The 230686-nt window shown below is 63.7% G+C and carries 204 protein-coding genes, 1 tRNA gene and 1 other RNA gene (1 of these 206 cut by a window edge); 80 read left to right on the top strand and 126 right to left on the bottom strand.

Annotation, left to right across the window (positions count from 1 at the left end; all coding sequences use genetic code 11):
• The 6 genes from epsE to ACJRPG_RS15570 form a co-directional block, all read right to left on the bottom strand.
• On the bottom strand, positions 1-649 hold the 5' portion of the coding sequence (gene epsE, locus ACJRPG_RS15595; protein WP_408001008.1) for a polysaccharide export protein EpsE. It extends 143 nt beyond the left edge of the window; the window shows 649 of its 792 coding nt (coding positions 1-649); its start codon is at positions 647-649; the stop codon falls past the left edge of the window.
• Positions 650-684: 35 nt separating this feature from the next.
• The gene (locus ACJRPG_RS15590) at positions 685-1653 is read right to left on the bottom strand and encodes an EpsD family peptidyl-prolyl cis-trans isomerase (RefSeq protein ID WP_408001007.1); all 969 of its coding nucleotides are present in this window, start codon (positions 1651-1653) and stop codon (positions 685-687) included.
• A gap of 218 nt (positions 1654-1871) precedes the next feature.
• Positions 1872-3254 (bottom strand): undecaprenyl-phosphate glucose phosphotransferase, encoded by a 1383-nt coding sequence (locus ACJRPG_RS15585; RefSeq protein ID WP_408001006.1) that lies wholly within the window; start codon positions 3252-3254, stop codon positions 1872-1874.
• A gap of 9 nt (positions 3255-3263) precedes the next feature.
• The gene (gene epsL, locus ACJRPG_RS15580) at positions 3264-4478 is read right to left on the bottom strand and encodes an XrtB/PEP-CTERM-associated polysaccharide biosynthesis outer membrane protein EpsL (RefSeq protein WP_408001005.1); all 1215 of its coding nucleotides are present in this window, start codon (positions 4476-4478) and stop codon (positions 3264-3266) included.
• A gap of 37 nt (positions 4479-4515) precedes the next feature.
• Positions 4516-5250: a CAAX prenyl protease-related protein gene (locus tag ACJRPG_RS15575; RefSeq protein ID WP_408001004.1), complete on the bottom strand. Its 735-nt coding sequence runs from the start codon at positions 5248-5250 to the stop codon at positions 4516-4518.
• Between the two features lie 118 nt (positions 5251-5368).
• Positions 5369-7276, bottom strand: a complete 1908-nt coding sequence (locus ACJRPG_RS15570) for an ATP-binding cassette domain-containing protein (RefSeq protein WP_408001003.1) — start codon at positions 7274-7276, stop codon at positions 5369-5371.
• Between the two features lie 99 nt (positions 7277-7375).
• Between ACJRPG_RS15570 and ACJRPG_RS15565 the strand changes: the two genes are divergently transcribed.
• A tRNA-Arg gene (locus ACJRPG_RS15565) sits at positions 7376-7450 on the top strand.
• 4 nt (positions 7451-7454) lie between these two features.
• Here ACJRPG_RS15565 and ACJRPG_RS15560 read toward each other — a convergent pair.
• The 12 genes from ACJRPG_RS15560 to ACJRPG_RS15505 form a co-directional block, all read right to left on the bottom strand.
• A complete protein-coding gene (locus ACJRPG_RS15560) occupies positions 7455-7700 on the bottom strand; it encodes a hypothetical protein (RefSeq protein WP_408001002.1) in 246 nt (81 codons plus the stop codon).
• 254 nt (positions 7701-7954) lie between these two features.
• Positions 7955-8140, bottom strand: coding sequence for a hypothetical protein (locus tag ACJRPG_RS15555; RefSeq protein ID WP_408001001.1), 186 nt, complete (start codon positions 8138-8140; stop codon positions 7955-7957).
• Positions 8141-8201: 61 nt separating this feature from the next.
• Positions 8202-8819 carry a serine acetyltransferase gene (locus tag ACJRPG_RS15550; protein ID WP_408001000.1) on the bottom strand — a complete coding sequence of 206 codons (618 nt, stop codon included), beginning with the start codon at positions 8817-8819 and terminating at the stop codon, positions 8202-8204.
• Positions 8816-9538, bottom strand: a complete 723-nt coding sequence (locus tag ACJRPG_RS15545; protein WP_408000999.1) for a PEP_CTERM-anchored TLD domain-containing protein — start codon at positions 9536-9538, stop codon at positions 8816-8818. Before ACJRPG_RS15545 ends, ACJRPG_RS15550 begins: the two co-directional genes overlap by 4 nt.
• A 91-nt stretch (positions 9539-9629) precedes the next feature.
• Positions 9630-10031 (bottom strand): RidA family protein, encoded by a 402-nt coding sequence (locus ACJRPG_RS15540; protein ID WP_408000998.1) that lies wholly within the window; start codon positions 10029-10031, stop codon positions 9630-9632.
• Between the two features lie 9 nt (positions 10032-10040).
• Complete coding sequence (locus tag ACJRPG_RS15535) at positions 10041-11207, bottom strand: acyl-CoA dehydrogenase family protein (protein WP_408000997.1); 1167 nt, start codon at positions 11205-11207, stop codon at positions 10041-10043.
• A 2-nt stretch (positions 11208-11209) separates the two neighbouring features.
• Positions 11210-12064, bottom strand: coding sequence for an enoyl-CoA hydratase family protein (locus tag ACJRPG_RS15530; RefSeq protein ID WP_408000996.1), 855 nt, complete (start codon positions 12062-12064; stop codon positions 11210-11212).
• A complete protein-coding gene (locus ACJRPG_RS15525; protein ID WP_408000995.1) occupies positions 12061-12585 on the bottom strand; it encodes a MarR family winged helix-turn-helix transcriptional regulator in 525 nt (174 codons plus the stop codon). The genes ACJRPG_RS15530 and ACJRPG_RS15525 overlap by 4 nt, the downstream gene beginning before the upstream one ends.
• Before the next feature lie 10 nt (positions 12586-12595).
• On the bottom strand, positions 12596-13357 hold the full coding sequence (locus ACJRPG_RS15520; protein ID WP_510183108.1) for an SDR family NAD(P)-dependent oxidoreductase: 762 nt from the start codon (positions 13355-13357) through the stop codon (positions 12596-12598).
• The gene (locus tag ACJRPG_RS15515) at positions 13354-15729 is read right to left on the bottom strand and encodes a bifunctional salicylyl-CoA 5-hydroxylase/oxidoreductase (RefSeq protein ID WP_408000993.1); all 2376 of its coding nucleotides are present in this window, start codon (positions 15727-15729) and stop codon (positions 13354-13356) included. Before ACJRPG_RS15515 ends, ACJRPG_RS15520 begins: the two co-directional genes overlap by 4 nt.
• Positions 15726-17351 (bottom strand): AMP-binding protein, encoded by a 1626-nt coding sequence (locus ACJRPG_RS15510; RefSeq protein ID WP_408000992.1) that lies wholly within the window; start codon positions 17349-17351, stop codon positions 15726-15728. Before ACJRPG_RS15510 ends, ACJRPG_RS15515 begins: the two co-directional genes overlap by 4 nt.
• Positions 17352-17429: 78 nt before the next feature.
• Entirely contained in the window at positions 17430-18014 is a 585-nt protein-coding gene (locus tag ACJRPG_RS15505) for a TetR/AcrR family transcriptional regulator (RefSeq protein ID WP_408000991.1), read from the bottom strand.
• Positions 18015-18137: 123 nt separating this feature from the next.
• Between ACJRPG_RS15505 and ACJRPG_RS15500 the strand changes: the two genes are divergently transcribed.
• The gene (locus ACJRPG_RS15500) at positions 18138-18896 is read left to right on the top strand and encodes an SDR family NAD(P)-dependent oxidoreductase (protein ID WP_408000990.1); all 759 of its coding nucleotides are present in this window, start codon (positions 18138-18140) and stop codon (positions 18894-18896) included.
• Between the two features lie 7 nt (positions 18897-18903).
• Here the strand turns inward: ACJRPG_RS15500 and ACJRPG_RS15495 are convergent, their stop codons facing one another.
• The 15 genes from ACJRPG_RS15495 to ACJRPG_RS15425 form a co-directional block, all read right to left on the bottom strand.
• The gene (locus ACJRPG_RS15495) at positions 18904-19623 is read right to left on the bottom strand and encodes a response regulator (RefSeq protein WP_408000989.1); all 720 of its coding nucleotides are present in this window, start codon (positions 19621-19623) and stop codon (positions 18904-18906) included.
• Positions 19624-23817: a hybrid sensor histidine kinase/response regulator gene (locus ACJRPG_RS15490; RefSeq protein ID WP_408000988.1), complete on the bottom strand. Its 4194-nt coding sequence runs from the start codon at positions 23815-23817 to the stop codon at positions 19624-19626.
• Between the two features lie 16 nt (positions 23818-23833).
• Positions 23834-25003 (bottom strand): patatin-like phospholipase family protein, encoded by a 1170-nt coding sequence (locus ACJRPG_RS15485; protein ID WP_408000987.1) that lies wholly within the window; start codon positions 25001-25003, stop codon positions 23834-23836.
• A gap of 89 nt (positions 25004-25092) precedes the next feature.
• Positions 25093-26871 (bottom strand): gamma-glutamyltransferase, encoded by a 1779-nt coding sequence (ggt, locus tag ACJRPG_RS15480; protein ID WP_408000986.1) that lies wholly within the window; start codon positions 26869-26871, stop codon positions 25093-25095.
• A gap of 62 nt (positions 26872-26933) precedes the next feature.
• On the bottom strand, positions 26934-27692 hold the full coding sequence (locus ACJRPG_RS15475; RefSeq protein ID WP_408000985.1) for a 3-hydroxyacyl-CoA dehydrogenase: 759 nt from the start codon (positions 27690-27692) through the stop codon (positions 26934-26936).
• 69 nt (positions 27693-27761) lie between these two features.
• Complete coding sequence (locus ACJRPG_RS15470) at positions 27762-28283, bottom strand: hypothetical protein (RefSeq protein ID WP_408000984.1); 522 nt, start codon at positions 28281-28283, stop codon at positions 27762-27764.
• A 151-nt stretch (positions 28284-28434) separates the two neighbouring features.
• Positions 28435-29862: a DUF1501 domain-containing protein gene (locus ACJRPG_RS15465; RefSeq protein WP_408000983.1), complete on the bottom strand. Its 1428-nt coding sequence runs from the start codon at positions 29860-29862 to the stop codon at positions 28435-28437.
• A gap of 12 nt (positions 29863-29874) precedes the next feature.
• Positions 29875-31662, bottom strand: a complete 1788-nt coding sequence (locus ACJRPG_RS15460) for a DUF1800 domain-containing protein (protein ID WP_408000982.1) — start codon at positions 31660-31662, stop codon at positions 29875-29877.
• A gap of 322 nt (positions 31663-31984) precedes the next feature.
• Positions 31985-34147 carry a sodium-translocating pyrophosphatase gene (locus ACJRPG_RS15455; RefSeq protein ID WP_408000981.1) on the bottom strand — a complete coding sequence of 721 codons (2163 nt, stop codon included), beginning with the start codon at positions 34145-34147 and terminating at the stop codon, positions 31985-31987.
• A 197-nt stretch (positions 34148-34344) separates the two neighbouring features.
• On the bottom strand, positions 34345-35001 hold the full coding sequence (adk, locus tag ACJRPG_RS15450) for an adenylate kinase (RefSeq protein ID WP_408000980.1): 657 nt from the start codon (positions 34999-35001) through the stop codon (positions 34345-34347).
• A 97-nt stretch (positions 35002-35098) separates the two neighbouring features.
• Positions 35099-35851: a 3-deoxy-manno-octulosonate cytidylyltransferase gene (gene kdsB / locus ACJRPG_RS15445; protein WP_408000979.1), complete on the bottom strand. Its 753-nt coding sequence runs from the start codon at positions 35849-35851 to the stop codon at positions 35099-35101.
• Between the two features lie 3 nt (positions 35852-35854).
• Entirely contained in the window at positions 35855-36031 is a 177-nt protein-coding gene (locus ACJRPG_RS15440) for a Trm112 family protein (RefSeq protein ID WP_408000978.1), read from the bottom strand.
• The gene (lpxK, locus tag ACJRPG_RS15435) at positions 36012-37211 is read right to left on the bottom strand and encodes a tetraacyldisaccharide 4'-kinase (RefSeq protein ID WP_408000977.1); all 1200 of its coding nucleotides are present in this window, start codon (positions 37209-37211) and stop codon (positions 36012-36014) included. The genes ACJRPG_RS15440 and lpxK overlap by 20 nt, the downstream gene beginning before the upstream one ends.
• A gap of 4 nt (positions 37212-37215) precedes the next feature.
• The gene (locus ACJRPG_RS15430) at positions 37216-37641 is read right to left on the bottom strand and encodes an ExbD/TolR family protein (protein ID WP_408000976.1); all 426 of its coding nucleotides are present in this window, start codon (positions 37639-37641) and stop codon (positions 37216-37218) included.
• 12 nt (positions 37642-37653) lie between these two features.
• Positions 37654-38259, bottom strand: coding sequence for a MotA/TolQ/ExbB proton channel family protein (locus ACJRPG_RS15425; protein ID WP_408000975.1), 606 nt, complete (start codon positions 38257-38259; stop codon positions 37654-37656).
• A 777-nt stretch (positions 38260-39036) separates the two neighbouring features.
• Between ACJRPG_RS15425 and xseA the strand changes: the two genes are divergently transcribed.
• From xseA to mgrA, 4 genes are all read left to right on the top strand, one after another.
• Entirely contained in the window at positions 39037-40407 is a 1371-nt protein-coding gene (gene xseA, locus ACJRPG_RS15420; RefSeq protein WP_408000974.1) for an exodeoxyribonuclease VII large subunit, read from the top strand.
• 48 nt (positions 40408-40455) lie between these two features.
• Positions 40456-41484 carry a LacI family DNA-binding transcriptional regulator gene (locus ACJRPG_RS15415; RefSeq protein WP_408000973.1) on the top strand — a complete coding sequence of 343 codons (1029 nt, stop codon included), beginning with the start codon at positions 40456-40458 and terminating at the stop codon, positions 41482-41484.
• Positions 41485-41577: 93 nt separating this feature from the next.
• Positions 41578-42156, top strand: a complete 579-nt coding sequence (gene sodB, locus ACJRPG_RS15410) for a superoxide dismutase [Fe] (protein ID WP_408000972.1) — start codon at positions 41578-41580, stop codon at positions 42154-42156.
• A 63-nt stretch (positions 42157-42219) separates the two neighbouring features.
• Positions 42220-43257: an L-glyceraldehyde 3-phosphate reductase gene (gene mgrA / locus ACJRPG_RS15405; protein ID WP_408000971.1), complete on the top strand. Its 1038-nt coding sequence runs from the start codon at positions 42220-42222 to the stop codon at positions 43255-43257.
• Positions 43258-43310: 53 nt separating this feature from the next.
• On the opposite strand, the gene ACJRPG_RS15400 is transcribed toward mgrA, so the two are convergent.
• Both ACJRPG_RS15400 and ACJRPG_RS15395 read right to left on the bottom strand, forming a co-directional pair.
• Positions 43311-43571, bottom strand: a complete 261-nt coding sequence (locus ACJRPG_RS15400; protein WP_408000970.1) for a KTSC domain-containing protein — start codon at positions 43569-43571, stop codon at positions 43311-43313.
• Positions 43572-43614: 43 nt separating this feature from the next.
• Positions 43615-44349 (bottom strand): SDR family oxidoreductase, encoded by a 735-nt coding sequence (locus ACJRPG_RS15395; RefSeq protein WP_408000969.1) that lies wholly within the window; start codon positions 44347-44349, stop codon positions 43615-43617.
• Between the two features lie 101 nt (positions 44350-44450).
• On the opposite strand from ACJRPG_RS15395, the gene ACJRPG_RS15390 reads away from it, so the two are divergent.
• Both ACJRPG_RS15390 and ACJRPG_RS15385 read left to right on the top strand, forming a co-directional pair.
• Complete coding sequence (locus ACJRPG_RS15390; RefSeq protein WP_408000968.1) at positions 44451-45347, top strand: LysR family transcriptional regulator; 897 nt, start codon at positions 44451-44453, stop codon at positions 45345-45347.
• Positions 45348-45421: 74 nt separating this feature from the next.
• The gene (locus tag ACJRPG_RS15385; protein WP_408000967.1) at positions 45422-46462 is read left to right on the top strand and encodes an SDR family oxidoreductase; all 1041 of its coding nucleotides are present in this window, start codon (positions 45422-45424) and stop codon (positions 46460-46462) included.
• Here the strand turns inward: ACJRPG_RS15385 and ACJRPG_RS15380 are convergent.
• A complete protein-coding gene (locus tag ACJRPG_RS15380; RefSeq protein ID WP_408000966.1) occupies positions 46459-46851 on the bottom strand; it encodes a hypothetical protein in 393 nt (130 codons plus the stop codon). The two genes, ACJRPG_RS15385 and ACJRPG_RS15380, sit on opposite strands and share 4 nt — an antisense overlap.
• A 43-nt stretch (positions 46852-46894) precedes the next feature.
• On the bottom strand, positions 46895-49462 hold the full coding sequence (locus tag ACJRPG_RS15375; protein WP_408000965.1) for a chemotaxis protein CheW: 2568 nt from the start codon (positions 49460-49462) through the stop codon (positions 46895-46897).
• 204 nt (positions 49463-49666) lie between these two features.
• Between ACJRPG_RS15375 and ACJRPG_RS15370 the strand changes: the two genes are divergently transcribed.
• The gene (locus tag ACJRPG_RS15370) at positions 49667-50164 is read left to right on the top strand and encodes a MarR family winged helix-turn-helix transcriptional regulator (protein ID WP_408000964.1); all 498 of its coding nucleotides are present in this window, start codon (positions 49667-49669) and stop codon (positions 50162-50164) included.
• Positions 50165-50168: 4 nt separating this feature from the next.
• Here the strand turns inward: ACJRPG_RS15370 and ACJRPG_RS15365 are convergent, their stop codons facing one another.
• The 3 genes from ACJRPG_RS15365 to ACJRPG_RS15355 form a co-directional block, all read right to left on the bottom strand.
• Positions 50169-51203: a LacI family DNA-binding transcriptional regulator gene (locus tag ACJRPG_RS15365; RefSeq protein WP_408000963.1), complete on the bottom strand. Its 1035-nt coding sequence runs from the start codon at positions 51201-51203 to the stop codon at positions 50169-50171.
• Positions 51204-51392: 189 nt separating this feature from the next.
• Positions 51393-54467 carry a TonB-dependent receptor gene (locus ACJRPG_RS15360; protein WP_408000962.1) on the bottom strand — a complete coding sequence of 1025 codons (3075 nt, stop codon included), beginning with the start codon at positions 54465-54467 and terminating at the stop codon, positions 51393-51395.
• 155 nt (positions 54468-54622) lie between these two features.
• Positions 54623-56773 (bottom strand): alpha-glucuronidase family glycosyl hydrolase, encoded by a 2151-nt coding sequence (locus tag ACJRPG_RS15355; RefSeq protein ID WP_408000961.1) that lies wholly within the window; start codon positions 56771-56773, stop codon positions 54623-54625.
• A gap of 128 nt (positions 56774-56901) precedes the next feature.
• Between ACJRPG_RS15355 and ACJRPG_RS15350 the strand changes: the two genes are divergently transcribed.
• Both ACJRPG_RS15350 and ACJRPG_RS15345 read left to right on the top strand, forming a co-directional pair.
• Positions 56902-59259, top strand: coding sequence for a glycoside hydrolase family 3 N-terminal domain-containing protein (locus ACJRPG_RS15350; RefSeq protein WP_408000960.1), 2358 nt, complete (start codon positions 56902-56904; stop codon positions 59257-59259).
• On the top strand, positions 59256-60380 hold the full coding sequence (locus ACJRPG_RS15345; protein ID WP_408000959.1) for an endo-1,4-beta-xylanase: 1125 nt from the start codon (positions 59256-59258) through the stop codon (positions 60378-60380). The genes ACJRPG_RS15350 and ACJRPG_RS15345 overlap by 4 nt, the downstream gene beginning before the upstream one ends.
• 1 nt (position 60381) lies before the next feature.
• Here ACJRPG_RS15345 and ACJRPG_RS15340 read toward each other — a convergent pair whose 3' ends face one another.
• The 3 genes from ACJRPG_RS15340 to ACJRPG_RS15330 are packed head-to-tail and all read right to left on the bottom strand — an operon-like array spanning position 60382 to position 66031.
• Positions 60382-63237, bottom strand: coding sequence for a glycosyl hydrolase 115 family protein (locus tag ACJRPG_RS15340; protein ID WP_408000958.1), 2856 nt, complete (start codon positions 63235-63237; stop codon positions 60382-60384).
• Positions 63237-64817: a glycoside hydrolase family 43 protein gene (locus ACJRPG_RS15335; RefSeq protein ID WP_408000957.1), complete on the bottom strand. Its 1581-nt coding sequence runs from the start codon at positions 64815-64817 to the stop codon at positions 63237-63239. The genes ACJRPG_RS15340 and ACJRPG_RS15335 overlap by 1 nt, the downstream gene beginning before the upstream one ends.
• The gene (locus tag ACJRPG_RS15330; protein WP_408000956.1) at positions 64814-66031 is read right to left on the bottom strand and encodes an SGNH/GDSL hydrolase family protein; all 1218 of its coding nucleotides are present in this window, start codon (positions 66029-66031) and stop codon (positions 64814-64816) included. Before ACJRPG_RS15330 ends, ACJRPG_RS15335 begins: the two co-directional genes overlap by 4 nt.
• Before the next feature lie 92 nt (positions 66032-66123).
• Here ACJRPG_RS15330 and ACJRPG_RS15325 point away from each other — a divergent pair, with 92 nt between their 5' ends.
• From ACJRPG_RS15325 to ACJRPG_RS15285, 9 genes are all read left to right on the top strand, one after another.
• Positions 66124-67521: an enolase C-terminal domain-like protein gene (locus tag ACJRPG_RS15325; protein WP_408000955.1), complete on the top strand. Its 1398-nt coding sequence runs from the start codon at positions 66124-66126 to the stop codon at positions 67519-67521.
• Between the two features lie 30 nt (positions 67522-67551).
• The gene (locus tag ACJRPG_RS15320; protein ID WP_408000954.1) at positions 67552-68751 is read left to right on the top strand and encodes a fumarylacetoacetate hydrolase family protein; all 1200 of its coding nucleotides are present in this window, start codon (positions 67552-67554) and stop codon (positions 68749-68751) included.
• 23 nt (positions 68752-68774) lie between these two features.
• Entirely contained in the window at positions 68775-69542 is a 768-nt protein-coding gene (xylB, locus tag ACJRPG_RS15315; protein ID WP_408001090.1) for a D-xylose 1-dehydrogenase, read from the top strand.
• Positions 69539-70423, top strand: a complete 885-nt coding sequence (locus ACJRPG_RS15310; protein WP_408000953.1) for an SMP-30/gluconolactonase/LRE family protein — start codon at positions 69539-69541, stop codon at positions 70421-70423. The genes xylB and ACJRPG_RS15310 overlap by 4 nt, the downstream gene beginning before the upstream one ends.
• Positions 70420-72189 carry an IlvD/Edd family dehydratase gene (locus ACJRPG_RS15305; RefSeq protein WP_408000952.1) on the top strand — a complete coding sequence of 590 codons (1770 nt, stop codon included), beginning with the start codon at positions 70420-70422 and terminating at the stop codon, positions 72187-72189. The genes ACJRPG_RS15310 and ACJRPG_RS15305 overlap by 4 nt, the downstream gene beginning before the upstream one ends.
• A 64-nt stretch (positions 72190-72253) precedes the next feature.
• Positions 72254-73258, top strand: coding sequence for a D-xylose ABC transporter substrate-binding protein (gene xylF, locus ACJRPG_RS15300; protein WP_408000951.1), 1005 nt, complete (start codon positions 72254-72256; stop codon positions 73256-73258).
• A gap of 11 nt (positions 73259-73269) precedes the next feature.
• On the top strand, positions 73270-74790 hold the full coding sequence (gene xylG, locus ACJRPG_RS15295; protein ID WP_408000950.1) for a D-xylose ABC transporter ATP-binding protein: 1521 nt from the start codon (positions 73270-73272) through the stop codon (positions 74788-74790).
• Positions 74791-74809: 19 nt separating this feature from the next.
• Positions 74810-75952 (top strand): sugar ABC transporter permease, encoded by a 1143-nt coding sequence (locus ACJRPG_RS15290; protein ID WP_408000949.1) that lies wholly within the window; start codon positions 74810-74812, stop codon positions 75950-75952.
• A 36-nt stretch (positions 75953-75988) separates the two neighbouring features.
• Positions 75989-78370, top strand: coding sequence for a glycoside hydrolase family 3 N-terminal domain-containing protein (locus ACJRPG_RS15285; protein WP_408000948.1), 2382 nt, complete (start codon positions 75989-75991; stop codon positions 78368-78370).
• A 31-nt stretch (positions 78371-78401) separates the two neighbouring features.
• On the opposite strand, the gene ACJRPG_RS15280 is transcribed toward ACJRPG_RS15285, so the two are convergent.
• Positions 78402-78713 (bottom strand): hypothetical protein, encoded by a 312-nt coding sequence (locus ACJRPG_RS15280; RefSeq protein ID WP_408000947.1) that lies wholly within the window; start codon positions 78711-78713, stop codon positions 78402-78404.
• Between the two features lie 4 nt (positions 78714-78717).
• Complete coding sequence (locus ACJRPG_RS15275; protein WP_408000946.1) at positions 78718-79338, bottom strand: thiol:disulfide interchange protein DsbA/DsbL; 621 nt, start codon at positions 79336-79338, stop codon at positions 78718-78720.
• A gap of 197 nt (positions 79339-79535) precedes the next feature.
• Between ACJRPG_RS15275 and ACJRPG_RS15270 the strand changes: the two genes are divergently transcribed.
• From ACJRPG_RS15270 to ACJRPG_RS15260, 3 genes are all read left to right on the top strand, one after another.
• Positions 79536-81740 carry a M1 family metallopeptidase gene (locus ACJRPG_RS15270; protein ID WP_408000945.1) on the top strand — a complete coding sequence of 735 codons (2205 nt, stop codon included), beginning with the start codon at positions 79536-79538 and terminating at the stop codon, positions 81738-81740.
• Positions 81737-82603, top strand: a complete 867-nt coding sequence (locus tag ACJRPG_RS15265) for a hypothetical protein (RefSeq protein WP_408000944.1) — start codon at positions 81737-81739, stop codon at positions 82601-82603. The genes ACJRPG_RS15270 and ACJRPG_RS15265 overlap by 4 nt, the downstream gene beginning before the upstream one ends.
• Before the next feature lie 79 nt (positions 82604-82682).
• Positions 82683-83495, top strand: coding sequence for a DODA-type extradiol aromatic ring-opening family dioxygenase (locus ACJRPG_RS15260; protein WP_408000943.1), 813 nt, complete (start codon positions 82683-82685; stop codon positions 83493-83495).
• Here ACJRPG_RS15260 and ylqF read toward each other — a convergent pair.
• A complete protein-coding gene (gene ylqF, locus ACJRPG_RS15255; RefSeq protein ID WP_408000942.1) occupies positions 83492-84439 on the bottom strand; it encodes a ribosome biogenesis GTPase YlqF in 948 nt (315 codons plus the stop codon). The genes ACJRPG_RS15260 and ylqF overlap by 4 nt on opposite strands.
• 52 nt (positions 84440-84491) lie before the next feature.
• Positions 84492-85421, bottom strand: coding sequence for a histone deacetylase family protein (locus ACJRPG_RS15250; RefSeq protein WP_408000941.1), 930 nt, complete (start codon positions 85419-85421; stop codon positions 84492-84494).
• A 73-nt stretch (positions 85422-85494) separates the two neighbouring features.
• On the opposite strand from ACJRPG_RS15250, the gene ACJRPG_RS15245 reads away from it, so the two are divergent.
• The 5 genes from ACJRPG_RS15245 to ACJRPG_RS15225 all read left to right on the top strand — a co-directional run bounded on the left by ACJRPG_RS15245 (position 85495) and on the right by ACJRPG_RS15225 (position 91298).
• Positions 85495-86415 carry an AAA family ATPase gene (locus ACJRPG_RS15245; RefSeq protein ID WP_408000940.1) on the top strand — a complete coding sequence of 307 codons (921 nt, stop codon included), beginning with the start codon at positions 85495-85497 and terminating at the stop codon, positions 86413-86415.
• Between the two features lies 1 nt (position 86416).
• Complete coding sequence (locus tag ACJRPG_RS15240) at positions 86417-87397, top strand: DUF58 domain-containing protein (protein ID WP_408000939.1); 981 nt, start codon at positions 86417-86419, stop codon at positions 87395-87397.
• Positions 87394-89427, top strand: coding sequence for a transglutaminase TgpA family protein (locus ACJRPG_RS15235; protein ID WP_408000938.1), 2034 nt, complete (start codon positions 87394-87396; stop codon positions 89425-89427). Before ACJRPG_RS15240 ends, ACJRPG_RS15235 begins: the two co-directional genes overlap by 4 nt.
• 41 nt (positions 89428-89468) lie before the next feature.
• Positions 89469-90560: a lytic murein transglycosylase B gene (gene mltB / locus ACJRPG_RS15230; RefSeq protein WP_408001089.1), complete on the top strand. Its 1092-nt coding sequence runs from the start codon at positions 89469-89471 to the stop codon at positions 90558-90560.
• 405 nt (positions 90561-90965) lie between these two features.
• Positions 90966-91298 carry a hypothetical protein gene (locus ACJRPG_RS15225; RefSeq protein ID WP_408000937.1) on the top strand — a complete coding sequence of 111 codons (333 nt, stop codon included), beginning with the start codon at positions 90966-90968 and terminating at the stop codon, positions 91296-91298.
• A gap of 57 nt (positions 91299-91355) precedes the next feature.
• On the opposite strand, the gene cysM is transcribed toward ACJRPG_RS15225, so the two are convergent.
• The 13 genes from cysM to ACJRPG_RS15160 all read right to left on the bottom strand — a co-directional run bounded on the left by cysM (position 91356) and on the right by ACJRPG_RS15160 (position 111200).
• Entirely contained in the window at positions 91356-92258 is a 903-nt protein-coding gene (gene cysM, locus ACJRPG_RS15220; RefSeq protein ID WP_408000936.1) for a cysteine synthase CysM, read from the bottom strand.
• Between the two features lie 46 nt (positions 92259-92304).
• The gene (locus ACJRPG_RS15215) at positions 92305-92853 is read right to left on the bottom strand and encodes a GNAT family N-acetyltransferase (protein WP_408000935.1); all 549 of its coding nucleotides are present in this window, start codon (positions 92851-92853) and stop codon (positions 92305-92307) included.
• A gap of 4 nt (positions 92854-92857) precedes the next feature.
• Positions 92858-93931 carry an ABC transporter ATP-binding protein gene (locus ACJRPG_RS15210; protein ID WP_408000934.1) on the bottom strand — a complete coding sequence of 358 codons (1074 nt, stop codon included), beginning with the start codon at positions 93929-93931 and terminating at the stop codon, positions 92858-92860.
• Between the two features lie 2 nt (positions 93932-93933).
• On the bottom strand, positions 93934-97692 hold the full coding sequence (locus ACJRPG_RS15205; RefSeq protein ID WP_408000933.1) for a GH36-type glycosyl hydrolase domain-containing protein: 3759 nt from the start codon (positions 97690-97692) through the stop codon (positions 93934-93936).
• An 8-nt stretch (positions 97693-97700) separates the two neighbouring features.
• Positions 97701-99059 (bottom strand): GH1 family beta-glucosidase, encoded by a 1359-nt coding sequence (locus ACJRPG_RS15200; protein ID WP_408000932.1) that lies wholly within the window; start codon positions 99057-99059, stop codon positions 97701-97703.
• A 1-nt stretch (position 99060) separates the two neighbouring features.
• Positions 99061-99765, bottom strand: a complete 705-nt coding sequence (locus tag ACJRPG_RS15195; RefSeq protein WP_408000931.1) for a carboxylesterase family protein — start codon at positions 99763-99765, stop codon at positions 99061-99063.
• Positions 99762-102875 (bottom strand): discoidin domain-containing protein, encoded by a 3114-nt coding sequence (locus ACJRPG_RS15190; protein WP_408000930.1) that lies wholly within the window; start codon positions 102873-102875, stop codon positions 99762-99764. Before ACJRPG_RS15190 ends, ACJRPG_RS15195 begins: the two co-directional genes overlap by 4 nt.
• Positions 102872-103696 carry a carbohydrate ABC transporter permease gene (locus tag ACJRPG_RS15185; RefSeq protein WP_408000929.1) on the bottom strand — a complete coding sequence of 275 codons (825 nt, stop codon included), beginning with the start codon at positions 103694-103696 and terminating at the stop codon, positions 102872-102874. Before ACJRPG_RS15185 ends, ACJRPG_RS15190 begins: the two co-directional genes overlap by 4 nt.
• Positions 103693-104568: a carbohydrate ABC transporter permease gene (locus ACJRPG_RS15180; protein WP_408000928.1), complete on the bottom strand. Its 876-nt coding sequence runs from the start codon at positions 104566-104568 to the stop codon at positions 103693-103695. The genes ACJRPG_RS15185 and ACJRPG_RS15180 overlap by 4 nt, the downstream gene beginning before the upstream one ends.
• On the bottom strand, positions 104565-105830 hold the full coding sequence (locus ACJRPG_RS15175; protein ID WP_408000927.1) for a sugar ABC transporter substrate-binding protein: 1266 nt from the start codon (positions 105828-105830) through the stop codon (positions 104565-104567). Before ACJRPG_RS15175 ends, ACJRPG_RS15180 begins: the two co-directional genes overlap by 4 nt.
• On the bottom strand, positions 105827-107227 hold the full coding sequence (locus tag ACJRPG_RS15170; protein WP_408000926.1) for a glucoamylase family protein: 1401 nt from the start codon (positions 107225-107227) through the stop codon (positions 105827-105829). The genes ACJRPG_RS15175 and ACJRPG_RS15170 overlap by 4 nt, the downstream gene beginning before the upstream one ends.
• Positions 107228-107314: 87 nt before the next feature.
• Positions 107315-110167: a TonB-dependent receptor gene (locus ACJRPG_RS15165; RefSeq protein ID WP_408000925.1), complete on the bottom strand. Its 2853-nt coding sequence runs from the start codon at positions 110165-110167 to the stop codon at positions 107315-107317.
• 40 nt (positions 110168-110207) lie between these two features.
• Positions 110208-111200 carry a LacI family DNA-binding transcriptional regulator gene (locus ACJRPG_RS15160; RefSeq protein WP_408000924.1) on the bottom strand — a complete coding sequence of 331 codons (993 nt, stop codon included), beginning with the start codon at positions 111198-111200 and terminating at the stop codon, positions 110208-110210.
• Positions 111201-111437: 237 nt separating this feature from the next.
• Between ACJRPG_RS15160 and ACJRPG_RS15155 the strand changes: the two genes are divergently transcribed.
• The 3 genes from ACJRPG_RS15155 (at position 111438) to ACJRPG_RS15145 (ending at position 114188) form a co-directional block, all read left to right on the top strand.
• On the top strand, positions 111438-113192 hold the full coding sequence (locus ACJRPG_RS15155; RefSeq protein WP_408000923.1) for an FAD-dependent oxidoreductase: 1755 nt from the start codon (positions 111438-111440) through the stop codon (positions 113190-113192).
• Positions 113193-113201: 9 nt separating this feature from the next.
• Positions 113202-113678 (top strand): VOC family protein, encoded by a 477-nt coding sequence (locus tag ACJRPG_RS15150; RefSeq protein WP_408000922.1) that lies wholly within the window; start codon positions 113202-113204, stop codon positions 113676-113678.
• A gap of 90 nt (positions 113679-113768) precedes the next feature.
• Positions 113769-114188 carry a hypothetical protein gene (locus ACJRPG_RS15145; protein WP_408000921.1) on the top strand — a complete coding sequence of 140 codons (420 nt, stop codon included), beginning with the start codon at positions 113769-113771 and terminating at the stop codon, positions 114186-114188.
• 32 nt (positions 114189-114220) lie between these two features.
• Here ACJRPG_RS15145 and ACJRPG_RS15140 read toward each other — a convergent pair whose 3' ends face one another.
• The 14 genes from ACJRPG_RS15140 to gyrA form a co-directional block, all read right to left on the bottom strand.
• Positions 114221-114520: a ComEA family DNA-binding protein gene (locus ACJRPG_RS15140; protein WP_408000920.1), complete on the bottom strand. Its 300-nt coding sequence runs from the start codon at positions 114518-114520 to the stop codon at positions 114221-114223.
• A gap of 95 nt (positions 114521-114615) precedes the next feature.
• Positions 114616-115563: a D-glycero-beta-D-manno-heptose-7-phosphate kinase gene (rfaE1, locus tag ACJRPG_RS15135; RefSeq protein ID WP_408000919.1), complete on the bottom strand. Its 948-nt coding sequence runs from the start codon at positions 115561-115563 to the stop codon at positions 114616-114618.
• A 10-nt stretch (positions 115564-115573) separates the two neighbouring features.
• On the bottom strand, positions 115574-116749 hold the full coding sequence (gene lapB, locus ACJRPG_RS15130) for a lipopolysaccharide assembly protein LapB (RefSeq protein ID WP_408000918.1): 1176 nt from the start codon (positions 116747-116749) through the stop codon (positions 115574-115576).
• A gap of 13 nt (positions 116750-116762) precedes the next feature.
• Positions 116763-117062 (bottom strand): LapA family protein, encoded by a 300-nt coding sequence (locus tag ACJRPG_RS15125; protein WP_408000917.1) that lies wholly within the window; start codon positions 117060-117062, stop codon positions 116763-116765.
• A gap of 74 nt (positions 117063-117136) precedes the next feature.
• Positions 117137-117442, bottom strand: coding sequence for an integration host factor subunit beta (locus ACJRPG_RS15120; protein ID WP_408000916.1), 306 nt, complete (start codon positions 117440-117442; stop codon positions 117137-117139).
• A gap of 20 nt (positions 117443-117462) precedes the next feature.
• Positions 117463-119139 (bottom strand): 30S ribosomal protein S1, encoded by a 1677-nt coding sequence (gene rpsA / locus ACJRPG_RS15115; protein ID WP_408000915.1) that lies wholly within the window; start codon positions 119137-119139, stop codon positions 117463-117465.
• Positions 119140-119231: 92 nt separating this feature from the next.
• Entirely contained in the window at positions 119232-119912 is a 681-nt protein-coding gene (gene cmk, locus ACJRPG_RS15110) for a (d)CMP kinase (RefSeq protein WP_408000914.1), read from the bottom strand.
• A gap of 74 nt (positions 119913-119986) precedes the next feature.
• A complete protein-coding gene (gene aroA / locus ACJRPG_RS15105; RefSeq protein WP_408000913.1) occupies positions 119987-121321 on the bottom strand; it encodes a 3-phosphoshikimate 1-carboxyvinyltransferase in 1335 nt (444 codons plus the stop codon).
• 10 nt (positions 121322-121331) lie between these two features.
• Positions 121332-122327, bottom strand: coding sequence for a prephenate dehydrogenase (locus ACJRPG_RS15100; protein WP_408000912.1), 996 nt, complete (start codon positions 122325-122327; stop codon positions 121332-121334).
• Positions 122317-123438, bottom strand: coding sequence for a histidinol-phosphate transaminase (gene hisC / locus ACJRPG_RS15095; RefSeq protein ID WP_408000911.1), 1122 nt, complete (start codon positions 123436-123438; stop codon positions 122317-122319). Before hisC ends, ACJRPG_RS15100 begins: the two co-directional genes overlap by 11 nt.
• Before the next feature lie 14 nt (positions 123439-123452).
• Entirely contained in the window at positions 123453-124526 is a 1074-nt protein-coding gene (pheA, locus tag ACJRPG_RS15090; RefSeq protein WP_408000910.1) for a prephenate dehydratase, read from the bottom strand.
• A gap of 53 nt (positions 124527-124579) precedes the next feature.
• On the bottom strand, positions 124580-125653 hold the full coding sequence (gene serC / locus ACJRPG_RS15085; protein ID WP_408000909.1) for a 3-phosphoserine/phosphohydroxythreonine transaminase: 1074 nt from the start codon (positions 125651-125653) through the stop codon (positions 124580-124582).
• Positions 125654-125668: 15 nt separating this feature from the next.
• On the bottom strand, positions 125669-126199 hold the full coding sequence (locus ACJRPG_RS15080; RefSeq protein WP_408000908.1) for a DUF2059 domain-containing protein: 531 nt from the start codon (positions 126197-126199) through the stop codon (positions 125669-125671).
• Between the two features lie 66 nt (positions 126200-126265).
• Entirely contained in the window at positions 126266-128920 is a 2655-nt protein-coding gene (gyrA, locus tag ACJRPG_RS15075; protein ID WP_408000907.1) for a DNA gyrase subunit A, read from the bottom strand.
• A gap of 451 nt (positions 128921-129371) precedes the next feature.
• On the opposite strand from gyrA, the gene ompA reads away from it, so the two are divergent.
• From ompA to rodA, 6 genes are all read left to right on the top strand, one after another.
• Positions 129372-130091 (top strand): outer membrane protein OmpA, encoded by a 720-nt coding sequence (gene ompA / locus ACJRPG_RS15070; protein ID WP_408000906.1) that lies wholly within the window; start codon positions 129372-129374, stop codon positions 130089-130091.
• A gap of 92 nt (positions 130092-130183) precedes the next feature.
• Positions 130184-130879: a bifunctional 2-polyprenyl-6-hydroxyphenol methylase/3-demethylubiquinol 3-O-methyltransferase UbiG gene (gene ubiG, locus ACJRPG_RS15065; RefSeq protein WP_408000905.1), complete on the top strand. Its 696-nt coding sequence runs from the start codon at positions 130184-130186 to the stop codon at positions 130877-130879.
• Between the two features lie 12 nt (positions 130880-130891).
• Positions 130892-131578 (top strand): HAD family hydrolase, encoded by a 687-nt coding sequence (locus tag ACJRPG_RS15060; RefSeq protein WP_408000904.1) that lies wholly within the window; start codon positions 130892-130894, stop codon positions 131576-131578.
• 134 nt (positions 131579-131712) lie between these two features.
• Entirely contained in the window at positions 131713-132681 is a 969-nt protein-coding gene (locus ACJRPG_RS15055) for a hypothetical protein (RefSeq protein WP_408000903.1), read from the top strand.
• 80 nt (positions 132682-132761) lie between these two features.
• On the top strand, positions 132762-132890 hold the full coding sequence (locus ACJRPG_RS15050; RefSeq protein WP_408000902.1) for a hypothetical protein: 129 nt from the start codon (positions 132762-132764) through the stop codon (positions 132888-132890).
• Positions 132887-133990 (top strand): rod shape-determining protein RodA, encoded by a 1104-nt coding sequence (gene rodA / locus ACJRPG_RS15045; RefSeq protein ID WP_408000901.1) that lies wholly within the window; start codon positions 132887-132889, stop codon positions 133988-133990. Before ACJRPG_RS15050 ends, rodA begins: the two co-directional genes overlap by 4 nt.
• 5 nt (positions 133991-133995) lie before the next feature.
• Here the strand turns inward: rodA and ACJRPG_RS15040 are convergent, their stop codons facing one another.
• On the bottom strand, positions 133996-134787 hold the full coding sequence (locus ACJRPG_RS15040; protein WP_408000900.1) for a DUF2306 domain-containing protein: 792 nt from the start codon (positions 134785-134787) through the stop codon (positions 133996-133998).
• Between the two features lie 138 nt (positions 134788-134925).
• On the opposite strand from ACJRPG_RS15040, the gene ACJRPG_RS15035 reads away from it, so the two are divergent.
• On the top strand, positions 134926-135993 hold the full coding sequence (locus tag ACJRPG_RS15035; protein WP_408000899.1) for a sensor histidine kinase: 1068 nt from the start codon (positions 134926-134928) through the stop codon (positions 135991-135993).
• Positions 135990-136754, top strand: coding sequence for a LytR/AlgR family response regulator transcription factor (locus ACJRPG_RS15030; protein ID WP_408000898.1), 765 nt, complete (start codon positions 135990-135992; stop codon positions 136752-136754). Before ACJRPG_RS15035 ends, ACJRPG_RS15030 begins: the two co-directional genes overlap by 4 nt.
• Here ACJRPG_RS15030 and ACJRPG_RS15025 read toward each other — a convergent pair.
• Together ACJRPG_RS15025 and ACJRPG_RS15020 are read right to left on the bottom strand one after the other, a co-directional pair.
• Positions 136717-137661, bottom strand: a complete 945-nt coding sequence (locus tag ACJRPG_RS15025) for an AraC family transcriptional regulator (protein WP_408000897.1) — start codon at positions 137659-137661, stop codon at positions 136717-136719. The genes ACJRPG_RS15030 and ACJRPG_RS15025 overlap by 38 nt on opposite strands.
• 24 nt (positions 137662-137685) lie before the next feature.
• The gene (locus ACJRPG_RS15020) at positions 137686-137964 is read right to left on the bottom strand and encodes a DUF4242 domain-containing protein (protein WP_408000896.1); all 279 of its coding nucleotides are present in this window, start codon (positions 137962-137964) and stop codon (positions 137686-137688) included.
• A gap of 262 nt (positions 137965-138226) precedes the next feature.
• Here ACJRPG_RS15020 and ACJRPG_RS15015 point away from each other — a divergent pair, with 262 nt between their 5' ends.
• The 3 genes from ACJRPG_RS15015 to ACJRPG_RS15005 all read left to right on the top strand — a co-directional run bounded on the left by ACJRPG_RS15015 (position 138227) and on the right by ACJRPG_RS15005 (position 142328).
• Positions 138227-139279, top strand: coding sequence for a GlxA family transcriptional regulator (locus ACJRPG_RS15015; RefSeq protein ID WP_408000895.1), 1053 nt, complete (start codon positions 138227-138229; stop codon positions 139277-139279).
• A gap of 156 nt (positions 139280-139435) precedes the next feature.
• Positions 139436-139957, top strand: a complete 522-nt coding sequence (locus ACJRPG_RS15010) for a hypothetical protein (protein ID WP_408000894.1) — start codon at positions 139436-139438, stop codon at positions 139955-139957.
• 4 nt (positions 139958-139961) lie between these two features.
• Positions 139962-142328: a hypothetical protein gene (locus tag ACJRPG_RS15005; RefSeq protein WP_408000893.1), complete on the top strand. Its 2367-nt coding sequence runs from the start codon at positions 139962-139964 to the stop codon at positions 142326-142328.
• 241 nt (positions 142329-142569) lie between these two features.
• On the opposite strand, the gene ACJRPG_RS15000 is transcribed toward ACJRPG_RS15005, so the two are convergent.
• The gene (locus tag ACJRPG_RS15000; protein WP_408000892.1) at positions 142570-143406 is read right to left on the bottom strand and encodes a hypothetical protein; all 837 of its coding nucleotides are present in this window, start codon (positions 143404-143406) and stop codon (positions 142570-142572) included.
• 346 nt (positions 143407-143752) lie between these two features.
• On the opposite strand from ACJRPG_RS15000, the gene ACJRPG_RS14995 reads away from it, so the two are divergent.
• The 3 genes from ACJRPG_RS14995 to ACJRPG_RS14985 all read left to right on the top strand — a co-directional run bounded on the left by ACJRPG_RS14995 (position 143753) and on the right by ACJRPG_RS14985 (position 146057).
• A complete protein-coding gene (locus ACJRPG_RS14995) occupies positions 143753-144589 on the top strand; it encodes a hypothetical protein (protein ID WP_408000891.1) in 837 nt (278 codons plus the stop codon).
• Positions 144590-144712: 123 nt separating this feature from the next.
• A complete protein-coding gene (locus tag ACJRPG_RS14990) occupies positions 144713-145312 on the top strand; it encodes a hypothetical protein (RefSeq protein WP_408000890.1) in 600 nt (199 codons plus the stop codon).
• A 130-nt stretch (positions 145313-145442) separates the two neighbouring features.
• Positions 145443-146057, top strand: coding sequence for a hypothetical protein (locus tag ACJRPG_RS14985; RefSeq protein ID WP_408000889.1), 615 nt, complete (start codon positions 145443-145445; stop codon positions 146055-146057).
• 171 nt (positions 146058-146228) lie between these two features.
• On the opposite strand, the gene ssrA is transcribed toward ACJRPG_RS14985, so the two are convergent.
• Positions 146229-146589: a transfer-messenger RNA gene (ssrA, locus tag ACJRPG_RS14980) on the bottom strand.
• A 141-nt stretch (positions 146590-146730) separates the two neighbouring features.
• Here ssrA and ACJRPG_RS14975 point away from each other — a divergent pair.
• Entirely contained in the window at positions 146731-147267 is a 537-nt protein-coding gene (locus ACJRPG_RS14975) for a PEP-CTERM sorting domain-containing protein (RefSeq protein ID WP_408000888.1), read from the top strand.
• On the opposite strand, the gene ACJRPG_RS14970 is transcribed toward ACJRPG_RS14975, so the two are convergent.
• Positions 147249-148130, bottom strand: a complete 882-nt coding sequence (locus ACJRPG_RS14970) for a LysR family transcriptional regulator (RefSeq protein ID WP_408000887.1) — start codon at positions 148128-148130, stop codon at positions 147249-147251. The two genes, ACJRPG_RS14975 and ACJRPG_RS14970, sit on opposite strands and share 19 nt — an antisense overlap.
• 76 nt (positions 148131-148206) lie before the next feature.
• On the opposite strand from ACJRPG_RS14970, the gene ACJRPG_RS14965 reads away from it, so the two are divergent.
• A complete protein-coding gene (locus tag ACJRPG_RS14965; RefSeq protein WP_408000886.1) occupies positions 148207-148869 on the top strand; it encodes a glutathione S-transferase family protein in 663 nt (220 codons plus the stop codon).
• 74 nt (positions 148870-148943) lie between these two features.
• On the top strand, positions 148944-149333 hold the full coding sequence (locus ACJRPG_RS14960; RefSeq protein WP_408000885.1) for a hypothetical protein: 390 nt from the start codon (positions 148944-148946) through the stop codon (positions 149331-149333).
• On the opposite strand, the gene ACJRPG_RS14955 is transcribed toward ACJRPG_RS14960, so the two are convergent.
• On the bottom strand, positions 149330-149869 hold the full coding sequence (locus ACJRPG_RS14955) for a GNAT family N-acetyltransferase (RefSeq protein WP_408000884.1): 540 nt from the start codon (positions 149867-149869) through the stop codon (positions 149330-149332). The genes ACJRPG_RS14960 and ACJRPG_RS14955 overlap by 4 nt on opposite strands.
• Before the next feature lie 61 nt (positions 149870-149930).
• Here ACJRPG_RS14955 and ACJRPG_RS14950 point away from each other — a divergent pair, with 61 nt between their 5' ends.
• On the top strand, positions 149931-150230 hold the full coding sequence (locus ACJRPG_RS14950; protein ID WP_408000883.1) for an antibiotic biosynthesis monooxygenase family protein: 300 nt from the start codon (positions 149931-149933) through the stop codon (positions 150228-150230).
• Positions 150231-150293: 63 nt separating this feature from the next.
• Positions 150294-150596 carry a hypothetical protein gene (locus ACJRPG_RS14945; protein WP_408000882.1) on the top strand — a complete coding sequence of 101 codons (303 nt, stop codon included), beginning with the start codon at positions 150294-150296 and terminating at the stop codon, positions 150594-150596.
• Between the two features lie 28 nt (positions 150597-150624).
• Here the strand turns inward: ACJRPG_RS14945 and pncB are convergent, their stop codons facing one another.
• From pncB to ACJRPG_RS14930, 3 genes are all read right to left on the bottom strand, one after another.
• Positions 150625-151812, bottom strand: a complete 1188-nt coding sequence (pncB, locus tag ACJRPG_RS14940) for a nicotinate phosphoribosyltransferase (RefSeq protein WP_408000881.1) — start codon at positions 151810-151812, stop codon at positions 150625-150627.
• Positions 151809-152675: a cysteine hydrolase family protein gene (locus tag ACJRPG_RS14935; protein ID WP_408000880.1), complete on the bottom strand. Its 867-nt coding sequence runs from the start codon at positions 152673-152675 to the stop codon at positions 151809-151811. Before ACJRPG_RS14935 ends, pncB begins: the two co-directional genes overlap by 4 nt.
• Before the next feature lie 74 nt (positions 152676-152749).
• Positions 152750-153364, bottom strand: coding sequence for an FMN-dependent NADH-azoreductase (locus ACJRPG_RS14930; protein WP_408000879.1), 615 nt, complete (start codon positions 153362-153364; stop codon positions 152750-152752).
• Between the two features lie 105 nt (positions 153365-153469).
• Between ACJRPG_RS14930 and ACJRPG_RS14925 the strand changes: the two genes are divergently transcribed.
• Together ACJRPG_RS14925 and ACJRPG_RS14920 are read left to right on the top strand one after the other, a co-directional pair.
• Complete coding sequence (locus tag ACJRPG_RS14925) at positions 153470-154387, top strand: LysR family transcriptional regulator (protein ID WP_408000878.1); 918 nt, start codon at positions 153470-153472, stop codon at positions 154385-154387.
• A 103-nt stretch (positions 154388-154490) separates the two neighbouring features.
• Positions 154491-155255: a hypothetical protein gene (locus tag ACJRPG_RS14920; protein WP_408000877.1), complete on the top strand. Its 765-nt coding sequence runs from the start codon at positions 154491-154493 to the stop codon at positions 155253-155255.
• Between the two features lie 71 nt (positions 155256-155326).
• Here the strand turns inward: ACJRPG_RS14920 and ACJRPG_RS14915 are convergent, their stop codons facing one another.
• Genes ACJRPG_RS14915 through ACJRPG_RS14905 form a run of 3 tightly spaced genes read right to left on the bottom strand, consistent with a single transcriptional unit; the run spans position 155327 to position 157262 of the window.
• Positions 155327-155632 (bottom strand): chaperone modulator CbpM, encoded by a 306-nt coding sequence (locus tag ACJRPG_RS14915; protein WP_408000876.1) that lies wholly within the window; start codon positions 155630-155632, stop codon positions 155327-155329.
• 2 nt (positions 155633-155634) lie between these two features.
• Entirely contained in the window at positions 155635-156555 is a 921-nt protein-coding gene (locus tag ACJRPG_RS14910; RefSeq protein ID WP_408000875.1) for a DnaJ C-terminal domain-containing protein, read from the bottom strand.
• A 59-nt stretch (positions 156556-156614) separates the two neighbouring features.
• On the bottom strand, positions 156615-157262 hold the full coding sequence (locus ACJRPG_RS14905) for a beta/gamma crystallin family protein (protein WP_408000874.1): 648 nt from the start codon (positions 157260-157262) through the stop codon (positions 156615-156617).
• Between the two features lie 118 nt (positions 157263-157380).
• Here ACJRPG_RS14905 and ACJRPG_RS14900 point away from each other — a divergent pair, with 118 nt between their 5' ends.
• On the top strand, positions 157381-158778 hold the full coding sequence (locus tag ACJRPG_RS14900) for an MATE family efflux transporter (RefSeq protein ID WP_408000873.1): 1398 nt from the start codon (positions 157381-157383) through the stop codon (positions 158776-158778).
• 117 nt (positions 158779-158895) lie between these two features.
• Positions 158896-161109, top strand: coding sequence for a S9 family peptidase (locus tag ACJRPG_RS14895; protein ID WP_408000872.1), 2214 nt, complete (start codon positions 158896-158898; stop codon positions 161107-161109).
• Positions 161110-161154: 45 nt separating this feature from the next.
• Here the strand turns inward: ACJRPG_RS14895 and ACJRPG_RS14890 are convergent, their stop codons facing one another.
• The 3 genes from ACJRPG_RS14890 to ACJRPG_RS14880 all read right to left on the bottom strand — a co-directional run bounded on the left by ACJRPG_RS14890 (position 161155) and on the right by ACJRPG_RS14880 (position 164836).
• Positions 161155-162288: a GAF domain-containing sensor histidine kinase gene (locus tag ACJRPG_RS14890; RefSeq protein ID WP_408000871.1), complete on the bottom strand. Its 1134-nt coding sequence runs from the start codon at positions 162286-162288 to the stop codon at positions 161155-161157.
• 137 nt (positions 162289-162425) lie between these two features.
• Positions 162426-162638, bottom strand: a complete 213-nt coding sequence (locus ACJRPG_RS14885; RefSeq protein ID WP_408000870.1) for a CsbD family protein — start codon at positions 162636-162638, stop codon at positions 162426-162428.
• Between the two features lie 143 nt (positions 162639-162781).
• The gene (locus tag ACJRPG_RS14880) at positions 162782-164836 is read right to left on the bottom strand and encodes a M13 family metallopeptidase (protein ID WP_408000869.1); all 2055 of its coding nucleotides are present in this window, start codon (positions 164834-164836) and stop codon (positions 162782-162784) included.
• A 240-nt stretch (positions 164837-165076) separates the two neighbouring features.
• Here ACJRPG_RS14880 and ACJRPG_RS14875 point away from each other — a divergent pair, with 240 nt between their 5' ends.
• Together ACJRPG_RS14875 and ACJRPG_RS14870 are read left to right on the top strand one after the other, a co-directional pair.
• On the top strand, positions 165077-165904 hold the full coding sequence (locus ACJRPG_RS14875) for an HDOD domain-containing protein (RefSeq protein ID WP_408000868.1): 828 nt from the start codon (positions 165077-165079) through the stop codon (positions 165902-165904).
• A gap of 169 nt (positions 165905-166073) precedes the next feature.
• Entirely contained in the window at positions 166074-166328 is a 255-nt protein-coding gene (locus tag ACJRPG_RS14870; protein ID WP_408000867.1) for a flagellar protein FliT, read from the top strand.
• A 44-nt stretch (positions 166329-166372) separates the two neighbouring features.
• On the opposite strand, the gene ACJRPG_RS14865 is transcribed toward ACJRPG_RS14870, so the two are convergent.
• The gene (locus ACJRPG_RS14865; protein WP_408000866.1) at positions 166373-169258 is read right to left on the bottom strand and encodes a FimV/HubP-related protein; all 2886 of its coding nucleotides are present in this window, start codon (positions 169256-169258) and stop codon (positions 166373-166375) included.
• A gap of 123 nt (positions 169259-169381) precedes the next feature.
• Between ACJRPG_RS14865 and fumC the strand changes: the two genes are divergently transcribed.
• The 3 genes from fumC (at position 169382) to ACJRPG_RS14850 (ending at position 171402) form a co-directional block, all read left to right on the top strand.
• The gene (gene fumC, locus ACJRPG_RS14860) at positions 169382-170779 is read left to right on the top strand and encodes a class II fumarate hydratase (protein ID WP_408000865.1); all 1398 of its coding nucleotides are present in this window, start codon (positions 169382-169384) and stop codon (positions 170777-170779) included.
• Positions 170780-170829: 50 nt separating this feature from the next.
• Positions 170830-171051 (top strand): RNA-binding S4 domain-containing protein, encoded by a 222-nt coding sequence (locus ACJRPG_RS14855; protein ID WP_408000864.1) that lies wholly within the window; start codon positions 170830-170832, stop codon positions 171049-171051.
• 66 nt (positions 171052-171117) lie between these two features.
• Positions 171118-171402 (top strand): DUF883 family protein, encoded by a 285-nt coding sequence (locus tag ACJRPG_RS14850; protein WP_408000863.1) that lies wholly within the window; start codon positions 171118-171120, stop codon positions 171400-171402.
• Here ACJRPG_RS14850 and bufB read toward each other — a convergent pair.
• The 10 genes from bufB to ACJRPG_RS14800 all read right to left on the bottom strand — a co-directional run bounded on the left by bufB (position 171395) and on the right by ACJRPG_RS14800 (position 178777).
• Positions 171395-173110, bottom strand: coding sequence for an MNIO family bufferin maturase (gene bufB / locus ACJRPG_RS14845; protein WP_408000862.1), 1716 nt, complete (start codon positions 173108-173110; stop codon positions 171395-171397). The two genes, ACJRPG_RS14850 and bufB, sit on opposite strands and share 8 nt — an antisense overlap.
• A gap of 21 nt (positions 173111-173131) precedes the next feature.
• Positions 173132-173395 (bottom strand): BufA1 family periplasmic bufferin-type metallophore, encoded by a 264-nt coding sequence (locus ACJRPG_RS14840; RefSeq protein WP_408000861.1) that lies wholly within the window; start codon positions 173393-173395, stop codon positions 173132-173134.
• Between the two features lie 76 nt (positions 173396-173471).
• A complete protein-coding gene (gene dkgB / locus ACJRPG_RS14835) occupies positions 173472-174275 on the bottom strand; it encodes a 2,5-didehydrogluconate reductase DkgB (RefSeq protein WP_408000860.1) in 804 nt (267 codons plus the stop codon).
• A gap of 155 nt (positions 174276-174430) precedes the next feature.
• A complete protein-coding gene (locus tag ACJRPG_RS14830) occupies positions 174431-174631 on the bottom strand; it encodes a YjfB family protein (protein ID WP_408000859.1) in 201 nt (66 codons plus the stop codon).
• A gap of 55 nt (positions 174632-174686) precedes the next feature.
• A complete protein-coding gene (gene mobB / locus ACJRPG_RS14825) occupies positions 174687-175229 on the bottom strand; it encodes a molybdopterin-guanine dinucleotide biosynthesis protein B (protein WP_408000858.1) in 543 nt (180 codons plus the stop codon).
• Between the two features lie 67 nt (positions 175230-175296).
• Positions 175297-175491 carry a hypothetical protein gene (locus tag ACJRPG_RS14820; protein WP_408000857.1) on the bottom strand — a complete coding sequence of 65 codons (195 nt, stop codon included), beginning with the start codon at positions 175489-175491 and terminating at the stop codon, positions 175297-175299.
• A gap of 88 nt (positions 175492-175579) precedes the next feature.
• Entirely contained in the window at positions 175580-176380 is an 801-nt protein-coding gene (locus ACJRPG_RS14815) for a general secretion pathway protein GspB (RefSeq protein WP_408000856.1), read from the bottom strand.
• 1 nt (position 176381) lies between these two features.
• Positions 176382-178100: an AAA family ATPase gene (locus ACJRPG_RS14810; protein ID WP_408000855.1), complete on the bottom strand. Its 1719-nt coding sequence runs from the start codon at positions 178098-178100 to the stop codon at positions 176382-176384.
• Positions 178101-178121: 21 nt separating this feature from the next.
• Positions 178122-178610 (bottom strand): hypothetical protein, encoded by a 489-nt coding sequence (locus ACJRPG_RS14805; RefSeq protein ID WP_408000854.1) that lies wholly within the window; start codon positions 178608-178610, stop codon positions 178122-178124.
• The gene (locus ACJRPG_RS14800) at positions 178592-178777 is read right to left on the bottom strand and encodes a hypothetical protein (RefSeq protein ID WP_408000853.1); all 186 of its coding nucleotides are present in this window, start codon (positions 178775-178777) and stop codon (positions 178592-178594) included. Before ACJRPG_RS14800 ends, ACJRPG_RS14805 begins: the two co-directional genes overlap by 19 nt.
• A gap of 173 nt (positions 178778-178950) precedes the next feature.
• Here ACJRPG_RS14800 and ACJRPG_RS14795 point away from each other — a divergent pair, with 173 nt between their 5' ends.
• The 13 genes from ACJRPG_RS14795 (at position 178951) to ACJRPG_RS14735 (ending at position 193827) form a co-directional block, all read left to right on the top strand.
• Positions 178951-180327 carry a head GIN domain-containing protein gene (locus ACJRPG_RS14795; protein ID WP_408000852.1) on the top strand — a complete coding sequence of 459 codons (1377 nt, stop codon included), beginning with the start codon at positions 178951-178953 and terminating at the stop codon, positions 180325-180327.
• Positions 180328-180583: 256 nt separating this feature from the next.
• Positions 180584-181453, top strand: coding sequence for a glucosamine kinase nucleotide-binding domain-containing protein (locus ACJRPG_RS14790; protein ID WP_408000851.1), 870 nt, complete (start codon positions 180584-180586; stop codon positions 181451-181453).
• A gap of 3 nt (positions 181454-181456) precedes the next feature.
• The gene (locus ACJRPG_RS14785; protein WP_408000850.1) at positions 181457-182191 is read left to right on the top strand and encodes a GntR family transcriptional regulator; all 735 of its coding nucleotides are present in this window, start codon (positions 181457-181459) and stop codon (positions 182189-182191) included.
• Positions 182188-183300 (top strand): N-acetylglucosamine-6-phosphate deacetylase, encoded by a 1113-nt coding sequence (gene nagA / locus ACJRPG_RS14780; RefSeq protein ID WP_408000849.1) that lies wholly within the window; start codon positions 182188-182190, stop codon positions 183298-183300. The genes ACJRPG_RS14785 and nagA overlap by 4 nt, the downstream gene beginning before the upstream one ends.
• On the top strand, positions 183290-184303 hold the full coding sequence (locus ACJRPG_RS14775) for an SIS domain-containing protein (protein WP_408001088.1): 1014 nt from the start codon (positions 183290-183292) through the stop codon (positions 184301-184303). The genes nagA and ACJRPG_RS14775 overlap by 11 nt, the downstream gene beginning before the upstream one ends.
• Positions 184304-184321: 18 nt before the next feature.
• Complete coding sequence (locus tag ACJRPG_RS14770) at positions 184322-185605, top strand: ABC transporter substrate-binding protein (RefSeq protein ID WP_408000848.1); 1284 nt, start codon at positions 184322-184324, stop codon at positions 185603-185605.
• Positions 185605-186465: a carbohydrate ABC transporter permease gene (locus ACJRPG_RS14765; protein ID WP_408000847.1), complete on the top strand. Its 861-nt coding sequence runs from the start codon at positions 185605-185607 to the stop codon at positions 186463-186465. Before ACJRPG_RS14770 ends, ACJRPG_RS14765 begins: the two co-directional genes overlap by 1 nt.
• On the top strand, positions 186462-187265 hold the full coding sequence (locus ACJRPG_RS14760; RefSeq protein ID WP_408000846.1) for a carbohydrate ABC transporter permease: 804 nt from the start codon (positions 186462-186464) through the stop codon (positions 187263-187265). The genes ACJRPG_RS14765 and ACJRPG_RS14760 overlap by 4 nt, the downstream gene beginning before the upstream one ends.
• On the top strand, positions 187262-188755 hold the full coding sequence (gene nagZ / locus ACJRPG_RS14755; RefSeq protein WP_408000845.1) for a beta-N-acetylhexosaminidase: 1494 nt from the start codon (positions 187262-187264) through the stop codon (positions 188753-188755). The genes ACJRPG_RS14760 and nagZ overlap by 4 nt, the downstream gene beginning before the upstream one ends.
• Before the next feature lie 26 nt (positions 188756-188781).
• The gene (locus ACJRPG_RS14750; protein WP_408000844.1) at positions 188782-190068 is read left to right on the top strand and encodes an MFS transporter; all 1287 of its coding nucleotides are present in this window, start codon (positions 188782-188784) and stop codon (positions 190066-190068) included.
• Positions 190069-190071: 3 nt separating this feature from the next.
• Positions 190072-191184, top strand: coding sequence for an ABC transporter ATP-binding protein (locus tag ACJRPG_RS14745; RefSeq protein ID WP_408000843.1), 1113 nt, complete (start codon positions 190072-190074; stop codon positions 191182-191184).
• Positions 191185-191270: 86 nt separating this feature from the next.
• Positions 191271-192569: a tetratricopeptide repeat protein gene (locus tag ACJRPG_RS14740; protein ID WP_408000842.1), complete on the top strand. Its 1299-nt coding sequence runs from the start codon at positions 191271-191273 to the stop codon at positions 192567-192569.
• A 67-nt stretch (positions 192570-192636) separates the two neighbouring features.
• A complete protein-coding gene (locus tag ACJRPG_RS14735; protein WP_408000841.1) occupies positions 192637-193827 on the top strand; it encodes a DUF5009 domain-containing protein in 1191 nt (396 codons plus the stop codon).
• Here the strand turns inward: ACJRPG_RS14735 and ACJRPG_RS14730 are convergent.
• From ACJRPG_RS14730 to ACJRPG_RS14720, 3 genes are all read right to left on the bottom strand, one after another.
• A complete protein-coding gene (locus ACJRPG_RS14730; protein WP_408000840.1) occupies positions 193824-194939 on the bottom strand; it encodes an acyltransferase family protein in 1116 nt (371 codons plus the stop codon). The two genes, ACJRPG_RS14735 and ACJRPG_RS14730, sit on opposite strands and share 4 nt — an antisense overlap.
• Positions 194936-195922, bottom strand: coding sequence for a glycoside hydrolase family 18 protein (locus tag ACJRPG_RS14725; RefSeq protein WP_408000839.1), 987 nt, complete (start codon positions 195920-195922; stop codon positions 194936-194938). Before ACJRPG_RS14725 ends, ACJRPG_RS14730 begins: the two co-directional genes overlap by 4 nt.
• Positions 195923-195991: 69 nt before the next feature.
• A complete protein-coding gene (locus tag ACJRPG_RS14720; RefSeq protein WP_408000838.1) occupies positions 195992-198646 on the bottom strand; it encodes a TonB-dependent receptor in 2655 nt (884 codons plus the stop codon).
• A gap of 277 nt (positions 198647-198923) precedes the next feature.
• Between ACJRPG_RS14720 and ACJRPG_RS14715 the strand changes: the two genes are divergently transcribed.
• Positions 198924-199664 (top strand): GntR family transcriptional regulator, encoded by a 741-nt coding sequence (locus ACJRPG_RS14715; RefSeq protein WP_408000837.1) that lies wholly within the window; start codon positions 198924-198926, stop codon positions 199662-199664.
• Between the two features lie 77 nt (positions 199665-199741).
• Here ACJRPG_RS14715 and ACJRPG_RS14710 read toward each other — a convergent pair whose 3' ends face one another.
• The 8 genes from ACJRPG_RS14710 to rpsP all read right to left on the bottom strand — a co-directional run bounded on the left by ACJRPG_RS14710 (position 199742) and on the right by rpsP (position 206714).
• Positions 199742-202453, bottom strand: a complete 2712-nt coding sequence (locus ACJRPG_RS14710; RefSeq protein WP_408000836.1) for a M16 family metallopeptidase — start codon at positions 202451-202453, stop codon at positions 199742-199744.
• 57 nt (positions 202454-202510) lie between these two features.
• The gene (locus tag ACJRPG_RS14705; protein WP_408000835.1) at positions 202511-202825 is read right to left on the bottom strand and encodes a DUF3579 domain-containing protein; all 315 of its coding nucleotides are present in this window, start codon (positions 202823-202825) and stop codon (positions 202511-202513) included.
• A 110-nt stretch (positions 202826-202935) separates the two neighbouring features.
• Positions 202936-203889 (bottom strand): CobD/CbiB family protein, encoded by a 954-nt coding sequence (locus ACJRPG_RS14700; protein WP_408000834.1) that lies wholly within the window; start codon positions 203887-203889, stop codon positions 202936-202938.
• A 56-nt stretch (positions 203890-203945) separates the two neighbouring features.
• A complete protein-coding gene (locus ACJRPG_RS14695; protein WP_408000833.1) occupies positions 203946-204605 on the bottom strand; it encodes a CoA pyrophosphatase in 660 nt (219 codons plus the stop codon).
• A gap of 70 nt (positions 204606-204675) precedes the next feature.
• The gene (gene rplS / locus ACJRPG_RS14690) at positions 204676-205059 is read right to left on the bottom strand and encodes a 50S ribosomal protein L19 (RefSeq protein ID WP_408000832.1); all 384 of its coding nucleotides are present in this window, start codon (positions 205057-205059) and stop codon (positions 204676-204678) included.
• Between the two features lie 99 nt (positions 205060-205158).
• Complete coding sequence (gene trmD / locus ACJRPG_RS14685; protein WP_408000831.1) at positions 205159-205905, bottom strand: tRNA (guanosine(37)-N1)-methyltransferase TrmD; 747 nt, start codon at positions 205903-205905, stop codon at positions 205159-205161.
• A 14-nt stretch (positions 205906-205919) separates the two neighbouring features.
• Positions 205920-206429 (bottom strand): ribosome maturation factor RimM, encoded by a 510-nt coding sequence (rimM, locus tag ACJRPG_RS14680; RefSeq protein WP_408000830.1) that lies wholly within the window; start codon positions 206427-206429, stop codon positions 205920-205922.
• 39 nt (positions 206430-206468) lie between these two features.
• The gene (gene rpsP / locus ACJRPG_RS14675) at positions 206469-206714 is read right to left on the bottom strand and encodes a 30S ribosomal protein S16 (RefSeq protein ID WP_408000829.1); all 246 of its coding nucleotides are present in this window, start codon (positions 206712-206714) and stop codon (positions 206469-206471) included.
• Between the two features lie 188 nt (positions 206715-206902).
• On the opposite strand from rpsP, the gene ACJRPG_RS14670 reads away from it, so the two are divergent.
• Positions 206903-207322, top strand: coding sequence for an NINE protein (locus ACJRPG_RS14670; RefSeq protein ID WP_408000828.1), 420 nt, complete (start codon positions 206903-206905; stop codon positions 207320-207322).
• Positions 207323-207391: 69 nt separating this feature from the next.
• Here the strand turns inward: ACJRPG_RS14670 and ACJRPG_RS14665 are convergent, their stop codons facing one another.
• Together ACJRPG_RS14665 and ACJRPG_RS14660 are read right to left on the bottom strand one after the other, a co-directional pair.
• The gene (locus ACJRPG_RS14665; protein WP_408000827.1) at positions 207392-211081 is read right to left on the bottom strand and encodes a PKD domain-containing protein; all 3690 of its coding nucleotides are present in this window, start codon (positions 211079-211081) and stop codon (positions 207392-207394) included.
• Between the two features lie 167 nt (positions 211082-211248).
• Positions 211249-211866: a LysE family translocator gene (locus ACJRPG_RS14660; protein WP_408000826.1), complete on the bottom strand. Its 618-nt coding sequence runs from the start codon at positions 211864-211866 to the stop codon at positions 211249-211251.
• Positions 211867-211932: 66 nt separating this feature from the next.
• Between ACJRPG_RS14660 and ACJRPG_RS14655 the strand changes: the two genes are divergently transcribed.
• The 3 genes from ACJRPG_RS14655 (at position 211933) to ACJRPG_RS14645 (ending at position 214721) form a co-directional block, all read left to right on the top strand.
• Complete coding sequence (locus ACJRPG_RS14655) at positions 211933-212850, top strand: polysaccharide deacetylase family protein (protein ID WP_408000825.1); 918 nt, start codon at positions 211933-211935, stop codon at positions 212848-212850.
• A gap of 70 nt (positions 212851-212920) precedes the next feature.
• A complete protein-coding gene (locus ACJRPG_RS14650; RefSeq protein ID WP_408000824.1) occupies positions 212921-213685 on the top strand; it encodes an isocitrate lyase/PEP mutase family protein in 765 nt (254 codons plus the stop codon).
• The gene (locus ACJRPG_RS14645; protein ID WP_408000823.1) at positions 213672-214721 is read left to right on the top strand and encodes a bifunctional transcriptional activator/DNA repair enzyme AdaA; all 1050 of its coding nucleotides are present in this window, start codon (positions 213672-213674) and stop codon (positions 214719-214721) included. The genes ACJRPG_RS14650 and ACJRPG_RS14645 overlap by 14 nt, the downstream gene beginning before the upstream one ends.
• On the opposite strand, the gene ACJRPG_RS14640 is transcribed toward ACJRPG_RS14645, so the two are convergent.
• From ACJRPG_RS14640 to ugpQ, 6 genes are all read right to left on the bottom strand, one after another.
• A complete protein-coding gene (locus ACJRPG_RS14640) occupies positions 214712-216496 on the bottom strand; it encodes an acyl-CoA dehydrogenase (protein WP_408000822.1) in 1785 nt (594 codons plus the stop codon). The genes ACJRPG_RS14645 and ACJRPG_RS14640 overlap by 10 nt on opposite strands.
• 74 nt (positions 216497-216570) lie before the next feature.
• A complete protein-coding gene (locus ACJRPG_RS14635; protein ID WP_408000821.1) occupies positions 216571-217503 on the bottom strand; it encodes an electron transfer flavoprotein subunit alpha/FixB family protein in 933 nt (310 codons plus the stop codon).
• 12 nt (positions 217504-217515) lie between these two features.
• Positions 217516-218265, bottom strand: a complete 750-nt coding sequence (locus ACJRPG_RS14630; protein ID WP_408000820.1) for an electron transfer flavoprotein subunit beta/FixA family protein — start codon at positions 218263-218265, stop codon at positions 217516-217518.
• 181 nt (positions 218266-218446) lie between these two features.
• Positions 218447-218674 carry a sulfurtransferase TusA family protein gene (locus tag ACJRPG_RS14625; RefSeq protein ID WP_408001087.1) on the bottom strand — a complete coding sequence of 76 codons (228 nt, stop codon included), beginning with the start codon at positions 218672-218674 and terminating at the stop codon, positions 218447-218449.
• 199 nt (positions 218675-218873) lie between these two features.
• On the bottom strand, positions 218874-221483 hold the full coding sequence (gene alaS, locus ACJRPG_RS14620; protein ID WP_408000819.1) for an alanine--tRNA ligase: 2610 nt from the start codon (positions 221481-221483) through the stop codon (positions 218874-218876).
• A gap of 84 nt (positions 221484-221567) precedes the next feature.
• Entirely contained in the window at positions 221568-222344 is a 777-nt protein-coding gene (gene ugpQ / locus ACJRPG_RS14615; protein WP_408000818.1) for a glycerophosphodiester phosphodiesterase, read from the bottom strand.
• 61 nt (positions 222345-222405) lie between these two features.
• Here ugpQ and ACJRPG_RS14610 point away from each other — a divergent pair, with 61 nt between their 5' ends.
• Positions 222406-223644 (top strand): CaiB/BaiF CoA transferase family protein, encoded by a 1239-nt coding sequence (locus ACJRPG_RS14610; RefSeq protein WP_408000817.1) that lies wholly within the window; start codon positions 222406-222408, stop codon positions 223642-223644.
• Positions 223645-223720: 76 nt separating this feature from the next.
• Here the strand turns inward: ACJRPG_RS14610 and ACJRPG_RS14605 are convergent, their stop codons facing one another.
• Both ACJRPG_RS14605 and ACJRPG_RS14600 read right to left on the bottom strand, forming a co-directional pair.
• Complete coding sequence (locus ACJRPG_RS14605) at positions 223721-224047, bottom strand: hypothetical protein (RefSeq protein ID WP_408000816.1); 327 nt, start codon at positions 224045-224047, stop codon at positions 223721-223723.
• Between the two features lie 100 nt (positions 224048-224147).
• Positions 224148-225362, bottom strand: a complete 1215-nt coding sequence (locus tag ACJRPG_RS14600) for an MFS transporter (RefSeq protein ID WP_408000815.1) — start codon at positions 225360-225362, stop codon at positions 224148-224150.
• 97 nt (positions 225363-225459) lie between these two features.
• On the opposite strand from ACJRPG_RS14600, the gene ACJRPG_RS14595 reads away from it, so the two are divergent.
• Complete coding sequence (locus ACJRPG_RS14595; RefSeq protein WP_408000814.1) at positions 225460-226374, top strand: LysR family transcriptional regulator; 915 nt, start codon at positions 225460-225462, stop codon at positions 226372-226374.
• Positions 226375-226407: 33 nt separating this feature from the next.
• On the opposite strand, the gene ACJRPG_RS14590 is transcribed toward ACJRPG_RS14595, so the two are convergent.
• Genes ACJRPG_RS14590 through ACJRPG_RS14575 form a run of 4 tightly spaced genes read right to left on the bottom strand, consistent with a single transcriptional unit; the run spans position 226408 to position 228873 of the window.
• The gene (locus tag ACJRPG_RS14590; RefSeq protein WP_408000813.1) at positions 226408-227280 is read right to left on the bottom strand and encodes a hypothetical protein; all 873 of its coding nucleotides are present in this window, start codon (positions 227278-227280) and stop codon (positions 226408-226410) included.
• The gene (locus ACJRPG_RS14585; RefSeq protein WP_408000812.1) at positions 227280-228056 is read right to left on the bottom strand and encodes a hypothetical protein; all 777 of its coding nucleotides are present in this window, start codon (positions 228054-228056) and stop codon (positions 227280-227282) included. Before ACJRPG_RS14585 ends, ACJRPG_RS14590 begins: the two co-directional genes overlap by 1 nt.
• Positions 228056-228559, bottom strand: coding sequence for a hypothetical protein (locus ACJRPG_RS14580; RefSeq protein ID WP_408000811.1), 504 nt, complete (start codon positions 228557-228559; stop codon positions 228056-228058). The genes ACJRPG_RS14585 and ACJRPG_RS14580 overlap by 1 nt, the downstream gene beginning before the upstream one ends.
• Before the next feature lie 20 nt (positions 228560-228579).
• Positions 228580-228873, bottom strand: coding sequence for a DnaJ domain-containing protein (locus ACJRPG_RS14575; RefSeq protein WP_408000810.1), 294 nt, complete (start codon positions 228871-228873; stop codon positions 228580-228582).
• Positions 228874-228971: 98 nt separating this feature from the next.
• Between ACJRPG_RS14575 and ACJRPG_RS14570 the strand changes: the two genes are divergently transcribed.
• The coding region (locus ACJRPG_RS14570; protein WP_408000809.1) for a glutamine--tRNA ligase/YqeY domain fusion protein at positions 228972-230686 on the top strand (1715 nt) is incomplete at its 3' end.

Genomic DNA, 230686 nt, shown 5'->3' with positions numbered 1-230686 from the left:
CGCCCACCGCCAGCGCCTGCAGCACGGTCATCGAACGCTCCAGGCGGAAGGCGCCGGGACGCTGCACTTCACCGTAGATATAGAAGCGCGGCGAGCGTTCCACATAGATGATGTCGTTGGCGGCCAGGTCGTAGTCGCGGTTCAGGTCGCCGTTCCGTATCATCTCGACCACGTCGATGGTTTCCTTGGTGGTCTGGTTATTGCGCTTGCGGATCACGCTGATGGTGTCGGCGCCATCCGGATTGGCGCCGCCGGCCAGCGCCAGCATGTCCAGCACGCTGCGCTTGCCTTCGATCGGATAGCGGCCGGGGCGGTTCACCGCGCCCAGCACGGCGATCTGCTGGCTCTGGATGCCCGTGACCAGGATGTTGACCTGGGCTTTCTTCAGGAAGCCGCCCTTCTCCAGCCGGGTCGCCATTTCCTTTTCAGCCTGGGCCACGGTCAGGCCGCCCACCGGCACCTGGCCCAGCAGCGGGAACGTCACCTGGCCCTTGTCGGACACGCGGGTTTCCGTATTCAGGTCGGGACTGCCGTACACGCTGATCTTGATCACGTCGCCCACGCCCAGCGTGGTTTCCTGCGCTGCCGCGCCACCCATCATCACCAGGCCCATCAGGCCGCCCATTACCCACATCATCAGTTTTTTCATTTTTATTCCCTGCCTTTGCTTATCAGGTTAAACAATCACTTGAGGCCGGCGACGCCACGCGCCGCGGCATCGGAGGAAGGCGCCCCGGCTCCCGCATCCGCCTGCACGGCGGCCGGCTCCGCCGGTGCAGCCGCCGTGGCCGCCGCCCCGCCGGCCGGCGCCGGTGCGGCGCCGCCCGGCTGGTTCATGTATTCGATCTTGGCCGTCGAACGCAGGCGCTTGACTTCCGCCTCGGCCAGTTCCTTGTTCTTCTTATTGAACAGGAACTGTTCGATCTGGGCCGAGGCCTGCTCCACCGTGACCGGCGATTCGCGCGTGTCGGCAATCGAGATCAGCATGCTGCGGTCGCCTTCGCGGATGATGAAAAGCTGGCCCTTCGGCATGGCCAGCAGGCGCTGGCTCAGCTCAGGCGGCAGTTCCGCGCTGGTGCGGGTCAGCTGGCCGCGCTGGAACTTCACGCCGTTCGATTCCAGCCAGACTGCCACCTCTTCCAGCGACTTGGCGCCGTCCATGGCCTTCTTCACCTCGTCCGTCACGTCGCGGGTAGCCACCACCAGCTGGCGCATGTCGAAGGTTTTGCGGTTGGCGAAGAACTGCGGATTCTGGCTGTAATAGGCCTCCACCTCTTCCTTGGTGGGACGCGGCACATTGCCCACCCGCTTCTGCATATAGGCCTGCGCCACGATCAGCGCCTTGGCGCGCTCGATGGCCTGCACCACCTTCGGATCGCGGTCCAGCTTTTCCTTGTTGGCTTCGTTCTGCAGCAGCTGGCGGTCGATCAGCGCTTCCAGCAGCTGCTTGCGGGCCGCTTCCTGCTGCGCCACCGCCGGACCGGCGCGGTTCAGTTCCTCATTGAGCTGCAGCACGGTGATTTCTTCACCGTTCACGCTGGCCAGGGTCTGGCCAGGCTTCTTCTCGGCGGCCTTCTCGCCGCAGGCGCTCAGCGCCGTCGCCGCTGCAATCACCAGCCCGGCGCACATGAGCTTATGCTTATTTTTGTTCAAGATACTTCCTCCGTTGTCTGGGGCTGCAGCGTGATTTGCGTCAATTTCATCACCGCAGGAAACATTTACAAAATTATCAGATCGAGATAAAAACGACAACAAAGTTTCAATCGTGCGCGCCTCGGAAATCTGGACAAATTTGCAACTTAATGAAATACATTGTAGCGAACGAAAGGGTGCGCACGGCTGAAATTCGACTTAGGAAACAATTAATTTTTTCAATGCGCGTTCTGCCGCTGCAGCACCACCTTGACGGTCCGCACGATGATCCAGAGATCGAGCCAGACCGACCAGTTGCGCAGGTAATCCAGGTCGTAGCGGATACGCGCTTCCATCTTGTCCAATGTCTCCGTTTCACCACGCAGGCCGTTGACCTGTGCCCAGCCGGTGATGCCGGGCTTGGCCTTGTGGCGCAGCATATAGCCCTTGATCAGCTTGCGGTATTGCTCGTTATGCGCCACCGCATGCGGACGCGGGCCCACGATACTCATGCGCCCCTGCAGCACGTTGATGAACTGAGGCAACTCATCGAGCGAGCTCTTGCGTAGGATGGCGCCGATCGGCGTCACGCGGGCGTCGTTCTTCTTGGCCTGCACCACCTTGTCGCCATCCTCCGCCACCGTCATCGACCGGAATTTGTAGACAAAGATCTGTTCGCCATACAGGCCGTAGCGGCGCTGGCGGAAAATCACCGGTCCCGGTGAGGATAGCTTGACCAGCACGGCAATCACCAGCATCAGCGGCAGGAGCATGATCAGGATCAAAGTTGCCAGCACCAGGTCGCTGGTGCGCTTGATCATGCTGTTAAAGCCGGTAAACGGCGTTTCGGTAATCGCAATCACCGGCATGCCGCCCACATTGTCGAAACGGGCCTGCATCAGGTCGAACACATAGATGTCCGGCAGGAAGTAGACCGAGGCCGTGGTGTCCTGCAGGTCGTCCAGCAGCTTGCGGATGCGCGGCTGGGCCGAGATCGGCTGGCTGATGAAGATCATCTTGGTCTGGTGCTCGCGCACGAAGGCCGCCACATCGTCCATATTGCCCAGCACCGGGTACTTGATGCCGTCCGGGCGGCGCTTGTCGGTACGGTCGTCGAAGAAGCCGCGCACGCTCATGAACAGGTTCGGGTAGCGCTCGATGGTGCGCGCGAATTTGAGGCCCACATCGTTGGCGCCGATGATGACCACCGAGCGCACCTCGCTGTCGCGCGCCGGGTCGATGCTGACCTTGCGCACCGCCAGGTGGCTCACGAGCAGCACAAAGGGCGTGGCCACGAACCAGCTCAGCACCACCTTCTCTTCATAGTGGTAGGCCAGGCCGCTGACATTGCCCAGGAAGACCAGGATCAGCGCCGTCACGATCCAGCCCACGAAGATATCGCGCGAATAAGCCAGCATGCGCCCGCTGCGCCAGGTGCGGTAAGGGTCGATGTGCTGGTACACCGAATTCGACAGGAAGAAGGCCAGGATCATCAGCACCAGCGAATAGCCGGTGAAGGGTTCGCTGTACAGCATGCACGTTGTATACAGCGATCCCATGATGATCAGCGGATCCAGCACCCGCTGAAAGAAGGAAACTAATGGAATGTCGTTGAGCGTCATCGGTAGCGATCAGAACTGCACACTGGCATTGAGCGACACGCCCTTGGCGCGGTAGCTGCCGGTGCCCAGGAAGGGACTGCCGGTGCGGCGGTCGCTGAAGGCGGTGGCCCCGACCTGCAGGTTGCGCAGCGGCAGGTACTGCACGCCCAGCGTGGTGCCGCGGGTGGTGTCGGTCGGGTCTCCGGCCAGGGTTACGCCGCTGACCTTTTCAAAATCGCGGCGCTCGCGGCGCACGCCGGCCGTGGCCTGCACCTTGGCCGACACGTCCCAGGTGGCGTTCAGGCTGGCGCCCTTGTTGAAGGAGTTGGCCACGATATTGCTTTCCACCGCCGCGAACTCGCGCCAGCCCTCGCCCTTGAAGCGCAGCTTGCCGAACGGCCGCCAGTCCACCGTAATGCGGCCGTTGGCGCCGCTGGTTTCGCGCGCGCTGAAGCCGTTCTGCTTGCGCTTGGCGTAGCCGGCCAGCACCTGCACCGTCGTCACCCCGCTCGCGGTCCAGTACACATTGGCCTTGATTTCGTCCTGGGTGTAGTCGTCGTCCAGCAGCGTGCCGCCCACCGTGCGGCGGTTGTCGTACTTGCCCTTGATCTGGCGCACCACCAGGCCCACGCGGCTGCCGCTGCGCGCCAGGTAGTCCACGCCCGCTTCCGTCGTGTCTTCGGTGCGGTCGTTGAAGCGCTGCGCCGGCAGTTCGTATTCGAACTCGAAGCGGTTGAAGGCGCCGCGCACGCGCCAGCTCGGATGGAAACGCCAGGCGCCGTTGAAGTATTCGCGGCGCTGCTTGCGCAGGTTGCGGTCGTCGGTGTGGAAGTCGGTAAACGGCGTCAGCGTCTGCGAATAGCTGCCGCCCAGGTTGCCTTCCAGGTGGTTGCCCAGCTGCCATGCCAGGTCGGCATTGAAGTCCTTGCCGTTGTAGTCCAGGGCATCGTAATGGTCGAAGGTTACGCGCGACACCTTGGCGGCGCCCGTCAGGCGCTGGCGGCCGATGGGACGGTCGAAGGTAATGCCGCCCTGCACCTGCGTGGCGCGGTCGGCGCGCGGGCCGAACACGGCCGGGAAATTGTCCGGCAGGCGCAGCAGGTTGTCGTCGTAGGTATAGACCGTCGAAATGAAGGGGTGGATAGTGTCGCTGATGTCCGCCAGCGCGTTGCCGCCATACATGGCGCCCAGCAGGAAAGGAATCAGGCGGAGCGAAGCGCTCGAAAGATGGAATTTACTCAACATTATTGTTTATTCTCTAAAAGGTTATTGTGATGAGTGATTACCAGTACGTCCAGTTTCCTGTTATCACCACCCAGATGCCCAGCGAGCCATTCGTGACAGCGTGCGCAATGATGGGCGCCCATAGGGTAGCAGTGCGCATGTATAAAAGACCATAGGCGGCACCGGCTACCATGCCCGCCAGCCACAGGCTGTGTTCAAAGCCGAACAGCACCACCGTAAACAGCAAGGCTTTCAGCGTGATGCGGGCCGGTTGCACGCGCAGGAAATCCGGCTGATCGATCCAGCGCATCAGGAAGGAGCGCCAGAACAGCTCTTCCATCAAGGGCACGACCAGGGCGGCGCCGGCAATGCGGATGGCGATCAGCGCCCAGTCCAGCTGGCCGCTGGCGCCGCGCGGCTGGTAGCCGTCGGGACTGCCGATCTGCATCCAGCCGGCATCCAGGTTCACCCACAACACGAAAACGGCAAAGCCGATGGCGGCCGAGGCCAGCACGGTGCCGGCTTTCATCCCGCGCCAGGCCAGTTCGCTATAGCTGCGCCAGCAGGCCAGCAGGGCCAGCAGCACTACCCCGGCTTTGACCGGATACAGCCAGTACAGTTCCGCAGTCGTCCAGCCGGCGCGCTGCAGGACGTCCGTGATGGCGATGAAGGCCATATACAGGGCAAAGGGCGCGATGCGCGTCAGCGAGCGTCGGTCCAGCAAGGCGCCGGACGGCGGTGCAGCCGGCGCCGGCGCACGGGGCTGCGGTTCTTGCTGCTGAGGAAGTGTCATAAGCGATCTGCCTTTGGAAATTGCGGAACTGGCGTATTGCCAGTCCCCTAAGGTTTGCAGATCTTACAACAAGGATTTACTCCCGCAGCGCACGAATCGTGCGTGCAGGAAATCCAGATCAAGGATTGCGCGATTCGATGGCTTCCCAGCGCTCCAGGGCGGCCATCAGCTCGTCCTCGATCTCGGCGATGCGGGTATTGAGGCGCTTGGCCTCGGCAGGGGTCTTCTTGTAGAAATCGGGGTCGGACAGGGTGATATTCAGCGCAGCCTGCTCGTCTTCCAGCCTGGCGATCAGGGCCGGCAGCTCCTCCAGCTCGCGCTGCTCCTTGAAACTGAGCTTTTTGGCCTTGGATGCAGCCGGGGCGGCGGCGGGCGCAGGCGCCTCGGCTTTCTTCGGCTCCGGCTTTTTCGCCGCGGCGGCCTGGGCCGGCGTGGGGCGCACGCGCTCCCAGTCGGAATAGCCGCCGATATATTCGCGCCACTCGCCCTGCCCTTCGGCCACGATGACCTGCGTCACCACATTATCGAGGAACATGCGGTCGTGGCTGACGAGGAAGACCGTGCCCTGGTAATCCTCGAGCAGCTCTTCCAGCAGCTCCAGGGTATCGATATCGAGGTCATTGGTGGGTTCGTCCAGCACCAGCACGTTGGCCGGCTTGGCGAACAGGCGGGCCAGCAGCAGGCGGTTGCGTTCGCCGCCCGACAGGGTGCGCACCGGCGAGCGCGCGCGTTCGGGCGCGAACAGGAAATCGCCCAGATAGCTCATCACGTGCTTCTTCTGGCCGTTGATTTCGACCCAGTCGCTGCCGGGCGAGATGGTGTCGGCCAGGCTCGCCTCTTCATTCAGCTGGGTGCGCATCTGGTCGAAATAGGCCACGGCCAGCTTGGTGCCCTGCTTGACGGTGCCGCTGTCCGGCTGGTCTTCGCCCAGGATCAGCTTCAGCAGCGTGGTCTTGCCCGCGCCGTTGGCGCCGATCAGGCCGACCTTGTCGCCGCGCAGGATGATGGAACTGAAGTCGCGCACGATGACCTTGTCGCCGAAGGCCTTGTTTACGCCCTCCAGCTCTGCCACGATCTTGCCCGAACGCTCGCCGGCGCCGACTTCGAGCTTGACCTGGCCCTGCTGGTCGCGCCGCACCGCGCGCTGCTCGCGCAGGCGCTCCAGGCGGCGCACCCGCCCCTCATCCCGGGTGCGGCGCGCCTGCACACCTTTGCGTATCCAGACCTCCTCCTGCGCCAGGAATTTGTCAAACTTGGCGTTCTCCACTTCCTCGATCGCCAGCTGCTCGGCCTTGCGCGTCTGGTAGGTCGTGAAGTTGCCCGGATAGGACATCAGGCGGCCCCGGTCCAGCTCGATGATGCGGGTCGCCACGTTATCCAGGAAGGAACGGTCGTGGGTGATGAACAGCACGCTGCCCTTGAAATCGCGCAGCAGGCCTTCCAGCCACAGGATCGAACTGAAATCGAGGTGGTTGGTCGGCTCGTCCAGCAGCAGCACGTCCGGCGCCGCCACCAGGGCGCGGGCCAGCGCCACGCGCTTCTGCATGCCGCCGGACAGGGTCTTCATCAGCGCCCCCGGCGCCAGGTTCAGGCGGTCGAGCGTCTGTTCCACCTTGTTATTGATGCTCCAGGCATCGGCCGCATCCAGCTTGGCCTGGATGTCATGCATGCGCTCCATCAGCGCATCGTCATTGCCCTGGCCGAACTGGCCGGTCAGGGCGTCGTATTCCTTCACCAGCGCCGGCAGCTCGCCGAGGCCGGATGCCACGGCATCGAACACCGACATCTCCGGCTCGAATACGGGCTCCTGTTCCACATAGGCGATCTGCAGGCCCTGCTGCATCACCAGCAGCCCGTCATCCAGCTTGAAACGGCCCGAAATAATCTTGAGCAGCGAGGACTTGCCGGTACCGTTACGGCCGATCAGCCCGACGCGCTCGCCGGTCTCAAGGGAAAACTCAGCGTGGTCGAGCAGCGCGTGGTGGCCGAAAGCCAGTTGCGCGGAAGTCAGGGAAATAACAGCCATGGGGAAGGTCGATCAAATGCGGTGAAACGCGCATTGTACCGGCAGCGGCGGCCGCGCACTAACATTTGCCCGGCGGTCGGCTATAATTGCGCCCGCGTCCTCCCCGTAGCACAATGGATAGTGCACATGCCTCCTAAGCGTGGGATACTGGTTCGATTCCAGTCGGGGGGACCACGCCTCACCTCTGTTCCGTCCCCACCCGCGCCTCAATTGCGCTCGTCAGCGACGAGTACTCGCGCGAACCCAGCGCAATCACCCCTACGACGATCACGGTCAGCACATTGACCAGAATGCTGGTGCCGATGTCCTTCGCCCACTGCCGCCCGGATTTTGCAGCGTCGATTTTTTCCTCAACGCGGCCGAACCTTCGTGCCAGCTCTGAGCGGCGCACACTCGCTTCCATTTCAGCGATTTGATCGGTCAAACTTACCTCCAGAAATTCGTGGGCAAGCATGTGGCCGCGCGCGAGATAGCCCGCGATCTGTGAGTCGGTTTGATTCGCCTGGTGGAAAGCTTCGAGGTCTTCCGCTTGTGGGGACCGGCCGTGGGTAGCCTGAAAAGCCTTGCACTATTCCTGCTTGCTCTTCTTATAGAGCGCGTACGCCAACGCGCCAACGGCGTCGCCCGGATCCATGACCAGGCGTTCGTAGATATGATTGTGGTCAGCCATAGCCAACCTCAGTACATGCCCAAATTGCGCAACGCTTTCGCGTACGCTTCATTGATCTGCTCGACCGAAAACTGGGCCTCGCGCAGGATGCGCTTGCCAGCTTCTGAGCTGACTTCGATTTTCCGCCGTTCAATCATGATGCGGCGAATTTTCTCGACGTCTTCAAGCGTAAATCGATTGGCTGAGCGCTTCATATGCCCTCCGACGACCATGCAGGAGAACAGTCTATAACAATTCCAGACGCGCGCCTTGATCTTACTCAGTCAATGCGTGTTCGGAAACCGGATTGGCCATCTGCGGGGCGAGCGGTGCGGGATTCATCACATCCGGCGTACAGCCGGACTTGACGATGGAGGAAGGATTGCCGGCAACGACGGAATAAGGCGGCACGTCTTCGGTGACGAAGGCGCCGCCGCCGATGCGGCTGCCGCGGCCGATGCGCACACCGCCGACAATGATGGCGTGCGGCCCGATCCAGACTTCATCTTCGATCACCGGGCATTCGCTGGTGCGCGTGCCGTCGGCGGCGATGCGGTCGCGCTGGCCCAGCGTCACGCCGTGGAACAGCGTGACATTGCTGCCGATGCGCGCGCCGGGGTTGATCACCATGCCCCAGCCGTGCGTGACCGCAAAGCCCGGCCCCACTTCGGTCTGCCACGAGAAATCGATGCCCGCCAGCTGGGTCGCCATGCGGTGCAGCAGCTTCAGGAAAGGCAGCGCCACCCGTCCGCCCAGGCCGCCGCGCCGCGCCGCCTGGCACATGCGCAGCGTGGCGATGGGACGGAAGTTGCGCAGTGTGAGGAAGGCCTTGAGGGCGAGCGAGGGGCTGTAGCGTCCGTACTGGCGCCAGACGTCGGCGCGCAGGCCGCTCATGCTTTGCCGCGCCGGCGGCGCGCCGCAACACCGGCCACGGCGAGCCCCGCAGCCAACATGCCGTAGGCCGAAGGCTCGGGCACGGCGTTGATCAGGTAGATCTCCATGGCGCCGAAGGTAATGTTCGGCGATACATAGGGTGTACCGTCCAGCAGGCTGGTGTTGAAATGGCTGCCGTCCGGCTCGATGTAGGAGTACAGCAGGGAAATGCCGCCGTTGGTCAGGTCGTTCGGCACGAACAGGTCGTGCCCCCATCCGAAAGTCGGACCGTAGTTCGCCGCGTTATAGGTCTGGTAGGCGCCCAGCGTGTCGAACACGAAGTTCTTCAGCGTCTGCCGGTGCAGCGATCCCGTACTCAGGTTGAACAGGAAGGCGGTGCGGTCGCGGTCTTCCGGCGTCATGTTGAAGCCGCCGGAAGACTGCCAGCTGGCAGGGTTGTAGCCGCCCACGATGAAGGTTTCGCCCTGTGCATTGGTGGCCTCCATGATGGAGAAGGTGCGCCCCTTGCCGTCCACCGCCTGGTGAAAATCCGCCGCCGTATGGCCGGCCTGCTTGGTATAAATGTTCGTCAACGCCAGATCGCCCTGCCCCAGCCAGGTTTGCAGCTGGCTGCGGTTGGCCGCCGTCAGCAGCGAGGAATCCGCGTGAACGGACGTAAACGGTGCAAGCAGCAAGCCGGCGAGCAGGACGCCGGCAAGGCCTTTGGCGGAATGTTGCATGGTGACACCTCGGGATCGGTAGAGGACAAACGACGACTGGAGCTACTCTAGCACATTGTCATATTGTTTATCCTTTATTGCATTACAATTTTTACAATTTCGATGCCGGTACAACAGCTGTGACCTCAATCTCCACGCGGGCCTGCGGCTCAAGCAGGCCCGCCACTTCCACCGCCGTCATGGCCGGATAATGCGGGCCGATGAGCTCCCGGTAGACTTCCCCGATCTGGCGGTAAGCGCCCACATACTCGGCTTTGTCCACGACGTACCATGTCATGCGTGCAATATGTTCGGGCCGTCCGCCGGCCTCCGCGAGCACCGCGATGATGTTCTGCAACGCCTGTTTCACCTGCCCGGCAAAGTCCCCGGTCTGGAATTTGCAATCGGCATCCCAGCCCACCATGCCGCTGACGAAGACCATGCGCCCCTCGGCGGCAATGCCATTGCTGTAGCCGCGTGGACGCGCCCATCCGGGCGGTTGAAGAATCTGCATTGTGTCTCCTTATGGCGTGCTGTCGCGCAGCAGTTCGCGCGCGATGATCAGTTGCTGGACTTCGGTGGCGCCTTCATAAATGCGCAGGGCGCGGATTTCCCGGTACAGACGCTCCACCGGATGCTCGCTGACCACGCCCAGTCCGCCGAACATCTGCACCGCCGCATCGATGACCTGCTGCGCCGTTTCCGTCGCCTGCATCTTGGCCATCGCGGCTTCTTTCGTTACCTTGCGGCCCTGGTCGCGCTGCCAGGCGGCGCGATACGTCAGCAGCGCGGCGGCATCGATGCCCGCCGCCATTTGCGCCAGCTTGGCCTGCGTGAGCTGGAAGTCGGCCAGGGTCTGGCCGAACATCTTGCGCGATGTCGCATGGGCCAGCGCTTCGTCGAAGGCGCGGCGCGCGAAGCCCAGCGATGCCGCCGCGACCGAGGTGCGGAACACGTCCAGCGTCGCCATCGCCACCTTGAAGCCCTGCCCCGCTTCGCCCAGGCGTTTGGCCGCCGGCACGCGGCAGTTATTGAAGCGCAGCGTTGCAAGCGGGTGCGGTGCAATCACATTGATCCGTTCCGATGCATCGAAACCCGGCGTGTCCGCATCGACGATGAAGGCGCTGATACCGCGGGCGCCGGGCGCTTCTCCGGTGCGCGCGAACACCACGTAGAAATCGGCGATGCCGCCGTTGGAAATCCAGGTTTTTTCGCCGTTCAGCACATAGCCGCCGCCGTCCTGCACCGCCGCGCACTGCATGGCGGCGACATCGGAACCGGCCTGCGGCTCGGACAGCGCAAAGGCCGCAATCGCCTCACCGCGCGCGACACGCGGCAGGTACTCGCTGCGGTTGGCTTCGCTGCCGAACAGGCTGATGGCGCCGGAACCCAGGCCCTGCATGGCAAACGCGAAATCGGCCAGCCCGGAATGGCGGGCCAGGGTTTCGCGGATCAGGCAGATGGCGCGGGTATCGATGGCTTCGTGCGCGCCGCCGTGCTGCGTGCCGCCGACGGCGTGGCGCAGCCAGCCGCCCTCGCCCAGCTGGCGCACCAGTGTGCGGCACACCGCATCCACATCGCTGCCGTGCGCATCGCGCACATGGCGGGCTGCCCAGGCATCGAGTTCCTGTTCCAGCGCTGCGTGCTGCGGGGCGAAGAAAGGCCAGCCGAGGTAATCCTTGTCCGCCATGTTCAATCTCCCTCGAACTGCGGACGCTGGCGCGCAACGAAAGCGTGATAGGCGCGGTGGAAATCGTTGGTCGCCATGCAGATGGCCTGGGCCTGCGCCTCGGCTTCAATCGCTTCATCCACGCCCATATTCCATTCCTGCTGCATCATCTTCTTGGTCATGCCGTGCGCAAAGGTGGGGCCGTGCGCCAGGCTGCGCGCGAAGCCTTGCGCGTCGGCCAGCAGCTCGGCCGGATCGTGCAGGCGGTTGAAGAATCCCCAGCGCTCACCTTCGGCGCCGCCCATCGAGCGCCCGGAATACAGCAGCTCCGCCGCGCGGCCCTGCCCGATCACGCGCGGCAGCAATGCGCAGGCGCCCATATCGCAGCCGGCCAGGCCAACACGGGTGAACAGGAAGGCGGTTTTGCTGCGCTCCGTCCCGAAGCGGATGTCGGAGGCCAGCGCCAGCATGGAACCGGCGCCGGCGCACACGCCGTCCACCGCGGCGATGATGGGCTGCGGGCAGGCGCGCATCGCTTTCACCACGTCGCCCGTCATGCGGGTGAAGGCCAGCAGGCCGGGCATATCTAACTTGGTCAGCGGGCCGATAATTTCGTGCACATCGCCGCCCGAGCAGAAGTTTTCACCCGCGCCGGTGATGACGATGGCTTTCACGTCGTCTGCATGGGCCAGCTCGCGGAACAGCTCGCGCAGCTCGGCATAGGAGTCGAAGGTCAGTGGATTCTTGCGGTCGGGACGGTTCAGCGTCAGCGTGGCCACGCCTTCATCGACGGCGAAGAGAAAGTGGCGGGCGGCATATCCGGCCAGCGCCGTGCGGTTGCCTGGCAGCTGGTGCGCCTGTCCTTGCAGGTATTTCATGGTTTATCCTTTGCTTCACGGGCGTATAACTGGTCCTTCATGCGGGACAGCAGGTCGATCAGCTGGCCCTTCTCATCCACCGTCATCTCCTGCAGCAGCTCGGCCACCCAGCCTTCATGCACCTGCGCCATCGCGCTGAAGGCTTCGCGGCCGGCCGCTGTGAGCTTCACGCTGTAGGCGCGGCCGTCCTTCGGATCGGGCACGCGCATCACGAGCTTTTCCTGTTCCAGCTGGTCGGTAATGCCGGTGACGTTGCCGCCCGTGACCATCATGCGGCGCGACAGCTCGCCCATGCGCAGCCCTTCCGGATAGCGCTCCAGCTGCGCCATCAGGTCGAAGCGCGGCAAGGTGATGCCGAACTGCGCGCGCAGGCGGCTGCGGATTTCCGCTTCGATCTTCGTGGTGCAGGACAGCATGCGCAGCCAAAGCTTGAGCGACTGGTGATGGTCGCTCGTGAGTCGGCTCTCCAGGTCGAGCACCGGCTCGTTCGGCGTAGCGGCTGGCTGTTCGTTCAGTGCCATGGTCTCTTCCTTACATCACTTCACCGCCGGCGACGGCGATGGCTTGTCCGTTCATGGCGGCGCTTTCGGGCATGCAGAGCCATGCCACCGTATTCGCCACTTCTTCCGGCTGCACCAGGCGCTGCTGCGGATTGTTCGCAGCCAGTTCGGCACGCGCCTCCTGTTCGCTGCGGCCGGTCTTCTGCATGATGTTGGCAACTGCGCCGCGCACGATGTCGGTTTCGGTGAAGCCGGGGCAGACGGCGTTCACCGTCACGCCTTTCGTCGCGAGCTCCAGCGCCAGGGCACGGGTCAGCCCGATCACGCCGTGCTTGGCGGCGGTGTAGGCGCTCACGTAGCGGTAGCCCGTCAGTCCGGCCGTGGAGGCGATATTGACGATGCGCCCCCAGCCTGCGGCGAGCATGCCGGGCAAGGCCGCCTGCGTGCAGTGGAAAGTGCCGCCCAGGTTCACATCCAGCATCTCGCGCCATTGCGCTGCGCTGGTCTTGAGGAACGGCGCCGCCACGGCCTGCCCCGCATTGTTGACAAGGATATCGACGGCGCCGAGCTGCGCGAAGGCGCGCTGCACCGCCGCCTCGTCGCAAACGTCCAGCACCAGCGTCCTTACCTTGCCGCCCAGTGTCTGTGCGGCGTTGCCGAGGGCCGCGCTGTCGCGTCCTGCAATCGTAACGGTGGCGCCCTGCGCCAGCAGCGCCTTGGCGCAGGCCGCGCCGATGCCGCGGCTGCCGCCCGTCACCAGTGCATGTTTTCCATCGAGTGCTGCCACTGCTATCCCTCCAGTAGTTTCGCCGCGACCTGCTGCGGAGTCAGGCCGCTGCTTGCGGCAGCCATCTGCCGTTCGCGTTCCAGATTGCGTTCCAGCTGCTGCTTGCCCGGCAGGTACTGCCTGGGCCAGGGCACCGCGCGGTAGCCGATGCGCGCGGCCTCCGCCAGCGTCCACGCCGGGTTGGCCAGATGCGGACGGCCCACCGCGCACAGGTCTGCCCGGCCTGCGGCGATGATGCCGTTGGCATGGTCCGCCTCGAAGATGGAGCCGACAGCCATGGTCGCCACGCCGGCCTCGTTGCGTACGCGGTCGGCAAACGGCGTCTGGAACATGCGGCCGTAGATGGGTTTCTCGCGCTTGCTCACCTGGCCCGAGGAACAATCCACAACATCGGCGCCGGCCTGGCGGAACAGGCGCGCGATCTGCACCGCATCGTCGGGCGTAATGCCGCCCTCCACCCAGTCATGCGCCGAAATGCGCACGCTCATTGGCTTGTGCACCGGCCATGCTGCGCGCATTGCCGCGAACACGCGCAGCGGGAAGCGGCAGCGGTTCTCGAGGCTGCCGCCGTATTCGTCCGTGCGTTGATTGGTCAGCGGCGAAATAAAAGAGGACAGCAGGTAGCCATGGGCGCAATGCAGTTCCAGCCAGTCGAAGCCGGCATGCTCGGCGGCCAGCGTGGCGCGCACAAAATCGTCCTCGATACGGCGCATGTCGTCCGCGCCGGCTTCCCGCGCCAGCTGCGATACACCGGCCAGGTACTGCTGCTCCGAAGCGGAAACCAGCGGCCAGTTGCCGGTATCCAGCGGCTGGTCGATACCGTCCCACATGGCGCGCGTGGAGCCCTTGGCGCCTGCGTGGCCGAGCTGCATGCCGATCTTCGCGTCCGTATTCGCATGCACGAAATCGACGATGCGCTTCCATGCCGCAGTGTGTTCGGGAGTGTAGAGGCCGGGGCAATACGGCGTAATGCGGGCATCGGCCGACACGCAGGTCATCTCCGCCATCACCATCGCGGCGCCGCCCATGGCGCGCGCGCCGAGGTGCGCGAGGTGGTAGTCGCCGACCGTGCCGTCCACCGCGCTGTATTGCGCCATTGGCGACACGACGATACGGTTCTTCAGCGTGAGCCCGCGCACCTTGAACGGGGTGAACATCGGCGGAATGGCCAAATGGCCAGGCAGCGGCAGCTCCGCCTGCTCGAAAGCGCGGCGCGCGAACCAGCTTTCATAGTCCGCCACGTAGGCGGCATCGCGCAGGCGCAGGTTTTCGTGCGACAGGCGCTGGCTGCGCGTCAGCATGGAATAGGCAAACTGCGGCGCTTCCATGGCCGTGTAGCGCTTCACGTTCTCGAACCACTCCATCGAATTGCGCGCAGCGCTCTGGATCTTGACCACTTCGATGGAGCGCGATGCCTCATACGCCTGCAGCGCGGCGGCAATATCGCTGCCGTGTTCACCGAAGCAGCGCGCCAGCTCGATGGCGTCCTCCAGCGCCAGCTTGGTGCCGGAGCCGATGGAGAAATGCGCGGAGTGCGCTGCGTCCCCCATCAGCACCACCGGCACATCGCCGTTCCAGCGCACCCACTGGCGGCACACCACGCGCGGGAAGGTGATCCACATCGCCGAACCGCGCAGGTGGGAGGCATTGGACATCAGCTTGTGCCCTTCCAGCCGGTCCGCGAACAGGCGCTCGCAGAAGGCGATGCTGTCTTCCTGCGTCATTGCGTCCAGCCCCGCCGCACGCCAGGTGCTTTCCGGCGTCTCCACGATGAAGGTCGAGGTATCGCCGTCGTACTGGTAAATATGCGCCTGGAACCAGCCATGCTCCGTTTCGCGGAAGTCGAAGGTAAAGGCGTCGAACTTCTTCGTGGTGCCCAGCCATACAAAGCGGCACTGGCGCGCTTCGATCTCCGGCTGGAAGGTGGCTTCGTAGCGGCTGCGGATTCGGCTGTTCAGGCCATCCGAGGCAATCACCAGGTCGGCGCGGTAGAAATCGGCCAGCGCCTGGCCATCCTCCACATTGGTTTCGAACACCAGCTCCACGCCCAGCGCTTCGCAGCGCTTCTGCAGGATATTCAGCAGGCGCTTGCGGCCGATGCCGCAGAAGCCGTGACCGCCCGATGTGACCTTGCTGCCCTTGAACCAGACATCGATATCGTCCCAGTGGTTGAAGGATTGCAGGATCTCCTTCGCCGTCGGCTCGTCGGCGTTAACCAGGTTGCCCAGGGTCTGGTCGGAAAACACCACGCCCCAGCCGAAGGTATCGTAAGGACGGTTGCGCTCCACCACCACCACACGGTGGCCGGGGTTCTGCTTCTTCATCAGCAGGCCGAAATACAGCCCTGCCGGGCCGCCGCCAATGCACAGGATATTCATGCTGTCCTCAGTTTGAAACGCTGCAGCTTGCCCGTTTCGGTGCGCGGCAAGGCGGCATGGAACTGCACTGCGCGCGGATATTTATAAGGTGCGATCTGCTGCTTCACGAACTCCTGCAGCGCCGCCGCCAGTTCCGCCGATGGCTCGTGCCCAGCCTTCAGCACCACATGCGCCGCAACGATCTGGCCGCGCTCCTCGTCCGGCCTGCCCACCACGCCGCATTCGGCCACGGCCGGATGGCGCAGCAGCGCATCCTCCACCTCGGGCCCGGCGATGTTGTAGCCTGCGGAGATAATCATGTCGTCGGTGCGCGAGCGGTAGATGAAGTAGCCGTCCGCATCCATCTCATAGGCGTCGCCGGTCAGGTTCCAGCCCTGGAACACATAGTCGCGCTGGCGCTCGTCGTCCAGGTAACGGCATCCGGTAGGCCCTTTCACGGCCAGGCGGCCGATCACGCCCGGCGGACAGGGCTGGCCGTCCACATCGAGGATGCAGGCGCGGTAGCCCGGCACCGGCTTGCCGGTCGCTCCGGACCGGATCTCGTCGCCGGCAGCCGAAATAAAGATGTGCAGCATCTCGGTGGCGCCGATGCCGTCGATCATGCGCAGGCCGGTGGCCTGCTGCCAGCTTTCGCGCGTTGCCACCGGCAGCGCTTCGCCGGCGGATACGGTCTTGCGCAGGCTGGCCAGATCGTACTTCGGCGCCAGCGCCGCCATCTGCCGGTAGAAGGTGGGCGCCGTAAAGCAGACGGTCGCGCGGTAGCGCTCGATGGCCTGCAGCAGGGATTCCGGCGTCAGCTTCTCCAGCAGCACGGTGCTGGCGCGGGCGCGCAGCGGAAACAGCAGCAGCCCGCCGAGGCCGAAGGTAAAGGCCAGCGGCGGCGTGCCGATGAACACATCCTGCGCTTCGGAGCGCAGCGTATGGCGCGGGAAGCAGTCGCAGATGGCGAGAATATCGCGATGGAAGTGCATCGTCCCCTTCGGCACGCCGGTGGTACCGGACGTGAAGCTGATCAGGCACACATCGTCCGCCGCCGTATCGCAGGCCTCGAAGCTGGGCGGCTGCGCCGACATGCGCACTTCCAGCGAATCGAGGGAACCTGCATCGTCGAACCAGCACAGCTGGGAAGGCCGGTTGGGCGCCGCCTCCATTTCGGCGCGCAGCGGCGCTGCGCACAGCACGGCATTGACCTGCGCCTTCTCCATGATGATGCCGAGTTCCCGCGCGCGCAGCAGCGGCATGGTGGGCACGGCAACGCAGCCCGCCTTGAACACGGCGAGAATGGCGGCCGCCATCATCGGGCAGTTGGCGCCGCGCAGCAGCACGCGGTTGCCCGGCACCAGGCCCATGTCACGGCGCAGCACATTGGCGATGCGGTCGACCTGGGCCGCCAGTTCCGCGTAGGTCCACGCCAGGTGTTCGCCGCGGATGGCCAGGCGGCCGCCGTCGCCTTCGCGCACGGCGCGGTCGAGCAGCTCGGCCACACAGTTCAGGCGCGCAGGGTATTGAAGTTCCGGCAGCTCGAACAGCAGTTCGGGCCATAGCCCGGCCGGGGGAAGATGGTCGCGCGCAAACGTGTCGACGTGCGCGCTGGCAGTCAATGCTGCAGTGGCTCTGTTCATGTTCACCCTATCTGATTGGGGGCATTCAGGCTGCAAGCATTTACTTTAAACTTAAACTATCTCCGCCGCAAGGGTATGTCATGTCCCGGGCCATGCGGCCAGCGCCTGTTCCGCCACCTCTTCCAGCATCTCGCGGCTGAAACCGGCCTTGGCCTGCACCGCCATGCCGTGCAGGACGGCCATCAGGAAGGCGGCCAGGGCGGCCGGCTTGGCGCTTTGCGGCAGGTCGCCCTCCGCCTTCGCCCTTTCCAGCCGCTCCCGCAGCTGCGCCTCGCTGGCTGCGCGGAACTCGATGAGCGTCTGGCGCACGGCCTCCGATTCGTCCGCTCCCGCCATGGCGCCGTTGATGCCGAGGCAGCCCTGGTGGTCCGGAAAACGCGTGTTGATCTCGATGGAGCGGTACAGCAGGTGAGTGGCCACTTCGCGCGCGGTAGGCAGTTGCAGGGCTTCCGGAATATGGGTCATGAAGCGTTCGGAATAGCGCTCCAGCACGCGGCGGAACAGCGCTTCCTTGTTGCCGAAGGCCGAATACAGGGCCGGCCGCTCCACGCCGGCGGCTTCGGTGAGGTCGGCGTAAGACGTGCCTTCATAGCCCTTGCGCCAGAACACGCACAGCGCTGCATCCAGCACCTTCTGTTCATCGTATTCGCGGTGACGGCCCATTCATTCAACCCCATTTTTCCATAATGGTCATTACAAAAAATCCTTGACGGCGCATCGCTGGATTATATACTGCTCGTTATTGTAACGATCGTTATGATAAAACAGCATAGAGAAAGGATTCCAATGTCGAACGTATTGAAAGGCAAAGTTGCTCTCGTCACCGGAGGTTCCCGCGGGCTGGGCACTGCGATCGCCGAGGCCCTCGCAGACCAGGGCGCCGATGTGGCCATCACCTACGTGGCCTCGGCCGGAAAGGCGGAAGCCGTGGTTGAAAAGCTGAAGGCCAGGGGCGTGCGGGCGCATGCCTTCCGCGCCGACCAGGCCGATATGGCGGCGGCGAAGCCGCTGGTCGACGAGGTGCTGGCGCATTTCGGCAAGCTCGACATCCTGGTCAATAACGCGGCGATCGCCGTGCAGGGCAAGCCGGTGGGCGATCCTGCCCTCGATACGGTCAATCTCGACCGGCAGTGGCAGGTCAACGTGATGGGACCGGTGGCGCTGAGCCGCGCGGCCGCACCGGTGCTGCCGGACGGCGGCCGGGTGATCTTCATCGGCTCCCTGCTCGGCAGCATCGTGCCCTTTGCCGGCGTCTCCGACTACGCGGGCAGCAAGGCCGCCATTGCGGGCTACGCGAGGGGCCTGGCGCGCGACCTGGGCAGCCGCAACATCACCGTCAATGTGGTGCAGCCAGGCGTGATGCCCACCGATATGGCAACCGAGGCGCTGGGCGAAGAGGTGCCGGCCTCGCTGCTCGACCTGCACCCCATCCGCCGCATCGCCACGCTGGAGGAAGTGGCGGCCACGGTGAGCTTCCTGGCCGGACCGAACGGCGGCTACATCACAGGCGGCGCAATCAACGTGTCCGGCGGCCTGGGAACCTGACGGTTCGCTAGTGCTGCGCCAGCGCCTCGCGCACCAGCCCTGCCTGGTGCAGCACGGCGCGGGTGGCGTCGGCCAGGGCGGCCTGCACCGCGGGCAGCGCCAGGGGGCCGGAAGGCAGGCCGCGCAGGGCATTGGCGGCGCCGGTCAGGCCCAGGGTCTGCGCGCCGGTGTGCAGCTTGTCCAGCCGGGTGCGGGCGTCGGCCTGCGCGTCCTGCCCCAGCAGCACTTCCAGCTCGATGCCTGCCGTGGCCAGCTGCTGCTGGAACCCGCTCAGGTAAATCAGCAGGCGGTCCATGCCGATGTCGAGCCGTTCGCCGGTCGCCTGCGGTTGTTCCGCCACGTGGCGGTAGCCGCTCAGCGCTTCATTCAGGAAGCCTTCCAGATGCCCGCGCACCTGGTCGGCCTGGAAGGGCTTGACGATATAGCCCGCCGCGCCGGCCTGCGTGGCCTGCTGCACCGTCTCGCGGTCATTGGCCGATGACACCAGCACAAAGGGAATCTCCTGCATTGCCGGCACGCCGCGCACGCGCTGCAGCAGCTCGATGCCCGACAGGCGCGGCATGCGCAGGTCGCAGAAACAGATCGCGGGGCGCAGCCCGTCTTCCAGCTGCTGCCATGCATCGGCGCCGTCTTCCGCCTCAAAAATCTCGAACTTGCCGCAGCTGTCGATCAGGTGCATCAGCACCATGCGCGACACCACGTCATCGTCAATCACCAGCACCTTCATCTACATCTCCTTGCCCGCAGGCGTGACGATCCGGCTCAGCATCTGGTGCAGGCGCGGCAGCTTGTGGCGGATGGCGGGCCACAATGCGCGGTCGGCGGCGCGTTCCAGTTCGGCGCACAGATTCTGCAGGTCTTCCGCGCCCAGATAGGCCGCGCTGCCCTTCATGCCGTGGAACAGGCGCCCTGCCGCGTCGGCATCGGCGGCTGCCAGCGCCGCATCCAGTTCGTCCAGGCGGGCCGGCAGGTCGGCAATGAAGGCGTCGCGCAGGCGCAGGCGCAGTGCGCCCACCGCTTCATCCGGGCTGCCGGAATGCGTGCGCTCCGGCAGCGCGGTAGTGACCACGCCGAACATCGCATCCAGCTCCGCAATCGTGGGCCGCGCCGGCGTGCCGCGGCGCGGCATGATGGGCAGCACAATGCCGCGCTGCAGCTGGCGTTCGATGGCGCGGCTCAGCTGGTAGTGCAGCGCCGCCTCGTCGATCGGCTTGGTGAGGAAGTCGTCCATGCCGGCCGCCAGGTAGCGGCTGCGGTCTTCCTCGCTGGCGTTGGCGGTCAGCGCGATGATCATCAGCTCCTGGTCGCGCACCGGCGCTTCCAGCGGGCCGCCGGCGCGGATCAGGCGCGTGGCCGTCGGGCCATCCATCTCCGGCATGCGGCCGTCCATCAGGATCAGGTCATAGCGCGTGTTGGCGCAGGCCGCCACGGCCAGCGCGCCATTGCCCGCGATATCGACCTTGTGGCCCAGGTCTTCCAGCATCATGCGCACGATGATCTGATTGGTCGGGAAGTCTTCCGCGCACAGCACCTTGAGCTGGTGGCTGTGCGGCTCGCGCGGCACGTGCGGCACCAGCGGCGGCGGCACGCCGTCCGGCAGCGGCAGCGTGAAGGTGAAGATGCTGCCCTTGCCAGGCTGGCTCACGGCCGTGATGTCGCCGTTCATCAGCTCCACCAGCTGGCGGCAGATGGCCAGGCCAAGTCCGGTCCCGCCATAGCGGCGCGTGGTGGTGGCGTCGGCCTGCTCGAACTTCTCGAACAGGCGCGGCAGCTCTTCTTCCGGAATGCCGATGCCTGTATCGTGCACCGAGAAGCGGATCATATTGCAGCCTTCGGCGCAGTTGCCGCTGCCGTCGCTGATCCGTTCCACGCGCAGCGTGACGTGGCCGCGCTGCGTGAACTTGAAGGCATTGCCGACCAGGTTCACCAGCACCTGGCGCAGGCGCGTGGGGTCGCCCACCACGAAGGGCGGCAGGCCAGGCCCGAACTCCACGCGGAAACCGACGCTGTGCGCAGCGGCCTGTTCTTCGAACAGGCTGACCACATTCTCCACCGTGCCCGCCAGCGCGAAGTCGATGTTCTCGATGGTCAGCTTGCCGGCCTCGATCTTCGAGAAGTCCAGCAGGTCGTTAATGATGGACAGCAGGGACTGGGCATTGGCCTGGCCGCGCTCTATCTGTTCGCGGGTGGACTCCTGCAGCGTTTCGTCGCGCAGCGCAAAGCCCAGCATGCCGATCACGCCCGCCAGCGGCGTGCGCATCTCGTGGCTCATATTGGCGAGGAACTCGGACTTCTGGCGCGTGGCGTCTTCCGCCTTCTGCTTGGCCTGGCTCAGGCGCTCGTCGCGCTGCTCCAGTTCCTGCTTCTGCTGCTGCAGCAGGCGGTTCTTCTGTTCCACTTCCGAGGTGCGCAGGCTGACCTGCTGTTCCAGGCGCGAACGCAGCGCGCGCTGCACCTGCGCCCGCGCGCGGTACAGGCCGAAGCCGCCGCCCAGCGCCAGCAGGCCGATCACCGTGCGGAACCACCAGCTTTTCCAGAACGGCGGCATGATGGTGACTTCCAGCGTGGCCGGGTGCTCGGTCCAGATGCCGTCCTTGTTGGCGGCCTTCACGCGGAAGGTGTAATGGCCGGGGTCCAGGTTGGTATAGGTGGCAAAGCGCTTGCCCGCATCCGTGACCACCCATTCCTTGTCGAAGCCCTGCAGCTGGTAGGCGAAGCGGTTGCGCTGCGGCGCCGCGTAGTGCAGTGCAGAGAACTCGAATGAGAACACGGCGTCCTGCTGGCCCAGCGTGATCTTGTCCGTGTATTCGATGGCATGCCGGAGCAGCGTGCCGCCTTCGCTGGGCTGTCCCGGCTTGAGCGTCTTATTGAAGACCTGGAAGTCCGTGATGGCGACGGCCGGCACAATGCTGTTCTCGCGGATCTCCACCGGGTCGAAGGCCGTAATGCCATTGAAGCCGCCGAAATACAGGGTGTTGTCCGGCGCCTCCATGGCGGAGCCATCGAAGTAGGCGCCTTCGATGGTGCCGTCGGCGCCCGTGTAGTTGCGCACCGTGCCCTTGTCCAGGTCCAGCCGCGAAATACCGGTATTGGTCGAGAGCCACAGGTGGCCCAGCTTGTCGCCGAGGATGGCGGCAATCGAATCGTCGGCCAGGCCGTCCTTGCGCAGGTAGCGGCGGAAACGCACTTCGCCCTTGCCGTTGCGCTCCATGCGATTGAGGCCGGAGGCCGTGCCCACCCAGATCGCGCCGTCGCGCCCTTCATACAGGTAGTGCACCTCGTCATGGCTCAGGCTCGCCGGATCCTGCGGGTTGTGGCGGTGGTGCGTGAAGCGTCCCGTCTTGCGGTCCAGCAGGTCCAGGCCGTTGAAGGTGCCGATCCAGAAGTTGCCCTGGCTGTCTTCCAGCAGCGGGCGCACCGTATTGTCGGCCAGCGTGGCGGCATCGGCCGGATCGTGGCGGAAGGTGCGCACCTTGCCCGTGACGGGGTCCATCTGGTGCAGGCCGTAGCGCGTGGCCACCCACAGCATGCCGCTGCGGTCGCCGTACAGATAGCGCACGGTGTCGGTTTCCGGGTCGCCGCGCGTGAGCATCAATTCGCCGAACTGGCCGCGCGCGATATCGAAACGGCGTACACCGTTGCGGTAGCCCACCCACAGCACGCCGCCATCGCGCCACAAGGCCGTCACGTTTTCATCCGAGGTGGTGCCCCGGCTGTGGTGATTGAAGATCTGGTTGGCGCCGCTCACCGGATCGTAGAGGTTCAGGCCCGCGTTATTGCCGATCCAGATCTTGCCGCCGCCCGCATCGACGATGGCGCGCACCTTGTTGTCGCTCAGGGACTGCGGCTGGTCCGGGTCGCGCACCAGGCGTGCGAAGCCGCCGCTGGCAAGGTCCACCCGGCTGGCGCCGTTGTACCAGGTGCCGACCCATAAAGTGCCGGCCCGGTCGCGGAACAGCGAGGAGACGTAATTGTCGGCCAGGCTGTGGGAATCGCTCACCTGGTGGCGGTAGCGCACGAAGCGCCCTTCCCCCGCGCGCCAGCGGAACAGGCCTTCGCTGCGCATGCCCACCCAGATGATGCCGTCGCTGTCCTGGTAGGCGCTCATCACGGTGCCGGGCGGCAGCCCTTCGGCATCGCCGAGCCGCACGCGTTCCGGCTCGGCCACACCGGGGCGCAGCTTCCAGCGCTCCATGCCCGCATGGGTGCCGACCCAGAGGTTCTCTTCCTTGTCCAGCAGGAGCGTCTGCACAGCAATCGGCTGGCCTGCGGCGCCGCGCACCTGGAAATGGCGGAAGTTGGCGGCGCCCGGCGCCAGCATGTCCACACCGGCCGGCGTGGCAATCCACAGCCGCCCGGCCTTGTCCAGCGCCAGCGAATTCACCTGGTCATGCGCCAGCGTGTCGGTGCGCGCCGGATCGCTATGCCAGATCGTGAAGCGGCCGGTCGCGGGATCGAAGCGCTGCAGGCCGTCGGAGGTGCCGACCCACAGGCTGCCCGCGCCGTCATCGATGATGGCGCGCACATGGCGGTTGCCGTTGCCCCGGCTGCCCGGCTCCTGCGGCAGGTAGTGGATGAATTTGCGGGTGCGCGGATCGAAGCGGTCAAGGCCGCCGTCCGTGCCCAGCCACATGCGGCCCTGCGGGTCGAAGTGCAGCACGCGCACCCAGTTCTCGGCCAGGCTATCCGGATCGTTCGCCGCGTTGCGGTAGATGACGGTGCGGTAGCCATCGAAGCGCGACAGGCCGGCCTGGCTGCCGAACCACATGAAACCCTGGCGGTCCTGCCCGATGGCGAGCACCGATTCCTGCGCCAGCCCGTCCTCCACATTGAGCTGCTCGAAACGCAGGGTGCGCGGCGGCGCGGCGGCGGCACTGGCCAGCACACCGGCCAGCAGGGAAGCAATCAGAAAAGAACGCACGCTGAACAGTTCCCCATCACGAAGCAAAGAAGGCCAGCACATCATCGCGGCGGGCGTGGGTATCGCGCTGGCCAAGGCTGATCAGCTCGCCGGTGTAGCCGGACTCGAACAGCAGGTAGGAAGCCAGCGCAGAGCCGCGCGATTCGGTGGCGCCGATCCCGGACAGCATGGTGCGCACCGGCGCCGGCAGGCTGCTCACGTGGCGCGAGGCGATATCGTCCAGCCGCTCGGACGGCGCAATCACCAGCAGCTCCACCGGCCGCAGCGGCGTTTTCTCCAGCAGCTCGGGCGGCAGCATCGACAGCGTGGCGTTGACGCGGTTCAGGCGCTCGATATCGACGGCCAGGCTGTCGAGGAAGATCGAGGACATCGCATGGCCCGCAATCTGCGCCAGGCTCGGATAGCGGGCCGACTCGGTGGCGGCGCGCGGCGGCTCGGTCAGGCGTCCCGCGCCGATCACCAGCACGCGCTGGGCGCCGAGGTGGATGGCGGGCGAGATCGGCGCCAGCTGGCGCATCGAACCGTCGCCGCAGTATTCGCGGTGGCCGCCGAGGTAAAGCGGCGTGGCCGGGAAGATGAAAGGAATCGCCGACGACGCCAGCAGGTGCTCGACGCCGATCTGGTCCTGCAGGGCCACGCGCTGCATGCGCACCCAGGGCGCGATATCGGCGGCGGTCTGGTAGAAGGTCAGGTGCTGGCCGCCAGTATAGGACGACGCGGTAACGGCCAGCGCATGCAGCAGGCCTTCCTGCAGCACGGTATCGAGGCGCGGCAGGTCCAGCATGCGGTGCAGCAGGTTGACCAGGGGCGTGTTGTCCAGCAGCGAAGCGGGCGGCGCGGCGCGCCACTTGCGCAGCAGCCAGCCGAAGGACAGCAGGGACAGCCAGCGCGCGCCGGAGCGCAGCACGCCGATGGAATCGGCGCGGTAGACCTGGTCGACGGTGATGTTGTTCCAGACGTCCAGCAGGGTCTGCACGCCCTCGCCGAAGTTATCGGCGCGGCAGGCCAGCGCGGTGGCATTGATGGCGCCGGCCGAAGTGCCGCAGATGATCTGGAAGGGATTACGCGAAGGCGGCCAGCCCGCTTCCCACAGTATCTCCGAGATGGCCTGCAATACCCCGATCTGGTAGGCGGCACGGGCGCCGCCGCCGGTCATGATCAGGCCGGTTTTCTTTTTCTGTCCCATTTACTAAGGGTAACACGGCGTGCTCAGCCTGCGCCACCTTGGGGTCAGGCCCCTGCTGTCATACTGACACAGTGCCTGACCCCATGGTGTCAGTCGCCGCGGACGGCGCCTTCGCGGCGGGGGTCGGCGCCGCCGAACCACAGGGGCTGGCCGTTGCGCTCGATGCGCTGCAGGCCTTGCAAACCGGAAGTCTGGTCGAAGATGCGCACGTCGTGGCCGCGCGCTTTCAGCTGCTCGGCCACCGATGGCGGAATGCGGCCGGCTTCAAGCTCGGTGGGACCGTTGCGGCTGCCGAAGTTGGGCAGGCTGATGGCCTGCTGCACGTCCAATTGCCAGTCCAGCGTGCCGACCAGCACCTTGGCCACGTAGTTGATAATGGCCGAGCCGCCCGGCGAACCGGTGGCCAGCACCAGCTTGCCCGTGGCCTTGTCGAATACCAGTGTCGGCGACATGGCGCTGCGCGGGCGCTTGCCGGCCTGTACGCGGTTGGCGATCGGGCCATTTTCGTCCGCGGATTCGAAGGAGAAGTCGGTCAGCTGGTTGTTCAGGATAAAGCCGTCCACCATCTGGCGCGAGCCGAAGGCGTCTTCCACCGACGTGGTCATCGACAGGCCGTTGCCGAAGCGGTCCACCGCCACCAGGTGCGAGGTGGATGGGCGGGCGTTGTCCTTGTCCGAACCCCAGGCCACCTGCAGCTCGGCCGGTTTGCCCGGCTGGGCCAGGCCCATCGAGCGCTCGCCGATCAGGGCCGCGCGCTGGCTCAGGTAGCGTTTGTCCAGCAGCGAGGCGATGCCCTTGCCCGGCAGCGGCACGAAATCGGTATCGGCCACATAGCGGTTGCGGTCTGCATAGGCCAGGCGGCCGGCTTCAGCGAACAGGTGGATCGCTTCCGCGTCCGGCACGCCGTTCACCGGCTTGTGTTCGGCGATTTTCGTGTTTTCCAGTATGCCCAGCATCTCGGCGATGGCGATGCCGCCCGAGGATGGCGGCGGCGCGCCGCACACCTTCCACTGGCGGTAGTCGGCGCACACCGGCTCGCGTTCCTTCGGCTTGTAGGCGGCGATATCGGCTGCGGTCAGCAGGCCGGGATTGGTCGGGTGGCTCGCCACCTTGGCCGCGATGTCGGCGGCAATGCGGCCGGTATAGAAAGCGTCGGCGCCGTTCTTCGCCACCTCGTGCAGGGTGCGCGCCAGCGCGGGGTTCTTGAGGATATGGCCGACCGGCCAGGCCTTGCCTTCCGCATTGTAGAAGTAGGCGCGCGCCACCGGGTCCTTCGCCAGGTAACGGTCATTGCTGACCAGCGCATTCAGGCGCGGCGACACGGCGAAGCCCTCCTCCGCCAGTTTGATGGCCGGTGCGAACAGCATGGCCCATGGCAGCTTGCCGTGCTGCCTGTGCACCATTTCCATCATGCGCAGCACGCCGGGGGCGCCGGTCGAGCGGCCGCCCACCAGGCCTTCCATGCGCGGCATCGGTTTGCCGTCAGGCGTCTGGAACAGTTTTTCCGTTGCGGCGGAAGGCGCGGTTTCGCGGCCGTCGAAGGTCTGGATACGCTTGCCGTCGAAGTACATGATGAAGGCGCCGCCGCCGATGCCCGACGATTGCGGCTCCACGAGGGTCAGCACCAGCTGGGTGGCGATGGCCGCGTCGATCGCGCTGCCGCCGCGCTTGAGCATCTGGTAGCCCGCGTCGGAAGCCAGGGGATTGGCGGCGGCCACCATGTAGTCGCGGGCGGTAACGCCGGCCTTGGCCTGGTAGCCGGTGGCGATTTCGGGGGCGCGCTGCAGGACTTCCTGCGCGTGCAGCGAAGGCATGGCGGCAGCGCACAGCAGCGCGGCGCCAAGGGCGAGGGATTTCAGCTGGATCATGGAGTCTCCGGAAAACAAAGTGCGCGGCCATGGCCGCGCACCGACGACTCCTGCATCCTACCTTATTTCGGCTGCATGCGAATAGCGCCGTCCAGGCGGATGGTTTCGCCGTTCAGCATCACGTTTTCGATGATGGCCCTGGCCAGCTGCGCGTATTCCTCCGGTTTGCCCAGGCGCGGCGGGAACGGCACCATCTTGCCCAGCGCGTCCTGCACTTCCGGCGGCATGCCGAGCAGCATCGGCGTTTCGAAGATGCCCGGCGCAATGGTCATCACGCGGATGCCGCTACGCGACAGGTCGCGCGCCATCGGCAGCGTCATGCCTGCCACGGCGGCCTTCGAGGCGGCGTAGGCGGCCTGCCCGATCTGGCCGTCGAAGGCGGCAACGGAGGCCGTGTTGATGATCACGCCGCGCTCGCCATGTTCGGCCGCTTCGGTCTTGCCCATGGCGTCAGCCGCCAGGCGGCACATATTGAAGGTGCCGATCAGGTTGATGTTGATGGTGCGCTGGAAGCTCTCCAGCGGATGCGGGCCTTCCTTGCCCACGGTCTTGATGGCAGGCGCCACGCCGGCGCAGTTGATCAGGCCACGCAGGGTGCCCAGCGACAGCGCCTTCGCCACCACCGCCTGCGCATCCGCTTCCGACGTCACGTCGCACTTCACGAAAGCGCCATTCAGTTCGGCGGCCAGCTTCTCGCCCGCTTCCGCCTGCACGTCCGCCAGCACCACCTTGCCGCCTGCGGCCGTGATCATGCGCGCGCTGGCCGCGCCCAGTCCCGAAGCGCCGCCGGTAATGATGAATACATTGTCCTTGATTTGCATGGCTGTCCCTCTATTCTGATTGATCTGTGTGACGTTTACGTAAACGTCAAGCAGCCGTATTGTAGCGGATCAGAAGCATTGGACCAAGCCGGACGCCGAGGTCACGCACTGGCGGCCGTTCGGCGCCACGGTGACGCTGCCGGGCGCCCCGCCGTAGAAGGTGCCGTTGATGTCGCGGCAGCCGCCGGCGCCGCAATTGGCCGGCACCAGCGGCCCGGGTCCGGGCGGCGGTGCAGCAAAAGCGCCGGGCGCGGGGTTATTGCTGAGGGAAGGCAGCGGCTGGCTGGGCTGGCGCGGCTCCAGCACCAGCGGCAGCACCGGTCCCGGTGCGGCGGCAGGTGCTGGCACGGCCGAGGGCTCGGCCATGCGCGGCACAGGCTGCACCGTCAGCGGCACCGGCCGGCGCGGCATAGGCCGCTTCGGCGGCGCGGTGCGGCAAGGCTCCACGGCCAGCTTGCGCCCATCCGGCGCCAGTTTGCAGACCGGCAGCTTCGCGTAAGCCTCGACCTCGCGCTGCCCAGGCTGTGCCTGTCCCGCCGCCAGTGGTGGCAGCAAGGCAGGAATCAGGAGCAGCAAGGCGATGCGTTTCATGCAAACGATGATACGCCCTCCCCGCCCGCCGCGCCGCACATGAGTCCGCGACACCATGGGGCCAGGCCCCTCTTGTCGCGGACTCAGCCATACCTCCGCGCATGAGCCTGCGACACATGGGGCCTGGCCCCAGGGTGTCGCGGACTCAGCTTCAGGCCATGAAGCCGAGGTTGCGGATGCTGTAGTTGACGAGGTTGGGGAAGACGTCTACCAGCTCCGTCGGCGTGAGGCCGAACCAGGCGCCCAGCGTGGCGCCGTACTGTTCGACCGAGACCGAGGGCAGCAGCGCGCCGTAGCCGACGTCGGCGCCGTGGCCCAGGCCGATCGTGGGGAAAGTGCCGTAGATGTTCTTGCCCTTGACCGCGCCGCCTACCACGAAGTGGTGCGAGCCCCAGCCATGGTCCGTGCCGTCGCCGTTGCTGACCAGGGTGCGGCCGAAGTCCGAGGCTGTGAACAGCGTGACGTTGTTGCGCATGTTCACGCCCATCAGGCTGCCCATGATGCTGTCCCAGTAGGCCAGCGCGTGCGCCAGTTTCGCCATATTGTCGGCCTGCAGGCTGCGCTGGCCGTCGTGCGTGTCGCAGCCCGGCAGCGTGACGTAGAACACCTGGCGCCGCAGGCCCAGCGTGCCGCGCGCGGCGATGATGCGCGCCACCGTCTGCAGCTGCTTGGCCAGCGGGTTCACCATCGAGACGCCGTTGTTCGGATTTACGTAGTTGCCCGGCTCCGGCACGCCGCCCGAGCCGGCCGGCACCATCGCCGTGCTCAGTACGGCCTGCGTGCTGATGGCGCGGTTCAGCACGCCCGCGTGCTCCTGCTCCAGCAGGTTGCCGCTGTTGCCGGTGACGATGGCGCGCAGCGGATTCACCGAGCTGCCGAACAGGGCGCCGCTCAGGTTCTTGATCGGCACCGCGCCCGCCGCACTGACCTGGTACTGGCGCACCCATTTGCCGGACACGAAGACCGCGTTGCCCGCCGCGGATACGCAGGTGAAGTTGGCGTTCGCATTCCCCGACGACAGCAGGTCGCCCATGCGCCCGCCCCAGCCGAAGGTGGCGCCTTCGGGCTTGCAGGACTGCCAGGTGGATTGCTGGTCATTGTGCGAGAACAGCTTGGACGGCAGCGGCACGGAGTGCGCCTTGTACTGGGCCAGCGTGGTGGGCTGGATCAGCGTGCCGACGTTGGACACCACGGCCGCGCGCCCGCTGTCGAACAGCGTCTTCATCGCGCCCAGCTGCGGATGCAGCGCGAAGCTGCGCCCGGCCTGCGGCGTGTTCGGCGCAATCGGCAGCACACCGCCGGAAGTACCTGCGGCGCGCAGCGCGATGGAGTCGGTTTCCACCGAATAGCGCAGTTTCTGGTACTCATTCCACGACGTCGGATCGGTCGCGAGCACCGTGTTGTAGTGGTCGTTGCCGCCTACCATGAACAGGCAGACCAGGGCCTTGTAGCCGGAAACGTCAGCCGCCACGGCATTGCCCATGGCCGCGAGGTTCAGCGCAAACGGCGCGGCCGAGCTGCCGGCCATGGCCATCATGGAACCGAGGAAGCGGCGGCGGGAAAACTGTTGATCACTCATTATTGATGCACCTTATTTCGTCACGAGGTATTCAGGCGAAGCCATGGCAAGGAAGACCGCCAGATGGACGCGGTTGATCTTTGCCTGGGCCACCAGGTTCGAGTTCTTGCTGCCGTTCGGCACCGGCTGCGGCACCGCAGTCACCGCCGAAACGATCTGGCTGCGCAAGGTCGGCGACATCATCCCGTTCAGCAGCAGCAAGTTCACGCGGTCCACCAGCGCGGCCGGGTTGGATGCCAGCGGAATTTCGTTGGCATAGGCCGCGCTGATATCCCAGTTCTTGCCCACGCCTTTCGGCACCAGGTCGATCAGGAAGTTCAGGTAGCCAGTGACCGAGGGCTCGGAAGTAATCTGCATTTCCGGCGCCACCAGGCCCGCGCTCGCGATCTGGCCGCCGGGCGGCACGTAGTTCGGGCGGTAGAAGTTGAACACCGACGGCGAATGCAGCGGCGTTTGCCCCAAACCGGTCAGCGGATCATCCAGGTTCGCCAGCAGATAGCGGCCGGAGGCGGAACCGGCGTTGAACGCGCGCATCCAGTTCGCCAGGCGCACCACCGGCTCGCGCAGGCGGCCCGTACTCGCGGTGGCGGTGGCAGGACGCGCTTCCGGGTCCAGCAGCACGGCGGCGATCACCGACTTCATGTCGCCGCGCACACCCTTGCCGTCGTTGTTGAAGGCAGCGGCCACCCGGCTCACATAGGCCGGGCTCGGATTGCTGGTGACGAGGCGCTGGATCAGCTGCTTGCCGATGAAGGGGCCGACGTTCGGGTGCTTGAACAGGGTATCGAGCGCAATCTTCAGGTCGTTCTCGCCGGTGCCGCCGGCCGGAATGGTCACGCCGAGGAACTGCTTCGACGAGGTCGAGTGGAACTGCGGATACATCTGCAGCGGCATGAAGTCGCGGTAGGCGTAGCTGCGGTCATTGCCCCAGAAGCGGTTCAGGGACTTGTCCGGGCCCGCCCAGCTCCAGCCGGTGAACACTTTGGCCAGGCCCGCCACGTCGTCGTGGTCGTAGGTTTCCACCGGCTGGCCATTGACCAGCTTGCGCGTGCCGTCCTGGTTCAGCTCGTAGAGGCCGATGGTCATCAGCTGCATAATTTCGCGAGCGAAATTTTCATCGGGCACGCGGGTCGCACTCTCCTTGTTGTTGTGCATGTAGGACAAATAAAGTCCCATCATCGGATGCTTGGCCACCGCTTCCAGCAGGTTGCGGAAATTGCCGAAGGCATGCTGGCCCAGCGTGTCGTAATAGCTGGCCACGCCGCGCGGATAGTTGTAGACGTTGCTGTCCTGCAGCGAGACCACGAAAATCTGCGACAGCTCGAACACCACGCGCTGGCGCAGCTGGTCTTCGCCCAGCGCCGCCTGCTTCCAGAACGATTCGTACATCTGGTTGATGGTGGCGCCGCCGGCCTGGCTCGCGCCCACGGAATCGATGTAGTAGCGGTGCAGGGTTTGCGCCTTGTAGAACTGGTTGTCCAGCCAGCCGTTCGGGCCGCCGGCCTGCACGGCGGCGATCGAATCTGCCGTGGGGCCGAAGCTGGCCTGCGCCAGGAAGCGCGCCGCCTGGGACTGGGTAGTGGCCCAGCGCGTGGAGCTGGCGGTGTAATTGGTATCGGTGCCCGGCAAGGCCATCGAACCGCCCTGCACTACCGTGGATGCCAGCTTGATACCGCTGGGAGAAGAAGCCGCACCTGCTGCCGCGGTGCTGTCATCGCCGCTGTTGCTGCCTGCGCCGCAAGCGGTGAGCAGGGAAGCCATCAGGGCTGGAATCAGGAATCGTCGTAGTTTGGTATGCATCGTCTGTCTGGTTGGCAATTGACGAGCGGAATCTTAAAAAAGAGTGTCGGATTGGGGTGAGGAAACGCACCTTTGCAGATCTCAACATTGCAGAACTTGTATTTTTTTAGCCGACGTTCGCGCAAATTTAGGCGAAGATGAGAGAACCTTCCAAAAGGAAAGTGACCTTAATCATTTAACATTCGGAAATAAATTTGATTTGTTGTAGATATGCCGCAAAAGTTAAGACTGATCGCGACTCGAAGCGGAGTTTTGAGACTGAATAAGAATTTCTGGACGAAAAAAAGCCCGCGCCAAGTGGCACGGGCTCCGGTTTTCCGGCTCAGCGGGCGGGCTGAGCAGTGTCTCCCGCAGGCAAGGCAGTTGGGGCAGGCGGCTGGTCCGCCATAGGCGCATGCTGTGCCGCCGGGGCTGGCGGCGCCACGGTAACAGCCACCCAGCCGCTGGCGGGCAGCAGCGGCACCAGCAGCAGCGCCACGATGTTGATGATCTTGATGAGGGGATTGACGGCCGGGCCGGCCGTGTCCTTATATGGATCGCCGACGGTATCGCCGGTCACGGCTGCCTTGTGCGCATCCGAGCCCTTGCCGCCGTGATTGCCATCTTCGATGTATTTCTTCGCGTTATCCCAGGCGCCGCCGCCGGTGGTCATCGAGATCGCCACGAACAGCCCGGTGATGATGGTGCCCATCAGCATGCCACCCAGTGCTGCCGGGCCCAGCAGCATGCCGACCAGGATCGGCACCACGACCGGCAGCAGCGAAGGCACGATCATTTCCTTGATGGCGGAGGCGGTCAGCATGTCCACGGCCTTGTCGTACTGCGGCTTGCCGGTGCCGTCCATGATGCCCTTGATGTCGCGGAACTGGCGGCGCACTTCCACCACCACGGCGCCTGCGGCGCGGCCCACGGCTTCCATCGCCATGGCGCCGAACAGATAGGGAATCAGGCCGCCGATGATCAGGCCGACGATCACCATCGGGTTCGAGAGGTCGAAGGTAATCGACTTGCCCACCGATTCCAGCGCGTGGGTGTAGTCGGCGAACAGCACCAGCGCGGCCAGGCCTGCGGAACCGATGGCATAGCCCTTGGTGACAGCCTTGGTGGTATTGCCCACCGCGTCCAGCGGATCGGTAATGGCGCGCACCGACTCCGGCATGCCGGACATTTCGGCGATGCCGCCCGCGTTGTCGGTAATCGGGCCGTAAGCATCGAGCGCCACGATGATGCCCGCCATGGAAAGCATGGAAGTGGCCGCGATGGCGATGCCGTACAGCCCCCCCAGCTGGTAGGAAACGAGAATGGCCACGCACACCGCAAGCACCGGCCACGCGGTGGATTTCATCGAAACGCCCAGGCCTGCAATGATATTGGTGCCATGGCCGGTGGTGGAGGCTTCCGCAATATGGCGCACCGGCTTGAAGTCGGTGCCTGTGTAGTACTCGGTGATGTAGACCATCAGGCCCGTCAGCACGATGCCCACCACGGTGGCGCCCAGCATGCGGTAGCGCATGTCGTCATCCGGCCAGATCATCCAGGTAACAACGGCAAAGCCGATCAGCGACAGGCCTGCCGCCCACCACAACCCCGTATACAGCGCGGACATGATCTTCTTGCCCGCCTTCGCCTTCACCATCGAGCAGCCGATGATGGAAGCGATGATGGACACTGCCCCCAGCAGCAGCGGATAGATAATGGCCTCGTTCGGCGCGTTCGTGATCATCAGCGCGCCGAGCAGCATGGTGGCGATCAGCGTGACCACATAGGTTTCAAACAGGTCGGCGGCCATGCCGGCGCAGTCGCCCACATTGTCGCCCACGTTATCGGCGATCACCGCCGGATTGCGCGGGTCGTCTTCCGGAATGCCCGCTTCCACCTTGCCCACCAGGTCGGCGCCCACGTCGGCGCCCTTGGTGAAGATGCCGCCGCCCAGGCGCGCGAAGATGGAGATCAGGGAAGCGCCGAAGGCCAGGCCGATCAGCGGCTTGATGATGTCATGCGGTGTGGCGCCGGGATTCGGATACGCATTGGAAGCGAAGGCGGTCAGCATCCAGTAGAACACCGCCACGCCCAGCAGGCCCAGGCCCACCACCAGCATGCCGGTGATGGCGCCGCCCTTGAACGCGACATTGAGCGCCTCGTTCATGCCGCGCGTGGCCGCCTGCGCGGTGCGCACATTGGCGCGCACGGAAACGTTCATGCCGATAAAGCCGCAGGCGCCGGACAGCACGGCGCCAATCAGGAAGCCCAGCGCGGTCTGCATGCCGAGCAGGAAGAAGATGGCAATCAGGAGTACGACGCCAACGATGCCGATAGTACGGTACTGCCTTGCGAGGTAGGCGCCTGCCCCCTGCTGGATGGCAGTGGCGATTTCCTGCATGCGCTCATTGCCCGCATCCTGCCGCAAGATCCAGCTGCGCGACCATAGACCGTAGACCACGGCGATCACCCCGCAGGCGATCGTAAACCATAAGCTTGCTGCCATAGATATGTCCCCTCTGTTTTTAGATCAAGCGTACAAACGAACTTCAGAAAACCGCCTTGCCTTGTGGGTTCGGCGACCAACCAATGCTGCATGCTGCAAAACCTTGAAACGGCCAGGGGGCCGTCTATGGCGCCCGGTGCGGGGCGCGGAGTATTTAGCGCAAAAAAAAGCGGACCTTCAGGCCCGCTCTCTTACTATCAGTTGGACAGTGCGGCAAACGCACGGTCCCGGATTTCCTCCACAGGTCCAACGCCCTCGATGCGGCGGTATTTCGGCGCATTGGCGTCGCCCGACGCCGCCCAGTTGTTGTAGTAGCTGAGCAGGACCTCGGTCTGGTTGTGGTACACGTCGAGACGCTTCTTCACGGTCTCGGCCTTGTCGTCGTCGCGCTGCACCAGCGGCTCGCCGGTCACGTCGTCCTTGCCCTCTTCCTTCGGCGGATTGAACTTGACGTGGTACACGCGGCCCGAGCCAGGATGGCAGCGGCGGCCGTCCATGCGCTCGATGATCGATTCATCGGGCACGGCGATTTCCAGCACGTAGTCCACTTTCACGCCTGCGTCTTTCATCGCATCGGCCTGCGCAATGGTGCGCGGGAAGCCGTCGAACAGGTAGCCGGACGCGCAGTCCGGTTCCTGCAGGCGTGCCTTCACCAGGCCGATGATGATCTCGTCCGACACCAGCTGGCCAGCATCCATCACCTTCTTCGCCGCCAGGCCCAGCTCGGTGCCTGCCTTGATGGCAGCACGCAGCATGTCGCCGGTGGAGATTTGCGGAATATTGTATTTTTCCTTGATGAAGTTGGCTTGGGTGCCCTTGCCGGCGCCAGGTGCTCCTAACAGAATGAGACGCATGAAAATTCCTAAATCGTTTTTAATATAATGGTAAGTATGGACAGCTTCTCACGAAACTTACCACAAAACTAAGCGTGAACGCCATATTTCAGGCGTGTTATCCCGCGAAATGGCGACGCACGCGCTCCAGGTCTTCCGGGGTATCGACGCCGGCGGCCGGCGCGGAATCGGTGACGTGCACGGCAATCGGGTAGCCATGCCACAGCACGCGCAGCTGCTCCAGCGCTTCGATTCCCTCCAGCGGCGAGAGCGCCAGCTGCGGGTAGGCCAGCAGGAAATCGGTGCGGTAGGCGTACAGGCCGATATGGCGCAGCGGCGCATAGCCGGGCGGCAGTACGGACTGGCTTTTCGCGAAATCGTCGCGCGCCCAGGGAATGGGGGCGCGGCTGAAGTACAGGGCGCGGCCCTCCTTGTCCAGCACCACTTTCACCACATTCGGGTTGAACACATCGGCGGCGTCATGCAGCGGATGGGCGCAGGTGGACATCGGCACATCCTTGCCGATGCGGGCGGCGGCGGCCGACAGCAGCGCAGGGTCGATCAGCGGTTCGTCGCCCTGCAGGTTGACCACCACGGCGTCCGGCGCCAGGTTCAGGGTGCGCGCCACCTCGGCGATACGGTCGGTACCGGAGGGATGGTCGGCGCGCGTCATGCATACCTCCACGCCATGCTGCACGCAGGCGGCGCGGATATCTTCATGGTCGGTGGCGACGATGATGCGGCTGGCGCCCGACTCGGCGGCGCGCTCGGCCACGCGGATGACCATTGGTTTCCCGCCGATGTCGGCGAGCGGTTTGTTCGGCAGGCGGGTCGAGGCCAGCCTTGCGGGGATGATGGCGGTGAAGGACAAGGCTTATTCCACCGGATCCTGCAGGGTGCGCGCTTCGTCGGCCCACATGATGGGGATGCCGTCGCGGATCGGGTAAGCCAGGCGGTCGCCGCGGCAGATCATCTCCTGGGCTTTCTTATCGTATTCCAGCGGGCCTTTGCAGACCGGGCAGACCAGAATATCAAGCAAACGTGCGTCCACGGCATTTCTCCACAATTTGACGGGCCAGCGCACTGTCGATGCGGGCGCTGACCGGAACCACCCACAGGCGCGGGTCGGTTCTGAGTTCTTCGATTTGGCTGCATTTTACTGCATCCTTCTCGGTCATCAAGATCAGGTCGGCCTGCAGCGAGGCGAAAGGACGGTCCTGGAAATCGTGGTGGTCAGGCAGCGGCAGCTCATCGATTTGCAGCCCGGCCGCGCGCAGCATGGCAAAGAAACGGCCCGGATTGCCGATGCCCGCCGCCGCCACGATCTTGCCGCCGCGCCGCGCCAGCTCGGCCAGCGCCACGCGCTCCGTCCGGTCGCCCAGCCGCTCCGCCACGTCGCCCGCCAGCCGCATCTGGAACACCGCCGTCGCTGCGGCGCCCGCACCGGCGAGGTCTGCGGCCTTGGCCGCCGCCTCAGCGCCAGCTAGCGCTGCGCCTGCCGCGCCGCCGGTGCCGGTCGGAGCGGCGCCAGCGGCAAGGGCGCCTTCGACGCCGTCCATCGGTGCAAGCGATGCCCCGCCATCCGCCGCACGCTGCCCGGCTACTGCGGCAAGCAGCGCTGGCGCCAGCTCCGGCGCGTTGATCACGGTGAAATCGCGGCGGCGCGACGGCGGCTCGCGCAGCGGCCCGGCCGGCAGCGTCCAGCCATTTCCCGCGCCGCGCCCGTCGAACAGCACCACTTCCACATCCCGCTGCAGCGCGTAATGCTGCAAGCCGTCATCGGTCACGATCACATCCACTTCCGGATGTGCTGCGAGCAGCGCCCTGCCCGCCTCCGCACGCACACGGGACACCATCACCGGAACGCCGGTCCGCGCCGCGATCAGCACCGGCTCATCGCCCACCTCTGCCGGGGAAGACAGCGCCGTGACAGCGCGCGCCCCTTCGCCGCTGCTGCCGAAGCCGCGCGACACCACGCCAGGCTTCATGCCCGCCGCACGCAGCGCCTCCACCAGCCAGATCGTGAGCGGCGTCTTGCCCGTGCCGCCGATGAAGATATTGCCGACAACGACCACCGGCACCGGCAGCCGCGCCGACTTCAGCACGCCGGCGCGGAACAGCAGCCGCCGCAATGCACTCAGCGCGCGGAACAGCAGCGACACCGGCCACAGCGCGCACGCCAGCGGCCCGCGCCGCAGCCAGGCGCGGATCAGTGTCGATTCAAGTCCCATGGGATTATTTGGCGTTGCCGGTCTGCGCCGCAAACGTCAGCCGCTCGAAACCGGCGATGCGCGCGGCCTCCATCACATTGACCACCATCTGGTGCATCGCAAACTGGTCGGCATTCACGATCACCACCGGATCGGCGCCCTTGGACGCAGCTTTCAGGTGCTCGGCCAGGCCGGCCACATTCTGGAAGGACACCGGCACATTGTTGACCGTGTAGTTGCCCTTGGCATCCACCGTCACGCTGATCTCGTTCGGCTGTTCCTTGGCCTTCTCCGCATCCGCCGTCGGCAGCGTGATCTGCAGCTCGGTGAACTTGCTGTAAGTGGTGCTCACCATCAGGAAGATCAGGATCACCAGCAGCACGTCGATAAAGGGGATCAGGTTGATCTCCGGATCTTCGCGGCGCCGCGCCTTGCGGAAGTTGAGTGCCATGCCCAGCTCCGCTTACTTGCGCGCGTTGTGGACCACGTCCACGAAGCGGATCGCCTGCTGCTCCATGTCGATGATGAAGCTGTCCACCAGCGCGCGGAAGTGGCGGTAGAACACCAGCGTAGGCATCGCAATCGCCAGGCCGAATCCCGTGTTGTACAGCGCCACGGAAATGCCGTGCGCCAGCTGCGCCGGATTGCTGCCGGTGCCGGACTGCGAACCGAAAATCTCGATCATGCCGACCACGGTGCCAAACAGGCCCATCAGCGGCGCCAGCGAAGCGATGGTGCCCAGCGTGGTCAGGAAGCGCTCCAGCGTATGGCCCACGCCGCTGCCCGATTCCTCGATGGCCTCCTTCATCACATCGCGCGGCGCATGCACGTTGCGCAGCGCGGCGGCCAGCACCACGCCCAGCGGAGAACTCTTTTCCAGCTTGTCGATAATGTCCGGCGTCACATTGCCGTTGCGGTAGACGCCGATCACTTCATTCAGGAGGCTCGGCGGCAGGATGCGCGCGCGGCGCAGGGTAATCAGGCGTTCGATAATCAGGCCGGTGGCGACGATGGATGCAATCAGCAGCAGCCAGATAGGCCAGCCTGCAGCTTGGAAGATGGCGAGCAAAACGAACTCCTGTGTTCCGGGATAAGGGCAAGCCGTAACGGCTAGCCGCAATGTATCGTGTTGGGAGGTTCGCGGCAAGTAGGGCTTCTTCACATATTTTGTGGAAAAGATTGTGAGCAAGCCCGCTCCTTGCCACCCAAGTACATGATTCCTAAGGGAATTTACCCGGTGCGCAAATTTTCAGCACTGTTCACAAGCCTGGGGTCTGTGCGGTTCTTAACATTTTCTGTGGACAAAATTGTTAGCAATGACCATGAAGCAACATTAAGTGATTGATGCAAAAGAGAATTATTCTCATGCGCAAAAACTATGCACGTGCAGAAATCCTCCCTGCGGGTTCTGCACATATTCTGTTGATAAGATTGTTGGCAAGCCCGGTGGGGTGCAGGCAAATCATTGATCTGAAAGAACATTTTTGCTCTGCGTAAAAATTTCGCATCAGCACAATATTGCTTGTTCACAGGCTGCGGCGGGGATAAATCCCCCATTCTGCACAAAAACTGTGGACAATATTGTGAGCAAGGGGGCGCACAAGCACTAAGCCCGTTGATTTATAAGGGAAATTTTTTCCAGCCAAAAAAACAGGCAACTTCCATGGGGAAAAGTTCCGCACAATTTCTGTGGATATCTTTGTGCGTAAGGCCGGCCCGAAATCGCTAAGTGCTTGATCGGAACGGGAAAAATGCCGCTGCACGCAAATGCAGCGGCGGGGTTTACTGTTGAAAATCAGGGGTTTACAAAAAATGCTTGCTGTACTTTCCCATGTATGACATAAGCATGACTTTTTCCAGAAATGTGGACAGCTTCCAAGCCATGAGCGACCCGAACCAGGTAATCACCGTCAGCGCCCTCAACCAGGCAGTAGGCCGCCTGCTGGAGCGCTCCTTCCCGCTGACATGGATCGCCGGCGAAATCTCCAACTTCACCCGCGCCAGTTCCGGCCACTGGTATTTCACGCTCAAGGATGACGGCGCCCAGGTGCGCGCCGTGATGTTCCGCGGCCGTTCGCAGTTCGCCGGCTTTACGCCGCGCGAAGGCGACAAGGTGGAAGTGCGCGCCCTCGTCACCCTGTACGGTCCGCGCGGCGACTACCAGATCAATGTGGAAGCGATTCGCCGCGCCGGCGTCGGCCAGCTGTTCGAAGCCTTCATGCGCCTCAAGGAAAGGCTGGGCGCCGCGGGCTGGTTCGACGAAGACCGCAAGCGCCCCGTGCCCATGTTCGCGCGCACCGTCGGCATCGTCACCAGCCCGCAAGCTGCCGCGCTGCGCGACGTGCTGACGGCGCTGCGCCGCCGCGCCCCGCATGTGAACATCGTGCTCTACCCCACGCTGGTGCAGGGCCAGGGCGCGGCCGAACGCATTGCGGAGCAGATCAATACCGCTTCGCGGCGCGCCGAATGCGATGTGCTGATCGTGTGCCGTGGCGGCGGCAGCATCGAAGACCTGTGGAGCTTCAACGAGGAAGCGGTGGCATGGGCCATCGTCAATTGCAGCATGCCGGTCATTTCGGGCGTGGGCCACGAGACCGATTTCACCATCGCCGATTTCGCCGCCGACCTGCGCGCGGCCACGCCCACCGCCGCCGCCGAACTGGCCGCAACGCCACGCGGCGACTGGCTCGCTTCGCTGCGCGCCGACGCCACCGACCTGCGCCGCGCCATGCGCCGCACCGTCAACGACGCCTCGCAAACCCTGGACAATATCTCGCGCCGCCTGCTCAGCCCTTCCGCGCAGATCCGCCAGCAGCGCCTGAAACTGCTCGCGCTGTCGACGGCGATGATGCACGCCAACCGCGCGCCGCTGAACCAGTCGCGCCATGCGCTGGACAAGCTGTCCGGCCGCCTGGCCGCGCGCCGCCCCGACCTGCGCGCAGTGCGCGCCGAACTGGGCGCCCTGCAGCACCGCGGCGCGGTCTGCATCGCCGGCCAGCTGCGGCAGAAACGCGAGTCGCTGAATGCCATGGCGGCCCAGCTGGAAATGCTGAATCCCCAGCGCACGCTGGAACGCGGCTACGCCATCGTCACCAATCGCGACGGTGCCATCCTGCGCTCGCCGGCCCAGATCAAGCCGCGCGACAGCGTGACCATCCGCCTGGCGGAAGGCAGTGCACAGGTTGAGGTGGCAGGGGTTCAGGCAGCAAGCGATTGAGTTTATGGTACTCTTGCCCGCGGCACGGTTTCCTCTCCTGGACAGGCATTGAGAAAAGAAGAACAGACTAGCGGACCTTCGACCCTGATCGATGTGGCGCGCGAGGCTGGCGTTTCGCCCAGCACGGTATCGCGCATCCTGAACGGAACGGCGCGCGTGTCCGACGACAAGCGCCAGGCGGTGATGAAGGCGATTGCCCGCACCAATTTCGCACCGAACCAGATGGCGCAGGCCCTGAAGAAAGGCCGTACCCATACCATCGGCATCGTGGTGCAGGATATCTCCTCCCCCTTCTTCGACGAAACCCTGAAAGGCGTGGACGACGGCCTGAAAGGCACCGGCTACGCATCGGTGATCGTCAGCGGCCACTGGAACGCCGAGGAAGAAGCCGAACGTATCCGCCTGCTGCTGGCCCGCAAGGTGGACGGCATCATCCTGCTGTCCGGCCGCATGTCGGACGAAACGGTGCTGCACTTCTCGGCACAGCGCCCCATCGTCTCCACCGGCCGCGAACTGGACACCCCGCACGCGCTGGGCTTCCGCATGAACAATGAACACGGCGCCTGGCTGGCCGTGAAGCACCTGATCGACCTGGGCCACCGCCGCATCGCCTTTGTCTCCGGCCCGCCCACCAATATGGACGCCGAAGACCGCCTGCAAGGCTACCGCCGCGCGCTGCAGGAGGCCCGCATCACCTTCGACCCGAAACTGGTGGTGGAAGGGAACTTCCACGAGGAGAGCGGCCTGCACGCCGTGAACCACCTGCTCGACACGAAAACCAGCTTTACGGCCGTTTTCGCGGCCAACGACCTGAGCGCCTACGGCGTGCGCCTGGCGCTCTACCGCAAGGGCATCCGGGTGCCGGAAGATATCTCGCTGGTCGGTTTCGACGACCTGCACGGCTCCGAATACACCACGCCGCCGCTCACCACGGTGCGCCAGCCGCTGTACGACATCGGCCTCACCGCCACCAATGCCCTGCTGCGCCTGATCAATGGCGAGCGGGTCACGCCGCGGGTGCCGCCGGTGGAGCTGATCGTGCGCGAAACCACCCAGTACCACGTGCCCGCGCTCTAACCCGCACGTTTTGCAGGGAATTTCGGCAGCGGCCGCGCTGTCGGATTACAATAGTGGCCGTTTCGTCAAAATTACTCAGTCAAAGGAACTCACATGGAACATACTCTGCCGCCGCTGCCGTATGCAATGGATGCCCTGCAACCGCACATCTCCAAGGAAACCCTGGAATACCACTACGGTAAGCACCATCAGGCTTATGTGACCAACCTGAACAACCTGATCAAGGGCACCGAGTTCGAAAACATGTCCCTGGAAGAGATCATCAAGAAATCTTCCGGCGGCGTGTTCAACAACTCCGCCCAGGTATGGAACCACACCTTCTACTGGAACTGCATGGCGCCGAACGCCGGCGGCGCAGCGACCGGCGCCGTGGCCGACGCGATCAACGCCAAATGGGGTTCCTTCGACAAGTTCAAGGAAGAGTTCAGCAAGTCCTGCGTGGGCAACTTCGGTTCCGGCTGGACCTGGCTGGTGAAGAAGGCCGACGGCTCGGTGGACATCGTCAACACCTCCAACGCCGCCACCCCGCTGACCACCACCGACAAGCCGCTGCTGACCTGCGACGTATGGGAACACGCTTACTACGTGGACTACCGCAACGCCCGTCCAAAGTACGTCGAGACCTTCTGGAACCTCGTGAACTGGGACTTCGTGAACAAGCAGTTCGCCTGAGCGACGCGCCCGTTTCAAAAGAAAGCCCGCAACTGCGGGCTTTTTTCATCAATGGAGACAAACATGAGCTACACCGCCTCGCGCCACCGCTACGAAGAGATGCAGTACCGCACCTGCGGCCGCAGCGGCCTGAAACTGCCGCTGATGTCGCTCGGCCTGTGGCACAACTTCGGCGACACCACGTCCATCGCCACCCAGCGCGACATGCTGCGCACGGCCTTCGACCTCGGCATCACCCACTTCGACCTCGCCAACAACTACGGCCCGCCCTATGGCAGCGCGGAGAGCAATTTCGGCACCATCTTCGCGCAGGACTTCAAGTCCTACCGCGATGAGCTGATCATCTCCACCAAGGCCGGCTGGGACATGTGGCCCGGACCTTACGGCCAGGGCGGCGGCTCCCGCAAATACGTGCTCGCCTCGCTGGACCAGAGCCTGCAGCGCATGGGCCTGGACTACGTGGACATCTTCTACTCGCACCGTTTCGATCCCGACACGCCGCTGGAAGAAACCATGGGCGCGCTGGCGCACGCGGTCCAGCAGGGCAAGGCGCTGTACGTGGGCATCTCTTCCTACTCCGCCGAAAAAACGCGCGAAGCGAAAGCGCTGCTGGCCGAATGGAAGGTGCCCTGCCTGATCCACCAGCCTTCCTACAATATGCTGAACCGCTGGATCGAAACGGAAGGCCTGCTCGATGCATTGGGCGAGGAAGGCATAGGCTGCATCACCTTCACGGCGCTGGCGCAGGGCGTGCTGTCGGACAAATACCTGAACGGCATTCCGGCGGATGCGCGCATCAACCGCCCGGGCGGCGCCTCGCTGAAGGAATCGCACCTGAGCGAAGAAAACCTGGCGCGCGTGCGCGGCCTGAACGAGATTGCGAAGGCGCGCGGCCAGTCGCTGGCGCAGATGGCGCTGGCCTGGGTGCTGCGCGACCCGCGCATCACCTCCACGCTGATCGGCGCCTCCAACAGCGCCCAGATCCGCGAAAACGTCGCCGCCCTCAAGAACCTCAGCTTCACCGCCGACGAACTCGCCGCCATCGACAAGCAAGCCCAGGAAGGCCACCTCAACCTCTGGGCCAAATCCTCCGCCACCTGACACCTTGGGGTCAGGCACCACTTGTCAGTGACACGGTGCCTGACCCCATGGTGTCAGCCTCCGAACAGGTCGTCCAGCGCCTTGCGGCCGGATTCCTTGCGCACGGTGCTGCGGCGGCCGGTGAATTCCTCTTCGATATTGTCGCGGTAGTAGCTCCACGCCGCGCCGGAGGTGGACAGCTTGCGCCAGACCTCGGCGCCGACATTCGAATAGTCGATCGCACTGCCGTCATCGAATTCCACGCGCAGCATCCGCTCGCGCGCGTCGTAGCCGATGGCACGCAGCTTGCCTGCATTGATGCGCTTCATTTCCATTGCGGATCTCCTCCCAGCTTTTGTCCGCTTATTGTAGCGAGCTTTACACCATGCCGCCGTTGGCCCGCAGCGTCTGGCCATTGATCCAGCCGCCAGGCTGCGCCAGGAAGGCGACCGTATCCGCAATGTCTTCCGGCCGGCCGAGGCGCTCCAGCGGCGGCGCCTTCGCGAGGCGTTCCACATGCTCTGCGGTTTTCCCCTCCAGGAACAGCTCGGTCGCAGTGGGGCCCGGCGCCACCGCGTTCACCGTGATGTTCTTGCCGCGCAATTCCTTGGCCAGGATGCTGGTCATCGCCTCAACAGCCGCCTTGGTGGCGGTATACACGGAATATCCCGGCAGCAGCGTGCCCACCAGGCTGGTGGAAAAATTGATGATGCGGCCTCCGTGTTCGAGGCGGGCGGCCGCTTCGCGCAAGGTATTGAATGTGCCCTTGATGTTGACGGCAATCAGGCGGTCGAAGGCCTGGTCATCCGTATCGGCCAGGTGCGGCAATTCGGATGCCATGACGCCTGCGTTGTTGACCAGTATGTCCACCCGGCCAAAACGGGCGATGGCTTCGTCAAACAGTTTGCGCGCGGCGCCGCTGTCCGACACGTCGGCCTGGACCGCCACGGCACGCCCGCCGGCCGCAGCAATGCCGGCAACCGTCTGTTCCGCTTCCGCCGCCCTGCCCGCGTAATTGACGACAACCGCATACCCTTCCCGCGCCAGGCGCTCGGAAATGGCAGCGCCAATGCCGCGGGAACCGCCGGTAACGATAGCTACTTGCTGTGTCATGTGATGCTCCTTCAGATTCGTTGGAATGGGAGCAGTATCCCGCATGCAATACCATGAATAAATGGATTAAACTCACATTCATTATTCAGCCGGAGCCAATAATGGACCGATTCGACGCCATGCGGCTGTTCACCCGCATCGTGGAACTCAGCAGTTTCAGCAAGGCGGCGGAAGACTTGCAATTGCCTGCCGCCACCGCCACCCACACCATCAAGCAGCTGGAAACGCGCCTCGGCGTGCGCCTGCTGCACCGGACCACGCGCCAGGTCAGTCCCACCCTCGACGGCCAGGCCTACTATCAGCGCTGCCTGCGCATCCTGGCCGATGTGGAGGAAACCGAGGCGGGCTTCGGCAACAGCAGCGTGGCGCCGAAAGGCAAGGTCCGCGTCGACCTGCAGGAGATGGTGGCCCGGTATTTCGTGCTGCCGCGATTGCGCGAATTCTTCGAGCGCTATCCGGACATCGAACTGGAGATCGGCATGGGCGACCGCTACGTCGACCTGGTGCGCGAGGGCGTGGACTGCGTGCTGCGCTCAGGCACCCTGCGCGACTCCAGCATGGTCGGCCGCCGCGTGGCAATGCTGCAGCAGGTAACGTGCGCCAGCGCGGGCTACCTCGTCCGCCACGGCACGCCGCGCACACTGGAGGAGCTGGAAGGCCATCTGGCGGTCAACTTCCACTCATCGAATACCGGCCGCCTGCTGCCGCTGGAGTTCGAAGTGGACGGCGAGGTGCGCAATATACAACTGGGCGGCAAAGTCAGCGTGAACAATGCCGACGCGTATTCGCTGTGCGCCCTGAATGACCTCGGCATTATCCAGATCCCGCGCTACCGTGCCGCCCCGCTGCTGGCGGCTGGCACACTGCACGAGCTGCTGCCGCAATGTCCGCCGCCGCCAATGCCGGTGTCGGTGCTCTACCCTTACCAGCGCCAGCTTTCGCCGCGCGTGCGCGCCTTTGTGGACTGGGTGGCGGATGCCATGTCCGGGGTGGATTGACACGCGGAACGGTGTGCCGCGCAAAGCCCCCTCGCCTGTACGATAAACGGCGAAATCAACGTACAGAGGAGTGAATGATGCGTCTGAAAAAACTATCCGAGCAGGTCGTCGTAATCACCGGCGCGACCAGCGGCATCGGCCTCACCACGGCGCGCATGGCCGCTGCGCGCGGCGCGAAACTGGTGCTGGCGGCCCGCAGCGAAGAGGCGCTGGGCCAGCTGGAACAGGAACTGCGCGCACGCGGCGTGGAGGCCTTCGGCGTGCCGACCGACGTCGGCGACCAGGATGCGGTTGAATCCCTGGCCCATGTGGCGATGGCGCGCTTCGGCCGCATCGATACCTGGGTAAACAATGCCGGGATTTCGATCTACGGCCGCACCGAGCAGGTATCGATGGAAGACCAGCGCCGCCTGTTCCAGACCAATTTCTGGGGCGTGGTGCACGGCTCGCTGGAAGCCGTAAAACATATGCGCAAGCATGGCGGTGCGCTGATCAATGTGGGCAGCGAAGTGTCGGACGTCACGGTGCCGCTGCAGGGCATGTACTCGGCCTCCAAACATGCCGTGAAGGGCTTTACGGATGCGATCCGCATGGAACTGGAAAAAGATGGCGTGCCGGTCTCGGTCACGCTGATCAAGCCCGCCGGCATCGACACCATGTTCACCGTGCATGCCAAGAACTATATGGACGTGGAACCCAAGCTGCCCGCGCCGCTGTATGCGCCGGAGCTGGTGGCCGAGGCGATCCTGAGCGCGGCAGAGACGCCGCAGCGCGATATCTTTGTCGGCGGCGCGGCGAAGGTGAATTCGGTCGGCGGCTTCCATATGCCGCGCCTGTTCGACAAGTATTCGGAAGCCTTCATGTTCGGCCAGCAGCGCAGCCGGCAGCGCAGCGCAGAGCACCGCAGGGATGCCCTGCACTCACCGGATGAATCGCAGGAACTGAAGCAGGGCCGCAACCTGCCCGACACGCACCGCAACAGCGCCTACACGCGGCTGACGATGGGCGCCAATCCGATGAAGCTTGCGCTGCTCGGCGGCGGCGCGCTGATGGCGGCCTGGATGCTGAGCCAGAACCGCCAGCGCCAGGAGCAGCCCGGCGCACAGCAGCATTAATCCCGTTCGATATCGTCCCGCTCTTCCTTAGTGGTAAGCGGGATGGTTTCGATGTGGTCCACATCGATATCGCCGCCGTCCGGCGCCGTGGTGTCGCGGCCGACGGTGGCGCGCTCGCCAGTACCGCCGGCATCGGAATCGCTGTCCAGGTTCGCATCGCCGACGTCCGGGCCCGCGGTGCCGCCGGCGGTGCCCTGGTCGGTGTCCTCATTGGTGCCCTGGTCCAGTCCCGTATCCACCTGCTGGGCCAGGCCGGAGCCGCCCTGCATATCGCTGCCGGAATCGGAGGTATCGCTGGGACCGAGCGCGCCGGTGCCGTGTCCACGGCCCAGCACGCGGTCCGGCGCGGTGGGGAAGTTGTCTGGATCGAGAGTGCTGGTGCCTGCCATGATTGCCTCCACAATTGCGTCGCCGCGCGAGGCGGCCTTGCAATTACTCTAACAAAGCGGCGGGATCGATGTCGCACCCCTGGGGCGTATTCAGCACCTCAGCCATATGCTCAACCGCCAGCAGCGTCAGCATCGGCCCCTGCTCTCCCGATGATTTCACGACCGATGCCAGCACCGGCGTGATGCCGACGAACACATTGCTGACCGGCGCAATATCGCCGCGTGCAACCGCAGGAATATCGGCCAGGCGGTCCACCAGCACGCCGAAGCGGCGGCCGTTCTCGCCGTTGAGCACCACCGTCAGCATATCCTCCGGCCGCGTGCGCGGCGTGAGACCCAGCGCATTATGCAGGTCGTACACCAGCATCGTGCTGCCGCGGTAGACCATGGCGCCGCGCACGTTCTGCGAGGTGTTCGGCAGCCGCACAAAGCCGCCGAAGGGGATGGCTTCCACCACCGCGCTGGCTGGCACGCCCAGCAGGTAGCGGCCCACATGGAAGCTGGCGATGTCGATGGTATCGTCCTGCCCTGCCTGCGCCGGCGCGGCGGAAGGCGCAGCGGTCGGCATCCAGTCGTCGGCCTGCTGCTCGCTGCCGGCCTCGCCCAGCGGCACGCACACCAGCGCCAGCGCACGCTGGCCGGCGCGGCCTTCGGTGCCCGGATATTCGCGGTAGCCCGCGGAGGCCTGTGCGCCGATCGCCATTACCTGCCCGTCCAGCACCACCAGCCTAGCCACGCCGCCGTCCATGGCCTGTGCGCGCACATCGGCGGGAACGTTGACGCGGCTCCCCGCAGGCCGCAGCGGATCGGTCGACGCGATCACATTGTTGTCCGCATCGATGAACAGCGCGAACGCGCCGGGCGCCGAAGGCAGCGCGGCGCCCAGCATGGCCGCGATCTGCGGGCCGCTGTCGAACACGATGGCAATGCCGCCTGCGGCCCGGCCGCCGGCGCCGTGCAGCGCCGCAGCGTAGATATAGGCCGGCTGGCCGCCATACAGTTCGGAGGCTTCGAATTCGGACACGGCATAGCTTTCCGCATCAGGCAAAGCCAGCGCCCGCGCGCACCAGGGGGCGTCGAGCTTGCGGCCAAGCCATTGCGCCACATGCGGGCGCGATGCAGCAACCACGGCGCCCTCCGCATCGAACAGCAGCAGGCTGTCGTACACCGTGTACAGGTCGTTGACCGCGGCAAGGCGCGCCGACAGGCGCTCGCTGCGCTGATCCGCCGCCTCGTCTTCAAGCAGGGAGCGCAGCAGCGGATCGAGCGCCCACCAGCGGCAGTCGTTGGCGCGTTCATAGAGGTTGCGGTCGAGGATATCCATCGCCAGCGCGGCGAGGAACTGGCAGTCTTCCAGCTGCGAAGCGACCACCATGGCCTGCAGTTCCCTGATCGAGCGCGTGAAGACTTCCTTCATGCGGGTGCCGGTGCGTACAATCTCCGCCAGCAGCACCTTGGAGAAGGCCGGGTTCATCGACGCTTCGCGCGCCACGCCCTGCCGGATATTCGCGTTCCACACCGAGCGGTTCAGCTCCCGCTGGATGGCGTCCGCCTGCAGGGGAATGGCCTGCAGCTCGGGCGGGAACGCCGTGCCGCTGTGCAGCACTGCGCGTACCAGGGCTTCGTCCTGCCCTTCCTGCGCGTCCTTTTCTTCCTGGTCGAAAGCCATGTCGAGCGGCACCAGCACCAATGCGCTCCAGCCCTGCGGCCCCATATAGCCCTGGAAGCCCTGGGCGGCGCGGCGCACCGCCAGATAGCCGGCGCCGGCGAAGCGCAACAGGTGGCCGTCGCCGTACGGCGCACTGACGATGGCGCCGCCCATCACCTGGTAGGGATCGCTGCTGGCAATCACCTTGCCCTCGTCGTCCATCAGCGCAATCACGCTCCAGTCGTCGGCGCGCTGCAGTCCTTTGAACACGCGGCCGATTTCATTTTCGAAGTCGAAGCAGAGGAACAGCGCACCGAGCACATTTCCTGCTTCGTCCTGCACGCGCACCGCATAGAAGAGATTGCGCGACTCGTTCGGGAACAGCTGGCTGCACACGGCTGCTTCGGTATAGGGCGCATCGCTGGCCAGCACCTGGGCCAGCAGCGGGTCGCTGATGCGTTCGACCTGCGGCGCGCCGGGCAGCCGCGCCAGCACCGCGCCATCCGGCGCCACGAGGATCACATCGCGGTAGACGGAGTAGCGCCGCACATAGGCTTGCAGCCGTTCGCTCATGGCTGCGCGGTCCGGCGCCTCGCCGCGCTGGCAGGCGGCGGCGAAGGCGCGCAGCGCATCGTCGGTGGCAAGAAAGCCGATGTCGGCAGTGCGCTCGAACAGGTTGCGGATCAGGATATCGATCGCCACCTGGGCCTGGGCCGCCATCTGCTGCACGCGTTTGTTGAAGGTGGTGAGCGCCAGGTTCTGCAGCAGATTGCCGGTGAGCGTGGCGAAAGCTGCCTTGGTACCGCCCATTTCGGTGGTGGTGCCGGACAGCTGGCCGAGCAGGTTCAGTACGTCCCAGACGGATTCCAGGGATTTGAGTGTCTCGCGATTCTCCGTCACGTGCAGCATGTGGGGCAGCAGGCGGCGGAGCTTCTTGTTGACCTCACTTTGGGTAGAGAGCATGGTCATGTAGTTCCGGATAAAAGTGAACCAGTGGTATATGCAAGTTTCAGGCCAGCAATACCCGCCGATTTCGTGGCGTATTCGCACCACAGCAGTGCCGTCCGCACCCAAAATGAGCATTCTTGGGTGAAAAAAGGATTTACCAAAGGACAACGAATAGTACAATCCTACTTTTGAGATATCTCTTTTCATACAGGAGTGTGTATGAGCAGTTTTGATGCGACGAACAAGCGTTTAAAAAATATCAGTTCCCGCATGCCGGCCTTCCCCGAAGACCAGATCCGCCTGCTGCGCATGACGCACCACGTACAAAAAAGAGTGAAAGACCTGGCCAACGCCGTACTGCGCAAGTACGAGCTGGTAGAGGCCAGCTATATGGTGCTGGCCGTGCTGTATGGCTCGGATAATGAGACCTCCACCGCGTCCGCACTGGGCGAAGCCTGCATGGAGAAGCCGGCCAACCTCACGCGCGTGTGCAACGATCTGGAAGCGCAGGGCCTGATCTCGCGCGGCAACCGCCCGGGCGACCGCCGCTGCGTGATGATTTCACTGACCGACAGCGGCCGCTCGCTGATTCAGCAGGTGATGCCGGAAGTGTGGGCGCGCACCACGCGCGCCTATGAGGATTTTTCATCGGACGAGATCCGCGCGCAGGAAGCCCTGTTCGCGCGCCAGCTGGAGAATCTCGAAAACGTCAGCTGAGGCGTCAGGGCCGCGCGATCTTGGTCGGCGGCCGCATGCGCGGCGCCGCATCCGACTGGCGCCGGATCAGCGAGAATTCCATCAGGCTGTGCTGCGGCGATTCCGGGGCGCCATCGCGCTTGGCGCGAATCTGGCGCACCAGGAACTGCACGCCCGTTTCCGCCATCGTGGCAATCGGCTGGCGCACGGTCGTCAGTTCCGGCCAGATCGTTGTTGCCAGCGCCGTATCGTCGAAGCCGGCCACCGTGAGGTCGCCGGGCACATCGAGGCCCAGGCGGTGCGCAATCGCCACCACCGCGGCCGCCATATCGTCGTTGCTGGCGAAAACAGCCGTCGGACGCTGCTCCATGCCCAGCAGGTGCTCCGCCGCGTCCAGGCCTGAGCGGTAGGTGAACAGGCCCTGTACCGTCAGCTCGCTGGACGCATCCGCGCCGCGTTCCGCAATCGCCGCCTTGTAGCCGGCGAGGCGGCGCGCACTGGCCGTCTGGTTGGGATGGCCGATGACGAAACCGATGCGGTGGTGGCCCAGCGAAATCAGGTGGCTGGTCATGGCATAGGCGGCCTGGTAGTCGTCGATGCTGACAGCGCCCACACGCTTGTCCGGCTGGCCGCAGGCCACCACCACGCAGGGCGTATCCGCTTTGGCGATCTGGTCGATCAGGCCGGGCGTATCGCATAGCGGCGGCGGCAGGATAATGCCGTCCACGCCGTTGGCGATGAGGCGGCGGGTCTGCTCTTCCCAGTCCTGGCCGGGTTCGCACTTCTCCACCACCAGCTGCACATTGTGCAGGCTGGCCTGGTTCAGCAGGCCCACAAGGAATTCGCTCAGGTAGCCCGCGGAGGGATTACTGTAAAGGAAACCGATACGGATGGGACGCGAGCCGGCGAGGCGGCGCGCAGCCTGGTTCGGTACATAGTTCAGTGCGGCCACGGCCTCGTCGACCTTGCGCCGCGTGCTGAGGCGCACATTGGGGTCGCCATTCATCACACGCGACACCGTCATCGGCGATACGCCGGCCAGTTTGGCCACGTCGGACATGGTAGGCGCGCCGCTCTTTGGCTCCGGGCCCGTATCCGCTTTTTTTGCTTTTGTTCTTGTCATCTGCCTGCCATCTGCATGGTTATTGTTGTCGGATTGGACTTTACCATAGAGACAGCCGGCAGGTGCAAGCATGTTATAACATGCCCGCCCCTGCCGGCTGCGTTTTTACCACTACTTCTGCTGTAATCAGAACTTGCCGCGCAGTCCCAGCGAATAGGTACGGCCCGGGTTGTACTGCGTGAAGGTGGCGTTCGAGAACTGGAAGTAGTTACGCTGCTTCTCGTTCGTGACGTTGACCACATCGAAGGTCAGCGTCGGCCAGCCGTCCTTGTCGAACACACGCTCAAGATCGATGCTCGAGGACAGGTCGGCCTGCTTGTACGAATCCACATACAGCGCCGCCAGCGGAATGCCGTTCTGGTTGGTGCCGGAAACCTGGCTGCCTTCCGAATAGGTGTGCGACAGGCGGATCATGTAGCCGTCACGCTCGTAGTACACCGTGGCGTTGTTGGTGATGCGCGGCACGCCCAGCGCCACGAAGCCTGCCGTACCTTCGCCCGAGGCCTTCTGGTGGGTGTAGGTGATGTTGTCGCTGAAGCCGAAGCCCTTGACCGGCAGCCATTTGTCCAGCGGCTGCACCCAGCCAAGTTCGAGGCCGGTGATCTTCAGTTCACCCGCGGCGTTGCGGGGACGGGTAAGCACGACGGTTGCCGAGCCCGGGCCGCCGCGAGCATTGATCGCGTCCTTCTGCGCCTGAGTCAATGCATCGTAGGTCACGCCATACACCGCCAGATCGCTGAATGGCGTGGTGACGTTCTCGTTCACCGTGAAGCCGTTGATCTTCTTGCTGAACGCAGTGATGCTCATATAGCCTTCACGTCCGGTATACCATTCCAGGCCGAGATCCAGGTTGTCCGACAGGTAGGGCGCGAGCGAGGAGTTCCCCACCGTGCCCACGTCGGCGGACGGCGAGCTGAAATTAATGCCGGGACGCAGTGCATTTGGATCGGCGCGCGTCATCGTGCGCGAAGCGGAAGCGCGTGCTATCAGGTCTTTCGTCAGGTTCAGGGCCATGCTGCCGGATGGCAGCGTGTTGTTATAGGTGGTGTCCTGGTAGAAGAAGTTGGCGACGTTCGGATATTTGCTGCCATTCAGCGGCAAGGAAGCATTGCGCGGATCCGGCAGCGAGATATAGCCGCCCACCGTTTGCTCAGTGCGAACATAGCGTACGCCGACGTTATAGCGCAGTTGATGGTCCATTGGATTGGCGACGCCATTCGCTTCGAGGTAAATCGAACGGCTCTTCTCACCGATGGAACCTGCGCTGGCGCCAGTATTGGAGGAGCCTACATCCGGAGCGCTCGCCACGAAGGCATCATATTGCGAATCCTTGCGGAACCTGTCCCAGTCCACGGTGACGAAACCTGGACCCGGACGCAGGTAGCTTGCCATCGCTGCGTTAGGAATCAGGGAGCCGCGGTAGACCAGCTGATCGGTGCGTCCGGCGGTATAGCCGGTGCCGAAGCCCGGGTACAGCGCGGCGGCGCTGCCCTGCGTATTAGCGCCGTCGCATGGCGGCGAGCCGTTCGGACCTTGCAGGAAGACACTCGGATTATTGCCGCAGACCGCCGCCTGCCACGCGCTGGTGTTGTCGCGTGCGCGGATATCGCGGGAGATTTCGTCCACCGCCACGCCGCCCTTCAGGCTGAACGCTTTGTCGCCCCAGGTCAGGTTGGTGCGGAAGCCCTTGGTTTCGGTGTTACGCAGCTCCATCTGCTGATTCACGCGGCCGCCGGTGACCCAGCCGAAATTCTTCGGATCGTTCAGATCAAGATTGGAGGTGATCGATGGGATAGTCCCATCGTTCTTGAACGTCACCGTGGTGCCGTTGCCGAGCGGGGAAACCGGACCGACGGTCGGGGATTCGCGTGTGAACTTGCTGCGCGTAAGGTTGGCCTGCGCATCAACCGTCCACTTGTCGGACAGCTTCCATTCCATGCCCGGATTCACGCCCCACAAGGTCGCCTTCTCCATATAAGGGCGGAACTCAAGGAAGTACTGCGCATTGGCGAAGGTGCCGCCGGTAGCGGTACAACCGTTCGAGCAATCGGTCTTGTCGACGGTCATGTTCAGCGGGATCATGGAGCCGTTACGGCCGATCCAGTTCATGTCCACGCGTTCCAGGTCGTTGTCCTTCTTGCTGTACAGGGTGTCCAGGTAGAAGTTGAGCGACTTGCTCGGACGGTATTCGAAGCTGAAGATGCCGGTGTATTTGTCCTTCTTGCCCGATTCGTCCATATTGCGGCCGAGGCGCGGAATGATGGCATTGTCGATCTGCTGGATGGTGAGGCCGGGATTATGCGCCAGCAGGAAGGCCTGGTCGATCACGGTGCCGGGCACCAGGCCATTGCCTGCATTGGCGGGCACGGTAGCGGGGATGGTCCAGTTGCCGCCGCCCGTGTTGTTGCGGTTGGCGGCAGGGTTCTGCGCGGCCGACAGGTTGGCATTGGTCCAGCCGATCGTCTCGAAGCCGGTAGTGCGCACCTTCGTATTGGCCCATGCAAAGCCGCCCAGCACGCCCCAGTCGCCGAAGGTCTGGCTGGCCAGGATGGAGCCGCGGTTGCTCGGCTTCTTCGCGATGCTGTTTTCCATGCCGGTGAGGCTGTAGGCGATGTGGCGGCCTTCGTTGTCGAACGGGCGCGCGCTGCGCATGTCCACCACGCCGGCGGCGCCGCCTTCCAGCATGCCGGCGGTCGGGCTCTTGCTGACGGTGAGCTTGCGGAACAGGTCCGTCGGCAGCATGTCCAGGTCCACCTCGCGGTTGGTGTTCTGGTTGTCGGTACGGCCAGTGGATGCCACGGCGACCGGTGCGCCGTTCAGCAGGATCTTGGTGAAGCTGGTGCCCAGGCCGCGGATCTGGATGTTCAGGCCTTCGCCCGTGATCTCGCGGCTGATCTGGATGCCGGGAATGCGGTTCAGGGACTCGGCGATATTCGTATCGGGGAATTTGCCCAGGTCTTCCGCGAACACGGAGTCCTGGAAGCCGATGGCTTCGCGTTTGTCGCGGGCCGAGGTTTCAAGGCTGCCGCGGTAGCCGGTAATCTGCACGACGGTTGAGGGGGCAGCTGCGGGGGCCGGCGCTGCAGTCTGTGCGTCCTGCGCGTAAGCCTGGGAGATCAGCGTAGCCATCGCGCTCAATCCCAGCAAAACATGGCGGCGCGCGGACGCGTGCCGACCGGACTTCTGGTCACTCTTCTTCATTGTCGTCTCCATTATTGTCATTTGTACTACTGCGATGCGGTGAGTCTGGCGCTTTTTAACACTTTGTACCAAAATTTGGTACCGCAACCATTTCAGTGTATGCCGCGTTAGCAAGCTTGTCAAACACGCTTTTTTACGTTGTGGCTATCCGGTAACTATCCACGTCCCGGCGCGTATGGGAAGTGCAGGGATTTGTAGTAGTCGAGGGTGCGCGCGGGGGCTTTCACTCCTTGCGGCAGCGCTTTACCGGACACGGACTGGAAGTAGGCGATGCACGCGTCGCGCCACCACTGGGCCTCCTTGACCTGCACATCGAGCAGGTTTGCAGTGTCTTCATGGCGGCGTGCGTCGATGAAGGGCTTGAGCTTTTCCCAGCGTGCGCGGAGGTCTTTGGCCTCCCCTACTCCCTGGTCGTAATGCGCAATCATTTCGGCCCACAGTGTGCGCCCGGATGGCATGGCGTAGTCCCATGGCAGGTGATGGAACCACAGCAGGTATTTCGCCGGCGTGGTGCGCGGGTCCGCATACTGGCGGGCGATCGGCGCCGCATACTGGGCCAGGGCATCGCTGCCCGTGGCGGTGCGGTCGAAGCCTACACCTTGCCTGTCGGCCTTGTGATAATAGACCGGATTCCAGTCCGGGCGGCCGAGGCTATCCACCCATGGCGCCGGGCCGTGGTGGTGGCCGGTGCCCATCAGGTGATGCAGGCCGATCGGCGTCATGTAGTTCACCACCGCCTCGCGCGACAGCATCATCATGTCCACCACAGGGCCGGTCACGCGCGGATCCGGCGTGAAGGTTTGCGCCGCCCATTCGCGCGCCAGTTCGCGCGCGGAAGCCTGCGGGTCCCAGGCCAGGCGGCCGTAGGCATACCAGTTGGCCTGGTCGAAATGGGAGCCGCTCCAGTTGCGCTCACTGCCGATATTCGCCACGCCTGCCATGCCGGTCAGGCGCTGGCCATGGTCCTTGTCTTCCAGTACCTGCGCCACGGTGAAGCCGCCCGGTTTCTGCTGCGTGTCCTCGCGCAGCGTTTCCTCATACATGGCGCCGAGATAGGCCATGTGGGTGGAGAAGCCCAGGTACTCTTTCGTGATCTGGAATTCCATCATCAGCGGCGTCTTCGGCATGGCGCCGAACAGTGGGTGGAAAGGCTCGCGCGGCTGGAAGTCGATGGCGCCGTTCTTCACCTGCACCATCACGTTCGGCAGGAAGGTACCGTCCAGCGGCTTGAACTCGTCATAAGCCTGGCGCGCACGGTCCACCGGTTTCTCATGGGCGTAGACAAAGGCACGCCACATCACAATGCCCTTGTACGGCGCGACCGCGCGCGCCAGCATATTCGCGCCATCGGCGTGGCTGCGGTGATAGTCCTGCGGCCCAGGCTGGCCTTCCGAATTCGCCTTCACCAGGAAGCCGCCGAAGTCTGGAATGGCGCGGTAGATTTCATCCGCCTTTCTGGTCCACCATTCGGCCACTTCAGGCGCCAGCGGGTCGGCGGTCTTCGTCTCCTTCAGCTCCAGGGGAGTGGACCAGCGCGCAGACAGATAAACCTTGATGCCGTATGGGCGCAGCACATCGGCCACGGCGGCGGCTTTCGCAATCCATGGCGCGGTGAGGATCTCAGGCTTCGAATTGACGTTATTCAGGACCGTGCCGTTAATGCCGAGCGAAGCGTTGGCGCGTGCATAGTCGGTATAGCGGCGGTCGCGGATATCGGGCAGGCGCCACCAGTCCCAGATGGATTCGCCCGCATAGCCGCGTTCCACCGTGCGGTCCAGGTTATCCCAGTGGTTCAGCAGGCGAAGCTGCAGCTTCGGCGCGGAACTTGTGTTGAGCGCGTCGAGCTTTGCGCCGGTGCCCACCGCGCGCAGCAGGGCGAAGGCGCCATACAGCAGGCCCTTGTCGCTATTTGCCGCGATCACGGTGAGCTTCTTGCCCTGCACTACGGTGCTGCGCAGCTGGTAGCCCTCGCTGCCCAGCGCTTCCAGGCCCTTCGCCAGTTCAGGCATCGATGCCGGCGTCGCCAGCACAATGGCGCCGTTGCGCAGCTGGGTGTCCGCTGCCGGGACCTTGCCCAGCATGCCGCCGAAGCCGCGCTGAAGCTCGCTGATGGCCGCCTGCGCCGTTGGCGAAGCCGTGCCGCTATACACAAGGGCGGTGGCGCGCGGCTGCAGCGCGGATTGCGCAGCCTTGTCGAGTGGACGATAGCGCATCCACAGCTCGTAACCGTCTTCCTCTACGGCGCCGGCAACCGCCGCCGTCACCAACAGCACCATGGCCGCAAGGGCTCTTCCGATGATCCTCATCGTGTCTCCGTTTTTGATTTTGGTAGCGCAACCGTTTGCACTCACACGAATGTTAGCGTAACCTTCCGGCGTGTGCCACAAAAGTTTGCACACAATTCTTACATGGCCTGAAGGCCGGGGGAGACAGGATGGTTCACACAGGACGGCGCAAGCTGCTGCAGTCGCTCGCAGGGCTCGGCGCCAGCGCTCTCGCGCCGGTACGGGCGCTTGGAACGGTACTGGGCGAAGCGACGCTGCCGTACCGTAACCCTGCCCTGCCGGTGGAGAAACGGGTCGCCGACCTGCTGTCGCGCATGACGCTCGACGAAAAAATCAGCCAGATGATTGCCCTGTGGAGCACCAAGGCCGATATCATGGTCCAGGGCGGCGCGGACTTCTCGCCTGAAAAGGCAGGCAAGGCCTATCCGCACGGCTTCGGCCAGGTCACCCGCCCTTCCGACCGCAAGGGTGCGCCTGCAATACAGGGCCAGCGCTGGCGCGGCAGCGAAGATACGGTGCGCTTCATCAATGACATTCAGCGTTGGGCAGTCACCAACACAAGGCTCGGCATACCGGTGCTATTCCACGAAGAGACGCTGCACGGCTACATGGCGCCGGGCGCCACCTGCTTCCCTTCCGCGCTGGCCCTTGCGGGCAGCTTCGATACGCAGCTCGTGCATGATGTAAACAGCGTGATCGCACGCGAGATGCGCGCGCATGGGGCGCATCTCGCGCTGTCTCCGGTAGTGGATATTGCGCGCGATCCGCGCTGGGGCCGTATCGAAGAGACCTTTGGCGAAGACCCTTTCCTGTGCGCCGAAATGGGCGTGGCCTCGGTGCGCGGCCTCCAGGGCGATGGCCGCGTGCTCGGCCCCGGCAAGGTGTTCGCCACCCTGAAACATATGACGGGGCATGGCCAGCCGGAGTCCGGCACCAACGTGGGCCCGGCGCCAATTGCCGAGCGCGAGCTGCGCGAGAACTTCTTCCCGCCTTTCCGCGCCCTGGTCGAACGCACCGGCATCAGCGCCGTCATGCCCTCTTATAACGAGATTGACGGCGTGCCGTCCCACGTGAACCGCTGGCTGCTGGAAGACGTACTGCGCCGCGAATGGAAGTTCGACGGCGTGGTCGTCAGCGACTATAACGCGGTGGAGCAGTTGCAATCGCTGCACCATGTGGTGCCCGACTTCCCGGCTGCCGCAGTGCGCGCGGTCGAAGCAGGCGTGGACAGCGAACTGCCGGACGGCACGGCTTTCCGCAGCCTGCCAGCGCTGGTCCGCGCCGGCGCCGTGCCGCTGGCGGCCATCGACCGTGCCTGCGCGCGCATGCTGTCGCTCAAGTTCCGCGCCGGGCTGTTCGAGAACCCCTACGGCGACGCCGCGGCAGCCATGGCGCTCACTGGCAATGCCGAGGCACGCGCCCTCGCCCTGCGCTCGGCGGAACGCTCGATCTGCCTGCTGAAGAACGACGGCGTGCTGCCGCTGCAGCCGGGCGCGCACCGCCGCGTCGCCGTCATCGGCCCGAATGCCGCGATTGCACGGCTGGGAGGCTATTCCAGCGAACCACGCAACCCGGTATCGCTGCTGGAAGGCGTGAAGGCGCGCCTTGCCGGCACGGCGGAAGTGCTGCACGCGCAGGGCGTATTCATCACACAAAGCGAAGACCGCAGCGCAGACGAGGTGCTGCTGGGCGACCCGGCCCGCAACCATGAACTGATAGGCGAGGCGGTAGCGCTGGCGAACACCTGCGACATCATCCTGCTCGCCATCGGCGACACGGAACAGACCAGCCGTGAAGCCTTTGCGAAGAACCACCTGGGCGACCGCATCGGGCTGGACCTGCTCGGAGAGCAGAATGCCCTGATGGATGCGCTGCATGCGCTCGGCAAGCCGGTAGTGGTACTGGCCATCAACGGCAGGCCGCCCAGCTATCCGAACGTGGTGGAAAAAGCGAATGCGCTGCTCGAATGCTGGTATATGGGGCAGGAAGGCGGCACCGCCATGGCCAAAGCACTCTTTGGCGATATCAATCCGGGCGCGAAGCTGGCCGTCAGTGTGCTGCGCGACGCGACGCAGATTCCGCTGTACTACTATGCCAAGCCGTCCATGCGCCACGGCGATCCGCTGTTCCCCTTTGGGTTCGGCCTGAGCTACACCAGTTTCGAGACCGGAACGCCCCGCCTGTCGGCGGCGCGCATTGGCCGTGACGGCAAGGTCACAGTGAATGTCGAGGTCCGCAATACAGGATCGCGCGCCGGCGACGAGGTCGTCCAGCTCTATATCCATGGCCTCGATGGCTCCGTTACGCGGCCTGTGAAGCAGTTGCGCGGCTTCGAGCGCGTATACCTGAAGGCAGGCGAGCGGCGCACGGTGCGCTTCCGCCTCGACGCCGCAGCTTTCAAGCGCTGGTCCGCGGCCATGCGCGAAATCGTAGAACCCGGCCGCTACGACATCATGACCGGCCCCAACTCCCGTGACCTCAAGTCCACACGCCTGGAAATACTATGACCATTACACGACGCGACACATTGAAAATACTCGGCGCAGGCCTGCTTCCCCTGCAAGCCCTGCATGCCGCTGAAGGTGCAGAGCCGCTGAAAGCCATCGCACAGCGCAAGGGCCTGCGCTTCGGGAATGCCATGGGTACCGGCAAGGGAAGGTTCGAGGATCCGGCCTACCGTGCCCTCATGGCCCGCGAGTGCAACATCATCGTGGCCGAAAATGAAACCAAGTGGCCGCAGATCGAGCCCGCCGAGGGCAAGATGAATTTCGGGCCCGCCGATGAGATGTTCGCCTGGGCGAAGTCGAACGGCATGGCGATCCGCGGCCACACGCTGATCTGGCAGGAGCCGAAATGGCTGCCGGACTGGGTGAACTCATACAAGTTCGGCGCCCAGGGCGGGAAGGCGGCAGAAGCCCTGCTGAAGAAGCACATCAACTCGGTGTGCAGCCACTTCGGCAAGGACATCATCAGCTACGACGTGGTCAACGAAGCCATTGACCGCAAGACCGGCGAATACCATGCGAACGTGCTCTCCGAACGGCTGGGCGGCACGGCATCGGAGATCGAACTCGCCTTCCGGCTCGCGCATGAAGCCGCGCCCCATGCGCAGCTGGTCTATAACGACTTCATGCACTGGAACGCGGAGAATGCGAAACACCGCGCAGGCGTGCTGCGCCTGCTGCACGAGTTGAAAAAGCGCGGCGCCCCGATCCATGCGCTGGGTATCCAGAGCCACATCGGCGGCTGGGAAGACTCGGCCAACAAGCCGGCCGTGGTGCGCGAGTGGCGCAAGTTCCTGGACGAAGTGACCGGCATGGGCCTGGACCTGCTGATCACGGAATTCGATGTCAACGACAAGCAGTTCCCCGCCGACCTGGCGCAGCGCGATGCAGGCGTGGCCGCGCTGACGAAAGAATATCTGGATGTGACGCTCAGCTATCCGCAGGTGAAGGACTTCCTGCTGTGGGGCATGGCCGACCACCTGAGCTGGCTGCAGGGCCTGAGAGACGCTTCGCGCAAGGACGGCCTGCAGATGCGCTGCGCACCGTTTGACGAGAAATTCCAGGCCAAGCCGATGCGCCAGGCAATCGCCGACTCGCTGCGGGCCATGCCGCAGCGAGCCTGATTCAAGGCAAACGCGGGCTTTCCGGCGGTCCGAGGTAGCTCGGCCGCTGGCCGCCTGCATCCACCACCAGTTTCTGCACCACGAGGCCTGCATCCAGGGCCCAGAACTTCAATACATGCCTGCCCGGCTTCGCAACGGTATGTTCAGTCGTGAACTGCGCGGCGCCATCGGACACCATGCGTTCCCAGGCCTTCAGCGACGCATCCGCATGCACGTTCACGATCTGCGGCGCCTCGTCATCAACCGATACCGCGTAGCGCAGGCCCTGCCCCGGCTGGAACTTCAGCGTAGGCGCCAGCGTGATGCCGACCTTCACCTTGCCGCTGCTGGCCATATGCATATCGTATTCAAGGCGCATGCCATCCGCGGTGCTCAATGCCGGCGCCAGCACCGGCTGCGCCGCAACGCCGGAAAGCGTGCGGCCGTGGCCTGGAATGGTGAGCCATGAACGGCCAACGGGCGATACCGCGCGGGTGAAATGCCCGGCTTCCATCGCCACCACGCCATCCGTTTCCACGAAGCCCGGCGTTGACGGCAAATCCGCCTTCACCACCGGCACCTGCACCTTCACTTCGCCAGCTGGTCCCGTGATCGTCACCGTGGCAGTATGGCTGCCTGTGGGAACATCACTCCAGCGCGCGTCGACCTGCAAGCGCTCGCCGCGTGCGACATTGCCGCTGGTTTTGCTGAGCACAAGCCACGGCTCGCTTGCCTTTGCCGTGAAGCGGAAAGGCTGCTCGCCACGGTTGAATACCTGCACGAACTGGGGCGCCGCAGCAGCGTTGTTGAGCGAAGGCGTTTTCAATGCATCGCCACCGGGACCGGGCCATACGTTCTCGCTGCCTTCCACCGCTACCCCCATATCGCCCGCGCGCGGCACCTGGATCTCGCTCACGGCAGGCATCACATTGCGCGGCGGCTGGTTCCAGTAGGTATAACCGAGGTGGGCCTGCGACATCATATGGTTCCATTTGCCGCCGTTCATTTCGTGATACTGGCGGGTCAGCTCCGCGTCCTGGCGGAACAGTTCACGGGCGCGCGCCGCGAGGTCGTTGGCCGAAGTCCGGCCCTGCTTCGCATACAGGCGGTTCAGGCCTGCCGTCACATACAGCTCGTTGACGATGGCGCCGGCCTTTACCGGATGCAGCACCAGCTGGAAGAACGCGTCGCGCTGGTTCTTCGGCAGGTCTGCCGAGATCTTTTCGGCGCGGACGGCAAGTTCCTTGTAGTCGGCCACGATGCGTTCCGCTTCGCGGTAGTTGGCCAGGCTGTAGGTTTCCGGTTCCAGCTGTTCGGGCTTGCGGCGGCCGTTGTAGCGGGTGTACTTGTCCACGATGTCGGCAATATCGGCCGCATGCTTCGCGCCGAACTCGCGCTGAGCCCACTGCTGCAGGTAGGCAGGCAGCCGCCCGGCAGGCCACTTTTCCGGGTTCCACGCATAGCTCAAAAAGAACTCGATCGGCACTTCCATCGGCTTCAGGTCGCCCACGTTGACGATCCACATGCGCGTGGCCTCATACTTCCATGCCAGGTGCATCTGTTCCCAGATCTTCGGGATCGGCGTGACGTTCAGCCATTTATAGGAACGCGGGCCGCCGACGTAATCGAAGTGGTAATAGACGCCCGCACCGCCCGGCCGCTTGCGCTCCTCGGCAGTCGGCAGGCGGCGGATATTGCCCCAGTTGTCGTCGCACCACAGCAGCAGCACGTCGTCCGGCACCCGCATGCCCTTCTCGTAGTAATCCTGCACTTCCTTGTACAGTGCCCATGCCTGCGGCACCTGGCTGATATCTGGCCTGATCTCCTGCGCAATCATCTCGCGCTGGTCGCGCACGATACGCTGCAGCAGCGCTACGTTCGATTCTTCCGACATCGGCTCATCGCCGTCGCCGCGCATGCCCAGCGTGATGATCTTCTCGTAGTCCTTCGTCGCACGCAGTCCGCCGCGCCAGAAGTCCCTGAGCACTTCTTCGTTGCGCTGGTAATCCCATGGCCCCTTGCCATAGCGCTGCCATTCCTTGTGAGCGCGCATCATGGGCTCATGGTGCGAGGTGCCCATGACGATGCCGTATTCGTCCGCCAGTTTGCCGTTGAGGGGATCGTCATCGAAGAAGGCCGCGTCCCACATCGCGGGCCACAGGTAGTTGCCGCGCAGGCGAAGGATCAGCTCGAAGACCTTTTCGTAGAAGCCGTGCTTGTAGCCGCCGTAGCGCTGCTTTACCCAGCCGGTGAGCGCGGGCGCCTCGTCATTGAGAAAAATGCCGCGGTACTGCACCACCGGCGCGTCGCTGAGCGCCCGAGGCACGCTGACGGCAATCGCCGCATGGCGCTGCGGCGGCACATCGGCCCACCAGTGCCATGGCGACACGCCGATCTGCTCGGACAGCTCATACATGCCGTAGATCGTGCCGCGCTTGTCGCTGCCAGCAATGACCAGCGCGCGCGATACGCCCGGCGCCGGATCGGCGACGGTCTGCATGGTCCAGCCTTCCCATTTGCCGCGGATAGCCGCCACATCGATTTTCCCCGCCGCCGCCAGCTTGTCAATCAGTGCGCTCTTTCCCAGCGTGCCGATAATGACTGCTTCCCTGCCGGACGGCGAGCCGAATTTCAGCGCCGGAGACGCGTTGCTGACACGCTTGATATCGTCCTGCAGGTCGCGCGCCGCTCGAATCACACCGGGCCAGTCCTGCTGGTCAAGGTACAGCGTTGCAGCCTTGCCGCCGGCGGCCAGCTGCACTGCATCCGGTACGCGTTCAAAACGCACGACGGTCTTGTTGCCAAGGGCCCGGGCAGGCACCGCCACCAGCCACACCGCGAGCGCGGCGGCGGCCAGCTTCATCAAGCTCTTCGTCATTACTTGTCTCCGGGCGCCTCGTAGTCGAACCACGCAAAGTCCGCTGGCGCCATATTGTTCTCACCTGCCGCATACATGCCGACGAACACGCCGGTAAAGCCGCCCGCACTTTCAGACGACAGTGCACGCGTCGGCAGCGTTCCGACCGCTTTCATCGCGCCCTTGCCGGCCGCATAGGAAAACTCGTAGCGGTCGGGGAAAGCTTCCACCTGCAGGCGCACCGGCCCTGCCGGCAGCGGCGCGCTGGCCGCGATGCTGGTCTTGCCTTTCACCCGTTGCAGCAGCTCGATGCGGCGCCGGGCCACGCCCGTAACACGCAAGGCATAGTGATTCTCTTCGTTCTGGCGCAGCACAAGGCCGGCCGCCTGCTGCTCGCCGGCGGGTGTGAACTCGAGCTGAGTTGCTGCCCGCATGCGCAGGTGCTGCTGCCGGCGTGCGACAAAGGCCGGCGATGCGATGTCTTCCAGCGTTTCCGCAGAACCTTTCAGCCGCAGGTAGCCGGGACGTTCGCTGAGCGTCCATTGGCCTTCCGCGCCATCGCGCAGATGCGTCCAGTGCAGGGCAAGTTTGCCCTTGTTGAAGTCCGTGCGCACCGGTTCCGCGGGCCACGGCGCCTGCTTCGGCAGGCCGTCCACGGTCATCGTTGTACCGAGCGGCTTGTTGCCGTTGACGACCGGCCAGCCCTGCGCGTTCCAGCTGACGGGGGCGAGCAGGGTTTCGCGGCCAATATGATGCTGGCGCTCGTGCGGCCGGATGCCGAGCAATACCATCCACCAGCTTCCATTATCGGCCTGTACCAGGTCGCCATGGCCGGTGGCCTGCAAAGGCAGCTCGGGATGGTTGCGGTGCGTGAGGATGGGATTTCCGCTGTAGGCCTCGAACGGCCCCCACGGGGAGCTGGAACGGGCGACGGTAATCGAATGCTCGTAGGAGGTGCCGCCTTCCGAGATCATCAGGTAGTACATGCCCTCATGCTTGTACAGGTGCGGACCTTCCGGCCATACGCCGCCGGTACCTGGCCAGATCAGCCGCGCCTCGCCCAGCAGCTTGCCGGTCTTCATATCGAGTTCTGCCTGGTAGACGCCGCCCCGCTCGCCGCCGCCATGCCGGGTGTAATACACCTTGCCGTCGTCATCGAAGAGCAGCGAGGGGTCCATGCCGAATGTGGCTTCCTTCAGCCATACCGGTTCCGACCACTCCCCGGCCGGGTCTTTCGTGTGCACGTAGAAATTGCCGCCGTTCTCGATATTGGTCGTGATGAGGTAGAAGCTGCCTTCATGGCAGCGCAGCGTGGGCGCAAAAATGCCGCGCGAAGCGCGCTGCCCTTTGAGCGGCAGCTGGCTTTCCCGCGTCAGCGCATGGCCGATCTGGCGCCAGTGCACCAGGTCGCGGCTATGGAAGATGGGAACGCCGGGGAAGTATTCGAAACTGCTGGTGGCGAGATAGTAATCCTTGCCGACGCGGCATACGCTCGGATCGGCGTGGAAGCCGGGCACCACGGGATTTTTATACGTTACCGGCGCGGCCGCGGCCACGGATACCGCCATTGCCAGCGCAATGGAGCCGACCAGGCGCTTCATTGTGCCACCCCGCACTGGCTCAGGGCCTTCAGGGGAACGGCGTCCGCCAGGGCGCGGTATCCCGCGCCGGACGGGTGCAGTCCATCGAGGTCGAATTCCTTCCGCATATGGTCCGGCCGTGACGGGTCGCGCAGCGCGGCATCGAAGTCCGCTACCGCGTCGAACACGCCGGAGCTGCGTATCCATTCGTTCAGTTGCTGCCGGTCCGCCTCATTGGCGGCGGCGGGCTTGTAATAGTCGCTGCCGCTGTAAGGGGTGAGCGTGGCCCCGATGACGCAGATGCCATGCAGGTGCGCACGCTCAACGATCTGGCGGTGGGCCACTTTCAGATCTTCCAGCAGCTTCGCGCGCGCCTCGGGCGTATCCTTCCCTGCACGGCGCTGGGTGCCGAAATCGTTCACCCCGATCAGCACAATGGCGTGCGACACGCCGGCGCGGCCGACCACGTCGCGTTCGAAACGTGCCGCGAGGTTGAATCCCAGGCCGTCGCGCAGCATGCGGCCGCCGCCGATGCCTGCGTTGACCACGCCCATAGGCTGTCCGGCGCGGGCCAGCCGCTCCGCCAGGAAGTCGGGCCAGCGCGTGCTGGTATCGGTGGTCACGCCATAGCCGTCCGTAATCGAATCGCCGATGACGGAAACAGCTTTCTGCCTGCGCGGCGCCTGTACCTCGATATCCGACAGGGCATACCAGTGCACTACCTTGTCCGCGTCCGGCCATGCCGCATCCAGTACGCGGTTGCCCTTGCCGACGAAACTGGTTGCGCGCGATCCGGGGTGGCTGGTCTGGCGTCCCGGCGCATCCTTGAAATACATGGTGACGGCGAGATCACTGCCCGCCTTCTGCTCGAAATCGACCGCGTCGCTGTAATACTCGGCGCCGGCCGGGATCATGACGCTATCGTGGCCGCCAAAGGTGAGGCGCTTCACGTTCTTCACGTCCGCCTGGCCCAGGGCCACGGCGCGGGCGATGCTGGCGCCCTGCAGCTCCAGCGGCTCGGTGCCGAAGGCATTGCTGATGCGCACGCGCAGGCGTTTGCCGCCCAGCGAGGTATGCACGATCTGGCGCAGGCTGCTGTCCCGCCAGTGCTCGGCCGGCAGCTCATTATTCGGTTCCGGCACCATCTGTGCGGCCCCCCAGGCGGCAACCCAATGCCATTGCTCCCCCGGCTTTTTCGGACCGGCCGCTGTGGCCGGATTCAGGCAAAAAATCATGCCGGTGACACAAATGCACATCAGACGCCGAACTGCTTGCATAAAGCCCTCACACGATGTTATGGTAGCGCTATTCATTTTAGGTGAAGTAGATGGTACAAGCAACAAAAACGGAGACAAACGGAAGCCCTGTCATCACTGAGATGCAGGTCATTCCGGTAGCGGGTTTCGACAGCATGCTGTTCAACCTGTGCGGCGCACACGCGCCTTACTTCACCCGCACGCTCGTACTGCTGAAAGACAGCGCTGGCCACACCGGCATCGGCGAAGTGCCGGGCGGCGCAGGCATCCAGAAGGCGCTCGAGAATTCCATCCCGCGCGTGGTCGGGACGCAGATCGGCCGCTTCAACCGCACGCTGAACGCCATCCGCGAAGGCATCGCGGGCAAAGGCGCGAGCGGCATGCAGCACCAGGTGACTTCCGCAGCGGAAGCGGCGGTGCTGAAACAGCCCCACGAAATCAACCTGCGGCTTGAGAATGTGGTGACGGCCGTGGAAGCCGCCCTGCTCGACCTGCTGGGACAGCACCTGAACGTGCCCGTCTGCGAGCTGCTGGGCTCCGGGCAGCAGCGCGACCGCGTGCCGATGCTGGCCTACCTGTTCTATATCGGCGACCGTAGCCGCACCGGCCTGCCCTACCTGGCGGGCAGCGGCGCCGGCGACGACTGGTACCACATGCGCCACCAGGAAGCCGTGACGGCTGCCTCCATTGTGGCGCAGGCTGAAGCGACGGTAGCGAAGTACGGCTTCCGCGACTTCAAACTGAAGGGCGGCGTGATGCGCGGCGAGGAAGAGATGGAAGCTGTCGCCGGCATCAAGGCCCGTTTCCCCGAATCGCGCGTAACGCTGGACCCGAACGGCGCCTGGTCGCTGGACGAAGCGGTTCGCCTGTGCCGCGGCCAGGGCCACGTGCTGGCCTATGCCGAAGATCCCTGCGGCCCGGAGAACGGCTATTCCGGCCGCGAGATCATGGCGGAATTCCGCCGTGCGACCGGCATTCCTACCGCAACCAATATGGTGGCAACCGACTGGCGCCAGATGGCGCACTCGCACTTGCTGGGCGCCGTCGATATTCCGCTGGCCGACCCGCACTTCTGGACCATGCAGGGCTCCGTGCGCCTGGCGCAGCTGTGCCAGGAATGGGGCATGACCTGGGGCTCGCATTCGAACAACCACTTCGACGTGTCGCTGGCCATGTTCACGCACGCCGCCGCCGCGGCGCCGGGCAATATCACCGCCATCGACACGCACTGGATCTGGCAGGAAGGCCAGGAGCGCCTGACGCGCGACCCGCTGCGGATCGTCGGCGGCGAAGTGGCCGTGCCGGACCGTCCGGGCCTCGGCATCGAGCCGGATATGGACCGCATCAATGCGGCGCATGAATTGTTCAAGAAAGTCGGCACTGGCGCACGCGACGACGCCATGGCCATGCAGTACCTGATTCCGGGCTGGACCTATTCGCCCAAGCTGCCAAGCCTTGGCCGCAGCTGAAATATCAATAACGAGAAACTGGAGACAGCTATGAAGCTTGCGTCAGCAGTGCCGCAATTACCGTCCGATCTGCAGGACGCTCTCCTCGTCGGCCGCGTGTGGCGGAGCGGCGAAATCAATGGTCCCTGCGTGGTGGCCGTCCGCAATGGCGAAGTAATCGACATTACGCCGCACGTCAGCACAATGGCCGACCTGCTGGAACGCGATGACCTGCTCAGCGTGGCCCGTTCGGCGCCCGGCGAGCATCTCGGTTCCGTGCAGCAGCTGCTGGAAGCGGCGCTGCAGCCCGAGTCCATGCGCCCCCGCCTGCTGGCGCCCTGCGACCTGCAGGCCATCAAGGCCTGCGGCGTGACCTTCGCCGTCAGCCTGCTGGAACGCGTGATCGAGGAACAGGCCGGCGGCGACGCCGCACGCGCTGACACGCTGCGCAAATCGCTGCTGGAATCCATCGGTTCCGACCTGTCCAGCATCAAGCCCGGCTCGCCGGAAGCGGAGAAGCTGAAGCAGGCCTTCATCGCCCGCGGCGCATGGTCGCAATATATGGAAGTAGGCATCGGCCCTTACGCCGAAGTGTTCTCGAAATCGCAGCCGATGTCGGCGGTCGGTTTCGGCGCCGACGTGGGCCTGCACCCGGATTCGAAGTGGAACAACCCTGAACCTGAGATCGTGCTGGCTGTTACCAGCCAGCGCAAGGTGGTGGGCGCGGCCCTCGGCAACGACGTGAACCTGCGCGACATCGAAGGCCGCAGCGCCCTCCTGCTGGGCAAGGCGAAGGACAATAACGGCTCCTGCTCGATCGGCCCCTTCATCCGCCTGTTCGACGACAAGTTCACGCTTGATACGGTACGCGATGCGGAAGTGCGCATGAAGATCGAAGGCGCCGACGACGGCTTCGTGCTGGACGGCGAAAGCAAAATGCGCCAGATCAGCCGCGACCCGCTCGACCTGGTGGCCCAGACCAGCGGCCCCCACCACCAGTATCCGGACGGTTTCATGCTCTTCCTGGGCACCATGTTCTCGCCTATCAAGGACCGCGATGCGGCGGGCGGCGGTTTCACCCATCACCTGGGCGACCGCGTCACCATCAGCACGCCGGCACTGGGTTCCCTGATTAATCATGTTCAGCGCAGCGACCAGATCGCACCGTGGACTTTTGGCGTTCGCGCCCTGTATCGCAACCTCGCGCGGCGCGGCCTGTCCGGCGCGGGGATTTCAACTGGAGGTAACTGAAGATGGCTGGCGAAAGAAAACCGTTGGTGTATGCCACCTACCCGAATCTGGATGACAAGCGTGTCGTCATCACGGGTGGCGGCACCGGCATTGGTGCAGCCATTGTCGACGCCTTCGTCAAGCAGGGATCGAAGGTCATCTTCCTCGATATCGCTGACGAAGCATCGCTCGCGCTGGAAAAGAGCCTGAGCGGCGCAAAGCATCCGCCGAAGTATATCCATTGCGACCTGACCGACCTGACGGCCGTGGGTGAAGTGTTTGCGCAGATCGAGAACGATTACGGCCCTGCCGAAATCCTGATCAACAATGCCGCGAACGACAACCGCCACAACGTGAAGGACGTTACGCCGCAATACTGGGACGACAGCCTGGCGGTTAACCTGCGCCACCAGTTCTTCTGCGCCCAGGCCGTAGCGCCGGGCATGAAGGCGAATGGCGGCGGCGTGATCCTGAACTTCGGTTCGATTTCCTGGCACCTCGCACTGGGGAACCTCAGCCTGTACATGACCGCCAAGGCGGCCATCGAAGGCCTGACCCGGGGACTGGCGCGCGACCTGGGCGCCGAAGGCATCCGCGTCAACTGCATCATTCCAGGCTCCGTGAAGACCGAGCGCCAGATGAAGCTGTGGCACTCGCCGGAAGACGAAGCAGCGATCCTCGCGGCCCAGTGCCTGCACGAGCGCGTGGAACCGGAAGACGTGGCGGCGCTGACGCTGTTCCTCGCCTCCGACAACGCGGCGCGCTGCTCCGGCCGCGATTACTTCGTTGACGCAGGCTGGTACGGATCATGAGCACCGCCGTGCCGCAGTGCATCTGGGCCCTGGGCGCGAAACTGGGTGAAGGCCCGGTATGGCATCCCGGTGAGAACATGCTGTACTTCGTCGACATCAAGGGGCTGCAGCTGCACCGTTGCGCCGAAGATGGCAGTGCGCGCCAGAGCTGGCAAATGCCGGCCGAAACCGGCTTTGCCCTGCCGATGGCGGACGGCGGCATGGTGTGCGGCATGCCGGGCAAACTGATGCGCTTCGACCCGAAGACCGGCGCCTTCACGCTGCTGCGCGAGCTGGAAACTTCCCTGCCCGGCAACCGCATGAACGACGGCTACGTGGGCCCCGACCGCAGCCTGTGGTTCGGCTCCATGGACAATGCCGAAACGGCGGCCAGCGGCTCGCTGTACCGCCTGCGCAGCAATGGCGAGCTGCAGGCGCTGGACCACGGCTACGTGATCACCAACGGCCCCGCCACCAGCCCTGACGGGCGCACCTTCTACCATACCGACACGCTGAAGAAAGAGGTTTACGCCTTCGACCTGGCGGAAGACGGCACGCTGTCGCGCAAGCGCGTGTTTGCCCGCATCGAGGGCAGCGGCTATCCGGATGGCACCGCCGTGGATGCGTCAGGCTATGTGTGGGTCGCCCTGTTCGGCGGCGCGCGCGTGGAACGCTACGCACCGGACGGCAAACTGGAAGGCGCCCTGGCCTTCCCATGCCCTAATATAACGAAAATCGCCTTCGGCGGGCCTGACCTGCGCACTGCCTTCGCCACCACCGCATGGAAAGGCATGAGCGATGAGGACCGCCGCAAGTATCCGCTGGCGGGCGGCTTGTTTTCATTCCGCGTCGCGGCCCCCGGCCAGGCGCAGCACTCATTTACTCTGCAGGCTCAGACATGACAAAGCGCCGCTACCGTTCGCAGGAATGGTTCGACAATCCCGACTTCATCGACATGACCGCGCTCTATCTCGAGCGCTTCATGAATTACGGGATTACGCCCGAAGAACTGCGTTCGGGCAAACCGATTATCGGCATCGCCCAATCGGGCAGCGATATCAGCCCTTGCAACCGCATTCACCTGGAACTGGCGAAGCGCGTGCGCGACGGCATCCGCGATGCGGGAGGCATTCCGATGGAGTTCCCGCTGCACCCCATCTTCGAGAACTGCCGCCGCCCCACGGCAGCCATCGACCGCAACCTGGCCTATATGGGCCTGGTGGAGATCCTGCATGGCTACCCGATCGACGCCGTGGTGCTCACCACCGGCTGCGACAAGACTACGCCTGCGCAGCTGATGGCCGCTTCCACCGTCGACATTCCCGCCATCGTGCTGTCCGGCGGCCCGATGCTGGACGGCTGGCTGGATGGCGAACTGGTTGGCTCCGGCACCGCCATCTGGAAGGCGCGCCGCCAGCTGGCAGCCGAAGAAATCGACAACGAGAAGTTCCTGCAGATCGCCACCGCGTCCGCGCCTTCCTCCGGTCACTGCAACACCATGGGCACCGCATCGACCATGAACGCCATGGCCGAAGCGCTCGGCATGTCGCTTACCGGCTGCTCCGCAATTCCCGCGCCTTACCGCGAACGCGGCCAGATGGCTTACGCCACCGGCCGCCGCATCGTTGAGCTGTGCGAACAGGACATCCGCCCTTCCTCCATCCTGACGCGCGAGGCCTTCCTGGACGCCATCGTGGTCAACGCCGCCATCGGCGGCTCCACCAACGCCCAGCAGCACATCGTCGCCATGGCGCGCCATGCCGGTGTGGAGCTGCGTTCGGAAGACTGGATGGAATACGGCCATGACGTGCCGTTGCTGCTGAACATGCAGCCTTCCGGCAAATACCTCGGCGAGCGCTTCCACCGCGCCGGCGGCGTGCCGGCCGTGATGTGGGAGCTGGAGCAGGCAGGCAAGCTGCGCTCCAACCGTCCTACCGTCACCGGCCAGACGATGGCGGAAAACCTGAAAGGCCGCGAAACCGTGGACCGCGAGATGATCTGGCCGTTCAGCGCACCGCTGAAGGAGCAGGCGGGCTTCATGGTCCTGAAAGGCAACCTGTTCAACTTCGCCATCATGAAGACTTCCGTCATTTCGGAAGAGTTCCGCCAGCGCTACCTGTCGCGGCCGGGCCATGAGAACGTGTTCGAATGCCGCGCCATCGTGTTCGACGGCTCGGGCGACTACCACGACCGCATCAACGATCCTTCCCTGAACATCGACGAGAACTGCATCCTCGTCATCCGCGGTTCCGGCCCGATCGGCTGGCCGGGTTCCGCCGAGGTGGTGAACATGCAGCCGCCGGATGCGCTGATCAAGCGCGGCATCAACGCCCTGCCGACGCTGGGCGACGGCCGCCAGTCCGGCACTTCCGCCAGCCCGTCCATCCTGAACGCCTCGCCGGAAAGCGCGGTCGGCGGCGGCCTCGCTTACATCCGCACCGGCGACACCATCCGCATCGACCTGAATACCGGCAGCTGCAATATGGTGGTGAGCGACGAAGAGCTGGCAAAGCGCAAGGCAGAGGGTATTCCGGCCTTCCCTGCCAGCCAGACGCCGTGGCAGGAACTTTACCGCTCCACCGTCGGCCAGATGGAGTTCGGGGCGTGCATGGAATTGGCTGTAGAGTATCGGGGGGTTGGACACAACATTCCACGGCATAACCACTGATGCCTTAACCACAGAATACTGGCTGCCTCCACGTAGACGGCGGCCCAAATCTTAGGAGACAATGATGAACAAGAAGTTGAAAGTGGCAATCCTGGGCGCGCTGTTCGCCATGACCAGCGGCGCGGCGATGGCGGATGCAAAGAATCCGAAAATCGGCTTTTCCATCGACGACCTGCGCCTGGAGCGCTGGACCCGCGACCGCGACTACTTCACGGCAGCCGCCGAGAAGCTGGGCGCCAAAGTCTATGTGCAGTCGGCGGATGCGAGCGAGCAGCGCCAGATCTCCCAGATCGAAAACCTGATCTCGCGCGGCGTGGACGTGCTGGTGATCGTTCCCTACAACGCCACGGTGCTGAACAACGCCGTGCGCGAAGCGAAGAAGGCCAAGATCAAGGTCGTGTCCTATGACCGCCTGATCCTCAATTCCGACATCGACGCCTATATCTCCTTCGACAACGAGAAAGTGGGCGAGATGCAGGCGCAGGCCGTGGTCGCCGCCAAACCGAAGGGCAATTACTACCTGCTGGGCGGCGCGCCGACCGACAACAACGCCAAGATGCTGCGCGAAGGCCAGATGAAGGTGCTGCAGCCGCTGGTGGACAAAGGCGATATCAAGGTCGTCGGCAAGCAGTGGGTGAAGGACTGGAGCCCATCCGAAGCCCTGGCCATCATCGAGAACGCGCTGACCGCGAACGGCAACAAAATCGACGCCATCGTCGCCTCCAACGACGCCACCGCCGGCGGCGCCATCCAGGCGCTGACCGCGCAGAAGCTGCAGGGCAAGGTGCCGGTCTCCGGCCAGGATGCCGACCTCGCCGCCGTAAAGCGCGTTATCGCGGGCACCCAGACCGTTACCGTGTACAAGCCGCTGAAGGTACTGGCAGCCGAAGCGGCCAAACTGTCCGTGCAGCTGGTGCGCAACGAGAAGCCGGGCTTTAACGCTTCCTACAACAACGGCTTCAAGAAGGTCGACACGCTGCTGCTGAAACCAACGCCTCTGACCAAGGCAAACGTCAACCTGGTGGTGGACGACGGCTTCTACACGAAAGCGCAACTCTCCGCTAACTGAACGCGAATGGCATGACCGATTACCTTCTTGAAATGAAGAACATCGTCAAGCAGTTCGACGGTGTTCGCGCATTGAATGGTATCGACATCAAGGTAAGGCCGGGCGAGTGCATCGGCCTGTGCGGCGAGAATGGCGCCGGGAAGTCAACTTTGATGAAGGTGCTGTCCGGCGTTTATCCCCATGGCACATGGGACGGTGAAATTCTCTGGCAAGGCTCGCCGCTGCGTGCACAGTCCATCCGCGAGACGGAGGATGCAGGCATCGTCATCATCCACCAGGAGCTGATGCTGGTGCCTGAGCTGTCGGTAGCGGAGAATATCTTCCTCGGCAACGAAATCACCCTGCCCGGCGGACGCATGGATTACGACGCCATGAACCGCCGCGCCGAGGAACTGCTGGCCGAACTGAATATCCGCGATGTGAACGTGGTGCTGCCGGTGAAGCAGTATGGCGGCGGCTACCAGCAGCTGATCGAGATCGCCAAGGCGCTGAACAAGAAGGCCCGCATCCTGATCCTGGACGAGCCTTCATCCTCGCTGACCGCTTCCGAAATTTCCGTTCTGCTGGATATCGTGCGCTCGCTGAAAGCGAAGGGCGTGGCCTGTGTCTACATCTCGCACAAGCTGGACGAGATTGCGGCCATCTGCGACACCATCGTCACCATCCGCGACGGCCAGCACATCGCCACCACGCCGATGAGCGAGATGAACATCGACCGCATCATCGCGCAGATGGTGGGCCGTGAAATGAACCAGCTTTACCCGGAGCGCAAACATACGCCGGGCGAGGTGGTATTCGAAGCGCGCAATGTGTGCTGCTTCGATGCGGACAATCCGCAGCGCAAGCGCGTGGACAATATCTCCTTCTCGCTGCGCAAGGGCGAGATCCTGGGCATTGCCGGCCTGGTGGGCGCTGGCCGCACCGAGCTCGTTTCGGCGATCTTCGGCGCCTACGAAGGTCCCTGCACATCGGAAGTGTGGCTCGACGGCCGCAAGCTCGATACCAGCACACCGCTGAAATCGATCCGCTGCGGCCTGGCCATGGTGCCGGAAGACCGCAAGCACCACGGCATCGTGCCCGACCTCTGCGTCGGCCACAATATGACGCTCAGCGTGCTGCAGGAGTTCTCGCACGCCACGCGTATCAGCGACGCCGAGGAACTGCGCACCGTGCGCGGCGAAATCGACCGCCTCAAAGTCAAGACTTCCAGCCCCTTCCTGCCGATTACCGGGCTTTCCGGCGGCAACCAGCAGAAGGCCGTGCTGTCCAAGATGCTGCTGACCAAGCCGCGCATCCTGATCCTGGACGAGCCGACGCGCGGCGTGGACGTGGGCGCCAAATTCGAGATCTACCAGCTGATGCTGAACCTGGCCGCCGAAGGCGTGTCCATCATCATGGTGTCCTCCGAGCTGCAGGAAGTGCTGGGCGTTTCCGACCGGGTGCTCGTGATTGGCGAAGGCCAGCTGCGCGGCGACTTCGTCAATGACGGCCTCACACAGGAAACGGTGCTGGCAGCAGCGCTGGTCCACTGAACCACCGAACAGAAATCCCATGAAAAGCACACAACTCAAAAAGCTGTTCACGCAGTACAAGATCCTTGCCCTGCTGATTGCCATTGCACTGATCTGGGCGTTCTTCTTCTGGAAGACGGAAGGCGGCTTCCTCACGCCGCGCAATATGTCGAACCTGATGCGCCAGATGGCCATTACCGGGATCGTGGCCTGCGGCATGTCGCTGGTGATTATCGCGGGCGAGATCGATCTGTCGGTCGGCTCCCTGCTGGGGCTCCTGGGCGGCATTGCCGCCGTGCTGGATGTCACGCACGGCCTGCCGCTGCCCGTCAACCTGATCGCCGTGCTGGCCATCGGCCTGGTGCTCGGCCTGTTCAACGGCTATCTCACGGCCTACCTGCACATACCGTCGTTCATCGTGGGCCTTGGCGGCATGCTGGCCTACCGCGGGATTGTGCTCGGCATCACCGACGGCGTTACCGTGGCGCCGGTCTCGGATAATATGGTGCAGATCGGCCAGGGCTACCTGCCGCCGCAGCTGGGCGTGGCGCTGGGCGTGGGCCTGTTCGCTATCGCCGTGTTCCTGGCCTGGAGCCAGCGCCGCAGCCGCGCCAAGCATGGCCTGGAACAGGCGCCGGTATGGCGCGATGCGCTGAAGCTGGCCGCCATCGCTGCCGTGATCTTCGCCTTCGTGTCCACGCTGAACAGCTATGAAGGCGTGCCCTTCCCCGTGCTGCTGCTGCTCGCGCTCCTCGGTATCTTCACCTATATGACCACGCAGACCGTATTCGGCCGCCGCATCTACGCCGTGGGCAGCAATATGGAAGCTACGCGCCTGTCGGGCATCAATGTGAAGGCCGTCAAGCTCTGGATCTTCGGCATCATGGGCCTGATGTGCGCCCTCGCCGGCCTGGTCAACACCGCGCGCCTCGCTGCAGGCTCGCCGTCGGCGGGCACCTCCGGCGAGCTGGATGCCATCGCGGCCTGCTTCATCGGCGGCACCTCGATGCGCGGCGGTTCCGGCACCGTGTACGGCGCGCTGATCGGCGCACTGGTGATGGCCAGCCTCGATAACGGCATGTCCATGCTGGACGTGGACACCTACTGGCAGATGATCGTCAAGGGACTGATCCTGACGCTCGCGGTATGGGTGGACGTTGCCACCCGCTCCGCCAAACGCTGAACGCATACCTTATAAAAACACAAGGAGACAGCAGCAATGAGCAATAAGCGCAGGCAGTTCCTGTCCTCGGTGACGGGCCTCGCCGGTCTGGCCGCCATGCCACCGATCGCCCTCGCGGCGCCGAAAGCCGTCTACAAGGACGCCTCCGCCCCCATCCCGAAGCGGGTGGAGGACCTGCTGCGCCGCATGACGCTGGACGAGAAGATCGCCCAGCTGGACTGCGTGTGGCAGGAAAAGCGCAATATCGAGGACGATGTGGGCGAGTTCTCCGCTGCGAAAGCCGCCAGCGTTTATCCGCACGGCCTCGGCATGCTGGCGCGTCCCTCGGACCGCCAGGGCAAGGCGGCAGCCGGCGGCGCCGGCGACAGCGGCGAACGCCGCAACCGCAATGCGCTGGAGACGGCCAACTACGTCAATGCGGCCCAGAAGTGGGCCATGGAGCAGACCCGCCTGGGAATCCCCATGTTCATGCATGAGGAAGCGCTGCACGGCTACGCTGCGCGCGATGCAACTTCCTTCCCGCAGGCGATCGGCCTCGCATCCTCCTTCGATCCTGAGCTGGCGCGCCGGATTTTCAGCGTGGCGGCGCGCGAAATGCGTGCGCGCGGCGCCAACCTCGCGCTGGCGCCCGTGGTGGACGTGGCGCGCGAACCGCGCTGGGGCCGTATCGAAGAAACCTTCGGCGAAGACCCCTACCTGTGCGGCGAAATGGGCAAGGCTGCGGTATTGGGCTTCTCCGGCGAATCGCGGCAGCTCGCGAAAGACAAGGTGCTGGCCACGCTGAAGCATATGACCGGACACGGCCAGCCTGAAAGCGGCACCAATACCGGCCCTGCGGAAATCAGCGAGCGTACCTTGCGCGAAGATTTCTTCCCGCCGTTCGAGCGGCTGGTGAAGGAAACGCCGGTTGCCGCCATCATGCCCTCGTATAACGAAATCGGCGGCCTGCCCTCGCATGCCAACCGCTGGCTGCTGCACAAGGTGGTGCGCGAGGAATGGGGCTTCAAGGGCATCACCGTGTCGGACTACCTCGGCATCAAGGAACTGATTTCCCGCCACAAGCTGGTGCCGGATGCGAAGGAAGCGGCTTACCGTGCCTTCAAGGCAGGCGTGGATATCGAAACGCCGGACGGTTTCGGTTATCGCAAGCTGAAAGAGCTGGTGACGGCAAAGCGCATCAGCGAAACCGAAATCGATACCGTTGTGCGCCGCATCCTGGAACTGAAGTTCCTGGCGGGCCTGTTCGAGAACCCCTATGTGGACGCAAAGCTGGCCGACCAGCTCACCGCCACGCCGGATGCCGTGGCGCTGGCGCGCGAGGCGGCGCGCCGCAGCGTGGTGCTGCTGAAGAACGACAAGGGCCTGCTGCCGCTGGACGGCAAGAAGGTCGGCAAGGTGCTGCTGCTCGGCACCCACGCCAGGGACTGCCCTATCGGCGGCTATTCCGACATTCCGCGCCATGTCGTCTCGATTTACGAAGGCCTGCAGGCGGAAGCGAAGGCACAGGGCTTCGAGCTGCAGTATTCGGAAGGCGTGCGCATCACCGAAGAACGTATCTGGGGCAAGGACGAGATCAAGTTCACGCCGCCGGAAGTGAATGCGCGCCTGATCGCGGAGGCGGTGCAGGCAGCGAAATCGGCCGACACCATTATCATGGTGCTGGGCGATAACGAGCAGACCAGCCGCGAAGCCTGGTCCGACAATCACCTGGGCGACCGCAACAGCCTGGACCTGATGGGCCAGCAGAACGACCTCGCCAAAGCCATCTTCGACCTCGGCAAGCCAACCGTCGTGTTCCTGCTGAACGGCCGTCCGCTGTCGGCCAACCTGCTGGCGGAGCGCGCCGATGCGCTGGTGGAAGGCTGGTATATGGGCCAGGAAACGGGCCACGCCGCAGCCGATATCCTGTTCGGCCGCGCGAACCCCGGCGGCAAGCTGCCGGTCTCCATTGCCCGCAATGTCGGCCAGCTACCGGTGTTCTACAACCACAAGCCATCGGCACGGCGCGGCTATATCGATGGCAGTACCAAACCGCTCTACCCCTTCGGCTATGGCCTGAGCTATACCCGCTTCGATATTTCGGCGCCGCGCCTGAGCAAGGCTGCCATCAAGGTGGGCGAATCGACGCAGCTGCAGGTCGATGTGATGAATACCGGCGCGCTGGCCGGCGACGAAGTGGTGCAGATCTATATCCGCGACGATATCAGCTCGGTCACGCGCCCCGTGCTGGAGCTGAAAGCCTTCCGCCGCGTCACGCTGCAGCCGGGCGAAAAACGTACGCTGAGCTTCGACATCCGCCCTGCCGACCTGCAGTTCTTCAATGCCGACATGGTGCGCGTGGTGGAGCCGGGCAGTTTCACCATCCATGCCGGGCCGAACAGCGTCGACCTGAAGCAGGTCAAACTGATGGTCGGCTAAAAAACAAAGCCCGCTGCGAAGCGGGCTTTGTTCATTTCTGGGGGCTGAGGTTTGTCAGCGCATAGCTGAGATGCTGCCACCAGTGCTCGCGCGAACGCACGGTCAGCATGCAGCTGCGGTCCACCTCTTCCTTGAACACGCGGTCCTGGCACTGCTTCGTCATCAGCGCATTGCGCTGGTTCTCGGCATTGATGAGCGCCACCATCAGCCACAGCGCGAACGCGGCCAGTGCAACCACCAGGCACCAGGCGAGATGATTGATGTTGCTCGTGCTGAACAGCCGGCTCTCGTCCGGCTCCAGCTGGCTGTACATCTTCATTGCACCTTCTTCACGTTCGCTCATCGTTTCACTTCTTCTCGGCTGCGGCCTTGTTGACCAGATAATCCATCACCGCCAGCGTGGCTGCCTGCGAAGCAGTTTCCGACTGGCCCGGTTTGCCGGCTAGCGTTGGCGAGGTCACGTAGCGGCCGTCGATCACGATCGTTGGCGCGGAATCGACCTTGTACGCGGCCACCACTTGCGCCGACCGCTTAAGTTTAGTCTGTACGGCGAAAGAATTAAAGTACTGATCATATTTCGCCTTGTCCACGCCGTTTGCAACGATGAAGGCATTCAGCTCTTTCTCGTCGCGGTAGATGCGCGAACGGTTGACGTGGATGGCCTGGAAAATCTTGCTGTGCACGGCATCCACCTGGTTCATCGCCTCCAGCGTGATGTAGGCGTGCGCCAGCGGATCGCTGCCGCCCTGCGGGAAGTGAACCCGGCGGAAGCTGATCTTGTCGCCCTGTTTCTTTACCCACTCATGCAGCTGCGGATCCAGCGAGTGGCAATGCGGGCAGGTGTACATGAAGAACTCAAGTACCTCGACCTTTTTGCCGGGCGCCTCGGTGCGCTGCGGCGCGGACAGGCGCTGGTATTCAACGCCTTCTTTCGGATCGGCCGCCCGGGCCCCGGTGGTAAATGCCATCAGTGCTGAAACAGCAAGCAGGTATCGCATGAAACGCATGTTCTTCCCTTTGTATCGATAACGGACGCGGGCAGATTACCACCTTTTGCTCAGCCGGGATTAAGGCGTCCTTAATTGCGGCGCTGCACAAGACGTTTTTTGCCAATTTGGCATGCGGTGTTATATTGCGGCGTTGTTGTTCTGTCCATAGGATAGCCATGCCGCTGAACCGATTGATGAAAGTGCTGCCTGCCGCCGCCATGCTGGCCGCGCTGGCCATGCAGTCCACCTTATTTGCACAGGGGGCGCTGGTGGTTGCCGTGCCCACGCCGACCACCGATACCGGCATTCCCCTGGCGCCGGCCAACGCCGCCGCCGTGCGCACGCCGAGCGCGCCCGGAGCCTGGGGCGGGGAACGCACCGGCAATGAAGCCACCCTGTCCGACCGCGTGGTGGACTACCAGATCGAAGCCACGCTCGATCCGGACAAGCACACCATCGACGGCAAGCAGAAGCTCACCTGGCGCAACCGCAGCAGCCAGCCGGTGCGCGTGGTCTATATGCACCTGTACCTGAACGCCTTCCAGAACGCGAACAGCACCTTCTTCACCGAACAGCGCAACACCGGCAATGCGGTCCGCTCGGACGCCCTCGCCAAGGATGGAGAATGGGGGTATATCGAACTGCGCAGCGTGCAGCAGAACGGCGCCGCCGTGAACTGGTCCTTCGTGCAGCCGGACGGCGGGCCCGCCACCGACCAGACCGTGGTGAAGCTGGAGCTGCCGGAGTATGTGGAACCGGGCGCCAGCACCACGCTGGATATCCGCTTCTTCGACAAGCTGCCGCGCGTGCTCGCCCGCACCGGCTATTTCGGCAGCTTCCACCTCGTGGCACAGTGGTTCCCGAAGATGGCGGTGCTGGAACTGCCGGGCGAGCGCGGCGCAACCCAAACGCGCTGGAACGCGCATGAGTTCCACGCCGAATCCGAGTTCTATGCAGACTTCGGCAACTATGACGTGAAGCTCACCGTCCCCAAGGCCTACAAGGTAGGCGCCACCGGCGAGCCGCAGGGCTCCCCGGTCGAGAAGGACGGCATGCTCACCCACCATTTCGTGCAGGGCGACGTGCACGATTTCGCCTGGACCGCGGACAAGCGCACCGCCGAGCCGCTGGTGGATACCTGGACCGGCCCGGGCAGCCCCAAAGTCACCGTCACCGTGCTGTTCCCGCCGGAGTACCGGCACAATGCCGCGCCTGCGATGAAAGCGGCCAAGGATTCGCTGAGCTATTTCTCGAATACGCTCGGCCCCTATCCCTACAAGACCCTGACCGTCGTGATCCCGCCGCATAATGCGCGCGAGGCGGCGGGCATGGAGTACCCGACCTTCTTCACGGCCGACAGCTATGAGGACGTAACGCCGGGCACCTTCAACGCGATGGACCTGGACTTTGTCACCATCCACGAATTCGGCCATGGCTATTTCTACGGCATCCTTGCCAGCAATGAGTTCGAGGAACCCATGCTGGACGAAGGCCTCAACGAATACTGGAACCAGCGCATGCTGCGCGACGGCGGCCGCAAGATCGACGCCACCACCGCCCTCCTGAAGCGCATCGGCTTTGCCCCGGCGTTTGACGTGTTCCATGCCGAGCGTGCCGGCGCGGTGCTGGAAAATCCGGCCGATCCGGTCGGTGAAAACGCCTACGGCAGGCTGCAGGGCATCGGCCCGGCCTATTCCCGCACCGCCACCGTGATGCGCGACCTGGAAGCGCAGGTCGGCAAGGAAGCGATGGAGCGCGCCTTCAAGGAATACTACCGGCGCTGGAAGTTCCGCCACCCCAGCGTGGCGGACCTGCGCGAAACCCTTGCCGACGTTACCGGACAGCGCCAGCTGGTGGAAACGGTCTTTGCACAGCAGGTGTATGCGGTGAACAAGGTGGATGACCGCATTTCCTCCTTCAGCAGCGAGGAACAGCTGCCGCAGCCCGGCTACATCATCGACAAGGGCAAGCGTGTGGAACTCACGGCGGCGAAAACGAGCGAGCAGGAAGACGAGATCCGCGAGAAGTGGGATAAAGCCCATCCCGATGCCAGGGAGGGTACCGGTCCCTTCCCCTTCCGCACCGAAGTCATCCTGCGCCGCCGCGGCGTGGCCGTGCCGCAGAGGCTGGTGGTGAAGTTCGCCGATGGCAGCAAGGAAACCGTGCAGTGGAACGGCGAGGAACGCTGGAAGCGCTTCGAGTGGATCAAGCCAGTGAAAGCCGTGTCGGCGGAACTGGATCCCGAGCGCAAGCACCTGCTGGACACCAGCAAGCTTGACGACAGCCGCACGCTGAAAGCAGACAGCAGGGCCACCCGCCGCTGGACCTTCGACTTCGCTGCATTCGTCCAAACCCTGATCGCACTGATTGCCACCGTATGAAGCTGACCAAAACTATTTCGGGCGCGGCCCGCTCCGCCCTGCAGTGGCGCCTCATGCTGATCTGGCTGGCCTGCACGCTGCTGCCGACGCTGATCGTCGCCATGCCGGTATGGTCCACGCTGTCCGCGACGCTGGACCATTCCGTGCACGCCCCCGCCCTGGCGCAGGAACTGGATCTGGCAGCGCTGTTCGACATCTTCAATGCCTTCCGCCTCAATGCAGTGGCGCTGCAATCGACAGCTGTCGCCGCCGTCGTGCTGACGCTGCTGCTCTCGCCTTTCCTCAGCGGCGTGATCGTGACTGCGGCCCGCCATGATGGCCCGGCGCCGTTCAAGCTGCTGTTCGCCGGGGGCATGGCGGAATATCCGCGCATGTTCCGCATGCTGCTGTGGGCCATCGTGCCCCTGGGCGTGGCCGCAGCCGTGGGTGGGCAGGTGGCCGACATGGCAGGCGAGCATGCGGCGCAGGCCATTACTTATGGCGATGCGCGCCCCTGGTTGCTCGCTTCGACCGTACTGACGGCGGCGCTGCTGCTGTTCGCGAATGCCACGCTGGATGCGGGACGCGCCACGCTGGCGATCGACCGCCGCCGCACTTCCGCCGTCAAGGGCTGGTGGCGCGGCCTGCTGCTGCTGCGCCGCCGTCCGGGCGCCATGCTGGGCATCTACCTGGCGCTGACGCTGGCCGGCGTTCTGCTGGCGGCCCTGCTGGGCCTGGGCCGCATCAATATCCCGCGCGTGGGCCTGCCCGGCTTCCTGGCCGCGTTGTTGATCACCCAGCTGATTGCGCTGATCGTCGGCTGGATGCGCACGGCGCGCCTGTTCGCCCTGGTCTCGCTGGCGGGCATCGTTCATAAAGGCTGAATGCTGCATCACCATTCCGCCCATTGATTGAGCTGGCGGGCGGCCGTATATTGGAATCAACCTGATTACGGAGCCCGCAATGTCCGCACTACCTGTTTATTTCCTTTCGCACGGCGGCGGTCCATGGCCGTGGATGCGCGATGCTTTCGGCAGCGCCTACGATGCGCTGGATGCCTCGCTGCGCGATATCCCGCGCCAGATCGCCGGCAAGCCGAAAGCCGTGCTGGTGATCACCGCGCACTGGGAAGGCCGCGAGTTCATGGTTTCGGCCAGCCCGCAGCCGCCCATGATTTACGACTACGGCGGCTTTCCGCCCCATACCTATGAGATCCGCTATGGCGCTCCCGGCTCGCCGCAGCTGGCCCAGCGCGTGCAGGATTTGCTCGAAGACGCGGGCCATACCGCCCTGCTCGACCACGAGCGCGGTTTCGACCACGGCACCTTCAGCGCCATGTATCCGGTGTTCCCGGAAGCCGATGTACCCATCGTGCAGCTGTCGCTGAAGCGCGGACTCGATCCCGCCACGCACCTTGCCGTGGGCCGCGCGCTCAAGCCGCTGCGCGATGAGGGCGTGCTGGTTGTGGGCAGTGGACTGAGTTATCACAACCTGCGCCAGTTCAATGGGGCGGGTGCGGAGGCCTCCCGCCTGTTCGATGCATGGCTGCGCGAAACGATGGCGCTGCCGCCGCAGGAGCGCACGCAAAGGCTGGTCGAATGGGAGCAGGCGCCGGCAGCGCGCGCCGCGCATCCGCGCGAAGAGCACCTGCTGCCGCTGATGGTGGTAGTGGGGGCGGCGGAGCAGGAGGCCTCCACCACGGTCTATCATGAGGATGCCTTCTTCGGCGGACTCTCGGTATCGAGCTTCCGCTTCGGCGAGGCCGCGGCGGCTTAGGTGCCGCGCTTGCCTTTCATGCGTTCAGCCTCTTTCTCGGCAGCCCTGGCGGCTGCCGCTTCCGCCTTCACGCGCTCTGCTTCCTCGTGCTCTGCCAGCGCGGCGGCGCGCGTTTCCGGCGTCTCCAGCGAGATGCGGCCCAGGGCGCCGCTGCGGTAGTCCTGCAGCAGCATGTGGGAGGCTTTCTCGAAGTCGAAATCGCCGCCGCGAATGCGGTAGCCGCGCTTTGCCGCAATGCCTTCGATGATGCCGATGCCGTCCAGCTCTTCCACCTTCAGGCCATAGCGCGCCTTCAGCAGCGCCGGATAGTGCTTCAGCAATTCATCGGCCAGCCATTCGGCCACCTCTTCCTCGATCAGCGCATTGGCGCCGATGGCGTGGCTGGCGGCCAGCGCCAGCCCGTCGCTCGGCATGGCGATCTTCGGCCACAGCATGCCCGGCGTGTCGATCAGGGCCGTGTCGCGGTCGAGGTAGATCTTCTGCTGGGTCTTGGTAACGGCCGGCTCGTCGCCCACTTTCGCCACGCGGCGCTTCAGCAGCGCGTTCATCAGCGTGGACTTGCCGACGTTGGGAATCCCCATGATCATCAGGCGCAGCGGCTTGGTGGGCACGCCGCGATGCGGCGCCAGCGCACGCGCCTTGTCGATCACCTTGGCCACGTCCGCCGGTTTCTTGGTCGTCATCGCGTAGGCGGTAACGTCCTTGTCCTGCTCGAAGTACTTGACCCATGCTGCAGTGGCTGCGGGATCGGCCAGGTCCACCTTGTTCAGGATCTTCAGGCAAGGCTTGGAGCGGAACTTGCGCAGCTCCTCCACGATGGGATTGCAGCTGGCCTCGGGCAGGCGCGCATCGACGACTTCGATGACCACATCGACGTCCGCCATCTGCTCGGCCGCCTTCTTTTTGGCGGCGGCCATATGCCCCGGAAACCATTGGATTGCCATGCTCTTGCCTTCTGAATCGGATGAAAAACCCGCTATTTTACCGCTTTTCGCCTCAAATCTCAGCCAAAGCCTTGATGTGGGCCACCACGCTGCGGCCCAGCGCCGAGAGGTTGTAGCCGCCTTCCAGGCAGCTCACGATGCGGCCCTTCGCATGCTGGCGCGCCACCTCCATCAGCTTTTCCGTCATCCACGCGTAATCCGCTTCCACCAGGCCCATGCCGCCCAGGTCATCCTCGCGGTGCGCGTCGAAGCCGGCTGAAATGAAGATCATCTGCGGCTTGAAGGCATTCAGGGCGGGCAGCCAGCGCTCCAGCACCAGCTGGCGCACCACGTCGCCCTTGCTGTGCGCGGGCAGCGGCACATTCACGCGATTCGGCGTTATCGGCAGCGGATCGCAGTAGGGATAGAAGGGATGCTGGAAAAAGCTCGCCATCAGCACCCGCTTTTCGTCCCTGAACGCTTCTTCCGTGCCATTGCCGTGATGGACGTCGAAGTCCACCACCGCCACGCGCTCCAGGCCGCGCACGTCCAGCGCATGGCGGGCCGCGATGGCCACGTTGTTGAACATGCAGAAGCCCATCGGCGCCGACGGCCGCGCATGGTGGCCGGGCGGACGTACGGAGCAGAAGGCATTCGCAATCTCGCCATCGATCACGGCATCGGTTGCCGCCACCGCGGCGCCGGCGGCGCGCAGGGCGGCACGCCAGGTATGGGCATTGAGCGAGGTATCGCCATCGATGGGATAGTAGTCCTCGCCTTCGTGCGGCTGGTTGTCGCGCACGATGGCAATCGCGTTGGCGCTGTGGTTGCGCGCGATCGAAGCCACATCGGCCAGCGGCGCTTCGCGGTGCTCGATGAAATCGTCAATATGGGAATTGATCAGCTGATCGGCGATGGCCAGCAGCCGCGCGGGCGACTCGGGGTGCCATTCGCCCATTTCGTGGCGCTGGCAATCGGGATGGCTGTAAATAGCTGTGCTCATGTCGCTCGTTTCTGTACCGCATCAATCGTTTCGCGGGGTAGAATCCCCAAACGGTAATCTACTATAAAGAGCCATGTTTACAAAACTGCACGCGGTCGCGAACCAGGTTGGCGGCATCATTGTGGGCAAGGATTTGCAGATCCGCCAGGCCCTCACCTGCCTGCTGGCCGGAGGCCACCTGCTGGTGGAAGACGTGCCGGGCGTTGGCAAGACCACGCTGTCGCACGCGCTGGCAATTTCGCTCGGCCTGCAGTTCAACCGCATCCAGTTCACCAGCGACCTGCTGCCCGCCGACGTGGCAGGCATCTCGATCTACGAGCGCGAAAAGAACGGCTTCATGTTCCACCCCGGCCCGATCTTCACCCAGGTGCTGCTGGCCGATGAAATCAACCGCGGCACGCCCAAGACCCAGTCAGGCCTGCTGGAGGCGATGGAAGAACGCCAGATTTCGGCGGACGGCGTCACGCGCCCGCTGCCGGAACCCTTCTTCGTGATCGCCACCCAGAACCCGACCCACCAGATCGGCACCTTCCCGCTGCCGGAGTCCCAGCTGGACCGCTTCCTGATGTGCCTGTCGCTCGGCTACCCGGATGCCGCCGCCGAGCGCGCGCTGCTGATGGGCGAAGACCGCCGCAGCATGCTCAAGGCGCTGCCCGCCGTGATGACGGGGGCCGAACTGGCCGAAGCGCAGCGCGGCCTGCGCCAGATCCACACCTCCGCCTCGCTGGTGGACTATGTGCACGCGCTGGTGCAGGCCACGCGCCAGAACGGCTCCTTCGCCGAAGGGCTGAGCCCGCGCGCCGGACTGGCCCTGATGCAGGCGGCACGCGCCTGGGCCGCGCTGGAGGGCCGCGACCATGTGATTCCGGAAGACGTGCAGGCCGTGCTGGTGCCGGTATGCGCGCACCGCCTGCGGCCCGTGAAGTCCTCGCAGGGCGTAGCGCTCGCCAGCCGCGACCTGGTGCTGCAGCTGCAGAAGTCGATCCCGGTCTGACATGCTTGCTGCCGCAAAACGCTTCACCAGCCGCTGGCTGTTCCAGCTGAAGGACAGCGAACCCGGCGAAGTGGTGCTGACGATGCGGCGCGTGTTCATCCTGCCTACAAAAGCCGGTATGGCCTTCGTCGGCCTGCTGCTCATCATGCTGATCGGCGCCGTCAACTACAACCTGGGCCTGGGCTACGCGCTGACCTTCTTCACCGGCGCCTGCGCCATTGCCGACATGGTGCTGACCGCCCGCAACCTCGCCCTGCTGCGCCTCGCGGCGCTGCGCGCCCAGCCTGTATTTGCAGGTGAAAGCGCGCAGTTCGTGCTGCGCCTGCATAACCCCACTTCGCGCGACCGCTTCGCCATCTGGCTCGGTTTCCATCGCGATGGCGAGCCCGTGACCGTGACCGATGTTGCCGCCGGCAGCGATGCCACCGTCCAGCTCTCGGCGCCCACCACGGAGCGCGGCTGGAGCGCGGCGCCGCGCGTGCGCCTCACCACGCGCTTTCCGCTTGGCCTGTTCGGCGCCTGGAGCTACTGGCAGCCGGAGCTGAAAGCCATCGTCTACCCCTACCCCGAACAGGACGCGCCGCCGCTGCCCACCACTGGCGCCGCCAGCGAAGAAGGCCACGGCACCGTGGGGCTGGATAATTTCGCGGGCATCCGCAGCTACCAGCCTGGCGATCCGATGCGCCATCTCGCCTGGCGCCAGATTGCGCGCCACGATCCCGCGCTGGGCGGCCAGCTCGTCACCAAGCATTTCGAAGGCGGCGCCACCGCCGAACTGTCGCTGGACTTCAATGAGCTGCCTGCCTTCCTCGACCTGGAGCTGCGCCTGTCGCGCATGACGCGCTGGGTGCTGGAGGCCGAGCAGCGCGGCCTGCCCTACGCCTTCCACATCGATGGCCGCCGCTATCCGCCGGCACTGGGCGACGCGCACAGGGCCGCCTGCCTGCAGGCGCTGGCCCTGTATGGAAAGGAAGCGGCGTGAAGGCCGCTGGACTGGGCCAGCGCATCAGCCGGCGCGTGGGTTCGCACATAACGCGCGACAAGGCCGACACCCTGCTGCTGCTGGCCGGGGCCCTGCTCGTGATCGCGCCGCATTTCGCCCACCTGCCGCTGTGGACCAGCGCCGCCGCCTGCGTCACGCTGCTGTGGCGTGCAACCATTACCTGGCGCGGCAAGCGCATGCCGCCGATTGCCCTGCTGCTGCCGGTGGCCATCGCGGCCATGATCGGCGTGTGGCGTTCCTACGGCACGGTGCTGGGACGCGACCCCGGCGTGGCCATGCTCACGCTGCTGCTGGCCTTCAAGCTGCTGGAGATGCACGCGCGGCGCGACCTGTACGTGGTGTGCTTCCTCAGCTTCTTCCTGATGCTCACGAGCTTCTTCTACTCGCAGACCATCCTCACGGCGGTCAGCATGGTGCTCACCATTATCGTGCTGCTGACGGCGCAGATTACCTTCCAGTACACGGGCGCCGTTCCGCCGCTGATGCAGCGCCTGCGCACGGCGCTCAGGATATTCCTGCTTGCCTCGCCGCTCGCGGCCCTGCTGTTCGTGGTCTTCCCCCGCATCCAGGGGCCGCTGTGGGGACTGCCGGGCGATGCGCGCATGGGCCGCACCGGCATTTCGGACACCATGGCGCCCGGCAGCGTGTCCTCGCTGGCGCAATCGGGCGCGGTGGCGTTCCGCGTGCGTTTCGAAGACCCGGTGCCCGCCCAGCCACTGCTTTACTGGCGCGGCATTGTGCTGAGCCAGTACGACGGCCGCACCTGGTCGCGCCTGGGCCGCCCCCTGTTCACACGCGGCGCGGATGCCGCCCAGTTCACCATCCAGCTGCGCGGTGAACCGGTGCGCCACCAGGTCACGATGGAGCCCACCAGCCAGCGCTACCTGTTCACGCTGGAGATGACGGCGCCCAGCCTCACGGTACCGAACCACCGCGTGTTCGCCACCGATGAACTGGAAAGCATGACCATGCGCCCGCTGCAGGAGCGCGTGCGCTACGAGGCAGCCAGCTATCCCGAATACCGCGTGCAGGCGGGCGACGAGCCGGATGATGTGCGCAAATGGCTGCAGCTGCCGCGCAATCTCAATCCGCGCGCGGTGGCGATGGGCCGCGCGGCGCGCGAGACCGAAGGCGACGGCGCCGCGATAGCATCCCGCTTCCTGCAGATGTTCCGCAGCCAGAACTACGTCTACACGCTGGAGCCGCCGCTGCTGGGCCGCGACAGCGTGGATGAATTCCTGTTCGGGACGCGGCAGGGCTTCTGCGAACACTATGCAGGCGCCTTTGTGGTGCTGATGCGCGCGGCAGGCATTCCCGCCCGCGTGGTGACAGGCTACCAGGGCGGCGAGCTGAACCCGGTTGACGGCTTCCTTACCGTGCGCCAGTCCGACGCCCACGCCTGGGCCGAAATCTGGCTGCCGGGGCGAGGCTGGCAGCGGGTGGACCCGACGGCCGCCGTGGCGCCGGAACGGGTGCGCAACAACCTGGCGCGCGCCATTCCGCAGCAGGCGCCTTTCGGCCTCGGCGGCCTGATGGATTTGCAAAATGACCGCGATTCGTGGCTTTCGCAACTGCGATACAACGTCTATGCGCTGAATAATGCCTGGAACCAATGGATCCTCGATTACAATGCCGAGAGACAGAGAAATTTCCTTCAGGAACTATCTTCCAGCTTCGGTAACTGGCGCACGGCGGCAGGCCTGGCCGGACTTGCGGCGCTGGCCTGGCTGTGGCGCATGCTGCGCGCGCAGGTCAGGCGCGACCCGGTGGACGCCGCCTGGCATGCGCTGCGCCTGCACCTGGAAAAGCTGGGCCTGGCGCCTCGGCCGGATGAGGGGCCGCATACGCTGGCCGGCCGGATCGATGGACTGGACCTGCCGCCGGAGAAGAAAGCGGCAATGAAAGAGTTTCTGAGCCTCTACGGCGCGCTCAAGTACCGCGCCCTGAGTGACGATGAGAGAACACGGTCAGCGCAGCGGCTGGCCACCCTGCTAACCTTAGCCCGATGAGATTTGCCTTGCGATTCACGTCCAAAACCCTTTCCATCCTGATGCTGTGCGGCGCCTTTGCCGCTTCGCTGGCGCTTCCGCCCGCAGCAGAAGCCGCTCCACAGAAGAAGTCCGCCAAGAAGGCGAAGAAGCCGGTGAAGAAGAAGGCGCCCGCCATCGACACCAAGGGCGAGTTCGTCAACTTCGGCCAATGGAAGGAAGTGCAGCAGTTCATGGACGAGATGGTAAGCAAGCACGGCTTCCAGCGTTCCGAGCTGGAGGCGCTGCTGCGCCAGGTCAATTATGTGGACTCCGCCGTGCAGCTGGTGAAGCCGGCGCCGCCGGGCAAGCCGAAGAACTGGCAAGCCTACAGCAGCCGCTTCATCGAGCCCATCCGTATCAACGCCGGCGTCCGCTTCTGGAACGAGAACCAGGATGCGCTGGCGCGCGCCGAATCGCTGTATGGCGTGCCGGCCGAAATCATCGTCGGCATTATTGGCGTGGAAACCATCTACGGTGTGGATACCGGCAAGTTCCGCACCATGGATGCGCTGACCACGCTCGCCTTCGCCTACCCGCTGGCGCCCAACCGCGACGCGCGCATGGCCTTCTTCCGCAGCGAGCTGGAATCCACGCTGCTGTATGCGCGCCAGACCGGCATCGATCCCCTGAGCCTGCTGGGTTCCTATGCGGGCGCGGTCGGCATGCCGCAATTTATGCCAGGCAACATCGTGAAATATGCCGTCGATTTCGACGGCGACGGCCGCATCGACCTGCGCAATTCCGCCAGCGATGCGATCGGCAGCGTGGCCGCCTTCCTGGTGGGCCACGGCTGGCGCCGGGACGATCCCGGTCCGCTGGTCTACACGGCGCGCGTCTCCCCCAGCCGCGCCTGGGAGAAATACATCAACCAGGGCCTGGAAGCAAAATTCCGCGCGGACGACTTGATTGCCGACGGTGTCGTCACCACATCTTCATTACCACCGGAAATGTTGTATGGCCTGGTGGATTTGCAGAACGGCTCGGAGCCGACTGAATACTGGGTGGCGACGAATAATTTCTTTACCATCACGCAATACAACCGCAGCTACTTCTATGCCATGTCGGTGGTGGAGCTGGGACGGGCCGTGAAGCTGTCGCGGCGTGCTCCGTAACGCAGTCCATCAGGATGTAAGGAAGCGTAAAGCGACTTGTCCGCTTTCTGCGGAGAATATAATGTGCTTGGGAAACACTTGGCACGGAATCTATCTTCCGTAGCAACATCCGGCAGGATTTGCTTTATACTTAATCTTGCAGCGCGGGCAAGGCTCGGGCCAATACCTTACCATAAAAACTAAGGTAGAATTCTCACACAATGTTGCGGTGAGACAACGGCAATCAAAGCAATTTATTATTTTTTGTTGCTTGTGAGTACGAGATTGCGTGATGTTGTACAATTGTGTATATATTATGAAACTTGTTGCCTCCGGTTTTCGCGTTGAGCTCCGAGTGTTTCACTTTGCAGGACCCAACTTTACAGAAGGAACAGACGTATCATGACAAACCAAGTCGGAATTGATATGAACAGCGATTCGGAAGGCGATGATCTGCTGCAGTACAACCCAAATCGCCTGCTGGACACTCTGATCGAAAACCTGCGCCTGAAAAACGATGCGGCCCTGTCGCGCGCTTTGGAAGTGGCGCCGCCGGTCATCAGCAAGATCCGCCACCACCGCCTGCCGGTTGGCGCCTCGCTGCTGATCCGCATGCACGAGGTGAGCGATCTGAGCATCCGCGACCTGCGCTACTTGATGGGCGACCGCCGCAACAAGTTCCGCATCAGCGATAAGCAGTTCAAGCCTAAAGAAGGCGAAACCCCGCAAAATAACAACAATAACAGCAACAATAGCTGATTTTGTTGGCGAGGTAATGTTCCCTCCCCTGTTCCAGGGGAGAGAGAGCAGCTTGCATTACGCCGGGAATACCCCGGTTGAAAGATAGCGGTCCCCGCGGTCGCAGACGATGAAGACGATGGTTGCGTTTTCCACGGTCTGCGAGATGCGCAAAGCAATCTCACAGGCGCCTGCTGCCGAAATCCCGCAGAAGATGCCTTCCTCCGCTGCCATGCGGCGCGCCATGCGCTCCGCTGCAGCCTGACTTACATATTCCACCTGGTCCACCCGCGCCTTGTCGAAGATTTTCGGCAGATAGGCTTCCGGCCATTTGCGGATGCCGGGAATGGATGAACCTTCCTCCGGCTGCGCCCCGATGATGCGCACGTCCGGATTCTGCTCCTTCAGGTATTGCGACACGCCCATGATGGTGCCGGTGGTGCCCATGGCGCTTACAAAGTGCGTGATGCGGCCGCCGGTGTCGCGCCAGATTTCCGGCCCCGTGGTCTCGTAGTGGGCACGCGGATTGTCGCCGTTGGCGAACTGGTCGAGGATAATGCCCTTGCCGTCGCGCTGCATCTGCTCGGCCAGGTCGCGCGCGTATTCCATGCCGCCCGTCTTCGGCGTGAGGATGATCTGCGCGCCGTAGGCGGCCATGCTCTGGCGCCTTTCCTCGCTGAGGTTTTCCGGCATCAGCAGCAGCATCTTGTAGCCGCGGATGGCGGCGGCCATCGCCAGCGCGATTCCGGTGTTGCCGCTGGTTGCTTCGATCAGGGTATCGCCCGGCTTGATGTCGCCGCGCTCTTCGGCCCGGCGCAGCATGGACATCGCGGCGCGGTCCTTCACCGATCCCGCCGGGTTGTCGCCTTCCAGCTTGCCGAGGATGATGTTGTTGCGGGCCGCCGCGTCGGCACCGGGAATGCGCACCAGCTGCACCAGCGGCGTGTTGCCGATTGTGTCGGCAATAGTTTTGTATGCCATTGCGTTGAGGTTCTTTGCCAAAAGAACCATTCTAAACCCGATTCCGTCAGCCCGCTTGCCGGTGCAGGCGCAGCGACATGAAGGTATAGCCCAGGCCTTCGCCGTCGATACGGAACATGTCGCCGATTTCCCCGGTCTGCACAAAGCCGTATTTGCGGTAGAGGGCACGTGCCGGTTCGTTCACGCTCAGCACTTCGAGGTCGATCCAGTCGAATCCCGGCTGCGCGTTGGCCCATTGCGCCGCCGTTTCCAGCAGCCGCATGCCAAGCCCGCAGCGGCGGGCGGCGCGGTCCACCCCCATACCCAGCAGCATACGGTGGCGCGCGGCGGCTTCCGGCCGCGCGCGCAGGTCCACATGGCCGGCGATGCGTTGACCGTCCATGGCCAGCCAGAGGCGGCGCCAACCTGCACCATCCAGCGGCGTGACCAGGCCATGGCGGAAGCTGGCCTGCTTCTCCACCGGGAACTGCGAGCAGGCGCGCGGCATGGGCTGGAACAGCGGACCGTCCCTGCCGTTATCCTTCAGGTGTTCGTTGAGGTAGGCGAAAAAGCTGGTGAGGTCGGCGGGCAGCGCGGGGCGGATGGCAATGTGCATCCGCCTATTCTAGCGCGTCCCGCACCGCCTTCCCTTCCGCATCGAACAGGTGCCAGCGCTGCGCATCCGCCGCGACCGCGGCGCGGTCGCCCGGCTGCCAGCGGTGGTCTGCTTCGGCGCGCGCGATGCATTGGCCGCCGCCGTCCAGCTTCAGGTAGATGTAGCTGGCATCCCCCAGCAGTTCCGTGGCCTGCACGGTAGCAGGAATGCCGGCGCGATCCCGCGCCAGTTGCACATGCTCCGGGCGCAGCCCGGCCGTGGCTTCGCTGCCGGCCGGCAGCAGGGCCGCGGCGGCGATCGCAAGCCGGCTGCCATCGGGCAGCAGCAGCTGTCCGCCTTCGGTATGGCCGGACAGGAAATTCATGGCAGGCGCACCAAGGAAGCCAGCAACGAAGCGGTTCGCCGGGCGCTGGTACAGCTCCAGCGGCGGGCCCACCTGCTCGATGCGCCCGCCGCGCAGCACCACGATGCGGTCGGCCAGCGTCATCGCTTCCACCTGGTCGTGGGTCACGTAGATCATGGTGCTGCCGAGGGAGCGGTGCAGGTTCTTCAGTTCTATGCGCATCTGCACACGCAGCGCCGCGTCGAGATTGGACAATGGTTCATCGAACAGGAACACGTCCGGGCGGCGCACGATGGCGCGGCCGATGGCCACGCGCTGACGCTGGCCGCCTGAGAGTTCCTTCGGCTTGCGCTCCAGCAGCGCCTCGATGCGCAGGCTGGCGGCAGCCTGCATCACTTTCTCGCGGATCTGCTGCGCGGGCGTGCCCGCCAGCTTCAGCCCGAAAGCGAGGTTCTCATACACCGTCATGTGCGGATACAGGGCATAGCTCTGGAACACCATCGCAATACCGCGCTTCGCGGGCGGCACATTGTGCATATCGCGCCCGCCGATGGCGATGCTGCCGCCATCGGCTTCTTCCAGCCCGCTGATGGTGCGCAGCAGGGTGGACTTGCCGCAGCCCGAAGGGCCGACAAAGACCACGAATTCGCCGTCGGCGATATCGAGGTCGATGCCGTGCAGGATGGCCTGCTGGCCGAAGCGCTTCTGCACACCGCGTATTTCCAGTGCTGCCATTCTCAGGCCCCCATCAGCACATCGACGGTATGCGCGCCGCCATCCCGCCTGAGCGGAATGCGCGCGATGCCGCCGTCTACCGCCAGCGATGCACCATCCACACTGAGCGCCGCAACCTGCGCCGCCTTGCCGGAAGGGTTGCGCACCGTGATGACATAGCTGCCGCCGTCCGGCAGGCGGTAGCGGATGCTGAATTCCGGCCAGCCGTCCGGAATGCGCGGCGACAGCGCGATGGTGTCGCCGCCTTCCAGCGTGAAGCCGAGCACCGATTCGAGGCCGACACGGAACATCCAGCCGGAGGAGCCGGTGTACCAGGTCCATCCGCCACGGCCCACGTGCGGCGCTTCGCCGTAGATATCGGCGGCAATCACATAGGGCTCCACCTGGTAGACCGCCACCGACTGCGGATCGAGCGCATGGCTGACAGGGCTGATCATCTCCAGCAGCTGCGCGGCGCGGCCGCGGCGTCCTGCCTCGGCCATCGCGCGCACGGCCCAGCAAGCGGCGTGGGTGTACTGGCCGCCGTTCTCGCGCACGCCCGCCACATAACCCTTGATGTAGCCGGGATCGTGCGGCGTGTTGACGAAGGCCGGCGTCAGCAGGCGGATGATACCGTCACGGTCCGACACCAGGCGCTGTTCCATTGCATCCAGCGCCTGCTTCGCGCGCTCGGGCGGAGCAGCTTCGGACATGATGGCCCAGGCCTGCGCCAGCGCATCGATCTGGCATTCATCGCTGTCCTTGGAACCGATGACGGCGCCGTTGTCGTAGAAGGCGCGGCGGTACCATGCGCCGTCCCAGCCTTCATGGTTCAGCGCCTGCGCCAGGTGTTCCAGGTAATCGGTGTATGCCTTGATGCGCGCGTGGTCGCCACGGCGCTCGCAGATGGGCAGGAAATCGCGGATGATACGGGTCAGGAAGAAGCCCATCCACACGCTCTCGCCACGGCCCTCGCGGCCCACGCGGTTCATGCCGTCGTTCCAGTCGCCGGTGCCCATCAGCGGCAGTCCATGCGCGCCCTTGGTGAGCGAGCGGTCCAGCGCGCGGCAGCAGTGTTCGTACACGTCCGCGCTCCGGCCTGATAGCGAAGGCTTCAGGTAAACCTCGTCCTCCCCCTCTTCCAGCAGCGGCGCGGTGAGGAAGGGTTCCATCTCATCCAGCACGCTCCAGTCGCCGGTGCTGCGCACGTAGAAGGCCGTGATGTAGGGCAGCCAGCACAGGTCATCCGAGAAGCGCGTGCGCAGGCCCTGCTCCATCGGTTCCACATGCCACCAGTGCAGCACATCGCCTTCCACAAACTGGTGTGCGGCGTGCAGGCGGATCTGCTGGCGCGCGAGATCGGGCCGCGCGTAGATCATGGCGCTCGAATCCTGGAGCTGGTCGCGGAAACCGAAGGCGCCGCCGGACTGGTAATAGGCCGAGCGGCCCCAGATGCGGCAGCTCAGGTTCTGGTAGCCCAGCCAGCCATTCAGCATCAGGTCGATGGCCGGCGACGGCGTCTGCACCTGCACCGCGCCCAGCGTTTCGCGCCAGAAGGACGTGATCTCATCATAGGCTTGCTGCACTGCGCCTGCATCGCGGTAGCGGTCCGCCAGCGCAAGGGCCTCGGCGCGGTCCTGCGTTTCCCCCAGCAGCACAACGATGTCCAGCTTTGCGCCGGGCGCCAGCTCGTGCACGGTCTGGAAGGCGGCACAGGGATCGAGGCCCGCGCCGCTGCGTCCATCCAATGCAGGCTGTGACAGTGCGGCGGGATGGGCCATGCTGCCATGCAGGCCGATGAAGGCGGCGCGGTCGGCGCTGTGCGATTGCGCCAGTGCGGCGGGTGCGGCGACTGCGGCAAAGGTCACGCCGTCGGCGAAGTCTCCCGCTTGCGGGTTAGTGGCCAGCAGCGTGCCGCCTGCGAACTCGGTCTTCACGAAAGCGCCCGTCTCGGCGGGCGTGCCGCCAAGCACCAGGCGCTGGAAGGCGAACAGCGACAGCCTGCGCGGCGCGGCGCCTTCATTCTTCAGCGTCAGCTTCACGATCTTCACCGGATCGTTGCGCGGCACGAACATCACGGTTTCCTGGTGCAGGCCATGGCTGGCATGCAGGTAGCGGCTGTAGCCGAAACCATGTACTGCCTCGTAGCTGGCCGCCGCAGGCGCGGGGCCCGGCAGCGGCGACCAGTACTCGCCCGTTTCCTCGTCGCGCAGGTAGAGCGCCTCGCCGTGCGGGTCGGAGATCGGGTCGTTATACCAGGGCGTGAGGCGATGCACGCGGCTGTTGCGGCTCCAGGTATAGCCCGCGCCGCTGTCGCTGCTCAGGAAGCCGAAGCGTTCGTTGGAGATGGCATTGGTCCAGGCCAGCGGGGGACGGCGCAGGCCGCGCGCCTGCGCATCCCAGTCCAGCCGGATGACGTATTCGTCGCCGGCTTCCGAGAAGCCGCCGAAACCGTTGAAGTGGCGCAGCGGCGGACGTGGCAGGGCCGGAGCCTGCGCTTCCTGCCCACGCGCACGCGGAACGGCTGTGGCAGCGTGGGCCGCCGGCGCCAGTGCAGGCAAGGCGCCGCGCACGACGAGCGCCGCCGTGCGCTCGATCTGTGCCATGTCCTGCGGCGCGAAGTCCGCACGCTTGCGCAGCTGCACGCGTTCCTCCTGCTGTATCGCCGCGTCCTGCTGGTCCAGCACCAGCAGCGAAAGCGGCATGCCTTTGGCTTCCCAGTAGCGCCGCATGGCCGCCAGCGTCGCGACCACCGCGCCGCCGGCCTCGGCCACCGCAAGCGGGCCGGCGGGAAGGCCGAGGGAAGAAAGCTTGGCGCCCGCCGAGGCGCCGTCAGTATGCGCCGCGGCACGCACTGCAGGCTCGCCATACAGCACCGCCCCAGCCAGCCGGTGCGCATAGTTGGCATCCGCCTCCGGCAAGGCCGTGCGCTGCAGCAGGGCCGATTCCGCGGCCTCCGCCTGTGCCAGTACCGCGCCGACGTCCAGCCCCGGCAGAGCGGAGGCCAGCGCGAGCGCTTCATCGCGGCTGTCCGCAGCACCCAGCATGAACAGCAGGCGCACCTGCTGCCCGGGCGCAATCTGCACCGTGCGGCGCAGGCTCATGGCCGGATCGAGCACGTTGCCGTGCGTGCCGGACAGAGGCTGGTGCAAGGCCACCGGTTCGGCCAGCGTGTGGCCGCGGCCCACAAAGCGGGTACGGTCGGTTTCGAACTGCGGCTGGCTGCCGCCCAGCGCGGCGTGCACCATCCATACGCTGCTCTCGTTGGCGCCGCGCGGGCGGCGGCGCGCCAGCAGCGCGCCATCCGCACATTCGGTCTGCACAAAGAGCTTCGAAAATGCCGGATGCGATGCCTCGTCGGCCTGCCGGTTCAACACCACTTCCAGGTAGCTTGTGAGCTCGATGGTGCGGACGCGGTCCGAACGGTTGCCCAGCACGATGCTGCGCAGCTCCATATCCTGCTGCGGATGCACCAGCACTTCCATATGGGCCATGATGCCGTGCGCAACAGCCTCCATCCAGAGGCTGGCCACGCCCGCGCCGGACGCGCGCTGAACTGCGGCGCCCTGCCCCGTGCAGGGCTGGGCGCCGAGCGACCAGGCCTCATCCGTTTCGGTGTCGCGCAGATAGAAGAAGTATCCTTCCGCGTCTTCGCTGCGGTCGCCGTTCCAGCGCGACAGCGAAAGCTGTCCCATGCGTGTGAAGCCGGTGCCCGATTCTGTCACCAGCGTCGTCAGCTTGCCGTTCGAGAGCAGGCGCACATTATTCTTCAAGGTGTTCATCGCAGTCCTTATTGTGGATCGTTCAGGCACGCGCCATTGCTGGCCACGATCTGCGCATACAGCAGCGCGCTGTCCTTCGGCGTGCGCTCCTGCGTTTCAAAATTGACGTGGACGATGCCGAAGCGCTTGGCATAGCCGAGCGACCATTCGAGGTTATCCAGCAGCGACCATGCCATATAGCCGCGCACATCGACGCCCTGCCGCATTGCCTCGCTCAGCGCGCCCATATTCTTGCGCAGGCAGTCCACCCGCAGCGGGTCGTGCACGCGGCCGTTCTCCGCCGAAGGAGGATCGTAGAAAGCGGAACCGTTCTCCATGATGTAGACCGGTGTGTCGCCATACAGCTTCTTGAAGTTCACCAGCGTATCCGTCAGCCCCTGCGGGAAGACTTCCCAGCCGGTTTCGGTGTGCGTGGCCTGCGCCTGGCGCACCGGCACCACTTTCAGCGGCCAGTTGGTCTCTTCGTGGCGCGAGACGCTGCGGGTGTAGTAGTTGATGCCGATGAAGTCGACTTTCTGGCCAATCAGGTCGAAGTCTTCCTGCGGCCAGTCCGGCCATGCATCGTCGAAGATCTCCTTCATCTCCGCAGGATAGCGGCCGTGGAACACCGGGTCGAGGTACTGGCGGTTCATGTAGGCGTCCGCGCGGCGGGTGGCATCCAGATCCTGCTGGCTGTTCGAAGCGGGGTACTTGGGTTCGATGTTCACCACCAGGCCGATCTGGTGCTTGCCCTCTTCGCGGTAGACCTGCACCGCGCGGCCGTGGGCACGCAGCAGGTTGTGGCTGGCGATCGGGGCTTCATACAGGTTGCGGTGGCCGGGTGCGAGCGGGCCATGCAGGTAGCCGCCATCCGTTACCACCCACGGTTCGTTCAGTGTGGCCCAGGACTTCACACGGCCATCGAATTTGCGGAACATGATGCGCGCATAGTCGGCGAACCATTCCGCAATATCGGGATTGAGCCAGCCGCCACGGTCATCGAGCGCAGCGGGCAAGTCCCAGTGGTAGAGGGTGAGCAGGGGTTCGATGCCGTTCGCCAGCAGCTCGTCCACCAGGCGGTCGTAGAAATCCAGGCCCTTCTGGTTGATGGCGCCCCTGCCCTGCGGCAGGATGCGGCTCCACGAGGTGCTGAAACGGTAGGCCTGCATGCCGAGCTGCTTCATCAGCGCCACATCCTCCTTGTAGCGGCGGTAGTGGTCGCAGGCGATATCGCCGGTATCGCCGTTGGCGATCTTGCCCGGCGTGGCGGAGAAGCGCGTCCAGATGCTGTGGCCGGCGCCATCGGCCAGCGGCGAACCCTCGATCTGGTAAGCCGAGGTGGCGGTGCCCCACAGGAAGTTGGCGGGGAATTGGATTGGGTGGGTCATATTATGGTGCCTCGATGCGGTATTTCAGGAGCCATGCATACAGCTCCGGGTTGTCATAGCTTGCGGTCCAGGAGTCGTGGCCGACGCCGGGATAAACGGTAAACCTGGGCTTGCCGCCACAGGCGCGGATGGCGTCCACCATGGCCTGGTTGCCCGCGATGGGCACAACGTTGTCGGCATCGCCATGGAAGGACCAGACGGGTACCTCGCGCAAGGCGCAGGCCTGCTCCTGCTTGCCGCCTCCCGCTACCGGTGCGATGGCGGCAAAGCGGTGCGGATACTGCGCGGCGATATTCCAGGTGGCGCGGCCGCCCCGGCTCAGGCCAGTGAGATAGATGCGGCCTGGATCCACCGGCAGCCTTGCCTGTGCCGCGCCGATCAGCGCCATGATGCGTGCGGCTTCCCAGTCCTGGTCCTTGCCCAGCAGCGGTGAGATGACGATGAAGGGCAGCTGCCTGCCCTGCGCCGCCAGCTTGGGCGGTCCATGCACCTTGACCTTCTCCACGTCGTCGCCACGTTCGCCGGAACCGTGCAGGAAGACCAGCAGAGGCAGGCGTTCGCCCGCCTTCAGCGGCGGCAGGTAGAGCTGGAACTGGGTGCCTTCAAAGGTTTCGGCGTGCTGGCCCGGTGCGGTGCTCCATGCGGGTTCGGCGTATGCGGGGGCGTGCAGCATGCAGGCGAGTGCACAGGCGGCGCTCCATTTCATCGCTGGTCTCCCATATCAGTTTCAAGAATGGCCGGCAGGCTGCGGACGGTGAACTGGCGCTTGCTCCATCTTACGGGCTTGCCATTCAGGCGCGCGGCGCCAGGCTCGCCAGGCCACGGCCAGCGCAGCACGATGCCGCCCGGCGGAATGGCGGTACCGGGCTCCACCAGCAGGCGCAGCTTGCCCCGGCTGTGGCGCAGGCTGTAGCTGAGCGGTCCATACGGCGTGCGCAGCTTGCGGATGGCGATGCCCTCCCCGTCCAGCCAGTGCAGCGGAATGCCTTCGGCCAGCAGCAGCGCGTGTTCGGGTTCGCGTTCATAGGCAAAGGAGTCCAGCGCCGCGCGCAGGAAGTCGGAAGAGATCCAGCCATGCGGCATATCGCCGAGGAAGCGCGGCTGCCGCATATCGCGGCCCACAACTTCAGCCCACTGGTTCCAGCCGCGCGGACGCTGGTCGGCGTAGAAGTAATCCAGCAATTCCTCCGCACGCTCACGCCAGCCCAGGCGCACAAAGGCGCTCACATTGCGCAGTTCATAGGGCGTGTAGTCCTCCCATGCCTTGCTGCCGTCGCGCCGGGCCGTGAAAAACTCCCAGTACTTGTCGTAGGTGCCGAGCAGGAGGCCGCGCGGCAGCTGCTGCTGTTCGCCCCCTGGCGTGAGGCCGATGGTGGTGGATGTGGGATCGAAATCGCCCAGCTCCGCCGCCCCCGGCAGATAGCCGATGCCGTGCTGGCGCGTGGCATGCGCGAAGGAGTCGTAGAGATCCTTTCGGAACTCGTCGCGCTGGCGGGCCAGGCGCGCAGCATCGCCGTGGCGGCCGAGGGCCTTCGCAATGAAGACCGCATCCTTGTAGCCGCGCAGGGCCCAGAAATCATCCCAGTAGGAATGCATCGGCTTTTCCGAATAACCCTCGTGGCTGATGGACGCGGGCATCAGGCCGTACAGGGCGCGGCGCTCCGGTGTGCGGTTCTGTGCCGTGCGCCCGGACTGGCGCAGCTGCTCCATGTAGGCGGCGGCCGCCTGCACGTGCGGCCATGCCGCTTCCAGCGCAGCACGGTCGCGCGTGTAGCGGAACTGTTCCGCCGCCAGGAAGATCAACTGGCCATGGCTGTCGTTCTCGGGCACAGGATCGGCGCCGCGCCGGTCCACGCAGCATGGCACTTTACCATTCGAGAACTGGAACGGCGCATACCAGCGCAGGTATTCAGCGGCGATCTCCGGCTGGCCGAGGCGCAGCAGCGCTTCGGACATCATGGCGCCGTCGCGGATCCACGAGCGCAAGTAGGAACGGGTGCCGGGCTGCAGCGCGGCCGCGTCACGGCTCATCAGCATATGGGCCAGCGAGGAGCGCATCGTATCCGCCATCAGGCGGCCCTGCGCCGGAACCTGCACTTCGACCTGATTCAGGCGCTCGCGCCACTGCGCTGCAACGCGCTCCTGGTGCGCGGCCATGTCGGCGGCGGCCGGCAGCGGCGGCGTGCCGCTCAGCGGTGCTGCCAGCGCGATCACGGCGCTGCCTTGCGGCGGCAACTGCACGCGGTAGCGCAGCGCGGCGGACGCGAAACCGGTGCTGTCCACGACCTGGTCTGCGGTTGCGGCGCCTGCATGTGGCAGCAGGCCGGCATCGAAAGCGGAGAGCTGTATGCGGTCCGGCGCCTGCACGGCGTAGACCCTGCGCTGGCCGTTCACCGACAGCGCCTTGCCATCCCATGCCAGTTCGCGGATGGCGCTGAAGCCGCCCGGCGTGTTGAGGAACTGGCGCGGCGCGTTGACCTGGAAGGGCCGCACAGCCAGCACCAGTTCCAGCGATTTCGGCTGGTCCGTCAGGTTGCGCAGCGTGTAGCGCGTGAGCAGCTGCGACTGTTCGCGGCTGCCTTCAGCGAAGCCGGTGGCGGTCAGCGTCCAGCCATCCGCGCGCCACAGCACCGATGGCAGCGGCAGGTAGCCTTCCTGCAGCGATTGCGATACCTGCACATCGGCCCAGCCCAGCAGCTTTTCGCCATCCAGCACGAAGGGCTCGATGCTGAAGCCGCCGCGCATGGTCTCCACCGCACCATCTTCCGACATCAGCGCGCTGTGTGCAGCGCCGCCGTCCACACCCACCAGCGTCCAGTAAGGCTGCTGGCCCGAGAAGCCGCGCGGGAACTGGCCGCGCGGCTTTTCCGCCGCCAGTGCCTCGACAAAGCTGTTGGGCGTTGCGCCGAAGGCGAGATCCTTCAGTTCCAGTTCCGCCAGCGCATAGCTTCCCGGCCCATCCAGCAAGGCCAGGCGGATATAGCGCGCCTCGGACTCGGTCAGCAGCAAGGCGTCGTCGCCGCCATTGCCCTGCTCCACCGTACGCACGGTGCGCCACCGGGTACCGTCATCCGACAGCGCCACTTCATAGCGGCTGGCGTGGTGGCCGGCCATCCAGTGCAGCACCAGCCCGCCGAATTCGCGCTGTGCGCCAAGGTCCACGGTGAAGGACTGCTGCCCGCGCGGCGCTTCCCACGCGGTCTCGCGCCTGCCGTCCAGCGCCAGCGATGGCGCATTGCCGCTGCTGGCCGCAGCCACCGGCTGCGGCCACCGCGCCGGCACGGGGGGCAGCGCGCGGATCGCCAGGTCGTCGATCAGCACCGAACCTTTGCCGCCGCCCTGGCCTGCGCTGACGACGAACTCGATGCGGTCGGCATGGCGCAAGGTCTTGTCTTTCACCGGTCCCCAGGCAAAGGCCACCTGGCGTTTCTTGAAGCGCACCGTGGTCCATTCGGATGGGAATTTGTAGTCCTGCTGCTGGTACCACCACACGTTATCGCCGCTGGCGTCCGTCAGCTTGAACTCGAAATGGTTCGGCAGCGCATCGGCACGTATGCGGAAAGAGATTTCGTAGTTCTCCGGCAGGTCGAGCGGCAGGCTGCGGCGCACGAAGGCATAACCGCCTTTGCCGTGGAAGTCGAAATCCAGCTGCAATGCCTGTCCGGTCGCACCCGGTGCATTGCGGGCGGCCGCACTCACCCCGTCCGAAGCCTGCGCCTGCCAGGCCGACAGCGACTCGAAGTCGTCCAGCATGCGCTGCTGCGCGTGTGCCGTGGCAGCTGCCCCCAGCAGCAGCAATCCGATGAAGCGCCTCATCCCTTCACACTCCCCACCAGCAGGCCCTGGATGTAGTAACGCTGCAGTACCAGGAAAATTAGCAGCACCGGCACGATGGTGAGCACCGAGCCTGCCATCATCAGTTCGTTATCCTGCACGTGCTCGCGCGACAGCGACGCCAGGGCGACGGGCAGCGTGTAGTAGTCCTTGTCGGTCAACACGATCAGCGGCCACATGAAGTCGTTCCAGGTGCCGAGGAAGGTAAAGATCGCGAGCGTCACCAGGATCGGCGTCAGCAAGGGCAGCACGATGGAGCGGAAGATGCGCCACTCGCTGGCGCCGTCGATACGGGCCGCTTCCAGCAGCGCATCCGGCACCGACAGCGCATACTGTCGCACCAGGAAGATGCCGAATACGCTAGCCAGCGCCGGCACCAGCACGCCCGCATAGCTGTTCACAAGCCCCATCTGCTTCAGCAGCAGGAACAGCGGCAGCATCGCTACCTGGCTAGGGATGACCAGTGCGCCCAGCAATGTGCGGAACAGCTGGTCGCGGCCACGGAAACGCAGCTTGGCAAAGGCATAGCCCGCGCTGACATTGAACATCAGCGACAGCAAGGTGGCCGCGCTGGACAGCAAAAGGCTGTTGAACAGATAGCGCCCGATGCCTTCTTTTCCGAACAGTTCGCGGTAGTTCGCGATGGTGGCCGACTGCGGCAGGAAAGGCGGCGGGAAGGCGCTTGCTTCGCCGGGATACATCAGCGATACGGCCACCATCCACACCAGCGGGAACAGCGCCAGCAGTCCCGCTACCAGCATGATCCCGTTCAGCAGCAGCACCCTGCTCAAGGATGGCTTCATGCTTCGGCTCCTTTCGCAAAGCGCAGCTGCAGCAGGGTAATGGCGAACATGATCGCGAACAGCACGAAGGCAACGGCCGACGCCACGCCGAGGTTCCACCACTTGAATCCCTGCTCATACATGAAGTACAGCACGCTGACCGTGCTTTGCACCGGCCCGCCCTGCGTCATCACATAGGGTTCGGCGAACAGCTGGAAGTAGCCGGACATGCTGAGGATACTGACCATCAGCACCGTTGGCCCCAGCATGGGCCAGGTCACGTAGCGGAACTGTGCCCAGCTGCCGGCGCCGTCGATTGCCGCGGCTTCATACAAGTCCTGCGGAATGCTCTGCAGCCCCGCCAGCAGGATGATCATGTTGTAGCCGAAGTTCTTCCACACCGCGAACAGGATAATGGCGGGCATGGCCCAGTGCGGGTCGTTCAGCCAGTCGATGGGATCGATGCCGAAGAAACCGAGGCCGTAATTCAGCATGCCGTAACGCGTGTGCAGCAGGTAGCGCCAGATCACGGCCACTGCCACCAGCGAAGTCACGACTGGCGCGAAGTAAGCGGTACGGAACAGCCCTTTCAGGCGCGTGACGCGGGAATTCAGCAGCAGCGCGGCACCCAGCGAGGCCGCAATCGACAGCGGCACGCCCACCACCACGAAATAGAAGGTATTGCCGAGCGAACGCCAGAACAGCGGCGTTTGCAGCAATTCGATGTAGTTGCGCAGGCCGACAAAGCGCAGATTACCGATATCGGCCAGTGCATAGATATCGAAATCGGTCAGGCTCATGATGAGCGCAGCCCCCACCGGCAGGAAGAAGAATACCCCGATGGCCAGCAGGGCCGGCGCGACGAAGAACCAGGCGGCGCGTTCGCGGTTCATTGGCGCTGCTCCCGGTCCAGCATCCAGCGCCGCTTTTCGAGGATGCGGTCCACTTCCGCATCCAGTTCCACGACCGCATCGTCCACGCCGATGGCGCCGTGCGCAACGCGTTCGCCCATCACGCGCATGGCCGCCACAATGTTTTCCCATTCCGGCACCTTGGGCACCGGCTTCACATATTCCAGCTGCTCGCGGAAGGCGCGGGCGTAGGGATCCTTCGCCAGGCGCGGCACATCCCAGTTGCTGCGGCGCGGCGGCATATCGCCGGTGAGCTCATTGAATTTGTCTGCAACGTCCGTGCGTGACAGGTATTCCACCAGCTGCCACGCCGCTTCCGGATGGCGCGAGCTGCTGGCGATGGCCAGGCTGGAGCCGCCCGCAATCGCCGACGAGTAGCCGTTCGGCCCCGGCAGCCGCGCCGTCATCCAGCTGTCCTGCGCCGCTGCCGGAACGCGGCGGCGGAACTCGCCGATATTCCACGGCCCGGAGAAGTAGAAGGAGATAAAGTTCATGCTGAATTCGTGATACACGTTCGACACCCGCTCCATCGGCGCCAGCTTCCTGTCGAACATTTCCGCATACAGCGTCAGCGCGCGGCGGAAGGAGGCGCTGCGGAAGTTGCCGTAGCGGCCACCATCGCGCAGCAGGGGCTCGTCCTGCTGCAGCGCGAGGCCCAGCAGCGTCTCGTATTCCTCGTTCGGCAGCAGCACGGCGTAATTCTGCGGCCCCACCTTGCGCTTCACGGCCTCCATCACCTTCATCCATTCGCTCCAGGTCGTGGGCGGCTGGCGGTAGCCGAGCTGCGCCAGCAGCTTGCGGTTGTAGAACATCGCGCGGGTGTCCACATACCATGGCAGGCCATACAGCTTGCCGTCGATGACGTTGGTATCCCAGATGCCGTCGAAGTAGTCGCTGCGCTGGATATGCGGGGACTGCGCCACGTAGCCATCCAGCTGGATGAGCGCTTTCAGTGCATGGAACTCCGGCACCCAGGTATTCCCGAGCTGGAAAACGTCCGGCATCGCTTCGCCGGCAAATGCCGTCAGCAGCTTCTGGTGCGCTGCGGTCCACGGCAGCTGCTGCACCTCGACCCGGATGCCGGGATGCGTGCGCTCGAACTCCGGCACCAGCTGCGTTACCACCTCCCCTTCGCGTCCCATGGCCCAGAACTTGACCACGACGCGGCCGTCATCCGGCCGCGTGCAGGATGCCAGCAGGCCGCACAGCGCCAGCAGCGGAAGGACGAGGCGCAAACGCATCATTGGCGGTCCAGCCAGCCGCCGGTAAAGCCCGCACGAACCAGGCCGGTGCGGACCGCGGGATTCTTGCGCATCAGGCGCCACACGAAGTCATTGCGGTGATTCTCCGTCATCGCCAGGATAGGCCCCTGGTCGATGCCCAGATAATCGCCCGCCACCCAGCCCTTGCCGGGCACCACCTGGCCATGCTGCACCTTCACCTTGTACTGGAAGCTTGGGTTGAACGCATCGAGGAAGCCGTATTTACCGTAGATGAAGTCGCCGTAGCGCTGCTTCATGGCCTGCACGGCCGGCACCACCACTTCCGGCGCGAACGGCAGCGACGATGCGGCGGCGGTCGGCACGATGGTGCAGTCGTCGTAATGCTGCAGTCCACCCATGCCGCGTGCGGCATAGGTATGGAACGGAATCTTCTGTCCCTTGAACTCCAGCACCTTGTCGATCGGGCCATCGCTGGCCGTAATGCCCCAGACATCGGCGCCATAGCCCTCGCATTTCAGCGGATTCTCAATGGCATAGTCGCGCTGGGCCAGCGTGGCGCGGCGGCTGTTCTCGAAATAATCCATGCCGCGCTTGCGCATGTATTCGTCGCGGATGCCGCGGAAATCGATCCACACATGGCTGTACTGATGAATGAACAGTGCAGGGAATGTCAGGTGCTCACGGTTGTAAGGCTTGGCCCAGCTGCGTTCGTAAGTGCTGGTCCATGCCTTCCACGCGGAAGGATCGAGCGAGTGCGTCGGCGAGCCGAGCGCCAGCACATACAGCAGCATGGCTTCGTTATAGCCCTTCCAGTCGTAGTGGTTGAAGCCCTCTTCCGGCTTCCAGCCCAGCGTGACGGCTGGCGCATTGGCCGCCGCCCACTTCCAGTCCACGCGGGCGTAGATTTCGGCGGCGAGGCGGCGGATCTCCGTTTCCTGCGCGTCCTGGCCATCGAAATAGGACTGGCAGAACAGCGCGCCGGCCAGGAACAGCGCCGTATCGATGGTAGACAGCTCAACATCCTTGTAACGGGCGCCGGTCTTCATATCGAGGAAGTGATAGAAGAAGCCCTTGTAGCCCGTCATCCCCGCAGGCGCATCGCCCTGCGGCGCATCGCGGAAAAAGCGCAGCGTGGTCAGCACGCGGTCGCGCGCCTGCTGGCGCGTGATATAGCCGCGCTCCACGCCGATCGGGTAAGCCGTCAGGCCGAAACCGACCGAAGCCACACTGGAAAATGACGGCGTCGGCCAGCGGTCCGGCAGCAGGCCGTTGGCGGGGTTGGCCGTCTCCCAGAAGAAGCGGAAGGTGCGCTCCTGCAGGTCGTCGAACATGGGCGGCAGCGTATTGTCGCGCGCACTGGCGGGACCGCCGCAGAGGCTGGCGAGCAGCAGGAACAGGGCAAGGATGTGACGTAGCATGGCTGAATTCTCGGGTAAGTCAGGCAACAGGATCCCCGCCGTCCTTCATCTGGAGGACGGCAGGACGAACATCGGATGGCGCGCGCCTCAGAAGGCGTAGCGCATGCTCAGCTTCACGGTCCTCATCGGGCCGCCCATCGAGTTCTGCAATCCTACGTTCTTGTTGTCGCCGCCATAGCTGTTCTGCGGAGGATTGCTTGGGCCGCCGACCCAGCCATCATAGCCGCCGTAATTGATGTTGTTGAACAGGTTGATGACGTCCAGGCGGAAGGTGAGCGAACCGTAGCGCGACCCGACTTCCTTCGCCAGGCCCAGGTCGAACTGGGTGAAGTTATCCCCGTCGCCCTTGATCGACACGCAGTTGCTGAAGCCCGTGTGGCAGTCGGTGATACGGTAAGGCAGGCCTGAGCTCACGGTGGCCTTACCGCTGACCATCAGGCCCCATGGCAGCAGGTTCCCTGCCGTACCGGCCACCACCAGGCGGTGCTTCTCGACGTTGGTTGACGGATTCCAGGCATTCGCATAGCGGCCATAGGTCCAGTTGAAGATATCGTTGCTCCACTCCTTGTTGGTCATCTGCGCGTCGCTGTAGGTATAGGTCGCGTTCAGGCTCCAGTTCGAGGCGCGGGTGAACGGCTTTTCCATCTTCAGGTAGACCGTTTCGGTTTTGGCCTGGCTGACGAAATCGCCCAGGACCAGCGTGCCGAAGCCTGGCACCGAGCCCCACAGCGGATCGATCGGGCTCTGGGTGCCCCAGCCGCCTTGCGGATCGCGGTTGCCGCCGAACCAGTTGAACTGGTTGCGGCTGCGCGAATTGGTATAACCCACTTCGCCGTTCCAGATGCCGATGGCCTGGCGCAGGCCGAGGCTGAACTGGTCGGTATATGGCGCCTTGTGGTCGGTGCGCATCATCCAGATTTCGCCGCCCGGCTGCAGGTTCTTCTGCAGCTCGTCCAGCGCGTAATTGGCCACAGCGCGGTCATAGGCACGGCCCCAGCCGCCGAACACCACCGAGCTGCGGTCGCCCTGCAGGTCATACGAGAAGCCGAGGCGCGGCGCCCAGGCGTTCTTGAAGGACTTGCGGTTGCTGCCGTCGCTGATGAAGTTCTGGATATTGACGCCGCCCTTGGCCAGCGACTGCGCGTAAGTCTGCCCTGCGGGCGCGCCATCGCGCGGGTCCTGCTTGCCGAAGATTGCCACGCGGTCGGCCGGCGTTGCGTAGCCCTCGTTCAGCATATTGTTCTCGTAGTCGTAGCGCATGCCGAGATTCAGCTCCAGCTTCGGCGTGGCCTGCCAGTCATCCTGCAGGTAGATGCCGTACTGCGTGTTCTTGAAGTTCACGCCGACCGGCGGCAGCGCGGCATCGAACTTGGTAGTGGTCGCCACGCCAGTCACGTTGTCGATCAGTTTTTCATACATGTCCACGCTTCGCGAGGTGCCGGACAGGTCGTATTCCATGCGCTTGATCTTGAAGCCGCCCTTCAGCGTGTGGCTGCTGATGCCGGTGTAGGTAAGGTCATCCTGCAGCAGCAGGCCTTTCTGCTGGCGGAACTGGGCGTTCGGCGAACCGCCTTCGATCAGCACGTCCTTCACATTATTTGGCGTGTTGCTGGGCGAGATCAGGTACTTCACATAAGGTTCGGTGGCCGACGAGTGCGGGTTCCAGGTGTACTTCTCGTAGCCGACCCGCGCTTCGTTCACGAAGTCGCCGCGCGACCAGACGTGCTTGATATCGAAGCGGTCTTCGTTGTTATCGCGCGCCACATCGTTGCCTGGAAGGCTGAGCAGCTTGTTCTCCGGCACCAGGTCGGTCTCGCGGCGCACGCGCAGCGTGGCTTCGATGCGCTGCTCATCGGAGATCTGCGCATCGATCTTGCCCAGGAAGAGGTCTTCATCGAATTTCGACTGGATGGCGCCCTGCTTGGCCAGCAGGCCGGGCACCACGCCGGTATTCGGCAGCAGGTTGGCATTCTGCGCCAGCACCTGGCGCGGCTCCTCGATCTTCTTGCCTTCATAGGCGATGAAGAAGTGCGCCACATCCTTCTTGATCGGGCCGCCGATCGTAACGCCGAACTGGTCCTGGCTGGAGGATGGACGGCCGATGCCCTGCGCTTCGGCCTTCTTCTGGAACGGATCTTTCGCCGTCAGGTTGGTGCCGGTGTGGTCCCAGAACGCATCGCCATGGAACTCATTGGTGCCGGAACGGGTAACGGCCGTAATGGCCGCGCTGCTCACCTGGTCGAATTCCGCCTTGTAGTTCTGCGAAATGATCTTGTATTCGGCAATGGCCGACTGCGGGAAGGGGTTGCCCCGGCTGGAATCCAGGCCGGACACGCCGCCGCGCAGGATGTTGTTCTTCTGGCTCACGCCGTCGATGAACACATTCACATTGTCCTGGTTCTGGGCGCCGCTGCGCAGCGTTACATTACCCGACTGGTCCACGTCGAAACGCACGCCCGGCGCGAGGTCGGCGAAGGACAGGAAGTTGCGCGTTACCTGCGGCAGGCGTTCGATCTGGTCGCGCGATACCGTGGTGCCCACTTCCGGCGTCACCACATCGCGGCGGCTGGCCGCGCCCGTGATGACGACGGTCTGCGTGCCAGTGTTCAGGTTCAGGGTGCTGGTCTGGCCCACGTTCAGCGTGACGGTTTCGGTGGCGCGCTCAGCCACGCGGATCTGGTACACGCCCGGCGCGATATTCGGCAGCACGTAACTGCCGTCCTGGCGCGTGGTGGTGCGGTACACATAGCCGTTCTGCTGGTTGACGGCGCTCACGGGCGTCCCGGCCGGCGTGGCCGTCGTACCCGTGCTGACCTGGCCACGCAAGGTCGCGGTGCTCAGCTGCGCAGTGGCAGGCGTGGCGGCGAACAGTGCCGATGCCAGCGCAGCTGCCATGACGGACAGGCGCAAGCCCGGTGTGATATGCGATTGCTTTTTCATGGTTTGTCTCCGTTGATTTTTTGTTGTGCTGCCGGTTTAACTATTTGCTCGATCCCCTCACCACCAGCTCCGCCTTCAGCGTTTGCGCCGAGGCCGCGCCGTCACCGCTGCGCCCCACCAGTTCCGTGAGGCGCTCCAGTGCGCGCACGCCCAGTTCCGCAATGGGAACGCGGACGGTGGTCAGTGCCGGACTGACGTAGCGCGCAATCGGAATATCGTCGAAGCCTGCCAGCGCGATATCGCGCGGAATGGCCAGGCCTGCCTGCGTCAGCGCCAGCTGCGCGCCGATCGCCATCATGTCGTTGGCTGCGAACAGCGCGTCCGGCCGCTTGCCGGATGCAGCCAGCTGCTGCCCTACCCGCGCGCCGGATTCCTCGGAGAAGTCGCCTTCGAAAATCTGTTCGGGAACGCCGGGCAGCATCTCCGCCATCGCCGCGCGGTAGCCGCGCAGGCGCTCCTGGGCCTCGAAGTTCAGCTTCGGACCCGTGATAAAGGCAATGCGCTTGTGGCCGCAGCCTGCGAGATGGCGCACCATCTGCGCCGCGGCGCTGTAGTTGTCGATGGAAAGCGAGGAATACTGGCTGCCGCCCGCGCCGTTATTCAGCAGCACGATGGGCAGGTGCTCGGGCAGGTGTTCGGACAGGAATTCGGCATCCACATGGGGCGACATCACGATCAGGCCGTCGACGCGGCCGCGCATGGTGCGGATCGCCGCTGCCGCTTCGTCCGCGTCGCCGTGCAGGCTGGCCACCAGCAGGTGCAGGCCGCGGCTGCGCGCGGCGCCGTCGATCCCGCGGATCATCTCGGAGAAGAACTCGCCGTACAGGTCCGGCAGCAGCACGCCGACGGTGTCGGTAAGGCTGGTGCTCAGGCTGCGCGCGCCAACGTGGGGTACATAACGCAGCTTCTTCATTACGGCCAGGATGTGGTCGCGCGTCTCTTCGGTCACGGTGTCGTGCCCGTTCAGAACGCGCGACACGGAAGCGACGGATACCTGTGCCGCCTGCGCCACGTCCTTGATGGTAACTGCCATGCTATCTCCTGTCCCGGCCGCAAAATGTAACCGGTTACATTTCGCAGCGAGCAATAAATTGCTTTTATTTTTTGGAATGTCCGCCAATGTAACCGCTTACATGGCAGGCTGTAAAGCGGATTCTTCTATCGTGCGCCCTCTTCAAAAGGGAAGACGCGCCTGTTGCGCCCTGCTGCCATCGGTTAGACTTACAGTCGATTGCAGAACGATTTTGACTATGGATGCGCAATGGCGAACATGAGATTGACTGCCCCTGAGCTGGTGCCGGAGGCGAGCAAGCAAGACCCGGTGGCCAACTCCTCGCTGGAGAGCCGCCGCCACCAGATGTTCCCGACGCTGACGGAACAGGAAATGCACCGGCTGGCGCGCTTCGGCACGGTGCGCACTTACGGCAACGGGGTGCGCATCCTCGAAGCCGGGCACACCAGCTTCGGCATGCTGGTCACGCTGAAGGGCAGCATCGTGATCTGCCGCTACGATGGCCTGGGCAATACCTCCTTCATTACCGAACACGGGCCGGGCCACTTCACCGCGGAGGTGTCGCAACTGGCGGGCCGCCCTTCCCTCGTCAACGCAACGGCCAACGGCGAAACCGAAGTGATCGTCATCTCGCCGGAAAACCTGCGCGCGCTCGTGATCGCGGAGGCGGAGCTGGGCGAACGCATCGTGCGTGCGCTGATCCTGCGCCGCATGGGCCTGCTGGAGATCAACTCCGGCGGACCGGTGCTGGTGGCGCCGGCCGGCAACGACCGCCTGTTCTACCTGCAGAGCTTCCTGACCAGTAACGCCTATCCGCACACCATCCTCGATCCGAAGACCGATGCGCAGGCGCGCACGCTGTGCGAGTACTACCAGCCCACGGCCGAGGACTGGCCGCTGGTGGTGTGCCCGGACGGCAGCGTGAAGAAGAACCCGGGCAATGCCGAGATGGGCCGCTGCCTCGGCCTGCTGCCCGACCTCGACCCGGAAAAAGTATGGGATGTGATCGTGGTCGGCGCCGGTCCTGCCGGGCTGGCGACCGCCGTGTATGCAGGCTCGGAAGGCCTGTCGGTGCTGGCACTCGAACAGCGCGCCTATGGCGGGCAGGCCGCAGCGAGCGCCCGCATCGAAAACTATCTCGGCTTCCCGACCGGCATTTCCGGCAGCGCGCTGGCCGGACGCGCCTACGTGCAGGCGCAGAAGTTCGGCGTGGAAGTAGCGATTCCCGCGCATGCCGCGCGGCTGATCTGCGACACCTATCCTCTGCGCGTGGAGTTCGAAGACGGCACGCAGGTACAGGGCAGGAGCGTGGTGCTGTCCTGCGGCGCGCGCTACCGCAGGCCGCCGCTGGCCAACATCAAACAGTTTGAAGGCAAGGGCATTTACTACTGGGCCTCGCGCATTGAGGCGAACCTGTGCAAGACGGAAGAAGTCATCCTGGTCGGCGCCGGCAATTCGGCAGGCCAGGCGGCCGTTTTCCTGTCCTCGCATGCATCGAAGGTGCATATGGTGATCCGCGGCGACGGGCTCAAAGCGACCATGTCCACCTACCTGATCGACCGTATCAAGGCCACGCCGAACATCGTGCTGCACACGCATGAGGAAGTGGTGGGGCTGGAAGGCGACGAAGAAGGGCTGAAGCAGGTCCGCGTGCGTAATAACCGCTCGCTGGGCGAGAAGGTCTACGACGTGTGCCGCCTCTTCCTCTTCATCGGCGCCGATCCGAATACCGACTGGCTGAGCGACTGCGGCGTTGACGTTGATCCACAAGGCTTTATCCGCACCGGCTTCGACGTCACGAAAGCGCAGTGCAAGGCCAATTTCGCCAAAGGCGTGTATCCTGCCGATATGCCCGACCGCGCCGCGCTGGAGACCAGCGTGCCAGGCGTGTTCGCCATCGGCGACGTGCGCGCGGGCTCCACCAAGCGTGTGGCAGCAGGCGTCGGCGAAGGTGCGGCGGTTGTTTCGCAGATCCACTCCTTCCTTGCCAACCTGCCCTTGACCGTTAAATAGGAGACCAGGATGAACAAGAACACGATCTGTCTGTGGTACAGCCGGGATGCTGAAGAGGCTGCCAATTTCTACGCCAGCATCTTTCCCGACAGTAGCGTCGGCGCCGTGCACCGCGCCCCCGGCGATTTTCCGGGCGGTAAGGCCGGCCAGGTTCTGACAGTCGAGTTCACGGTCTGCGGCATTCCCTGCCTCGGCCTCAACGGCGGCGACGCCTTCAAGCAAAGCGAAGCCTTCTCTTTCCAGATCGCCACCGAAGACCAGGCGGAAACCGACCGCTACTGGAACGCCATCGTCGGCAACGGCGGCCAGGAAAGCGCCTGCGGCTGGTGCAAGGACAAATGGGGCCTGTCATGGCAGATCACGCCGCGCGCGCTGACCGAGGCCATGAAACAAGGCGGCGACGTCGCCAAACGCGCCTTTGCAGCCATGATGGAAATGGGCAAGATCGACGTGGCGAAGATTGAAGCTGCCGTTCGCGGCGCCTGAGCACTGACCCGCGGCAAACCATACGGCGCGGAATTTCACGATACTTAAGCGGCACTCGGATTTTAGGATTAACCTATCCCGGAGTACCGTATGGACTACCCGTCGCGTGATGAGATGGAAGCCAGGATCGCAACCGTTGAGGCAAGAGTAAGTGGCCGCGCTGCCACGTTTCAGGCTACCGTGGACGGCTATATCGCCCTGATGAATGAACGCGAGATCGAGGACAGGCAACGTTTTGATCGCATCGAAGCGATGGTGGCTGACATACAGGCACAGATCAGAAGCCTGAAGACTACCATCATCGTCACTGCGATCAGCACGGGAATCGCCGTCGGCCTGGGGATCGGGGCAATGAACGCTACGATGACGGCCACCATCCTCGCGGCCTTCGAGACCGGCTCGGGCGTTGCAGCTGCACAAGCAGAGATGAAGCGCAATGCAGATAGACTTATCGCGGCAGCCGAGGCGCTGGAAAAGCAGAGGGCGCAGCAAGAGCAGGAAGAGAAATAACATGGCCCCCACCTGCGTGGGGGCTTCCCGTCTTACTTGCCAGCCTGTTTAGGCGCTGTGCCGTCGCGCGACTTGCCGTTCACCTGCAGGCCCGCTTCGGACAGCTTGATGGCGTTCTTCTCGCCGATGCCTTTCACGCGGCTTTCCAGGTCAGCCCAGTCCTTGAACGGCGCTTTCGCGCGCTCTTCCATGATGGCTTTGGACTTCGCCGGACCAATGCCCTTCACCGAGTCCAGCGCGGCCTGGTCGGCCTTGTTGACATCAACCTGGGCCAGTGCGCTGCCCATCGTTGCGGCGATGAACGCCACAGCCATCATCAGCTTCTTCATCATGTCTTCCTCCAGGAAAGGTGGCCGGAGCGGGACGCCCCGGAGCCACTTGAACGTGAAGGATACGGCTGGTGTTGACTGTTTATGCTTGAGCTAACTCAAGTGTTGAACAACTCTTCGCGGGTGACGGTCGCCGTGCCCAATTTGCCGACCACGATGCCGCCCGCGCGGTTGGCGGTCTGCACCGCTTCGTTCCAGCTGGCGCCCGCGCCGAGCATGGCCGCCATGGTGGCGATTACCGTATCGCCCGCGCCGGATACGTCAAACACTTCGCGCGCATCGGCCGGGATGTGGAACTTGTCGTCGGCGGTGAACAGGGTCATGCCCTCTTCCGAACGCGTGAGCAGCAGCGCATCCAGCTTCAGTTCGGCGCGCAGGTTCTGCGCCTTGGTGGTGAGCTGCTCCTCGCTGCTCCAGCTGCCTACGATGCGTTTCAGTTCGCCCTTGTTCGGGGTGAGCACCGTGGCGCCCGCGTAGCGCGTGAAGTCGTCGCCCTTCGGATCGACCATCACCACCTTGCCTTCGGCACGGGCCGAGGCAATCATGTCCGCCACGTTCACCAGCGATCCCTTGGCATAGTCGGACAGGATGATGACGTTATAGTCCGGCAGCAGCGTCTTGAACTGCATCAGCTTGTTGCGCAGCACGGTATCGCTTGGCGGCTCTTCAAAGTCGATGCGCAGCATCTGCTGCTGGCGGCCGATCACGCGCAGCTTGATGATGGTGGAGATGGCTTCGTCGCGTTTCAGGTAGCTGTGGATGCCGCCGCCTTCCAGCAGCTGCTCCACCTGCGTGCCCGCTTCGTCGGCGCCGACGATACCCAGCAGGCCGGCATGCGCGCCCAGCGCTGCGGCATTGCGCGCCACGTTGGCGGCGCCGCCCAGGCGCGCTTCGCGCTTCTCGATGCGCACCACCGGCACCGGCGCTTCCGGCGAAATGCGGCTCACGTCGCCGAACCAGTAACGGTCCAGCATCACGTCGCCGACCACGAGGATGCGCACCTTGTCGAGGTCCGGGGCTTTATAGACGATTGGAGTAGTGCTCACGGCGTGCCCCTCAGTTCATCACATTCAGTTCTTCGGTACGGCGCGGCGGATAGGTCTCCCAGCGGCTGCAGCCGGGGCAGTGCCAGTAGAACTGGCGCGCCTTGAAGCCGCAGTGGCTGCACTGGTAGCGCGCCAGTTTCTGGGTGTAGCCATGCACCAGGTTCTTTACCATGGTGAGCTCGGTCATCACGGTGGGCGGCGCATCCAGCATGCGCGCTTCCAGGAACTTGTCGAGGCCCAGCAGCGTCGGCGTGCGGCGCAGCTCATTGCCCACCAGCTGGCGCGCGGCTTCCGTGCCTTCCAGTTCGCTGACGGCCTTGAACACTACTTCCAGCAGGTCGATGGACGAGGCCTGCTCCAGGTAGGAACGCAGCAGGCTGAGGCCCTCCTGCGGACGGCCCACCTTGCGGTAGCCGTCCATCAGGCGCTGCGCCACCAGCGCAACGTGCGGCACGCTTTGCTGCTCCACGCGGCGCCAGGTCGTCAGCGCGCCTTCCACATCGCCCTGCGCCAGCTGCACGTCGCCGCACAGGATCGTGGCGCGTACGTTGGTGCGGTCGGCCTGCAGCGCCTTCTCCAGCAGCGGCGTGGCCTCCTCCGGATGCAGCTTCACCAGCGCGTCCTGCGCCAGCTCGCAGTAGAACTGCGCGATCTCTTTCTGGCGCGTGCCGGCGCCTGCTTCCTGCAGGCCGATGGCGGCTTCGATAGCGCGCTCCCACTCCTTCTCGCGCTGGAAGATCTCCAGCAGCGCGCGGCGCGCCTGCACCGCGTATGAGGTTTCCAGCAGGCGGTTATAGGTTTCCTCGGCGCGGTCCAGCAGGCCGGCCTTCAGGTAATCCTGGCCCAGCTCATATTCGGCATGTGCGCGCTCGTCGGCCGGCAGATCGGGACGCGACAGCAGGTTCTGGTGCACGCGGATCGCGCGCTCGGTCTCGCCGCGGCGGCGGAACAGGTTGCCGAGGGCGAAGTGCATCTCCACCGTTTCCGGGTCGAGCTTCACGATCTCGATGAAGGAATCGATCGCCTTGTCCGGCTGGTCGTTCAGTAAATGATTGAGGCCCTTGAAGTAACCGCGCGGCAGCGTGCGCGATTCGGACACGAGCTGGCGGATATCCACACGCGCAGCAATCCATCCAAGGCCGAAGAATGCCGGGATGCCCAGCAGCCACCAGATTTCAAAATCCATGAGAAGTCCTTGATTACTGCTGCGCGTTCACGCTGTCAGGCGCCTGGTTGGCCTTGAGGGCCGAAATCTGCAGCGACTGGATGGTGGTTTTCTGCTTCGTCGATTCGCGCCGGTGGCGGAACACGGTGGGCGTCAGCGCCAGCACGCCAAGGACGGCGCCAGCCACGAAGAACACGAGCAGCATCAGCACCAGGGGGCCGCGCAATTCGTAATTGAGGAACAGGTGCAGGTCAACTTCCTGCGTATTTTTGAGGGCAAAACCAAAGAACAGGACAAACAACACAACGCCAACAACAGTGGAAATTATTTTCATCGTTTAGCATCCTCTGTTTCAAAAAAAAGGGGCAGGCCACGGCCCGCCCCTTTCAGACTCTCATTTGCAGAGACTCAGTCCTCGATGATCGGTTGCCCGACCATCGCATCGACCCGCTCGCGCAACTGCTTGCCCGGCTTGAAGTGGGGCACCCGTTTTTCGGGCACCATCACCTTGTCGCCGGACTTCGGGTTACGCCCGATGCGTGGCGGCCTGCTGTTCAGTGCAAAGCTGCCGAAGCCACGAATCTCGATACGCTGGCCGCTCGATAAAGCACCGGTCATCGCATCAAGAATCGTCTTGACGGCATACTCCGCATCCTTGGCCACCAGCTGGGAATAGCGCTCAGCCAGGCGGTTGATCAATTCGGACTTGGTCATCTACGTTTCGCAGAGAAGTCTTAGTTCTTGTTGTCCATCTTGGCTTTCAGCAGTGCGCCCAGGCTGGTGGTGCCCGATGCGGCGCTGCTGTCAGCTGCCATCTTCTGCATGGCTTCAGCGGTATCAGCATTGTCCTTCGCCTTGATGGACAGCTGGATGCTGCGAGCTTTGCGGTCGATGTTGATGACCAGGGCTTCAACGCTGTCGCCAACCTTGAAGTGGGTGCCGGCATCTTCCACGCGGTCGCGGGAGATTTCGGAAGCGCGCAGGTAGCCTTCAACTTCGTCGGACAGCTGCACCACAACACCTTTAGGCTCAACCGACTTCACGGTGCCGGTGACCAGGGAACCCTTGTCGTTCATGGCAGCGTAGTTGTTGAATGGGTCGCCTTCCAGTTGCTTCACGCCCAGCGAAACGCGCTCGCGTTCCACGTCGATGGCCAGAACAACCGCTTCCAGCTCGTCGCCCTTCTTGAACTTGCGCACGGCTTCTTCGCCAGGCTCGGTCCAGGACAGGTCGGACAGGTGCACCAGGCCGTCGATGTTGCCAGCCAGGCCGATGAACACGCCGAAGTCGGTGATCGACTTGATCGCGCCCTTGACCTTGTCGCCCTTCTTGTGGGTCACGCCGAAGTCGTCCCAAGGATTGGCCTTGCACTGCTTCATGCCCAGCGAAATACGACGACGCTCTTCGTCGATTTCCAGAACCATGACTTCCACTTCGTCGCCCAGCTGGACAACCTTGTTCGGAGCCACGTTCTTGTTGGTCCAGTCCATTTCGGAAACGTGCACCAGGCCTTCGATGCCCTGTTCCACTTCCACGAACGCGCCGTAGTCGGTCAGGTTGGTGACTTTACCGAACAGGCGGGTGCCTTGCGGGTAACGACGCGACAGGCCGGTCCAAGGATCGTCGCCCAGCTGCTTCACGCCCAGGGACACACGGTTCTTCTCCTGATCGTACTTCAGCACTTTGGCGGTGATCTCTTGACCCACGGTCAGCACTTCCGATGGGTGACGCACGCGGCGCCATGCCAGGTCGGTGATGTGCAGCAGGCCGTCGATGCCGCCCAGGTCCACGAACGCGCCGTAGTCGGTGATGTTCTTCACAACGCCGGTCACCACGGTGCCTTCTTTCAGCGTTTCCATCAGTTTCTGACGCTCTTCGCCCATCGAAGCTTCGATGACGGCGCGGCGGGACAGAACGACGTTGTTACGCTTGCGGTCCAGTTTGATAACCTTGAATTCGAGGGTCTTGCCTTCGAACGGGGTGGTGTCTTTGACAGGACGGGTGTCCACCAGCGAACCTGGCAGGAACGCGCGGATGCCGTTGGTCAGAACGGTCAGGCCGCCCTTGACTTTGCCATTGACGGTACCGACGACGATCTCGCCGGATTCCATTGCTTTTTCCAGCGCCAGCCACGAAGCCAGACGCTTGGCCTTGTCGCGCGACAGGATGGTATCGCCGAAACCATTTTCCAGCGATTCGATGGCCACGGAAACGAAGTCGCCTACTTTGACTTCCAGTTCGCCTTGGTCATTCTTGAATTCTTCAACAGGGATGAAAGCTTCCGATTTCAGGCCGGCGTTGACGATAACAAAGTTGTGGTCCAGACGCACGACTTCAGCGGAGATCACTTCGCCAGAGCGCATGTCTTGACGCGACAGGGACTCTTCGAAGAGGGCTGCGAAACTTTCCATTTAAATTAACTTCCAGGTTAGCCAGCAAGGCTCCCACTATGGGACTTCAACTGGGTTAGGGTTAAACACACGCTTCGGCGCACAGAGCGCGCCTAGGCACCAACATTCTTCCCGATGGCCGCATACCACTGGAGCACCTGTTCTACGGCGGCATCGGCCGACATATTCGAGGTATCCAGGACATGCGCCCCCTCTGCTGGGACGAGTGGCGCGATGGCCCGGTTCGTATCCCGGTCGTCCCGCGCTTTCAAATCCATCAGGAGGTCTTGCATATTAGCAGAAATTCCCTTGCCAATCAATTGCTTATAGCGGCGTTCGGCCCGCGCCTCCACGCTGGCGGTCAAAAACACCTTCAGCTGGGCGTGGGGAAAGATCACCGTGCCCATGTCCCGGCCGTCCGCCACGAGGCCTGGCGCCTTGCGGAAGCCCAGCTGCAGCCCGTACAGGGCCTGGCGCACTGCTGGCAAAGCAGCAATCTTTGATGCAGTATTGCCAACAACTTCCTGCCGGATGTCTTCGGTGACGTTTTCTTGCGACAGGAACACGGCGTCGCCGGTGAAATGGATGTTCAGGTGCTCGGCCAGCTTGGCCACGGCATGCTCATCGCTGAGGTCGGTATCGCGGCGCAGGGCCGACAGCGCGGTCAGCCGGTACAGGGCGCCGGAGTCCAGCAGATGAAAACCAAGGTGGTCGGCGACGCGGTGCGCGACGGTGCCCTTGCCGGAGGCAGTCGGGCCGTCGATGGTGATGACGGGGATGTTCGAGGTAGGCATAGGCGGATTTTAACCCGCCGCCCTGGGTAATTGGGGACAGACCCTAATTAAGCAATTAGGGTCTGTCCCCATTTTCAGAACTTGGCTTCGTGGGCGATGTTGGCGAAGGCGGTGAAGTAGTCGGGGAAGGTCTTGGCGACGCACTTCGGGTCGTTGATGCGCACCTCGGTGCCGCGCCGCATCGCGCCGTCCAGCGAGGCGAGCGAGAAGCACATGGCCATGCGGTGGTCGTCATAGGTGTCGATGGTGGCTGGGTTCAGCACCTTCGGCGGCGTCACGCACAGGTAGTCCGGGCCCTCTTCCACTTCCGCGCCCAGCTTGCGCAGCTCGGTGGCCATGGCCGCGATACGGTCGGTTTCCTTCACGCGCCAGCTGGCGATGTTGCGCAGCGTGCTTTTGCCATCGGCGTACAGCGCGGCAATTGCAATCGTCATCGCCGCATCGGGAATGTGGTTGAAGTCCGCATCGATGGCTTTCAGCGGGCCGCTGGACTTGGCTTCGATCCAGTTGTCACCCATCGTGATCTGCGCGCCCATCTGCTCCAGCGCGTGCACGAAGCGCACATCCCCCTGGATGGAGTCGCGGCCTACGCCTTCCACGCGGATTGGGCCGCCCGCAATCGCGCCGGCCGCCATGAAGTAGGAGGCCGAGGAAGCGTCACCTTCAACGTGGATATTGCCGGGGCTCTGGTAGCGCACGCCGCTCGGAATCGTGAAGGACTTCCATTCATCCTGTTCCACCACCACGCCGAAGCGGCGCATCAGGTTCAGCGTGATTTCTATATAGGGCTTGGAAATCAGTTCGCCTTCCACCTCGATTGTGACCGCGTGTTCGGCCGCCATCAGCGGCGCCACCATCAGCAGCGCGGTCAGGAACTGGCTCGACACATTGCCGCGCACCGACAGGCGCTTCGCTTCGAACTTTCCCTCGCGGATATGGAGCGGCGGATAACCGGCATTACCTGTGTATTCGATGTTCGCGCCGACGGCGTTCAGCGCGTCCACCAGGTCGCCGATCGGGCGCTCGTGCATGCGCGGCACGCCGTGCACCGTGTAGTCGCCGCCGATCACGGCCAGCGCCGCCGTCAGCGGACGGATCGCGGTGCCTGCATTGCCCATGAAGAGGTCCGCGCTGCGGTTCGGGAACTGTCCGTTCACGCCCTGGACGCGGTGGATGGTGCTGCCGCCATTGGCCTGCTCTTCCTTCCATTCCACGCCAAGCTTGCGCAGTGCGGCCAGCATGACCTGCGTGTCGTCCGAATCCAGCAGGTCGACGACCTTGGTTTCGCCTTCGGCCAGCGCGGCAAGCAGCAGCACGCGGTTGGAAATGCTCTTGGAACCCGGCAGGCGCACCACGCCTTCAACGTGCGTGACCGGCTTGAGGTCGATGTGTTCTGGGTATTGGCTCATGGCCCTGTCCTTAATCTTTGTCTTTCGGCTGCGGCGTCTCGGCCGCTTCGATGGCCTCGATCCAGCGCTGGCGCGCGCGCTGCGCGTTGCCGTACACGGTTTCGAGGGTTGCGCCGTCCCCGGCGGCAAGCCGGGCGCGCAGGTGCGTCAGTTGCGCCATGTAGGCGTCGAGCTCCGTCAGCAGCGCCTGCTGGTTGGCCAGGCTGATGTCGCGCCACATTTCCGGCGAACTGCCTGCAATGCGGGTGAAGTCGCGAAAGCCGCTGGCGGCGTACTGGAACAGCAGCTCGGCGTGCGGCTTGCGGGCGATGTCGTCCACCAGCGCGTAGGCCAGCAGGTGCGGCAGGTGGCTGACGGCGGCAAATACCTTGTCGTGTTCCTCCGGCGTGAGCGTGTGGATGATCGCTCCACAGGCTTTCCACGCCGCTGCAACGCGCTCCACATCTGCGCCGGTGTTTTCGGGCAGCGGGGTAAGCACGGCTTTCTTGCCGACATAGAGATTGTCGATGGCGGCGTCGGGGCCGTTGGTTTCGCGGCCTGCAATGGGGTGGCCGGGCACGAACTGGGCAATCTTGCTACCCAGCGCGGCGCGTGCGGCGGCGGCCACGTCGGTCTTGGTGCTGCCGGCGTCGGTGACGATGGCGCCGTCCGGCAGGTATGGTGCGATCAGGGCGAGGATGCGGCCCGTCTGCGCTACCGGAGCGGCCAGCATGATCAGGTCGGCGTCGCGCAGCGTGTCAGCCAACGCGGCAAGGTAAGCCGCATCGGCCGCTGCGCCGGATGAGGCGCCGGACGCGCCACCGGCACGCTGCGCCGCGGCGGAATCGGCTGGTGCGCTGGGGATGGGTCCAATCTCGTCGATGATGCCGAGCTGCTTCGCGCGTTCCAGCGAGGCCGGCGAGCGGTCGATGCCGACCACGCGCTGCACGGCGCCGGCCTTCTTCAGCGCCCGCGCAAACGAGCCGCCGATCAGGCCAACGCCGAAGAGGACGACTTTATTCAGCACGATTCTCCGCCAACGCCTTTTGCAAGGCAGCGATCAGCACCGCATTTTCCTGCGGCAGACCGATGGAAATGCGCAGCCACTGCGGCAGGCCGTAATTGCCCACCGGCCGCACGATGACGCCCTGCTTCAGCAGCGACAGGTTGACGCGGGCGCCCGCGCCGTCATCATCGCCCACCTTCACCAGCACGAAGTTGCCATGCGAAGGCACGTACTCGAGGCCCATCTGCTTGAAGGCCTCCACAAACTGCTCGTAGCCAGCCGCATTGTTGGCAGCGCTCTTTTCGAGGAAGGCCTTGTCGTTCAGCGCCGCGATGGCCGCCGCCTGCGCCAGCGAATTCACGTTGAAGGGCTGGCGCACGCGGTTCATCAGGTCCGTCAGTTCCGGCTGCGCCAGCGCGAAGCCAACGCGCAGTCCTGCCAGGCCGTAGGCCTTGGAGAAGGTGCGCGACACCAGCAGGTTCGGGTACTGGCGCACCCACGCTGCGGATTCATACTGGTCGCCGGCCGACAGGAACTCGTTGTAGGCCTCGTCCAGCACCACCACCACGTTCGAAGGCACCTTCTTCAGGAACGCCTCCAGCTCGGCGCCGGTCACGAAGGTGCCGGTCGGGTTGTTCGGGTTGGCGATGAAGACCAGGCGCGTGTCCGGAGCAATGGCGGCTGCCATGGCGTCCAGGTCGTGGCCGTGGTTCTTGGCCGGCACCACGATGTGGCGTGCGCCGATGCCTTGTGCAGCCAGCGCGTACACGGCGAAGGAATACTGCGCGTAGACGATGGACTGGCCCTTCTCCACGAAGGCCTTGGCGGCGATTTCGAGGATATCGTTGGAGCCGTTGCCCAGCGTGATCCACTCCATCGGCACGTCGTAGCGCTTCGACAGCGCCTGCTTCAGGTCGAAGGCATTGGCATCGGGATAGCGGCCCAGTTCAGCGGCAGCCTTGGCCATCGCCTCTTTTGCCGATTCCGGCACACCGAACGGATTCTCGTTCGATGCCAGCTTCACGATAGCCTCTTCATCGAGGCCGAACTCCCGCGCCACTTCCGAGATCGGCTTGCCAGCCTGGTAAGGAGCGATAGCGCGGACGTATTCAGGACCGAATTGCTTGGACATAGTTTTCTCTAAAGTCAGGTGAGGCTGGTCGGGTAGGAGCCCAGCACTTTGAAGAAGGCCGCGTTGCCCTGCAGGTCTGCGAGCGCACGCGCTACGGCCGGGGTCTGGACGTGGCCTTCGATATCAACATAAAAATAGTATTCCCAGGTGCCGGTGCGGGCCGGACGCGATTCGAAGCGCGTCATCGACACGCCGTGCTGCGACAGCGGCGCCAGCAAGGTGTACACCGCGCCCGCCTTGTTCGGCACCGCCAGCGCCAGCGAGGTACGGTCCTTGCCGGACGGCCCCACCGCATGCTGGCCGATCACGGCAAAGCGCGTGCGGTTATGCGGGTCATCCTGGATATTGCCCTTCACTACACCGAGGCCATACTGCACGCCCGCGCGCTCGCCGGCAATGGCGGCCACGCTGGCGTCGTCGCGCGCCATGCGCGCCGCTTCGGCGTTGGAGGACACGGCACGGCGCTCCAGCTGGGGGTAATTGTTGTTCAGCCAGATCTGGCACTGCGCCAGCGCCTGCGAATGCGCGCAGATCACGTTCACGCCGTCCATCAGGCCGGTGCGCGTCATCAGGCTGTGGCGCACGGCGATGGCGACTTCCCCGTTGATGGTGAGCGGCGTTTGCAGCAGCAGGTCCAGCGTGCGGCCGATGGCGCCTTCGGAGGAATTTTCGACCGGCACCACGCCGAAATCGGCGGTGCCGGCCTCGGTGGCGCGGAACACCTCATCGATGGAAGCGCAGGCCAGCGCCTCGACCGAGTGGCCGAACTGCTGGTGCACCGCCTGTTCGCTGAAAGTGCCCACCGGGCCGAGATAGGCGATGGCCAGGCGCTTTTCCAGCGAGCGGCATGCCGACATGATCTCGCGGAAGATGATCTGCACTTCCGTATCGCCCATCGGGCCGGGATTGCGGTCCGCCACGCCGCGCAGCACCTGCGCTTCGCGTTCGGGACGGAACACCGGCGCATTGGTTTCGGCTTTGACGTGGCCCACTTCCTGCGCGACTTTGGCGCGCCGGTTCAGCAGGTCCAGGATCTGCGCGTCGATCGAATCGATCTGTTCGCGCAGTGGTGTGAGTTTGTCTGTCATGGTCTGAATGCTTGCGTTTGAATGCTGCGGGCCTGGCCCGCCCAGGGGCGAAATCAGCGGCCCGCAAACTCGTTCAGGTAATCGACCAGCGCTTGCACGCCTTCGATCGGCATCGCGTTATAAATCGATGCCCGCATACCGCCGACGGACTTGTGGCCCTTCAGTTGCAGCAGCCCGCGCGCTTTGGCGCCGGCCAGGAATGCTTCGTTCTGCGATTCGTCGCGCAGGTAGAACGGTATGTTCATGCGCGAGCGATACTCCTTCGCGACCCGATTCTGGTAGAAATCGTCCGCGTCCAAAGCCGCGTACAGCAGCTTCGCTTTCTCAATATTACGCTGTTCCATGGCCGCCACGCCACCCTGCTTCTTCAGCCACTGGAAGGTGAGCCCGGCAATATAGATGCCGTAGGTGGGCGGCGTGTTGTACATCGATTCGTTCTCGGCCACATTCTTCCAGTCGAAGGCGGACGGGCAGATGGGCATCGCCCTGCCGATCAGGTCTTCGCGCACGATCACCAGCGTCACCCCGGCCGGGCCGATATTCTTCTGCGCGCCGCCGAAGATCACGCCGTACTTCGACACATCGACCTGGCGCGACAGGATGTGCGAGGACATGTCCGCCACCAGCGGCGTGTCGCCGTGCACGGTCGGCACGAAGTCGATCTCCACGCCGTCGATGGTCTCATTGGTGCACATGTGCAGGTAGGCGGCGCCCGGCGTGAGCTTCCACTCGGACTGCGGCGGCACGCTGGTGACGCCTTGGGCCGCCACATTCACCTTTGCATAACGCATCGCTTCCTTCACCGACTTGCTCGACCAGGAACCGGTCTGGATGAAGTCAATCTTCGGCGATTCCAGGCCGCCCAGCATATTCATCGGGATGATGGCGTTGTGGCCCAGCCCTCCACCCTGCATGAACAGGATCTTGTAGTTTGCAGGCACGGACAGCAGGTCGCGCACATCCTGCTCGGCGGCGCGGTAGATCGACAGGAATTCGGGACCGCGGTGACTCATCTCCATCACGGACATTCCGCTGCCATGCCAGTCCAGCATTTCGGCAGCAGCCTGCGCCAGCACCTCTTTCGGCAGTACGGCGGGGCCGGCGGAGAAGTTGTAGATGTTCGTCACAGCGGTAATCCTTCCTTATTTCTTCTTGTCCAGTTCCTGAATGGCCTTCTGAAGGCGCGGCTGCATGATGCGTTGCCCCATCTGCATGCTGTCATTCATCAGCTTCGGCATCAGCGTCAGTGTTTTGCGGCCGGTCGGCGTGCGGTAGAAGGCGGCCATGGCCTTCATGTCCTCAACCGTGTAATAGCGCGCATACAGCGGCACCATTTCCTCGATCATCGCGTCCACGATGCCGGGGTCGGAGAAGATCTTGTCCATCATTTCGGTGGCCATGGCCACCTTGCCATCCAGCTCGGCCAGTTTGGCGCTGCGCTGCGCCTCAGAGAGCTTAGCATCTGCGCGGATTGCCTGCTCGCCGCCGGCGCGCATCATGGCCGGCATCTGGCGCGACATCTGCGCAAAGGCTTCGGCCGTCACGGAGCGGAAATTCATTGCATCGAACAGCTCGCGTGCTGCGGCGGCTACGGCAGGGTCGGCCTCCTGCGCCATGGCCGGCGCCCCGGCGAAGGCCAGCGCGGCGAACAGTACTGCGGCGATTTTTCTCATGATCCCTGGGTAGAAAAACTACGGGCCCGGCCTGATTGCTCAGGCGGGGCCCGTTGGGTTGAGGCCTTATTCGGCCGGGGCTTCGGGTTCGCCGCCCGGCGCAGCCGCAGCTGCACCGCCTTCGGGTTCCAGCTCCACTTCGTCGATGTCCGCTTCCACGATGCGCTGCAGGCCGGACAGCTTGGTGCCGTCTTCCACCGCAATCAGGGTCACGCCCTGGGTTGCGCGGCCCATCTCGCGGATCTCGGAAACGCGGGTGCGGATCAGCACACCGCCGGTCGTGATCAGCATGATCTCGTCCGAAGCATCCACCAGCGTTGCCGCCACCACCTTGCCGTTACGCTCGGAGGTCTGGATAGCGATCATGCCCTTGGTGCCGCGGCCGTGGCGGGTGTACTCGGTGATCGGGGTACGCTTGCCGAAGCCGTTCTCGGTTGCCGTGAGCACGGACTGCTGCTCGTTCTCGGCCACCAGCAGCGCGATCACGTTCTGGCCTTCTTCCAGGTTCATGCCGCGCACGCCGCGCGCGGTACGGCCCATAGGACGCACATCGTTCTCGTCGAAGCGCACCGCCTTGCCGCCGTCGGAGAACAGCATCACATCGTGCTTGCCGTCGGTCAGTGCAGCGCCGATCAGGAAGTCGCCCTCGTCCAGGTCCACGGCAATGATGCCGGCCTTGCGCGGGTTGCTGAAGTCTTTCAGCGGCGTCTTCTTCACGGTGCCCAGGCTGGTGGACATGAACACGTAGTGGTCTTCCGGGAAGGTGCGGTTTTCGCCGGACAGCGGCAGCACCACGGTGATCTTCTCGTTGTCCTGCAGCGGGAACATGTTCACGATAGGCTTGCCGCGCGAGTTGCGCGAGCCTTGCGGCACTTCCCATACCTTCAGCCAGTACATGCGGCCGCGGTTCGAGAAGCACAGGATGTAGTCGTGCGTGTTCGCGATGAACAGCTGGTCGATCCAGTCCTCGTCCTTGGTTGCCATGGCCTGCTTGCCGCGCCCGCCGCGCTTCTGCGCGCGGTATTCGGAGATCGGCTGGGCCTTCATATAGCCCATGTGCGACAGCGTCACCACCATGTCCTGCGGCGTGATCAGGTCTTCCGTTTCCAGGTCGGTGGCATTGTGCTCGATGGTGGAACGGCGCGCGTCCTTCTCGCCGTATTCCAGCTTCGATGCGGTCAGTTCGTCCGTGATGATGGCGGTCACGCGGGCCGGCTTGGCCAGGATGTCCAGCAGGTCGGCGATCTGCGCCATCACGTCCTTGTACTCGTTGACGATCTTGTCCTGTTCCAGGCCGGTCAGGCGCTGCAGGCGCATCTGCAGGATTTCCTGCGCCTGTTCGTCGGACAGCTTGTACAGGCCATCGGGCTGCAGGCCGTAGTGCTTCGGCAGGTGCTCGGGACGGAAGGCTTCAATGCCCGCCTGGCCTTCGTCGCCGGTGCGCGCCAGCATCTCGCGCACGAGCGAGGAATCCCAGGCCTTGGCCATCAGTTCCGTTTTCGCCAGCGGCGGCGTCGGCGCGGCCTTGATGATGGCGATGAATTCATCGATATTGGCCAGCGCAACCGCCAGGCCTTCCAGCACGTGGCCGCGTTCGCGCGCCTTGCGCAGCTCGAACACGGTACGGCGCGTGACCACTTCGCGGCGGTGCGACAGGAAGGTGGACAGCATGTCCTTCAGGTTCATCAGCTTCGGCTGGCCATCCACCAGGGCCACCATATTCATGCCGAAGGTGTCCTGCAACTGGGTCTGCTTGTACAGGTTGTTCAGCACCACTTCCGGCACTTCGCCGCGTTTCAGCTCGATCACCACGCGCATGCCCGACTTGTCGGACTCGTCGCGGATATCGGAAATGCCTTCCAGCTTCTTGTCGCGCACGTTCTCGGCGATGCGCTCCAGCAGGGACTTCTTGTTGACCTGGTATGGCAGCTCATCGACGATGATCGCGATGCGGCCGCCTTCCTTGCCGTATTCCTCGAAGTGGGTCTTGGCGCGCATCACCACGCGGCCGCGGCCGGTGCGGTAGCCGTCGCGCACGCCGGACACGCCGTAGATGATGCCGGCGGTCGGGAAGTCCGGCGCCGGGATCAGTTCGATCAGCTCGTCGATCGAGCAGTCCGGATTCTTCAGCACGTGCAGCGCGCCGTTGATCACTTCCGACAGGTTGTGCGGCGGGATGTTGGTGGCCATACCCACGGCGATGCCGGAGGAGCCGTTGATCAGCAGGTTCGGCAGCTTGGTCGGCAGGACGGTAGGCTCTTTCTCCTTGCCGTCGTAGTTCGGGGCGAAATCGACGGTTTCCTTGTCGATATCGGCCAGCAGTTCGCCGGCAATCTTGTCCAGGCGGCACTCGGTATAACGCATTGCCGCCGCGTTGTCGCCGTCGATGGAGCCGAAGTTGCCCTGGCCGTCCACCAGCATGTAGCGCAGCGAGAAGTCCTGCGCCATACGCACCAGCGTGTCGTAAATGGAGGCGTCGCCGTGCGGGTGGTATTTACCCATGACTTCACCCACCACACGCGCGCACTTCACGTAAGGACGGTTCCACACGTTGTTCAGTTCATGCATCCCGTACAGGACGCGGCGGTGCACCGGCTTGAGGCCGTCGCGCGCATCCGGCAAGGCCCGGCCCACGATCACGCTCATGGCGTAATCGAGGTAGCTCTTGCGCATCTCTTCTTCGAGGGAAATTGGGATTGTTTCTTTTGCGAATTGATCCATTGGCGGGTCGAGTTCTCTATTCCGGTTGGTTCAGCCTGCTGGGGACGCACTGCAGACAATCGCACGATTTTAGCATGGCGCAACAGCCCCCAGTCCATTTCGGCAAACCGCCCGCTTTGCCCATCCGTTCGCGGTGGTGCACTGCCGCACAGACCAGCACAAAACCGGTGCATTACTGTCATGTAATCGTGCTGACATATTTCATCTTTAATATCATGTTCGCTCGTTGCACAAATACAACATTTTGGTCGAACGCGCGAAACTCTTAATTTGCCCCCTCCGGTGCGAATTTTTTGAGTGTGGCAAAATGGACTGAAACGTAATTAACTGTTTCGCAATCAGGGAAAATGCGGACGGTGCGCCCCATAGTAGTGCGTGTGGCCGTCATGGTAATATTTCGCCCCACGCAACACACGACGTTTTCTGCGGAATCACGAAAGGAAAGAAAAATATGAAAAAACTGATTACAACCCTCCTCGCAGCTTCGGCAATGCTGTCCGGCCTGGCCATGGCACAGGACAAGCCGACCGCGCCACCTTTCGCTCCGGTCACTGTTGACATCAAGGCCCCAACCCCGAAAAGCGCCTATGTGCAGGACGCGCGCGGCATCATCGCCCGCAACCCGTTCGGCCTGTGCTGGCGCACCGGCTACTGGACCCCGGCCGATGCCGTGCCAGGCTGCGACCTGCCAATCTGCGTGGAACCGGAGAAACTGGAAAACGGCAAGTGCGTAGCACCGCCGCCACCGCCTCCACCAGCCGCTCCGGCACCTGCCCCGGCGCCAGCACCTGCTCCAGCCCCGGCGCCGACTTCGGAAAAAGTGTCCTTCGCCGCGGACGCCTTCTTCGACTTCGACAAGGCCGTGCTGAAGCCTGAAGGCAAAGCCAAGCTGGATGACCTGACCTCGAAACTGGGCACCATCAACCTGGAAGTCATCATCGCCGTGGGCCACACCGACTCCGTGGGCACCGATGCTTACAACGACAAGCTGTCCGTGCGCCGCGCCGAAGCCGTGAAAGCTTATCTGCTGAGCAAGGGCGTGGACGCCAACCGCGTGTACACCGAAGGCAAAGGCGAGAAGCAGCCAGTGGCCGACAACAAGACCGCCGAAGGCCGCGCGAAGAACCGCCGCGTGGAAATCGAAGTGGTCGGCACCCGCAGCACCAAGTAAGACTGCTGCAATGCCACACAAACCCCGCTCCGGCGGGGTTTTTTTTCGTCCCGAACTATGGGTCACAGCAATTTCCCGCTATGATGCGGGCTATGAATGCCGACCCATTAGAACTGCAAAAATTCAGTGAACTGGCCCACCGCTGGTGGGATCCAACGTCCGAGTTCCGTCCCCTGCACGAGATCAATCCGCTGCGCCTGGAATGGATCAATGCGCGCGCGCCGCTGGCGGGCCGCAAGGTGATCGATATCGGCTGCGGCGGGGGCATCCTGTCCGAATCGATGGCGCGCAAGGGCGCCAGTGTGACGGGCATCGACCTGTCCGAAAAGGCGCTGAGAGTGGCCGACCTGCACAGCCTGGAATCCGGGGTACAGGTGCGCTACAAGCTGATTGCCGCTGAAGAGATGGCGGCCCAGGAAGCCGGCCAGTTCGACGTGGTGACGTGCATGGAAATGCTGGAACACGTGCCCGATCCGGGCTCCATCGTGCGCGCCGCGGCAGCGCTGGTAAAACCGGGCGGCCATGTGTTTTTCTCAACGATCAACCGCAATCCCAAGGCTTATCTCCACGCCGTGATCGGCGCCGAATACCTCCTGCGCATGCTGCCGCGCGGCACCCACGATTACGAGAAATTCATCACCCCGGCCGAGCTGTCGCAATACGTGCGCACTGCCGGCCTGCAGGTGGAGAGCCTGAAGGGCATGGGTTACAACCCGCTAACCCGTTTCTATTCCCTCAATAATGACACCAGCGTTAACTACCTGATGTCCACCACCCGCCCTGAATAAGCTTCCCCCATCATGAGCATTGTTACCGCACCGCGCGCCATCCTGTTCGATCTCGACGGCACCCTGGCCGACACCGCGCCGGACCTTGCTGCGGCCGTTAACAAGCTGCGCACGGTGCGCGGCCTGGAGCCCACGCCCTACGCCATCCTGCGCCCCACGGCTTCGGCCGGCGCGCGCGGCATGATCGGCGCCTCCTTCGGCCTCACGCCGGAAGACGCGGGCTACGAGGAGCTGCGCATGGGCTTCTTCGACAATTACGAAGCGGCCATGTATGTGCACAGCACCCTGTTCGAGGGTGTGGACGCGCTGCTGTCGGGAATTGAGGCGGCGGGCATGAAATGGGGCATTGTCACCAACAAGCCCGCGCGTTTTACCGATCCGCTGATGCCCATGATCGGCCTGCACCATGCGGGCTGCATCGTATCCGGCGACACTACCCCGCATCCCAAACCGCATCCCGCTCCCCTGCTGGAAGCGGCCCGCCGCCTCGACCTGGCGCCGGAAGACTGCTGGTATGTGGGCGATGACCTGCGCGATGTGCAGGCCGGCCGTGCCGCGGGCATGCGCACCGTGGCTTGCGAATGGGGTTACTGCGGCGCGAGCGAACCGGCGACCTGGAACGCCGACCATTCCCTGGCATCGCCGCTGGCGCTGCTGGACCTGATTCGTTCTACCGTGCGCTCCCAGCTGGCCGCCTGAATTCTCACGAATTTGTCGTTGCCACAAGACAATTATCCCTCACATCGTTATTGCCTACTTTCAACACTTAAGCGTACTATAGGCAGAGTAAGCAAGAATCATAATAACCCAGCAACTTGTCGACGGAGACTGGAATGCCTGGTGACGACTTGACCGAGCAGTCTCTTATCCCGCGTAGCAGCGCTCCGCAGATCTGGACTGCGACGATTGCAGAGCCCAAATTTTACTGGTACGACCTGCTGGTCGGCGGCGGCCCGCTGCCCGACTTCCGCGATCCTATCGGCCGCTACCTGCGCCGCCTGCAGTTCGCGCTGGACGGCACGATGGAAAAACGCCTGATCTATATGGTGATCTCGCGTCCGCGCGTGCGCATCGACCCCAAGCGCCAGGTAAGCTGGGGCTTTTTCTCGCTCAAACTGACGGTCCCGGTGCTGATCGGCCCGGAAGAAAAGAAGAGCACCATTTCCGTCGATCTGGAAGTTCCATTCGAAGCCACCTACAAGAAGCCGCTGGTGACGCTGGAAGAGCGCTTCATCACGCTGAACTGGGGCTCGATGATCGAGACCTACAGCATCCATGACCTGATCCAGCATTTCGACACGGGCCTGAAAGCGCCGAGCAAAGTACTGTACATCGGCCAGACGCGCGACCCGGCAGCCCGCCTCGCCAAAGGCTCGCACCCCATCGTGAACTCGCTGCACGATGCGAACTACGAGAACGATACCTTCATCCTTATCACCCGCTTCAAGGTGGCGGTGGATACGGAAGCGCGCGACATGTCCGAGGAAGCTTCCGTGCGCACCCAGATGGACGTGCTGGAAGCGGCGCTGATCCGCTACTTCGAAGGCCCCTCGCCGCGCCTGCGCAGCGACGTGGAAGTCGGCGTGCGCCGCGAGCGCATGGAAAACCTGCAGGACACCTATTACATCGAGCGCGTGACCGTCGACCTGGGCTTCAAGCAGGCCGACAGCTTCTTCGACCTGCAGTCCGACCATGCGGGGAAGTCGCGCCGCCACCTGTTCGAGTGCGTGTTCGACAACGGCCATGCGGTCGTCAAGCGCCTGTCCGAAAGCGCCCGTCCGCTGATCAGCCTGGACTCCTGACCAAACAGCTTTTTTTGAGTAGCTTTTTTGTTATCGGCCATGCAGAATTGCGGTGTTAATCACCGCAATTTTTTTTTCCGATGCCCTCCCCTGAACGCCCTTCCGATGCCGCCGCTTTCCGCAAGCGCCTGCTGGTGCTCGCCATCATTGCCGCCTGCGGCCTCGCGCTGCTGACAGGACGCCTGATCTGGCTGCAGGCCGGCCAGTGAACCGCGGCATCAGCCTCACACCCCGTCCCTGGGACCGCATCGGCCGCTGCCTCGTCCTGGACTGGCCGCTCGCCGCCTGCATCGGCGCCCTGCTGGCGGCGGGCCTCATCACGCTGTATTCCGCAGCCGCCGATTTCCCGGGTCGCTTCGAACTTCAGCTGCGCAATATCCTGATCGCGCTCGGCATCATGTGGGCCGCGGCAAACGTGAAGCCTGCACAGCTGCAGCGCCTTGCGCCTGCGGCGTATGCGGTGGGCGTGCTGCTCCTGCTGGCCGTATTCATCGCGGGCGTCAGCAAGAAAGGCGCGCAGCGCTGGCTGCACATCGGCTTCGACATCCAGCCGTCCGAAATCATGAAGATCGCCATGCCGCTGATGCTCGCCTGGTTCTTCCACCAGTACGCAGCCATGCAGCGCTGGCCGCGCTTCATCGCCGCCGCCGTGCTGCTGGCGCTTCCTGTTGGCCTCATCATGAAGCAGCCGGACCTCGGCACGGCGCTGCTGGTGCTGGCTGCCGGTTTCTATGTGATCCTGCTGGCGGGCCTGTCATGGAAAGCGCTTGGCGGCCTGGCGCTGGCGGGCCTCATCGCCATGCCCCTCAGCTGGCCGCTGCTGCACGACTACCAGCGCCAGCGCGTGCTGACGCTGCTCGACCCGGCAGCGGACCCGATGGGCAAAGGCTTCCAGATCATCCAGAGCGGCATCGCCATTGGTTCGGGCGGCGTGTCGGGCAAGGGCTGGCTGGAAGGCTCGCAAGGCCATCTCGGCTTCATTCCGGAACGCTCGACGGACTTCATTTTCTCGGTCTACGCCGAGGAATTCGGCCTGACGGGGAACATCATCCTGCTGCTGCTCTACTTCGCCCTGATCGTGCGCGGCCTGCAGATCACCTCGCGCGCCATCACCACCTTCTCGCGCCTGCTGGGCGGCGCCATCACGATGATCTTCTTCACCTACGCCTTTGTGAACATCGGCATGGTGAGCGGCATCTTCCCCGTGGTTGGCGTGCCCCTGCCCTTCTTCAGCTACGGCGGCACCGCGCTGATGACGCTCGGCCTCGGCGCGGGCATCCTCATGAGCATCCGCCGCGAATCGCGCTGAACGGCTCAGCGCATGCGCGGCAGCCACATGCCCATGGTAGCCACGGCGACCCCGGCGGCAGTGGCCAGTGCCAGCACCAGCAGCAGGCCCGCCATCGCATACTGCGCAGCGGGCGTTCCGCGCTCCTTGCTGCGCAGGTAGAGCTCCAGCACCGCCAGCGGCAGCAGGTACTGTGCGAAGGAAAGCACGCTGAGGAAAACGCCCACGAAGGTTTTGGGATCGAAGCCGGCCGGCCTGCCATGGACGGCAATCCAGAACATCAGCACGATCCGGAAGAACCACACGCCGCTGACGGCCAGGAACAGGCGCAGCGCCCAGCGCCGGTGCTCGGCGAATCTGCGCGCCATCGCGGTGCGCAAGGCCATGCCCGCAAACGCGAGAATCAGGAGGCCGTTCAGGCTCACTCCCAGATGCTGCGTGAAATCGCCCACCGCGCCGCGGAACCAGACCATATACAGGCCGGTAACGCTTGCCACGACCGCACTGGCCAGGTAAACCCGTCCGTTCCAGCGGTGAAAGGCCGGGGCACGGGCACGCAGGACGGGAAGCAGCTGGAGCGCGCCGCCCAGCATCACCAGCACCGCCAGCAGCAGATGCGCGCCAATGGCGAGATTGCCCCGCGTATCACCCGCGATATAGCCGCCCTGCATCACCACATTCCAGCCGCTCAGGTCGTGGCGCAAGGCCGCTCCTCCGTAGACCGTGGCGACATAAGCCACAAAGATAAACTGCCCGCTGACTGCCACCGCAGTCCAGAATGCCGCAGCCCATCGCAATGCCGGTATCCCTGGTGCCATCTCCTGCCTCCACTCATGTTGTACATGGCCGGACGATAGCTGCCCGCCTTGCCAGCCGGGCGCAAACTGCGGTGCCGGTGCGACGAAAGACGGTTTTCGGGGCTTGAATGACGGCCGCACTGCGGGTAAGGTGAGTGGATGACCAGGGCCCTGCGTATTCCATCCATCCTCACGGCAGCCTTACCGGGCGCAAGGCATGTGCTCGTGGTGAGCATCTTCACGCTGCTGCTGTCATGGCTGCTGCATTCGCTCACCCGCACGCCGTTTGCCCTTGTCATCGGCCGCGTGGGCTTTGTGGCCGCCTGCATGCTGCTGGCCTATTCGGCGGCAGGCAAGCTGCATCCGCGCTGGCTCACGCCTTCCTCGGCGCGCCTGCTGGCCGTGGCGCTGATGGCGCCGCTGGCTTCGCTGGGTTCCGCAATCCTGTCGCAAGGCGCCGGCTTTGTGCAATACCTGGGCAGGACCGAAACACTGGTCGGCCATATCCTGATGGCGGTGCTGGCCCTGCTGTTCGGCATTCCGTTTTCGCTGATGGCGCTGCGCACCGAGCGCAAGGAGCGTGAAAAGACGGAAAAGCTGCAGGCCGAACTGGACAGGAACAGGCTGGAGCGCGAGCTGCTCGACGCCCGCCTGCGGCTGCTGCAAGCCCAGATCGAACCGCACTTCCTGTTCAATACGCTCGCCAATATCGAGGCGCTGGTGGCCTCCGGTTCCGATAACGCGGGGCCGGTGCTGCGGCACCTGATTGCCTACCTGCGCGCCGCCATGCCGCGCCTGAACGACGCAGGGGCAACGCTGGGCGCCGAACTGGAACTGGTGCGCGCCTACCTCGAACTGATGCACCTGCGGATGCCGGACCGGCTGCAGTTCGAGGTGGCGCCCCTGCCTGGCCTGGCGTCGCTGCGCTTCCCGTCCATGGCCCTGCTCACGCTGGCCGAAAACGCCGTCCGCCACGGCATCGACCCGAGCATCGATGGCGGCCGCATCGAAGTCGGCGGCGGCCGCAACGACGACGGTTCGGTGCGGCTGTGGGTGCGCGATACCGGCGCCGGCATGGCCCACACCGCGGCCCCCGGCACGGGCCTGTCGAACGTCCAGGCGCGGCTGAAGGCGTGGTTCGGCGAGAGCGCGGCGCTGCAGCTGCACGAAGAGATGCCGCATGGCGTGCGCGTTGAACTGCATTTCCAGGTGAAAGAGAATCCATGAAGCCGGTGAGCGCCTTGATTGTCGATGACGAACCCCTGCTGCGCGAGCGCCTTCGCGCGCATCTCGCCCGGCTATGGCCTGAGCTGGCGCTGGTGGATGACGCCCGCAACGGGCCGGAAGCGCTGGAACTGTTCGAACTCCATGCGCCGCAGGTCGTTTTCATGGACATCCATATGCCGGGCCTGAACGGCATCGAGACGGCACGCGCGCTGGGCCGCCGTGCGCACCTGGTATTCGTCACGGCTTACGAGCAGTATGCAGTGCAGGCATTCGAACAGGGAGCGGTCGACTATCTCGTCAAGCCCATCATCCCGGAACGGCTGGCGGATACCGTGGAACGCCTGAAGCAAAAGCTGCAGGCGCCGATCCCGGCTGCCGATGCCCTGGATGCGCTGCTACGGCAACTGGCAGGCCGGTCCGCAGCCCGGGCGCAGCCTTTCCTCCAGTGGATCAGGGCCTCAGTTGGCGCCAGCGTGCGCCTTATCCCGGTCGAACAGGTGCATTACCTGCGCGCCGAAGACAAATATACGCTCGTGGCATGGGCGGAAGGTGAAGCGCTCATCCGCAAGAGCATCCGTGAGCTGGCGGAAGAACTTGATCCTGCACGCTTCGTGCAGACCCACCGTTCCGTCATCGTCAACCTTTCCTGTGTTGCGGAAGTGGTGCGCGGCGTGAACGAAACCGCGGACCTCCACCTGCGCGGACGCAGCGAAGTACTTCCCGTCAGCCGGAACTACCTGCACCACTTCCGCCAGATGTAGCTGCGCGGGCATGTGCCCTGCGCCAGGCCGCTGGCGGCGCACCGACAATGCGGCGGAAGGCGCGCGAGAAAGAAGCCTCGGACTCATAGCCCACTTCGCAGGCGATGGCCGCGACCGTCGCACTCGAGCTGCGCAGCCGGCCGGCCGCCACCTGCATGCGCCAGTTGATCAGGTATTGCGCCGGCGTTTGCCCGATGAGCGCTGCGAAGCGCTCGTACAGCACGGAACGCGACAGGCCAACGCGCGCGCCCAGTTCCTCGCCGGTCCAGCCATGGCCGGGATCTTCATGGATCAGGGCCAGCACGCGCCCTATCTGGCGGTCCTGCAGGCCCGCCAGCCAGCCGTGCCGCTCTTCGCCTTGCAATGCCGTGTGGCGGCACAGCGCATCGAGGAACATCAGTTCAGTCATGCGTTCCAGCATGGCCGGTGCGCCGGGCTGGCGGGCACGCAGCGCATCGATCGCCTGCACCAGGAGGCAGGCAATCCAGTTTCCGCTTTCCGCTCCGCGCACGCTCAGCATCTCCGGCAGGGTGGCGAGCAAGGGATTGAAAGGCTGCGCATCGCAGCCGAGAACGCCGCTCAGCACACGCACGGTTGCTGGCGTGTCGCCTGCATTCGCGCGCCGCGCATGCGTGGCACCTTCGCTGCTGGCCAGCATGCACGCATGGCCGTGCGGGAAGATGATGAAGTCGCCCGCTTCCAGCAGCACCCACTCGCCCCCCGGAGTGCTGCACCAGCACCGGCCCCGCAACACGGCGTGGAAACCCATGACGTGGTCGGCCTGCAGCACCGCGCCGGCCGGTGCGGGCGCCTCCGTGGCGAAGTCGCCGCCGCACTCCATATCGGAACAGACGGCGCCGCGCAGCCGCAGCTTGCGCAGCACGCCGGACAGCAGGTCAGGAGACATGAACGGCCGCCGTTTGCCCCGCGCTCAGGCGCTTGCGGTGGAAGGATCGATGATGGCCACGACTTCCGATACGCGGTTCGCAGGGAAGCCGCTTTTACGCGCATGTTCCTCGATGATCGCCTTGTCCTTGGCCAGGTAGACGCAGTAGGTCTTGTCGGCGACGATGAACGATTCCTGCCACTGGATGTCATTCCCCAGCTCATTCAGCGCCTTGTTGGAAACTTTGGCAATCGTGCAAAAACCTTCAGCGGTGTTGCCATGGATGCCAGGCACGTCGCGTTCGATGATAAATTTCTTCAGCATGGTGATTCTCCTTTCAGGTTGTGGATCCGTCGCAACATGCGGCTGCAGCTTTGACGGGAAGCGCTACTGTCCCAGATGCGAAACGTTGACGTAAGGGGGAAACTCTGCCAAAAGTGAAGGGCAATATGGACTCCCGGGCGGCATTGGCGTTCCAGCCACCGTCATTTGGCAGAAAAGCCCTCGCCCTCCGTGAGATAGTGCCTGTCTTGCCTGCCACGACGAAGCCGCACAGAAGATGCGGCCATCATTTCGGGGAAACGCTATGAATGAGAAACCGGGCCTCCAGGCCCAGGGCAAGGAGGCGTCCGTGCGCCAGCTTACACGGGTAACAGTATTGATGGTCGACGCAACCTATGCGTCGCCCGCGCTGGGGCCGCTCGATATCTTCCACTCCGCAGGCCGCCTGTGGAACGGCTTTCACGGCCTGCCGCATATGCCGTGCTTCGACGTGCAGCTGGCCTCAACCGACCGCCACCAGCTCGACTGCGTGGGTGCGCTGGGCATTACGCCACATGTCAACCTGCTCGACATTACGGACACCGACCTGATCCTCGTGCCGACCGTGAACCTGCACGACCAGCCGGTCGATCCGCGCATTGTGCAATGGCTCAGGGAGCGGCATGAGGCAGGCAGCGCCATCGCAGGCATCTGCGCAGGCGTGGCCTATCTCGCCGAAGCGGGCCTGCTGGACAAGCGCGTCGCCACCACCCATTGGGCCATTGCGGAGCAGATGCGCCAGCGCTTCCCGGAAGTGCAATGGCATCCTGAGCGCTTCGTCACCGAAGACAGCGGCATTTTCTGCAGCGGCGGCGTGTATGCGGCGATGGACCTGAGCCTGTTCCTGGTCGAGAAATATGCGGGCCGCGAGGTGGCGCTGCAATGCGCCAAGTCGCTGCTGCTCGCCATGCCGCGCAGGCACCAGTCCAGCTACAGCGTGCCGCTGCTGACGCGCCCCCATGCCGATGCCGAGATCCGCGACACCGAAGACTACCTGCGCGTGAACTTCGGCAAGCCGCTCACCGCCGACATGCTCGCCGCCAGGGTGCACGTGAGCCCGCGCAGCTTCCTGCGCCGCTTCAAGGCTGCCACCGGCCAGCTGCCCGGCGCCTATCTGCAGGCGCTGCGCATCAGCGCGGCCAAGGAGCTGCTCGAGAACGGCGCGGCGTCCATCCAGCGCGTGGGCATGCAGGCCGGCTATCAGGACGTGGCGCACTTCCGGCAAATCTTCAAACGCCACACGGGCCTGACGCCAGGCGAATACCGCGAGCAGTTCGGCACCGGCAATGTGCTGGTCGGGGACGCGCATCCACTGTAATCAAATGTGGTGCAAATGTAGTGGGAAGTATCGCAGACGATCGGTCAAGAAACGCCGACAAATTGCGGGGTCCGGAATTCTCTTCAAAGGAATACTTGCGCCAAGACCTGGCCTGAACGGCTGGGACGTCAACGTCCTTATGGAGAAATCCTCACAATGGCAAAACCACGTTTAACTACGCTTGCTGCAGCACTGCTGGCCGCTACGGCATCCCTGTCCGCATCGGCCCAGGCCACCTACAACCTGATCGACGATTCCGGTTTCGAACAGGGCAAGTCCGGCTTCGTGCCGAACCAGACCGGCACCTCGGTCAAGCTGAGCACCACCGATCCGCTGGCGGGCAAACAAAGCCTGGTCATCGGCATCAAGGGCTACGGCGACAGCATCCTGTGGTCCGGCAAGACACTGGAAAAATTTCCGGTGCGGCGCTCCGCACTGCTCTCCGCTTCCATGCGCATGCGCGCAACCGTCGGCAGCAAGTCCAAGATCCTGGTCTGTGGACTGGTCGATTACGATAACGGCCAGAGCACGCAGAACTGCTCCCGCGTGGCCGGCACCGTTGGCGACAAGGGCACCGTATCGGTGTCCGTGCCCCTTGGATGCCAGCCTGGATATTCAGCGCGTCCGCGTCGGCGTATTCCAGGAGGGCAGTGCAGCTATCAGCGGACTTCAGCTTGACAGCGTGTTTGCCAGCCTGGATGGCGTGGCGCCAGCCCCCGCGCAGCCGCCCGCAAACCATTCCGCCGGCAACAGCGCCAATCTCGTCAGCGACAGCGGCTTCGAAAGCGGTCCTTCCGGCTTTGGCGCAAACCAGAGCGGCACGTACGCCAATGTGGTGATGACCGGCGCCATTGCGGGCGCACAAAGCCTGTCCGTCGGCATGGCCGGCTACGGCGACAGCGTGCTGTGGACGGGGCGCGAAGCCTCGCAGCTTTCGGCCCGCCGCAGCGACAACTACACGGTATCCGCGCGTGTGCGCATGACGGCCGATTCATCCTCCTCGCTGCAGCTGTGCGCAATGGCCACCTACACCTTCGGCGGCGACCTGCAGAAATGCGTCTCCATCAACGGCGCGGCCGGCGACAAAGGCACGGTGACGGTCTCCATGCCGCTCGATCCGTCCAAAGACCTGGACCTGGTGCGTCTTGGCCTGTTCCAGGAAGGCAGCGAAGCCCTGAGCAATGTGCTGGTGGACGACGTCAGTGCGCTGCTGGCAGGCGTAACACCGGTTTCCACGCCGGAGCCGGAACCGGGCCCAGGGCCCGGCAACCCTGGCACGCCGACCACGCCTCCCGTCACGGGCGGCACGGCCTATCCGGGCTATACCTACACGCTGCCGACACAGCGTCCCTTCATCTCCATGGCGCAGTACGAAGCAAACCAATCCTCGCAGGCCTTCCAGCGCCTGCAGGGACAAGTGGACGACGTGGTGGCTACCACCGCCAGCCTGCCATCGACCGCCACCTACGCACAGCTGGTGGACGCGATCAAGGCCAACCATTGGGGTTACTCGGCTACCGACACCATCGTTATGTACAAGCTGACGGGCGATGCGAAATACATCCAGCAGGCGGTGCGCATGGCGGACCTGTTCGTCGCATCGGAAGAGGCCAGGATTGCCGCGGGCTCGCTGCCCGTGGTCGCGGGCGACCACTACCTGGAAGCCGGCTACTACCTGGAACAGGTAGCACTGGCCTACGACTACGGCTACAACCTGATTCCCGCCGTACGCCGCCTCGCCTGGCAGAACTACATGAACCAGGCCATCTCCAATATCTGGAGCCCGAACAGCGCCGCATGGGGCGGCCGCGTGGCGACCTGGGACGGCTGGTCCATCAATGACCCGGGCAACAACTACTACTACAGCTTCCTGAAGGCGACCATGCTGTGGGCGCTGGCCAGCCAGAGCACCGACTGGATGACTTTCCTGCAGCAGCAGAAGTTCACGCAGCTGGTGCCTTTCCTCAGCATCCTGAACGGCGGCGGCTCGCGCGAAGGCACGGGCTACGGCACGGCCCTCGGCAGCATGTTCGAGAACTACCTGTACTGGAAAGGCTCGACCGGCGAAGACCTGTCGGCGCTGTCCTCGCATGCACGCGACACGGTGGACTACTGGATCCACGCCACGGTGCCGACCATGGACTACTTCGCGGCCATCGGCGACCAGGCCCGCTCTTCGCTGCCGCTGGTGTTCGACTACCAGCGCAAGCTCGTACTCGAAGGCATGGCGCTGGCGCCATCCAGCGATACCGCGAAGCGCGGCGCATGGTGGCTGAAGCGCGCCAAACTCACGGACGGCGGCAACGGCCATGTGGTGGACCGCATGCGCTACAACTACGACTACCGCTACGACCTGCTGGCGCGTCCCGACGAAGAGCAGGCGCCAAGCGCCCTGTCCTACGATGCCAGCGGCGCAGGCGTGGTGTTCGCGCGCAGCGACTGGAGCGAGAGCGCGAGCTGGCTGTCCTTCGTCGCGGGCGTGTACGACCAATCGCATGCGCACCAGGAACAGGGCTCGTTCTCGCTGTACCGCAATGGCTGGCTGGCCGTCACGCCGAATATCTATTCGCACAGCGGCCTGCACCAGGAGGTCACCGCACACAGCGTGGTGCGCTTCGAGAACAATGGCACCACGATCAGCCAGAACCTCTCTGCATCGACGCGCACTGTGACCGATACCGGGGACGTGCTGTCCATCGCGGCCAACCTCACGCCTGCCTATTCGAGCCATTCGCAGCAAGTGCAAAACTGGACGCGCAAACTGGAATACCAGCGCTCCCAGCACACCGTTACCGTGCATGACCAGTGCCAGGTTGCCGCGAATGTGCGGCCTGTATGGCAACTGCAGCTAGCCAAGCGTCCGGTGGTGCAAGGCGATGGCTCCATCGTCGCGGGCAACCTGGTCATCCGCCCCGTGCTTCCCTCGGCACCAACCGTGAAAATTGTGGATATGACCTCGATCTCCTCCACCGAATTCAGCGGCGGCTACCGCCTTGAACTCAGCTCTCCTTCGGGCTGCGAATACAAGGTGGAGATGAAAGCGCTCTGACGCTTTCAGGCATCACATCCGGGCGCCTTCACGGCGCCCTTTTTCATAGAAGCTCCCGCATTCACCGCGATCCCAGCGCAAAAAAAACGCCGTCACTTGGACGGCGTTTCAGGTACTGATGTTTTCGTTGGTGGAGAGGGCGGGAAACGAACCCGCGTCCTATTGGCAACCACGCTGGTTTGGGTCAGGAGGTTGGCGGAATATCGCCATTGCTTACGAAATAGCGATCTGACTGATCGGGCTATGTGGATGAAAACCTATCGGCGTCCGCCCTCTGCTTTACATCTTGAGCGTCAATATGCCTCAAAATTACAGAGATACGAACAGCTACAATGATTCGGCTTTTCTGGCTATTTTTGTCGCCTTCGATAAGTATTCCGCTGAGTTTTGGAGGGAAGAATCCCGGCGGATCGAGCTGCATGCCGGTGTCTATAAGTGGCCCACCGCTGAGCCCAATGTGACCAATGGTATTTCCCTCCACACGTTCCTGATTCAAAGAGCGATTTTCGCGCTTGATTGCGATGTGTGTCTCAGAGCTCATCCCTCTCTCTTGGAAGTACACAGCTGCATCGGTTTGCAAGTTCATATAACGTGCGACCACAGGCGTCAATTTGCGAGCACGCCGTCGCTCAGGGCTAATTTTCTTGTTTTTTGAGACCGGATACCCCAGCGCCACATGTACTTTGTCGATGACTAGTGGATTAGGCACAATCTCCAGGGATGACTCTGGAACACATGAAATTTTTGAGCCTTCCTCTTCGGTTAGCTCATGCCAAGCGAAGTCCCAAGGATCTTCTTCACGGCCTATACCAACAGCCGAAGTGACGTAAAACTCGCCCTCGATGATTACCATTGCCCCTGAGGCGGTACCGAATGCCAATGATGCCTTCTTGCTGTTGTCGATGACATGGGCAGCTGTCACTAGGAAATTTCGTGCCCTATAACTCAGCGCGAAGCATGTACCTATCAAAGTGGGATCCTTGCCGTCGACAAAAGCATAGATCGGGTAAGTGCAAGGTAGAAATGTACTGTCGACTTGAGTTACCGCCTCATCGACCTTTGTCTTTGCTTCATCCATGAAATTTTTGCCCGATCAGTCACAAAAATTTACGTTCATTTGATATGGACCTGATACACAATACACTCACAAATCCACCCCTTTTGCCCTCATGCTGCATCCCGTTCAGAAATATCACGACACAAGGAATGCTAACCGTCATTGCAGGCGATTTTTTCATTACACAACTATACAGGACTGATCCAGTGAGGATAGACGAACTTTCTCATTAAAATAATTTATTGCGTTAAAAGCAATATAGTATCTGGCGAACTCTACAGCATCCGGGCAGTTAAATAGACAAGCCAAAGGGTTTGTTCGTCCATATACAATGTGGACATACCAACCTTTGACGAGGAAGCTAACGATGAGCCGAGAAGAGTGGCTATTGGCAGAAGAAATTGAAACCGAACTCAGGCTGAGTAATGATGCCTTGGGAAAGCTGGACGGGTTAGAGCGAAGCTATTCGAGGATGTCAGAGGTCGATGCAGATGCTGATAACCATAAAATTGCGATCCACGTACTTGAGTATCACTTACAACGAACATTACGGGCCATCGGAGCTTTAGCGGAACGCTTAGGGACCCCTTCGATCGAGCGAGAGGTATCAGCATTACGCCAAGATAGGGCGAAGTTGCAAGCAACCACGCGGGAATATGATGACCTACATTCAGAGGCGCTAGCGATTGCGCGTTCGTGCTTTGCGCCACTACGTGCGATGACCGATGCACACAAAGTTACTGCACAGGATGTGTTCAGGAATATCATTAGCAAGACTGCCGTCATGCTTGGAAACATGGGAAAGGCTCCAACGAGCGAAGCAGAAGTTAGAAATGCCGTATTTGAGGTATGCAGCTACTCGTTCCCCGACGCCATCAAAGAGGTTGGTATTCCAAAGCTCCTGAAGACCTACAAAGGAGATTTAGGTATCCCATCTTTAAGAACTATGGTTGAGTTTAAATTTATTACCTCGCCCGCCGAAATGAAAGCGGCGCTAGATGGCGTGTACGCCGACATGAAGGGCTATAACCACCCTGATTGGGACACTTTTTATGGTGTCTTCTACATGACCGAACCCTTTTATACGCAAGACGACGTAGAGCGTGAGTTCAAGTTTGTTGGTGCCGACCGAAGCTGGACACCGATAGTTGTCCAGGGGCGCGGTGCGAGGAAAATTAAGAGCGCCGCCAAGACAAAGACTTGACGGCTGCTATAGCCAATTCGAGCCCCGAGACTCTGCTTCATCTGGTAGCGATTGCTGGAAAATTTGAGTCTTCAGAGGACGCTTCTCACCTACTGTAAGGGTCGCAACTTTCAACAGATGACAATGAATCCGCTCATAACCTGGTTAGCCGCTGCACCGCAAGGTGCGATCGCAATCTTGACAGCAGTCTTAGCTGCTGCCGTAGCTGTGGCCGTTGTATTTCTTACGCAATGGATCTTAGGTCGTAGAGCGAGAACCGAACTCCTGACTAAGAAGCTTGAGGAGCTCTATCTAGCGCTCAACGAAGTAGCTACGCATAACGTGCAAAGAGTCGAACAGGCTCTGCCGTTGGTATCGGCAACGCCCTTCACAAAACCGACCATTACAGGCAGCTCAACAGAACGCCAGGGCCTCGATCTGCACAAGAAGATCGTAATGCTTGTACGGCTATATTTCCCCAAGATTTCCAAGGCCCACCAAGAGGTATTTCGTCGTAATAGCGCTATTAACTCACTCATTTTCGATGCTGAAAATGGCCCCTCGCTTTCGGAGGAGCGCTTATTCTTCCTAAGCGGCGCTTACCGAGACGCGGTAGTGGCGATGGAAGAAGAAATCATTCGAAATCGAAGGACACTGGTTTACGACTATATCCTTCCGACAAGATATCACCGCGTTGAAGTTATACAAACGCAAGCTCCTAAAGCTTGGCAGTTTGACGGATGAATGCCAGATGATCAAATTCAAATGTTATGCTTCGTTACTATTGGCCAATAACTAGCGGAGGGGGCATGTCGAAATCAAGCGAACAGTGCCGCAAAATGTGGCGCTATTTTAATCCTACTCCGGATAGCCTGTGGATAGCCCCGTTGCAGCCATAAGCTACCTTGCGAGAGCAAAGGAGCTCGCTAGTACCGGAGACAAAGCAAAATTGATTTACGCAGCCCTTGAGCTGCGGTGTGGCGTTGAGGCACGCCTAAAAGAGCATGCGGCTGTGGCAATCGGCGTCACGAAGAGCCAAGCGAATCAGTGGGAGATCAAGAAACTCTCAAAGACGATTGACGCCGCTTTCGGCCTAGAAGACACTTTTTTGCTTATCCGCTTGCACTTGGAAGACGGGCGGGCCTGCCAGTTCATGTACGCTCCCGTAAACTCTCGGCTGCAAGAAATAGCAATGCGCTTTGGTGACTATCTTCATACAGTGTCACACGAGAGAGTTCAAGATACGAGCTTCTGGAGCGAACTCAAGTCGATGCTCAAGGAAGGGTGCTCGCTTCTTGAGTTGGCTTGCACCAGCGAGCTGCTTCGTCCCACGATGGAGCAAGGTTTGCATTTCGCCCTGCATCGTGATGATCCAAGAGTTGCGATTGTCCAGGATTTCCAAAGTGGCATAGCTGGTTCATTTTCAGGCTTCAAGTTTACGCCCACTGGCTCTTTTACAATCTATTTGCCGGAGCCTGACCAGGGTTAGGCTGGCGTTTCAGCTGCTTGGGCTCGTCAAGGCAAGGCGATTGCTGCAAGCGATAGGTCAGGGTACACGCCAGGCGAAGCGGTTTTCTCTTTCTTGTTGGCGGGTGGCAAAAGCCAACTAAAAAAGGAAACGCCGTCACTTGGACGGCGTTTCAGGTGCTGATGTGTTCGTTGGTGGAGACGGCGGGAATCGAACCCGCGTCCGCAAGCACTCTACAGACAGTTCTACATACTTAGCTCTGCCAATTAATTTAAGCCAGACAACGCGGACGAGCACGCTTTGACCAGCCGATTCACCTTAGATTTAGCGCTGTTTGAAGTGACCCCGCCCAGCGCGAGTCCCTGTAAATGACTCCACAGCTTTTAACGGCCCACCCCAGGGACGAGGTGTTGTGGAGCTAACAGCCCTTAGGCTGCCAGTGCGTACGAGTTATCGTTTGCAGTTAGTTTGTTTCTGGATGTATTTACGAGGTGACCAGCCCTCGGTATGCCCTGTTCTGCTTTGCAACCCACGTCGAAACCAGGTCGTCCCCAGACAGACCTCCATTCTACTCCAAATCCCCCGCGCACGCACCCTGCTCCCGGATTCGATGCAGCGCAAGGTCGTTGCCATTTTTGCATGAAACAATGGCTTGCCAAGTACACACATACTTATTCAGGGAAAGGAACACATCATGGCCATCATCCGATCAGCACTTGCAACCCTCGCCTTGCTGTTCTCCCTGGCGCCGCCCGCACAGGCTGACATCCTCACCATCACCGGCAACACTACCGGCGCGCCAGTCTGGAACCGCCTGACCGAGGATCTTGCGGACCTGTCGCTCGTCGGCACCGCCGTTACCTACCACGTCACCGCGCTACGCGTCAGCGTTGACGGTTTCTATACCTTCCTCACTACCGCAGATTTCGACAGTTTCATTTTCATGTACGAATACTCGTTCAACCCGGCCGATCCTTTCACCAACGCGCTCGGCGCGAACGACGATCTGTTCACCACCACCACGTCCGGCTTTGTGGGCCCGATGTTCAGGGGCGTCGACTACTTCTTCGTAACGACCGGCTATTCCAATGTGGACTATGGCAATTACAGCACCACCATCGGCGGCCCCGGCCACGTGGCACTGGTACCGGAACCGTCCACCTGGATGATGTCGGCACTTGGCCTCGGGCTGATCGGCTTTGCGAGGCGCCGTCAATCCAGCAGCAAATGATGCGCCAGGTGCTCGTACACCGTTCCGACGCGCCGCAAGTGGCGCGCTTCGGGATGGGTGAGCAGCCATAACTCCGTACGGCATTCCTCAATCTCTTCCGTCAGCTGCCGCAGGCCCGGCATGCGCCGCGCCAGAAATTCCGGCAGCAGTCCCACTCCGAGTCCCTGGCTTACCAGTTCTGCAACAGACAGAATGCTGTTCACGCGATAGGCCGGTGCGATCTTCGGCAGATGCCGCTTGCGCCACAGCACGGACGGGTGTTCCGGCAGAGCGTCGTCCGGGGCTATCCACGCTGCGCCGCCTTCCACCGCGTCTTCATATTGCAGCCTGCCTTTGGCCGAGGCATACAGCGCCACGCGAATCGGTCCCACACGCTTGCCGATCAGGTGCGGCGGCGGGCGCATGGTGGCGCGCACGGCGATGTCCGCGTCGCGCCGCGTCAGGTTGGCCAGCTCGTTGCCGGTGTGGAGTTCATACGCCAGCAGGGGATGCTGCTTGCGCAGGATGCCAAGCGCCGGGGCGATCAGGCCATGCAGGACGGTGTCCGTGGTCGAAATGCGCACCGTGCCGGACAACTGCTCCGGCTCCAGCTGCGCCTGCGAGCGCGCGTCTTCCAGGAGCGTTTCAATCTGTTCGGCGCGCAAGGCAAGGGCCTGCGCCAGCTCGGTCGGCGCGTAGCCTGCACGCGAGCGCTGGAACAGGGAGATACCCAGCCCACGCTCCAGCTTCTGCAGCGAGCGGAAGGCGGTCGACGCATCGACGCCCAGGCGTTCGCCGGCTTGCGCCAGCGTGCCGCCACGCGTCAGGGCAAGCACCAGCGCAAGATCGCTTGCATCCAGGGTGTATTGCGATTTTGCATTCATCTTCTGCACCAATGCCTGTTTTCTATGCATGAATGCAATAGTACAGTGAGCGCCATTCCATGCCAAGGAGCCGCACATGAGCCGCAGCTACACGCTTGTCAGCCACAAGCTTTGCCCTTACGTACAACGCGCCGCCATCACACTGAGTGAAAAAGGCGTTCCTTTCGAACGCGTCGATATCGACCTCGCGCACAAGCCGGACTGGTTTCTCAAGGTTTCCCCTTTGGGCAAAACGCCCGTGCTGCTGGTGGATGGCCAGCCGATTTTCGAATCCGCCGTCATTTGCGAATACCTTGACGAGACCATCGGTACGCCGCTCCACCCACGCGACGCCATCCGCCGCGCGCAGCACCGCAGCTGGATCGAGTTCGCTTCGGCTGTGCTGAACGGCATTGCGGGCCTCTACAACGCCGCGGACCAGGAGACCTTGCAGCTCAAGGCAGGCGAGCTACAGCAGCGTTTCCTGCAGCTGGAAGCGGAACTGGGCGATGGCCCCTGGTTCGAAGGTGCGGATTTCACGCTGGTGGATGCGGCGTTCGCGCCGGTGTTCCGCTATTTCGAGGTGCTCGACGGAATGGCGGGCATTGCATACTTTGGGCGCACACCGCGTGTGCGCGCATGGCGCAATGCGCTGGCGGGGCGCGCTTCAGTGACGAACGCAGCGTCGCCGGACTACGCGGCGCTGCTGACGCAATTCCTTCAGGCACGAAAATCCGCGCTGTCGTCCTACATGCTGTAGCACCGCATGCCTATACTCCTTGTTGCGCTACTTCCTTAGGATAAAGGCTCAGCAACCGGATCAAGGAGAGCGAAGTGAACAAGGACAATGAACGTCAGGGCCGCCCTCTGGAACAGCAAACCAGGGACGGCAGCACCAGCGCGGGCAGCTACGGCGCCGGCAGCACCGGCAATATCAGCCAGCAGACGCACGACGGCAACACGCAATCGGGCGGCCGTACCGTCGACCTGCTGTCGAATGGTTCTCAGCAGGAAGAGGATGCAGGCTACCACTACGGCGGCTCGGCAGATTTGCAGACCGGGCTTGGGGGCATCGGCACGCTGAGTGGCTCGCAAGCCGGCAATCGTCAGTCCGAAGGACAAAGCCAGCCGGGTGGACGCGACGGCGCCATGCAGGGCGGCCAGGGCAGCGAGGGTTCGGCCATTCCGGAATCAGGCGGCCAGCGCACCCGCAAGGAGGACTAAACAGCTGCGTTCCTGCGAATTCGATACAGAACGTGCTGCGATAGACGATGATCGGCAGGGAGAGCGGGATGGGCAAAATCCCCCGCCTCGTCCCTGTGCATGCCGAGGCGCTCCATCACGCGGCGCGAGCGGGTGTTCGCGGGCACGGTAAACGACACAATCTCCTCAAGGCCCAGCACATCGAAGCCATGGCGCATCGCAGCCAGCGCGCCTTCGGTAGCATAGCCTTTACCCCAGTGGCGTGATGCCAGGCGCCAGCCCAGCTCATAGCAGGGCGCGAACGGCTGGTCGAAGTCCTGGTACTTCAGGCCGATGAAGCCTGCCAGCTCGCCAGTCTGCTTAACCTCGGCTGCAAAGTAGCAGGTCCGGTGGCGCTCGCACATCGCGTTGTGCGAACTGATGAACGCTTCCACTTGTGCCGCAGTCATCGCGCCCGGCAGGAATTCAATCACGGCCGGCTCGGCGCTCAGTTCCGTGAAGGCGGGAATGTCTTCCCGCCGCCAGCGGCGCAGCAATAGTCTTGGTGTTTCGATCATGGGCCACATTTTACCAATTGGAAATTTCGGGCAAAATAGCCGGACTCACGAAAGGATCCCCATGATTTACGAACTCGCTGAAATCCAGATCAAACCAGACACCAATACCGCTTTCGAGGCGGCCGTGAAAGAAGCTGTGCCGCTGTTCAAGCGGGCAAAGGGCTGTATTTCGATGAAGATCGACCGCATCATCGAGCGGCCGGATACCTATATGCTGGTAATCGGCTGGGAAACGCTGGAGAACCATACCGTCGATTTCCGCGGCAGCGAAGATTTCCAGGCCTGGCGCGCACTGGTGGGTGGCTTCTTTGCGGGCACGCCGCGCGTGGAGCATACGTCGAACGCTGTTACCGGCTTCTGAGCCGGGCGACATTTCCGTGACGCTTGCCGCACAATGGCAGTAATTCGCCACGGAGGAGCTGCAATGACTGACACGATTCACCGCAACTTCAAACAGATTGCCGATGCCGAAAGCGCCCGCGCTGCCTTGCTGGCAGAGGGCTTCCACGGCTCGGCGGTGCAGCTGAACCTGCACGATGCGCGCGCCATGGACACCTCGACCAGCGCCGTTGAGAACATCATGGATTCGCTGACGCCCGACGATGCGGACGATACCGACCGTCCCGTCGAACGCCCCGCCGCCCTGCTCAGCGTGGACGTGGCCACCGAGGTCGAGCGCGAGAAGGCCAACACCATCATGCTGCGCTACGGCGGCACCGAGGCCTGAGGCCATTCGGCGCGGCCGCGTCCAATAGTTACGCCGGGTGGTGGAACACCTGGCGCAGGTAGGCCAGGAAGGTTTCGTCCTGCGACATGGTCTTGCCCGGAGAATCCGACAGCTTGGCCACCGACTGGCCATTGCAGCACACCAGCTTCATCACGATGTTCAGCGTAGGCAGGCCAACGTCGTTGGTGAGGTTGGTGCCGATGCCGAACCCGGTCATGATGCGGTCCGCGAAATGGCGGTAGAGGGCAATCGCCTTGTCCAGGTCCAGTGCATCGGAAAACACTAGCCGCTTGGTGTTCGCATCAATGCGCAGCGCTGCGTAGTGGGCCAGCGCTTTCTCGCCCCACTCCACCGGGTCTCCTGAATCGTGGCGCAGGCCGTCGAACAGCTTCGCGAAATACAGGTCGAAGTCGGCGAGGAAGGCGTCCATGCCGACGACATCGGTAAGCGCGATGCCGAGGTCGCCCCGGTATTCCTGCACCCAGTCTTCCAGCGCCGCCTTCTGGAAATCGCGCAGCCGCACGCCGAAGGCCTGGAAGGACTGCATGTATTCATGCGCCATCGTGCCAATCGGGTAGATGCCGAACTTCCAGGCTTGATAGACGTTGGACGTTCCCTTGAAGTATTGCGGCACTTCCTGCGCCAGGCGCTGCGTGACTTCGTCGTGCCAGCGTGCCGAGAAACGGCGGCGCAGTCCGAAGTCCGAGAGCTCGAAGGGATGCTTCAGCGCGGGCTGCTTGCTGAATTCCTTCAGCTGCCGGATCTTTGCATCGAGCCGCCTGCGTCCTTCCTCCAGCGCGGCTTGCTGGTCGAAACGGCGGAAGTAAAGCTCGTTGACGATATAGAGCACGAAGATCTCGAAGCCCATCACGTGCACCTGCGGCCCCGCAGTGTGGATCAGCAGGGCATCGCCATCCGTCTTCACGGTAATGAACTTGCGCTGGAAGCGGAATACCGCCAGGAAGTCCACGAAGTCGCTCTTGATGTAGCGGAGCGAGCGCAGGTAATCCAGTTCTTCGGCACGGAAGGACATGCTGCACAGCTGGTCGAGCTGCTGCTCCACTTCGTCCTTCAGCTCCGCCAGCGGATACTGCGGCGTGTTCCGGCAGCGGAATTCGTATTCGGTCTGCGTGTTGGGGTGCGAGTGCAGGAGGGCCTGCCACATCGTGAATTTGTAAAGGTCGGTTTCCAGCAGGCTGCGGACCACAGGCTTCATTGCACGGCTCCCGCGTTGGCCTTCAGTTCCTCCAGCATCTGCGCAGAGGTGGCGGTTTGCAGGCCGCGCGCAGCCATCGCTGCCAGGAAGCCGAGGTAGTGCGTATCGAAGCCCTGCACTGGGCTCATGCAGTCGGTGACGAGCACCAGACGGGATGGGTCAATATGGTCCGCAATATGTTCGGTGGTCGCCTTCACGCAATGGCTGCCGGCTTCACCGGTGATGTAGATACGGTCTGCATCTGCGAGGCTGGCGATCAGTTCGCGGTTCAGTTGCGTCTTCGGATCGGCTTCATCCGGCACTTCCGCCATCACGGCGGAATAGTGCTCGGTCCAGGGATTGGAGCCCTTGGCGATCTTGCTGACGATGCCCAGCGCTGCATCCTCCCAGGCATTGTAGGCGGCGCGCACATCTTCGTGCACGTTATGACCCCATGAGCCGATTTCGCAGTGCACGGGCCACACCATCAGCTGGTAGCGGCCATTGGCGTCGAGCGCGTCAAGATATGCGAGCGCACGTGGCAGTGCAGAAGGGTCACGCGGACGGAAGCGGCCGGCGCGCACGTCGGCGGCGGTAATCTGGGTGAAGGGAGCAACGTTCGCACCGCCCTCGGCGAACCAGAAGGTGGGATGTGCGATATCGAATCGGTGGTGCGAATCCAGTGTCACGCTGATGGCGGAGATGCCATGCAGCCCTTCGCGGATGGCATGCGCCAGCCTTTGCATGTCGGCATGCGCGCCCGGTACCGGCAAGGCGGGTGCATGCGGGGCGTTGCTGACAGGGTCGTGCGGGCGGTGGCTGGGCGGCAGGTCGCAAAAGTCGTTTTGCGGATCAATGATGAGCAGGTGCAGATTGCGTTTCATGCGGACTCCGTGGCAGGCATAGGCAGCATGATACCGGCTGCCACGGATTCCGGCTGGCGCCGGAGCCTTTGCTATCAGGCGGCGACGATTTCCTCGATCGACTTGCGCGATTTCGCCAGCGTGTCGGCCAGGGCCTGCTCGCCCATTGCCACGCCTTCGGCGCGCACGAAGCTGATATCGGTGATGCCAAGGAAGCCCAGCACCGCGCGCAGGTAGGTGGCCAGGAAGTCGTAGCCGCTGGCAGGACCTTCGCTGTACACGCCGCCGCTGGCGGTGAACACGTAGACCTTCTTGTTCTGCAGCAGGCCTTCGGCGCCGTTCGCGCCATACTTGAAGGTGCGGCCGGCACGGGCGATATGGTCGATGTAGGCCTTCAGCGTGCTTGGCACGGAGAAGTTGTACATCGGCGCGCCGATCACGATGATATCGGCCGCTTCCACCTCATCCACCAGCGTGTCGGACAGCTTGACCGTCTGCGCCTGTTCGGCGCTGCGCTGTTCTGCCGGGGTGAAGAAAGCGCCCATCATCTCTTCGGTGAGGTGCGGCACGGGATTGCTGGCCAGGTCGCGCTCGACGATGCTGTCGGCCGGGTGCGCTGCCTTCCATTTGCTGACGAATTCCGAAGACAGCTGGCGCGACAGGGAACCGGAAGTACGCACGCTGCTATTGATGTAAAGAACGTTTGCCATGTTTGAAGCTCCAGAGGAAGTGTTTGTTGTTGCAGTCATCTTAGATCCGGACTAATATCGATGAAATAGGTTTTTTATCTATAGTTTCTATCGATTTTCTTGATAATGCGTGATCCCGGCCTTCCCTCCCTCGACCAGCTGCGCGTCTTCATCGCCGTCATTGACCATGGCGGCTTCGCCCATGCGGCGCGTGCGCTGCACCGCACGCAATCCGTCATCAGCTACACCATCGCCAACCTGGAAGAGCAGCTGAATATTGCCTTGCTCGACCGAAGCAAGCGCAAGCCGACGCTCACGGACGCGGGCCGCGCGCTGCTGGCCGATGCGCGCACCGTCGCCAGCAACGTGGCGGCGATGCGCGCGCGGGCGAAAGCGCTCGGCCAGGGCCTGGAAGCCGAAGTCTGCCTGGTGGTGGACGTGATGTTCCCCGGCTGCGTGCTGGTGCAGGTGCTGGAAGCCTTCCAGCGCGAGTTCCCTACGGTTGCGCTGCGCCTGCACATGGAAGCGCTGGGCGCGGCGGTCCAGATGGTGCAGGACAATCGCTGCCAGCTGGGCATCAGCGGCATGCCGATGACGGTGCCGGACGTGATCGAGCGCCACATCGTTGGCCATGTGGAAATGGTGCCGGTGTGTGCGCCCAAGCATCCACTGGCGAAGATTGAAGGCGTGGTGCCCACGTCCGAGTTGCGCGAGCACCTGCAGCTGGTTGTTACGGACCGCAGCAACCTCACGCAGGGGCAGGATTTCGGCGTGATTTCGCGGCGCGACTGGCGGCTGGGCGACGTCAGCGCCAAGCACGCGCTGCTGCGTGGCGGCCTCGGCTGGGGAAATATGCCGATGGCGATGGTGGCGCAGGATCTCAAGGCGGGTTGGCTGGTGCGGCTGCAGCTGCAGGACAGCGGCCAGCTGCTGTATCCGCTGTACGCGCTGCACCGAGCGGATGAGCAGCTCGGTCCGGCCGCCTCCTGGCTGCGCGAACGCTTCATCGGCCTCGACCTGTCGCTGCCGCACGAGCCCTACTGAGCTTCCTACAGCGCGGCGGCGCGTGCGCCTACTCCCCTGTTGCCCCTGGCGGCCTAGCATAAAACTCTGCCGGAGCGGTCCGGCTCAGAACAGGAGGCGAATCATGGCAACGCAAAACAATGCGAATGATGCGGACGTCAAAAACCAGAGCGGCAACCACGCCGCCGGGATCCAGGCCAATGACAACCCATCGATCAACCGCCAGAGCGACGGCGGCATGGACAATGTCGAGGACGGCATTGCGGGCACGCAATCCGGCACGGAAGGCGGCCAGAACGGCCAGGGCATCAACCAGCAGGAACGCAAGGGTGGTCCGGACGAAAACCGGAACGACGAGCACCAGGGCGGCCCCGGCAACCGGCAGTCGCATGCCGGCCAGGGCGGCGGGCACGGCGGCCAGCACTCGGGCGGCATGGGCGGCCAGAATGGCGGCGACCTGCACGATATTGCCTCGGGCGGCAGCGGCATGACGGGACGCGGCGGCCTCGGCGGGAACAATGCCGGCGCCAACTCGCGGCAGGAAGGCAACCAGCAGTCCGGCCAGCAGGGTCGGCAGGGCCAGCGTTACGACAGCCAGCAAGCCGACCGCTACAGCGGTGGCTCGGGCTCGCAGCAAGGCGGCGAGCGCGCTGGCATGGGACAGCGCGGCAACAGCCAGCAGTCCGACAAATCCGGCAACCAGCAATCCGAGCGCTGGAGCGACTCCAGCAGGCCGGACAACCGCCGCGGCAACGAACAGTCGGACCGCCACAGCGGCATGCAGGGCCAGGGCCCCGAAGCCGGCCACGACATTGACGACCTCGGCAGCAAACAATCCGGCGCCAGCGGCTCGCGCAGCGGCAACCCGCAAGACGACTCCGCCCGCTAACAGCTAAAGCACTGACACCTTGGGGTCAGGCACCGCTGTCACATGACACCATGGTGCCTGACCCCATGGTGTCAGTGGTGCCCGAGGAGGCGGAGACGGGATTTGAGGCGGCGGACCTCTTCGGTGAGGTCGACCACCAGCGCGGCGAGTTCTTCGCCGGCGTCGAAGTCCTGCTCGATGCGCACCAGCTCGCGCGCACGCACCAGGTCCACGCTGGTGAAGCGCCAGGCTTCGGGCTGCCCTCCGGCATCATTCAGCAGGATGCCCGTGCGCACGCGGTGCACCACCCAGCCCGGCTCCACCGCGCAGGCGCGCGCCAGTTCTTCCAGTGTCAGCGCTGCTTCGTCCAGCAGCACGCCCTGAATCGCTTGTTCCATGCTTAGCCTCCCATCCCGGCGCGCGGATTGAAGGCCATCTCGCGCGCCATCTGTTGGTACAGGCTGCGCGCCGCCTCGGTGTCGGCGGGCGGCAGCACCAGTTCGAGCAGCAGGTAGAGATCGCCGGCCGGCGCTGCGCCGCTGCCGGGAATGCCCCGCCCTTTCAGCCGCAGCTTGCGTCCACTCTGCGATTTGGCAGGCACCGTGACCGTCACGCGGCCGGACGGCGTGGGCACTTCGATTTCGCCGCCCAGCGCGGCTTCCCACGGCGCTACCGGTACCGTTTCGTAGACGTCGCGCCCCTCCACGCGGTAGCGCGCTTCGGGACGGAACTGGATTTCAAGGTAGAGGTCGCCCGCTTCCGCCCCGCCACTGCCCGGCTGGCCCTGGCCGCTCAGGCGCAGCTGCTGGCCTGCCGTGACGCCTTTCGGGATGTTGACGCTGAGCGTGCGTTCGCGCGTGACCACGCGGCCTTGCTGGTCCAGCTCGGGCACGCGCAGGGTGATGGTGCGGCTGGCGCCGTGGTAGGCGTCGTGCAGGTCGATCTGCAGGGTGGCGTGGCTGTCCTCGCCGCGCATCTGGAAGTTGCGGCGGCGCCCGCCCACGTGCGCAAACAGGTCGGCGAAGAAGTCGTTCTCGTTGTCCGCGCCCGATTCGTAGGCGGAACCCCAATCCGGCGGCGGCTGGAAACCCTCTCCGCCCCGGTATTGCGCGCTGCCCAGCTGGTCGTAGGCGGCACGCTTTTCGGGGTCGCCGAGCACGCCGTAGGCTTCGTTCAGCTCCTTGGTCTTCGCATCGGCATCCGGCTCTTTGCTGATATCCGGATGGTATTTGCGCACCAGTTTGCGGAAGGCCTTCTTGATCTCGTCGGCGCTGGCGGTTTTGTCCACGCCCAGCGCCGCGTAATAGTCCTTGTATTCCACGTTGAATTCTCCAGGTATGTCACTCCTGCGGAAATCAGGTTACAAGAAATTCCTTACCGTCAGCGCACCCGACGCAGCGACGAGAGCTGGTTGTTCATCTCGTCCAGCCGGCCATAGCGGCCTGGGCCAAGCACCATGCACTGGCCCCGGTAGCCCGCGTGTTCGCAGAATTCCCAGCGTCCTTCGTTGATCACGATGGAGCCTGCGCGGTCATTGAAGCCTGCATCGCGCAGGGTGCGCAGGTCGCTGCGCACGGCGATGCGTTCGCCCTCGAAGCGCTGGCCGGAAAACAGGATCACGGGTTCATCGCGGCGCCAGCCTTCATGGCGGCGCTCCTCTTCCCGCCCATAGTCGTAGCCGTATTCGCGATCGCGGTCACGGTCACGCCAGCGGCCATGCGGGCGGCCCGGCACTTCGCGGGCGGAGGAAACGTTATTGTTGAAGCGTTCCAGTTCCGGATAGTCGCCGCGCTCGAACACGGCGCAGTAGCCGCCAAAGTTCTTGTGCTCGCACAGTTCCCAGGTCCCGGAGCGCACCACCAGGCTTGAGGCGCGGTCGTTGAAACCAAGGTCGCGCAGATTGGATGCGCCGCCATGGAGCGTGATTTCGCTGCCGCGGAAGCCGGGCTGCGAGTAGAGGGAGAGTTCGCCCGCGCCGGCGGCGAAGGCGGCGGTAAAGAGAAGGCTTGCAGCGATAAGGCGTTTCATCTGAGGTAGCTCCGGTTTTTCCCCGTATAACGCGGCGCACGGCGATATTGCAGACAACACCTTGTAACAAATATTTACCGCGTTAGAATGGCGGGCTCCCCAGACACGAATTATCGCGATGCCTCACACCTTCACTCTCTCCAATGTCCGCACCGAAGCCGCCGCGCTGTGGCGCCTGGCCTGGCCCGTGCTGATCGGGCAGCTCGCCACCGTGGGGATGGGAGTGGCCGACGTGGCAATGACGGGCCATACCAGCGCCGCCGAACTGGCCGCCGTATCGCTGGGCGCATCCGTGTGGTCCATCATCCTCGTTACCGTGAGCGGCACCATGATGTCGGTGAACACGGTGGTGGCGCATGAAGTGGGCGCAGGTGCGTTCAACACCATTCCGCATACCGTGCGGCAGTCCTTGTGGAAGGGTTTCGGCATCGGCGTGCTCGCCGCCCTGCTCGCGAACCTGGCCACGCTGCTGTTCAACCATCTCTACCTGGCGCCGGAAGTGAATGCGCGCGCCTCGATGTTCGTGCACATCATCAGCGTTGGCCTGGTTCCTTTCGGCGCCTACCGCGCCCTGTACGGCTACAGCGCCAGCATCAACCAGACCAAGCCGGTCATGGTGATTGCGCTGCTTGGCCTGCTGGTGAATATCGTGGTCAACTGGCTGCTCGTGTTCGGCAACCTCGGCATGCCGAAATTGGGTGCGCTGGGCTGCGCCGTGGCCACGGCCGCTGTGGTGTGGATCGACCTGCTGGCCATTATCGTGTGGATCCATATCGCACCGGCCTACCGGCAGAGCTTCCCCTTCACGCATTGGGAGTGGCCGCACTGGCCCGAAATCCGCAGCATGCTGAAGCTCGGCCTGCCGATCGGCGTCACCTACTTCGCGGAAGTGAGCGTGTTCGGCGCCGTGAGCCTGCTGGTGGCGCGCTTCGGCGTGGTGACGGTGTCCGCCCACCAGATCGCGCTGAACTTCTCCTCGCTGGTGTTCATGGTGCCGCTCAGCTTCGGCATCGGCATGATCACGCGCGTGGGGCAGGCGCTGGGCGAAGGCAATCCGGCCCGCGCGCGCTTCGCTTCCTGGGTGGGCGTGAGCATGTCGCTGGCGTTCGCCATCATCTCCGCCATCGGCATCGCCGTCTTCCGCTACCAGATTGCGCGCGCCTACACGTCCGATGCGGCGGTGCAGGAGATGTGCGCCCACCTGCTGCTGTTCGCCGCGCTGTTCCAGCTGTCCGATGCCACGCAGGTTGCCACCTCCTGCGCCATTCGGGGCTACAAGGTCACGCGCGAACCGATGATCGTGCAGACGCTGGCCTTCTGGGGCTTTGCACTGCCGGTGGGCTGCATTCTCGGCCTGGCGCCGCAATGGCTGCCGGCCGGCCCTTCCGAACCGATGTCCGCCACCGGCTTCTGGATCGGCCTTGTGCTGGGCCTCACCATCGCCGCTGTGCTGCTGACCGCCCTGCTGCACCGCGTCTCCAGCGCGCGCCTGAAGATAATTGGGGACGGACCCTAATTAAAGTTGGGAGAAAGTCCTGAAATTCCGAACAATGATGGGTCGTCACGCGCTGCAGAGTCTGGTATTGTCTTGCGGTTCGTCATTTTCCTTTACAACATTCTTCGGACACTTCCAATGCGCTTCATTCTTAGCTTCCTGGCCCTGCTGGCCGCCGGTTCGGCGTCCGCCGAGCGCCTGACTCTCGACCGCCTGTATTCCGATCCTTCGCTGACCGGCGCCGGCGTGCGCTCGCTGAAAGTCTCGCCGGACGGCGCGCGCGTGACCTTCCTGCGCGGCCGCGAGGACAACCAGTTCCAGCTGGACTTGTGGGAATTCAATATGAAGGACAAAACGACCCGCCGCCTGGTGGATTCGAAAGTCCTGGTCCCCGAGGAAAACCTGTCGGACGCCGAGAAAGCGCGCCGTGAACGTGAACGCACCGCCAGCCTGAAAGGCATCATCAGCTACAGCTGGTCGCCGGACGGCAAGCAACTGCTGGTTCCGCTGGCCGGCAACCTGTACCTGGTGGACCTGGCCAAACCGGACCAGGCGCGCCTGGTCGCTTCCGGCAATGTGATCGATCCGAAGATTTCGCCAAAAGGCAAATACGTTTCCTTCGTGCGCGACCAGAACCTGTTCGTGATCGACCTGGCCACCGGCAAGGAGCGCCAGCTGACCACCGACGGCAAGGGCACCGTGCATAACGGCGAAGCCGAATTCGTGGCGCAGGAAGAGATGGGCCAGCGCACCGGCTACTACTGGGCGCCGGACGATTCGGCCATCGCCTACCGCAGCTACGATGAAGCGCAGGTGCCGATTGCACGCCGCTTCGAAATCTATGCGGACCGCACCGACGTGGTCGAGCAGCGCTACCCTGCCGCCGGCGACAAGAACGCCGTGGTTGGCCTGCACATCGTTTCGCCGGTCACCGGCGAGATCAGGAACATCGACCTCGGCCCGGAAAAGGACATCTACCTGGTGCGCGCCGACTGGACTCCAACCGCGAAAGCACTGGTATTCCAGCGCCAGACCCGCGACCAGAAAAAACTGGAGCTGATCTCGGTGGACGTGGCTTCGCTGGCGCAGAAAGTGCTCGTCACCGAAACCGCAAAGACCTGGACCACCATCAACGACGACCTGCGCTTCCTCGCCAGCGGCAAGGGCTTTATCTGGTCCTCCGAGCGTGACGGCTACAACCACCTCTACCTGTTCGACATGAACGGCAAGGTGCTGCACCCGATCTCGAAAGGCGCATGGGGCATCGATTCCCTGCTGGCCGTGGACGAAAAGTCCGGCAAGGTCTACGTGTCCTCCAACAAGGATGCCGTGATCGACAAGCAGGTGTATGCGCTGAATATCGACGGCAGCAATGCCGACAAGCCAAAGCGCATCACCGACAAGGACGGTTGGCACGAGGCCTCGTTCTCGCGCAATGGCGAGCTGTTTGTGGACACCTGGTCCGATCCGGCCAACCCGCCGCAGGTAAGCATCCGCCGTCCGGACGGCGCGATGGTGACCTGGCTCGAACGCAATGAAGTGAACGAGTCGCACCCCTACTACAAGTACAAGTCCGATCACCTGCCAACCGAATACGGCACGATGAAGGCAAAGGACGGCCAGACCATGTACTGGTCGATGATCAAGCCTTACAAGTTCGACGCATCGAAAAAGTACCCGGTCTACCTGTCCACCTACGGCGGCCCGCACGCACAGCACGTGTCGCGCAAATGGGGCGATATGTTCGACCAGTACATGGCGCAGCAGGGCTACGTGGTGTTCCGCATGGATAACCGCGGTTCGAGCCGCCGTGAACGCGTGTTCACCGACGCCATCTACCGCAACCTGGGCAAGGTGGAAGTGGAAGACCAGCTGACCGGCGTTGAATGGCTGGGCAAGCAGAGCTACGTCGATCCGAAGCGCGTTGGCGTGTACGGCTGGAGCTACGGCGGCTTCATGGCGCTGCGCCTGCTGTCGCAAGGTTCGGACAAGATCGCCGCCGGCGTGTCCGGCGCGCCGGTGACCGACTGGGGCCTGTACGACACCCACTACACCGAGCAGTTCATGGACAAGCCGTCCGAGAACGTGGAAGGCTACAAGCAGAGCAACGTGTTCTACCACGTTGACGGCCTGAAGTCGAAGCTGCTGCTGATCCACGGCATGGCGGACGACAACGTGCTGTTCACCAACACCACCAAGATGATCGATGCGCTGGTGAACCGTGGCGTGCAGTTCGAACTGATGACCTACCCTGGCGCGAAACACGGCGTCGCGAACCGCCTGCAGCGCAAGCACGTGCAGACCGCGATCGACGCCTTCTTCCGCAAGCACCTGAAGCCGGAATCGAACTAAGCTCATATCCCGCAGCACCCGGAACGCCCCTGCAAAGGGGCGTTTTTATTTTGAGGCGGGCATGCTCAGGGTGAAGGTGGTGCTGCCATCGGAGGTCTGCGCGGCGAGCGTGCCGCCATGCGATGCCGCGATCTGTGAGGCAATGAACAGGCCCAGACCCAGGCCTTCGCGCGGCCGGGAAGACTTGGCGCGCCAGAAGGGCTTGAACAACTGCCCCATTACGTCGTCGGGAATCCGCTCGCCCGAATTGGTCACCGACAGCTCGAAGCGGTCCGCGCCAATCGCTGCATGCACCCGTACCGGAGACTTGCCGTCACCGTGCAGCAAGGCGTTTTTCAGCAGGTTGGACAGCAGCTGCGCCATGCGCGCGGGATCGCATACCAGCGACAGGCCGCCGGGGATGCTCGAAACGATGGCCTGGTCCGGATGCTGCGTCAGCAGCTCGTCGATCACATGCTGGAAGACGGCGTCCATATCGGCCGTCTGCTGCAGGTTCAGTGAAATGCCGCCGCCCATGCGCCCGCGCGTGAAGTCCATCAGGTCGTCCACCAGCGAGGAAATCCGGCTGATGCTGCGGCCCATCAGGTCCAACACCGGTCCGGCTTTCGGTATGCCCATGGTGCGCAGCAGCTCCACGCCGCTCAGGATGGAACCCAGCGGCGTCCGCACATCGTGCCCCAGCACCGCAATGAACTGCTCGCGCAGTTCCGCTGTTTCGCGCTCGCTCGCCAGCGCATTGCGCGTCTGGTGCCATGCTTCCTCGTTCTGCAGCTGGCGCGAAATCAGTTCGGCAAACAGGGTCAGCGTATTGCGCGTCGCGGAGCGCGTGAGGTCCGCCGGGGCAGGATCGAGCCCGCACAGCGTGCCGAAATACGCGCCGTCGGGACGGAACAGGGGAATCGAGAAATAGCTCTGGAAGCCGTAGATGCGCGGCGTATGGTGGCCGGCATAGACCGCGTGGTCCTTCACCGAATCGATGATGATGGCCGAACGGGTGTCGCGCACTTCCTCGCACAAGGTGGTGGTCACATCGAGGCTGTCGCCGATGCCCAGGCCAAAGTTGAGTTTATCCAGCACGGCGCAACTGTGCCATGTGGTATCGGTCACGCGCGCGACGCAGACGAAGCCAAGGCCTGTCAGCTCCGATACTGCGTTCAAAATAGTAGGTACGGCCGCCATACCCTGTATGGCAGCAATGTCTGTTTCAAGATCCGGGATCACGCATTCACTCCTGCTGGAAGGAATATGTTAGCACCGAAAACTGAAAGGGCCGGCCCTCATATGAGGAGCCGGCCCTGAATCGCTAGTAATAAAAATTACTGGCGGTTGCCGCGGCGGACGGTGGCATCATCATCCAGCGCATCTTCCACGGCTTCGCGGGCATCGCCCACTTTCTTCTGCATCTTGCCTTCCACCTGGTTGGCGATGCCTTTAGCCTGCTGCTTGGAGCTGCCCACCAGTTCACCGGCTTCCTCCTGGATCTTGCCGCCGATTTCCTTGGCTTTACCCTTGACTTGGTCCTTGTTCATGATGTGCTCCCTTTCAAAGTTGTCGGTGCGAGACACGCGCACTTCCGTGCGCGCTTGGACAAACTTTAAGTCACCAGCAGGAAGCCATCCGTTAGTGAATTAACACAAGGCACAAGCCGCGCTTAAAGCCAGCTTAAAGGCGCTTACCAGACTCGAACGCGCTGCTCAGGAGCAAGATACAGCTTCTGGCCCGGCTTCACGTCAAAGGCTGGATACCACGCGTCAAGATTCCTTACCGTGTAGGTACGCCATTGCGCCGGCGAGTGGCCGTCCGTCTTCACCTGGTTGCGCAGCGATGCCTCGCGCGACTTGTTGCGCCAGCTTTGCGCATAGCCGCTGAAGAACTCGCGGTCCGCTTCCGGCGTCACCTTGCCGCCCAGGGAGGCATGGTAAGCATCCAGCGCCGCCGCCAGGCCGGCCAGGTCGGCCAGGTTTTCGCTCAGCGTGAGCTGGCCGTTGATCTTCAGGTCGGGGAAGGCTTCATACGCGTTGTACTGCGCCACCAGCGAGCCGGCTGCCTTCTTGAAGTATTCGCCGTCGGCCTTGGTCCACCAGTCGCGCAGGCGGCCTTTGGAGTCGAACTGCGCCCCCTGGTCGTCGAAGCTGTGGCTGATTTCGTGGCCGATGATGGAGCCGATCGCGCCGTAATTGACTGCGTCGGAAGCCTTCGCATCGAAGTATGGCGGCTGCAGGATGGCGGCCGGGAAGTTCAGCGCGTTCTGCATCGGCATGTTCACCGCGTTCACCAGCTGCGGCGGCATCGACCATTCTTTCGAATCGACCTTGGTGCCCAGCTTGGCCAGTTCCTGCTTCAGGTGGAACTGCTCGGCGCGCAGCGCGTTGCCGAAGGCGTCGTCCGCCTTGATCTCCAGGCCCTTGTAGCTGGTCCATTTTTCAGGATAGCCGACGCCCACATACAGGGTGCTCAGCTTGGCATGCGCTTCCTTCTTGGTGGGCGCAGCCATCCAGTCCAGCTGATCGATGCGCTTGTGGAAGGCGTCCACGATATTGGCCACCATCTTCTGCACGCGGGCCTTGGACTCGGCCGGGAAGTAGCGCTCCACATACAGCTTGCCCACCGCTTCCGGCATGGCGTTGTTGACGAAGGTCAGGCCGCGCTTCCAGCGCAGCGACAGTTGCGGCGTGCCGTTCAGCGTACGGCTGTAGAACTCGAAGCGCTGGTCCACAAAGGCTTTCGGCAGGTTCGGGCTGAAGTGGTTCACGGTGTGGAAGGCCATCCAGTCCAGCCAGGTCTGCAGCGGCATTTCCGCGACCAGCGCGGAGGCGCCCTTGATCGCGCCCGGATGGTAGACGATGAATTTCTTTTGCTTGCCCAGGCCGGCGCTGTGGAAGAACTGCTTCCAGTCCATGCCCGGCGCCTTGGCGGCGAAGTCCTTGTCGCTCCACGGGTTGTTGGCCTTCTGGATATCGGCCGAATCCTCGCGGCTGCCGTGCGCCTGCGCGATCTTGCGTTCCAGTTCGAACACGCGCGCGGCGCGCAGTTCGGGCTCGGTATAGCCGGCCAGTTTCAGCATCGCGGCGATGTGGGCCTGGTAGGCCGTGCGCAGGCGGCTCATGCGCTCGCCCTCTTCCAGGTAGTAGGCGCGGTCAGGCATGCCGAGGCCGCCCTGCAGCAGGTAGGGCACGTAGTTGTCGGGGTCGGTCAGGCCTTGCGCAATCCACAGGCCAAACAGGTTTTCGGTGAAGAAGTTGGTGGCGTTCAGCGGATCCACGTCGGCGCGCAGGCTGGCGCCCAGTGCCTTCGCCAGGCCGGTCTTGTCCTTGATGGCGCCCAGCTTCTTGAGCTCGGCCTGCAGCGGCGCGATGCCGTGCGCTTCGATGGCGGCTTCATTCATGAAGCTGGCATACAGGTCGCCCACTTTGCGCGCTTCGCTGCCGGCCGGCTGGGAAGCCGCTTCTTCGATCAGCTTGATGATCCGCGCATTGGTCTGCTCCGCCAGCTCGGCGCCTGCGCCCCAGCTGCCGCGGTCCGCCGGGATCTCGGTTTTTGCCAGCCAGTCGCCGTTGACGTAGGCGTAGAAATCATCGCCGGGCATGGCCTTTGCCGCCGTTGGCGCTGCCGGTGCCGCAGCCTGCTGCGCAATGGCCGGGGTGAAGGCCAGGGAAGCGCCGCACAGGGCCAGGGTAACAGCCGTCTTGAGCGCGTTCCAACGCAAGGTTTGGGTGCGTGTTTGCATGAATGGTCCCTTATAGGTTTTTGAGAATTATTGGCGAAGTAAGCCACTGTGGAATGTAATCCGGAAGCGTGCCGGCCGGGGTCCGGATGCGACAGACTGCAGAATTCGGGGACAGGCTGCACAATTCGCGGAATGCGTGCGGCGGATACCACGCCCCCTCAGAAACTGCTTCTTTCCGTAGGAGAATCCCTATATAGTTCATCTACAGCAATACCAACAATGAATCCTGAGGAGAACCAGATGAAGTTAGAGGCACTGTTCCAGAACCCGACTGCGTTGCCTACCGCGCCGAAGGTTGTTGAAGAATTGATCAGCAGCTTCGACAAAGCCAGTGTCTCCACTGAAGATATCGCCAAGAAGGTATCCACCGACCCGGTGCTCAGCGCCAAGCTGCTGCGCCTGGCAAATTCTGCTTATTATCACGTTTCCCGCAGCATCGGCACCGTGGAAGATGCCGTGCTGATGCTCGGTTTCGTTACCGTACGCACGCTGGTGATTTCCTCCGGCCTGGTGAGCGGTTTCAAGACCGTGCCCGGCCTGGACCTGAAACAGTTCTGGCGCTACAGCCTGCACACTGCGGTGGGCGCCAAATGGATTGCCAAGAAAACCCGCGACAATACCGACCTCGCCTTCACCATCGGCATGATGCACGCCATCGGCCAGCTGGTGATCCACTCGGCCATGCCTGAGCAGGCCATGCAGCTGGACAAGGTTGCCGGTCCGCTGGACGCGCGCCGCCTGGACGCCGAAATGGCCTCGCTGGGCTACGGCTTCCCGGACGTGGGCGCCGAACTGGCCGCGCGCTGGAAATTCCCCTCCACCTTCTCGGACGCCATCAAGGCCTTCCCGCAGCCGCTGGAACACGAGCCGTTCAACCGCCTGGCGGCCGTGGTGCACCTGGCCGCATGGCGCGCCCGCGTGACCGAAGCCAAGCTGAGCGACGAGGAAATCGAAGCCTGCTACCCGACCGAGATCGCCGAAGAGCTGGGCCTGGAAGACGGTGTGCTGGTCGACGAAATGCCGCCGCTGGAAGAACTGAGCGCGGGCCTGGAAGAGCTGGTCAAGTAATTACTGCCCTCCCTCGAGGCCGCTGCCGCCCTGCACTGGGCCGCAGCGGCCTTATTGTTTTTGCAACCCCAAATAATTTTAAAAATATTTTGAAAAAACCCTAAAGTTCTCGTTCGGCCTGACGTAAATCCAGACAAGCGGTACTCCATTTACGATTTCAGGATCAGCCATGACCTCGAACGAAGTTCTCTCGATGTACGAAAATATTGCCGGTTTGACCAATAATATGGTCGCCGCCGCGCAGTCGGGTAACTGGAATGGCCTGGAGCGCATGGAGAAGCATGTGGCCGTGGCTTCGGTGGCCGTGATGGGCGGCGTGCCTGCCCTCGATGGCGATGCCCGCGCCCGCAAGATTGCCCTGCTGAAGCAAATTATGGCCAACGACCGCGCTATCCGCGACGTGACCGAACCCTGGATGGCCTGATTTCTTCGGCCTGATCTCAAAAAGGCGCCCGATGGGCGCTTTTTTTATTGGTTCACCGCCAGCTTTGGCGCTTCCTGCATATCCTGGTCGGCCACCGGTTCGAAGCGCTCGCCATGCGGCACCTCATCTTCCGCCGGCTTGCGGCGCCAGCTCTGCCAGACCTTCAGCGGTCCGGCAGCCAGCTTTTCGCGGTAGCGGCGGATAAAGTGGATGATGAAGCCGACCGTCAGCAGGAAGACCACGCTGCCGCCGGCAATCATCGTGACCATCTTCGGGCGCGACATGCGCTTCTTCGGCGGTTCTTCGGCCTGCACAGCCTGGACTGCGGGCGGCCTGGTTTCCTCCACGGCTTTGGTGACCGCCCTCGCGGTGGCGGCTGCCGAATCCTTCGTTACCGCGGCTGGTTCGGCGTTCGCGGCCTCCGCTGGTTTTGCGCGCTGTGGCCGCGCATCCTTGATGATGCCGGAGGCAGTGCGGCCGGCAGGCTTCACGGTCAGGGGTGCGGTTGCCGCGTCGATCGGCTTGCTGCGAACGTCGTCCAGCATGGATTCGACGGCGCTGTTCCAGGCCGGATGCGGCCCGGGCGCCGCCTTTGTCACAGCCTTGCGCTCACCCGCCGCCTGGCTCTCGCCCGCCACGACAGCCGCCGCCGAGGACTGCGCGGCGCCCGACGCGGCATTCGCAGCCTTGACCGGCGCAGGCGCCACTTTCGCTGCTGCGGCTACCGTCGTCGTAGTCTTGCTTTCGCGGCTCCCCGCATCCGGAGTCTTCGCGGCAGTGGATGCAGGGATTACCGCCACCAATGCCTTCGTCGCGCCGGGTGCCGGGTTCGCCATGGCAGCAGTCTTTGCCGCGCCGGATGCCGGGCTGGCCGAAGCAGCCGTTTTCTCAGCGGATGCCGGGGCCGTCACAACCGTCTTTGCTGCGCTGGATTCCGGGCTGGTTGCGGCAGCCTTCTTCGCGGCGGGTACCGGGGCCGCGGTTGCAACCGTCTTCGCTGCGCTGGATGCCGGGCCGGCCGCAGTGGCGGTCTTCGCCGCGCTGGATCCCAGACTTGCCGGTGGTGTGGCGCTCGCCGGGGCAGCCGCTGCTGCCGTCTTCACCGCTGGTGCAATTGCTGCGGACTCGACTGCTTTCTGCGAGCCCGATGTTTGAGCCGCCATCGCTGGCGCCTTTGCAACAGGGGCGCCTGCTGGCGCCGTATGTGCGGTGACAGGAACGCTCGCCTTCGCCTCGACGGGCTTGCCGACTGCCGGCACTGCGGCGCTGGTGCCCGCCGGGGCTTTCGACGCAGGCGCGACAGGCTGGCGGGCAGGGCCGGCCGCCGGTTCAGGTCCCACATTGGCTGCGAGCTTGGTGGCGGCAGCGGGCTGCGTCGCGGCGGACGCCGCAGGCTTTGCCTCGACGGCGGCAGGCTTCGCGGCCAGCGCAGCCTGCAAATCCTTGAGCTTGCCCTCCAGCTCCTTCAGTTTGCTGGCAATTGCCACATTCGTTGCATTGGGCGGCGGTGCGGCTGGTGCGCTCGCTACTGGCTTGAGTTCGGGTTTGGCTGCCGCCGGGGCAGAAACTTTCGCTGCTGGCATTGCTGCAGCAACAGCGGGGCTGGATTGGGTCTGCGCTGCCGCTGATGCAGCGGCAGCTTTAGCAACGCCGGCAGCGGACGCTGCAGAACTCGCGTCGGCAGGCTTGGCCGCAGCCGGGGCGCTGGCCTTCGCTACGGCTGCGGAAGCGCTCTGGCTAACTGGTTTCCGAGGCGCCGGTGCCGGGGCCGACGCAACCGATGCGTTCGACACTGCGGATTTGGCCGCTGGCTTGGCTGCAGCCATTGCACCGGAAGCGTCGCCCGCGTTCGGGCCGGGGGCTGCCGGGAGCGCAGCCGCCTTTGTCGCGCTGCCAGCTTTCGCGGACACTGGAGCGGGAGCCGAAGCCTGAACCGGCGCCGAAACTGGCTTTGAGTCCACCGGCGCAGCCGGTTTCGCAACAGCCGCTGCGGGCTTTACTGGTGCCGGAGGCTGGACACCGGCTACTGCAGGCTTGACCGGGACCGCGGCGTGTGCAGCCGGCACTGCAGGCTTAGCCGGAACGGTGGCCTGTACCGCAGCGCCTCCAGGCTTAGCGGGAACAGTGGCCTGTACGCCAGGCGCTACAGGCTTAGCCGTACCGGCGGCCTGTGCAGCAGGCGCGGCGGCCTTCGGCCTATCCGTTTGTGCGGCCTTCACTGTCGCCGCATCGACCTTGCCCGCCGTGCGGCCTGCAAATGCCTTCTGCACAGATTCCATCAGCTCCTTATCGGTCTTGCTCTGCTTCGCGACAGGAACCTGGCTGGTAGAAAATTTGACATCCGGCGCAGCGGCGCGAACCGGCGGCGTGGCGGGCGCCGCTACCTTGGCCGCGCGTGGGGCAGCGGCGGCAGGCATGGACGCCGGCGAAGCAGCGGCCGGAGATGCAGGCACCGCGGAGGCAGCCACCGGAATCACGGTGGTAACGGGCGCCTGCACGGCTTCCGCCACCACTTTCGGCGCCGGATCCTGGCTGAACCACAGCGACACGCCGCGCACCGACGAGCGCCCACCGCTGACCAGTTCGAAGAACAGGTGCGCCACCTCGCCCTCAACCGGCCGCGACGAGGTAAGGTGCAGGAAACGCTTTTGCCCGCGCGCCACCACCGAGATCTGCATGCCAGCCAGCGCCGGCGGCAGCGACACGCCCGCGCCCTGGAACACATCCGGCCGCGCCAGCCGCGCTTCGAGCGCCGCCAGGTCCTGCTGCGTTAGGTCGACCAGCTCGATGTCGGCCACCAGCGGCTGCCCGATGTAGGAACGCACCACGGCCTCGCCCAGCTCCGCGGCCGCAGCGCCGCCGCCCACCGCAACGGCAGACAGCGCCAGCACAAGGCGCGAGATAACAGAATGGCAAGTAGGACGCGGCATAGCCAGTGCGAGAAAAGTGCGGGACGTAGCAATGTTAACGGCGCGAAATGGGAAATGTGAAGCCGCCGGAACGATTTTGCGCGCTGGGTTACACTAAAAAAATCGTAACCGAAAGCACACATCATGGAAACCCGTACCGAGCGAGACAGTTTTGGCCCCATCGAAGTCCCTGCAGACCAGTTGTGGGGCGCGCAAACCCAGCGCTCGCTGCACCACTTCCATATCTCCAGCGAGCGCATGCCGCCGGAACTGATTGCCGCGCTGGCCCAGGTCAAGCGTGCCGCCGCCCGCGTCAACCTCGACCTCGGCGTGCTGGATGAACGCAAGGCCGGCGCCATTACCCAGGCTGCCGATGAAGTGCTGGCGGGCCTGCACAAGGACGAATTCCCGCTGGCCGTATGGCAGACCGGCTCCGGCACCCAGTCCAATATGAATATGAACGAGGTGCTGGCCAACCGCGGCTCCGAGCTGCTGGGCGGCGAGCGCGGCGAAGCGCGCCTGCTGCACCCGAACGACGATGTGAACAAGGGCCAATCCTCGAACGACATCTTCCCCACCGCGATGCACGTGGCGGCCGCCGTGGCCATCGCCACCGACGTGCTGCCCGCCGTCCGCCAGCTGCGCGCTACGCTGGATGCCAAGGCCACGGACTTTGCAGGCATCGTCAAAATCGGCCGCACCCATTTGCAGGATGCCACCCCGCTCACCCTCGGCCAGGAATTCTCGGGCTATGTGGCCCAGCTGGACTACGCCGAACATGCCATCCAGGCCACCCTGCCCGCCGTGCTGCAGCTGGCGGCCGGCGGCACCGCCGTCGGCACGGGCCTGAATTCGCATCCGGAATACGCAAGCCGCATCGCCGCCGAACTGGAATCGCGCCTGCAACTGCCCTTCCGCACGGCGGACAACAAGTTCGCCGCCCTCGCCGGCCATGAAGCGCTGGTGGCCGCCCACGGCGCCCTGAAAACGCTGGCCGCCGCCATGATGAAGATCGCCAACGACGTGCGCTGGATGGCCTCCGGCCCGCGCTCCGGCCTCGGCGAAATCACCATTCCTGAAAACGAGCCGGGCAGCTCCATCATGCCGGGCAAGGTCAACCCCACCCAGTGCGAAGCAGTCACCATGCTGTGCGCCCAGGTGTTCGGTAACGACGTGGCCATCACGGTGGGCGGCGCTTCCGGCAACTTCGAGCTGAACGTGTTCAAGCCGCTGATCGCCCATAACTTCCTGCAAAGCGCGCGCCTGCTGGCGGATGGCATGCGCAGCTTCGATGAGCACTGCGCCCGGGGCATCGAGCCGAACCACGGCCGCATTGCCGAACTGATGGAACGCTCGCTGATGCTGGTGACGGCGTTGGCGCCGCGCATCGGTTATGATCGCGCCGCGCAAATTGCCAAGAAAGCGCAGCACGAAGGGACTACCCTGAAGGAAGCTGCGCTGGCGCTCGGCTATGTAACGGCCGAACAGTTCGACCAGTGGATTGTGCCGCTGGAAATGACCAAACCCGGCGCCAAAGGCTGATCCCGCGCTCGGCAATATCGTGCGCGGCCGTTTTTGATATAAGGAATACAATGCAAAAAATACAATTCGATCTGAATGGCGAGTTCGTTGAACTGAACCAGCTCCTGAAACTGGTGGGGCTGTGCGACAGCGGCGGCGCGGGCAAGCAGATCGTGGCCAGCGGCGATGTCAAGGTCGATGGCAAGCAGGAATTGCGCAAGACCGCCAAGATCCGCGCGGGCCAGCGTGTTGCGCTGGGCGACGTGCAGATCACGGTTGTCGGCGCCACTTAATCTGGCGCAAGCAATGGCCCGGTTCAGGGGCTATAGTTTGCTGAACATCTTGCGAGGGGAATGGCGATGGAAGACCCTGGACACGACCTGGAACAGCAAGGCCGCCTGATAGGCGACCTGCGCCAGGTCATCGAAAACGCGGAAGAGCTGCTGAAGAACACCGGGCAATACAACAGCCTGACTTACCAGAGCGCGCGCGCCAAGCTGGCGCAGGCGCTGCTGGCTGCCACCGAGGAGCTGGAACGCTTCGAGGAAACGCAGCTGGACCGGATGATCCAGGCCACCCATGAAGCCAGTTCCCGCCACAACGACCAGACCGGCGAAGCCAAGGTATTCCGCGCCTTCAGCTAAGCGAGGTCAATGCGCCGCTCTCCAGCCATAGCCTGAGCTGGCCGGTGATGTCGAACTCCTCATCTTCCGCGAATGCGGCGTCCAGTGCGGCGCCCATGCTCGCTCCATCCTGAAGCGCTTGCAGTGCCGCCGCGCCGGCTCGCGTGAGCGGCGTGACCAGGCTGCGCCACTGCGGGCGGCTCACCAGCGCGTAGCTGGCGCCGGCAATATCCTGCGGCAGTTCCACGCCGCCGGGCTGGTGCGCCTGCCAGATCTCCACAATTGCCCACTCCGAGTGGAATAGCGCCGCCGCCGGGTGCAGCTGGGCCTGCGCGGCTTCGAATGCCTCAGGCGCCATGGCCATTGCTTCGGGCCTCAGCACCGGTGCGGATGCGGCGAAATGCGCGCGGTAGGCCAGCCATTCGAGGCGCGCCATGTCCGGCAGGTAGGGCAGATCCTGCGTGTGCGGGAAAGCCTGCAGGAAGGCGGCGAAGTGGGCGCCGAAACGGTTCAGGTCGCCATCCGTGGATGGATGCGCGCGGCCGTACTCGCGCACCAGCGCCGCGAAGAATTCCTCGCCCACCAGCTGCGCGATGACGGGATAGGCGTTCAGCAGCACCTTCTGCCAGCTCGCGCCAAGGTTGCCGCGGTATAGCGCCAGCCGATGCCGGACGTGCGGCGCGCGCACCACGGCCAGCACCGGCGCCTCATCGGCATGTGAAAACATTGCAGTGGCGAAATGCTGCTGGTGCAGGGCCAGCGCGTCGCTGCCAGCGCGCGCCGTCCCCGGTATGTGGGCCGCGCCAGCCGGTGCTGCCACCGATGCCTGCGGCATGTCCGCAGGCCCTGCCGCCGGTGCACGGGCCGCGCGCGCGGGCACGCTGCCGGTGTATTGGCCCGGTACGGGAGCCTTTGCCAGCGCGGCGGCGGCGCGCCCCGCTTCGTCCAGCAGCACCTTCAGCGCGGGCACCTCGGTATCCCATTCAATCAGCGTCGGCACGCTGCCGAAGCGCTGCAGCGCCGCATCGTAAATCTGCCAGACGGGTTCCGCCACGCGCGCGCCGTGGTGGTCGATCACCGCTTCCGGCGTGACCAGATGCCCGCCGAGGTGGATCTCGCCCACGCAGCCAACGGGGATGGCCGCCAGTGCGGCGAAGGCATCCTCGCCATGGTTGCACTGGTTCACATAGAGGTTGTTCACGTCCAGAAGCAGGCCGCAGCCGGTGCGGCGCGCGAGCTCGGCGAGGAATTCCGCTTCGCTCATCGTATCGTCGGCGAAACGCAGGTAAGTGGAGACATTCTCCAGCAAGATGCGCCGTCCCAGCACCTCCTGCACCTGCTCTACCCGCTCCGCGAGCAGGCGCAGCGCGGCGTGGTCCAGCGCCAGCGGCAGCAGGTCGTTCAGGTGCCGGTCAGCCACGGCGCCCCAGCTCAGGTGTTCGGAGACGAGTTCCGGCTCAATGCGTTGAACCAGGCTGCGCACCCGCTCCAGATGTGCGGCCGAAAAGCCGCGCGCCGAGCCTATGCCCAGGCCCACGCCATGCAGGCTGAAAGAATAATCCTGCCGCAGCGTCTGCAGGACGTGGAAGTCCCAGCCCGCCTGGTCAAGGAAATTTTCGGTATGGACTTCCAGCCACGCCACGCGCGGCCGGGAGTCGAGGAATTCGCGATAGTGCGGAGCCCTGAGCCCGACGCCAGCGCCAGCCAGGCCGCCACCGGTGAACTTCACGGCTCCGCTCAAGAGGAAGGATTACTTCGCCGGCGGCTTGGTCTTGCCGCCCATTTTTTCGCACGTGCCCTTGGCCACGAATTTCCACTCGGCCGGAGCGTTGTCGGTCTTGGCCTGGCCGGAGCAGCTGTGCGAACCGTCGGCAGCGCCGCAGTCGTTGGCGCCGGCCTTGGCAACGCCGTAGCACTTCTCCTTGTCGCCGCCTGCATTTGCGGCAGCGGTGGTGGCGGTAGCGGCGCATACGCCGGCCAGTGCAGCGGCAATCAGCGCTTGACGTTTATTCATGGAGATCTCCTCAGTTTTGGTATCGGGAAAACGAACCATACCTGAAAAATCTCTACAGTCAAGGCAGAAGCTGGGTTCAGTCCCACTCCGGGGCCAGCCCGGCAGGATTCACCTCGCGGCCGTTGCGTTCCAGCGTCGCGATCAGGGCCATGTCGGCCGCATCGAGATGCAGCTCGCGCGCCTTGAGGTTGCCGGCAAGGTTAGCCCGCTTGGTGGACGACGGAATGACCGCGTAACCCAGTTGCAGCGCCCATGCCAGCGCCACTTGCGCAACGGTTGCGCCGTGCTTCGCCGCAATCTGCTGCAGCACCGGATCCTGCAGCACTTTGCCGTAGGCCAGCGTCATGTAGGAAGTGACGGGGATGCCCTGCTCTTTCAGGAAGGCGGTCAGCGCGCGGCTCTGCAGGTATGGGCTGAGCTCGATCTGGTTGGTGGCGATTTCACCTTTGCCGACCGCCGCAATGGCTTGCCGCGTCAGCTCGATATTGAAGTTCGAGACGCCGATCCGACGGGTCAGGCCAGCCGCTTTCGCTTCCGCCAGTGCAGCCATGTATTCCGGCAGCGCAACGCCGTTGCCCGGCGCAGGCCAGTGGATCAGGGTCAGGTCCACATAATCGGTGCGCAGCTTGTCCAGGCTTTCGCGCAGGCTGGGCAGCAGTTTGCCGGCGGCATAGTTTTCGGTCCAGATCTTGGTGGTCAGGAACAGCTCGGAACGCGGCACGCCGCTGTCGGCGACGGCCTGGCCGACTTCGGCCTCATTGCCATAAATCTGGGCCGTATCGATGGCGCGGTAGCCAAGGTCCAGCGCATTGCTTACGGAATCGATAACGGTCTGGCCGGTCAGGCGGAAGGTGCCCGCGCCGAAGGAAGGGATGCTCATGGAATACTCCGGATAGTAAGAACTGGCAGGCAGTGTGCCTGCTTTGTCCTTGCGGAGTAAGCCGTGAATCCGGCAAATTCATTTGCGCGGGAGTCAATAAAAAACCCGCGCCCACCGTTTCCGGTGCCGCGGGTCTTGTCGTGCCGCCGCTCGAATCAGGCGGTGGTATTGATGCGGGTGCCCAGATGTGCCGGCAGGTTGCCAGCCGATGGGACAGGCGGAATCGCTTCAACGAGGGCAGCAGCGCTCGAAGCTTGCAGATCCTGCGCTTTTTTCAGAACCGCAACGCCCACGTCCTGGCGGGTGCCGGTGTCTGCGATCGTTGTTGCCAGACGCGCAATGCTCGAAACGTCCATTTTTTTCTCCCAATCAGGCCTATCACCTGTTTTTACGGCTGTCTGAACGGGAACTTTAGGGCTTCAGCGAAAAATTATTCAAATGGTCCTGAATCCACTCAAGCACGCATTCCGGGGCGTTGAGGTCTAGCCAGGCCACCTGATCCCGCAAGCCGGCCGGGCGGGGCTGGTCGGAGACGACGGCAATGATGTGCCGGTCATCCGGATACAGGGGCGCCTTGCCGCTGGCGGCGCGGAACACTTCCAGCTTCGGCATCGGCCAGGATTTGAAGCCTTCCACCAGGGTGAGGTCGGACGGTGCGAGCCGCTCCAGCTGCTCCGGCAGATCGGGTTCCGGCTCGCCGCGCAATTCGCGCATGATGGCGAAGCGGTACGGCGAGGACACCATCACTTCCGCCGCACCGGCCATGCGCAGGCGGGCGCTGTCCTTGCGGGGCGGTTCCAGCTCCAGGTCGTGATGACTGTGCTTGATGACATTGACCCTCAGGCCATTGGCGGCCATGCGGGCGACGAGAAACTCCAGCAAGGTGGTCTTGCCGTTGCCAGAACGGCCGACAATGCCGAGCACGCGGCGCGGCGCTGGGTTCTGCCCTTGCATCTGCTCTCCTTTTGATGTTGCCGCTCATTATACGCAGCAAGCAACATGGCAACATCAGGGAGGCGTTTCAGTCTTCCGGATGACGCAAAGGTTCGTGCCGGTAACTCCCTGCGGAGAGGCAGATCAGGCCGAATACAGCCAGTAAGGTGGCGGCGTAACCGGGTTCGTTGGCGGGTACGCCACGGATAAAGTCAGCAGCCGAGGCGGGCTGGGACAGCGCTGCGGCACACAGCGCGGCAAACAGAAAGCGTAACGGTTTCATTCGTCCTTATCCTGTCAACATTGCATTTTCGACAAAGATATTGTAACGAACTCTACCATTTCATGCTTTCAATCGTGCGCAGGGTTCCTTATAGAGAAACTCGATAACGGTAGCCGCGGAAACTGAAGACTGCGGCCTTCGGAAGCAGCTTTTCCAGCACCAGGCCGGGAGCCACCTCCTCGCCTTCCTTGCGCAGGATTTTGTCGATCAGCACCATCCGGTCGGCGGGATTCTTCGAGTACATATAGCCGCCAAAGGTGATTTGCGGAATAGCCCGCTGGATGGGCTCGGGCAGGTCGCGCAGGGTTTGCGTGACTTCGGGCTGGGCTGGGGCCTGCGCTTGTTGGGCAGGCGCCGGGGCGGCAGCGCGTTCGGCGGCCACAACATCAAGTTGCGGCGCAGCCGGGGCGGCGGGGGCAATGCTGCGCGCCGCCTGCTGCGGCTCGGCGCGCTTAGGTGCGGCTACGCTCGCGTCGGCAGCTGCCGAGCGCGGCGCCTGCGGAGCCGCATGTGTCTGTTGAGCGCCAGATGATGCGACGGCTATCGGCTGTGGCGGCGTAGCGGCTGCCGGCTGTGCCGGAGGCGGTGCGGCAGGCGGCGTAGCGGCCATGGGCTGGGGCTGCGGCGCTGCGCTCGATCCCTGCTGGGCCGCTGGAGCGAGCTGTGCAGACGCTGCCTGCGGCGCCGATGCCTGCTGGCGGAATACGACAAGCAGCAGTGCAACAATGGCGGCCGCCATCACGCCGACCGCGATCACCAGCGGCTTCTTCATCGCACTGCCGCGCGACACACCGGCGCCGCCATCGAGCGTGGGCGCATGAATGGTTGGGGTTGCGCCGAGCTGGCGTTCCGCCTGCGCCTTCTTCAGGGCTTCAAGAATGTAGGACATATTATTTCCCCGCCAGGCGCGGCTCCTGCACGCCGCCAAGCTGGTTCAGTCGAATGAAGGTTTTGGGTCCGGCGACACCATCCGCCTTGAGCTGCTGGGCCGCCTGGAAGTCGCGCAGGCCGCGCAGGATAGCACCGTCCAGCGGCTGGCCGTCTTCCGGCTTCGCTTCGCCACGCTGCTCCGCGAGGCGGCGTGCCAGCCAGTCCACATCCGGGCCGCGGTCGCCGGCCGACACTTCATCGCGCCAGGCGCGCGGCGCGCGCCAGAAGGTCGTGAGGCCGCCGTCGAAGCGCGTCTCCAGTTCGGCGATGCTGACGGTTTGCGGCTTGCCGTTGATGGAAAGCGTTGCGCTGCGCGCGTTCAGGCCTGTCAGCAAGGCATAAGTCGGCGCGGCAGGGTTGTCGCGCAGCTTGATCACCGCCGGACGGTCCAGCGAGCGCAGTTCATCAAGGCCGCCTTTCACCAGCAGGCAACGCAGGTTCTGTTTCGATGCGGCCGCGCAGGATTCGCCTGGTGCAAGCTTGACGCCCCATAGCGCCGCCAGCTGGCCGAGCGCGGCGTCGCTGGTGGCTGCGCCCTGCCCCGGCACCGCACCGATGGCAGCGCGGGCGGGCGATGCGCCCGGCGCCGTGGCGCCATTCGCTGCACCTGCCGATACGGATGGCCCGCCTTTCGCACCCGCCGCTGGCGCTGCGGCGCTGCCCGGCGCCACCCCGGCTGGGGTGGCGGCCAGCGCTCCCGATGCCACTGCGCCCGGCGCGGCGGCCTGCGTTCCGGATGTCCCTGCGCCCGGCGCTCCGGCACGCGGCATCAGCTGCCACGCGGCCGCACCGGTCAGCACGGCGCCTGCCAGCACGCCTGCAGCCACGAACTGCCACTGCCGCTGCGCGGAAGGCGAGGCGCGCTCGCCGGCGAACACTTCGTCGGCCGCCTTGCGGACGATCTGCTTCGTCACTTGCTGGCGGTTCTCGACATAGGCGCCTAGCAGCGCACGATCGCACAGCAGGTTGATACGGCGCGGCACGCCCTTGGTGAGCTGGTGGACCAGCGCCACCACCGGCGCGGAAAATGGCGCAAGGCCCGCCGCACCTGCCACCGCCAGGCGGTGCGCAATGTACTGCCCCGTTTCATCCACGGTCAGCGAACCGAGGTGATAACGCGCGATCACGCGCTGCGCCAGCTGTTCCAGTTCCGGCCGCGCCAGCATATCGCGCAGTTCCGGCTGGCCGATCAGGATAATCTGCAGCAGCTTGCGCTCGCTGGTTTCCAGGTTGGTGAGCAGGCGCAGCTGCTCCAGCACGTCGGCCGACAGGTTCTGCGCTTCGTCGATCACCAGCACATTGTTCTTGCCCGCCGCATGGCTCTCCAGCAGGTAGCGGTTGATCGCATCCGTATAGGTCTTCACGCTCACCACGCCCTGCGCCGGCAGGTCCACGCCGAATTCGCCGCAGATCGTGAGCAGCAGTTCCTCCACCGTCAGCTTCGGATTGAAGATGTAGGCCAGCTTGCAGTTCTCCGGAATCTGCTCCATGAAGCAGCGGCACACCGTCGTTTTTCCCGCGCCGATTTCACCGGTGAGCAGCACGAAGCCGCCGCCGCTGCCCACGCCGTACAACAGGTGCGCTAGCGCCTCGCGATGGCGCTCGCTCATGAAGAGATAACGGGGATCGGGAGCAATCGAAAACGGAGACTGTTTCAGGTTGAAGAATTGCGTGTACATGAATTCCCTGTTGGGACGGCGCTAGCGCAGCGCGGGTGGCAAAGACTTGAACTTGGCGCAGAAGACCTTGGCGCGGTTATTGGCAAACACGAGACGGGTGCCGGTATTGGTTTCCTTCACGGGGAAGCGCGAGCTGCCGCCGATCACCGAGAAGCGGACGCCGTCCTGCAGGCGGATGGCCTCTTCCAGCTGGTCCGGCGCGGCATCCACCACGGCGCCCACAAAGCTGTAAGGATAACTCTCGTCGCTGACCATCAGCTCCACCACCGGGAAGCCCCACAGCTGCGTATCGGGCGCGCGGAACCAGTAAGCGCCGCCTTCGCGCTTGTAGGGCTGGTTGAAATTGCCCTTGAGGTAGTTGTAGAAGTAATGGTTGGCGATCTGGTCGCGGCACAGGATGCCGCCGCCGATGACCGTGCCAAAGGTGGAGGGCGCCTGGGCCTGCGCATGGGCGCAAACGGCCAGCAAGCCTGCGCCGGCAAGGCGGCGTGCTAAATCTTTGAAATCCATTCCCGATGTGCGCCAATTTGCGCCTTCGCCTTGGCAGGCAAGGCTTCGTAGCAACCGGGATATTGCTTGAGGGCGCTCTCCCGGATTGCCTTTTCCAGACCGTTGATCAGAAAGACATAGAGAATGGCGCCCTGATCGGATTTTCTGGTTCCCAGATACTTGATCATATGGCTCTCCTCTCTGCATTATGACATTACCAGCCGAATTCCCGCCACCGTTCAGCAGCGCTTTTTTGCACCTTATCCTCGCAATTTGCCCTTTCGTCGGTTAAGTCCCGCACCTGGGCCCCGTTTCCCTTATCGTCCTACCATCGACAATCCATGACCGATGGGGACACAAGATGAATAAACTGATGACCACTGCCCTTGCCGCCGCCCTGCTCGCCGCAGGCGTGACTACCCTGCCCCTGAGCCACGCCTCGCCCGCTGCCGCAGAGGACCGCAGCATTGCCAGTGAAAGCCGCAACCTGGCCGCTTTCAGCGCGATCGAGCTGTCCGGCCCCTACGACGTGGAAATCGTCGCCCAAGGCCAGCGCTCGCTGGAACTGAGCGGCCCCCGCAAGGAAATGGCCGACGTCGAGACCATCGTGCAGGGGGAGACGCTCATCGTGCGCCCGCTGCGCCGCAACAAAGGCTGGAGTTTCTCGTTCGGCAAGACGCATGAGCCGGTGCGCATCCGCATCAGCACGCCAACGCTGAAAAGCCTGAAGAACTCCGGTTCCGGCGATGTGGTGCTGAGCCGCTTCCAGGGCGATGCGCTGGAGCTGACCTCCACCGGTCCCGGCGACCTGCGTGCGGAAGGCATCGTGCGCACGCTGAACCTGCGCAGCACGGGTCCCGGCGACGTGGATGTGCGCCAGATGAACATCGCCAGCCTGCAGCTCAGGATGAGCGGCCCCGGCGACGTGGAGGCGCGCAGCGTCACCGGCGACCTGGCGGCCGTGGTGTCCGGTCCCGGCGACCTGGAGGTAGCGGACCTGCGCGCCGACAAGGTGACGGCAACCATGTCCGGCCCCGGTTCGGTATCGCTGAGCGGCAGCAGCAAGGCCATCCGCGCGGAAATCAGCGGCTCCGGCGACCTGGATGCCTGCTCGCTGAACGTGGAAGCGGTGAATGCCATGGTGCGCGGCCCCGGCGGCGCCTGCGTGGCAGGCGCCATCAAGACACTGGAAGCGGAAGTGCACGGCTCCGGCGATTTCGAGGCGCGCGGCGTGCAGGCCCAATCCCTGCGCGCGGTGCTGAGCGGTCCGGGCAATATGACGCTGAGCGGCCGCACCGGCGCGTTGAATGCGGAAGTGACGGGCTCCGGCGACCTGGATGCGGAACACCTGGAAGTGGGCCGCGCCATGACCCGCAGCACCGGCCCCGGCAATATAGAACTGCAGCGCGTGACCGAGTCCCTGAATGCGCAACTGAGCGGCTCTGGCGGCCTGTCCACCAGCGTCGAAGGCAAGAGCGTGGCGCTCACCATGGGCGGCCCGGGCGATGTTACCCTGCACGGCCGCACCGACAACCTGACTGCGCAGTTGTCCGGCTCCGGCAGCCTGAATGGACGCGACCTGCAGGCCGGCCAGGCCAGCGTGGTGGTGCGCGGCCCTGGCAACGCGCAGGTCAATGTGCGCGGCAAGCTGGAAACGCAGGGACGCCAGGCCTCCGGCAACCAGCCTCGGCTGGTAACTATCGATCGCAGCGGCGTACACGACGCACACGCCAACTAAGCCATTTCCCGTTTTCTCCAACACGCCCGGCCTTGTGCCGGGCGTTTCTTTTTTGCGTCAGAACTGGCATTAATCCATACCAAAAGCAATACCATTGGTCAGCACTTGCAATTCCTTTTAAATCAATAACTTAACTCGACAACCCGCTGCCGGAAGGCAGACCGGATTCAATATTTGACAATACCAGTTAAATACCTGTTGACAAGCTGGTTTGCCAACCCTATAGTGCCCCACAGCTCTCTACATCCCTATACCTATGATCGAATTCTTACTCGGCGTTGATGGCGGCGGCAGCGGCACCCGTGTGCGGCTGGCACGGCCTGACGGCAGCCTGCTGGCCGAAGGCAGCGCGGGGCCTTCCGGCCTGCTGCACGGCATTCAGAATGCATGGGCCGCGGTAGAAAGCGCAGCCGCCCAGGCGTTTGCCGCGGCAGGCCTCGCCGTGCCGGCGCGTTCCAATGTCGCCGTGGGCCTTGGCCTGGCGGGCGTGCATAACCGCCAGTGGGCCGCCAACTTCGTCTCCGCCAATCCCGGCTATGCCGCCGTGGCGCTGGAAACCGATGCCTACACCACGGTGCTGGGCGCACACGATGGCCGGCCGGGCGCGATCATTGCGCTGGGCACCGGCAGCGTGGGTGAAATCCTGAACGCGGACGGCAGCCGCCATGAGGTGGGCGGCTGGGGCTTCCCGGCCGGCGACGAGGCGGGCGGCGCATGGATAGGCATGAAAGCCGTCAACCATATCCAGCAGGTGATCGACCGCCGCGCGCAGGGCTCCGCCTTTGCCGACGCCGTGATCGAAGCCTGCGGCGGCTCGCGTGACCGCATCCAGGTGTGGCTGGCCAGCGCGAGCCAGACCAACTACGCGCAGCTGGCGCGCATCGTCCTGCAGCACGGCGGCAGCAACGCCACCGCGCACGCCATCCTGAGCGAAGCGGGCTACCAGGTGGCGCTGATCGCGAAAGCGCTGGACCCCGCAGGCACGCTGCCGATTGCGCTGTGCGGCGGCCTTGGCGAACCGCTGCGCCCTTACCTGCCGCCCGAACTGCTGCAGCGTATCGTGCCGCCGCATGGCGATTCCGCCGCCGGCGGCCTCAAGCTGATCCAACAACTTCTGAAGGAGTAGGATGTGCTAGCCCAGTTGAGCGATTTCAGTCCTGACCATGACAGCGATACGCCGTTGTACATGCAGCTTGCGAACAAGCTGTCCGACGGTATCGCCAGCGGCGACTGGCGCGCCAACGAGGCCCTGCCATCCGAGCGTGTGCTGTCCGAGATGCTGTCGATCTCGCGCGTGACGGCACGCAAGGCGATCGACATGCTGTGCGACCGCGGCATGCTGACGCGGCGCCGCGGTTCGGGCACCTACATCACGCCCAAGCTGGAGCAGCCGCTGTCCCGCCTCACCAGTTTTTCCGAAGAGCTGCGCCAGCGCGGCTTTACTGCAGGTTCGCGCTGGATCCAGCGCGAGATCGGCGTGGCAGCACCGCTGGAACTGCTGTCGCTGGGACTGTCCCCGAATATGCCGGTGGCCCGCCTTAAACGTTTGCGCACCGCGGACGATGTGGTGATGGCCATCGAAACCTCGACCATACCGGCCGCCTACGTGCCGAATCCGCAGAACGTGACGGATTCGCTGTACGGCTACCTGGAAGCAAACGGCACGGTGCCGATGCGCGCGCTGCAGCATATCCGCGCCATCAATGCCAATGCCGAACAGGCCCGCCTGGCCAATATCGCGCCGGGCACCGCCATGCTGCACATAACGCGCGTGAGCTATCTGGACAACGGCGCCGCAGTGGAACTGACCCACTCGTGGTGCCGTAGTGATTATTATGAATTCGTAGCGGAGTCGCGTCGATGAGCGATGCAATCAAAGGCAATATCCTGACGCCGGACGGCTGGGTCCACGGCGCGGTCTCATTCGATGAGCGCATCGTCGGCATCGACGGCCAGGCGGTCAACCCGGAACATAACAGCGATGACTACATCCTGCCCGGCTTTATCGACCTGCACGTGCATGGCGGCGCCGGCAAGGACGTGATGGAAGGCGGCGATGCCGTGCACCAGATCGCCAGGCTGCATGCGCGCCACGGCACCACCTCGATGCTGGCCACCACGATGACGGCGCCGCCGGAAGACATCGACGTCGCGTTGAAAGGCATTGGCGATGCAGTGCGCAAGCGCGGCAAGAACGAGGCGCGCGTGCTGGGCACCCACCTCGAAGGTCCGTATATCAACTCCGGCAAGCTAGGCGCCCAGCCCAACTACGCGCGCTCCGCCACGCTGGATGAAGTGAAGCGCCTGGAAACCATGGCGCCGCTGAGCGTGATCACCGTGGCGCCGGAAATCGACGGCCACCTGAGCCTCGTACGCGAAATGGCCGATGCCGGCATGCGCGTGCAGATCGGCCACACGCTGGGCACCTATGAAGACGGCGTGGCCGCGATGGAGCACGGCGCGGCCGGCTTCACCCACCTGTTCAACGCCATGCCCGGCCTGCACCACCGCGAACCCGGCATGGTGGGCGCTGCGCTGGCGCACGCCGAATATGCCGAACTGATTCCCGACCTGCTGCACGTGCATCCGGGCGCCATCAAGACCGCGCTGCGCGCGATTCCGCGCCTCTACTGCGTGACCGATTCCACCGCCGCCACCGGCATGCCGGATGGCGAGTACATGCTGGGCCGCCACATCGTCCACAAATGCATGGGCGGCGTGCGCCTGCCGGACGGCACGCTGGCCGGCAGCACGCTGACGCTGGACCAGGCGCTGCGCAATCTCGTAGGCCTGGGCCTCGACATCGCCGACGCCTCGCGCCGCGTCTCCACCAATGCCGCCGACTACCTCGGCCTGAATGAGCGCGGCCGCCTGGCGCCCGGCGCTTACGCCGACATGGTAGTGCTGGACCGTGACCTGAAACTGAAAGCCGTTTATATCGAAGGAGAACGTTGTGACCTCAATGATGCTTAAAGAAGCCCTGTCCGCCGCCGAGTGCGTCGCCGAGCAGCTGGCGAACGACTCGGACCGCTACGCGGACCTGGGACGCAAATTGAGGAGCACGCCCTTCTCCACCGCGCTGACCGTGGCGCGCGGCAGCTCGGACCATGCCTGCAACTACATCGCCTACCTGATCATGGCCCGCCTGGGCCGCGTGGTGGCATCGCTGCCGATGTCGCTGGTCACGCTGCACAAATCGCCGCTGATCACGCGCGACACGTTGACCATTGCGGTCTCCCAGTCCGGCCAAAGCCCGGACGTGGTGGAGCCGATCCGCTATTTCCGCGACGGCGGCGCCACCACCGTGGCGCTGGTGAACGACATCGAATCGCCGCTGGCCAATGCCGCCGAATGGGCGATGCCGCTGCGCGCAGGCAAAGAGCAGAGCGTGGCCGCCACCAAGAGCTTCATTACCTCGCTGGTAGCCGGTGCGCGCATGGTCGCACAATGGCAGAACGATCCGGAACTGCAGGCCGGCCTTGAGGCGCTGCCGGAAGCGCTGCGCGTGGCAGGCCAGGCCGACTGGTCGCCTGCGCTGGAAGTACTGGCGCCGGCCAAGAACATCATGGTGGTGGGGCGCGGCATCAGCTTCCCGGTCGCGCTGGAATCTGCACTGAAATTCAAGGAAACCTCGGCCCTGCAGGCGGAAGCCTTCAGCGGCGCGGAGATCAAGCACGGCCCGATGGCGCTGATCGAAGAAGGCTACCCGCTGCTGATCTTCGCAACGCGCGGCCCGACGCAGGCAGGCCTGCTGGCGCTGGCGGATGAAATGCGCGGCCGCGGCGCACGCGTGCTGCTGGCCGCTCCGTCGGACGTGGCGCAGCGCGACCTCACGCTGCCGGTTGCCGCCACGCCGGACCTGGATCCTATCGTCGCCATCCAGGCCTTCTATGTGATGGCAGCCCAGCTGTCCGCCGCGCGCGGGCTGGATCCTGACCGTCCACGCCACCTGAGCAAAGTCACCAAGACCAACTGACCCCGCTCCCGGCCGCCAATGAAACTCAAGACCCTGCTGACAGCATTGGTGGCCGCCAGCCTTGCTGCGAGCGCGCTGGCCGCGCCGCAGAAGATCGAATTCTGGACCTTCAGCATGAAGCCCAAGTTCACGCCGTATTTCGAAGGCATCGTGAAGAAATACGAGGCTGCCAATCCCGGCGTGAAGCTGGAATGGGTCGACTTCCCCTGGGATATCATCCAGACCAAGCTTGTGACCCGCATCGTGGCCGGCACGCCGCCCGCGCTGGTCAACCTCAATGTGCCCTGGGCCGACGAATTTGCGCGCGACGGGCTGCTGACGCCGGTCGATGAGCTGATCGCCCCGGCCCGCGAGCGCTACCTCAGGAGCGCGCTTGAGGACCTGAACTTCGGCGGCAAGACCTATGGCTTCCCGCTGTACAGCAATGTCGCCGTCATCACCTACAACACCGAAATCTTCAAGGCTGCGGGCATAACGCGCGCGCCGCGCAGCCTGGACGAACAACTGGCCTTTGCGCGGCAGATCGCGCAGCGCACCGGCAAGGCCGGGCTGTGCCCGGCGCTGTCGAAGATCGACGGCCTGATGATGCAGCAAGGGCTGGCGGTGATCCGCGATGGCCGCGCCGTATTCGATTCGCCCGCGCACGTCGCCTTCATCCGCAAGCTGGCCGACACCTACAAGGCCGGCGGGCTGCTGAAGGATGGCCTGTTCGCCGAAGACAATTTCCCGGTTGCGATCGACGCCTACAAAGGCGGCCGCCTCGGCATGCTGCTGGCGCCGCCGACCGCGCTGAAGCGCATCCAGAGCGACACCAAGGATATCTACGCCATCACCGGCGTAGCGCCGGCGCCGCTCGGGCCCACGGGCATTGCGGACGGCGGCTGGCTGATTCATTTCGGTGTTCCGGCAGGCGTGAAGAAATCCCTGCTGCCGGAAATCGGCAAATTCGCGCGCTACCTGACGAATGACGCCAACCAGCTCGAGTTCGCGAAGCAGGCCAGCGTCTACCCGGCCACGGTGCAGGCTGCGAACGACCCGTTCTTCATGGCGGTGCCGCCGGGCGCGGGCGCCGCCGAAAAAGCCGTCAGTGCGGGCGCCGTCTCCATGCCCTACTCGCGCACCATGTACGTGGCGGGCGTGGACGACTACAACGAATTGCGCCGCACGCTGGTGAAAGCCGTGGAAGCCGGCGTCACCGGCCGCGCCGACATCCAGGCCGCCCTCAGCGAAGCCGTCGCCATCTGGAACCGCAAGCTCACCAAACAGTTCCCCAAAGCTCAGCCCGTGAGCGGGGGGATTTGATGCAGCGGCAGACTTTGTATGCCTGGCTGTTCCTCGCGCCCGCGCTCATCCTGATGGCGGTGTTTTCGTTCTGGCCCGTGGGATATGGCTCGCTGCTGGCCTTCACCGACTACAGCCTGATCCGCGATACGCATTGGGTCGGCCTGGAGAACTTCCGCTATATCTTTGAGAACGAGATGTTCGTCACCGGCCTGAAAAACTCGCTGGTGTTCCTGCTGATGGTGCCCTTCGTGCAGATCGGCGCGCTGTCGCTGGCGGTGCTGGTGAATAACCAGTTGCCGGGCATCCGCCTGTTCCGCGCGGCCTACTACGTGCCCGTGGTGACGACCGTCTCCGTGGTCGGCATCATGTGGGGCTTCATGTTCCACGAACAGGGCGCCCTCAATTACGTGCTGATGCTGTTCCGCCTGGTGGACGCGCCGGTGGGCTGGCTGTCGAACGATACCATCGCCCTGTTCTGCATCATGTTCGTCACGCTGTGGCGCGGCCTGGGCTGGTATATGGTGATGTACCTCGCCGCGCTGCAGTCGGTGCCCGCCGAGATGCAGGAAGCGGCCATCCTCGATGGCGCCAGCCGCTGGCAGCGTTTCTGGAAAATCACCGTGCCCATGCTGCATCCCACCATCGCGGTGTGCTCCATCCTGTCCGTGCTGGCCGCGCTGAAGGCCTACCAGGAAGTGGACGTGCTCACGCAAGGCGGCCCGATGAATTCCACCTTCACTGCCCTGTACTACGCCTATGACCAGGGCCTGAAACACCTCAAGCTGCCGCGCGCGCTGGCCGCCAGCTTCATCGTTTCCCTGCTCTGCATCGGCATCGCCCTGCTTTGCCTGCGCTACCTGAAGCCCAAGCACCGATGAAGACGATCGGCCATTACCTGCTGCTGACGGCAATCGCCCTGCTCTGCGTGTTCCCCTTCTGGTGGACGCTGGTGACGGCGCTGTCCACCGAGGGCAATATATTCACCTATCCGCCTACCTTCTGGCCGAAATCGCCGTCGCTGGCGAATTTCGAGGAAGTATTCCGCGTGATTCCGGTGCTGTCCTTCTTCAAGAACTCAGTGCTGATCGCCGCCTTCACCGTGTTCTGGAAACTCACGCTGTGCTCCATGGCCGCCTATCCGCTGGCGCGCATGCAGTTCCGCGGCCGCAAGCTGGTGTTCGGCCTGATCCTCGCCACCCTGGTGCTGCCTTCCGAAGTGAACTTCCTCGTGAACTTCATCACGGTCACGAAACTGAGCCTCGTCGATACTTACGCGGGCGTGATCCTGCCCAATATCGTGACCGCAGTCGCCATCCTGCTGCTGAAACAGGCCTTCGAGGAAGTGCCCCAGGACCTGATCGATGCGGCCCGCGTGGACGGCGCCTCGGAATGGGTCATCTTCACGCGCATCATGCTGCCGCTGATCGCGCCCTGGCTGGCTACCGTCGGCATCCTCACCGCCGTGGAAGCGTGGAACGAATACATCTGGCCATCCATCGTGATGAGCAAACCTGACGAATTCCCGCTGTCGGTCGGCGTGCTGTATTTGCGCGGCACCTTCGGCAGCAGCACGCGCGTGATCGCGGCGGGTACCATCATCACCATCCTGCCTACCCTGGCAGCATTCCTCTTCACCCAACGATTCTTCATGCGCGGCATGGACGGAGCAGTCAAATGAGCAAATCACATCAGGAACTGAGAAAAATCGCGGGCCAGCTGATCATGATCCGCTTCCCCGGCACCACGCTGGATGCCGCCACCGCGGACTTCATCCGCGAAAACGGCATTCGCGGCGTCTGCCTCTTCCGCGGCAATATGACGGACTCCGAACAGCTGGGCAAGCTGACGGCCGACCTGCGCGCCGCCATGGGTCCGGACGCGCTGATCGCCATCGACCAGGAAGGCGGCGCCGTGGTGCGCTCCACCTGGGTGCCTGCGCCGCCCGCCGCCATGGGCCTGGGCGCAGCCGATGATACCGAACTGGCGCACCGCACCGGCGCTGCCGTGGCGCGCGCCGTGAAGGCGCTGGGCTTCAACTGGAATTTCGCGCCCGTGCTGGACCTGAACAACAATCCGCACAATCCGGTAATCGCCGAGCGTTCCTTCGGCGCCGAACCGAAACGCGCGGCCGAACTGGCCATGGCCTGGATGGCAGGCAGCCATTCGGAAGGCGTAGCCTGCTGCGTGAAGCACTTCCCGGGCCACGGCGACACCCACGTCGATTCGCACCGCGACCTGCCCACCGTGAACAAGCCGCTGGAACAGCTGGAAGCCTTCGAGTTCGCGCCGTTCAAAATGGCGGCGCCACAGGCGCCTGCGATGATGACCGCCCACATCGTCTACCCATCCATCGATCCGGATAATCCGGCCACCATGTCGCCCGCCATCCTGGACAAGCTGCTGCGCAAGCACTGGCAATACCGCGGCGTGATCATCACCGACGGCATGGACATGCACGCCATTGCAGGCCGCTACGGCGTGGGCAACGCCGCCGTGCGCGCCCTCACCGCCGGCGCGGACATGGTGATGGCCCTCGGCACCACCGAAACCCAGAATGAAACCCTGGATGCCATCGCCAAGGCGCTGGCAGAAGGCGCGCTCACCGAAGAACAGGTACAGGAGCGGCTGGACCGCCTGTCTGCCCTGGCCCGCGCCTATCCATGCAAACCGCGCTCCTACAAGGAAGATGCCGCCGACCGCGACATCATGGCCGAAGGCTGGCGCCGCAGCCTGACCGCGCGCGGCAATCCCCAGCGCCCGGCCAAGGGCAGCAAGGTGCGCCTGATTGCACGTCAGGACGTGGTCAGCGACGGCGTGTCCGAAGCGGGCGTGCCGGCCAGCACCGTCGCCACCACGCTGGGCAAGCTGTTCGACGTGGAGCTGATCACCTTCGCCGACGCCGACACCTTCGACTGGAACGCCCTGCCGCAGGACGGCGCCTTCACTATCCTCGCTTCCACCTCGCGCCTGCGCTACGGCGACAACGCACGCAGCAACTGGAAGCCGGACCTGCACCTCGCACTGTGGAATCCCTATCAGGCGCTGGATATCAGCGCCCCGGCCCTGATGACCTACGGCTTCGCCGCTCCGGCACTGGATGCCGTCAATGCCTGGCTGTCCGGCGCGCTGGAAGCGCAGGGCCGCTGCCCCGTACCTGGCTTCGCATAACAACCATACAAAGGAAGACGCGACAGATGGATCACGACAAGGATCACGACAGCGCCAAGCGCAGCCCGCTCAGCTGGGTGCCGACCCTGTATTTCGCACAGGGCCTGCCATTCTTCTCGGTGGCGCTGATCGCCAGCCTGATGTTGAAGAGCATGGGCGTGCCCAATGAGGACATTGCGCACTGGACGGCATATATCGGCGCCGCGTGGATCTTCAAGCCGCTGTGGAGCCCCTTCCTCGAACTGGCCAGCAGCAAGAAGCTGGTCGTCGTCACCTTCCAGCTGCTGAGCGGCGTGTTCCTCGGCCTGGTGGCGCTGGTCCTGCACCTGCCCTTCTGGCTCGCCGCCGTGATCGCCATGCTGTCACTGGTGGCCATCTCCTCGGCCACCCACGATATCTCCTGCGACGGCGTGTACATGGCAAGCCTGAGCAAGAAGCAGCAGGCGCAGTACGCCGGCTGGACCGGCACCTTCTTCAACGCGGGCCGCTTCATTTCGCTGGGCGGGCTGGTAATCCTCGCTGGCTACCTGGAAAAATCGCACGGCGTGGTAACAGCATGGACGGTGATCTTCTGCATCCTGTCCGCCACCATGATTGCGCTGGGCCTTTACCATAGCTGGTCGCTGCCGCTGGCGCCGAATGTGCGCGGCGAGAACCATAACGTAGCGGGCATCGCGCGCACCTTGAAAGACGTCATCATCGACTACCTGCGCAAGCCCGGCATCTGGGTGTCGATCCTCTTCATCATCCTGTTCCGCGCCGGTGAGGCGCAGGTGCAGACCATCGGCCCGCTGTTCCTGCGCGAAGCGCGCGAGCTGGGCGGCCTTGGCCTGAGCACCGACCAGGTGGGCACCGTGTACGGCACCGCTGGCACCATCGCCTTCATCATCGGCTCCATCGCCGGCGGCTACTTCACCTCCTGGCTCAGCCTGCGCCGCGCGATCCTGTTCCTGATCCTGGCGATGAACCTGCCGAACCTGGTGTTCTATCTTCTCTCCACCTACCTGCCGACCAACCTGACCCTGATTGCGGCCGGGCTGAGTATCGAAATGTTCGGCTACGGCTTCGGCTTCGTCGGCATCATCCTCTACATGATGCAGGTGGTCGCGCCGGGCAAATACCAGACCGCGCACTACGCCTTCTCGACCGGCATCATGCAGCTCGGCTTCGTGCTGTTCAAGTGGATCAGCGGCGACGCCCAGGTGGCGCTGGGCTACCAGCACTTCTTCGTGTACGTGCTGCTGTGCGCCATCCCGGTGGCCGTGCTGTCGCAGTTCATCCCGATGGAATCGCGCTACAAGGAAGAGGCCTGAGGCATGGCCGGCGTTTCGCTCCGCAATATCGTCAAGCGCTACGGCGACAAGCACACCGTCATCCACGGCATCGACCTCGATATCGCCGATGGCGAATTCGTGGTCTTCGTCGGCCCCTCGGGCTGCGGCAAGTCCACCCTGCTGCGCATGATCGCCGGCCTGGAAGAGATCAGCGAAGGCGAGCTGCATATCGGCGGCCGGCTCGCCAACAAGGTGCCGCCTGCCCAGCGCGAGCTGGCGATGGTGTTCCAGTCCTATGCGCTCTATCCGCACATGACGGTGTACGAGAACATGGCGTTTGCACTGAAGCTGGCCGGGCACAAGCCGGCCGAGGTGCGCACGGCCGTGGAGCGCGCCGCGGAGATCCTGCAGATTACACAGCTCCTGCAGCGCAAGCCGAAGGAGCTGTCCGGCGGCCAGCGCCAGCGCGTGGCGATCGGCCGCGCCATTGTGCGCAAGCCGCAGCTGTTCCTGTTCGACGAGCCGCTATCGAATCTCGATGCCAGCCTGCGCGTACAGATGCGGGTGGAAATCAGCCGCCTGCACCAGGACCTGAAAACCACCATGGTCTACGTTACCCACGACCAGGTGGAAGCGATGACGCTGGGCGACCGCATCGTGGTCTTCAACGGCGGCCGCATCGAGCAGATCGGCACCCCGCACGAACTGTATAACAATCCGGGCAACCTGTTCGTGGCGGGCTTCCTCGGTTCGCCGAAGATGAATTTCATTGCGGGCGAAGTGATGGCGGCAGGCCTGCAGCACGCCGCTGTGCAGCTGCCCGGCGGCGCCATCGTGGAAGTGGCCGTGCAGGCGGCGGAACTGGAGCGCGGCGCGCGCGTCACGCTGGGTATCCGGCCGGAGCATATGCAGCTGGCAGCGCCTGGGGCCGATGAGCCGAACCGGGTGCCCGTTTCGGTCGGCCACGTGGAATACCTGGGCGACCAGTCCATCCTCTACGTCCAGCTGCCCGGGGTTGCGGACATGCTGGCCGTGCGCCACGCCGCCCAGGGCTTGCCGCCGCAGGCCGGCACGGCCGCCGAACTGCTGCTGCCGCCCGCGCATTGCCTGCTGTTCGACGCGGCGGGCAAGGCCCTGCCGCGCGCCGAAACATAGCGTTACAATTGCGCGCCCCATAAACTCGTCCGTTGGCGAATTTATGGGAGAATAAGCGTTTGTCTCATTTACAGGATTTATAGACCATGTCCCAGTTCCGTATTGCCCGCATCAGCCTGCTGCTGGCTACCCTGATCGCCGCGCCGGCTGTAATGAACGTTGCCCATGCGCAAAGCAAGCCTGCTGCTGCACCGGCAGCTGCCGAGTCTGCCGATAAAGTCAGCCAGGAATTCATCAAGCTGGCCAATCCTGCCGACATCCAGCCGCTGCTGGCCGCAAAGAATTTTGCCGAAGCCAAAAAGCGCATCGATGCCGCCGCCGCACTGCCGAACCTGAATCCTTACGAGACCTTTATCCTGAACCGCATGCGCGTGGCGCTGGGCTCCGCGAGCCAGGACGATGCGATGGCGACCGCCGCCCTGGAAGCCGTGATCAACTCCGGCCGCCTGACCCCGGTGGAACAGAAGCAGTTCATCGAAGCGCTGGGCAATATGTATTACAACGCCAAGAACTATCCGAAGGCTGTTGAGTGGTTCAACCGTTACCAGAAAGAAACCGGCGAAACCAAGCTGCGCCCATATGTGGTGCGCGCCTACTACCTGAACAACGACTTCGTGACCGCCAAGGCCGAAGCGCTGAAGGACCTGGAAACCAAACAGAAGGCAGGCCAGGTGCCAGCCATCGAAGAACTGCAGATCCTGGCCAACACCGGTTCCAAATCCAAGGACCAGGCCACCTACCTGCTGGCCCTGGAAAACCTGGTCAAGTACTACCCGAACGACGACTACTGGGTTGACCTGCTGAGCCGCACCCGCGGCAAGGACAACTACTCCAACCGTTTCGCGCTGGACGTGTACCGCCTGCAGAAAGTCGCCACCACCAAGATGGCGGCCGAGGAATACCAGGACATGGCCGAACTGGCGCTGCTGGCCGGCCAGCCTATCGAAGCCAAGCAGGTGCTGGACATCGGCTTCTCCAACGGCTCGCTGGGCACCGGCAACAACGCGGCCAAGCACAAGCAGCTGCGCGCGCAGGCTGACAAGCAGGCAGCCGACGACACCAAGAACATCGGCAGCGGCGAAGCTTCGGCCCGCAAGTCGAAGAACGGCACCGGCCTGGTCAACCTCGGTTACGCATTCGTCACCCTGGGCCAGTTCGACAAGGGCATCGCCCTGATCCAGGAAGGTATCGCCAAGGGCGGCCTGCAGAACGCGGAAGACGCCAAGCTGCGCCTGGGCTACTCCTACGCCATGGCCGGCCGCAAGGAAGACGCCATCAAGACCCTGGAAACCGTGACCGGCAGCGACGGCCGCGGCGACCTGGCCCGCTACTGGATCCTGTGGGTGAACCGTCCGGGCAACGCTACTGCCGCTCCAGCCCAGTAAGCGCTGCGCATTGATCACCGAAGCGGGAACAGGCGAATGCCTCTCCCGCTTTTTTAACGCCTTCCGCATGAACCAACGCCTGCTGAGTCTCGACGCCTTCCGTGGTTTCATCATCCTTGCGATGATCTGGGTGAACTACATCGCCGGCATGCCCGGCATACCGTACTGGCTTGAGCATGCGGGGCCGAAGGCGGACGGCATCACCCTGCCCGACCTGGTTTTCCCCGGCTTCCTGTTCATCGTCGGCATTGCGGTTCCGCTGTCGCTGCACCGCGCTATCGGGCGGGTGGACGCGGCGCTGCTGGGCCGCCTGCTGTGGCGTGCCGCGAGCCTGATGGTGGCCGGGGTGGTGCTGGCCAACCTTTACCGCTACGACGCCGATGCCGCCCTGCTGCCGCGGGCCTGGTACACGCTGCTGTTCTACGTGGCCATGATCCTGCTGTGGCGGCACACCGAAGGCCGCAGCAGGACCTTCTGGCTCGGCGCGGCGCTGATGGCCTTCCTGCTGCTGTCTTTCCGCGGCACCCTGAACGCAGAGTTCAGCAGCCCGTACCTGCAGCATACGTGGTGGGGAATCCTGGGCATGATCGGCTGGGCCTACCTGGTCTGCAGCGCCATCTATCTCGCAGTGCGCGGCGACGGACTCGCCATGATGGCAGCGCTGGCAGGCCTGATCGCGCTTTACCTCGGCGGCATGGCCGGGCAGCTGGGCTGGCTGCCGGATACGGTACACAGCTTCGTCAATGTGCCGCAGCTGATCGGCTCCACCTCGGCCAATGTGATGGCGGGTGCGCTGGTGGGCCGCCTGTTCGTGCGCGGCGCCACCGAAGCAGGCGGCTGGGCCCTGCACAAGCCGCGCATCCGTTTCATGGCCTGCTTCGCGCTGGCGCTGTTCGCGGCGGGCATGCTGCTGCGGCCCTATCACGGCATCAACAAGATTAACGCCACCGCATCCTACACGCTGGTCTGTTCGGCGCTGGTGCTGGCCCTGTTCCTGCTGTTCTATGTGTTGACCGACGTGCTGGAAGTGCGCAGCTGGACGGTGCTGCTGCTGCCGGCGGGCGCCAACGCGCTGTTCGCGTATATTGCGCCGGACCTCTGGGAGCAGGCAGCCGCCGTGCTGCACCTGCCGCGCTTCTGGTGGCCGTTCTGGGAAAGCGGCGGCGTTCCGGGACTGCTGAACGCCGCCGTGATGACGCTGGCGATGATGGGGCTGACCGCGCTGGCCAATCGCCTGGGACTGAAGCTGAAGTTCTAGACCTTGATATAGATGCGGCGCTTGTCCAGCCAGTAGCCCACCAGCCAGCAAAGCAGCATGAAGGCGAGCGCAAACAGCAGCGAGGCCACTTTCTCCGTGGCCAGCGGCCGGAACACCGTAGCATGGATCCAGTCATAGGTAGCAGTGCTGCCCACGTAAGTCTTCACCATCACGATCACCAGCACTTCGGATAGCAGATAGATGAACAGGGTGTTCTTGCCGAAGACTTCGAAGAAATAGGTCCAACGGCGCTGTCCCCGCATTTCGATTGCATAGATCAGCAAGGGCAGGATCAGCAGGTCAAGGCCGATGGCCAGCATCACGTAGGAGCTGGTCCAGAGCTTTTTATTGATAGGCAGCACACTGCTCCAGCACAGCGCCATGGCGAGGCACAACACGCCCGCCATCATGAGCTTCGCCAGCGTTTCCCACGACGCGCCCTTCTGCAGCACCAGGCGCCCCGCAAAATAGCCTGCAATGACGTTGACCGTGGCCGGCAATGTGCCCAGCAGGCCTTCCGGATCGAAGGCCAGTCCTTCGCCGTGATACAGGTGCCGCTCGCCCATCAGCCAGATATCGAACTTCGCCGCAGCGTTGCCCTGCAGGCTGTAGTCGCCGAACAGCGCCAGCACCGCCCAGTATCCGAGCAGGGCTGCCACGCAAAACAGGATCGCGCCGCGCTCGCGCGCAAAGTGCAGTACCAGCGCAGCGATGCCGAAACACAGGCCGATGCGCTGCAGCACGCCGGGAATACGCGTATCGGCAAAGGGCAGCATGCGGAAGCCGCCTGCGCCGTCCGGCCCGAAGAAGGGGAACCAGTACAGGAGGAAGCCGAGCAGGAAGATCAGGGCGCTGCGCTTCAGCACCTTCGCCACCACGGCCCCCTTGCCTTCCGCCGCATAGCGCGGCATGACGAATGCCAGCGCATTCCCGACCACGAAAAGGAAAGTGGGGAATACCCAGTCCGTCGGTGTAAAGCCATGCCAGTCCGCGTGCAGCAGCGGCGCAAACACGTGGCCCCAGTCGCCCGGCGTATTCACCACGATCATCAGCGCGACGGTAAGGCCGCGCAGCACATCGAGCGACAGGTAACGCCCGGCAGCACCACTCATCGTGCTGCGTCCTTCGTCAGGGCACGCGTGTAGGCGCCGGCTGGAACGTCCGGCATGGTGCTGCACAGCGCTTCCGCGCCAGTCGCCGGTTTGGTGCACGGCAGGTCACGGTCGATCGACCAGAAATGCACACCGGCCATGCCCAGCTTGCGCACGCCTTCTACCATCACTGCCGCATCCTCCAGCGTGAACACGTTTTCGATCACATCGTTCACGCCTATCATCGGCGTCAGCTCGATCTGCGCATACGGCAGCTTGTATTTCTCGTGCACATTGCGCGCGGCCTGCAGGGCGGAAGCGCCCATATCGCAGCGGCGGTCCTTGCCCAGCACGCACACCTTCTTCGATGCCGGGCCGTAGTCCATCACCATGAGGTTCACCACATAATCGCGCAGGCCGCTGCGGCGCACTTCGGCCAGCACCAGTTCCGCAGTCTTGTTCAGGCTGCGCTTGCTGCCGTCCGATGCCGCATGGGTGGCGATGGTGAAGCTGAAACGCAGGCGTGGATGCCTGCCTTGTGCGTAGACGATGTTCTCCATCAGCGAGCGGATCTGGGCCGGTGTCTGCCCCGCTTCGATGTCGAAGTCGAAACCGATCAGCTGCGGCGAGTCGTAGCGCGCGACGAAGGCGTCCATGCCCTCTTTCGAGCCGCAGGTAAAGATGGCTCCCTGGCCGCCGGTTGAAATGATGTAGCCAATGCCTGCCTTCGCAAACGCCGGCACGTTCGCCTGGGCCACCGCGCTTGCGGGCTTGCCGCCCCAGGTCTCACTGCCGCATTCGCCCACCGCGAAAGCCCAGGTCAGCGCTCCGGCGCCCGGCAGCTGCGCATAGGGCACCGGCTTGCCATCCGGCGCCACGGATATCACATTGCCCGCCGCATCGTTATGCAGCGGCAGATACTTATAAGGACTCGCCACATAGGCCGGCGCGGCCTGCACCGCCGCGCTCAGCGCCAGCAGCGCGATGAAAATTGTTTTACCCATTCCTGCTCCAGAAAAGAAAAAGGGCAGGGCCTGCACCAGCGCCCTGCCCCAGCTTACATCACAGCCGCATTACATCTTGCCGCGGATGCCGAAGAAGATCTGCTTGCCGTTCTTGTAGAAGGCACGTGGCTGGTCCTTGGAGGTGGCGTAGGACTTCAGCAGCGGATCGTTCAGGTCTTTACCTTCCAGCGACAGGGTCAGGTTTTCGGTCAGGTTGTAGTTCACCGAAGCCGACACGGTTTCCACGTCGTCCTGATAAATTGCGCTGTTGCGGTCCAGGCCATTCAGGAAGGCCGAGCGGAAGCTGTAGTTCACACGGGCGCTGAACTTGTCGTTCTCGTAGAACAGCGAAGCGTTATACGAGTTCTTCGAAGTACCGATCATGTGGCAGTCACCCAGGTCGGCGCAAGCCGATTTTGGCGCCTTGCCGCGCTCTTCACCATCCGCGTAGGTGTAGTTCAGGTTCGCGCCGAAGCCGTTACCCAGATCCTGCACATACTGCAGCTCGATACCACGCACGCGGGCCTTGGTGTTCAAGGCAGCGCTCAGGTTGTAGTCGGTGATGCGCTTTACGGACTGGTTGTAGAACTGGGCCACCGATGCGCCGTAGGTCACATAGGAACCGATGTTCATGTTGTAGATGTTTGCGCCCAGCAGGGACTTCGGCATGAAGTACCACTCAACGCCCACGTCCACGTTATTGGACATGATCGGCTTCAGGTTCGGGTTGCCGCCGCTGGCCGAGAAGGTCAGGTCGTTCAGGCTCAGCGAACCCAGTGCGCCAAAGTCAGGACGGGCCAGCGTGCGGCTTGCGGCAGCGCGCAGTTTCACGTCCTTGGCCAGGTCGGTGTGCAGGTTAATGCTAGGCAGGAAGTCGTTGTACGTATTCGAGGTACGCACAGGATTCCACACATCGTTCGGCGAGCCGTTGGCCACGTCGATCTCGGTGCGCACGAAACGTACGCCGGCGTTACCCTGGATGGAACCGAAGTCCAGGTCACCCATCACGTAAGCTGCGGTAGCCTTTTCGCGGATCTGGAACTCATTCTGGTAAGCGTGGCTGTTGAAGGTCACGTACTTGTCGCCCCATGCCTTCATCGAAGGCATATCGAAGGTCCAGGCGCCGGACAGCATGTTCGGCAGCGGGCTGGCAGGGTAGTTGGTCAGGCCCGTTGGACGGTTGGCCAGCGAGCTGCCGGCAGCCGACACGGTACCGCCCAGCCAGGTCAGGTCGCGGTCATGCTTGGCAGCGCGCACGCCGAAGTACACGGTAGGCACGGCTTCCCAGTTCGACTTCCAGGTACCATCGGCCTGGCCGTAGGTTTCCTTGTCCTTGGCGGTGACGTCGGAAGCCCAGCCGCCGAAGAAGTCGGCGCCGGTACGCGGATTGAAGGTGCCTGCGTTGTCGACCGTGACGGTGGCCGGAGCGCTCAGGCCGTGCATCGTCAGGCTGGTGCCGGAATAAGCCAGCCATGCTTCGTAGCCGTAGTCACGTGCGTAGCCGGTGCCGCGGGTGGAACCTACCTGGCCGGTGAATTTCAGGTCGCTGTTGGCGCGCCATTGCCAGTCCAGGTTCAGGAACTTCGAATCGGAGTAGGAACCGGGACGTGCGATGATGTCCTGCACCGATGGGCCCATGTTCGAGCAGTCCAGGCCAGTCGGGCAGGTGCTCGGGAAGGTGATCGACGTAATCTGGTTGCCGGTGATGGTGTAGCTCGAAGGAACCACGCCGCCCACGCCGGACCAGTTGTTCGACAGCGGCTGGTACGGCGCCAGCATGAAGTTGGCGTTGACGTTGTCCGCATCCAGGCGGGTGTAGAAGCCGTTGATGTCGAAGCTGAAATCGCTGTTGACCTTGAACTGCACGTCAATCATGCCGCCTTTACGCTCGCGGTCCTGGTTGAACATGGCGGAACCGGTCAGCATCGACAGCCACTTGCCTTCCACTTCAGGGTTCTTGGCGATCCACTGCGGTGCGAAGCCGGTGGTCAGCTTGTCCCACCACAGGAATTCCTGGCCCTGGCGGCGCAGGGTGCGCTTCTCGTCAAAGAGCTGCACCAGCACGCCCATGTTGTTGGCTTCGTTTTTCCAGTTCGCCAGCGCGCTGACCTGCAGGTCGGTTTTCTTCGCGCCTTCGCTGTACACGCCTTCGATGGAACCCATCAGCGTGAACGGCTGCTTGAAGCTCAGCGGCTTGCGGGTTTCGATATCGACGGTACCGGCAGCGCCGCCTTCGATGATGTTGGCCTGCGAGCTCTTATGCACGGTCACGCGGCCGATCAGCTCGGACGGGAACATGGCGTAGCTGACGGAACGGCCGCCGCCGGTGATGTTCGAGATATACCAGTCGCCGCTGGAGATGGTGTGGCCGTTCAGCGTGGTCAGCGTCAGGTTCGACGGCGTGCCTTTCAGGCTCACGCGGTCGTTCTCGCCGAAGCCGCCTTCGGCGCCGCCGGCGGTTGCCACGGACACGCCGGGCACGCGCTGCAGCGAGTCGGCGACGCTCTTGTCCGGCATCTTGCCCACGTCTTCGGCAGTGATCACTTCCACCAGCGAATCGGCATTACGTTTCTGGTTCAGCGATTGCGCCAGGGCGGCACGCACGCCGGTGACGACCACAACGTTCGGCTCTGCGGCCGCTGCTTGTTCTTGTGCGTAGGCCAGATTGCTACCGGTGATCAGGATGGCGACCGCAGTAGCGATCGGTGTCAGATTGCGCTTCATTTACTCCCCCTTGAGTTGGGTCTTGATGGAAGACCCGGTCCATTCCCTAGTACTGCCACTAACAAAACCAATTGAGCGCCAATATACCTCCATCCAATACCAGAACACTACCAATTTTCATATTTTTTTCACATGTTGTATTGAAAATACATACCACTTTGGGCATTCCGGCGCCCAGATAGCGCTATCTCACAGGGAAAGTGGCGGCATGCCGGTGCGGACCGCTTGTAGACCGGTCTTTTTTGGTATTATCGGCGCGGGATACCTGGAGAAAAAAATGAGTTCGCTTGTAGAAATCATGGCCGCGCTGGGCCAGAACAGCAGCCAGCCGCTGTACCAGCAACTGCAGCGGGCGCTGCGCGAAGCCATCGACAAGCGCATCTTCGGTCCGGACGAAGCGCTGCCGGCCGAGCGCCAGCTGGCGGCGGACCTCTCGATTTCCCGCATCACGGTGCGCAAGGCGATAGACGGGCTGGTGGAAGAAGGCCTGCTGGTGCGCCGGCCCGGTTCCGGCAACTTCATCAACACCCGCATCGAAAAGAATTTTGCGAAGCTGACCAGCTTCTCGGAGGACATGCGCGCCCGCGGCAGGACGCCGCGCAGCGTATGGCTCAAGCGTTCCGAAGGCACGGTGACGCCGGAAGAAGCGCTGCGGCTGCGGCTGAGCCCGGGCGCGCCGGTGTACCGCTTCAACCGCATCCGCTACGCCGATGAGATGCCGATGTGCATTGAGTACGCGACGATCGTCGCCAACGCCCTGCCCTCGCTGGAATCGGTGGACATCTCGATGTATGAAGCGCTGGAAGCAGCGGGCAACCGGCCGGTGCGCGCGCTGCAGCGCCTGTCGGCATTGCTGCTGAGCGCCGAACAGGCCCAGCTGCTGCAAGCGAAGCCGGGTGATGCCGGCCTGGCGGTCGAACGCCTCGGCTTCCTGCGCGACGGCCGCGCCGTCGAATTCTGCCGCTCCATCTTCCGCGGCGACATGTACGACTTCGTCGCCGAACTTTCCACGCCGTAAGCGTCGTTCCCGCGCAGGCGGGAACCTAGGTGCGTGTCGGCGGCTCTCCTGGATTCCCGCCTGCGCGGGAATGACGGTTACTTGGCTTTACTGGAATCGCCGGCGGTGATGACGCTGAGTTGCACGGGGTTGATGGCTTTGCGGAAGGCGGCGTTGACCTGCTCGGCCGTCAGCGATTTGAGGCGCTCTTCGTGCTGCTTGCTGAAGTCGAAGGTGCGGCCGAGGTAGAGGTAGTTGGTCCAGGCGCCCGCCAGCACATTGTCCTTGCTGCGGTTCTGCAATCGCTGCTGCAGCAGGCCGGATTTGGCGCCCGCAACTTCGGCCGCCGTGAAGCCGTCCTTCACCACGCGCTGCAATTCTTCGCGGATCGCCGCGTCCAGTTTCTTCAGGTTCTGCGGCGCCGCGATGGCGCTGATCGTGAAACTGCCCGCGCGGTCAATGTCGCCTGCCGTCAGCGACGAACCGCCGCCATAGGACAGCCCGTCCTTCTGCCGGATGCGGTCCATCAGCCGCGATTTCAGGCCGCCGTCACCGAAGATGTAGTTGGCCAGTTCCAGCGCAGCGTAATCGGGATCGGCTGTGTTCAGGTCCACGTTCATGCGCGCGGTGAAGAAGCCGTTTTCCTTGTCCGGCGTGTCGATAAAGCGCGTAATCGCCTTGCGTTCGGCGTTGGCATCGGGGATGCGCGCATACGGCGCCTTGCTCTGCCAGCCGCCCAGCGTTTCCTGCACAATCTTCGTGGCCTCGTCCTTGTCAAAGTCGCCCACAATCGACATCTCGCCATGCGAGGCGCCGTAGAAATCGCGGTGATAGGCTTTTACATCCTCCAGCTTCATGGCCTTGATTTCCGCGATCTGTTCATCGATCGTCATCACCGCGCGCGGGTCGCCCTTCGGCCAGTGGTCGAAGTATTCGGACATCGCCTGCCCCGCCTTCGTCGCCGGTTCGTTGCGGTCCGCTTCCAGCGCCACGATCCATTGCTGCTTCAGCTGTTCGAATTCGGATTCCGGGAACACCGCATCCTTCAGCACATGCGCCTGCAGCCGCAGTGCCGCCGCCAGGTTCTCGCGCGTGGTCTCGAACTGGTAGACGCTGCCGCCCGCGATTTTCAGGCGCGACAGTTCATCGGCCAGCTGCGTGCGCGTATAGCGCGTGGTGCCGCGCGTCAGCATCTCCTGCGTCAGCGCGGATACCATCGCCTTGCCGAACTGCGATTTCTCGTCGCCCCAGTGCAGGCGCAGGTCCACCGCCACCGTCTGGCCGCGCGTTTTCTTCGGCAGCAGCGCCGCCTTGATGCCGCCGATCTGGCTGATCTCGGTGCGCGCCATGATGTTGTCCTGGCTCGGGTCGAAATTTTCCGAGGTGAGATTGCTTTCCTTGGCCTTGTAGTCCTTGAGGATCCCGGCCGCCGTCGGCGCGGCGCCGATCTCGGCGCGCAGCGGCGAGTCTTCCGGAATGAAGATGCCCACCGTACGGTTGTCGCGCTTCAGGTAGCGTCCTGCCGCTTCGGCCACCTGCTGCGCCGTGATATTCGGCAGGTTGTCGCGCCCCTGGAACAGCAGGCGCCAGTCGCCCAGCGCGATCTGTTCGGACATCGCCACGCCCACCTGCTGCGGATCGTTCAGCGCCTTCTCGATGCCATTGGCGAAGTTGCGGCGCGTGCGTTCCATCTCTTCTTCCGTCACCGGTGTTTTCGCGAAGCCTTCCACCGCCGCGATCAGCTCATCGCGCACCGGCTCGATCGGCTGCCCGAGCTTCACCACGGCCCCGAACAGCTGGATGCCCGGCTGGTAGCCGGTGAGGCCGAAGCTGAATACCTGCGCCGCCTTGCCCGTTTCAACCAGCTGCTTGTGCAGCCTGCCCGTCGGCGTGTCGCCGATGATCTGGCTCATGAAGCTGAGGCGGTCGGCATCGTCGTGCAGGCCCGATGGTACCTTGTACCCCACCAGCACGATCTGCACATCGCCCTTGCGCCGCACCGTGAAATTGCGCTCGCCATCCTGCACCGGCTCCACCGTCCAGAACGGCGGCAGCTTGCGCTTCGGCTTCGGGATCACGCCGAAGGATTTGCTGATCCATGCCAGCGTCTTCGACGGTTCGAATTTGCCCGCGACCAGCAGCACCGCGTTATCCGGCTGGTACCAGGTATGGTAGAAGGCCTGCAGGTTCGCGATGCGCACGTTCTCGATATCGCTGCGGTTGCCGATGGTGGAGCGCCCGTAGCTGTGCCAGTCGTAGGCCACGCTCTGGATGCGCTTCAGCAGCACGCCGAAAGGGTTGTTCTCGCCGCTCTCGTATTCATTGCGCACCACCGTCATTTCCGAATCGAGGTCCTTTTGCGCGATGAAGGACTTCGTCATGCGCTCGGCTTCCATGTCGAGCGCCCATTTCAGGTTTGCATCGCCGGCGGCAAACACCTCGTAATAGTTGGTGCGGTCCAGCGATGTGGTGCCGTTGAATTCCATGCCGCGCTCCGCGAACTGCTGCGTGATGTCGCGGTGCTTTGGCGCGCCCTTGAACATCAGGTGCTCCAGGAGGTGGGCCATGCCGGTCTCGCCGTAGTTCTCATGGCGCGAGCCCACCAGGTAGGTCACGTTGACCGTAACCGTGGGCTTGGACGCATCGGGGAACAGCAGCACCTTGAGCCCATTGGGCAGGCGGTATTCGGTAATGCCTTCCACCGACGGTCCTTTGACGACGCCGGGCGGCAGGGTTTGGGCAAATGCAGGGGGAAGGAAGTGAAGACTGGACAGCAGCAGCGCTGCAACAACGGTGGTACGTGGATTCATGTGGTCTCGCTTACTCGCTCTGAAGCAAAACCGTATCCTACGCCGAATCGGGGAAACTCAGCTCTTTTTCTCTCCGGGTTCGGGTACCAGGCAGGCATCCACCACCTGCAGCTTGTTATCCTTGGCAAATTCGACAACGAAGTTGTAGGCCATCGGCTCGATCTCGCGCAGCGTTTCGCTGACAACGACGGCGCGCACGCCATTGATCATGGTAGGACGCACGAGCGGCGAATACTGCAGGTGGGCATTGCGCCCGCCGCTGCCCTCCGGCCGGAAGCAGGACATCACACCGCACAGCCGTTCCGCCCAGTCGCTGGGACGGAACTGTTTGCCGTCGGTGGTAAGCCCAAGAATGAAAAACTCGCTTGCCATAGGCGCTCGTACAAGGATACGTGGAGAAATCTTGGGTATTATATCTTATAGAAGACTTGGCCGGAAATTCAGAACCGGCCAAGCCCCTATTTTAAGCCTTTCGGCCCTGCTTATCCGAGCCAGACGGCGCCGGACAGCAGCAGAAGCAACATCATCCACAGCAGCAGCGCGCGCCAGACCAGGCCGACCGTGCTCTGCAGCGCGCGTACGCTCGGCTCTTCGCCCGGCAGCGTATCGACTTCTTCATCGGTAATTTCCCCCGCTTCGGACACCACCAGCTTGGCCGCATTCTCCACCGGCGTGCCCAGGCGCACGCCCATCGCGCCCCCGCCTGCCGCCAGGATGATGCCGATGGCCTCATCCTTCCAGCGGTCGGCGAAGTTGCGCCAGGCGTAGACGGCATCCTCGAAGTTGCCCACCACGGCGAAGGCCACCGCCGTCAGCCGGGCCGGAATCCAGTCGATCCAGTAGAAGGCCTTGGCGGCGAACTCGCCGAAGGCCTCGTTGCGCATATGTTCAGGCTCGTTCCACGCGCGGGCCAGGTATTCGGACACGCGGTACATCACCGCCGCGGCCGGGCCGAGCGGCATCAGGAACCAGAAGAACACGCCAAAGACGTTGCGATGCGTGGTGATCAGCGCCTTTTCGACGGCGATGCGCGAGATTTCATTGGCTTCCATGCCAATCGTATCCTGCTTGGTCCATTCGGCAAGCAGGGCGCGCGCGGCAGCCTCGTCGCCGGCATTCAGGGCCAGCTGGATCGAGGTGAAGTAGTGGCTGTAGTGGCGGAAGCCCAGCGTGAGGTAGACGATCAGCACATTCCATGCAAAGGCCGCGAAAATCCAGTTATAGCGCAGCAGCAGCCAGTAAACCAGCGACACCGGCGCCATCAGCGCGAACATCATCAGGAACCAGCCAAGGCGGCCATGCGCGGCATCGCCGGCGTTGAACCAGGTTTCCATGCGCACGGCGAAGGCCTTGATCTCCCGGTACACGGGATTATCCGCACGCAGCGGTTTCAACTGCTCCAGCAGCAATGCAAACAGAATGGAAAGAAAAGTCATCTACGTCCTTAAAATCTGGCGAGCGATAGCAATACCGCAATGCCCGCTACCTTAGCCTATGCGCGCAAAAAATGAAACAGGTTGCGCAGCATGCCCGCCGTGGCGCCCCAGATGAAGTAGTTCTCATAAGGCATGGCATAAAACGAGCGGCGGCCGCTGGGCAGCTGCGCCGACATGCGCTTGTGGTTCAGCCCATCCATCAGGAAGGACATCGGCACCTCGAAAATCTCGGCCACTTCGAAGGTATCGGCTTTCAGTTCGAAAGGCGGGTGCACCAGGCCCACCACCGGCGTCACGGCATAGCCGGTACCCGTATGGTACAGCGGCAGCGTGCCGATCACGTCGATATGGCGGCGCTGCAGGCCGATCTCCTCCTCCGTCTCGCGCAGGGCGGTATCGATGGGCGAGGAATCATATTCTTCGGCGCGGCCGCCTGGGAAGGCAATCTGGCCGGCGTGGTCATTCAGGTGGGCGGTGCGCTGGGTAAGCAGCAGGGTCAGGCCTTCGGGGCGCAGCACCAGCGGCACCAGCACGGCGGCCGGCGTGGCGTTGGGGCGGGGCGCATGCGATTCGTCGGCGGTTTCGGGTGCCCAGTCGGGCGGATTGGCGAAACGCTCGCGCAGCCATTCCGGCGCCAGGCGCTCCAGCATCACGGCCGCTTCACCGGCAATGGCGTCAATCGGCAGCTGGGTGGGATCGAATGCAGGCTTGGCCAAGAGTCGCTCCTTCAAAAGCAAAAAAGGGGCACCAGCGGCACCCCTTCCATCCAAACAACAGACGCGTAGATTACGCTTCTGCTTTCGCCGCAACGCGACGGTTTGGCAGTTTTTCCTTGATACGTGCGGACTTGCCCGAACGCTCGCGCAGGTAGTACAGCTTGGCGCGACGTACGTCACCACGGCGTTTCACTTCGATCGAAGCGATCAGCGGGGAGTACAGCTGGAAGGTACGCTCAACGCCTTCGCCGGACGAGATTTTACGAACGATGAAGTTCGAGTTCAGGCCGCGGTTACGACGAGCGATCACAACGCCTTCGTAAGCCTGGGCGCGCTTGCGGGTGCCTTCAACTACGTTAACGTTCACAACGACGGTGTCGCCAGGTGCAAATTCAGGGATGTTTTTGCCCAGGCGAGCGATTTCTTCTTGCTCGAGTTGTTGAATCAGGTTCATTTTATAAACTCCATTTGCCATCATGCCGGCGCACGTGTTGCCCGGTAGAGGATGGTTTTGCTGCAGCGGGCATCCGGCCCGTTCGGTACACCAGCAGGTTTACAAACCTGCCAAAAACTTTTCGTCCTGCTTGCTCAGCAGGCCGGCTTCGCGGGCTTTCACCAGCAGGTCGGGCCGCTTGCGCGCCGTCGCTTCCAGCATGCGCTCGCGGCGCCATTTCATAATCTCTGCGTGGTTGCCGCCCAGTAGCACCGGCGGCACTGCCACGTCTTCATATACTTCCGGCCGCGTGTAATGCGGCGAATCCAGCAGGCCGTTGACGAAGCTGTCTTCCACCGCCGAAGCATCCGTATTCAGCACGCCGGGCAGCTGCCGCACCACCGCATCCATCAGCGCCATCGCCGGCAGTTCGCCGCCGGACAGCACGAAATCGCCGAGGCTGATCTCTTCGTCCACGCAGCGGTCCAGCAGGCGCTGGTCCACCGCTTCGTAGCGGCCGCACAGAATCACGAGGCCGGGTTCCTGCTTCAGCTGCATCACGCGTTCATGCGTCAACTGCTTGCCCTGCGGGGACATGAACACCACGCGCGGGGCAGGCAAGCCTGCCACCATCTGGCGCTGCTTCGCGGCGCCGATGGTCGCTTCCAGCGGTTTGGCCAGCATCACCATGCCGGGACCGCCACCGTACGGCCGGTCGTCCACGGTGCGGTGGTTGTCGGTGGTGAAATCGCGCGGATTCCACAGCGACAGGCCCCACTTGCCCTGCTCGTGGGCCCGGCGCGTTACGCCGGACTGCGTCAGGGCAGCGAACATTTCAGGGAACAGCGTAATGACGTCGAACTGCATCGGGCGGCTCCGGATCAGTAATCCAGGCCCCAGTCCACGATGATCTTCTTCGCGTCCTTGTCCACCTTGCTCACGTACTGGTCCACAAAGGGGATCAGGCGCTCGTCCTGACCTTCGCTGGCCACGCGGAGAATGGATTGCGGCCCATTGCTCATCATGTCCACCACGGCGCCGAGGCGCTCGCCCTGCAGATTTTCCACGTCCAGGCCGATCAGGTCGGCCCAGTAAAATTCATCTTCTTCCAGCTGCGGGAAGGCGCTGCGCGGCACGGAGACGGCGGCGCCTTTCAGCGCTTCAGCCAGGTCACGGTCGTCCAGGCCGACCAGCGTGGCAACCACGTCTCCACCATGCAACTTGGCCCGCCTGACGCTCACGTCATGCAGGCCCGGCTTGTCCAGCCACCAGGTTTTGGCGCTCAGCAGCGCATCGGCATCGGTGGAAAAAGGACGAACCCTGATTCCACCCGCAACACCATAGGCACCGGAGACAAAGCCTACCTGTACCAGATCGTCGGGGATTTCCACCCCGGATGCAGTCTTGCCGGCCAAAACCCGAAGCGAAACTTAGGCTGCTTTGTTGCCAGCGACCAGGCGAGCAACAGCTGGGGACAGCTGTGCGCCCACGCCTTGCCAGTACGACAGGCGGTCTTCAGCGACGCGGAAAGGCACTTCCTGGCCCGATGCCATCGGGTTGTAGAAGCCGATACGCTCAACGAAGCGGCCGTCGCGGCGATTGCGGGAATCGGTTGCAACGATGTTGTAGAAAGGACGCTTTTTTGCGCCACCACGAGCTAAACGAATAACGACCATAATATTTCCAGAAAAGTGTGCTGAGTCGGAAAAAGCCGCAAATTATAGCGTGCTTTTCCTCCGACGGGCAAGCATTAACAACAAAGGTGGGTATTTCGGGTAATCCATGATTATCGCTCAGTCCCGGCATTGGGGCAAGCCGTTTTCTTGTGCGATACTGCCGCCTTTGCCCCTATTTCCCAGCAAACATGCCAGTTTCGCAACACAAGAACAAGACCTTCACTACCCTGCTGGCCGCCGTACTGGGCGGAGTGGGCGCTCACCGCTTCTATCTCAAGGGGATGGGCGACCGCTGGGGCTGGGCCCACGCCATTTCCCTGCCCCTGTGCGGCGTGGTGATGAGCGTGGCCCCGCAGGCCAACTGGTATTTCCATTACCTGCCGCTGACGCTCTCGATGCTGGTGGGTTTCATTGAAGCCCTCGTCATCGGCCTCACGCCGGACGAGAAATGGGATGCCGCACACAATGCCGCCTCCGGCCGCCAGAGCCGTTCCGGCTGGCTCCTGGCCCTGATCCTGGTCGCCACCGTGATGGTCGGCGCCGCCACCATGATTGCCACCCTCGCCCGCCTGTTCGACCTGCTCTACACCGGCGGCGCCTACGGCTGAAAAAGAAAACCCTGCCGGCGACGCCACCGGCAGGGTTTTCACCCACTTCAACAGACTGCTACAACACCGTTACTGCAGGAACGCTTTCTTCGCGGCGTTCATCAGCGGATTGGTCTTGCCATCCGGGCTGCCATAGTTGATGACCCAGATGATGGCGCCGCCGGTGCCGGTCTCGCGCACCCACTTGCCCTTGGCGGCGATACTGGCTTCGTCTTCGTAGCTCAGCATGCCGGCGCCCTTGAAGCCTGCGCCCGGGTACGAGCGGTAGCCCATCTTCGCCGTGTCATCCCAGTGGTAGCTGCCGTTGCTCAGGTAGCCGCCGCGCACCAGCTGGGCATAGCTCAGGCTCGTGTCGCTGTTATTCATCGGCGTTACCGGCTGGTCCGGACCCGTTACCGGCGGCGCGTAGCTCATGCCGTAGAAGCCGATGCCCACGCCCAGCTTCTTGCGGTCAATGCCCGCGTTCTGGTAGGCCTGGATGCTGGAGCTCACGTCCATCGGATGCGAGGTGGTATGGCCTTCGATCGGGCTGAAGGTGGTGGAAGTCCAGCCGTCGGCCGCGAAGCCCAGTGCATAGCTCATCAGGTTGAACTGGTCCACGATGGAGGCCACGGTCACTTTCCATTCCGGCACCGTTTCGTAGTTCATGTTCATCGCGTAGTTCGGGAACGTGATCAGGAACGGATTCGACGGGTTCTGCCAGCGGGCGCGCAGCTTGGCGCCGGCGCGCAGGTCGGCGATCAGCGCGGTCAGGCGGAACTTGGCCTGGTCGGTATCCAGCACGTCTTCCCAATCGAGGTCGATGCCGTCGTAGTCGTGCGCTTCCAGGTAGTCCAGGATGTTCTTCACGAACACAGGACGCAGGCTCGGCGAGGTCGAACGCAGGAAGCCATTACCGTCGCCCATGCCGCCGATCATCAGCAGCGCTTTCACGCCCGACTGGTGCGCACGTTCCACCAGGTAGTCTTCCACGCTCTTGGCGGTCAGGCTGCCCAGGATGCCCGGCTGGTGCGCCGTGCCTGCGCCCAGCACCACTTCACCCGGCTGGCCGCCCAGGGTGCCGCCGCCAGGCGCCACGCGGCCGAACACGTAGTGGCTCATGGTGCTCATGTCCACATACTGCGGTTCGAACTCAGGCCAGAACCAGCCCGCGTAGTACGCCGTTACCCATGGCTTGGCGCCGTTTGCTGCCGGCACAGGCTCCAGCGGCGGCATCACGTCCGGCGGTGGCGGGAAGTCGGCCAGCATGGCGGAGGTGGTGGAGGCGCTCACGCCTTTGCTATCGGTAACAGTCAGCGTCACCAGGTAGGTGCCGGCTGCGGCGTAGGTGTGCGATACATTGGCGCCGGTGGCGGTGCCGCCATCGCCGAAGTTCCAGTGGTAGCTGGCAACGGGCTTGTTATCCACATCGCTCGACTGCGTGCCATCGAAGTTGAAGCGCAGTTCGGTGGTGGACGGCATGGCAGAATTGAAGCGTGCGTATGGCTGCACGCTGTCCGCGCCCATCAGGAAGGACTGCTTCACCGCATTCAGCAGCGGGTTGTTCAGGCCATCCGGCGAACCGTAGTTGATGGTCCAGATGATGGCGCCGCCCAGCTGCTTGTTGCGCACGAACTTACCCTTGGCCGCGATGCTGCGCGGATCTTCGTAGCTGAGGAAGCCCGAGGTGCCCCAGTTGTATTCGGCGTGGCCGGTGAAGCCGCCCGGATAATAGCGGTAAGAGGCCTGCGCTTCTTCATCCCACACATAGGTGCCGGCGGACAGGAAGCCGCCATTCACCAGGTTCGCGTAGCTCCAGGTGGCGTCGTTCGATTCCTGCATGCTCACCGGCTGGTTCGGGCCCGTAACCGGCGGCGCATAGCTGGATGCGTAGAAGCCGATGCCGATGCCGATCTTGCCCGGCATGATGCCCGCGTCGATATAGGCCTGCACCGAGCTCGATACATCGCTTGGGTGGGTGCCGGCCTGGCCGTACAGCGGCGAGAAGTGCCAGGTGGTCCAGCCGCCGTGGGCGAAGGCCATCTCGTAGCTCATGATATTGAACTGGTCGACCATCTTCGCGATGTCCACTTTCCACTGCGGTACCACGTCGTAGTTCATGTTCAGGATGCTGGTCGGGTAAGTGATGATCAGCGGACGGTCGCGGTAGCGCGCATGGACCGAGGCCGCCGATTTCAGCTCAGTGACCAATGCCAGCAGCTGGCCGGTTTCCTGTGCATCATCCAGCTCGTCTTCCCAATCGATGTCCACGCCGTCGTAGTCATGCGCGGCCAGGTAGTTCAGCAGGTTGCTGATGAAGGTAGTGCGCACGCCCGGCTTGGTGGACGCCACGAAGCCCGGACCATCGAAGTTCCCGCCCAACATCAGCAGCGCCTTGATGCCCGCGGAGTGCGCGCGCTGCACGAAGAAGTCCTCCACGCTGCGGGTGCTGACGTTCGCCGGCAGTTGGCCAGGGTCATGCGCGGTGCCTGCGCCCGGAACGATCTGGCCCGGCGTGCCGCCCAGCGTGCCGCCGCCCGGCGCCACGCGGCCGAACACGGCGTGCGTCATCGCGCTCATGTCGATGTTCTGCGGCTGGTAATCATTCCAGAACCAGCCCGCGTAATAGCCGCTGACCCATGGCTTGCCCGCGGTGCTCACGGTACCCACGGTGACAGGCACCTGGACGGTCGATACGCCGCCCAGGTTATCGGTCACAGTAAGGGTTGCGTTATAGCTGCCTGCAGTCTTGTACGTACGGCTGGCGCGCACGCCGGTGCCCTTGCCACCGTCGCCGAAGTCCCAGGCATAGCTGACGATCTTGCCGTCGCTGTCGGTGGAGGCGGAAGCATCGAAGTTCACGGCCAGCTTGCCGCTGACCGGCGCGCCGAAGGCGCTGGCAACGGGCAGGTTGTTCTTCACACCAGCAGTGACCGGAACGGCAATCTTCGCCGTGGCGCCGCGGTTATCGGTCACGGTCAGGCTGGCGGCGTACTGGCCTGCTGCCTTGTAAGTATGGGAAACCTTCGCGCCGCTCCCTTTCAGGCCATTGCCGAAGTCCCAGCTGTATTTGGCGATCTTGCCATCGCTGTCAGTGGAGGCGGAGCCGTCGAAGGCGACAACGAACTTGCCGGTGGTCTGCGTGGCCGTCGCGGCTGCAACCGGCGGCAAGTTGCCGACGATGGCGACCGGCACAGGCACCGTGGCGCTGGCCTTCTCGTTATCGGTCACTGTCAGCGTGGCGGCATACTGCCCTGCTGCCTTGTAGGTGTGGCTGATCTTCGCACCGGTGCCCTTGGTGCCGTCGCCGAAGTCCCAGGCATAGGACGTGATCTTCCCGTCCGGGTCTTTCGAACTGCTGCCATCAAATACCGCAATCAGGGTGCCGTCGGTCGGTTTGACGGTGGCGCCGGGTTCCGGCAGCACGTTCGGCTTGCCGACGACGGTAACAGCGAAGTTCTTGCTGACAGTCGCGCCAGCGTTGTCCTTCACCGTCAGCGTGGCGGTGTAGCTACCAGCCTTGGCGTACACGTGGCTGACATCCATGCCGGTCGCCGTTTTCCCGTCGCCGAACTTCCAGGTCCAGGAAACAAGCTGGCCATCCACATCGGTGGAATCGCCGCCGGCGAAAACAAGAATAGGCTCACCAGGGAACTGCTCCCAGTGCACAACTGGGACAGGCGGGACATTCTTTGTCGCCGCCATGGGCACGGCAGGCATTAATGCGGCTGCCGTACCTAGCGCCATCAGCGTGGCGCGCGCGATCATTTTGATCTTCATTGTCGGTCCAAAAGAGGGCCGTGCGGACAATTCCGGACGGCAACAATGTCAGATTAGCGCATGATCGTGCCGTTTTATTACCTCCCTACAAATCCGCTGAAAAGTCCCTACAATTCGTGACAAATATCCCCGGTTCAGCGCAGAAATCCACCGGTTCGGCGCACCCCTCAGACGCGCCGGGACAACAGCAGGCCAAGGCCGGCGCCACCGAGCAGCGTTGCACAGCTGCGGTTGAACAGCCGGCGGCCGCGCGGCTGGCCGAGGAAGCGCTTCATGCCGAGCCCCATCCAGGCATACAGGCCGATGGCCACGAGCTCAAACAGCAGGAACAGTGCACCGAGGATTGTGAACTGCAAGGCCATCGATTGGCGCGGATCGACAAATTGCGGCAGGAAGGCCGTGAACACCAGGATGGCTTTCGGGTTGCCTGCCGCAACAAGGAATTCTTGCCGCGCCAGTTGCCAGAGGGTGGCGCCAGCTTGCACCTCACCTTCAGCTTCGGGAACCGCGCGCCACAGCTGCCACGCAATATAGAACAGGTACAGCGCGCCTACGGTCTTGATGACCGTGAACAGCAGCTGGGAAGTATGCAGCACCACCGCCAGTCCGGCCGAGGCCAGCGCGATCATGCCCGCAAAGGCAAGCAGGCGCCCGGCGCCCGCCAGCCAGGCCGCGCGCAGGCCATAGCGGGTGGCGTTGCTGATCGAAAGCAGATTATTGGGGCCGGGCGCCATATTGATGGCGAAGCAGGCGGGGACGAACAGCAGCAGGGTGGCGTATTCCATGGTGGTTCCGTTGGCAGACTTTCACGTAATATACCGCAGCGCTTCCACCAACGATAAGGAGACAAGGTGCGACAACTCAGATTCATCGCCGCTGCAGTCATGGCCTGCGCCACGTTCGCCGTGCAGGCCCAATCCGTCGCTTTTACCTTCGACGACGGCCCGCATTCCAGCGACGGCCCGCGCATGAATGCGCAGCAGCGCAACCAGGCCATGCTGGCTGCGCTGGCCAGGCACCAGGTCAAGGCCGCATTGTTCGTCACCTGCGGCAACGGCGCCAATACGCCTGAGGGACTGGCGCTGGCGCGCGCCTGGGGCGATGCAGGCCATGTGGTCGGCAACCATACGATGACGCATCCGGACCTGCACAAGATTGCGCTCGCCGACTACCAGCGTGAAATCACGGACTGCGACAACATCATCAGCGGCCTGCCCGGCTACCGGAAATGGTTCCGCTTCACCTTCCTGCGCGAAGGGAACACACCGGAGAAGCGCGACGGCATGCGCAGCTTCCTGGCGCAGCAGGACTACCGCAATGCCTATGTGAGCCTGGACACCAGCGATTGGCGCCTGAATGGCAAGCTGCTGGAGGTGCTGCAGCGCGACCCGCAAGCCGACGTGAGCGCCATCCGCACGGCCTATCTCGGCCACGTGAAGCAGCGCGCCCTCGCCTACCGCGCCCTGTCGCAGAAACTGCAGGGCCGCGATATCGCGCAGGTCATCCTGCTGCACCACAATCTCATCAACGCGATGTGGCTGGGCGACGTGATCGCCATGTTCAAGGACATGGGCTGGACCATCACCACGCCCGAAGCGGCATTTGCAGATCCGGTCTATGCACTGGCGCCGGACCGTCCCGTTGCCGGCCAGAGCCTGCTGCTGTCGATGGCGCGCGTGCTGGGCCTCGGCAAATTCGAAGGCTGGGACAGGCTGGTGGACGATGGCGACTACGAGATCGCTGCCATTGCCGCCGGCGAGAAAAAATAGTCGTCCGTTTTTCGGTTGCCGCAGCTTCGCAGGCGGCGCTAAGCTCAGTACTCATTCACCGGAGACCCACATGACCAGTTTCGCCGCACTGCATAAGGCTGAAGTCCCCTTCATCATCGCCAACGTATGGGATGTGCCCAGTGCCCATGCCGCAGCGGAAGCAGGCTACCCCGCGCTCGGCACTTCCAGCGCCGCCATCGCCAGCATGCTGGGCTACCAGGACGGGCAGGACATGTCCTTCGAAGACCTGTTCCATATTGTGAGCCGTATCCGCGCCTGCAGCACGCTGCCGCTCAGCGTGGATATCGAAGCCGGCTATGCGGAATCCGCCGAAAGTACGGCTGTTAATGCGCAGCGGCTGCAGGCGCTTGGCGTAGCGGGCATCAATGTGGAGGACAGCCTTGTCATCGAAGGCAAGCGCCAGCTGCTGCCGGCGGAATTCCTCGCCGAACGGATTGCGGCCATCAAGCGTACCTGCCCCGGCCTCTTCATCAATGCCCGCACCGACACCTTCCTGCTCGGCGTTCCGCAGGCACTGCAGGAGACGATCGCACGCGGCCGCCTTTACGCGGAACACGGCGCGGACGGCTACTTCGTGCCCTGCATCACCGAACCCGCCGCCATGCGCGAGGTAAGCGGCGCGGTCACGCTGCCGCTCAACGTGATGTGCATGCCCACGCTGCCCGACTTTGCGACGCTGGGCGCCCACGGCGTGAAGCGCATCAGCATGGGCAATTTCGTGCATGGCAAACTGAAACAGCGCCTGGGCATCGAGCTGGCCCGCATCCAGGCTGCGCAGAGCTTCGCTTCCCTCTTTGCCGATGAAGATCAGTGACCCTGCCGCGGCCGCACGCTGCTACCGCGCCCTCCTGGACCGCTCCCCGGAACATGTGGGCGCCTTCTACGCGGCGGTAAAGACCACCGGCATTTTCTGCATCTCCACCTGCCGCGCGCGCAAGCCGAAACAGGCCAATGTCGACTTCTTCTCGGATATGCGGGAGCCGCTTGCACTCGGTTTCAGGCCATGCAAGGTGTGCCGCCCGACGGAAAGCAGTCCGGACGTGCCACCGCAAGTCGAACGCGCCATGGCACTCGTGCGCGCGCATCCGGCGCATCGCGTGCCGGACAAGGAACTGCGCGCGCTGGGCCTGAGCCCGGAACTGATACGGCGCTGGTTCCTCAAGCATCACGGCCACAGCTTCCAGGCTTACCAGCGCATGCTGCGTGTGAACGCCGCCATGACGGACCTCAAGGAAGGCCGCAGCACCATCGATGCCGCCCTCAGCAGCGGTTACGAGTCGCTGAGCGGCTTCGCTTACACGGTAAAGAAAATGACAGGAAAGGCGCCAAGCAAAGCTGCGCAGCCGCTGGTCATGCAGCGCTTCTCAAGCCCGCTGGGCCCCATGTTCGTATGCGCCAGCGATAAAGGCGTATGCCTGCTGGAATTCGCAGACCGGCCGATTCTGGACAAGGAACTGCGCCAGCTGGAGCGCCATTACGGCAGCAGCATCCTCGCGGGCGAAAACGCGCATACGCGTGCAGCGGCGGCGCAGATGCTGGAATACATGGAAGGTAAGCGCAGCACATTCAGCGTGCCGCTGGACATACCGGGCACCGAATTCCAGCTCAAGGTATGGCAAGCGCTGCGAGAACTTCCGCACGGCGCCACCACCCACTATGCGGCACTGGCGGAGCGCATCGGCGCACCGAGCGCGACGCGCGCTGCGGCGGCGGCCAATGGCGCCAACCGCATCGCGATCATCATTCCCTGCCACCGTGTGATAGGCAAGGACGGATCACTCACCGGCTACGGCGGGGGACTCGCGCGCAAGCAATGGCTGCTTGCGCACGAACAGGCCGGTCAGAACTGATCGACCGGCAGGCCGAGCACGCCGGCGCTGCCTTCAACGATGGCCGCGCGCATGCCGGTGGAGCCGGACAGGATGTGCTCCGCGAAGAAGCGCGAGGTCACGATCTTGGCCTTGTAGAAGCCCGCATCGCCATCGCCCGCATCCAGCTTCTGCTGCGCGATGATGGCGGCGCGCGCCATCTGCCAGCCACCCAGCACGATGCCGGCCAGCTTCAGGTACAGCACGGAACCGGAGAACACCGCCTTGATGTCGCTGCGGGTATTGTTCACCACGAAGTCCACTACGGCTTCCAGGTCGTTCGCGCCCTGCTCCAGGTGCTTGCGGATGGCTGCGAAGTCCGCACCATCGCCCAGCGCCGCGGCGGTGGCACGTGCCTCGGCGATCAGGCCCTTTGCCACCGCGCCGCCGTCACGCACGGTCTTGCGGCCGATCAGGTCATTGGCCTGGATGGCGGTAGTCCCTTCGTAGATCGTGAGGATCTTCGAATCGCGGTAGTGCTGCGCCGCGCCGGTTTCTTCGATGAAGCCCATGCCGCCGTGCACCTGCACGCCGTCGCGGGTGACATTCTCGGACATCTCGGTGGACCATCCCTTCACGATCGGCACCAGGAATTCATACACGGCCTGGTTCTGCTTGCGCACATCCGCGTCCGCGTGATGATGCGCCACGTCGTGGATGCCCGCCGCCACATAGGCCAGCGCGCGCGCCGCCTCGGTCTGCGAACGCATCGACATCAGCATGCGGCGCACATCCGGGTGGTTGATGATGGCAACGCCGCTTTCCGAACCCGCCAGGTCTTTCGACTGCACGCGGTCCTTGGCGAAGGCCACGGCCTGCTGGTAAGCACGCTCCGCCACGCCCACGCCCTGCATGCCGACACCGAAGCGGGCCGCGTTCATCATGATGAACATGTATTCCAGGCCGCGGTTCTCCTCGCCCACCAGCGTGCCGATGGCGCCGCCGTTGTCGCCGAACTGCAGCACGGCGGTCGGCGATGCCTTGATGCCCAGCTTGTGTTCGATGGATACGCAGTGCGCGTCATTGCGCTCGCCCAGCGAACCGTCCTTGTTCACCATGTACTTCGGCACGATGAACAGCGAAATGCCCTTCACACCCGGCGGCGCATCCGGCGTGCGCGCCAGCACGAGGTGGATGATGTTCTCCGCCATATCGTGCTCGCCGTAGGTGATGAAGATCTTGGTGCCGAAGATCTTGTAGGTGCCGTCGCCCTGCGGCACGGCGCGGGTGCGCACGGCGGCCAGGTCGGAACCGGCCTGCGGCTCCGTGAGGTTCATGGTGCCAGTCCACTTGCCGGTGATCAGCGGCTCCAGGAAAGTGGCCTTCTGCTCGTCGCTGCCTGCGGTCAGCAGCGCTTCAATCGCGCCGTCGGTCAGCAGCGCCACCAGCGCGAAGGACAGGTTGGCGCCATGCAGCATCTCCACGCATGGCGTGCCCACCAGCTTCGGCAGGCCCTGGCCGCCGAATTCCTGCGGATGCTGCAGGCCTTGCCAGCCCGCTTCCACGAACTGGCGGAAGGCTTCCTTGAAACCCTTGGCCGTCGTTACCTGGCCGTCGTGCCAGTAGCTCGGTTCCTTGTCGCCCGAATGGTTCAGCGGCGCCACAACGCCGCTGACGAATTTCGCATTCTCTTCCAGCACCGCTTCCGCCGTTTCTGGCGTAGCGTCTTCGCAGCCCGGCAGCTGGCTCACGGCGGCCAGGCCGGCCAGTTCGTTCATCACGAACTGCATCTCTTTCAGGGGGGCTTGATAGCTCATGTCTCACTCCAAGAAAACAAGCCACGGTGGCACGGACAAACCGGCCAGCGTGGCTTGGTAATTTAATTCAGTGTTCAGCCCAGTTCTTTGACCAGTTCCGGCACCACTTCAAACAGATCGCCCACGATGCCGTAGTCGGCAACCGAGAAGATCGGCGCTTCAGGATCCTTGTTGATGGCGACGATGGTCTTCGAATCCTTCATGCCGGCCAAATGCTGGATGGCGCCGGAGATGCCGACGGCGATGTACAGCGAAGGCGCAACGATCTTGCCGGTCTGGCCAACCTGCCAGTCGTTCGGCACGAAGCCCGCGTCCACGGCGGCGCGCGATGCGCCCATGGCGGCGTTCAGCTTGTCGGCCAGCGGCTCCAGGACCTTGAAGTTCTCGGCCGAACCGATGCCACGGCCGCCGGACACGATGATCTTCGCTGCGGTCAGTTCCGGACGGTCCGACTTGGCCACTTCACGGCCCACGAAGGACGACTTGCCCACGTCGGCCACGGCGGCCACGTTTTCGGTGGCAGCCGAACCGCCGGTGGCGGCAGCGGCGTCGAAGCCGGTGGTGCGGACGGTGATGACTTTCACCTTGTCCGAAGACTGCACGTAGGCGATGGCATTACCGGCATAGATAGGACGCTCGAAGGTGTCCGGCGCATCCACTTTGGTGATTTCCGAGATCTGTGCCACGTCCAGCTTGGCGGCCACGCGCGGCAGGATGTTCTTGCCGTAGGCGGTAGCAGGCGCCAGGATGTGCGAGTAGCTGCCCGCAACAGCCAGGATCTGCTCGGCGACGTTTTCAGCCAGGCCTTCGGCGAAGTACGGCGCGTCGGCGACCAGCACTTTGGAAACGCCTGCGATCTGCGCAGCGGCGGCAGCGGCGGCGGAAGCATTGCTGCCTGCAACCAGCACGTGCACTTCGCCGCCGCATTGGGCGGCCGCGGTCACGGTGTGGTGGGTGCTGCCTTTCAGGCTGGCGTTGTCGTGTTCTGCAATAACGAGTGCGACCATGGTGTATTCCTCTTAGATGACTTTAGCTTCAGTGCGCAGTTTCGACACCAGGGTTGCCACGTCCGGCACCTTGATACCAGCGGAACGCTTGGCAGGCTCCACGACCTTCAGCGTTTTCAGGCGCGGCGTTACGTCCACGCCCAGGTCTTCCGGTTTCACGGTTTCCAGCGGCTTCTTCTTCGCCTTCATGATGTTCGGCAGCGTCACATAGCGCGGCTCGTTCAGGCGCAGGTCGGTGGTGACGATGGCAGGCAGCGTCAGGGCGATGGTTTCCAGGCCGCCGTCCACTTCGCGGGTCACGGTGGCCTTGCCGTCTTCCAGCACCACTTTCGAGGCGAAGGTCGCTTGCGGCCAGCCCAGCAGCGCAGCCAGCATCTGGCCGGTCTGGTTCGAATCGTCGTCAATCGCCTGCTTGCCCAGGATGATCAGCTGCGGCTGTTCCTTGTCGGCCAGCGCCTTCAGCAGCTTGGCCACGGCCAGCGGCTCCAGTTCGGTGGCGGTTTCCACCAGGATGCCGCGGTCGGCGCCGATGGCCATGCCGGTGCGCAGGGTTTCCTGGCACTGGGCCACGCCGCAGGAAACAGCGACCACTTCAGTTACCTTGCCCGCTTCCTTGAGGCGGGTAGCCTCTTCCAGAGCGATCTCGTCGAACGGGTTCATCGACATTTTGACGTTGGCGATATCGACGCCAGTGCCGTCGGACTTCACGCGCACTTTGACGTTGTAGTCAACTACACGCTTGACAGGTACCAGGACTTTCATGGGTGTGCCTTTGGAAAAGTGGGTATAAATTGTGGGCTAGATTATAAGAGACTTTCTAGCCCAGCACCAAATTAAAGCACGATCGTGCGATTATTGCCTAGTGCACGTGCTCTAAAAAGTTTGGGGACAGGTCCCTGAGCTGGAAACTGTCCCCAAAACGCGGCCAAAAAGCCTGAATATCTTACTTGCGCTGCATCAAAAACGTGAATTCACGGCCTTGCTGCACGTGCGAGAGCAGCGGGTTGCCGGTCTGTTTGGCAAAAGCCTGGAAGTCGCGCACGGAACCCGGATCGGTTGCCATGATGCGCAGCACCTGGCCGCTCTCCAGTTCAGCCAGCGCTTTCTTCGCTTTCAGGATCGGCAGCGGGCAATTGAGGCCCCGCGCATCGAGTTCCTTATGAAATTCCATAATTTCGGTTTCGAGTAGTGTGTCGCTCATTCAAATTCTCACCAATTATTGTGCTGAGTCTCGACATACTACTCCAATTCGTGCAGCTTGACGCGGTGCACCAAAATTGTTCATGTTGCGTTGCAACTTAGCAACGAGAACTGCAGCGCCAGCAAGGTCCGCGTAAGCAAACGCGGACCCGCAGGCTCATCTTTCCCTGTTACAGCTTGGCTTCCACCCATGCTGCAACGCCGTCCAGCGCCGCCGGCAGGGCTGCCGGATTGGTGCCGCCGGCCTGCGCCATATCGGGGCGTCCGCCGCCTTTACCGCCCACTTGTTGTGCAACGAAGTTCACCAGCTCGCCCGCTTTGACCTTGCCGATGGAGTCCTGGGTCACGCCCGCGATCAGGCTGACTTTGCCGTCCGCCACGCTGGCCAGCACGATGGCGGCCGACTTCAGCTTGTCCTTCAGCTTGTCCATCGTTTCGCGCAGGGCTGCCACGTCGGCGCCTTCCATGGTCGCAGCCAGCACCTTGATGCCCTTGATGTCCACGGCCCTGGTTGCCAGCTCATCGCCCTGGCCGGAAGCCAGCTTCGATTTCAGCGCGTTCAGTTCCTTTTCCAGCGCCTTCACCTGGTCCTGCACCTGCGAGATGCGGGAAGTGATTTCTTCCGGCGTCGCCTTCAGCGCGGCGGCGGCTTCGTTCAGGCGGCGCGTCATGCCCTGCACCAGCGCCAGCGCGCCCTCGCCCGTCACGGCTTCGATACGGCGGATACCCGCCGCCACGCCGCCTTCGGACACGATCTTGAACAGGCCGATATCGCCGGTGCGGTTCACGTGCACGCCGCCGCACAGCTCTTTGGAAGAGCCGATGTCCAGCACGCGCACTTCATCGCCGTACTTCTCGCCGAACAGCGCCATGGCGCCATGCTTCACCGCGTCGTCGAAGGACATATGCTGCGCCTTCGTGGCGTGGTTTTCCAGGATCTCCTTGTTGACGATGGCTTCGATCTGCGCGATCTGTTCCGCCGTCACCGGGGCATTGTGGCTGAAGTCGAAACGGGTCTTGTCCGGATCAACCAGCGAGCCTTTCTGCGCCACATGGCCGCCCAGCACTTCGCGCAGGGCCTTGTGCATCAGGTGGGTGGCGGAGTGGTTGCGGATGGTGCGGCCGCGCTTCTCCGTATCCACTTGCGCGGACACGGCATCGCCCACCTTCAGCGTGCCTTGCGCCAGCACGCCGTGCTGGCCGAACACGTCGGCCTGGATCTTCAGCGTGTCTTCCACGTTGAACTTGGCGGAGGCGGACTGGATCACGCCCTGGTCGCCCACCTGGCCGCCGGATTCGGCGTAGAACGGGGTGGTGTCCAGCACCACGATGCCGTTGTCGCCTGCTTTCAGTTCCTGCACCGGCGCGCCATCCTTGTACAGCGCGATCACTTTGGAATCGAAGGCCAGCTGGTCGTAACCGACGAAGCTGGTCTTGGCGCCGCTGTATTCCACATTGGCGGCCATCTTGAACTTGCCTGCTGCGCGGGCGGTCTTCTTCTGGTTTTCCATGGCTTCGTTGAAGCCTGCTTCATCCAGCGTGATGCCGCGCTCGCGGCAGATGTCCGCGGTCAGGTCCAGCGGGAAGCCATAGGTGTCGTACAGCGTGAAGGCGGTGGCGCCGTCCAGGTTCTTCGCATCCTTGGCCAGCTGCGCTTCCAGGATCTTCATGCCGTTTTCCAGCGTTTCGCCGAAGCGCTCTTCTTCCGTCTTCAGCACTTGCTGGACATAAGCCAGTTTCTCGGCCAGTTCAGGATAGGCAGTGCCCATCTCGATATTCAGGTCGGCAGCCAGCTTGTAGAAGAATGGCTTGGTCTGGCCCAGCTTGTGGCCGTGGCGCAGCGCGCGGCGGATGATGCGGCGCAGGACGTAGCCGTGACCTTCGGACGAAGGAATGATGCCGTCCACGATCAGGAAGGAAGCGGCGCGGATATGGTCCGCGATCACGCGCAGCGACTTGTTTTCCAGGTCGGTGGCGCCGGTTTCGCGGGCAGCGGCCTTGATCAGGTTCTGGAACAGGTCGATCTCGTAGTTGCTGTGCACGTGCTGCAGCACGGCGGCCAGGCGTTCCATGCCCATGCCGGTATCGACGCAAGGCTTGGGCAGCTTGTTCATATTGCCCGCTTCATCGCGGTTGAACTGCATGAACACCAGGTTCCAGATTTCGATGAAACGGTCGCCGTCTTCCTCAGGCGAACCCGGAGGACCACCCCAGATTTCCGGGCCGTGGTCGTAGAAGATCTCGGTGCAAGGACCGCATGGGCCCACATCGGCCATCTGCCAGAAGTTATCCGAAGCGTAGCGCGAACCCTTGTTGTCGCCGATGCGGATGATGCGCTCTTTCGGCACGCCGATTTCATTGGCCCAGATATCGTAGGCCTCGTCATCTTCCTGGTAGACGGTCACGGTCAGCTTTTCGGCCGGCAGCATGTAGACCTTGGTCAGCAGCTCCCAGGCGTACTGGATGGCATCGCGCTTGAAATAGTCGCCGAAGCTGAAGTTGCCCAGCATTTCGAAGAAAGTATGGTGACGCGCGGTATAGCCCACGTTTTCCAGGTCATTATGCTTGCCGCCGGCGCGCACGCAGCGCTGCACGGAGGTCGCGCGCGAGTAAGGACGCGTATCGAGGCCGAGGAAAACATCCTTGAACTGCACCATGCCGGAGTTCGTGAGCAGCATGGTCGGGTCATTGCCAGGCACCAGCGGGCTGGAACGGACGATCGTGTGACCCTTGGATTCGAAGAACTTCAGGAACTTCTCGCGGATTTCAGATGATTTCATGTCAGATAGGCTAAAAGGCGCTGGCAAATGTATGCAAAACGCTGATTATACGTGATCCGTATACGGCGGCTACAGGGCCGCCGCTCAGGCAAATGCGGGGCCGATCAGGTCGATGCGGTCAGTGCAGAAGGCGTCCACGCCCCAGGAGAGCAGCGTGCGGGCGTGCTCCGGATCGTTGACGGTATAGCAAAAGAGGCCGAAACCGGCATCCTTGATGGCCTTGGCCATGACGGGGGTAAGGTGTTTCTGGTTGGTGTGGATGGCGACAGCGCCCAGCTCGCGCGCCTGCCCCTCCCAGTCATCCGGAATCTTATCAAGCAGATAAGCCCGTGGGATTTGAGGCGCCGCATCCCTCGCCGCCGCCAGCGCCTCGAAGCTGAACGAACTCAGCAGTGGTACGGCCGAGCCCGTGTCCACCTCGGGGTCAGACCCCAAGGTGGACGGGTACGGCCGCCCGGCGAGCTCAGCTGTCTTGCGCGCTACCCAGTCGCCGGTGGCGGCGTCATGGCCGGGCGCGGGCTTGATCTCGATGTTCATCCAGATCCGGTTGGCGCGGCAGAACTCGAAGAACTCAGTGAACAGCGGCACCCGCTCGCCGGCAAACTGCGGGCCGAACCAGCTGCCCGCATCCATCGCCTGCAATGCTGCCGCCGTGGTGGACGCCACGCTGCCCCGCCCTGCCACCGTGCGGCCGAAATCGGGATCGTGCATGATCACGCCGATCCCGTCCTGCGACAGCATGACGTCAAACTCCACGGCATGGAAACCGTGGGCCAGGCCGGCGCGCAGGCCGGCAATGGTGTTCTCTGGCGCGAGCTTGCCGCCGCCGCGGTGCGCAATGATTCGGGGATAGGGCCACATGCACGAAACACTATCACGGCTGGATGCGTTAAGCTATCGCTCCTTAGAACAAGGAGACAATATGAGCAGTGCCCCATCCGCCAAAGCCCTCGGCCATATCCGCGTCCTCGACCTGTCGCGCGTGCTGGCCGGGCCGTGGTGCTCGCAGAACCTGGCGGACCTCGGCGCGGACGTCATCAAGATCGAACGTCCCGGCACCGGCGACGACACGCGCGCCTGGGGCCCGCCGTATGCAAAGGACGCGCAAGGCGCGGACACCACCGAAGCGGCCTACTACCTCGCGGCCAACCGCGGCAAGCGCTCGGTCACGGTCGATATTTCGACGCCGGAAGGCCAGCAGATCATCCGCGAGCTGGCCAAGCATTCGGATGTGGTCCTCGAGAACTACAAGGTCGGGCAGCTCAAGCGCTACGGCCTCGATTACGAATCGCTGAAGGCGGTGAAGCCGGACCTGGTGTACTGCTCGGTGACGGGCTTCGGGCAGGATGGTCCTTACGCGCACCGCGCGGGCTACGACTTCCTGATCCAGGGCATGGGCGGGCTGATGTCCGTAACCGGCGAGCGCGACGACCTGCCGGGCGGCGGCCCGCAGAAAGCCGGAGTGGCGCTGTGCGACCTGATGACGGGTATGTACTCCACCATCGCCATTCTCGCCGCGCTCACGCACCGCGACCGCACGGGCGAAGGCCAGTACATCGACATGGCGCTGCTCGACGTGCAGGTGGCGATGCTGGCGAATATGGGCAGCAACTATCTCCACAGCGGCAAGGCGCCCAAGCGCTGGGGCAATGCGCATCCCAACATCGTGCCCTACCAGACCTTCCAGTGCTCGGATGGCTACATCATCGTCGCCACCGGCAATGACGGACAGTATGTGAAGTTCGTGGAAGCCGGCGGCAGGCCGGAGCTGGCGAGCGATCCGCGCTTCGTGACGAATCCCCTGCGCGTGCAGAACCGCGATGTGCTGGTGCCGATCCTTGCAGAGATGGTGCTCACCAAAACACGCGACGAATGGATTGCGCAGCTGGAAGCGGTCGGCGTTCCATGCGGCCCGATCAACGACATCGGCGACGTGTACCGCAACGAGCAGGTGCAGGCGCGCGAGATGGTGGTCTCGGTGCCGCACCCAACGTCGGGCAGCATGAAGCTGGTGCGCAGCCCGATGCGCCTCTCCGCGACGCCGACTGACGCCAGCACCGCCCCCCCCACGCTGGGCCAGCACACCGACACCATCCTGCGCGAGCTCCTCGGCCACAGCGACGCCGACATCGCCGCCCTCCGCACCCGCGGCATCCTGTAACAGCAGCCGAGCCCGTACTGACACCCTGGGGTCAGGCACTCCGTGTCAGTGACAGCCGGTGCCTGACCCCATGGTGTCAGTGGAGGTGCGACTTGAAGTCGGCGAGTTCGTTGTGCATGTGGTTGACGGCGGCTTTCATTTGCGGGGTCAGCGGCAGGCCGCTGGCGCAGACGCGGCGGGCGCGGGCACCGAGGACTTCCATATCGTCGATCAGTTTAACGATGCGCGTGGGATCGCGCAGCGCCAGCACTTCCACGATGCTGTCGGATTGACGGTCGAGCCGCTGGATGTAGTCGCGCAGTTCGCCCGGCAGGTTGCGTTCCGCCGATAAGGCTTGCGCCGCTTGTCCTACCGCCAGCTGCACACTGCTGAGCCTGCGCCTGATCTCCTGTTCCTGTAGCATGTTCGCCTCCTGTGGTGAGCGGCATCCCAATGGATGCCCACCACTTCGGACAGCAGCCGTGACCGCCCGTTCCTCAGCCGCAGCCCGCGTTTGATCGGGCTCAAGCAGCTGCGCTCAGCGCCACCGGCGGCGCGCTGAGCGGCATCAGGGTACGCAGGCGCAATGCGATCATGAGTCCGGCGCCGAGCAGGCTGCCCAGCAAGGCCACCACACCCGGCCAGCCGCCATGCGACCACACATAGCCGCACAGCCAGCCGATTACGCTGGAACCCAGGTAGTAGGAGAACAGGTAGAGCGCGGACGCCAGCGCTTTCGGCGCCCGCGCGCGGCGCCCCACCCAGCTGCTGGCCACCGAGTGCGAGGCGAAGAAGCCGAAAGTGAACAGCGCCATGCCGATCAGGATGAACGGCAGCGAATTTACCAGCGTCAGCAGCAGACCTGCGAGCATGACGGTCAGCATTACCCACAGCACGCTGCGCCGCCCCAGCCGGTCGGCCAGTTTGCCCGCGTACACCGAGCTGAAGATGCCAATCAGGTAGAGCACCGAGATGCCACCCACTACGCTTTGCGACAGCGAGAACGGCGCCGCCAGCAGACGGTAGCTGATGTAGCTGTACAGGCTGATGAAGCAGCCGACAAGAATGAAGGCCAGCGCGAACAGCCACGGCAGGCCGTCGTCGCGGAAGTGCTGCAGCGCTCCCTGCTTCAGCGCCGCCATGCCGCCGCTGCCGGGACGGAAATTGCGCGAAGGAGGCAGGCTGCGCCAGAACTCCAGCGCAGCGAACACACCCGCCGCGCCGATTGCCAGCGTCGCCACGCGCCATGACATATGGTCGCTGAGCACCGAAGTCATCAGGCGCCCCAGCATGCCGCCGAAGGCGCTGCCGCTGACGTAGAGGCCCATCGACAACCCTAGCGATTGCGGTTCGATTTCCTCGGCCAGGTAGGCCATCGCCACCGCCGGCATGCCGCCCAGCGCGAAGCCGAGCGCGGCGCGTGCCAGCAGCAATTGCGGATAGCTGTGCGAGAACGCCGATACCAGGGTCATCAGGGCGGCGATGGCGAGCGCAGTCACCATCAGCGGCTTACGGCCCATGCGGTCCGAAATAATGCTCGACAACACCAGCGATATCGCCAGTGCACCCGTCGCAATCGACAGCGACAGGCTGCTCTGCGCCGGCGTCAGGGCGAACTCCTGCGACAGCAGCGGCATCAGTGGCTGCACGCAGTACAACAGTGCGAAACAGGAGAAACCGCCGAAGAACAGTGCGCGGTTGGTGCGCTTGAATTCCGGTGTGCCGGCAACGATGGACATGGTGAGCACCTGCAAAACTTCGATGAGGCCATCTTATGATTGCACAGTATTACTGTCCAATATATATTTATGGCATTACTAATATTTAAAAACGATAATGGAACTCCGACACCTGCGCTATTTCGTTGCCGTTGCCGAGGAGCTGAGCTTCACGCGGGCGGCCGAGCGCCTGCATATCGGGCAGCCTCCGCTGAGCCAGCAAATCCAGGCGCTGGAGGCGGAAATTGGCGCCCAGCTGCTGGAACGCAGCAAGCGCTGGGTGCGGCTCACGGAAGCGGGCAAGCTGTTCCTGAATGACGCAAGGCGCGTGCTGGCACTGTCGGAACAGGCCAAGCTGACTGCGCAGCGTGCGCAGCGGGGCGAAAGCGGCGAGCTGCGGGTTGGCTTCACGTTCTCCACGCCGTTCACGCCGCTGTTTGCGCAGGTGATCCGGCGCTATCGGCAGCAGTATCCGGGCGTTGTGTTTACCTTGCATGAGCTCGCTACCCTGCCGCAGTTGGCGGCACTGGAAGCACGCGAGCTCGACCTGGGTTTCGTGCGGACGGTGGCCACGGCGCTGCCGGAGTCAGTCAGGCTGACCGAGCTCAGGCAGGATCCGCTGGTGCTGGTGCTGCCGTCGGACTCACCTTTGGTGCGCAAGAAGAAGGTGCCGGTGAAAGATCTCGAAGGCTTGCCCTTCGTGATGTATCCCAAGGATGCGGGCACGGGTATTTATCCGCAGATTTTCCGCCTGTGCCGGGCGGCGGGTTTTTCACCGCAGATTGCGATGGAGGCTGGGGAAGCGTCCACCATCATTGGCCTGGTCGCGGCGGGATGCGGGGTGACGGTGTTGCCGAATTCCTTCAACAACATTCATATGGAAGGCGTGGTCTACAGGGAGCTGGATGACCCGGGCGCCACCACGTCGCTGCTGCTCGCGCAGCGGGCCGATGACAGCAGTCCGCTGGTAGAAGCCTTCGTCGCCTTAGCCAAGGGAAATGTTGCTCAAAAAATGGGGACAGACCCGGATTAAAATAATCCGGGTCTGTCCCCAATTAAAAAGCAATTAATCGTAGTCGGCGTCGAGTTCGGAGCCGGCGTAGTTTTCGAGCTCGGCGAACAGGGTCTTCATGGCCTTGCGCGTGGGGATGCTTTGCAGGACCGTGCAGCTGCGGCGATACAGGTCGATGCGGTTCAGCAGCACTGGATGGTGCTGCTCCGGCACTGCGGCCACCAGCGCTTCCCAGCCAGCCTCGTAATCCGGCTTGGCCTTGCGTACCGCCTTCACGAAGCGCTCGAATTCCTTCTGCCCCGTGCGTGCGACGATCTTGCCCTTGCCTTCGACGGCGAAAATAATCGCCAGCGCAATCACGCCTTCCGCATTCAGGTCGGCATCCTTGATCGGGCCTTCCGTGTTGTGGCGGCGCAGCCAGTTGGCAAGCCGCACAATCGCCTGCACCTCCTGGCGCTGCTTGAGCTGCGCGGCGAAACGCACCGGACCATCCCAGTTCTGCGCAGCGTCGGTCAGGCACAGCTCGAAGAACAGGTCGCGCAGGCGGCGCTGGGCATACACAGGATCGCTGTCGTATTCGCCGATCAGCGAGTCTTCCGGCATCTGCGACAGCTCCTTCAGCTGGCGGAAGCCGGCCTGGAACGCCGCTTCGGCGCCGTTATCGACCAGGATGTCCAGCGCCAGCTCGTCGCTGTCCACCGCCAGCAGGTGCTCCAGGCCCAGCGACACGCAGCCCACCGTCAGGTTCACGGCTTTCTGGATGCCTTCGGCCGTGCGGTTGTTGGTGAACTTGTCCGCCACCATCGCAGTGATGCCGGACAGCTCGTCGGCCAGGATCACGGCCGCGTCCTCCGCATGATCGCCCGGCAGCAGGCGGATGGCGCGCGTCAGGCGCGGCAGGTTCTCTTTGACTAAGGCAATCTGCATCAGTTGAAGATCCCCGTGCCCATGCTGCGGCGCGTGCTGCGCGTGGTGGTCGAGCGCGTGCTTGGCACCTGCTTGCGCAGGCGGTACAGCAGCTCCTTGGTGGAGCGCTGCAGGAATTGCGGCTCCTCGTCGGGATCGTCGCTGAACTCGGCGTCCGCCAGGTCCGCGCTGTGGCGGAAGTCCGGAAACAGCTCGAACAGCGCGCGGTCCCAGCCGTCCTCGCTGGCCTGGGCCAGCGCCACGGCCAGCGGCACGATATCGTTGTCGGACGAAGTCTGGCCCGTGATGTACGGGCCCTTCGAGATGATCTCGCCCGCCACTTCCAGGATCTCTTTCGGCGCCATCGAGAACAGGATGGCGAAGGCGGTGCAGCCCCAATCCGTGGCCGACGCTTCGGCCAGCAGCTCGTGGCGGCGCTCTTCGTCTTCGGTGCCGAACACCACGCCATGGATGTGGGCGAACAGCGATTCCGCGATGCGCTCGGGATCGTCTTCGATCAGGTCATCCGGCCAGGTCGCCGCGATATAGGCCAGGCTTTCGGCCCAGGCCTTCGGCGGCACCAGCAGGGTGGCCAGCGACAGCTTGCCGCCGTCGAAGCCTGCCATGTGCAGCGCGGTCACGTGCGGCGGAATATTCTGCAGCACTTCGGCCACGGCCAGGTCGCCGTGCTGTTCGGCCGCTTCCGCGAAGGCCTGCTCGGCGTGGCTCAGCGAGCCGGCCAGCACCAGTTCCGTCACTTGCTTGCTGATGGCGGGCAGATTTTTATTATCGGACATTACTGCTCTCCTTCCTGATCGAACATCTGGGCGAAATCGTCGCTGACCACGCCCTCTTCCTCATCGTCGTCGCCTTCATCGCCTTCGGCCAGCTGGTCGAGCGAGGTATCGTCCTCATCCCAGGCGCGCGGATGCTTGTGCAGGAAGGCCGTGATGATGGCCTGGCGGCCGAGTTCGGGATGGTTCTCTTCGAGCGCGGCCAGCATCTCGGCGGCCACGCCGTCCGGGCATTTCGCCGCGCCGAACACGCGCGCGGCGTCGCCGTATTCAAAGTCCTGCGCTTCGGCCAGGATGGCTTTGTTGTCCGTGAACTCGATCACGTCCACCAGCGCGAAGGCCATCATGTTCAGGTCATCGATGCCGCCGCCCGCGGCGTAATCGGCCATCAGGGCGTCCAGCATCTTCTGGTAGTTCTTGCGGTCAGGCGGATCGCCGAGGATGCCCTCGATCTGGTCGGCGAGCTCGCGCGACTGGTAGGCGAACTCCGGGTGTACTCTTCTCATTGCTTAACTCTCTTGATTCTTCAGGCGGCGGGAATGGTCACGCCCTGCATGGCGAACACGGAACGCCACAGCTGGTACGCCTCCGCTTCCGGGTCGATGATGATGCGGTGGTTCAGGCTCTGGTTGTATTCTTCGCGCTTGACGGGGTCGGACAGCACTTCGTAGGCCTTCACGATGGCCTTGAAACGCGCGTCGGCGCCCGGTTCCTGGTTACGGTCCGGGTGAAAGCGCATGGCGAGGGAGCGGTAGACCTTCTTGATCTCGTCCTCGCTGGCGTTGGGCGCGATGCCCAGCACATTGTATAAATTGTCCATAGCCCGAATTATCCTATAGAAAAGCACTGGCCGTCCCGCCGCGAGGCCTCCTGTACGGTAAAATGGGCGCTATTCGACTCTTTTTCCGTACTTTTTAGATGAGCAACGACAAAAACAGCACTGCCCACGCCCCTGCACCGAATTTCCTGCGCAATATCGTCGAAAGCGACCTGGCCAGCGGTAAGCACCAGCGTGAAGGCCTGCCGCCCGTCATCACCCGCTTCCCGCCGGAGCCGAACGGCTACCTGCACGTGGGCCATGCAAAATCGATTTACGTGAATTTCGGCCTGGCGCGCGACTATAACGGCCGCTGCCACATGCGTTTCGACGACACCAATCCGGCGAAGGAAGAGCAGGAATACGTCGATTCCATCCTGGACAGCGTGAAGTGGCTGGGCTTCGACTGGGAACACAAAGGCCCGGTCGGCGCCGGCAACCACCTGTACTACGCGAGTGACTATTTCGACAAGCTGTACGAAATGGCCGAATACCTGATCAGCAAGGGCCTGGCCTACGTCGACTCGCAGAGCGCGGAGGACATGGCGGCGAACCGCGGCAATTTCAGTACGCCGGGCACCAATTCGCCCTTCCGCAACCGCCCGGTGGAAGAGTCGCTGCAGATCTTCCGCGACATGAAGGCCGGCAAATACAAGGACGGCGAACACGTCGTGCGCGCGAAGATGAGCGAAGATGCGATGTCTTCGCCGATCATGACCAACCGCGACCCGGCCATCTACCGCATCCGCCACGCGCACCACCACCGTACCGGCGACGCATGGTGCATCTACCCGATGTACGACTACACGCACCCGATTTCGGATGCGCTGGAAAACATCACACATTCCGTCTGCACGCTGGAGTTCCAGGACCACCGCCCCTTCTACGACTGGCTGCTGGAAGTGCTGTCGGAAGGCGGTTTCTTCAAGAAGCCGGTGCCGAACCAGTATGAATTCGCCCGCCTGAACCTGACCTACATCGTCACCTCCAAGCGCAAGCTGCGCCAGATGGTGGAAGAAGGCATCGTGGACGGCTGGGACGACCCGCGCCTGCCGACCATCGCCGGCATGCGCCGCCGCGGCTTCACGCCGGAAGGCATCCAGCTGATGTGCGAGCGCACCGGTGTCACCAAGTCCGACGGGTGGATCGACTACGGCGTGCTGGAAGGCGCCGTGCGTGAAGACCTGGACCCGAAAGCGCCGCGCGCGATCGCCGTGCTGAAGCCGCTCAAGCTCATCATCGACAACTTCGACGCCAACGACAGCGTGGAATGCAGCTCGCCGGTGCACCCGCACCATCCGGAGCTGGGCCACCGCACTTTCCCGTTCACGCGCGAGTTGTGGATCGAGGAAGAAGACTTCATGGAAGTGCCGACGAAGGGCTACTTCCGCTTCTACCCGCCGGTGGACGGCCAGCCGGGCAACCGCGTGCGCCTGAAATACGGCTTCGTGGTCGAGTGCACGGGCTACGACAAGGATGAGAACGGCAAGGTGGTGGCGGTGCACTGCAACTACTTCCCCGATTCCAAGTCGGGCACGGACGGCGCCAACAACTACAAGGTGAAAGGCACGATCCACTGGGTCTCGGCCGCCGCCGCGCTGGAAGCCGAAGTGCGCCTCTACGACCGCCTGTTCACGGATGCAATGCCGGACTCGGGTGGCAAGGACTTCAAGGAGTTCCTGAACCCGAAGGCGAAAGAAGTCATCACCGCCTATCTGGAGCCAAGCCTGAAGAACGCCAAGCCGGAAGAACGCTTCCAGTTCGAACGCCACGGCTACTTCGTCGCCGACCGCGTCGACAGCCAGCCGGGCAAGCC

Origin of the sequence: Pseudoduganella rhizocola (genome assembly GCF_045984285.3) — a bacterium.
Lineage (GTDB): Bacteria > Pseudomonadota > Gammaproteobacteria > Burkholderiales > Burkholderiaceae_D > Rugamonas.
The sequence above is the reverse complement of the archived record's forward strand: the minus strand, read 5'-3'. Positions and strand labels throughout refer to the sequence as shown.

Bases quoted from the DNA above. Each gene is read 5' to 3' on its own strand.
- ACJRPG_RS14950 (WP_408000883.1), top strand. From the start codon at position 149,931: ATGATTTACGAACTCGCTGAAATCCAGATCAAACCAGACACCAATACC.
- ACJRPG_RS15145 (WP_408000921.1), top strand. From the start codon at position 113,769: ATGGACTACCCGTCGCGTGATGAGATGGAAGCCAGGATCGCAACCGTT.
- ACJRPG_RS15190 (WP_408000930.1), bottom strand. From the start codon at position 102,875: ATGAGGCGCTTCATCGGATTGCTGCTGCTGGGGGCAGCTGCCACGGCA.
- ACJRPG_RS15340 (WP_408000958.1), bottom strand. From the start codon at position 63,237: ATGACGAAGAGCTTGATGAAGCTGGCCGCCGCCGCGCTCGCGGTGTGG.
- ACJRPG_RS15195 (WP_408000931.1), bottom strand. From the start codon at position 99,765: ATGAAATGGAGCGCCGCCTGTGCACTCGCCTGCATGCTGCACGCCCCC.
- pheA (WP_408000910.1), bottom strand. From the start codon at position 124,526: ATGACAGACAAACTCACACCACTGCGCGAACAGATCGATTCGATCGAC.
- ACJRPG_RS15265 (WP_408000944.1), top strand. From the start codon at position 81,737: ATGAAGCTGACCAAAACTATTTCGGGCGCGGCCCGCTCCGCCCTGCAG.
- nagA (WP_408000849.1), top strand. From the start codon at position 182,188: ATGAGCGATGCAATCAAAGGCAATATCCTGACGCCGGACGGCTGGGTC.
- nagZ (WP_408000845.1), top strand. From the start codon at position 187,262: ATGAGCAAATCACATCAGGAACTGAGAAAAATCGCGGGCCAGCTGATC.
- ACJRPG_RS15035 (WP_408000899.1), top strand. From the start codon at position 134,926: ATGACCAGGGCCCTGCGTATTCCATCCATCCTCACGGCAGCCTTACCG.
- mltB (WP_408001089.1), top strand. From the start codon at position 89,469: ATGCTGTGCGGCGCCTTTGCCGCTTCGCTGGCGCTTCCGCCCGCAGCA.
- ACJRPG_RS14805 (WP_408000854.1), bottom strand. From the start codon at position 178,610: ATGGATTTCAAAGATTTAGCACGCCGCCTTGCCGGCGCAGGCTTGCTG.
- pncB (WP_408000881.1), bottom strand. From the start codon at position 151,812: ATGAAGCCTGTGGTCCGCAGCCTGCTGGAAACCGACCTTTACAAATTC.
- ACJRPG_RS14850 (WP_408000863.1), top strand. From the start codon at position 171,118: ATGGAAGACCCTGGACACGACCTGGAACAGCAAGGCCGCCTGATAGGC.
- ACJRPG_RS14965 (WP_408000886.1), top strand. From the start codon at position 148,207: ATGAGCCGCAGCTACACGCTTGTCAGCCACAAGCTTTGCCCTTACGTA.
- ACJRPG_RS14810 (WP_408000855.1), bottom strand. From the start codon at position 178,100: ATGTACACGCAATTCTTCAACCTGAAACAGTCTCCGTTTTCGATTGCT.
- ACJRPG_RS15030 (WP_408000898.1), top strand. From the start codon at position 135,990: ATGAAGCCGGTGAGCGCCTTGATTGTCGATGACGAACCCCTGCTGCGC.
- ACJRPG_RS14575 (WP_408000810.1), bottom strand. From the start codon at position 228,873: ATGGACAATTTATACAATGTGCTGGGCATCGCGCCCAACGCCAGCGAG.
- ACJRPG_RS15390 (WP_408000968.1), top strand. From the start codon at position 44,451: ATGGACCGATTCGACGCCATGCGGCTGTTCACCCGCATCGTGGAACTC.
- ACJRPG_RS15250 (WP_408000941.1), bottom strand. From the start codon at position 85,421: ATGAGCACAGCTATTTACAGCCATCCCGATTGCCAGCGCCACGAAATG.
- ubiG (WP_408000905.1), top strand. From the start codon at position 130,184: ATGAATGCCGACCCATTAGAACTGCAAAAATTCAGTGAACTGGCCCAC.
- ACJRPG_RS14610 (WP_408000817.1), top strand. From the start codon at position 222,406: ATGAGCAGTGCCCCATCCGCCAAAGCCCTCGGCCATATCCGCGTCCTC.
- ACJRPG_RS14775 (WP_408001088.1), top strand. From the start codon at position 183,290: ATGATGCTTAAAGAAGCCCTGTCCGCCGCCGAGTGCGTCGCCGAGCAG.
- ACJRPG_RS15455 (WP_408000981.1), bottom strand. From the start codon at position 34,147: ATGGCAGCAAGCTTATGGTTTACGATCGCCTGCGGGGTGATCGCCGTG.
- ACJRPG_RS14995 (WP_408000891.1), top strand. From the start codon at position 143,753: ATGAGCCGAGAAGAGTGGCTATTGGCAGAAGAAATTGAAACCGAACTC.
- ggt (WP_408000986.1), bottom strand. From the start codon at position 26,871: ATGATCCAGCTGAAATCCCTCGCCCTTGGCGCCGCGCTGCTGTGCGCT.
- ACJRPG_RS14595 (WP_408000814.1), top strand. From the start codon at position 225,460: ATGGAACTCCGACACCTGCGCTATTTCGTTGCCGTTGCCGAGGAGCTG.
- ACJRPG_RS15185 (WP_408000929.1), bottom strand. From the start codon at position 103,696: ATGAAGCCATCCTTGAGCAGGGTGCTGCTGCTGAACGGGATCATGCTG.
- ACJRPG_RS14905 (WP_408000874.1), bottom strand. From the start codon at position 157,262: ATGAAACGCCTTATCGCTGCAAGCCTTCTCTTTACCGCCGCCTTCGCC.
- ACJRPG_RS15470 (WP_408000984.1), bottom strand. From the start codon at position 28,283: ATGAAACGCATCGCCTTGCTGCTCCTGATTCCTGCCTTGCTGCCACCA.
- ACJRPG_RS15575 (WP_408001004.1), bottom strand. From the start codon at position 5,250: ATGACACTTCCTCAGCAGCAAGAACCGCAGCCCCGTGCGCCGGCGCCG.
- mobB (WP_408000858.1), bottom strand. From the start codon at position 175,229: ATGCAAGGGCAGAACCCAGCGCCGCGCCGCGTGCTCGGCATTGTCGGC.
- ACJRPG_RS14855 (WP_408000864.1), top strand. From the start codon at position 170,830: ATGCAAAAAATACAATTCGATCTGAATGGCGAGTTCGTTGAACTGAAC.
- ACJRPG_RS15365 (WP_408000963.1), bottom strand. From the start codon at position 51,203: ATGTCCGACGTGGCCAAACTGGCCGGCGTATCGCCGATGACGGTGTCG.
- ACJRPG_RS15515 (WP_408000993.1), bottom strand. From the start codon at position 15,729: ATGAATATCCTGTGCATTGGCGGCGGCCCGGCAGGGCTGTATTTCGGC.
- ACJRPG_RS15380 (WP_408000966.1), bottom strand. From the start codon at position 46,851: ATGGCAGGCACCAGCACTCTCGATCCAGACAACTTCCCCACCGCGCCG.
- ACJRPG_RS15330 (WP_408000956.1), bottom strand. From the start codon at position 66,031: ATGATTTTTTGCCTGAATCCGGCCACAGCGGCCGGTCCGAAAAAGCCG.
- ACJRPG_RS14580 (WP_408000811.1), bottom strand. From the start codon at position 228,559: ATGAGAAGAGTACACCCGGAGTTCGCCTACCAGTCGCGCGAGCTCGCC.
- ACJRPG_RS14735 (WP_408000841.1), top strand. From the start codon at position 192,637: ATGAACCAACGCCTGCTGAGTCTCGACGCCTTCCGTGGTTTCATCATC.
- ACJRPG_RS15525 (WP_408000995.1), bottom strand. From the start codon at position 12,585: ATGGCACTGAACGAACAGCCAGCCGCTACGCCGAACGAGCCGGTGCTC.
- trmD (WP_408000831.1), bottom strand. From the start codon at position 205,905: ATGCAGTTCGACGTCATTACGCTGTTCCCTGAAATGTTCGCTGCCCTG.
- ACJRPG_RS15530 (WP_408000996.1), bottom strand. From the start codon at position 12,064: ATGAAATACCTGCAAGGACAGGCGCACCAGCTGCCAGGCAACCGCACG.
- ACJRPG_RS14930 (WP_408000879.1), bottom strand. From the start codon at position 153,364: ATGGCAAACGTTCTTTACATCAATAGCAGCGTGCGTACTTCCGGTTCC.
- ACJRPG_RS14945 (WP_408000882.1), top strand. From the start codon at position 150,294: ATGACTGACACGATTCACCGCAACTTCAAACAGATTGCCGATGCCGAA.
- ACJRPG_RS14710 (WP_408000836.1), bottom strand. From the start codon at position 202,453: ATGAATCCACGTACCACCGTTGTTGCAGCGCTGCTGCTGTCCAGTCTT.
- ACJRPG_RS14800 (WP_408000853.1), bottom strand. From the start codon at position 178,777: ATGATCAAGTATCTGGGAACCAGAAAATCCGATCAGGGCGCCATTCTC.
- lapB (WP_408000918.1), bottom strand. From the start codon at position 116,749: ATGGATTTTGAAATCTGGTGGCTGCTGGGCATCCCGGCATTCTTCGGC.
- ACJRPG_RS15205 (WP_408000933.1), bottom strand. From the start codon at position 97,692: ATGAACACCTTGAAGAATAATGTGCGCCTGCTCTCGAACGGCAAGCTG.
- mgrA (WP_408000971.1), top strand. From the start codon at position 42,220: ATGAGCTACACCGCCTCGCGCCACCGCTACGAAGAGATGCAGTACCGC.
- ACJRPG_RS15120 (WP_408000916.1), bottom strand. From the start codon at position 117,442: ATGACCAAGTCCGAATTGATCAACCGCCTGGCTGAGCGCTATTCCCAG.
- ACJRPG_RS14635 (WP_408000821.1), bottom strand. From the start codon at position 217,503: ATGGTCGCACTCGTTATTGCAGAACACGACAACGCCAGCCTGAAAGGC.
- ACJRPG_RS14630 (WP_408000820.1), bottom strand. From the start codon at position 218,265: ATGAAAGTCCTGGTACCTGTCAAGCGTGTAGTTGACTACAACGTCAAA.
- xylF (WP_408000951.1), top strand. From the start codon at position 72,254: ATGAACAAGAAGTTGAAAGTGGCAATCCTGGGCGCGCTGTTCGCCATG.
- ACJRPG_RS14640 (WP_408000822.1), bottom strand. From the start codon at position 216,496: ATGAGCTATCAAGCCCCCCTGAAAGAGATGCAGTTCGTGATGAACGAA.
- ACJRPG_RS14600 (WP_408000815.1), bottom strand. From the start codon at position 225,362: ATGTCCATCGTTGCCGGCACACCGGAATTCAAGCGCACCAACCGCGCA.
- ACJRPG_RS15210 (WP_408000934.1), bottom strand. From the start codon at position 93,931: ATGGCAGCACTGGAAATACGCGGTGTGCAGAAGCGCTTCGGCCAGCAG.
- ACJRPG_RS15170 (WP_408000926.1), bottom strand. From the start codon at position 107,227: ATGCTACGTCACATCCTTGCCCTGTTCCTGCTGCTCGCCAGCCTCTGC.
- ACJRPG_RS14880 (WP_408000869.1), bottom strand. From the start codon at position 164,836: ATGCAAACACGCACCCAAACCTTGCGTTGGAACGCGCTCAAGACGGCT.
- ACJRPG_RS15260 (WP_408000943.1), top strand. From the start codon at position 82,683: ATGTCCGCACTACCTGTTTATTTCCTTTCGCACGGCGGCGGTCCATGG.
- lpxK (WP_408000977.1), bottom strand. From the start codon at position 37,211: ATGGGACTTGAATCGACACTGATCCGCGCCTGGCTGCGGCGCGGGCCG.
- ACJRPG_RS15055 (WP_408000903.1), top strand. From the start codon at position 131,713: ATGCCTGGTGACGACTTGACCGAGCAGTCTCTTATCCCGCGTAGCAGC.
- ACJRPG_RS14895 (WP_408000872.1), top strand. From the start codon at position 158,896: ATGCGCTTCATTCTTAGCTTCCTGGCCCTGCTGGCCGCCGGTTCGGCG.
- fumC (WP_408000865.1), top strand. From the start codon at position 169,382: ATGGAAACCCGTACCGAGCGAGACAGTTTTGGCCCCATCGAAGTCCCT.
- cysM (WP_408000936.1), bottom strand. From the start codon at position 92,258: ATGGCATACAAAACTATTGCCGACACAATCGGCAACACGCCGCTGGTG.
- ACJRPG_RS15335 (WP_408000957.1), bottom strand. From the start codon at position 64,817: ATGAAGCGCCTGGTCGGCTCCATTGCGCTGGCAATGGCGGTATCCGTG.
- ACJRPG_RS14830 (WP_408000859.1), bottom strand. From the start codon at position 174,631: ATGGACGTTTCGAGCATTGCGCGTCTGGCAACAACGATCGCAGACACC.
- ACJRPG_RS14790 (WP_408000851.1), top strand. From the start codon at position 180,584: ATGATCGAATTCTTACTCGGCGTTGATGGCGGCGGCAGCGGCACCCGT.
- ACJRPG_RS15485 (WP_408000987.1), bottom strand. From the start codon at position 25,003: ATGGGACAGAAAAAGAAAACCGGCCTGATCATGACCGGCGGCGGCGCC.
- ACJRPG_RS15385 (WP_408000967.1), top strand. From the start codon at position 45,422: ATGATGCGTCTGAAAAAACTATCCGAGCAGGTCGTCGTAATCACCGGC.
- ACJRPG_RS15050 (WP_408000902.1), top strand. From the start codon at position 132,762: ATGCCCTCCCCTGAACGCCCTTCCGATGCCGCCGCTTTCCGCAAGCGC.
- ACJRPG_RS15080 (WP_408000908.1), bottom strand. From the start codon at position 126,199: ATGAGAAAAATCGCCGCAGTACTGTTCGCCGCGCTGGCCTTCGCCGGG.
- rpsP (WP_408000829.1), bottom strand. From the start codon at position 206,714: ATGGTCGTTATTCGTTTAGCTCGTGGTGGCGCAAAAAAGCGTCCTTTC.
- ACJRPG_RS15320 (WP_408000954.1), top strand. From the start codon at position 67,552: ATGAAGCTTGCGTCAGCAGTGCCGCAATTACCGTCCGATCTGCAGGAC.
- aroA (WP_408000913.1), bottom strand. From the start codon at position 121,321: ATGAGCCAATACCCAGAACACATCGACCTCAAGCCGGTCACGCACGTT.
- ACJRPG_RS14920 (WP_408000877.1), top strand. From the start codon at position 154,491: ATGGCAACGCAAAACAATGCGAATGATGCGGACGTCAAAAACCAGAGC.
- ACJRPG_RS15495 (WP_408000989.1), bottom strand. From the start codon at position 19,623: ATGAAGGTGCTGGTGATTGACGATGACGTGGTGTCGCGCATGGTGCTG.
- ACJRPG_RS15020 (WP_408000896.1), bottom strand. From the start codon at position 137,964: ATGCTGAAGAAATTTATCATCGAACGCGACGTGCCTGGCATCCATGGC.
- ACJRPG_RS15215 (WP_408000935.1), bottom strand. From the start codon at position 92,853: ATGCACATTGCCATCCGCCCCGCGCTGCCCGCCGACCTCACCAGCTTT.
- ACJRPG_RS15345 (WP_408000959.1), top strand. From the start codon at position 59,256: ATGACCATTACACGACGCGACACATTGAAAATACTCGGCGCAGGCCTG.
- ACJRPG_RS14865 (WP_408000866.1), bottom strand. From the start codon at position 169,258: ATGCCGCGTCCTACTTGCCATTCTGTTATCTCGCGCCTTGTGCTGGCG.
- dkgB (WP_408000860.1), bottom strand. From the start codon at position 174,275: ATGAGCATCCCTTCCTTCGGCGCGGGCACCTTCCGCCTGACCGGCCAG.
- ACJRPG_RS14750 (WP_408000844.1), top strand. From the start codon at position 188,782: ATGGATCACGACAAGGATCACGACAGCGCCAAGCGCAGCCCGCTCAGC.
- ylqF (WP_408000942.1), bottom strand. From the start codon at position 84,439: ATGGCAATCCAATGGTTTCCGGGGCATATGGCCGCCGCCAAAAAGAAG.
- ACJRPG_RS15280 (WP_408000947.1), bottom strand. From the start codon at position 78,713: ATGAGCGAACGTGAAGAAGGTGCAATGAAGATGTACAGCCAGCTGGAG.
- ACJRPG_RS15510 (WP_408000992.1), bottom strand. From the start codon at position 17,351: ATGAACAGAGCCACTGCAGCATTGACTGCCAGCGCGCACGTCGACACG.
- ACJRPG_RS14585 (WP_408000812.1), bottom strand. From the start codon at position 228,056: ATGTCCGATAATAAAAATCTGCCCGCCATCAGCAAGCAAGTGACGGAA.
- ACJRPG_RS14730 (WP_408000840.1), bottom strand. From the start codon at position 194,939: ATGAGTGGTGCTGCCGGGCGTTACCTGTCGCTCGATGTGCTGCGCGGC.
- ACJRPG_RS15545 (WP_408000999.1), bottom strand. From the start codon at position 9,538: ATGCAACATTCCGCCAAAGGCCTTGCCGGCGTCCTGCTCGCCGGCTTG.
- ACJRPG_RS14720 (WP_408000838.1), bottom strand. From the start codon at position 198,646: ATGAAGCGCAATCTGACACCGATCGCTACTGCGGTCGCCATCCTGATC.
- ACJRPG_RS15540 (WP_408000998.1), bottom strand. From the start codon at position 10,031: ATGCAGATTCTTCAACCGCCCGGATGGGCGCGTCCACGCGGCTACAGC.
- ACJRPG_RS15125 (WP_408000917.1), bottom strand. From the start codon at position 117,062: ATGAAAATAATTTCCACTGTTGTTGGCGTTGTGTTGTTTGTCCTGTTC.
- ACJRPG_RS15040 (WP_408000900.1), bottom strand. From the start codon at position 134,787: ATGGCACCAGGGATACCGGCATTGCGATGGGCTGCGGCATTCTGGACT.
- ACJRPG_RS14740 (WP_408000842.1), top strand. From the start codon at position 191,271: ATGTCCCAGTTCCGTATTGCCCGCATCAGCCTGCTGCTGGCTACCCTG.
- ACJRPG_RS14870 (WP_408000867.1), top strand. From the start codon at position 166,074: ATGACCTCGAACGAAGTTCTCTCGATGTACGAAAATATTGCCGGTTTG.
- ACJRPG_RS15270 (WP_408000945.1), top strand. From the start codon at position 79,536: ATGCCGCTGAACCGATTGATGAAAGTGCTGCCTGCCGCCGCCATGCTG.
- ACJRPG_RS15550 (WP_408001000.1), bottom strand. From the start codon at position 8,819: ATGAGCGGCCTGCGCGCCGACGTCTGGCGCCAGTACGGACGCTACAGC.
- ACJRPG_RS14725 (WP_408000839.1), bottom strand. From the start codon at position 195,922: ATGGGTAAAACAATTTTCATCGCGCTGCTGGCGCTGAGCGCGGCGGTG.
- ACJRPG_RS14760 (WP_408000846.1), top strand. From the start codon at position 186,462: ATGAAGACGATCGGCCATTACCTGCTGCTGACGGCAATCGCCCTGCTC.
- ACJRPG_RS15240 (WP_408000939.1), top strand. From the start codon at position 86,417: ATGCTTGCTGCCGCAAAACGCTTCACCAGCCGCTGGCTGTTCCAGCTG.
- ACJRPG_RS14820 (WP_408000857.1), bottom strand. From the start codon at position 175,491: ATGAAACCGTTACGCTTTCTGTTTGCCGCGCTGTGTGCCGCAGCGCTG.
- ACJRPG_RS14890 (WP_408000871.1), bottom strand. From the start codon at position 162,288: ATGGCGGCCGTACCTACTATTTTGAACGCAGTATCGGAGCTGACAGGC.
- ACJRPG_RS15175 (WP_408000927.1), bottom strand. From the start codon at position 105,830: ATGATGCGTTTGCGCCTCGTCCTTCCGCTGCTGGCGCTGTGCGGCCTG.
- ACJRPG_RS14715 (WP_408000837.1), top strand. From the start codon at position 198,924: ATGAGTTCGCTTGTAGAAATCATGGCCGCGCTGGGCCAGAACAGCAGC.
- ACJRPG_RS14770 (WP_408000848.1), top strand. From the start codon at position 184,322: ATGAAACTCAAGACCCTGCTGACAGCATTGGTGGCCGCCAGCCTTGCT.
- ACJRPG_RS14875 (WP_408000868.1), top strand. From the start codon at position 165,077: ATGAAGTTAGAGGCACTGTTCCAGAACCCGACTGCGTTGCCTACCGCG.
- ACJRPG_RS15535 (WP_408000997.1), bottom strand. From the start codon at position 11,207: ATGGCGGACAAGGATTACCTCGGCTGGCCTTTCTTCGCCCCGCAGCAC.
- ACJRPG_RS15500 (WP_408000990.1), top strand. From the start codon at position 18,138: ATGTCGAACGTATTGAAAGGCAAAGTTGCTCTCGTCACCGGAGGTTCC.
- ACJRPG_RS15165 (WP_408000925.1), bottom strand. From the start codon at position 110,167: ATGAAAAAGCAATCGCATATCACACCGGGCTTGCGCCTGTCCGTCATG.
- ACJRPG_RS15370 (WP_408000964.1), top strand. From the start codon at position 49,667: ATGAGCAGTTTTGATGCGACGAACAAGCGTTTAAAAAATATCAGTTCC.
- ACJRPG_RS15310 (WP_408000953.1), top strand. From the start codon at position 69,539: ATGAGCACCGCCGTGCCGCAGTGCATCTGGGCCCTGGGCGCGAAACTG.
- gyrA (WP_408000907.1), bottom strand. From the start codon at position 128,920: ATGGATCAATTCGCAAAAGAAACAATCCCAATTTCCCTCGAAGAAGAG.
- ACJRPG_RS15460 (WP_408000982.1), bottom strand. From the start codon at position 31,662: ATGCATACCAAACTACGACGATTCCTGATTCCAGCCCTGATGGCTTCC.
- ACJRPG_RS15325 (WP_408000955.1), top strand. From the start codon at position 66,124: ATGGTACAAGCAACAAAAACGGAGACAAACGGAAGCCCTGTCATCACT.
- rplS (WP_408000832.1), bottom strand. From the start codon at position 205,059: ATGAACCTGATTCAACAACTCGAGCAAGAAGAAATCGCTCGCCTGGGC.
- epsL (WP_408001005.1), bottom strand. From the start codon at position 4,478: ATGTTGAGTAAATTCCATCTTTCGAGCGCTTCGCTCCGCCTGATTCCT.
- ACJRPG_RS15275 (WP_408000946.1), bottom strand. From the start codon at position 79,338: ATGGCATTTACCACCGGGGCCCGGGCGGCCGATCCGAAAGAAGGCGTT.
- ACJRPG_RS14935 (WP_408000880.1), bottom strand. From the start codon at position 152,675: ATGAAACGCAATCTGCACCTGCTCATCATTGATCCGCAAAACGACTTT.
- ACJRPG_RS14970 (WP_408000887.1), bottom strand. From the start codon at position 148,130: ATGAATGCAAAATCGCAATACACCCTGGATGCAAGCGATCTTGCGCTG.
- ACJRPG_RS15555 (WP_408001001.1), bottom strand. From the start codon at position 8,140: ATGAAGCGCTCAGCCAATCGATTTACGCTTGAAGACGTCGAGAAAATT.
- ACJRPG_RS15015 (WP_408000895.1), top strand. From the start codon at position 138,227: ATGAATGAGAAACCGGGCCTCCAGGCCCAGGGCAAGGAGGCGTCCGTG.
- ACJRPG_RS15225 (WP_408000937.1), top strand. From the start codon at position 90,966: ATGAACAGCGATTCGGAAGGCGATGATCTGCTGCAGTACAACCCAAAT.
- ACJRPG_RS14815 (WP_408000856.1), bottom strand. From the start codon at position 176,380: ATGTCCTACATTCTTGAAGCCCTGAAGAAGGCGCAGGCGGAACGCCAG.
- ACJRPG_RS15395 (WP_408000969.1), bottom strand. From the start codon at position 44,349: ATGACACAGCAAGTAGCTATCGTTACCGGCGGTTCCCGCGGCATTGGC.
- ompA (WP_408000906.1), top strand. From the start codon at position 129,372: ATGAAAAAACTGATTACAACCCTCCTCGCAGCTTCGGCAATGCTGTCC.
- ACJRPG_RS15375 (WP_408000965.1), bottom strand. From the start codon at position 49,462: ATGCTCTCTACCCAAAGTGAGGTCAACAAGAAGCTCCGCCGCCTGCTG.
- ACJRPG_RS14650 (WP_408000824.1), top strand. From the start codon at position 212,921: ATGACCAGTTTCGCCGCACTGCATAAGGCTGAAGTCCCCTTCATCATC.
- ACJRPG_RS15010 (WP_408000894.1), top strand. From the start codon at position 139,436: ATGGCAAAACCACGTTTAACTACGCTTGCTGCAGCACTGCTGGCCGCT.
- ACJRPG_RS14705 (WP_408000835.1), bottom strand. From the start codon at position 202,825: ATGGCAAGCGAGTTTTTCATTCTTGGGCTTACCACCGACGGCAAACAG.
- ACJRPG_RS14745 (WP_408000843.1), top strand. From the start codon at position 190,072: ATGGCCGGCGTTTCGCTCCGCAATATCGTCAAGCGCTACGGCGACAAG.
- ACJRPG_RS14660 (WP_408000826.1), bottom strand. From the start codon at position 211,866: ATGGAATACGCCACCCTGCTGCTGTTCGTCCCCGCCTGCTTCGCCATC.
- ACJRPG_RS14795 (WP_408000852.1), top strand. From the start codon at position 178,951: ATGAATAAACTGATGACCACTGCCCTTGCCGCCGCCCTGCTCGCCGCA.
- ACJRPG_RS15245 (WP_408000940.1), top strand. From the start codon at position 85,495: ATGTTTACAAAACTGCACGCGGTCGCGAACCAGGTTGGCGGCATCATT.
- ACJRPG_RS15180 (WP_408000928.1), bottom strand. From the start codon at position 104,568: ATGAACCGCGAACGCGCCGCCTGGTTCTTCGTCGCGCCGGCCCTGCTG.
- ACJRPG_RS14665 (WP_408000827.1), bottom strand. From the start codon at position 211,081: ATGAAGATCAAAATGATCGCGCGCGCCACGCTGATGGCGCTAGGTACG.
- ugpQ (WP_408000818.1), bottom strand. From the start codon at position 222,344: ATGTGGCCCTATCCCCGAATCATTGCGCACCGCGGCGGCGGCAAGCTC.
- ACJRPG_RS14670 (WP_408000828.1), top strand. From the start codon at position 206,903: ATGCCAGTTTCGCAACACAAGAACAAGACCTTCACTACCCTGCTGGCC.
- xylG (WP_408000950.1), top strand. From the start codon at position 73,270: ATGACCGATTACCTTCTTGAAATGAAGAACATCGTCAAGCAGTTCGAC.
- ACJRPG_RS14990 (WP_408000890.1), top strand. From the start codon at position 144,713: ATGAATCCGCTCATAACCTGGTTAGCCGCTGCACCGCAAGGTGCGATC.
- ACJRPG_RS15155 (WP_408000923.1), top strand. From the start codon at position 111,438: ATGAGATTGACTGCCCCTGAGCTGGTGCCGGAGGCGAGCAAGCAAGAC.
- ACJRPG_RS15140 (WP_408000920.1), bottom strand. From the start codon at position 114,520: ATGATGAAGAAGCTGATGATGGCTGTGGCGTTCATCGCCGCAACGATG.
- ACJRPG_RS15585 (WP_408001006.1), bottom strand. From the start codon at position 3,254: ATGACGCTCAACGACATTCCATTAGTTTCCTTCTTTCAGCGGGTGCTG.
- ACJRPG_RS15570 (WP_408001003.1), bottom strand. From the start codon at position 7,276: ATGGCTGTTATTTCCCTGACTTCCGCGCAACTGGCTTTCGGCCACCAC.
- ACJRPG_RS14975 (WP_408000888.1), top strand. From the start codon at position 146,731: ATGGCCATCATCCGATCAGCACTTGCAACCCTCGCCTTGCTGTTCTCC.
- ACJRPG_RS15290 (WP_408000949.1), top strand. From the start codon at position 74,810: ATGAAAAGCACACAACTCAAAAAGCTGTTCACGCAGTACAAGATCCTT.
- ACJRPG_RS14645 (WP_408000823.1), top strand. From the start codon at position 213,672: ATGAAGATCAGTGACCCTGCCGCGGCCGCACGCTGCTACCGCGCCCTC.
- xseA (WP_408000974.1), top strand. From the start codon at position 39,037: ATGACTTTTTCCAGAAATGTGGACAGCTTCCAAGCCATGAGCGACCCG.
- ACJRPG_RS14590 (WP_408000813.1), bottom strand. From the start codon at position 227,280: ATGCAGATTGCCTTAGTCAAAGAGAACCTGCCGCGCCTGACGCGCGCC.
- ACJRPG_RS15285 (WP_408000948.1), top strand. From the start codon at position 75,989: ATGAGCAATAAGCGCAGGCAGTTCCTGTCCTCGGTGACGGGCCTCGCC.
- ACJRPG_RS15400 (WP_408000970.1), bottom strand. From the start codon at position 43,571: ATGGAAATGAAGCGCATCAATGCAGGCAAGCTGCGTGCCATCGGCTAC.
- ACJRPG_RS15505 (WP_408000991.1), bottom strand. From the start codon at position 18,014: ATGGGCCGTCACCGCGAATACGATGAACAGAAGGTGCTGGATGCAGCG.
- alaS (WP_408000819.1), bottom strand. From the start codon at position 221,483: ATGAAATCATCTGAAATCCGCGAGAAGTTCCTGAAGTTCTTCGAATCC.
- ACJRPG_RS15465 (WP_408000983.1), bottom strand. From the start codon at position 29,862: ATGAGTGATCAACAGTTTTCCCGCCGCCGCTTCCTCGGTTCCATGATG.
- ACJRPG_RS14765 (WP_408000847.1), top strand. From the start codon at position 185,605: ATGCAGCGGCAGACTTTGTATGCCTGGCTGTTCCTCGCGCCCGCGCTC.
- ACJRPG_RS15360 (WP_408000962.1), bottom strand. From the start codon at position 54,467: ATGAAGAAGAGTGACCAGAAGTCCGGTCGGCACGCGTCCGCGCGCCGC.
- ACJRPG_RS15475 (WP_408000985.1), bottom strand. From the start codon at position 27,692: ATGCAAATCAAGGACAATGTATTCATCATTACCGGCGGCGCTTCGGGA.
- ACJRPG_RS14625 (WP_408001087.1), bottom strand. From the start codon at position 218,674: ATGGAATTTCATAAGGAACTCGATGCGCGGGGCCTCAATTGCCCGCTG.
- ACJRPG_RS15150 (WP_408000922.1), top strand. From the start codon at position 113,202: ATGAACAAGAACACGATCTGTCTGTGGTACAGCCGGGATGCTGAAGAG.
- sodB (WP_408000972.1), top strand. From the start codon at position 41,578: ATGGAACATACTCTGCCGCCGCTGCCGTATGCAATGGATGCCCTGCAA.
- adk (WP_408000980.1), bottom strand. From the start codon at position 35,001: ATGCGTCTCATTCTGTTAGGAGCACCTGGCGCCGGCAAGGGCACCCAA.
- ACJRPG_RS15025 (WP_408000897.1), bottom strand. From the start codon at position 137,661: ATGTCTCCTGACCTGCTGTCCGGCGTGCTGCGCAAGCTGCGGCTGCGC.
- ACJRPG_RS15350 (WP_408000960.1), top strand. From the start codon at position 56,902: ATGGTTCACACAGGACGGCGCAAGCTGCTGCAGTCGCTCGCAGGGCTC.
- ACJRPG_RS15305 (WP_408000952.1), top strand. From the start codon at position 70,420: ATGACAAAGCGCCGCTACCGTTCGCAGGAATGGTTCGACAATCCCGAC.
- ACJRPG_RS14925 (WP_408000878.1), top strand. From the start codon at position 153,470: ATGCGTGATCCCGGCCTTCCCTCCCTCGACCAGCTGCGCGTCTTCATC.
- ACJRPG_RS15430 (WP_408000976.1), bottom strand. From the start codon at position 37,641: ATGGCACTCAACTTCCGCAAGGCGCGGCGCCGCGAAGATCCGGAGATC.
- ACJRPG_RS15355 (WP_408000961.1), bottom strand. From the start codon at position 56,773: ATGAGGATCATCGGAAGAGCCCTTGCGGCCATGGTGCTGTTGGTGACG.
- ACJRPG_RS15060 (WP_408000904.1), top strand. From the start codon at position 130,892: ATGAGCATTGTTACCGCACCGCGCGCCATCCTGTTCGATCTCGACGGC.
- ACJRPG_RS14885 (WP_408000870.1), bottom strand. From the start codon at position 162,638: ATGAACAAGGACCAAGTCAAGGGTAAAGCCAAGGAAATCGGCGGCAAG.
- ACJRPG_RS14840 (WP_408000861.1), bottom strand. From the start codon at position 173,395: ATGAATAAACGTCAAGCGCTGATTGCCGCTGCACTGGCCGGCGTATGC.
- ACJRPG_RS15160 (WP_408000924.1), bottom strand. From the start codon at position 111,200: ATGGCAGTTACCATCAAGGACGTGGCGCAGGCGGCACAGGTATCCGTC.
- ACJRPG_RS14900 (WP_408000873.1), top strand. From the start codon at position 157,381: ATGCCTCACACCTTCACTCTCTCCAATGTCCGCACCGAAGCCGCCGCG.
- ACJRPG_RS14605 (WP_408000816.1), bottom strand. From the start codon at position 224,047: ATGCTACAGGAACAGGAGATCAGGCGCAGGCTCAGCAGTGTGCAGCTG.
- rpsA (WP_408000915.1), bottom strand. From the start codon at position 119,139: ATGGAAAGTTTCGCAGCCCTCTTCGAAGAGTCCCTGTCGCGTCAAGAC.
- ACJRPG_RS15200 (WP_408000932.1), bottom strand. From the start codon at position 99,059: ATGACCCACCCAATCCAATTCCCCGCCAACTTCCTGTGGGGCACCGCC.
- ACJRPG_RS14955 (WP_408000884.1), bottom strand. From the start codon at position 149,869: ATGATCGAAACACCAAGACTATTGCTGCGCCGCTGGCGGCGGGAAGAC.
- ACJRPG_RS15000 (WP_408000892.1), bottom strand. From the start codon at position 143,406: ATGGATGAAGCAAAGACAAAGGTCGATGAGGCGGTAACTCAAGTCGAC.
- ACJRPG_RS14915 (WP_408000876.1), bottom strand. From the start codon at position 155,632: ATGGAACAAGCGATTCAGGGCGTGCTGCTGGACGAAGCAGCGCTGACA.
- hisC (WP_408000911.1), bottom strand. From the start codon at position 123,438: ATGTCCAAGCAATTCGGTCCTGAATACGTCCGCGCTATCGCTCCTTAC.
- ACJRPG_RS14700 (WP_408000834.1), bottom strand. From the start codon at position 203,889: ATGACTTTTCTTTCCATTCTGTTTGCATTGCTGCTGGAGCAGTTGAAA.
- cmk (WP_408000914.1), bottom strand. From the start codon at position 119,912: ATGCCTACCTCGAACATCCCCGTCATCACCATCGACGGCCCGACTGCC.